We start from the raw sequence: 225,174 nt of genomic DNA, 5'->3' as shown, positions 1-225,174 counted from the left end.
TCTCCTTGGCCGCGATACTGGATTGATACTGGTGTTGGCGCTCTGCCTGATTGGTGCTAATGACCAACTGGTGGGTATAGGGGCTGACAGTAAACTGGGCCCCGTCAAAGTAGCCGAGCATCATGGGCGTCGCCATTGCGTTGCTGATTGAGCGAGCAGCGCGATGTAATGCGCCCGCTGGCTCTGCTGTTGGAGCCACGATGGCCCATGCCTGCCTGGCCGCAGCTTGTTGGGCTTCGGGCAGGGTGAAGGTAAAGCGCCCTTGGCTATCGGTGGTTGTTCGTGGGGCGTTGCTGTCACATTGCTGGTCGGCATTGAAATCCAGGCAAATTGTTTGCCCTGCTAGATAGTCCCCAGAGAGGGCGCGACCGGTTAGGGTGATATCGGCGGGAGCACCATTGCCGCCATTATCACTGTTGCTGCCGTCGCTGCCACCGCCGCAGGCACTGAGGACCAAAGCGGCAATTAATGAAAGATGATGATGTTTTTTCATTATTTTTCTTCCTTGGTGTTGAATACGAATCCGATACGCCGGGAGATACCCCGGCATTATTTTTCTGTTGTCCTGAGGATGCGCTGTACGCTGGAGATGCTGATCCCCGTTTGCCTCGCGATCTCGGCCCTGGGTAACCCGCGCTTGGCCAGCGTCAGCACCTCGAGCCCCTTTGCCATCGCGGTGGGCTTGCGGCCCTTGTAGGCTCCGCGCCGCTTGGCAAGCTCAATCCCCTCAGCCTGGCGCTCCAGCATCAGTTCACGCTCGAAGGTGGCGATAGCACCGATCATGGTCAGCATCAACTTGCCGGTCGGGGTCGAGGTGTCGATCCCCAGGTTCACAACGCGCAGGGCCACTTGCCGCTGTTGCAGGTACTCCGAAATTTCCAACAGGTGGCGAGTGTTGCGTGCCAAGCGATCCAGCTTGGCCACCATCACTACGTCCCCCTCATTCACACATTCCAACAGCTGGGCGAGTTGGGGCCGGTCATCGCGGGCTCCGCTCACCTTCTCCTGGAAAATCTTGCTGCACTCGGCCAACGCCTGAAGCTGGGTATCCAGGCTCTGGCCCACAGTGCTCACGCGTGCATAACCTAGCAGTGCCATGGTCTCCTCCCGGTCAATAGGGCAAGGTACACTGACACCCTGGGTCAAAAGCCTCAAAGAGACCTTATTGACCTGAAAAGGGTGGGAAATGGCTGAAAAAGGTGCCTATTTCGTGAGGGTCAATAGGGCTTGATCTATTGACCCCAAACCAGTGATGGGAATAAGCGACGGGCCGTTTTGTGACAGACGTCCCGTCGTGAGGTCGCAGTCGAACGCATCGCTACGAATTGATCTGAAAGGATTTATCACCATACCTACGCAGCGCATCGGCCATACCGGGATCAGGCATGGGATGACGAAGGGTCAGCGCTTTTGCCAAGCTTACTGGTTAGGGGGGAGGAACGAGGACGGGGGCGTGCTGACACCGTGGCCACTGCCATTGACGGTGATGCGGAGGATGCCTCTGGCGTCTCGGCCTTGGGAAAGAACTCCTCCAGTAACATCGGCACCTCTTCATCGATATCCTCAAACTGGCCGTTACGCAGCAACTCGCGCGCGGCCTGCTCCATCTGGTCGATGGCCAAGCCTGCGTCTTGGTCACGCTTGGCAGCCTCCTGTGCCTGTCTGACTGCCTCAGTCAGGTTGGTCTCTTCCCGCAAGGTCAAATCCACGTAGTAGACCGGTGTGCGGTAGGACTGTGTTGTGCTCTTGGCTCGCAACCGCAGAGTGAGCGGCAGGTAGCGGGTATGGCCACCGCTCACAGCCTCCAGGTACTTCAGCCGGGCCGCCAGGGTGCGTACCGAGTTGTAGCCGGTGGTGCGGAAGATAAAGCTGCCCAGCTCATCCCCTTGCCCCTCCACAAACAGGTTCAGTCGTCCGTACAGCTTGCAGCCCTGTTGTCCAGCAAAGGCGCAGCGCTCTGGTCCAGGGCAGCTGACCTCCTCCATGCCTTGTGCCCCCACGCGTCTTGCCACCTCCCCATTACCGACACACAGAGGCCTGCCGGTTTGCCGGTCAAAAGCGCTGTATTCCGCCCGTAGGTTCAGGTCGCTGTCGTTGAACAGCACTCGCACCGGAATGGCGCGGATCTTGGTCTGCTCCTGCCCTTGACCTTTCTTTTGCGATGAGTAGTGTTGATGCAGGGGATGGAGCAACCATCCCCCCTTTTGTTGTATCTGGGTGGTGAGGGTGAAGCTGTCGTCCTTCTCCGGCACCCACTTATCCTGTTTTTGCACCAGCTTGCCGATGCAGATCCGCCCGATCACGGGCGGGGTAATCGCCAGTCCTTTGATCATGGTGTTTGCCTCAGGGGTTGAATGGTGAAACGGCGCACGCCGGGCACCGGTCTGACATAACGGGTGAGCAGGTCGGGATGATCCTGACCGAGCTTATCCAGATCCGGTGCCAGCCGGTCTTTGCTGCGCTTCCAGGTGATCTTGCCGTTGGCAAACAGCCCGGCTGTCGCTTCGCCCAAGGTGGCTTGCAGCCGCTGCTTGAGTTGTGACTCCTGTAGCTCGACCGCTTCTTTCTGCTCACGCAAGCGCAGTAGCTCGCCAAACAGCTGGTTGAACTCGGGGGAATCGGAGAGATCCACCGTCTGGCCATCATCGCGGGGGAAGAGCCAGCTCAGGGCATTGGCGGCATCGCTGGAACCGTCAGGCTCGGGCTGCTGGTCTTGTTGCACCATCAGCCAGAACTGCGCTTCCCGCTCGGTGAGATCCTGGATCTTCTCTTCGTCACGCTCGATACGGTAAATCCGAAAATCCTGGCCGCCGATCAACACTGCCACTTCGGCCCAGGCATGGCCGGTAACGGCCAGTTGATGCAGTACCTGACACTGGTAAGCCACCGGCACACCTTCCTCCCACTGGGGGGCGCTGTGATAGCTGGCGGTCTTGATCTCCAGAATGCCCGGCCCATCGGGATGGCCGACTACCTCCCGGTCGAGGTTGGCGAGCATGAAGGGTTGCTCGGGGTGTTGCAGTACCGCATTGACCCGGCGTACACGAAAGCCGGTGCGTTTGGCATAAACCTGCGCCAAGACCGGTTCCAGCTCGATGCCCCACAGCACCGCTTCCTTGTGGGAGATATCTTCCGGTTCCTTGCGACCGGTCTTTTCCAGCCACAGGCTGAGCGGACATTTGTAGGGGGAGAGCCCCACGGCCACGGCGGCATCGGAGGAACCAATGCCGAGTTTGCGGATAGCGAGCCACTGCTCGCGGGTTAACTGGGTAGTGGAGGCCAGCCGCAGGGCCTGGCCATACTTGGCTTTTGCTTTCATGACTATTCCTTGTTGACGGCATAAATGGCTACGCCCGGATTGGCTTGTGCCAGTCCGGGTGAGTTCGTTATGCGGTTTGAATGGGGAAGAGGAATTACTGCAGCAGGGTGAGGGCTTGATTCAGGGCTTGGGATTTGAGTTGAGCGCCCTGACCAAACCAGGCGGAATCGAGCCGGTGATCTTGGCTGCGAGCACGGCGATGATGGTCCACGTATTCTGTGACCGCATTGACCAGCCCCCAGGCGGTATTGCGGGAACTGGCAAGCTCTGAGCCCATACCAGCGCCCTGATAGAGCTCATGCAGCCGTTGTACCGGCTTGGTGAGGATGATGTTCTCCTCATCGAGCGGTTGTGCCAATAGGTCGCTGAAAAAGCGCAGCGCCTCTTCAGGGGCGACTGGCCGTTGTGCCAGTGCCTTGGTCTGCACCTTGAACTCATCCCAATGAGAGAGCCCTAGCCCAAGCGATTCTTTGACTGCTGCGGCATCGAACTGAGTGGAGTGGGGCACCTTGATTGCGCCGGTAGCGCCGCGCAGTGCCATCTGAAGAGTGTTGTTGCAGACCACCCGCAGAGACGTGAATTGCGCCGTGGTGCAGAGCGTGCCATCGCAGCTGGTTGCCAGCAGCAGATAGGATTTCACCAAGTCACCGCCAGTTAGCTTGAGATCCTGACCGGTCTTGGCCAGTGCCCACAGCTTGCGGCCCCCTTTGAGCGAGCCTGCGGTCTCCAGCTCAAAGCCACCGGCTTCTACCAGATCTTGATAGAAGTGCAGCACCTCGTGGGGCTGTACCACGTTGTAGCGGCTTGAGACCACCGACAGGGGAGCAAGGGTATCGGAGCGATAAAGTACCTTGCTGTCGCTGTAGGGGCGGATATGCAGTGCATCGGAGGCGACGTTAAACATCACGTCGCTCTGCTCGACAGTCCAATCCATCCCGGCAGCCTGTAGCCATATATCGAGGGATTGTTGTGGGGGCAAGACATTGCCAAGGCCATGCCACGGGGTTTGGCCGGTGTAAGCCATGGTGTCGATGAGGTGAGCCATGTGTATCTCCTTAATTTACGGGATCGGTATCCCATATTTGTCAGGGGGTAATATGCTCAGAGATCCCCTCATTTTTAGAGACTCAAATAATTCCAAGTGTGCGGGTATATAAGCGGTGTTGCTTCAGGTAGTAGATAAATTTATCCATCAACAAGACCGCATTGGCTTCTTTCATTTTAGGTAGCAACTGGTAATAGATGACCCCTTGCCGAAAGAACGAATAGGTTCGGCTCTTGCTGGTATTGACCTTGATCGTTCTCTCTAGACCGACACTGTCTCCAGCCTTACCCAGCAGCGTCAGCAAGACGATGGCCAGGGCACTGAATAAAAACAGTCGGTCGCGCCGGACCGGATTACTGATGTGCACATCTCCCATACCCATGCCGAATTTGTAATCTTTGATATCACGAAAACTGGTCTCGATACCCCAGCGCTGGCCGTATAGTTGCAACGCCTTGGCGGCGCTCAGGTCGGTCCGGTTACTGGCCAGAAACCACGCGTCTTTCATGCCACTCTTATGACAACAATAGACCCGTTCGACAGGCTGTCGCTGCCCAGTTAGCTCCACCGCTTTGAGGGTTCGGGTGCGCCCGGTCGGCGTTAGCCAGTCCCGAGCTGGAACCTGCTCTACACCAGGGTAACCAACCAAAACATTTCCTTTAAATCTAATGAGATAAGCAAAGCCTAGCTCTTGCTCCAGGCGTTCGAACAGCTCCATGTAACCAAAGCCGCGGTCAGCTACTACCGTCACGAAGATACCCTCTGGCAACGTCTGCTTGAGCTTGGTGAGCAGCTCTTTCTCATGGGCATTGCGTTGCCCTTTGAGCAACGATTTCCGATGGGTTTTCCACAGCAGCGGAGTACTGCGACCGTGGTTGGTTTGCAGGCTGATAACCAAGGTACTGTGATCATCGGCATCGAATTCGGTCCAGTCCATGGAGACTACGATCTCGGTACGTTCACCGACCACATAGGGCACCCAATCGTCAAAGAGGCTCCAGACATTGAGCTTGGTGTTAGTGAGCAGGCGATCCACCTGTTTAACCGCATGTTTACGTTCGAGACCGTTGGCCAAGGAGAGGCCACTACCGATGGCGTGGATGGCCAGTGAACCTGACTCGATAACCCCGAGGGTAGCATTGGCGAGGGAAAGAACACGCTTAGCATGCATGTCCTGTCCAAATATATCGTCGATGTGGTTGAGGATTAGTTCGTGGTTAAACATGGGGATAGTCTGTTGGGTATTAGCTGGTCAAGGATGGCGATCATACCTCAGAAGCCGCGCCACGCCTCGCTCATATGAGGGGATGGTTAAGGGTAATATGGGTTTGAGAAATGCTCGAGGTGAGATTCATGGGAAGTATTGCTGACACGCTTGCTCGTAGATAAAGACGCGTTGAAGCTCAGGTAAGGCAAGAACATGCTGTAATGCCTTATCCGTAAAATTTTACAGAAGCACAAATGTATTAGCTGCAAAACCAATAGAAAACGAGCCACTTGGTATCTGACAGTCAATAGGCTGTGATTACCTACCCCGTTAGCTAGGTAGATATAGAATGTAAAGGCTTTGCGTTATCGGACTTCACATCGACTATTTCCCACGCCTTTATCCTTTATGCCGAGAGGCCCGTCGTAACATGATCTCGATTGCTGCTTATAAGGGGCTTTAGTTACAGCTAAACAGCGGGGGGCGTTCCACATCCCATACCTTTGTCTGCGCTTACGGTGACGACCCCATGCACCGGGTTCCTCCCCCGTGAAATGCTCTACAGCACAGGTAATCACTGGAGTTTACTAACTTGTATGTAGGTGTTTGGAACCCTAACTTGTGCATTTTTCACTTTAATTTCGTCCTGAACCGGTTGGGGAAAAAGCCTGCTGGCGTGATCGAAAAAGTCTCGTTACCCTCCTTTTCATCATCAAACGGGAAGGAAGCTCACATGTCAAATCACAGCCAAAACAAGCTACTCAGAGTTCGAGAAGTCGCAGAGAAATTGGGTATCTCTCGCTCGACCCTATATGACTGGACCAATCCAAAATCGCCTCGATTCGATAGTACATTCCCTCCCAAGAAAAGGCTGGGAAGAATGGTTGTCGGGTGGATGAGTAATGAGATCGACGCATGGTTGGAGGGGCGCAACAATAGCTGCTGGTCAACACTTAACTTTGAATAGTAACAGCGTAGGTAAAAAGCAAGGCTAGGCTTGCCATATTGAATATGGCCGCCTGTAATTTACAGACGTCAAGAGCAAGAGCTATATGGGTTTATTTGATATCTACCTAATCTCTATACCTGTGTCTATCTAATAGCTGCCCTGCCACACGGCATATATCGGCACCCACAGTGCCGTAATACAACCACACGTTACATACAGGCTGTACTTATTACAGCCCTGGGTAAGCTATGCGCATTAAAAGCATGAGGATCATCTATGAGCGCAGATAAAGCAGCGCGTAAATCGCTGCATGCTATTCCACATAGTTCAGAATGGGAGGATTATCAGGCCGGTCCAGACCTATTGGTTAGCACCGCGTTGAAGAGCGCTCAGAAGCTATCCAAAGCGTTGTTTCATCTCCTGCCTAAAGAGCCAAAGGCTTGGGACCATCGAGAGTTTAAACGCGTTTGTAAGTGGCTAAAGCCTATGCTGGAGGCTTCTACGCTGCTGAGGACAATGAGAAAGTTCCGACTGCATCCTGACCTGGAAACATTCCTCGGCTACCCGGTGCCTGCGGAGCTGGTCGATTTGCTTCAACTACCAGCTCCGCAGCTCCCTATTGTGAGACAGCGGTTGGAGGCTGGGCTCCAAGAGTACATTAGGCTATTACGTGAGAAGCTCAGCACACCGGAGCATCGTAAAGCTGTACACCGCTTTATGCTGGGACCCAAGAAGAATCGAGCTAGCCTGGTTCGTTATATTGATGCGCTCTTTGAGCGGCATCAGAAGCTGCTCGTGCTACGTATTGACTTGCACTATCAGGAGGGGAGACCACTTAGACTCCGTCACTCCCCAGACCCGCTGCTCGGCCAATTTCGCCGACTCCTAAACAACCGAAAGAGCAACAGTATCTTTGATGACTTTGTAGGCTATGCGGCTAAGCTGGAGTTTGCTTCTCGTACGGGTTTTCACTTGCATTGCATGTTCATCTACAACGGCTCCGAGAGACGTGAGGATGTTGTTATTGCCCAGCAGATTGGGGAGTACTGGGTACAGCTAACTGGTGAGCCGGGACGTTACTACAACTGCAATTACTACAAGCACAGCTACAAGAAGCCTGGGGTCGGATTAATCCGCTACACGGACGTTAAGCTGCGCAAAAACCTCGAGCTGGCCATCGACTATATGACCAAGCCGGAACTGTACATGAAGCCCCCCACCGGGGTGGGGCCGAAAGGGGGCGCAGGTAGAGTATTTTTTCGTGGAGAGCTCCCGAGCAAAACCCAGGCCAAGCCTGGTCGGAAGCGCAGCCGGGTGTATGTCAGCCCCAAGAATCGCCAACTCGGGGAGTATCTTCGCTTGAGTGACAGTGAGCAGGAGAATTTGCTAGGTGAATAATGGGTTGAAAGGAAGCCTTGCCAGGCTTCCTAAGCTAGCAGCCCTTGCCTCCCAGCTCACATGGCGTCTTTCGTGCATCTAGGAAGATGCCATTCACCATAAGCAAGGGGGGCGGTACCTGCGCAGATAGCTAATCCAAATCCCAGTATTCGCTGGACTGTTTCGTCGCCGGAATATGCTCTTTGATAGCCTGTGAGGCTTTAATGTTCATCGGGCTGACCGATAAACTATCCAACCATGCACAGAACTCAGCTTCAGAACGCACTGTTGGCGGCGGGCGGGCGGTATCTTTGTGCTTAAAGTCGTAATGTAAACTGCCGCCCGGCTTGAGCCAGCGTTCGAGGTTCTTAAGTGCTTTATCTGAGAGGTCTGTGAAGTAGGCTTTTCGTTCGCCTTGGTCTTCAGGCGGGATGTTTTTTCCCCAGCGAAGCTGACCTAGCTTAACTTCTTCTATCAGTTTGCTAGCGATGGCATTTACAGCCGCGTCGACATCTTTGTTCCACCCTCTCAAGCCTCCTTCTGCGGTCTTACCACTGGGCTGCAGTTCTGTAAGCAATTCTCGGGCTCGTGCTTTAACCTCGAACAGTCTGTTTCCTCCCCGTTTAGCCTGTGCTTGTTTGCTAAGTGAGAGGAAGTAAAAAGCTGTATCGACAACACCGATGTAATAGCTGGCTTGAGTGAGGTTGCTCCATGCTTGCTCATACCGCTGTTGCCGGAAGTCTCGGTAGGCAAGTCGTAGATATAGGCGAGCGGGCATCAGGATTTTAGGGGAAGTTACATAGCGCCCCTTTTCTGATTCAAACGGAGGTAAGTCGGTTGGCTTAGGCGCTTCCCCGTGAATTTGCCAAGCACTTAGCCGCCGTTCGTTACGAAGAAGAACGCTACAGAGCTGCACCGTTTGCAGTAATTCGGTTCGGGAAACAAACCCAAACTTGAGCAGTTTGTTTTTTAGATCATGTGCCGCACCATGGAGGTGTTTGAGCTTATCGCGAAGTTTGGTGTCATCACGGTTGGTCGTTTCCATGTGTGTTCCCAGTTGGTACTACATGCTCTACTGAGTACCACACCGAAAACGGACAGTTAAGGCCGAGTTGTGTAATTGTGAGCTTGGTCCCACTCGAAACGCCACCTACGGATGGAGGCGTGCTCGATAGAGGTATCGCATCTGTGATGCGCAACGTATTGCTCACCTAGCAGATTAAATCACTGCGTGCGCAACTTTTACCAAGGCATCTGCGTAGTTTGAGCGAGAGTTTGCTCAAGGCTGAGTAGGCGGGGTGTTGGATGAGAGGTAAATTGCTGATAAATAACAGAACAAAAAAGTGGCATGGTCGCTGCTAAAGGTTGGTTGAGTGCTATCTCGTTTAACCAACCTATTTAGGAGCATACCCATGCCAACTCCATGTTATATCAGCATCGAAGGTAAAACCCAGGGCAACATCACCGCTGGTGCTTTCACCTCCGATTCCGTCGGCAACATCTTCGTACAAGGTCACGAAGACGAGATGCTGGTACAAGAGTTCAATCACCAAGTAACCGTCCCGACCGACCCGCAATCCGGTCAGCCTGCCGGTCAGCGTGTCCACAAGCCGTTCAAGTTCACCGTTGCCCTGAACAAAGCTGTGCCGCTGATGTACAACGCACTGGCTTCCGGTGAAATGCTGCCGAAAGTGACCCTGAAGTGGTACCGCACCTCCGTTGAGGGCAAGCAGGAGCACTTCTTCTCTACCGTACTGACCGATGCCACCATCGTTGACATCGACTGCCAGATGCCCCACTGCCAGGACCCGGCGAAGTCTGACTTCACCCAGCTTATCCAGGTCTCCATGGCTTACCGCAAGATTGATTGGGAACACACTGTTGCCGGAACCTCTGGTGCTGACGACTGGCGTGCGCCTATCGAGGCGTAACAGCTCGTTTTCCTTTCTTTGTTTTAGTTCTCTAGAAGTGCATTCCACGTGGTCCGTATCCGTAGCACGTAGATGTTTCCCCAGCCTGATTAATCCCGCAGGCTGGGGCTTTTATGTTTTGCCATCCCCCTGTTATGTCGCCGGTGTCTTGTGTAGCAAGTGCGGAGTGATGGCAAAGCACACAAGAGGTTTGAGTTATGTGTCCCTCCATTGCACTGCTCGGTGACATCGGCACCGACCACGATGGCTTTCCACCGACCCCGGTGACAGCGGCCAGTCCTGATGTCTTTCTCGATGGTAAGCCTGTTGCCCGTCAAGGCGACCCGCTAGCGCTCCACGACAAGCCCAATAACCCGCCGCACCCTCGCAGTATTGCTGGAGGTGTGGGTTCGGTATTGGTCAACGGCAAACCCATCGCTGTCACCGGCACGGCAGTGGATTGTGGTGGCGTGGTGATTGGTTCGGGCAGTGGGCAAGCAGGATAAGGAACAAGGTCATGGCACAGAGCACAGGATTACAATTCACCGTCAAGGTTGGCGCACTGGCTGACAACACCTTTGCGGTTGCCAGCTTCAAGCTCGATGAAGGCTTGAACCGTCCCTTTAACCTTCACCTGGAGGTTGCCAGCCAGCAACCGGACATCGATTTCGGCGCCGTGCTGGACCAGCCCTGTGAATTGATGGTGTGGTACAACGGCGAGCTGCAACGCCGGGTCTGCGGCGTAGTGAGCGAGTTTGCTCAAGGGGACAGCGGCTTTCGCCGCACCCTTTACAGCATTGAGGTGAAACCCGCCTTGTGGCGACTGGGGCTGCGCCAGAACTCCCGCATCTTCCAGGCGCAGAAGCCTGACGAAATCCTCAGCATTCTGCTGCAAGAACACGGTATTACCGACTACGCCTTTGCGCTCAAGAATGAACATGCCCAGCGCGAATACTGCGTCCAGTATCGCGAGACCGACCTCGATTTTGTTAACCGCCTGGCCGCCGAAGAGGGCTTGTTCTACTTCCACGAGTTTGAAGCAGGCAAACACCGCATCGTGTTTGCTGACGATGCCGCAGCCCTGACTGCCGGCCCCGAGCTCTTCTTCAACCTCGGCAACCGCTCGCTTGAACAAGGCCCTTACGTACGCCAGTTCCACTACCGCGAATCGGTGCGCCCCTCGGATGTGGAGCTGAAAGACTACAGCTTCAAGACCCCGGCTTATGGTCTCTCCCACAAAAAGCAGGGTGCAGAGCTCGAGCATCAGCGCGATACCTACCAGCACTTCGACTATCCGGGTCGCTACAAGCAGGACCCGAGCGGCAAGGCCTTTGCCCAGCACCGACTTGATGCGCTGCGCAATGACGCGGTGGCGGGCAGTGGCAAGTCCAACAGTGCAGCTCTGCTGCCGGGACAGTTCTTCTCGCTCACCGAACACCCCAACACCAGCCTCAACACCGACTGGCAAATCGTCCATATCCGCCACACCGGTGAGCAGCCACAAGCCCTGGAAGAAGAGGGCGGCAGCGGCCCTACCGTCTACCACAACGAATTTGGCGTGGTGAAGGCGAGTACCACCTGGCGCGCACGTATCGGCAGCCCAGAGGCGCCACACAAGCCCATGGTGGATGGCCCGCAAATCGCTATCGTGGTTGGCCCCGAGGGCGAAGAGATTTACTGCGACGAGCATGGCCGGGTGAAGCTGCAGTTCCCGTGGGACCGCTACGGCTCAAGCAACGACCAGAGTTCCTGCTGGGTACGGGTGAGTCAGGGCTGGGCAGGTGGCCAGTATGGCATGATGGCTATCCCACGCATCGGCCACGAGGTCATCGTGAGTTTCCTGGAAGGAGACCCCGACCAGCCTATCGTCACCGGTCGTACCTACCACGCCACCAACCGGCCACCGTATGAGCTACCAGCCAACAAGACCCGCACCGTGCTGCGTACCGAAACCCATCAAGGTGAGGGCTTCAACGAGCTGCGCTTTGAGGACCAGGCAGGGCAGGAAGAGATTTATATCCATGGTCAGAAAGACCTGAACGTACTTATCGAAAATGATGCGGCGTGGCATATCAAGCACGATGAGCATCGGGATATCGACAACGAGCGGGTAACCCGTATTAAGGCCAACGACCACCTGACGGTGGAGGGTGAGAAGCGCGACCACATCAAGGCGGACTATTCGCTGACGGTCGATGCTTCCCTGCACCAAAAGCTGGCCCAGTCGCTGCTGGTTGAGGCTGGTCAAGAGGTTCACATCAAGGCCGGTAACAAGATTGTGCTGGAAGCAGGCTCCGAGCTGACCCTCAAAGTCGGCGGCAGCTTTGTGAAGGTTGACCCCAGTGGCGTCACCCTGGTCGGTCCCACTATCAAGATGAATTCTGGCGGCAGTCCCGGTTCGGGCTCCGGTTGGGCGGGGCAAATGCCTGGCTTGCCGGGGGCGGTCAAGGTACCACCCGCGCCTCCAGCGACTATCCCTGCGAGCGCGATTCAAAAAAGTATGGAGTCTATGGCCCCACTGGTGAAGCCCTGCCCCTTTGCCCAGGGAGGTAAGGCATGACCTTTCAAGAGTGGCGTAGCCAACACCCCGGCCAACTATTTGCCATCGTCGATGCCGCGCTCGATACCACCGCCGTGGCGGACTACTGCAACCAGGGCGGTGCCAATGCCATCCCCTTGTTTGCCGGTACGCCGTTTGCGGACCAAGCCGAACAAGGTCCCTGGCTACTGCCCAACCCCACCCCCGAGTTTATCGCGGCTCACCCACAACTGGGCGGCGTCTACGTCACAAGCGATGCTGCTATCGATGTCGTCCAGCAGCACTGGCAAACCCTGATTGAGGTGGCCTTTGAAGGGGAAGTGATGTGGCTGCGTTATGCCGATAATCGGGTCTTTCCCAAGATGCTGGCCACCATGAGCCAGCAGGAGCTCGATGATGTACTGGGCCCCAGCTCAAGCCTGTGGGCCAACGACAGTGCCTGGCAACGCACACCTGATACCGAATTTACTCCCCGCCAAGCCCCCTGGTTTCGCATTCAGCCTCACCACCTGACGCCGCTCTATGACGAAAGCCGTCACGCCTACATCCTCTCTCGCCACTTCTGGCAATGGATGGAAGATATGATGGCGCGTCATCCCAATCCGGAAGCAGCCATTACCACCGTCCTCAAGCAAGCCAATCAAGCTGGGCTGGCAGGCGACGTCCTTGATGGCGTGGTGGCAGGCGCTCTCACACTACAGGCAAACATGGCACTGAATGCCATCAGAGCGCCATTGATGCTGACCGACGACGAAATGGCTCAGGTGAATAACTGGCTGAACAAACACCCTGAATTGATAGGAGTCAGCTAATGGCGATTTCCCCTCACTGCATACCCTGTGAAAAGTACAACTGCTGGATTGAGATAGACGTTCGCGACGAACAGAACCGCTCGTTCAAGGGGCAAAAGGCCACCTTGACCGATGCCACGGGCACCAGCAAAACCGTGACCCTGAAAGACGGCCCCACCCTGGTACAAGGCTTTGCGGTGGGGCCGGTGACGGTCAAGCTGGAGACCCAACCTTGGCTCAAAGCAGCCCAATCCCGTGAAGCCCTGAAAGAGGGCGAAACCAGCCAGGTTCCCGCCTATACCGACAAACTCTTTGGGCACGAAGATGTGAAGCGCGAGCTCGTCAAGGTGACCACCGGCGACCTTTGTCTCACCGACCCCGAGCAGCCGCTACCGGAAGGGCACAAAGCCGGGCAGGCCCAACCTCCACGGTTTATCACCAAGCATTCCTACGTGATTGAGGTGAAGGGCTATCAGCTGAATATCCTGCGTATCGGGGTGTTCTTTGATGGCACCGCCAACAACTCCTTTAAACATGAGGAAGGGAAAGCAGAGATAGAAGCCTTTCTGGCTCAATGCAGCGATCCACTAGAAAAGGAGAGGGTTCGACAGCAGTGCAATGCTGGTGCAGTGTCACTGAGTGACAACAGTCAGACGAATGATCTGACGAATATTGGTAAGGCTCGTGATATCTACCAATCTCCATCCGATGGAGGGTTAATTCTCCCGGTATATATAGATGGGATTGGCACTGAGTCAGGTAAAGGGGATTCCAAACTGGGGCAGGCTTTGGATAAAGGTGATACGTCAAGCTATGACAAGGTAAAACTTGCTTGTAGCAAACGGATTGTTGAAGAAATTAAGGACCAGCTAGCAAGTGTATTACCAACGCTTGAATGTATTCACAAGATCGAATTTGATGTGTTCGGGTTTAGCCGGGGGGCGTCGGCGGCGCGTCAATTCGTAAACACCATCGACCAGCAGGCTGCTCACCCGTTGGTCGAGGCGATAGCTAATGAATCCAGCATCCGTCTGAAAGCCGGTTTTGACTGGGCCAGCCGAGAAGATTGTCGGATCAAGTTTGTCGGGCTGTTCGATACTGTTTGTTCATCGTCGCTGGAGGCGCGTAGTGTCACGCTTGCCCCGGATTGTGCGGAACGGGTCGTTCACATAACAGCTAAGGATGAGTGGCGCTATTTCTTTGCCCTGACCCGGATCACCAATGACGTGGAGGGCAAACAGATTGCTCCCAACTTCACTGAGCTGGCACTGCCTGGTTGTCACTCGGACATTGGCGGCGGTTATTACAGTCGCTGGAGTTTGCGCAACCCCAACAGTGATCCGGTGCTGACAGAGCAAAAGGCTATCAAGCTGTTTCAGAGTATGGAACCAGCAGGTTCTCGCCCAGAACAAAGTTCCGCTTATCAGCAAGCGATGGACTATGCCCAAGCTAAATTGTGTCAGGGCTGGGGAAGTGGGGTGACTGTGTTACCTTCTCCAGCTAGCGACCCAGTGAAAGGGAAACTCAATTTGCGAATTCGCACGTTAAACCGTCCAGAGTTTGGCTGGAAAAAACCGTTGGAAGTTAGTGTAACCGTGCTGCTTAAACGAGTTGTGGAGGGCGAGTATTCCCGTATTCCCCTACACGTTATGGTCGAAGCCGCGAGGGCAGCGGGAGTGCCGTTCCGTGAGTGGGATAAGACAGACAAGGCCTTGATGCTGGAGAGTGGTGCACCTATAAAACCACGAATCGATTTGAGCAAGCTGGATGGGCACTGGGTCAGTGCGGGTACTGAGACCGGGGTTGCCAAGGATTTGAGTCAGCAGCTCCCGGATGATGTCTATCGTTACTTGCGATTTGAGTACCTGCACCACAGTGCGGATGATGGGATAGTTAACGGGGCAAATCGTATCAAAGGGCGAGAAGCTCGGCGAATCATCAGTAACTTGGAGGGGGGTAAATGATACGCTGGTTAATACTGCCGTTACTGTTACTAGGGCTAGCCGGATGCGATGACAATGGCCCGACCAAGATGGATTGGAAGTACAGCGTTGGGACTAATGCAGATGAGATTTGGCATACCCGAGCTCTGTTCTCTCGAGAGGGGATGGGGTCTAACGAGTCAAGTAATGGCGTTATCTCTCCGCTAAGTGAAAGGCTCTTGAAAGACAAAGATTATCAGTGGAGGTTAGCAAAAGGGCGTTATTTTGAGGGCCAGCCAGTGCCTGACAAGGTAGAGATCGAATGGGTGTCCTATCACGATAAGAAACGGTACGGTATTACGCTAGAGCTCCCCAAGGATTTGGGCAAGCAGATGGCTCAGCGTTACCGTATTAATGGTGACCAAGTTAAACAGCGCAACAGTATAGGCATTGGATTAGCTCCGGGCGGGTATGTTGAGGTGTTTTTAAGAAGAGCTGGGGAATTACCTGACGTTCTGGTTGCGAGTGGAATAGCGCATGAAGTGACAGACGATTGGTATGACAAGAAAGTGCCGCTAGATAGCCAATATCAGGATCGATGGGCCAGTTTCGATAAGAATTTCCGCCCCTATTACGACAAATATCCGATCCCAACCGGCGAGGCGTGGACTCCTATCATGGATGCTTATCGCGCAGCACAACCTAAGACGGATACCGATCCGGTCAATTGATTTGGATAGCGGTTTAAGAGGTATCAATGAAGCAGTACCAAAACTGGCTAGCCCAGTGTCTGATTTGTCGTCGTGATAACGACCATGCCATGGCCGCAGAATTGGCACAGAGCATCTGTGCTTTCTGGCAGGCCAGAGGCGATAAGGCTGAGCATACCAAGTGGCAGAAGGTCTATCAGGATCACCTGCGACAGACCACCTGACAGGCAAGGCTAATGGCCAGGGAAGGCGCCGCATCAGCTATGTACCTATCAGGTGGCTGCGTAGCATATCAGGCTAAACAGGCTCATAGAAGGAAGCGGCCGATGGCCGCTTCCTTCTTAGGTCTGATTGAGCTGAAAACTCAGCGTTTACCGAATGTCCCTTGGATTACGTTCCCCATAACATCAGGTGATTTTTCTACTTCATGTTGGGCTATTTGATGTTTCACAATATCCCCCCACCGAAGAAATAAACTCCTCAGTTTTTCAGGGTTACGTAAAGCACCCGCCTGATAAGTTCGCAGGAGTTTGTCACTGATCTGGTGGTTCAGCATATGCTCTATCTCTAGAGGTCCTGCACCAAGTTCAATTCCACAGCAGTTTGCAACACTGCGCCGCAGGTCGTGTACGCTAAAAGGCTCAAGTTCAGCCAGCTTACGCTTCTGCAGCCGGTCAAGGGCGCGCATAAGTGCGTCACCTGTGATGGCATGACCCTGCTTCGTCGTCGATTCGAACACATATGGACTGGTAGAGGAGGTTATCATTCGCTGCTCTGAAATTATTTCCTGAGCCAAAGGCGACAAGGTCACCACATGCGGGCGCCCATTTTTGGTTTCCGGAATCGTCCAGCGATCACCATCCAAGTGTGCCCACTGCATCGATATCACTTCACCTCGACGAACCGCGCTCAATATGACGATTTTAATTGCATTGGCGACACTTCCAGAAAGAACAGAAGTCGTAGCAATGCCACGGCCACCAGCTGTTAACGCTCCGCCACCTTCAACGCCCTCTTCTAATGCATGCCACAAGGCTCGTAATTCAGAGATTGGTAGCCAACGCTCTCGAGGTGGATTGGGGGTCGCATTGTAAACTTTGGGTTTGAGTGCCAACGTGGGGCTCATCTCGATAAGCTGTCGTCGCATAGCCTCCTCCATCACCTGGTTCATTATCCCCATTGCTTTACGAAGTCCTTCAAGAGAGACCTTCTGTAGCTTCTGATAGTGTTGGTGGAGGACGGCCATGGTGATATCGCAAATTCGATATTTACCAAGGACCTTTTGCAAGTGTGTTTGGTAAATTCGACGATAATCAGTGACGGTTCGAAAGCTAATCTCTGATCGAACGCCATCACGGCGTTTTACGCTGGCTTTGTGGCTAAGCCATTGCTCAAACAGTTCATCAAGCACGAGCATCTGTTCGTTCTTTTGTTTAGCCTCTGCAACAACCTGACGGGGATCGATGCCCTGTTTGACTTGCCCCACCGCAACACAATGTCGCTCACGAGCTTGAGCAAGTCCCATCGCAGGGTATAGTCCAAGGACCATGGTTTGTTGCTTGCCAAGTAGCCTAAATCTATACACGAAGCGTTTTTGCTTACCGGCGCGAACCTCGAGTGATAAACCGTTACCATGTTTAGAGCTGATAGCAAATCGGGTTGCGGTTGCACCTTCTTTCAGCTCTGCTGCCGCGACTTGTCGATCTTGAGAAATCATCCTAAAACCTCGTATTGGGGTACCACATGGGGTACCACATTTGGCATCGTATAGGGTTGTATGTCGTTGGACAAGAGTGAATAAGGGTTGCTCGCATCTCATTGAATGCAAACCATATATTCATTTTATTTAGAATTGTTAAGACAGAATTAAACGTCAGTTTATTGACTTCGTAATGCGAAGGTCAGGAGTTCGATTCCCCTTATCGGCACCAGATATAACAAAGGGTTAGCTTCGCAGTGAAGCTAACCCTTTGTGATTTTTTGCTCCATACCCCTCCTCGTACCCCTCTTTTGCGATTTGCTACCTGTAGTGGTCAACTAAATCCGGACACTTGGTTAGGCCGTTCTTCGGCTTTTGCTGGTGGCATCCCGTCATTGTGGCAATGTGGACGCCGCCAGTTGTAGTAATCCATCAGGTAGTAACTGATATCCCGCTTCGCCTCTCGCAAGCTCATATATCCCATAGCCGGGAGCCACTCTGACTTCAGGCTTCTGAACAACCGTTCCATCGGGGCGTTATCCCAGCAGTTGCCACGCCGACTCATACTCTGGGTCATGCGATAGCGCCACAGTCGTTGCCGAAATGCCCGGCTACCATATTGGCAGCCCTGGTCAGAGTGAAATAGCACACCGGATGGGCAACCCCGCTGCTGATAGGCCATCTCCAGTGCTTTGATTGCCAATTCTGCATCAGGCTTATCAGACATCGCCCAGCCCACGACCCGCCGGGTGTGCAGGTCAAGAACCGCTGCCAGGTAATGCCAACGGCCACCTGCCCAGACGTAGGTGATATCGCCACACCACACCTGATTGGGTTGCTGGACATCAAATTCGCGGGCCAGCAGATTGGGAATGTCCGGTCGTTCAGACCGAGCGACCTGATAGCGATGAGCGCCCGGTTGCTTGGATACCAGCCCGGCTTCCTTCATCAGGTTACGTACTTTGAATCGACCAATCTGATATCCCAACTCCCGCATCATCGACATCAAGGCGCGGCTGCCCGCTGAGTTCCGGCTCGCTTTGAACAAACGGCGCAACTCAGAGCGCGGCTGCATGCGCTCACGGTTAATCGCCCGCCTGCGGGCCAGATAGTCGTAAAAACAGGATGTTGGAACATCGAAAGCGCAGCAGACCAGGGTGATGGGGGCTTGCTCCCTTAATCGGTCTATCAGCACGTACGTGTGAAGTCGTCCGCCATCAAGAGAGCAGTAGCCTTTTTTAGAATGTCCTTTTCACGTTCGAGTCGATTGATACGGGCTTCCAGCTCCTGGATTTTTTGCTGCTCCGGAGTCAGTGCTTTGCCGATTGGGGTTGTGCCAGTTCGTTCGGATTGCCGTTGCTGAACCCAGCGACGGAGTACGGTTTCACCGACATCCAGTGAACGGCTGGCTTCAGGGACAGAATATCCCTGGTCGAGCACCAGGGATGCGGCTTCGAGTTTGAATTCGGCAGTAAATGAGCGACGTAATCTTGTCATTGAACACCTCAGGTCATGGTGGCGACTGTACCACCTAAAATGGTGTCCGGGATGATTAGACCACTACATCTTTACTCACGGCGCACCTCTCAGTAGTAACAACAAAACCGGTGTTACAAAACCAATGTGACCGTAGATGTTACTATTTGTACAGGATTTAGGCGACTTGATCGGACTGCTGCGGACAACAAAAAACCCGCAAGACCTTGAATCTTGCGGGTTTTTTTACTTCTTCGTTCCCAGCCGGAACATTATTTGGTGGGCTGGGGGGTGTTGAACCCAATGGGTATATCCTTGATATAAAAACAAAATAACCAATTCAGAAAATTAATGTATGCCTAACCGTATGCCTAACATCAGAACTTCTGCAGAAGAGTGATCATCTGGGCTGGAATGGCCCGTAGTGAGGAGCTGTCGTAGAGGGCAACTCCTACCCTTCTAGCAGATAGCAGATCCTTGATAGAGATGATGCTCTCTGTTGTATCAGTTCCTCGTTTGGAAAAAAATTCCCCGTCCAAAACTTGTCTGTCGGGGAGCCTTGAATAGGCTACTCAACTACAGGTGGCTGGGCCACCCAATCAGCTGGAAAAATAGTAGGATCAGATCAACCACAGTTCGTCTTTTAGTCATTCTGATCAAACGAAATACACTTGAGCCAGTTCGAGCTGAGAGGTCAAGCCTCAGATTTGAGCGCATGCAAAAGTGGAGCAGGAAGCTGTAAGCCTATAAAGCCCTGCATGATGCGATGCTTTATGCTCAAAGCGTGAACACTTGTCTGTTTTTGAGTCCACAGGTGCTTGCTATCGAGGTGTTGTCGTCAGATGATACAACAATTACAAATTGTATCGTTGTAAGAGCCTTATGGACGAGCATATCGATAAGCAGTTATTTGAAGACGCAGCCCCCATCTTTCGTGAGCTTGGGATGAGTGTTGGGCAGGCCATCAATGTGTTTCTGGCCAAGGCGATCAAGGTTCGTGGCCTACCTTTCTCAGTGACACTGGATGATGACAGCCTCAAGTCGTCCGAGTTTATCCCCAAGATCAGCAATAGCGAAATCACCGACACCTTGTTAAAACTGGTGGAAGGTGAGCTGCCTGAGTCTGAAGTTCAGCGTTTATCTGAACTGGATTACTGCCGTGAGACCTTTGGCATTAACTTCGCAGTGTTGAAAGCCATCTCGGTCAAGGGACCAGAGGGCATCCGTTTAGCCGTTAAAGATGATAACGGATACAATCGCTACTCTACCACTCGGATCGCCTATCGAGGGGATCGTTCATTTTTGCTTTGTACCCAATGGACTGACCGCCACCGCTCGGCCTTTGTTCGATGGTTACGCAGGTTAAACCACTGACGGAGACGGGGTCTATGAAACTCATCGACAATATCAACCAACTGTTGGGTGATGATCTCAAGGAGCACCTGCAGCCGGGGACAAAACTCAAGATCGCCGCTTCCTGTTTCTCCATTTATGCCTATGACGCGTTAAAGAGTCAGCTTGAGCAGATTGAAGAGCTGGAGTTCATCTTCACCGCCCCAACTTTTGTCGAGGATCTTGCGGTCGATAAGCTGAAAAAAGAAAAGCGTGAGTTTCATATTCCTAACGAGCCAAAGGAGAGGAGCTTCTTTGGCAGTGAGTTTGAGATCCAGTTAAAAAACAAACTGACTCAGAAAGCGATAGCTCGGGAGTGTGCGGACTGGATCCGCCGCAAGGCCAGGTTCCGCACCAATACTACGGATGCGCCAATGCAATCGTTCGTCGTTGCCAAATCGGCTGAACAGGCAACCCTGTATCAAACCCTGCAAGGCTTTACGGCCGTCGATCTGGGCTACGAGAAGGGCAATGCCATCTCTAACGTCATGTTTGCCATCGATGAGCCCAGTTTCACTCAGCAATTTTTGTCGCTGTTCGACCAAATCTGGCAAAACCAAGGGATGGTTGCCGATGTGACCGATCGCTTGGTGCACTACATGAGCACCGTCTATCAAGAGAACCCACCAGAGCAGATCTACTTTCAACTGCTCTACAACCTCTTTAGCGAATTCCTGGAAGACATCAATGATGATGTGCTACCCAATGACAAAACTGGCTACCAAGACAGCCTGATTTGGCAGAAACTCTTTAATTTCCAGCGTGATGCCGCCACTGGCATTATCAACAAGCTGGAGACTTACAATGGCTGCATCCTGGCTGACAGCGTGGGCCTGGGTAAAACCTTTACCGCATTGGCGGTAGTGAAGTACTACGAGCTGCGCAATAAATCCGTGCTGGTGCTCTGTCCGAAAAAGCTGGCGGATAACTGGACCAACTACAACCGCAATCTCACCACCAATCCGTTCGTTAAAGACAGATTCAACTTTGATGTGCTCTGCCATACCGATCTGCAGCGTACCCGTGGTGAATCACTTGGTATTGCCCTCAATCGGATTAACTGGGGCAACTACGACCTGGTGGTGATCGACGAATCTCACAATTTTCGTAATAACCAGGCCTACAAAGAGAAAGAGACCCGTTATCAGAGCCTGATGAACAAGGTCATTCGCTCTGGCGTCAAGACCAAGGTACTGATGCTCTCTGCAACGCCGGTGAATAACAAGTTCAGCGACCTGAAGAATCAGCTGGCGCTGGCCTATGAGGGAGATTCCAGCACCCTCCGCGACCAGCTTGATAGCCAGTTCGGGATAGAGGAGATTTTTAAGCGAGCACAAAAGGCCTTCAACAACTGGGCAGAACTCGCACCAGAGCAGCGCACCGCCGGGGCTCTGCTCAACACTCTCGATTTTGATTTCTTCCGGTTGCTCGATAGCGTCACCATTGCTCGTTCACGCAAGCATATCCAGACCTTTTACGACACCAAGGATATCGGGCGTTTTCCCACTCGTAACAAGCCGCTCTCTTTTCAGCCACCATTGACCGACAATGGGCAGGTAATTGGTTTTAATACCATTTTTGAGCAGCTATCCAGCTTGCGCTTGGCAATATATGCGCCGCTGAGTTACATCTTGCCGAGCCGTATGGCCAAGTATGCCGCCATGTACGACACCGATGTTCAGGGGGGCAAGAGCACGCTGCGTCAGGTTGACCGCGAGAAAGCCCTTCAGCGATTGATGACCATCAACCTGCTTAAGCGGTTGGAAAGCTCAATCCATGCCTTCCGGTTAACCCTTGGGAGTTTGCAGTCGTTCTTGCGTGACACCTTGGGCAAGATCGCCGCATTTAAAGCGAATGGTACCGATGGTGCACTGGCCGAGGCAGACCCACACCAAGGGATGACCGATGTGGATATTGATCTTGAAGGTGAACTTGGCGATCTGGATGAAGCCTTTTCAACCGGTGGCAAGGTCAAGATCAACCTGGCAGATATGGATCTGCCCTCATGGGAATACCAACTTGGCAATGACTTGGCCATTATCGATGAACTGTTGCAGGAGATGGCCAAGGTTACGCCGGAGCACGATGCCAAGTTGCAGCACCTGCAAGGGGTGTTGGCGCACAAATGGGCCAACCCGATCAATCCTGGTAACAAGAAGGTGCTGATTTTCACCGCCTTTGCCGATACCGCTGATTATCTCTACCAGCAGTTGCTCCCCCTCGGCCAACAGCATGGCTTGCATCTGGGCAAGGTGACCGGCAGCAGCGCGGCGAAATCGACTCTTGGCAAAGGTTATGACTTTCAGAGTCTGCTAACTCTGTTCTCTCCACGCTCCAAATCAAAAGATCAGGTACTGCCGAACGAACCTGCCGAGCTGGATATCCTGATCGGTACCGACTGTATCTCCGAGGGACAAAACCTGCAGGATTGCGACTATCTGATCAACTACGACATCCATTGGAACCCTGTGCGGATAGTGCAGCGCTTCGGTCGAGTGGATCGTATCGGTTCTACTAATGAGCACATCCAGCTGGTCAACTACTGGCCGGATATCAGCCTGGACGAGTACATCAACCTAAAGGAGCGGGTTGAAAACCGCATGGTGATCTCTGATCTCACCTCGACCGGCGACGATAACGTGCTGACCGCACAGGCCAATGACGTAGCCTATCGCAAGGAGCAGCTCAAGCGCCTGCAAGAAGAGGTGATCGACTTGGAGGATGTGAAGGGAGGCGTTTCCATCACCGACCTGGGTCTGAACGAATTTCGCATGGACTTGCTGGGCTATCTGAAAAGCCATCCAGATATTCACCACTTGCCGAATGGCCTACACACAGTCGTACCAGAAGACCGAGCCAAAGGGCTGGTGCCTGGGGTGATCTTTGCCTTGCGCAATCGCCATCACAGCATCAATCTCAATCAGCAAAACAGGTTGCACCCCTATTACCTGATCTACATGGCTGACAGTGGTACCGTGGCCATCAACCACTTGCAAGCCAAACCCTTGCTTGATGCCATTCGCGCCGCCTGTAAAGGGCGTGAACAAGCCGATGAAGCCACTAGCCAGCACTTTAATCGCTTAACGCAAGATGGCCGGAATATGGACCATTATTCCGGTCTGCTGGATGAAGCCATTCACGCCATGGTGGAGGTGAAGGCACAAAGCGATATCGACAGCCTGTTCAGTGGCGGGCCCACAACGGCGCTGAGTAACGACATCGCAGGGCTGGATCAGTTTGAACTGATCAACTTTATCGTGGTGCAAGCCATGACAGGTGCAGGAACTGCTGAGAAAATGACGTCATGATCCCTCATTACCGCTTTCCCGCGACCACTGCACTCAACCGCCGCCTACCCAAGGAGGCGCTCTATCAGCGCCTCAATCCTACGGCAGCCCTTAAGCAGGCCTTTATTGGTGAGGTACAAGAGATCCATTGGAGCAACAAGCTCGCGCCCGACACCCTCAATCTGGCCGGTTGTGCTGACTACCCGGAACTGCAGGTGTTCGATATCGAGCTGAAAGCCGGAGTGAGCGAAGTGAGTGAACCGGTGTTGCATGCCATCGATGGGCTGATCGTGTTCCCCATTTTTTACCGTCTCACCCGTATGCTCGGCGGTAACACTCAGGTGCAATACCTGCTCGCTTATAAGTCGCCAGCGGTTGAAGGATCAGACAAGGTCAAGCTGGGACGCTACTTCGCCTCGCCCTGGTTATCCTCGCCCAGCGAAGCCATGCTCTCCCCCTTGCCCATGGCGCTGGATATTGGCCAGCTCTATCGTCAACTGCTGCAACCCCTGGTTAAAGTAGTGGTATCTACGGGCTCTACGGTAACGATGGCCGATTCGCCCGTTGCACCGTGGCAGTTGCGGGCCGATGAGGCTCTCGGTAGCTGGATGAATCGACTGGACGAGACCGCTAAATTGGAAAAGCGTATTGCCGGATTGCAAGGGCAACTGGCGCGGGAAAAACAGTTTAATCGCAAAATCGAACTCAATCGTGAGCTAAGCAAGTTAAAACAGGCGCTGCTGGCGCTTTAGGTCAAAACAACCACCAGCCCATGCAACTAACCCATTAATGACTAGAAAGATAACCGCAGAATCGGCAGGAAAAACTATGGAAAAGCTTAAAATGCACAGCCCCAATTTGGTGGAGCAGAATATTGAGAAATTGGCCGAGCTCTTTCCCAACTGTGTGACTGAGACCAAGGGGGCTGATGGCAAGCTCCAGCAAGCTATCGACTTCGATCTGCTCAAACAAGAGCTCTCTCGCCATATTGTCGAGGGTCCGCAGGAGCGCTATCACCTTAACTGGCCTGGCAAACGCGAGGCGCTGCTCACCGCCAATGCCCCTATCGCCAAGACCCTGCGTCCCTGTCGTGAGGAGAGCGTCAATTTCGATATTACTCAGAACCTTTTTATCGAAGGGGATAACCTCGAAGCTCTGAAACTGCTGCAAGAGACTTATCTGGGCAAGGTCAAGATGATCTATATCGATCCGCCGTATAACACAGGTAGTGACTTTGTATATTGCGATGATTTTGCTGAAGATGTAGATAGCTATATTGAGCGCTCGAATCAAAAAGATGAGCAGGGGAATCGTTTAATTTCCAATTCAGACTCTAATGGTCGGTTTCATTCTGATTGGTTAAGTATGATGTATTCAAGGTTGAAGTTATCTCGCAATCTGTTGACTGATAATGGTATTGTGATGTTATCAATAGGAGATGGCGAAGTTCATAATTTAAAAAAATTATGTGATGAGATTTTTGGTGAAGATAACTTTATTCTTTGCTTCTCCAGATTGATGAAGTCAGGGGGCGCAAAAGGACGTTTTTACACACCATCCATTGACTATATACTGGTGTATGCAAAAAAAATCGATTCAGCTCGTTATTTCAGAAAACCATTAACACAGGAGCAAATAACAAGATTTTACAACAAATTAGAATCTAGTGGTGAAAAAGCAGGGCAGCTGTATGGTGAAGAACGCTTATATAAAGCTAGTCTTGATCATCGACCCAACCAGAGATATTACATTGAATGTCCAGATGGAACATTTGTAATTCCACCAGGAGTTAACTTTCCAAGTGCCATCGCACATGGTGAGAAAATTATTCCTAGTGCAGAAGACGGTGTATGGAAATGGATATTTGAACGATATGAGACAGAAAGAAAACTAGGGAATATTGTTTTTAAAGAAACAACAACGTCACCATTATTGGATGAAAGTGGAAAGCAAAGTAAATGGAGTATATATAATAAGCTATGGCTGATTGAGCAGCAAGAAAAAGGAGCCGTACCTTCAAACTTCATTGGCGACTTTGAAAATAGGCAGAGCTCTGCTGAATTGAAAGCTATTGATATACCATTTGATTTTGCAAAACCATCAGGGTTGATTACATATCTAATCGGGCTTGTCGGTGTTGAAACTAATGATATCGTGCTAGACTTTTTTGCTGGTTCTGCTTCTACAGCACATGCTGTAGTTAAGATGAATGCAAATGATGGATTTAATCGGCGATTCATTCTTGTTCAATTAAAAGAGGCATGCCATCCTGATTCTGAAGAGTTTAGGAAGGGTTATAAGTTTATTTCTGACATTTCTAAAGAACGTATTAAACGAGTTGGTTGCAATGTTATAGCTTCAGAGCACAGTGAATTATGGAATCGAGATGTTGGGTTTAGGGTCCTGAAGATTGATACTTCGAATATGTCTGAGGTCTATTACAATCCAGATGTGCTCGTGCAAGAGGACCTTTTTTCTCAAGTAGAAAACGTCAAGGAGGAACGCACCGAAGAAGATCTTTTGTTCCAAGTGATGTTGGACTGGGGGGTGGATCTGACCCTGCCGATCCGCCGTGAAACCATTGTCGACAAGACGGTGTTCTTTGTCGATGCCCAGCCGGACAACAGCCAAGGGGCGCTGGTGGCCTGTTTTGATAAGACCGGTGGGGTCAATGAGGCCTTTATTAAGCAACTAGCTGCCTTTAGCCCGCTGCGGCTGGTGTTCCGGGATGCAGGATTTAGCTCGGATGCTGCCAAGATCAATGTGGAGCAACTGCTAAAACAGCTCAGCCCTACCACTGATGTCAAAACCATCTAAGGGGGCCATGATGCGCACAGCATTGGATAAATTGACGATCCGTGGATTTAAGTCCATCCGCGAGCTGGATAACTTTGCCCTCAAGAATTTGAATGTAATTGTCGGTGCCAATGGTGCTGGCAAGAGCAACTTTATTTCGTTTTTTAAAATGTTGCGGGCATTGATCGACGGCAACCTGAACCGCTATGTGCGTGATAGCGGGGGCGCCAGCGATCTGCTGTTTGGCGGTCGTAAAATGACCCAGAAGATGATGTTTGAGGCCCACTTCGGCGATCGCGGTTATCGCTTTACCCTGGTGCCGACCCCCAGTGACGACTGCGCCCTCGAAGACGAGGCACGCTACTACGCAAAGGGGGCTTCAGGTTGGTGGGAGCTCGGCGACAGTAACGATGGCAAGGCCAAGATGGTCGCCGAAGTGCTGGAAAACAAGATTGATGCCAAATACTCCCTTCCTGTATATGAGGCCATTGCCTCCTGGCAGATCTATCACTTTCATGACACCAGCCAGACGGCCGGTATGCGTAACTACGAAATAGTGCAAGACAACGCGGTGCTACGGGTCGATGCAGCCAATATTGGAGCCTTCTTACTTAAACTGCGCGACGGGTTCCCAACCGATTACCAGGCAATTCTTGCGGCAGTACGACAGGTTACTCCGTTTTTTGATGACTTTATTCTTACACCCCGCCAAAGCGGGGCGAGGGAAGAGGTCAATCTGAGCTGGAGGCAAAAAGGCTCGGATTATCCGATGCAGCCCTATCACCTTTCTGATGGTTCTATCCGCTTTATCTGCCTAGCGACGGCTTTGCTGCAACCCAATCCACCCTCCACCATCATCATCGATGAGCCTGAGCTGGGTTTGCATCCGGCTGCTATCGTGATCCTGGCGGAGCTTATCCAGCAGGCGGCTCAGCGGACCCAGGTGATTGTGGCCACCCAGTCACCAGCATTGCTCGATCAGTTTGCCATTGAGGATATCGTGGTAGTAAATCGCGAGTCGGGGGCCTCTACCTTCGTCCGGCTCAGCGAAGCCGACTATGGCCAGTGGCTGGAAGACTATTCCGTCGGTGAGCTCTGGACCAAGAATGTGATTGCCGGAGGCCCGCGTTATGAATGATCCCGTGCGCGCTTATGTCGAGGTGATCGCCATCGTGGAAGGCAAGACCGAGCAGGTGTTTATCGAGCAGGTACTCGCGCCTTATCTGGCTGATAAGATGATTTTTATCAGCGCCACCCAGGTGAGCAAACCCGGCCAAAAGGGCGGAGATGTGCGTTTTAGCCGGGTGAGTCGGGATATCGGCCTTCATCTTAAACAACGTAGTGATACCTATGTCACTACCCTGGTGGACTATTACGGGGTCAAAGAGTGGCCAGGCGTTGAGACGTTGCCCAACCAAAATACCCCCGAGCAAATTGCTATGCATTTAAATGCCGCAACTGAGCAGCAGGTGGTGGCGCTATTTACCGAGCAACAGGCCGAGCGACGTTTTATCCCCTATGTCGCCCTACATGAATTTGAAGCTTTACTGTTCAGCGACAGTGCCATCTTGGCAAGCGAACTGGGGATATCTGAGCCACAGGTAAGCGCCGTGCTAACCGAATGCGGCGCACCCGAAGCCATCAATAATGGCCCGGATACCGCCCCGTCAAAGCGACTGGACCGGTGGTCTGTCAACGGCAAATTTGCCAAAACGACCAAGGGAATTGCCATTGCCGAGCGCATTGGTATTCCCAGGATGAGAGCACAATGTCCGCTCTTTGATGCGTGGATTGCGCGATTTGAAGCGCTGATGTTGGAGCCAGCATGAAACTGAAATTCAAACACCAGGCCTATCAGGCTAACTCGGTACAGGCGATCGTCGATTGTTTTAAAGGGCAGCGCCCGGATGAAGCGGCTCGCCGTTACAAAATTGACCCAGGCACCGATGCAAAAGGGCAGATTGGCTCGACCGTCTATGTTGACGAAGGATTTAAAAATGCCGATCTGCAGCTGGGCAGTGATCGACTGCTCGCCAATATTCAGGCGGTGCAGACACGGCAGAATCTTTCTCTCTCCAGCAAGCTGGTCTCTACCAAGGCGAGCCCGGTGAACCTCGATATAGAGATGGAAACCGGGACGGGTAAGACTTACTGCTACGTGAAGACGATCTTTGAGCTGAACAAGCAGTATGGCTGGAGCAAATTTATCATTGTGGTGCCCAGCATCGCGATCCGGGAAGGGGTTTATAAGTCGCTGCAAATTACGGCAGAGCACTTCCAGGAGGATTACCACAAGCAGGCGCGCTTCTTTATTTACAACTCCAAGCAGTTGCACCAGCTAGAGAGCTTCTCGTCCGATGGCGGGATCAACGTGATGGTTATCAACGTGCAGGCCTTTAATGCCCGTGGCGCCGATGCCCGCCGGATCTATGGTCAGGAGCGCACTCTGGCGAATGGCACCACAGTCATAGAAGGACTCGATAGTTTTCAGTCCAGAAAGCCTATCGATATCATCAAGGCCAATCGCCCGATCATGATCCTGGATGAACCGCAGAAAATGGAAGGGGCCAAGACCCTAGATTCGTTTGCCGAGTTCAATCCACTGTTTATGCTGCGTTACTCTGCCACCCACAAAACTGAGCACAATAAGGTGTTTCGCCTCGATGCACTGGATGCCTACAGCCAGAAGCTGGTGAAGAAAATCGCGGTGCGCGGCATTACCACCAAAGGGCTGGCAGGCACCAATGCTTACCTCTATCTGGAAGGCATTGAGGTCTCTGCCAGCAAGCCGCCGGTAGCTCGTCTTGAGTTTGAACTTCGGTTGGCCAGTGGCAGCATCAAGCGTGAGGTGCGCAAGGTCAATAAGGGCTACAACCTGTTTGAACAGTCTAATGGTCTGGATCAGTATCAGGGCTTTGTAGTGGCTGATATCAATGCCAATACCGACACCATCAGCTTCACCAATGGTGTTGAGCTGACGGCTGGAGATGCCTGTGGCGATGTAAGCGAGTCGGCACTGCGCCGGATGCAGATCCGCGAGGCGGTCAAGGCTCACTTTGAAAAAGAGCGGCAACTCTTTTCCCTTGGTATCAAGGTATTGAGCCTGTTCTTTATCGACGAGGTCGCTAAGTACCGTGATTACAGTGTTGCCGATGAGAAGGGGGAATATGCCCGGATCTTCGAGGAGGAGTATCAACAGGAGCGAGACAACCATTTAGGGCTGTTCGATGGTGAATATCAGACCTATTTGCGCGGTATTCCAGCTGAGCGGACCCACAATGGGTATTTCTCCATCGATAAAAAATCCAAGCGTCTGATCGATCCGGCTGTAGGTAAAAAAGCCACCGAGACCGATGATGTGGACGCCTATGACCTGATCCTCAAAGACAAAGAGAAGCTGCTCAGTTTTGCCGAGCCAACCCGTTTTATCTTCTCGCACTCAGCCCTGCGTGAAGGTTGGGATAACCCGAACGTCTTTGTAATTTGCACGCTCAAACACAGTGACAACACCATCTCTCGCCGCCAAGAGGTCGGGCGTGGTCTGCGCTTGGCTGTCAACCAGCATGGTGACCGCATGGATGATCCCCTCAAGGTCCATGACATCAACAGGCTGACGGTAGTGGCGAGCGAAAGCTATAAGGACTTTGTCACCGCACTGCAAAAAGATATCAGTGAGTCGCTTTCTGCCAGACCGCAAAAGGCCGATGCCAGGTACTTTGTTGGCAAGGTACTGCATACCAAACAGGGTGATATCAAGATCACTGAAGAGATGGCCAAACGCATTGCGCGTTACTTGATCAAAAATGATTACACCGACGAGCAGGATAGGATCACGGATACCTATCTGAAGGCAACGAAAGAGGGAACGCTCGCTCCCTTGCCAGAAGATCTGCTGCCCTATGCAGAGCAGATCTTGGTTATTATTGACGCGGTTTACAGCGACAAGCATCTGCCAGATGTTGCTGATGATCGTAAAGGCAAGATAAACCCGCTCAACAGTAACTTTGATAAAAAAGAGTTCCAGGAGCTGTGGGCCAGGATCAATCACAAAGCCATCTACCAGGTGGAGTTTGATTCGAGCGAGCTGGTTAGCAAAGCCCGTCAAGCTCTGGACAAGAGTTTGCGCGTTGAAAAACTGCACTTCAATATCGTGCGGGGAGAGCAAGTCGATGCGGCGACCTATGAACAGCTGAAATCGGGGCAAGGGTTTGCGGTATCGGAGACCGAGCGTGAGGAATATCGGCACTCGATCCACTCATCGGTAAAATATGACCTGCTGGGTAAGATCAGCGAATTGACCTTACTCAAGCGCAGCACTGTTGCCTCGATCCTTCAGAAAATTCAGCCAGCTGTCTTTGAGCAGTTCAAACATAACCCGGAAGACTTTATCAGCAAGGCGGCCATGCTCATCAATGAGCAGAAAGCCACCATGGTGGTCGAGCATCTGACCTATAACCTGCTGGAAGAGAAATTTGATACCAGCATCTTTACCGCAGGCCTGGTCAAACAAGACTTCACCCATGCCGGTAATCCCCTCCAAAAGCACATCTATGACTATTTGGTGACCGATTCAGAGATAGAGCGAAAGTTTGTGCTGGGCGATCCAAAATCGGATGAACAAGGGGGGCTGGAGCTGGCCAAAGAGGTCAGTGTCTATGCCAAGTTGCCAAAAGGGTTCTTTATTCCAACCCCCGTTGGTAACTACAACCCGGATTGGGCGATTGCGTTTGAAGAGGGGGCGGTAAAGCATGTCTATTTTGTCGCCGAAACCAAGGGTTCTATGGCCTCTCTGCAACTCAAGGGCATGGAAGAGGCAAAAATTGAATGTGCCCAGCGCTTCTTCAATAAGCTCAATGCAGAACTTGCTTCGAAGAATGTCACCTATAACGTGGTGGACAATTTTAAAAATTTAATGAATATCGTACGTTAATGTGGTTCTGTACCTTCTGCTCCTCACAAATGAGGAGCAGAAGGCTGCCCTCACAGCGGTACACATCTAGGTAGAGATAGCCATAGCTGGCCTTTGGATTGGCTAGGTAGCCCCATTCTCCTTGCTTCAACGTAATCAATTTGTTTTGGTCACTTAGAAGTTCTCCTTGTTGAAAGAGCCTGCTAAGGCGATCAATAAACCCCGGTATAACGGTATAACGGTATAACGGTATAACGGTATAACGGTATAACGGTGTCGATGTCGGTGAGCAATTTCTCGTCAGCATCGCCATATTCCATAGTGGGGAGACCCAGAGTCATTCGACAATGGCACGTGCGCCAAAACGTGGTTGCACTTGGGTATGTAATCCACAACTGCCAACGGTTCTCATTTTTTGTGTATTCCTAATGATGGTAAGTCGTAGTAGAGATAACTGCTGACCATGCCTTCTGACTCCCTGAACGGGCCGCCTGACCGGCGTGACAGTTACAGGTACCCCCATTCTGCCAGCGACACCATTCCCTCCGTCCTACCACCAAGTGATCCAGAGTGCGGATATCGACCAGCGCCAAGGCAGTTTGCAGCCGCTGGGTTATTATGCAGTCACGCCTTGGCACAGTGCGTGATGTCCGCGTTTATCGCGGGGTAAATCGCGATATAGACATAGCCGCGACTGCCAAGGGTATCGGCTTCACAGGTGAAACCGCTGTGGTGGACTGTAATGCGTTGCTGGCGGCGGGGATCCAGTTCGCCTGTCAGCAATTTGGCCTCCAGTTCCTTGATGATGAAAGGGAATATTGCCTCCAGCCGGTCTATTGCCTCCTCTGCCCACTCTCCTAACAGTGAGGCCCGATCTGACAGAAAGTGCAGGCGATGATGCTCCTGGATAAGACGAGCGCCAAAGCGCGGCGTCACGGTATGGGGCAAGCCCCACTGCGCAAAAATCCGGGTGGGCTGATCTGGTGTTGTCGGTAGTTGATCATTGGTGTGGGTGGTTGTCGTGGTCATGATTAGCGATACCTCAATTGGGTGTGGATGATGGTGCCGGGCACGTTGTGGCGCTGGCGTAGCCTGGTCAGGTGTTCTGGGAGGTCGGTCAGGTTTGCCAGTCGCCCTCGGTTGAGCCGGGAAAGATTGACGTAGTCAGGGTGACTCACGGTGATGGTTACCTGATGCCCAGGATGCCATCGGCCAAACAGGTGCGCTTTGGCCTGTTTGATGGTGGTGATGCCGGGCGCTGGTAACGTCTGCCGGTTGCGCAGATGCAGTTTGTTGAGCTCGGGAGCATAGCGATGCACCTCGAGCCCTGTGATAAGACGGGTCATGTAAGGTGATTCCAATGATGCCAAGGGCCAGCCTATGAAGGCTGGTCCTTTATGCTGTGTGTAGATGAGCAAGACGGTAGGGCGTCAACGAGCGCAGTCAGCCGTCTCATTGATAACCGGTTTGCAATTGAGCCGGTCCAGCAGGTGCAGCGAGCCGTACTGAGCCACCAGCCGGTCTATGGCCATCTGGGCACAGGTCGTTCTGCTTGGCTTATTCTCAGGTATTGCGTAACGAGCGGTGAGCCAGCCACCGAGCAGCGCGATGCGGTAGCCACTCGGGATGTGGGTGAGCGAGGTGCCGATGCCCCTCCCGTGAATGAGGAAAGGCACGCTCTGCCCACCGATGTTGATATCCATGCGCTGCCCCTTGAGTTCGAAGGTGGTGAACTCGCCAGTTTGCGGATGTTTGCCGGGCACCTTGATGGTGAAGTGTTTGGCCATTTCACACCTCCGGCTTGGCTTCAAAATGGTGAGTCACAACGCCCGCTTCCGGGTCGATGCTGATAAACGCCGGGGCCTGCGGGTGGTACTGATAGAGCCGCGCCAGTTCGGCACGAAAGGCTTCGAGGTTCGGTGCAATCACATGGTTGGTATCCCCCTCGGCGTAGGTGAAGGTCTCGAGCGTCCGTGTGTTAATCCAGATGCCGAAGTACCAGGCATCCTCTTCGGTGTCGTATTGCTGCCAGCCCTGGGCCAGCAGCGTTCGGTCGTAGTAGTAACGATCTGCCTGATGGCTACTTCTGTCGATGCGGCAACCTGTCACGATGAGCTCAAGCGGGATACGGCCTGCCTTGTGAGCCTTCTTGACCCGACGCAGCAGCTTGAGGGCCTTGGCTCTGCTACGGCGATTACCGAACGGATGGGGCTGCCTAGCCCGCAATGTGAGGTGGGTCATTATCTTCGGTACAGTGTTGTGGTTGAGCTGGCCGATGGCGGCTGTTATCTGCCGAGCGGATAAAGTTTTGTAATCACGCAGGTCATGCATGGTTGAGTTCCTTCAAATGCAAACAGCCCCTCGGGTGAGGGGCTGCATGGGGTTGTGGGGAGGATTGTCTACAGCGATTGCTTGAGGTGGTTGATGTCTCGCTGATAGCGACGGCGGTGGCTGTGCTAAATCACCCGTTCGGCGGCAGCCTCCAGCAGCGCCGTGGTCACGGTGCGGGGGAGGACCAGGTTTGCCCCATCTCAGTTATCCTGGTCCAGCACGCCGGAGCGCACCAGTCCGGCCAACTGCGTATTGACCTTGTGGGTCAACTCCAGCGAAATAAATTCCTCGATATGGGCTCGGAGACTGGCGATAGCACTCTCTGGCACCATTGGTAATGCTGCGGGAGTTGTCATGTGTGGCTGCTCCAATCCGGCGTGTCGTTGCTGCCATGGTTAACGTAGGCCCCGACAATCACCCGTTGCCACTCGCCGACCGGCAGACCCACTGCATTACAGGCGCAGCGAAAGCGGGCGAAGTTAATCTCTCGCGGCAGGTGTTCACGCATATCCCGTGGGCTGACAAAGAGCGTGGTCTTGTGCAGCACCGGGTTGGGGGCAACCAGTGGCCCGCCAATTCGTCGCCCCTCCACATCGTGGGCATAGGCAAAGCCCGGCAGCATCAACTGCTGACTGATAAGTTTGGCAAGTGCTGGATGGGCACACATGGCCTCCGCTACTGCGGCTTGGCTAAAGCTGTCGTTGAACTCAATCATTGTTGTGTCTCCCTTTCTGCAGGTGAACGGTAAGCCGCTGCCAGCAGCGCAAACTGTTCGACCAGATAACTGATGCTGATACCCAGTTCATCACTGACCCCATCCCCTAGACGGTGATGCAGGTGTGCCATGTCATCAGAGATACGTTGGGCTATCTGGGCGGTTGAGCTCGGTGGCGAGCTTGTCACTGTCAGGGTTATGGAGAGAGCCATCACATCTCTCCCCAAGGGGCTTGTTCCCACAGCGACAGCCGGGTTAGCACGTCTTGTGCGAGAGCCTGTTGCAACTGCTGTATCACCTTCACCAACCGAGGCGCTTGCTCAGAGCCCCCGCTCCATTCGCTCGACTGGTACAGGGCGCAGCATGTGAATTTGTAGAGCGCCACCAGTTCGGCATCGGTGAGTGGTGTCTGGTGGTAGCGGTGGGCAGGTTTAAGCGGCCCCAGCTTGGTCGAGCAGTGCTGACGTGGTTCCTTGCGGTCCTGCTGGCGCCCCAGCTGATAGCGATGCCAGACTGCCCGCCGATTGGCGAGCATCATCAGCCGTACCAGCCGGTCTACCCGCCACGTCCAGGTACTGGTGACATCCATTGGTGAGTTCCACCAGAGGGAACGCAGCAACTCAAGGGTGTAGTGCGGTGGCATGGGGGCATTGCAAAAACGGTGTAACTGCACGGCAAAGGCTAGGTAATCCTTGCGATCGATCATGAAGGCAGACATGGGGTGACTCCTTGAAATGCAAAAGGCCACCTTCGGTGAGGTGGCCTTGTGGGTGATGTCGGGATATCCGGATCATGGTGTTGGTGCTGATGATCCGGGTTTGGGGATGCTGGCGTTATTCGTGCGCCTGCTCGGCTTCTGGGTGAGCGGCATCGAACAGAATGGCGTAGAGCGCATCATCAATGCCATTGACGGCATCGTGGTGCGGGTAATAGGACGGATTGTCTCTGGATCGCTCGAAGTAGTCGCCAAAGCAGCTGAGACATTCACGGATCTCGACGGTAGAACCGTACAGCAAGGTCTCTTCAAACTGCTTGGCATAACCCTCGTTATCACAGGCCTTGGTGACGGCCTTTTCCAGCAACGTCAGTGCATCTTCGTTGCTGGCGACTGCCAGGCCATGGCGCAGCTTCTCGAGGGTTTCCTCAAGGGAATAGGGATTGGGTAATCGCATGGTGCTTGTCCCTTCTTTGAGTAGCTAATGGCGTAGCTGATGCAGCAGCGCATTGATAGCCTCGATACAGTCAGCTTGGGTGAGCAGGTAGCCGTTAGGTAGGTAAGCCACGATGGCGGGCTCTGCCTGCATCTCGACGTTGTCTGCCAGCCAGCAGCGCAGCTCGAGGAGGATAGCGAGGGTGGTGAGGTGGTTTTTACCTGGGGTCTGGTTCATAGCTGACCTCTTTCGGCCATCGAGACTACGCCCTCAGCGCCGACCACCAGATGGTCGAGCAACCGGACATCGACCAGCGCCAAGGCCTCTTTGAGGGCTTGGGTGAAGACCCGGTCAGATTGACTGGGTTCAGGGTCACCGCTGGGGTGATTATGCACTGCGATGATGGCCCCACAATTAAGTATCAGGGCCCGCTTGACCACTTCCCGAGGGTAGATGCTGGCGCTGTCGAGAGTACCGCGAAACAGCTCCTCAAAGGCCAGCACACGATGTTGGGAGTCGAGGAACAGTGCGCCAAACACTTCATGCTCCCGGTCTTGTAGCAGGGTTTGCAGCCGCTCAGCTGCCTCTGTGGTACTGGTGATGGCAGTGCCTTTGGCCAGGCGCTTGCGGGCAATCTGGTTGGCGATGCGCAGCAGGTCTTGCTCGGTCACGGGCTCAGTGACGACATAGGTGCCGGGGCATTCCCCGGCTTTGAGTTTGTGGTAACGCATATTAGGTCTCCAAATAAGCAAAACCCCGGCACACAGGAAGCATGTCGGGGTCAAATATAGATAGGTTGTTGGTTCACTTTGAGGGGTGTTCAGTTGGCCGTAGCCGTGGGGTCACTCTGTATCGGTATCAGTGGTCCGGGGACCAGCGCGGTGAGGGGGATAGCAAGCGCAATACTCAGCCGTTCTGCCAGTTCATAGGCTGGTCCTATGGTGTCGTAGTCAGCTACCCAGGTAGCCAGGGCCAGCCCGCTGGCCTCCACGGCCCGCAGATAAACGCTGTAGCCGTGCACGGTCAGGCCGCTGTCACGCACCATCTGCGTTTCCCCCTCTCGATTGATGGCTTCCAGCTCAACGGCTATCGGTTGTTTGGGCATCGTGTGCCTCCTCTTGAGGTAAGGGGTCACTCTCCACACGGTAGCCGTGGTGGATGCAGGTACGCTGCAGGTCACTCAGAAAGCTCCCCAGCACACGGGGCTGCTCAGTGAGTGGCACCGGTCCAGCCTGACAGCGCCAAAAACAGCGACGTTTTGGGTCCACGCAGATTTCATCCACGGGCTGGCTCATGGCGTGCCAGTCCTCGGCATTGGTGAGGGAGAGCAGTTGCCACTGCACGCCAGACCAACGCAAATGCAGCGTGACAGTGCGGGCATGTGGGCTGCTAGGAGTGAGGTGAAGCAACCAGCGCTCACCTTGGCGAGTCGGCTGCAGTTTGGCCTTGGCGGCGACCAACCCCAACCATTGGCGTGAGTAGTGGGAGAGCGGCAGTTCGTTAGTCATCACACACCTCCTAATCCCCGCTGACCGTGACGGTGAAGTACGCCATCCGGCAGTAGGCAACAAAGTTGGTCTGCCACAGGGTGAATAACTCATGGGCCTCTGAGCGCTGGATTGGCCCCCATCCTTGCAAATAGTGCTCGTCATCCAGGAAGTTGAAATCGAGCTCCTTGCAAAGCTCGGCATCCTGGCCCAGTCCCTGATAGCTGAAGTCGGTGACGTAATCGAACAGCCAGCCATCAAGGCCGCGTATCAGACGTATCTCAACGGGGTGAGCCCCTCCTTGCTCGGGGCTGTAGGTGGGGCTGCGAAAGTTGAAGGTGAGTTGGGTCAGGCGCTCGAGGTTGAGGTCGATATTGGCGACCTCCTGGTTGAGTAACGCCAGCAATGCTTGGTCAACGGGCAGGGTAAAGCCGTCCCGGAAAAAGGGAATGGTCATGGTGTGCTCCTTGTGGGGTTAATCTTGGCCGAACAGCTTGCGCATTTTTCTGGCTGTACGGGCACGGACCTGTTCATCAATAAAGGCAGCAATGCTGGCGAGCGCCGCACTGAGTACCGCGATGTCATCGGTGAGCCCCATCGGCAACACATCCGGGATGGCATCGAGGGGGGAGATAAAGTAGGCCAGCGCACTGTAGATCAGCAGCTTGGCCCACAGCGGCAGGTCATCCTTCTGGCTGGTGTAGTAGAGCAACAAGCAGGTCTCGATAAAAGGCCGACCGGCACGTTTGGCAAAGGCCCAGAGTTTGTGCCAAAAGCCTGGGTGATCGAACGGCTCGCATTCGGGGGGAATGCAGGGTGGCATAGTGCGTCTCCTTCACGGGTGGGTGAATTGCAGAAATAAAAAGAGGAGGCATTTGCCTCCTCTGGGATGGGAATGGGTGTGACCTATTGGTCCCACATCAAGCAGTCAAACTCTGGGGTATTAGTGGCGGGCAGAACTGAAGCCACCTCTTGGGTCGGCAGTGCTAGCTGCTTACCGTCAGCCGTCAAAATGCTGATAGACTTGGCCTTGCGTAGCTTGCCCCACATGTCGAAGAAATTGTTCTCACCGACACGGGACGCGGTCTCATAGGGCGCATCGTATTGGCTGCCATCGACGACGATGGAGAAAGCCTGCCCGGCATAAGAGCCGTACTCCTTGCCCTGCACGGTGGCCGTCATGCTGACCTTGCGGGTGTCATTACAGGCGATATAGAGGTTGTTTTTCTCGTTGACCACCGCCGTGTATTCGCTGGTGCCCTGACCCCAGCCACTGCTCCAGCGCCCGGCCTCACCATAGGCCAGGGCGTTGCCGCACAGCAGCAGTGCTGTTGAGGTAATGAAGAGTTTGTTCATCCCTGTGACTCCTGAAGGCTCAAGGATTTAGATGAGCCATTAGAATGGTTATTTTTGGTAAAGCACGCTGAGGGAGTTATCCACCAAGTGCTTGACGATTTCATAGTCTGGATTGTAAGTGGCGAGATTATGTGCCGCGATGGTGACGGCTGATGCGATCCCGGCCAGACCGGTAATACCGCCAAAGATGCTGGCTCCTGCAGCGGCGATCCGGCCCTTGGTATAGACCCGACATTTCAACCCGGCAGGTTCGATGGTGTTTTCAAGTTTTGTGACAGCGGCGCTCATTCGCCCCGACAGCCCCACGACTTCGAAAGATTTTCGTGCACGGATCAGTGAGGCCAGCTTGTCAGTATCCAGGTCTTCATAAGTCAGTCTTTCCATGTTTTGTTTCCTTGGTTGTGTAGTGAAAGCGTCTTATGGAGCCCACCTGTTGCGAGTTGGTCACGATGATTTATTGGCCGAGGGCCTCACATCTCTGTCAAATCTGCAAAATTGCTGTTGAGTGGACTCATTGAATCGTTAGTTTATCTTTTGAGTCCTTATCGTCAATGGGTCCATGGTCAACCATACAGGTTGGCTGGAGGAACCATGACAGACATCAACCTTGAGCTGTTAGCCAAGAGCGTCGGCAAGGCGATTAGCCACAAGCGCATCCAAGCCGGATTCACGCAAGAGCAGGTGGCGGAGCACCTTGAGATAGGAATGGAAGCCGTCTCCCGGATGGAGCGGGGAATTGTGGTGCCGACCGTGGTGCGGTTGGCGGAGTTGGCTCAGCTGTTTGGCTGTGAGCTGGCGGACTTTCTGCGCGAGACCAGCAACCGCCCGACCGAGCAGGGCATTGTGCTGAGCCAGCAACTGGCCCGGCTCGATGATGCAGACCGGACCCTTTTGCTGGAAACGGTAGAACGGTTGGTGGAGCGGTTGGCGCGTCCAAGCTGATCATCCGCCATTCACTGGGGAGGGGATAGGCTCCCTTTCCCCAATTTGTTGGTGAGTGGACTCCTTCTTGGTTGTGGTCTTTGTGGCGTTCTGGTTGCTTGGCTTTGCGGGGAGTTAAGCACCGCCCCTGCGTTACCATTCGCCGTTTCGTCGCTGTTGGCTTCGGGATAGAACTCCTCCAGTAACATCGGCACCTCTTCATCGATATCCTCAAACTGGCCGTTACGCAGCAACTCACGCGCAGCCTGCTCCATCTGGTCGATGACCAAGCCTGCTTCTTGGTCACGCTGGGCCGCCTCCTGTGCCAGCCTGACGGCCTCGGTCAGATTGGTCTCTTCCCGCAAGGTCAAATCCACGTAGTAGACCGGTGTGCGGTAGGACTGGGTGGTGCTCTTGGCTCGCAACCGCAGGGTGAGTGGCAGATAGCGGGTATGGCCGCCGCTCACTGCCTCCAGGTACTTGAGCCGGGCCGCCAGAGTGCGCACCGAGTTGTAGCCGGTGGTGCGGAAGATAAAGCTGCCCAGCTCATCCCCTTGCCCCTCCACAAACAGGTTCAGTCGCCCGTACAGCTTGCAGCCCTGTTGCCCGGCAAAGGCGCAGCGCTCTGGTCCAGAGCAGCTGACCTCCTCCATGCCTTGTGCCCCCACACGTCTTGCCACCTCCCCATTCCCGACACAGAGCGGCCTGCCGGTTTGCCGGTCAAAGGCGCTGTATTCCGCCCGTAGATTCAAGTCGCTGTCGTTGAACAGCACCCGTACCGGAATGGCGCGGATCTTGGTCTGCTCCTGCCCTTGGCCACTCTTTTGCGATGAGTAGTGTTGATGCAGGGGATGGAGCAACCATCCCCCTTTTTGTTGTACCTGGGTGGTGAGGGTGAAGCTGTCGTCCTTCTCCGGCACCCACTTATCCTGTTTTTGCACCAGCTTGCCGATGCAGATCCGCCCGATCACGGGCGGGGTGATCGCCAGTCCTTTGATCATGGTGTTTGTCTCAAGGGTTGAATGGTGAAACGGCGCACGCCGGGTACCGGTTTGACATAACGGGTGATCAGGTCGGGATGATCCTGACCAAGCTTATCCAGATCCGGTGCCAGCCGGTCTTTACTGCGCTTCCAGGTGATCTTGCCATCGGCAAACAACCCGGCTGTCGCTTCACCCAAAGTGGCTTGCAGCCGCTGTTTGAGCTGCGACTCCTGCAGCTCGACGGCTTCTTTTTGCTGACGCAATCGCAGTAGCTCGCCAAACAGCTGGTTGAACTCGGGAGAATCGGAGAGATCCATCGTCTGGCCATCGTCACGCGGAAACAGCCAGCTAAGGGCATTGGCGGCATCATTGGAGCCGTCAGGCTCAGGCTGCTGGTCTTGTTGCACCATCTGCCAGAACAGCGCTTCCCGCTCGGTGAGATCCTGGATCTTCTCTTCGTCACGCTCGATGCGGTAAATCCGAAAATCCTGGCCGCCGATCAGCACTGCCACTTCGGCCCAGGCATGGCCGGTGACGGCCAGCTGATGGAGTACTTGACACTGGTAAGCTACCGGCACCCCTTCCTCCCACTGGGGCGCACTGTGATAGCTGGCGGTTTTGATCTCCAAAATGCCTGGCCCATCGGGGTGGCCGACTACCTCCCGATCGAGGTTGGCGAGCATGAAGGGTTGCTCGGGGTGTTGCAGCACAGCATTGACCCGTCGCACACGAAAGCCGGTGCGTTTGGCGTAGACCTGTGCCAAGACCGGCTCCAGCTCAATGCCCCACAGCACCGCCTCCTTGTGGGAGATATCCTCCGGCTCCTTGCGGCCGGTCTTCTCCAGCCACAGGCTGAGCGGACATTTGTAGGGGGAGAGCCCCACAGCCACGGCGGCATCGGAGGAACCAATGCCGAGCTTGCGGATAGCAAGCCACTGCTCGCGGGTTAATTGGGTAGTGGAGGCCAGCCGCAGGGCTTGGCCGTATTTGGTTTTTGCTTTCATGACTATTCCTTGTTGACGGCATAAACACCTACGCCCGGACTGGCTTGCACCAGTTCGGGTAAGGTATTTTTGCTATCTGATGAAATGAGAAGAGGCTACAAACGCAGTCCCATAAGGGGGCAGTCAAATCGCTAGATGTTTGTTATCGGGTTATCGCAACGCCGTCAGATGTCGAATCTGATGTGGGGCAGTTACACAGAATTATTTACAGGTTTTGTTGTTCAACTGGTACTTCAACATCCACACAAAGTTTGCTGCCCATCACTTCGATGTGGAGAGCTTGATCTCACTGCCATGTTGCTCTATGGCAACGGCAGGCTGACACTGAGAGCATTGCTCACCGGAAGAGGAAGGCTTCTCAGCGCAACTGCTGTATGCAGCAGTTGGCGACTGGTGACTATATCCGCGGTGGACCAGTACCTATGATTGACCCTCATCGACTTTTCTCACTAGGCTGACGCTAAGGCATCCTCTACGATCTTCTGGTAACGCTCAACTTCAGTCTTGTAACCATAGAAACGATAATTGTCGTCTTGGAACGATGTGACATAAAAGTAATAGCGTGCAGGTTTTGATGGTTCTGGAGGCTTTTTACTCTCTAGATATTTATCTAGAAGAGCTATACCAAGTACAAGCCAACTTCCTCCATTTAGTTTTTGCTCGTATTGCTTTTTCTTTTCATCCTCAATTTTCTTGGCTGTTTCAGCTGCTGTTAATGGGTCAAGCGCTGGGTCGGCTTCGCTAATGCCAAATGACTTAACGTTTGATAAACGAATGGAGTGCCCTTGGATCGAAACAAATTTTGGTGCCATTAATTTTCCCTTTACGGTTTTCCTTTGTGTGGAGCGAGGTGATCGAATTAACTGATAGCTATTATGTCTAATCGTGAGACGCCGAAACGCCGTCGTTGTCTCAAATAGTGACACTCAGTATGCCATGACAGTAAACGGATACAGGCCGCTCTTTCAATCGATGCGGCTATTACTGCAACAAATTGAGTGCCTGATCCAGGGCTTGGGATTTGAGTTGGGCGCCCTGACCAAACCAAGCGGAATCGAGCCGATGATCCTGACTGCGTGCACGGCGGTGGTGATCCACGTACTCACTCACCGCATTGACCAGCCCCCAGGCTGTATTGCGGGAGCTGGCAAGCTCTGAGCCCATACCTGCGCCCATATACAGCTCGTGCAGTTTTTGGGCGGGACGGCTGAGAATAATATTCTCATCATCGCCAGCCGGATCATTGAGTAGTTCACCGAAGAAACTAAGGGCTTCCACGGGTGATACCGGGCGATTGCTCAACGATGTCATCTCTTGTTGGAAACGATCCCAATTTGCCATACCAAGGCCCAATGCCTCTTTGACGGCAGCTGCATTAAATTGAGTTGAGTGGGGAACCTTGATCGCACCATTATTATCCCGTAATGCTATTTGCAAGGTGTTATTACAGACAACTCGTAACGAGGTAAATTGTGCTGTGGTACACAACGTACCATCACAACTGGTGGCGAGCAGCAGATATGATTTTACCCTGTCGCCACCTTTCAGTTTCATATCTTGACCAGTTTTAGCCAGCGCCCATAATTTGCGGCCGCCCTTGAGCGAGCCCGCTGTTTCCAACTCAAAGCCGCCCACCTCTACCAGATCTTGATAAAAATGTAGCACCTCGTGAGGCTGAACCACGTTATATCGGCGAGAAACGACGGATAGAGGCTCCAGGTTATCAGAGCGGTACAAAACTTTGCTGTCTGAATAAGGGCGAATATGAAGTGCATCTGAGGCGACGTTAAACATTACGTCACTCTGCTCGATAGTCCAATTCATCCCGGCTGCCTGTAGCCAGATATCGAGGGACTGTTGCGGTGGCAAGACATTGCCGAGGCCATGCCAAGGGGTTTGGCCAGTGTAGGCCATGGTGTCGATCAGGTGAGCCATATCTCCTCCAGGAATTGTGAAATGCAGACATCTGCCTGCTAACTCATGGGGGTGATGTCTCAGAGATCCCCTCATTTTTAGAGACTCAAATAATTCCAAGTGTGCGGGTATATAAGCGGTGTTGCTTCAGGTAGTAGATAAATTTATCCATCAACAAGACCGCATTGGCTTCTTTCATTTTAGGTAGCAACTGGTAATAGATGACCCCTTGCCGAAAGAACGAATAGGTTCGGCTCTTGCTGGTATTGACCTTGATCGTTCTCTCTAGACCGACACTGTCTCCAGCCTTACCCAGCAGCGTCAGCAAGACGATGGCCAGGGCACTGAATAAAAACAGTCGGTCGCGCCGGACCGGATTACTGATGTGCACATCTCCCATACCCATGCCGAATTTGTAATCTTTGATATCACGAAAACTGGTCTCGATACCCCAGCGCTGGCCGTATAGTTGCAACGCCTTGGCGGCGCTCAGGTCGGTCCGGTTACTGGCCAGAAACCACGCGTCTTTCATGCCACTCTTATGACAACAATAGACCCGTTCGACAGGCTGTCGCTGCCCAGTTAGCTCCACCGCTTTGAGGGTTCGGGTGCGCCCGGTCGGCGTTAGCCAGTCCCGAGCTGGAACCTGCTCTACACCAGGGTAACCAACCAAAACATTTCCTTTAAATCTAATGAGATAAGCAAAGCCTAGCTCTTGCTCCAGGCGTTCGAACAGCTCCATGTAACCAAAGCCGCGGTCAGCTACTACCGTCACGAAGATACCCTCTGGCAACGTCTGCTTGAGCTTGGTGAGCAGCTCTTTCTCATGGGCATTGCGTTGCCCTTTGAGCAACGATTTCCGATGGGTTTTCCACAGCAGCGGAGTACTGCGACCGTGGTTGGTTTGCAGGCTGATAACCAAGGTACTGTGATCATCGGCATCGAATTCGGTCCAGTCCATGGAGACTACGATCTCGGTACGTTCACCGACCACATAGGGCACCCAATCGTCAAAGAGGCTCCAGACATTGAGCTTGGTGTTAGTGAGCAGGCGATCCACCTGTTTAACCGCATGTTTACGTTCGAGACCGTTGGCCAAGGAGAGGCCACTACCGATGGCGTGGATGGCCAGTGAACCTGACTCGATAACCCCGAGGGTAGCATTGGCGAGGGAAAGAACACGCTTAGCATGCATGTCCTGTCCAAATATATCGTCGATGTGGTTGAGGATTAGTTCGTGGTTAAACATGGGGATAGTCTGTTGGGTATTAGCTGGTCAAGGATGGCGATCATACCTCAGAAGCCGCGCCACGCCTCGCTCATATGAGGGGATGGTTAAGGGTGATGTAGGTTTGAAATTTTCTGGAAATGGCTCGTATCCCCGATGCACTCAGCTATGGCTGGCATGTAAATTTGGACAGGATGGACAGACATGTGAGACGACCTGGATCTGGTCACATTAAGCCGCATCACCAAGTTAAATTCTTATCGACGTCTCCCCGCTCGGCTCACATTTCTCTCCTTGGGTTGAGAGAACTGGATCTTCCACCCCCCCCCCGTGCTGGTGATGATGCAACCTACTGTTTAGTATGGAAATTAAACTAACATTCCAAATTCTTAAACTAACTTTTTGCTAGGTATGGCCATGGAGGCTGCATTTGGCAGCACGGGGAGCGGGACAACATTCGCAGGAAGTTCCTGCTGTCGGAAGTCTACCCAAGGCTGATGTTGAGATGGAGCAGGGGCTGGATAAATAGAACCAATACGGCAGGAAATGGCGTCGTTTCAGGAAGGTATTTTGGAGAAAATGTAGTTGTTGAACAGGGAATTTTGAAGGAGGTAAATCGATGGTAATGAAGGTACTACGTAACAACGATGTGATCCAGACGCTAGGGATCAGCAAGTCGAAATTTTTCGACATGTTGAACCCGAAGTCCCCGCGTTTCGATGCGACGTTCCCTAAGCGGATCCGCATCGGGGCCAACTCGGTTGGGTTCTTGGAACACGAAATCATGCAATGGGTCATATCGCGCCAAGAGGTGTGATCAGGCCCTCTTGCTGAGGCGACATGGGGCACAACAGAGTGCTCCATGAGCCGTAAGATCGACGTCTTAGCAAGGTGGATTACGTGTTAGAGAAGGAGAAAAATAGACACTAACTATACAAAGATCAGCCATGTTCACGGCATCGGTGTTCTCGGGGAAATAAGGTTGGAGATGTATTTATTTCCCCTGAGAACACCTCAAACCACTGATGTGTGAATATTGGTTTTTATTGTTATTAGTATTCCCTATAACTAATACATAGACCCTCCAACTAATCATGAAAAGAAACTATAACCCATTCATGATGAAACAGAGTACAGGCGTAATCAACAAGATGAAGCCTGTAACCAGGGATAAGAATAGGACATGACCACATGTCCTTACTCACGACTAATACCAAGAATTAAATTAAGGGGTAAGTATGTCTAAGTATGGTCGTGGTTGTATCGACATTGATGCAATCAAAATACTTCAAGAGTCTAATCTTGAAGTTGGCACTGAAACAGACGGGAGTCCCACTGTTGGCTTGTTCCAGATACACAACGAAGTCGGTTATTATCGTGAATTGTTGAGTTACACTGCCAAACTTGAGCAAATGAACTACCCGCCCACCATCTTTGATGTGGTCATAAAAAATGGTTTCCCCTGTGCTCTGACCAAGGAGGGGAAAAAATTCCTTTCCATTGTCAATAATGCTACGTTGGTCTTTAAGCATCAGGATTATTATCGCCTGCACCCTAAACTAGCGTGCTTGTGTAATTTTATCGTGAAGCATGGGCTGCACGAAATGCTTGAGCTTGGCCGTATTAGTTGCGAAGTAAGAATAAAACTTACTGAAAAGCTCAAGGTATTGCTGCATGAGTTGAAATCACTTGAACTGATGCGCCAAGTATATACCTTCATGAAAGGTGCGCGCAAAAACACCGTATCATTACAGCGCTATGTTAACGGCTTATTTCAACGTTACTCCCGGTTGTTGGTATTGCGTGTAGACTTGTCCTACAAGCGTGAACACCGGGATTCACTTTCGCTGGATGAAATAATCAAGCACAAGGATGCATTGCTTAAAAATCGCCGTAAAGGGGCATTGGCTGCCAACTGGGTAGGCTATGCTTGTCGCTTGGAGTTTGCTCCGGAAACCGGATACCATTTCCATTTAGTTGTTTTTTTGAATGGCGCAAATTTCCGGAGTGATGTGTGTCATGCGGGGTTCATAATCGAAGAGTGGAAGTATATTACTGGCGGGCGTGGCCGGGGCTTTAACTGCAATATGAAGGCTAAGGCTAACGAATACCGATTTTGTGGGATTGGCGTCGTCAATCATCACGACAAGGAGAAACGGCAGTATTTGCACAAGGCGCTTGCCTATCTGACCAAGTCAGACCGTGTAGCCAAGCTGAAGCTCGATGGACGTCGTACCTTCTTCAAAGGGACGTTACCCAAAAAAGTTACAGCCAGAGGCAGGCCGCGTACCAAGACCATCAGGCAACCACTGCAGCCATTCAGGCAGCAGTGCTTGGTCGGTGTTTGACTCGGGCTGGCTATCTTGTCAGACTCTTTTGAGGGGCCTTCTGGCCCTTTTCATTGAGCATTGATAAGCATAGGAGGTTGGGGTGGCGACAGCAAAGGGAGATTGGTTGCGACTGAAGTTGTTGGAGCTTGCACGGCAAGTTTCATTTGATATAGCAATATCGTTTGATGAGCTCGGTCCACTTCGAATGGATTGTGAAAAGAGCAAAAAGCCGTGGCGATTGCGGCATGGTTATGGCGATGAGCATCACCGGAATTTGTACTATGCCTTAGCGTTGATTGAGAAGTTAAAGGAACTGCTTGGCGGCACTCCTGAGGATGAGTGGCAGATATTTGAACTGGTGAGTATTGATAAGTCTATCGAGCGATTTAACTCACGAACTGAATTTCAACAAATTAGTATATTTCCACTGACGAAGATAGGTTCATATTTTTTAACTATTTTGTCTCTGCTCAGAGTCGCACATCGGCATTTTAGGCATTACACATTACATCCCTATGCCAATTACTTCTCAACCCAAGAGTGTATCGACATCATCAGCTGTTATTATGAGCACCTAGTTTTTGACGATGATATCACAGCGTCTATACGTATGGAGCTTGAGATTTCTGAGCAGCCGCTCATTGGCATGGTTGAGCAAGCAACAAGCTTGGCAAATAAAATCAACGAAAGAGCCAGAGTCTTGCTTAAAGACCTACTCAGAAAGGACTTGAATGTAAAGGTCAGTAATTTTGAAAAAAATGCAGCTAAACATATTGCTGGTCTTTGGGACTTTTTAGAGGATGTAACTTGTGACGATAAAAATTTAAAAGTAGTGATTAAAGCTAGGTTTGAGTTTGAACGTTACAGCGATAATAAAAAAGATCACAATGGTATTCGAGAACATGCAGACCGTTTCAGTAGGGCGATAACTGACTTTAATACAGACCTGAGAAAAACTACAGCATTAAAAGGCTTTGTCAATATGGTGAGCTCGATTCATGCACCTGAGACGATGCCATGGTATCAAGAGACGTTTATCACATTGTGTTTCCCTAAAAATGAGTATCCCTTCGATTATCATAAGGAGTCATTCAGCCTGCTTTGTAAGTATGATAAAAGAATATCAAAAAGCATTCGTATATTTACAAATAATCCACGTAGCACAAAGTACTCTGAATTAGCTAAAAGACTTAATATTGACACCCAACAGGGTAGTAATTTGGTCGATTTTATTAAAGTTTTAAAATCTCAAAAGAAAGATGATAAACGCCACATGACTACTGTAAGCATTGTCGATTATTTACATCAAAAAATGGCAATGTTCGATAGCTTAATTTTTTTGAAAGAGGCGCAGGCCCGTTGGCATAAGTGTGCAAAAAAATATTGTAGTGATGACGTTTCTGCGACGCAGTCGGGAGGCTATGCAATGACACTTTTTTCAGCTCTTCTTATCGAGAATAAAACCATTATTCCTCTAATAGCGCCCCCGGACATACTAATTACACAATCAGGCTCATTGAATTCAATTGCGCATACTGACAAAAAACATCTGATGATGATAAAAAACACTCTTCAGATGTTGCCCTTACCTAAATTAGAAACGATGCCTGATGGCCTACAAAGAGAGATGGCCGTAGGTATTCCTAGTAATAGTCATATGCTGCTTGATATTATCAAAAGCAGCATGGCGAAGCTGTTTTTTATGAAACTAACCTTGAAAGGGTTGAACTGCACGATTAATGAGGTCCGCGATACGTCTAGCCATTCTGTAAATAAAAATAGACGAATGCCAAAGCGAAAGAGCCACTCATCATCTCGCACAAAATTAAAAAAAATCATAATGCGATTCTCAATGTGGAATTAACCTGATGGAGTTAATTCCAAACTCGATATCCATTACCCACGGCTCAATTCACTGGCGGGTCCATCAGATGCTCTCAGACGGTTCTACAGGATCAGCGAGGTTGCAGGCAGTGTCGCGATTTGGACAACTAGGCCTTATATAGATAATAATTATCCTGCTTTTGTGGATGGCAACCACGTTAGCGCCGAGCCGATTTTGGATGCTGTATCAATATGTTCTGACCACCAGACCATCATTTCTCGGCGACGTTCCAGATAATCCGTGCGGTTATAAGCGCTACGCACTTCGTCTTTGTCAGAGTGCGCCAAGGCGGATTCGATAACGTCTCGATCAAATCCTCTCTCGTTAAGGGTCGTGCTGCCCAAAGCTCGCAGGCCGTGAGCAACCAAGGTCCCTTCATACCCCATCCGTTTCAAAGCTGCATTGGCGGTTTGTTCGTTAGTGTGTGTCTTGGGATTTCGGATCCCAGGGAAGATAAATTCACGATGGCCGCTGATCGGTCGCATTAGGTCCAGGTAGGCAAGTGTCTGTGGCGTCAAGGGCACGTCATGACCTCTGCGCTTCTTCATTCTCTCTGGTGGGATCCGCCAGAGTTTCTTTTCCATATCGATCTCTGCCCACCGGGCTCCTGCAGCCTCGCTGGGGCGAGCTAAGGTATGCAGGCTCCATTCGATAAGGCAGCGGGTCTGCAAATTGATGCTGGCCTTCGATAGCCTGTTCATCAGTTCCGGCAGTTGGTTGGGGTTAATACTGGGCATGTGCTGTTTGGCTGGACGCTGAAACACCTTGCTGATCCCAGAGCAAGGGTTGGCATCGATCAGACCAGAGTTGACGGCAAAGGTCATGATCTCGTTCACCCGTTGTGTGAGACGACGCACTGTTTCGAGTTTCCCTGCAGCTGCGATGGGCTCGATGATCTTGATGGCCCTCTGAGCCTTGATCTCCATAACAGGCACAGTGCCAATCTCGGGGAACAGATACATTTCGAGCGAGCGCCAAAGATCTTCGGCATAGGCTGGGGTGACGGAGGGGCGCTTGACATCAAACCAGCGCTTGGCAACGGCTTCAAATGTGTGCTCACTCTGAGATAACGCGGCGGATGTCTGCTCATCTCGATGGTGTTGGGGATCGATGTTTTGTTGCAGCAACGTTTTGGCTTCTGAACGTTTCTCTCGCGCGTCAGCCAACGACATCTCCGGCCAGGAGCCAAAGCTGATCATGTTTCTCTGTTTAGTAAGGGGGCGGTAGTAACGCAGGCGCCACAACTTTGAGCCATTGGGTTTGATGACGAGCTCTAGACCAGCCCCGTCGCAGAGTGTGTATTCCTTCTCTTTGGGCTTGGCTGCTTTGATCTCGGTTGGGGACAAGGGGCGGGTGATACGAGGCATAGGCATACGCTCCGGAAGGCATACAAAACGATATGCCTAACGATATGCCTAAAAGGGCTGGATGGCAACGTATCCGATTGGACAGCATAAGACAACAAAAAACCCGCAAAGCCTTACGCTGTGCGGGTTTCTTGGACTTCGTTGGTCACTGTTGGACCTGTATTTGGTGGAGCTGGGGGGATTTGAACCCCCGTCCAAAATTACTACATCCTTGGCACTACATGCTTAGTCACTCTTTACATTCGCCAACCCGCTGCGGAGAGACACGCCACGCATTGACTAGCTCGATTGGTTTTAATGCTTCCGCCCCGAGCAGGACTTCCACACGATCCTGTGAAGGATGACCTTCCGATTCCCTAGGACACAGGCAAGCTAGGGTAGAAGGGCTCTATGCAGGTTATTAAGCTGCTAGTGCGTAGTTTTCGTCGTTTGCGACTATTTTTTTGCGGTTTATTAACGAGGCCTACCGCACCTCGGCATGCACCTTGGGTTTCGTGAATCTTGTCGAATCCAGAATCAGCCCCAAGTTGTTAATTGCGATTGTACGCAAAAATGCTGTCATAGCAAGGCGTTGATACCCATTCCCTCTGGCAACCAGTCTGTTTGCCGATTTATTGTACGCAGCTGAGCCTGAAGAGTCAGCTGCGCCGGGGGAAGGTGTACTGGCGTTCTGATCCTGCCAGTCGCAGGTTAGCCGCGATGCTTGTTCTTCATGATGCGAGCTTTCTCCCGATCCCACTCGCGGGCCTTGGTATCTTCGCGCTTGTCGTGCTCTTTCTTGCCCTTCACCAGGCCGATCTCGACCTTGACCCAGCACTGTTTCCAGTAGAGGGCGAGGGGAACTATGGTGTAGCCCTGACGGGCGATCAGGCTTTCGAGCTTGTCGAGTTCACGACGGCTCAGCAGCAGTTTGCGGGTGCGGGTCGGGTCACATACCACGTGGCTGGAGGCCGCTTGCAGTGGCAGGAAGCTGGAGCCGAACAGATAGGCCTCGCCATCGCGGAAGATGACATAGGCTTCGCTGATGTTGGCCTTGCCCGCCCGCAGGGATTTGACTTCCCACCCTTGCAGGGACAGACCCGCTTCGATCTTCTCTTCGATGAAGTATTCGTGGCGCGCGGTTCTGTTGAGTGCAATGGTGCTGGACCCGGCTTTGTTTTTACTGTTTTTTTTGCTCATGACGGGCGATTTCCGGCAATGACTAGGAGGCTCGTATTATACGTAGGCAGGGGCGGCTGTAAAACGCGCAGCAGGTCAAGTGGTGGCTTTCTGAGCGGTTTGGCTGAGGTTTTACCTCCACAACCCCAAACATGGTGATAAAATCGCGCCGATTGGATGAGGAAAAGCCATGCCCCGAATTACGCGCAGTGCCCTGGTGATGTTCAGTGCAGAACAGATGTTCAAGTTGGTTAACGATGTGGATGCCTATCCGCAGTTTTTGCCCGGCTGTGTCGGCAGCCGTGTCCACGAGGCTGGCGATGACTACATGATGGCGTCGGTCGATGTAGCCAAGGCGGGGATTGCCAAGACCTTTACTACCCGCAATCAGCTGGATGTGAACCGCCAGATCAGGATGGAGCTGGTGGATGGCCCGTTCCGCAAGCTGGCGGGCTGGTGGACCTTTACCCCGCTTGATGTGGATGCCTGCAAGGTGGAGTTTGATCTCGATTTCGAGTTTACCTCCAAGCTTATCGAGGTGGCCTTTGGTCAGGTATTCCGCGATCTGGTGAGCTCCATGGTCTCCGCCTTCTCCAACCGGGCGAAGGAGGTCTACGGTGTCTGACCAGCTCAATATCGAGGTTGTCTATGCCTTGCCGCAGCAGCAGACGGTGATTGCCCTGCGGGTGGCGCCCGAGACCTGCGTGCAGGCGGCCATCGAGCAGTCCGGCATCGTGCAAAAGCACCCCGAGATCGATCTGGCGGTCAACAAGTTCGGCATCTACAGCCGCCCGGTGAAAGGGAGCGAACCGCTGCACGACGGCGATCGCATCGAGATCTACCGTCCACTCATCGCCGATCCCCGCGAGATGCGCAAAAAGCGGGCCGAGAAGGCCAAAGAGGAGGGGAGAGCCGATAGCGTGACCGGTGGTCGCCCCGATGTGCATCGCAAACTCCGCGAGTAGCGCTCAGGTTTTTCTTGCAGAAAAAAGGCGCCGAGGCGCCTTTTTTTGATCCCGTTAGCCGGTGAGCTGGCCGAGGGGATATCAAGAGAGGGCTGCTTCTGCCACACCCAGCCGTGCGCGTGCCCAGGCGGCCAGCAGCTCGACCCCGCTTTGCATCACCCGCTCATCGAAATCGAATTCGTTGTGATGGTGCGGCGCCGCCAGATCGGCCCCCAGGATGAGGTAAGCCGCTTCGCCCCCCTGCTTTTGCACCCGCTCCATCAGAAAACCGGCATCTTCGCTGGCGCCAAAGCGGCGAGTCTGGATGGTGGCGAGCCCCTGCTTGCGGGCCAGCGCAGCCAGCTCGGCTTGCAGCGCCGGGCTGTTGTCGAGCGCAATCGCCTCACCCTGCTTGATGATGCGGTAGGTGACGCCGTGGGCGAGGGCGGTCCCTTCGACGATGCGCTGTACCTGAATGAACATGTAGTCGTTGAGCGCGCTGTCGGCGCCGCGTGTCTCACCTTGCAGCTCGGCATGATCGGGAATGACGTTGCGCCCGCTGCCGCCGTGAAGCTGGCCGATATTGATGCGGGTCATGCCGTCGCGGTGGCGGGGAATGCCGAGCATGGCGGTGGTGGCCATGCAGGCGGCGGCCAGCGCATTGCTGCCAGCGTTGGGTTCGAGCCCGGCGTGGGCGGCGGTGCCCATAAAGTGGACGTCGAACTTGGTGGAGCAGAGAAACTCGGTGGGGTTGATCACCAGCTCGCCGCTACCGGCGTGAATGCCGATATGGAGCGAGAGCAGGGCATCCACGTCATCGAGCGCACCACCGGCGGCCAGCGCCTTGCCACCGCGACACCCCTCTTCGGCGGGTTGAAAGAAGAGCTTGATGCGACCGCACAGCTGCTCCTTCATTGCCATCAGCTGGCTGGCCAGCCCCATGCCGATGGCGGTGTGGCCATCGTGGGCACAGGCGTGCATCCACCCCTTGTTGTGGGAGGCAAAGCCCTCCTGCTGCGGTTGGTGCTGTTCGGCATCAGACTCTTCTACCTCCACCGCATCGATGTCGAAGCGAAAGGCCAGGATCGGACCGGGACGACCGGTATCCAGCTCTCCCATCAGCCCGGTGACATCGCCGATCCGCTCCAGCCAGTCAGGATGGGCTCCCTGACGGCGGGCGCGAGCCTTCTCGGCCGCCACATCCACATCACGGCCCATCATCAGATTGCTGGCCAGCAGCTTGTCGCCGAGCACGATGCGATAACCGAGCTCGCTCAGGTGGTGGGCAATCAGGCTGGTGGTACGAAACTCTTTCCAGGCGGCTTCCGGCAGGCGGTGCAGGTCGCGGCGCCACAGGATCAGGTGCTCAAGGGTCATCTTGGCTTCCTTGGTGATTCGATTTGTCGGCTATTGTGCCTTTTTTCCCAGCAGACCACACGGGGCCAGCAGCTGGTCGGGGGAGCTGTGCGTGCGAGTGGTGGCAGTGGGGGTCGTGAATGGGGGTGAGCGCGCATAAAAAACGCCTCCACAAGGGAGGCGTTGTCGATAGGGGGTTATCAGGCCGCGTGATGGTAAGCGGAGGCTTCAAACAGCTTCTTGTTGGCCACCAGATCGATGGGGTCAAAATCATCGACGTTGATGGTGCGCAGGCGACTCACTTCGGCGCGGCGCAGCAGCTCCGCTTCGCTCTGGATCAGTACGCCAGCGGCCAGGCCAATGTCGGCCACCTTGTCCAGTGCCATGAAGGGGCGCTTGATGCCATCGCTCTTGCAGACTTTCTCGAACAGCGGTTCGGCCGCCAGCACGTCATCGAGCGCCTGCTCCAGCAGCCCGAAGGGGTTGCCCTCTTCGCGGGTCAGATACTGGCCTTTGGCCAGACGGCTGCGGGTCTCGCTCGGAGTTTGCAGCAGACGGGCAACCTGTTGGTCCAGCTTGTCGCAAGGGCGATTGAGGTCACGACCGAGCGGCAGCACCACGGCGCGCAGGGCAAGGCCAATCCAGCGGTTCGGGAAGTTGCGCAGCAGCTCGTCGATCGCCTCTTGGGCCTTGAACATGGCATCTTGCAGTGCCCAGTGCAGCAGCGGCAGGTCGGCCTGCTGGCGTCCCTCGTCCTGATAGCGCTTGAGGGCGCTGGAGGCCAGATAGAGCTGGCTCAGCACGTCGCCGAGGCGCGCGGAGACCCGCTCCTTGCGCTTGAGCTCGCCACCCAGAGTACCCATCGCCATGTCTGACAGGAACGCCAGGTTAGCCGAGAGGCGGGAGAGCTGCTGGTAGTAGCCCCTGGTTTGGTCCTTGTACGGTGAAGCGGCAAAGCGGGCGCCGGTGATACCGAGCCAGAAACTGCGCACCAGGTTGCTGATGGCAAAGCCGACGTGGCTGAACACCGCTTTGTCGAAATCCTTCAGCGCCTGCTCTTTGTCGGGGTGGCTGGCGGCCAGCATCTCCGGCAGCACATACGGGTGGCAGCGGATAGCGCCCTGACCATAGATGATCATGCTGCGGGTCAGGATGTTGGCCCCTTCTACCGTGACGGCGATGGGCGCACCTTGATAGCCACGAGCCAGATAGTTGTTGGGGCCCATGCAGATAGCCTTGCCGCCGTGGATGTCCATGGCATCGATGATGCACTTCTGGGCACGGTCGGTGAGGTGGTATTTGACTATGGCGGAGATGACCGACGGCTTCTCGCCAAGATCGATACCGGTCACGGTCAGGTTCGCTGCGGCGCCCATGATATAGGCGTTGCCACCGATGCGGGCCAGCGGCTCTTCAATCCCTTCCATCTTGCCGATGGGCAGTTTGAACTGGCGACGGATGCGACTGTAGGCACCGCTCGCCAGGGCCAGCATCTTGACGCCACCGGTACTGTTGGAGGGCAATGTGATACCGCGACCGACTGACAGACACTCGACCAGCATGCGCCAGCCCTGACCGGCCATGGCCGGGCCGCCGATGATGAAATCGAGCGGGACGAACACATCCTTGCCCTGGGTCGGGCCGTTCTGGAACGGCACGTTGAGCGGGAAGTGGCGACGGCCGATGCCGACCCCCTTGATGTGAGTGGGAATGAGGGCGCAGGTGATGCCGAGCTCCTCTTCATCACCCAGCAGATGTTCCGGGTCACGCAGCTTGAAGGCCAGACCAAGCACGGTGGCGATAGGGGCCAGGGTGATGTAGCGCTTGTTCCAGGTCAGGCGCATGCCGAGCACTTCTTTTCCTTCCCATTCGCCCTTGCAGACGATACCAAAGTCGGGGATGGAGCCGGCGTCAGAACCCGCTTCCGGGCTAGTCAGGGCGAAGCAGGGGATCTCTTTACCTACTGCCAGACGGGGCAGGTAGTAATCCTTCTGCTCGTCAGTGCCATAGTGCTGCAACAGCTCGCCCGGGCCCAGCGAGTTGGGCACGCCGACGGTGGAGGCGAGCACGGCGCTGGCGCCGCACAGCTTTTGCAGTACGCAGGACTGGGCGTAGGCCGAGAACTCCAGACCGCCATATTTCTTCTTGATGATCATCGCGAAGAACTTGTTGTCCTTCAGGTATTGCCACACCTCGGGGGAGAGATCCGCGCGCTCGTGGGTCACTTCCCAGTCGCTCACCATGCGGCACACTTCCTCGACCGGACCATCCATAAAGGCCTGCTCTTCGGCAGAGAGAGTACTGACCGGGATGGCGTGCAGCTTTTTCCAGTTCGGGTTGCCCGCGAACAGATCGGCTTCCCACCAGGTGGTACCCGCTTCAATCGCCTCTTTTTCGGTGCGGGACATCTCCGGCATGATCGATTTGTAGATCTTGAACAGCGGCTTGGTTATTTGATTGCGGCGAAAATCCACCAGATTGAGCGGTATGGCGATCACCGCGAACAGCACCCACACCAGCAAGGGCACATGACCATAGATGGCGCCAAGCACCAGGGCGGCGCCGGTGACTAGGGTGGAGATGAACAGGGATGCCCGGCGATAGGCCAGGGCTCCGATAACCAGGATCACCCCGAGCAGAGTGAGGGTCGTCGTCATTGCTTGCTCCTTGCGTGGTTAGGTTGCCAACGTGGCGTAACTGATCCAGAGGTCTGACCTGTTGGATATGGCCCCTGTTGTAATTCATACGCACAAAGTTATCAAGCTGTTTACATCTTCATTACCTTCTCTCTGTGATCCCCATAACGCTCACGTGTCGCCAGCGCTGTGGCTCGCAGGGGGGCGACTGTGCGATTCGCTTGTGCGAGAATAGCCGCGATCTACACGCACACTAAAAACAGTGGAAGAGACATCATGTACCAAGAATTGATCCGCAATGAACTGACCGAAGCTGCCAGCGTGCTGCAGGCCTTCCTGGCTGATGAGCAGAACCTGAAAAACATCGAAGCGGCCGCCAAACTGCTGGCCGACTCTTTCAAAGAAGAGGGCAAGGTGCTCTCCTGTGGCAACGGTGGCTCCCACTGTGACGCCATGCACTTCGCCGAAGAGCTGACCGGTCGTTACCGCGAGAACCGCCCAGGTTATGCCGGTATCGCCATCTCCGATCCGAGCCACCTCTCCTGCGTCTCCAACGACTTTGGCTATGACTATGTCTTCTCCCGCTACGTAGAAGCGGTCGGCCGCCGTGGCGACGTGTTGCTCGGCATCTCCACCAGCGGCAACTCCGGCAATATCCTGAAAGCCATCGAGGCTGCCCGCGCCAAAGGGATGAAAGTGATCGCACTGACCGGCAAGGATGGCGGCAAGATGGCGGGTCTGGCGGATGTCGAGATCCGGGTGCCGCACTTTGGCTATGCCGACCGTATTCAGGAAGTGCACATCAAGGTGATCCACATCCTGATCCAGCTGGTCGAAAAAGAGATGGCCAAGTAATCAGGCCATCGTCACCAGACAAGGGCTGCGTCGGTAGCATGGTTCGCCATCTGCCGGTTGTTGTCAGTCACAGGGGAAGGGATTGCGCCTTCCCCTGCTGTCTGTCGAACCAGCGTGCTGGTCGAACATGACACAAGCCAAATCATGAAAGGAGTCTGCCGGATATGTGCGAACTGCTCGGCATGAGTGCCAATGTGCCGACCGATATCTGCTTCAGCTTTACCGGGTTGATGCTGCGCGGCGGCAAGACCGGGCCCCACAAGGATGGCTGGGGGATCACCTTCTACGAGGGGAAGGGCTTTCGCACCTTCAAGGATCCCGAGCCCAGCGCCCAATCTCCCATCGCCAGACTGGTACAGGCGCTGCCCATCAAGAGCTGCGCCGTGGTCAGCCACATTCGGCAAGCCAACCGTGGCTGCGTGTCGCTGGAAAATACCCACCCCTTTACCCGTGAGCTGTGGGGCCGTTACTGGACCTTCGCTCACAACGGTCAGTTGACCGGCTACAAGAAGCTGCCAACCGGCCGCCACCGGCCGGTGGGGGATACCGACAGCGAGCACGCCTTCTGCTGGCTGCTCGATCGGCTGGAGCAAAAATATCCCAAGCGTCCGGCCAACTTTCCCGCCATGTTTCGCTATCTCGCCACCCTGTGTGACGAGCTCAGAGCGTTCGGGGTGTTCAACATGCTGCTCTCGGACGGGGAGTATGTGATGAGCTACTGCAGCAACAATCTGCACTGGCTGACCCGCTGCGCGCCCTTTGGCGAGGCGAGCCTGCTGGATGAGGAGGTGGTGATCGACTTTCAAAGGGAGACCACCCCCAACGATGTGGTCACCCTGATCACCACCCGTCCGCTGACCGGCAATGAGAATTGGGTCAAAATGGCGCCCGGCGAATTCAATCTGTTTCGCATGGGGGAGCGAGTGGCGACCAACCAGGTCGCGCTTGAGCAAGATAAAAAAATACCAGGGTAGATACCTACCCTGGTTCTTCGCAGCAGCCATAAAAGGCAAAAGGGATGAGAGGTGTTGCTGAGCATCATCACTCTGACGGCATTGAGTGTTGATCAATTGTTAATTTGTGGCAATCAAGTTGTTGTCTTGACGGGCGTTTCAGCATCGCTATTTCGATACTGATCACATTTTTTGCCACTTTATTCCCTGAGCCATCCAATCGGGTGCTTCATCACTGCCTGGTCGTGAGCCACGACATCGAAAACTATCTATAGTATGGTCTGTTTGAATACCGTTCTGGAGGAGCCTCGCATGGAGTGGGTGGATCGCAAGGTGTTGCAGCAGCTGGCAGAGGATATCGGTCCGGATATGCTGCCCGTGGTCATCGCAGTCTTTATTGAAGAGGTGGGCGAGCAGCTGAGTCAGCTCAGACCCCTCTATGAACAGGGAGAGTGGGAGGCGCTGGCTCGGGTGGCGCACAGCATGAAATCATCCTGTGGCAGCTACGGCGCCATACCGAGTTATCAGCAGGTGATGGCGCTGGAGATGGCTAGCAAGCAGGCCGATGTGGCCGAGGCAGAGCGCCAGTTGCAACTGCTGGAGGCCTCCTTGCCCCAGGTGCTCGCGTTTCTTGCCGATTATCAGTAACGGCGCCATGCAGGGATGCCGGGGCGCCGTGACCGTTGCCTAACGCTGGTTGAGCAGTTGCTGGATGATCCGGTCCAGCGCCAGTTTAAGCTTCAATCGATCGTGCCGATGGGGCAGCTCAAGCTCGCCCAGCTCGGCTTCGATCACACGCCCTTGCCAGCCCCCCGCATCACTCGAGCCCTGTGGGGCCAGGATGGCATCCAGCCGACCCTGACCGACCCGTGATTCCAGCCAGCGACATTGACTCATCAGATCCAGCTGACTGGCAGGGCCGTTTTCCGCCACCAGATTGCAGACGAAAACCAGCATGGCGCTGCTCTCATTGATGGCCTGGGCGATCTCGGCCAGCAGCAATGGCGGCATGATGGAGGTGAGGAAACTGCCCGGCCCAAGAATGATCATGTCCGCCTGCTGCAGTGCCAGCACCGCTTCGCGGGTCGCTTGCACTTCCGGCATCAGGCCGAGGGAGAGGGGCGGTGTTGCCAGTTGATCGATGGATACCTCTCCCAGGATCTGGGTGCCACACTCCATATGGGCGCAGAGATCGGTGGGAAATTCAGACATGGGTAGCAATTGTGACTCGATTTTGAGCATGTCACTGATCAGCTTGATAGCATCAAGAGGACGGACACAGAGATTATCGAGCGCCAGCAGCATCAGGTTGCCAAGGTTGTGGCCCGCCAGCTCGCCTTTGCCGGCAAAGCGGTACTCGAACAACAGGCTGCCGATGCTGGGATCGGTCACCAGCTGGTTCAGGCAGTTGCGCAGATCGCCCCAGGCGATGCACTCCTGACTCTTGCGCAGGCGTCCGGTCGAGCCACCATCATCTGTGGTGGCGACGATGCCGGTGAGCCGTTGACCGAGAAACGAGAGGGACGAAAGCACTCGTCCCATGCCATGGCCACCACCGATGGCAACGACCCGATCGAAGTCATTGATGTTTTTTTGCCACATATGGGCGTCCTGTCATTGGTCTCAGTTGACCGCTATGTTAGCAAGCGAAGCGAGATAATTGTTTGATAAAGGTATGATTTTTGCTTGAGGCTGCCATTCGATAAAACAAGGAGATGGTGTTGAAATTTCTGACCGTTCACTCCCTCGCCCAGAATTCATCGCTGGCGGCCCAAGATATCTGCGCGCAGCTGCGCCACCATGCCGATCAGGCCCCCTCCCTGCTGTTACTCTATTTTACCCAAGCCCATGACGGGGCGATACTGCGCGACGCGCTCAAACGCCAGTTCCCGACGACCCGCCTGCTTGGGTGCAGCTCTTGCGGTGGTGTCATGACCGAGATGGGACACCACGCCCGAGACGGATATGGGCTGGCCGTTGCTGCCCTGTACGATGAGAAAGGGGCATTCGGGGTAGCCGGTGCCAGCGGTGACGGGGTGGATGTGCGGCAGTTGCTGCGCCGAGCCATGAGCGACTGTGGTCGACCGGGCGAGCTGCCCCAGTTGATCCTGTTTCACGCCAGTCCCGGCAAGGAAGAGGGGCTGCTGGCCGGTATCGAGGCCGAACTCGGTGCCTCGGTGCCGGTGGTCGGTGGATCCGCGGCTGATAGCAGTGTCAGCGGTGACTGGCAGCTCTGCTGGGATGAGGCGGTGGCTCAGGATGGCATCGGTCTGGCGGTGCTCTATCCCGATTGCCAGCTGGCCTTTCAGTTTCACTCCGGTTATGTGCCTGCCGAATTCAGTGGCGAGATCACCGCCTGCAACGGGCGGGAGGTACTCACTATCGATCACCAGCCTGCTGCCGAGGTCTATGCCCGCTGGTGCGGGCGCGAGCAGCCCTGGCCGGTGGGGGCGATTTTGCGGGAGACCACGCTCACCCCGCTGGCTCGTCAGGTGGGAGCGCTGGATGGCATTCCTTACTACAAACTCTCCCATCCTGAAGCTGTGACCGAACAGGGCGGGCTGCGGCTTTTTACCGATGTGGTGCAAGGGGAGCGTCTGTTGTTGATGTACAGCAGTCAGGAAGGGCTGTTGCAGCGCAGCCTCAATGCCATGCGCATCGAGCTAGGATATGGGGTCGATGTGGAATTGCAGCCTATCGGCGCTCTCATCATCTTTTGTGCTGGTTGCCGTTTGGCGCTAGGTGATATGTTGTGCCAATTTGTCGAGCAGAGCCAGGCTCGCCTCGGCAAGATCCCCTTTATCACCCCCTTTACCTTCGGCGAGCAGGGGCGGCTGCCCAATGGCGAGCTGGCTCACGGCAACCTGATGGTATCGAGCGTGATTTTCCTGACCCGTTGAGTCGGCAGAACATAACAGAGCAGGCAACAAGATGATTGGCAACAGTGAACTGGAAGCCCTCGGCGACAAATTGCAGACCACGCTGGTCGATCTTATGCGTTGCCGCGAGCGCGAGGCCAAGTATCGTCACGAGTCCCAGACTCTGCTGGGGGGGGTTGCCACCCTCGCCGATGCCAAGACGCTGGAGCAGGTGCTGGAGAGCCTTATCCAGGTGCTCAAACCCTTTATCGGCTTTGAGCACGCGGATGTGGTGGCCTGGGAAGGGGAGCAGGGGTGTACCCACCTCAGTACCGAGCCTATGCTCGCTGCCCGCAGCTGGCGCATGACCCCGGCATTTGCCCGCGCCATCTCGGGTGAAACTCTGGTGATTTACGATCCCGCCCAGCTGCCTGAGCTGGCGCCGCTGGCGAGCGAGTCGGGCTGGGCCAGCGTGATGCTGACCGGGCTGCAGGCCCCCGGCTTTACCGCCACCCTCATCTGCCGCCACGCTCGGGCGGGCACCTTCGATCTCACCAGCAAGGCCGCCATGGAGCGTTGCCGTCCGCTCATCGCCCAGGCGCTGGTCAACATCACCTATCGGGCCCGCTTGCAGGAACAGGTCGCGGTAAAAACCGAGGCGCTGCAGGCCAGCGAACGCCGTTTTCGCAGCTTCGCCGCCATGGCTTCAGACTGGTTCTGGGAGACAGATGCCGAGCATCGCCTTAGTTACGCCTCAGAGCCGGGTTATCTGGATGAGATGACCCCGCAGGCGACCCGGCCGACCCTCTATGACTACGTCTGCAACAAGCAGAGCTGCGATGCCCAGAAATACCTGCAGCTTTTGGAGCTGCGCCAGCCGGTGCGAGGGGTGCGGATGCAGGTTGCGCTGCAACACGGCCCCTGCTGGATGGAGGTGAGCGCCGAGCCCTGCTTTGACCATGATGGCCAGTTTATCGGTTATCGTGGCACTGCTCGGGATATCAGCAACCAGATCCGCCGGGAAGAGGAGCTGGCGCGGGCACGGGATGAGGCCGAAGCGGCCAACCGTGCCAAGTCCCAGTTTCTGGCCATGATGACCCACGAGATCCGCTCGCCTATGAATGCGGTGTTGGGGATGCTCGATCTGGTGCAGCATGCCGAGCTGGCGCCGGAGCAACAGAGCCTGCTGCGCCATGCCACCCACTCGGCCAGATTGCTGCAAACCATCATCGACGACGTGCTCGATTTTTCGAAAATCGAGTCGCAAACCTTGGTGTTTCACTGCGAGACCCTGCAACCCGTCCAGCTTTGCCAATCTCTGGTCGAGCCGCTGCAAGCTCGCGCGACCGCCAAGGGGATCGCGCTGGTTTATCGGGTCGATGAGTCGGTCCCCCGGGAGTTGCAGGGGGATCCGATGCGTTTGTCACAGGTGATGGGCAATCTGCTGGACAACGCCCTCAAATTTACCGAGCAGGGGCAGGTAACACTGCACCTGGGTTGGCAGGATGAGAAGCTGCTGATCTCGGTCTCCGACACCGGGATCGGTATCGCTGATGCGGATCAGGCGCTGCTGTTTGAACCCTTCTCCCAGGTCGACAACTCGGCCACCCGGCGTTTTTCCGGTACCGGCCTCGGTCTTGCCATCAGCAAGCGTCTGGTGACGCTTATGGGGGGAGAGATCCACCTGAAGAGCGAGCCGGGCAAGGGAAGCTGTTTCTGGTTCGAACTGCCTGGCATGGCGTTGCCTTGCCATAGCCAGCCGCAGCGGGAGGAGGGGGCTTCGGCACTGTTGCCACTGGATGTGCTGGTGGTGGAGGACAGCCCGGTGAACCAGTTGGTGGTGTCGCTGATGCTGCAAAAACTGGTGGGCAAGGTACGGTTGGCTGCCAATGGTCTGGAGGCGCTGGCGCAGGTGGATGAGCAGCTCCCGGATCTGATCCTGATGGATATGCGGATGCCCCTGATGGACGGACTGGAAGCCACCCGGCGCTTGCGTGAGTTGGGATGCACCATGCCTATCGTCGCCCTGACAGCCAATGCGATGGCGGAGGACAAGGCCTGCTGTCTGGCGCAGGGGATGGATGACTTTCTCGCCAAGCCTATCACCTTGTCACGGTTGAGAGAGTGTTTGCAGCGTCACTTTGGTCAGCGGTTGCCGACGCGCGGATAAAAAAAATGGTCAACTTTGTGGGTTGACCAGTTCTTCAGCAAATACTGAAGAGAGCACGGGATAAATCGGGTTGTATCAATCTATATGAAAAATCTGTGCCAACTTTTTTAGACTCTTTTGTGTTCAATTTTGGCCGTTTAGCGCAGCGGCTCTCTCTTGTTATGGTGTTTTGCGTTCCTACTTACTCGCAAAATGCGAATTTCACATTTTCATTGTTGGAATAATTGCATTTTGCAACGCTGTTTTTGTCATTGTGAAATCAGGCGATGCAGAAATTTACGGGCCGCTTCGCTGTTTTGTTTGGCAATCAGCATCTGCTTTTCATAAATCGGCATCGGCAATATCTCGAGCCAGCGTTGGCAGAGCCAGGCGGCATCTTCAAAGCGCTTGTCCGGATAGAGCTCATCAAGCTCCGGATACTGCTCGAACACTTCCCGCAGGCGATTGACCAGCAGCTTGTCGTTGAAATCTGAGTGGGTGCTCGGCCAGTTGGGCAGCATCTCCACCTTGGCCCGGCGCAGGCCCATCTCGTCTGTTTCCATCTCGTGGATACAGAAGCGCTCCAGTCCCAGCACCGTCACCCCCAGCAGGCCATCATTGAGGGTGTAGAAGTCTGTCACCTTGACCCGGGTGCCCACCGGCAGAATGCGGCCGGATTGTCCCGAGGTGGTCGACTCTTCCATCACGATGCCAAAGCCCTGATCGTTGATGAATGACTCCTTGAGCATCTGCAGGTGGCGTGGCTCGAACAGACGCAGAGGAAGCTTGCCGCCCGGCAGTATGTGGGAAGGCAAGGGGAACAGTGCCAAAGGTTGTAGTTTCATGTTCCATCCTCCATTGAGTAGTTGCTGAATATGACAATGCAGCGACTGTGCCAGAGAATGAAAAAAGCCACCGGAGGGTGGCTTTTCGGGCGGTTGAGGGCGCTTAGTTGCGCTGCTCCAGATACATGACAGCCGCTTCCACGCGGCTTTGCGCCTCGAGTTTCTTCAGCAGGCTCTTCACGTGAACCTTGACCGTTCCCTCGGAGATATGGAGTACCGAGGCGACCTGTTTGTTGGAGAGGCCTTTTGCAATTTCGCGCAGGATTTGCATTTCGCGACGCGTTAAGCTTTCCAGCTTCTGCTGCAGGTGATCCAGCTCGTAGATGTTTTCGAGATAGGGGCGCAGCGGTTCGCTCAGGATCTGCTTGCCGGTCATCACGTCGGCCAGCTGGGCCAGCAGCAGATCAGGCTCGGTATCCTTGAGCAGGTAGCCGTCGGCACCGGCCTTGAGCAAAGCCACCACATCCTGACGGGCATCGGAGACGGTGAGGATCACCACCCGGGAGGTGATCTCTTCGGCCCGCAGCGCCTTGAGGGTATCGAGGCCGGAGAGCCCCTTCATGTTGAGGTCGAGCAGGATCAGGTCCGGCTCTGATTCTTTGGCCAGCGCCACGGCATCTGTGCCGTTGGAGGCTTCACCGGTCACCTCCATGTTCTCTTCCAGAGCCAGCAACTGCACAATCCCTTTGCGCATGAGGGGATGGTCATCTACGACCAGAACTGTGTATTTCATCTCGTCCATCAGGCGTCTCTCGCTAGACTGGTGGGAAAGGTCAGATGCACGCAGGTGCCTTGTGGTTGCTGCTCGTTGATGGTCAGCAGACCGTGCAGTTTGCTGGCGCGCTCGTTCATGATGCTCAACCCGTAATGGTTGATCGCCGAGCTGGCGAGTCCGATCCCGACACCGTCATCTGAAATCTGAACCTCGATGTTACCACTGGCGAGGGTCTCACAGCTAACATCAATCACTTGCGCGTTGGCATGTTTGATGGCATTGAGCACTGCCTCACGGATCAGCTGCAAAATGTGGATATGCTGGCCCGCCTCCAGGTCGTTGTCGGCCAGTCCGTAATGGAACCGGATTTCGGCCTGGGTCTGAGGCTGCAGTTGATCAAGCATGACGCGGATCGCTTCCCCCAGATTGGCATCGCCAATGGTGAGACGGAAGGTACCGAGCAGTTCGCGCAACTGGGTATAGGCATTGCTAAGCCCCTCGTCGATCTGCTGCATCGCCTCCTGCGCCTTGTCATGCTGCCCCTTGGCGTAAGAGCGCTTGAGCAGGGTGGACTGGATCTTGAGATAGGAGAGGGCCTGCGCCAGCGAGTCGTGCAGCTCCCGGGCGATCACCGCCCGCTCCTCCATCAGCAGCAGTCGCTGCTGTTGCAGCAGGGTCTGGTCTTTGTGCAGCACCTGAGCCAGCAGCATGGTGAAGTTCTTGATCAACCGCTCATCGATGGGGTGCTGGCTGATGATGTCGAGGCGGCCGAACTCCTGCTCATCCATCTGCAGATAAAAGCTGGCCACCGCATCGAGATCGCCGGGCCAGCCGGTTCGCCCCGAGATATAGACCGGCATGGCGTTGTGCTCGAAGCGGGTCAGCCGGATGTGGTCGATATGCTGGTGGGCGGCGGCGCGGTCCAGCAGTTTGATAAGGGTACGGGTACTGAGCGGGGCGGCGTGCAGCTTCTGGGCGGTCGAGTAGAGAAACGAGAGGGTGTCGTTGGCCTGTTGCAGCTTGGCGGTTTTTTCTTCCACCTTGTTTTCCAGCTCCCGATAGAGCTTGCCCAGCTCGTCTGCCATGGTGACGAAGGCGCGCGACAGCTCCCCCAGCTCGTTTTCGCCGTGGGCGGGCAGCTTAAGATCGAAATCCTGCCGCTGGATCTGGCGGGCACAGTAGACCAGCTGGTTGAGGGGGGCGACCACCTGCTGGCGGGTGAAGCGCACAGTGAACCAGGCGATGGTGATGATGGCCAGCAGGCCGAGCCCCTCCGCAAGCGCCAGCATCCTCACCTTGAATTCCACGTGGTACTGCATCTGATTGACGAAATTATCGATGGCCGCCACAAACTGCTCGGTGTTATCAGTGTACCGTCTGGGGGTGCGATCCTCGATGTGCTGGCGCATCACCTGCCACTGGCCGAGCACCTCGCCATAGGTGCGACGCAGGGAGGCAGGAGTGATCCAGCGCTGGGTCTCCTGCAGCTCTTCGGCGTGCAGGGTCTCTTCAAACTGGGAGAGGCGCCCCAGCACGCTGTCGCCCCGCTCGATTTCGTAGGCCATCCGGTAGGCCTGCATCCGTAGCGAACCGGAGAGGTTGATCGCCTTGGCATCGGGTACCGAGTAGAAGAGGGTGACCATGGCGACCAGCGCGATCAGGCTGGCCATGAAGAGGATCAACACCATGGCGCGGCCAATGGCACTGCTGACCGAATGGACCCTGAACCGTTTTCCCATACTGATGCGCACCTCTGAATAGTGATTAGGACCCCGCAAGATGCGTGGGAGTGTACTCCAACTTGTGTTAGCATCGAAAAACTAGATGAACTCCGAGCGGTTTTGCCTAAGTCCTAGCGATAGGGGGAAACCAGCCGTCAGCCGACGTTCGAGCTGTAAGGGTCAGGAAAGAAATGCCCTGGCCTCCCGTATTTGGAAAGGTGTTTATGTTGCCACTTGAAGATGGTTTTTCCCGTCGTTTTTACTATTTGCGTCTGTCAGTGACCGATGTGTGCAATTTCCGTTGCACCTATTGCCTGCCTGACGGCTATCGCCCCCCGGAAGGTCACAAAGCGGGGCGTCAACCCTTTCTCTCGATTGACGAGATCCGCCGCGTGGTCAGCGGTTTTGCCGCCATGGGTACCCGCAAGGTGCGCATCACGGGGGGCGAGCCCTCCCTGCGCCGCGATTTCACCGAGATCGTCAAGGTGATTGCCACTACCCCGGGTATCGAGAAGGTCGCCATGACCACCAACGGCTATCGCCTCAAGGAGCGGGCTCAGGAGTGGTTTGATGCCGGACTCAACGCGCTGAATGTCAGTGTCGACAGTCTCGACCCGCGCCAGTTTCACCAGATCACCGGTGAGAACAAGCTGGCCGAGGTGATGGAGGGGATCGAAGCAGCACTGGCCGCCGGTTTCAAATCGGTGAAGATCAATGCTGTGCTGCTCAAGGGGCTCAACGACTACCAGCTTGATGCCTTTCTGGGCTGGATCAGACACAAGCCCATCGAGCTGCGCTTTATCGAGCTGATGCAGACCGGCGAGATGGATACCCTGTTTCGTGACCACCATGTCAGCGGCGAACAGATCAAACAGCGCTTGCTGGAGAGCGGCTGGGTGCAGCAGTTGCGGGGCACGGATGACGGTCCGGCGCAGGTCTTTATGCACCCCGATTCGCAAGGTGGGGTGGGGCTTATCATGCCCTACAGCAAGGATTTCTGTGCCGGTTGCAACCGGCTGCGGGTCTCCTCGCTGGGGAAGCTGCATCTGTGCCTGTTTGGCGACAACGGCATCGACTTGCGGGATCTGCTCGGCGCAGATGGGCAATCTGATGAGCTGCAACAGCGCATTCGCGCGGCCCTGGCGGGCAAGAGTGCCACTCATCGTCTCCATGAGGGCAATGCCGGTATCACCCCTCATCTCGCCTCGATCGGCGGATAACCGCAAAAATCGCCAACGATTAAATAGCAATCCTCATATGGAGGTATTTTAACCGATACCTCCTTTTTTATTGCGCTGCAAGGCTTTGATCTGGCGCAAGAATCCCCCCTGTTTATCTCCCTGGTGGTATATCCCTTACCTTGTCAGGGCCGCAATATACACCCACTCTTATAATTGGTATCAAGAATGCCAATCATGGACTCGCACTGTCCCCTTTTTCACCAGAACAGGAGTCAACATGCCGGATGAGATCGATCTTGCCCGCCGCGGCCTGTTCCGGGGGCGGCTGAGAACCGCCGAACCGCCGCTGCAGTTGCCATGGTCAGTCAACTGGTCGGCATTTGTCGCCGACTGCACCCGCTGCGGGGATTGCCTGGCCGCCTGTCCGGAGCAGATCCTGGTGAATGGCGAGGGCGGTTTTCCGGTGGTCGATTTCCAGCGTGGCGAGTGCACCTTCTGCACCGAGTGCGTCACGGTCTGCAAGGTGCCCCTGTTTCGCCCGACCAGCGAGTCCCCCTGGCACTATAAGGCCCATATCGAGGCCAACTGTCTGGCCAATGGTCAGGTGTTCTGCCAGCGCTGTCAGGACAGCTGCGAGCCCAATGCCATTCGTTTTATTCCGGTGCTGGGGCGTGTGCCTACCCCAACGGTCGAGCCGGATCGCTGTAATGGCTGCGGTGCCTGTGTGCAGGATTGTCCGGTTGGCAGCATCAAGGTCGACGGGCGAGCCGTCCCATCCGGTGGTGCGAGCCAGCCACCCTCAAGCAGGAGTCAGAATGAGTCAGAAGCCGTGTGACACAGAAGCCACAATGGATCAGGAGTTCCATGTATCGAGTCTGGTGGTGCTGACCCAGCCCCCTTTGCGCCATCAGCTCGCTGAGCAGATTGGCGCCCTTGAAGGGGCCGAGATCCACGCCGTCAGTGACGAGGGCAAGCTGGTCGTGACCCTGGAAGGTCCGAGCCAGCGGCCGATCATGGCGGCCATTGATGCGATACAGGCGATGCCGGGCGTGCTCTCTGCCGCCCTGATTTACCACCAGTTCGATGAACTGGGCGGTCACTGAAAAGAGTGATGGGATGCCGGGCGTGCCCTCTGCCGCTGATGGCTGGCTCCCGTTCGACAGATTCGACAACTATTACGCGATAAGCAATGTGAGGATATGCCATGAAGCTGAGTCGACGCGACTTTATGAAGGCCAACGCGGTGGCGGCTGCCGCTGCCGTGGCCGGTGTCAGTGCCCCCACCCTGGCGGCCAATCTCATCACCAGTACCGACAAGACTGCCATCCACTGGGATAAAGCGCCTTGCCGCTTCTGCGGTACCGGCTGCTCCGTGCTGGTCGGTTCCCAGGATGGTCGGGTCGTGGCGACTCAGGGCGACCCCGATGCGCCGGTCAACCGTGGCCTCAACTGCATCAAGGGCTACTTCCTCTCCAAAATCATGTACGGTCAGGATCGCCTCACTCAGCCCATGCTGCGGATGAAGAACGGCAAGTTCGACAAGGATGGTGACTTCGCTCCCATCAGCTGGGATCAGGCCTTCGACATCATGGCCGAGAAGTTCAAGGCCACCCTCAAAGAGAAGGGCCCGACAGCTGTCGGCATGTTCGGTTCCGGCCAGTGGACCGTCTGGGAAGGTTACGCCGCCGCCAAGCTGATGAAGGCCGGTTTCCGTACCAACAACATCGACCCCAACGCCCGCCACTGCATGGCCTCCGCGGTCGTCGGCTTCATGCGTACCTTCGGTATGGATGAGCCGATGGGCTGCTATGACGATATCGAGCAGGCCGACGCCTTCGTGCTGTGGGGCTCCAACATGGCCGAGATGCACCCCATCCTCTGGTCGCGGATGTCCGATCGTCGTCTCTCCAATCCGGATGTACAGGTGCACGTGCTCTCCACTTTCGAGCACCGCAGCTTCGAGCTGGCGGACAACGGCATGGTGTTTACCCCGCAGACCGATCTGGCGATCCTCAACTATGTCGCCAACTACATCATCCAGAACGACAAGGTGAACTGGGACTTCGTCAACAAACACACCGTGTTCAAGAAGGGGGCCACCGACATCGGTTACGGCCTGCGCCCGACCGATCCGCTGCAGCAGAAAGCGAAGAACCCGGACAGCGGCGATGCCACTCCGATGACCTTCGAGGAGTTTGCCAAGTTCGTGGCGGATTACGATGTGGAGTCGGTCTCCAAGCTCTCCGGCGTCTCCAAAGAGAAGCTGGAAAAGCTGGCCAAGCTCTATGCCGATCCGAGCAAGAAGGTGGTCTCCTACTGGACCATGGGTTTCAACCAGCATACCCGTGGCGTCTGGGCCAACAACCTCTGCTACAACATCCACCTGCTGACCGGCAAGATCTCCGAGCCGGGTAATGGTCCTTTCTCACTGACCGGCCAGCCCTCTGCCTGTGGCACCGCGCGTGAAGTGGGTACCTTTGCCCACCGTCTGCCTGCCGACATGGTGGTGACCGAGCCCAAGCACCGCGCCATTGCCGAGCAGATCTGGAAACTGCCGGAGGGGACCATTCCCGACAAGGTGGGTTTCCACGCCGTGCTGCAGGATCGCATGCTCAAAGATGGCAAGCTCAACGCTTACTGGGTGATGTGTAACAACAACATGCAGGCCGGCCCCAACATGAATACCGATCGCCTGCCTGGCTATCGCGATCCGCGTAACTTCATCGTGGTCTCCGACCCGTACCCGACCGTCACTGCCCAGGCCGCTGACCTCATCCTCCCCACCGCCATGTGGGTGGAGAAAGAGGGGGCCTATGGCAACGCCGAGCGCCGCACCCAGTTCTGGCACCAGCAGGTGAAAGCGCCGGAAGGGGCCAAGTCCGACTTGTGGCAGCTGATGGAGTTCTCCAAGCGCTTCAAAGTCGAGGAAGTGTGGCCGGCTGAGCTGATTGCCAAGATGCCGGAAGTGAAGGGCAAAACCCTGTTCGACGTGCTCTATGCCAACGGTCAGGTCAACCAGTTCCCGAAAGAGCAGAGCAAGGGGATGCTGAACGACGAAGCCGAGCACTTCGGGTTCTACGTCCAGAAAGGGTTGTTCGAAGAGTACGCCACCTTCGGTCGCGGTCACGGTCACGATCTGGCACCGTTCGATCAGTACCACGAAGCCCGTGGTCTGCGCTGGCCTGTGGTAGATGGCAAAGAGACTCTGTGGCGCTACCGTGAAGGGTTCGACCCCTATGTGAAAGCGGGTGAGGGGGTGCGTTTTTATGGCAAGCCAGATGGCAAGGCGGTCATATTCGCCCTGCCGTTTGAGCCCGCCGCTGAGTCGCCCGATAAAGAGTACGACCTGTGGCTCTCTACCGGTCGCGTGCTGGAACACTGGCACACCGGCACCATGACCCGTCGGGTGCCCGAGCTTTATCGCGCCTTCCCGGATGCGGTGCTCTTCATGCACCCGGACGATGCCAAGGCTCGCGGCGTGCGCCGTGGTGAAGAGGTGATCGTCTCCTCCCGCCGTGGCGAGGTGAAGACCCGTGTCGAGACCCGTGGTCGCAACCGTCCGCCGAAAGGACTGGTCTTCATGCCCTTCTTTGATGCGAGCCAGCTGGTCAACAAGCTGACCCTGGACGCCACCGATCCGCTCTCGAAAGAGACCGATTACAAGAAGTGCGCCGTCAAGGTGATGAAGGCTTAAGGCGGGGGAGTGTGAGATGAGTCGTAGTCGTCGCCAGTTTCTGGCCGACATGGCCAAGGGGGCCTGCGGTGTGGGCCTGCTTGGCGTGGGGCTCGGTGGCGTGGCCCGCCAGCAGGCGCAAGCTGTGCCTGCCCAGGCGCTGCGTCCGCCCGCCGCTCTCGATGAAACAGAGTTCCTCAGCGCCTGCGTGCGTTGCGGGCTCTGCGTCGAGGCGTGCCCCTACGACACCCTCAAGCTCGCCCGGCTGTTTGACCCTGTGACCACCGGTACCCCTTATTTTAAGGCGCGTGCCGTGCCCTGCGAGATGTGTGATGACATCCCTTGCGTGGTGGCCTGCCCGAGCGGGGCGCTGGATCAGCAGATGACCGACATCGATCAGGCCCGGATGGGGGTAGCAGTGCTCATCGATCACGAGACCTGTCTCAACTATCTGGGGCTGCGCTGCGATGTCTGTTATCGGGTCTGCCCGTTGATTGACAAGGCGATCACTCTTGAGCTGCAGCATAACCAGCGTACCGGCAAACACGCCATGTTCCTGCCCACGGTACACAGCGATGTCTGTACCGGCTGTGGCAAGTGCGAGCATGCCTGCGTGCTGGAGGAAGCGGCCATCAAGGTGGTGCCACGCCAGCTCGCCAAAGGTGAGCTGGGTCATCACTACCGGCTCGGCTGGGAAGAGAAGGCCAAGGCGGGGAACAAGTCGCTCATCGGCGACAGGCTCACCCTGCCCACCCGCAAACCGGAGGGGTTATGAGTCGTTATCCGGGGGAAGAGGCTCGCATCAAGCTGGATTGGTGGCGTTCCCACCGCTTCCTGCTGCTGCGCAGGCTGAGTCAGTTCAGCGTGCTCGGGCTGTTTTTGCTGGGGCCGTTGGCGGGTATCTGGATCCTCAAGGGCAACCTCTCCAGCTCGCTGTTGCTGGAGACGGTGCCGCTGACCGATCCCCTTACGCTGTTGCAGTCGCTGGCGGCGGGTCACTGGCCCATCACCACTCTCTGGCTGGGGGCTGCCATTGTGCTGGCCGGCTACTGGCTGGTTGGGGGACGAGTGTTCTGCTCCTGGGTCTGTCCGGTCAACCTCATCACGGATGCGGCGGCCTGGCTCCGGGGGCGCCTTGGCCTCAAGGGCACTGGCCAGTTCAGCCGTGCGACACGCTACTGGCTGCTGGCCATGGTGCTGGTGGTGCCAGCGGTGGTCGGGGTGATGGCGTGGGAGTTGGTCAATCCGGTGTCGCTCGCCATGCGCGGTCTGCTGTTTGGCATGGGGGCGGGCTGGGCCCTGCTGGTGGCGCTGTTCCTGTTCGATCTTTTCGTGGTTGAGCGGGGCTGGTGCGGTCATCTTTGTCCGGTGGGGGCCTTCTATGCCCTGGTCAACCGGGTCGGATTTATCAAGATTTCTGCCAAGGGGCGCGAGCGGTGCAACAACTGCATGGATTGTTATGCGGTCTGCCCGGAGCGTCCCATCCTGCGCGGGCCTGTTCACGGTGCCAAGCGCGGTCACGGGCCCTTGATTGTGGCTCAGGAGTGTACCAACTGTGGCCGCTGCATCGATGTCTGCGCGGAACAAGTTTTTGAAATCACTGTAGGTTTTGCCGTCAAGGCAGAAAAAACGTCGGAGAACAAATAATGAAAAAGCTGATTGGAGCAATGCTGGCCTGCCTGATGGCGGGATCCTTGATGGCTGCAGCCCCCGAGATCACCAACAGTACCGGTGGCCTCAAGTCCGAGCGTGGCGCCACCGATCTGGTGACCGATGCCACCGCCGCGCCCCTGAAAAACTTCCGCAAGGATGGCGCGCCCTACGATCGCCAGTACATGCATCAGCCGCCGCTGATCCCCCACGACATTCGCAACTACGAGGTGGATACCAAGGTCAACAAGTGCCTGGCTTGCCACAGCTTCAAGAACGCCAGCGCCATGAAGGCCCCCAAGATCAGCCCGACTCACTTCGAGACCCGCGACGGCCTGACCCTGGGTGAAGTGTCGCCGCGTCGCTACTTCTGCCTGCAGTGCCATGTGCCGCAAGCGGATGCCAAGCCGCTGGTGGAAAATACCTTTAAACCGGTTGAAGCGCTGAACTGAGGAATCCATAGATGAAATTACCCGGCTTTATCCAGCGTCTGTGGACCACCTTCAAGTCACCGTCGAAGGCGGCTCTCTGGGTCATCTTGCTGATGGGCTTCTTCGGTGGTGTTATCTTCTGGGGGGGCTTCAACACCGCCATGGAAGCATCCAACACCGAGGCCTTCTGTACCAGCTGTCACGAGATGAAGGACAACGTGTTCGAGGAGTACCGCGACACCATCCACTACGCCAACCGCTCTGGCGTGCGGGCCAGCTGCCCGGATTGCCACGTGCCCCATGAGTGGACCTACAAGATCATCCGCAAGGTGCAGGCTTCCAAGGAGCTGTGGGGCATGATCACCGGCAAGGTGGATACCCGCGAGAAGTTCGAGTCGCACCGGCGTGAGATGGCTGAGCGGGAGTGGCAGCGGATGAAAGAGACCGATTCGCGCGAGTGCCGCAACTGCCACAACTTCGAGTACATGGACTTCTCCCTGCAGGGGCAGCGTGCCGCCAAGATGCACTCTACCAATCTGGCCAGTGGTGAAAGTACCTGCATCGACTGTCACAAGGGGATAGCTCACCAGCTGCCCGACATGACCGGGGTGAAAGGGTTCTCTGATCCTGCGACGACAGGCCGGGTTTATCCGGCCTGCGTTTTGTTCATATATGGGACAAGCATCAGATTTGTGTGTCTTTTAAATCCCATATCTCGTGAAACCTTTGATAGAATCAGCCCGCCGTCACACGCTTGAGCAAGTTGGTCACCCCTGTCTGCGTCAGTTTTTGCGCCCTGACAGCTGGCCTCTCATACCCCTTCTCTTCCTGCCTCGTTGACGGCCCATAGCCACAAGGAGCTGCCCGATGGGACAGAAACACAACGCATTTATTCCCCTCAAGATCGCCGTGCTGACGGTCTCCGACAGCCGCACCGCCGCCGATGACAGCTCGGGTGACTATCTGGTCTCGGCCCTTACCGACGCGGGCCATCAGCTGGCCGATCGGGCGCTCTGCCCGGACAACCTGTTTCGCATCCGCGCGCGGGTGAGCGAGTGGATCGCCGATGAGGGGGTGCAGGTGGTACTGATTAACGGCGGTACCGGCTTCAACGAACAGAACCGGGTGCCGGAAGCGGTCGGTGTGCTGTTCGAGCGCACCGTACAGGGTTTTGGCGAGATGTTCCGTCAGCTCTCTTTTGCCGAGATTAAAGGCTCCGCCATGCAGAGCCGTGCGCTGGCGGGACTCGCCAATCGCACCCTGATCTGCTGCCTGCCCGGCTCCACCGGCGCCTGTCGGCTGGGTTGGGAGCAACTGATCCGCGATCAGCTCGATGCCCGCACCAAGCCGTGCAACTTTGTCTCCCACCTCTGAGAGCAAACGATGAACCAGACCGATCCCAAGCAGACCCAGCCCAACCTGACGCATCTGAACCAGAGCGGCGAAGCCCATATGGTGGATGTGACCGACAAGCAGGTAACCGAGCGTGAAGCCCGTGCCGAGGCGTTTGTTGCCATGGCTCCCGAGACGCTGGCGCTGATCCTGAGCGGCCAGCACCACAAGGGTGACGTGTTCGCCACCGCCCGCATCGCCGGCATCATGGCCGCCAAGAAGACCTCCGATCTTATTCCCCTCTGTCATCCGCTGGCCTTGACCAAAGTCGAGGTGGAGATAGTGCCGCTGCCCGAGCAGAATCGGGTGCATATCCGCACTATCTGCAAGCTCTCCGGCAAGACCGGGGTGGAGATGGAGGCGCTGACGGCGGCATCTGTTGCGGCGTTGACCATCTACGACATGTGCAAGGCAGTGCAAAAAGACATGGTGATCGAGCAGGTGCGGCTGGTAGAGAAAAAGGGCGGCAAGTCCGGCCATTTTCAGCTGGGGTCAAATAGCGGGGAGCAAGCATGATCAAGGTACTGTTTTTTGCGCAAGTAAGAGAGCTGGTGGCCTGCGACGAGTTGAGCCTGCCGTGCGACTACGCCACCGCCGAACAACTGCGCGCGGCGCTATGTGAGCGTGGCGACAAGTGGGCGCTGGCGCTGGAAGCAGGCAAGCTCTTGGTCGCGGTCAATCTGACCTTGGTGCCCCTCGATACCCCCATCAATGATGGCGATGAGGTGGCCTTCTTCCCGCCGGTGACCGGAGGTTAAGGATGAGCGAGGCAATCATGACCGATCGCGTTGTGGTGCAGCGGGAGGATTTCTCGCTGGCGGACGAATATGCCCGCCTCGCCACCCGCCCCGACAGTGGCGCTATCGTCACCTTCGTTGGCAAGGTTCGCGACTTCAATCAGGGGGAGGAAGTGAAGGGGCTGGCCCTCGAGCACTACCCCGGTATGACCGAGAAGGCGCTGGCCGATATCGTGCAGGAGGCCCGTCGCCGCTGGCCGCTGCAGGAGTGTACCCTCATTCATCGTATCGGCGAGTTGTGGCTTGGCGATCAGATCGTGCTGGTGGCGGTGAGCAGTGCCCACCGCGACGCCGCCTTTGATGCCTGTCACTTCATCATGGATTTCTTGAAAACCCGGGCGCCGTTCTGGAAAAAAGAGCTGACCGCCGAGGGTGTGCAACGCTGGGTCGAGGCCAAGGAGAGCGACAACGCCGCCGCTGCCCGCTGGCAAGCCTGACCTGTTCATCATGAGGGGCGCAGGTTCAACGGGAACCACGGCCCCGCCAAGGGGCGCGGATGTGCGGGCCCCATCAGGAGAAAGGGAATGAAACCGCTGTTATCTGTTGTCATCGCCGGTGTCTGCGCCGCCACCTTGCATACCGGTGTCGTGCAGGCCGATGAAGTGAAAGTGGCCGTGGCGGCCAACTTCAAGGGCACCATAGATCGTATCGGCAAGGAGTTCACCGCCAAGACAGGCCACACCCTGGCCATCTCGTCTGCCGCCACCGGAGTGCTCTACACCCAGATCAGTCACGGCGCACCGTTCGATCTCTTCCTCTCCGCCGATGCGGCGACCCCCGAGAAGCTGGAAAAAGAGGGCAAGGGGAGCGATCGCTTCACCTACGCCATCGGCCAGCTGGGGCTGTGGAAGAAGGGGGGGCCGGCCCCTGACGAGGCGACCCTGCGTAGCTGGAAAGGCAATCTCGCCATCGCCAATGCCCGCACCGCACCCTATGGTGCTGCCGCCATGGCGACCCTCACCCATCTCAAGATCGATCCCAAGCAGTACCGGTTGCTGACCGGTGCCAACATCGGCCAGACCTGGCAATTTGTCGACACCGGCAATGCCGAGCTGGGCTTTGTCGCCTGGGCCAATCTGGTGGAAGCGGGCAAGACTGGTGAAGCCTGGGCAGTGCCTGCGAGCTTCTATCCCCCCATCGAGCAGCAGGGGCTGGTATTGAAAAAAGGCGCCGCGGTCGAGGCTCTGGTGGCCTGGCTCAAGGGGCCGGGTCAGGCACAGATCAAGGCAGCTGGTTATGCCTTGCCCCAATAAGGGGATGGGCCTGATGCGATACCCTGAGTGGTCGGCCTTCGGGTCGGCCACTCTTTGCAATAAGGATGGATACCATGCCGTTGGAGGCATTTATCAACCGGGAGGTCGGCAATGAGTGAAGGGGATCTGCTGGCGGTCTGGCTCACCCTGAAGCTTGCGGCCTGCACCACAGCGATTTTGCTGTTGCTGGCACCGCCGCTGGCCTGGTGGCTGTCGCGCAGTCAGAACCGGCTGCGGCCACTGGTTGAGGCGCTGGTGGCGCTACCGCTGGTGCTCCCCCCCACTGTGCTGGGTTTTTATCTGCTGCTCGCCTTCTCCCCCGAATATGGTTTCGGCGCCTGGTGGCGCGACACCTTCGGGGCGCCGCTCGCCTTCAGTTTTACCGGTCTGCTGCTCGCCTCCATCCTCTACTCGCTTCCCTTCGTGGTGCAGCCGCTCACCTCCGCCTTCGTCAACATGGGCAACAAGGAGCTGGAGGCCGCCGCCACTCTGGGGTTCGGCCCGGTTGAGCGCTTCTTGCACATCATCTTGCCGATGACGCTGCCCAGCTTTGTGATGGCGGCGGCGCTCGGCTTTGCCCACACCCTGGGGGAGTTCGGGGTGGTGCTGATGATTGGCGGCAATATCCCCGGCGAAACCCAGGTACTCTCCATCGCCCTGTTTGATCATGTGGAGGCAATGGATTACCAGAATGCCCATATTCTGGCGGGCGGCCTGATGGGCTTCTCGCTGGTGATGCTGGTGCTGGTGTACGGCGTGCTGCAGCGCCGGCAACGGAGGCTGTTCGGATGAGTGAAATCCTCACGACACATCCGCTGCTGCTAAAAGTGCAACGTGGGTTCGGCGCCTTTACTCTCGATTGCGAGCTGGCGCTGGAGCTTGGGGGCATCCTCGGTCTGTTCGGCCCCTCCGGCTGCGGCAAGAGCAGCTTGCTGCGCATCATCGCCGGGCTGGACCGTGCACCGGGCGACACCTTGAACTGGCAGGGCCGGGGGCTGAGCGATCTGCTGCCCGAGGCGCGCCGGATCGGGCTGGTGTTTCAGGATTCGCGCCTCTTCCCCCATCTGAGCGTGCTCGGCAACCTGCAACTGGCGGCCCGCAAGGGACGAGGACGCTGGCAGCCCGAGGCGCTGGCGACTCGGCTCGGCTTTGCCGAGCTGCTGGCCCAGCCTGCCCACGGCCTCTCCGGTGGCCAGCGCCAGCGGGTGGCGCTGGCCCGGGCTCTGCTGGCCGAACCGGATCTGCTGTTGCTGGATGAACCTTTTTCCGCGCTGGACAGACGCAGCCGCATCCATCAGGCCCACGTGCTCAAGGGCTTGCAGCAGGAGAGCGGCATCCCGATGATCTTCGTTAGCCACGCTATGGAGGAGGTGAGCCTGCTCTGCGATCAGCTGGTGTTGCTGGCGGATGGCCGGGTGGAGGCGCAAGGCAGACCGAGCGAGATCTTCGCCCGTACCGACCTTTCGCTTGCCAGTCGCGACGATGCCGGGGTGATGCTGACGGCGACCCTCTCTCACTACGATAACGACGAGCAGATGGCGACCCTGCAGCTTGGTGAACAACAGTTGCGCGTCACCATGACTCATGTGCCGGACGAGGGGGGGGCCCTGCAGATCAAGGTGGCCGGGCGGGACGTGGTGATCGCCACGTCCCCCATCGAGCACTCCAGTCTCTCCAACTGCCTCACCACCCGCTTGCTGGCTGAACGCGAGGTACGCCCTGGCCAGACCCTGTTGCAGTTGGCGCTGGGTCAGCAGATACTGCTGGCCCGGATCACCAGCCGCTCCGCCAGACGGCTGGCGCTCGCCCCGAACCAGCAGATCTACGCCTACATCAAGGCGGTGAGTCTGGTCAGCGAGGGCTGAGCGGGATATATCTGGTTGAAGCATAAAAAACGAAGAACAGGATGGTTCAGCGGATGAGTCGAGAGGCAATGAACTGATGCGCCGCAATCAGGTGATGAAATCCAATGGTCTTGCCCTGCGCAGTGCGGGGGAGGGCCCTTTGTTGTTGCTGCTGCATGGGCTGGGTTCCTCCAGCCTCGACTGGCAGGCACAGATAGAGCATTTTTCCGAGCACTACCGGGTGGTAGCGCTTGACCTGCGTGGCCACGGCCAGAGCATGCAGGAGGGGCCGTTCGACGTGGCCACTCTGGCGGCAGATGTAGTGCGCTGGCTTGATGAGCAATCCGGCCCCGCCTGGGTGGTGGGGTTGTCGCTCGGGGCCATGGTGGCGCTGGAGCTGGCGCTGCAACTGCCGCACAAGGTGCAGGGACTGGTGCTGGTCAACGGCTTTAGCGAATTTCTGCTGGAGACCCCCAAAGAGCAGGAGCGGCTTGCCCAGCGCCTCAAGTGGCTGCGCTGGTTTGGCATGCGTCCGCTCGCCTGGTGGCTGGGGCGCGAGCTCTTTCCCGGCCCTGAGCTGGCTCAGGTGCGCCACACCTTCCGGCTGCGTTTTGTGCGCAATAAAAAGAAAACCTACAAGGCACTGCTGGAAGCGCTGCCCGGCTGGTCGGTACGTGCCCGGCTCGGCAATATCTGGCAGCCGGTGGCTATCATCTCCACCAGTCACGACTATCTGCCGCTTGCCAAGCGGGTGGAACAGTTCGCCTCCCTGCCCAACGCTACCATCCACACCCCCGAGGGTCACCACGCCTGGCCGGCGGAAGACCCCTCCGGTTTCAATCATTTGCTTCACCGGATTTTAGAAACTCATTAAACTTGTCGCCTTTCTACTCCGTGTATGTAGTGGTCCGATCGCCTTGCCAGTGGCAGTTGGCAAGGCAATCGGACCAATTTTGCTCTATCAACAGGTGCTTCCCCCATGTCTGAAGTAATGAAAATGGCCATCGATGATGGCTCGACCAATGTCAAGGTGAGCTGGATTGAGAACAAGGTGCTCAAGACCATCATCTCTCCCAACTCTTTTCGCAAGGACTGGAAGAGCGCCGCATTGCGCAAAGACAAGAAGATCTACAACTACGAGATAGGCAATACCAAGTACACCTATGATGCGACGTCGGACAAATCGCTGGCGACCACTCATGTTGAGTACCAGTATGACGATCTCAACCTGCTCTCCGTGCATCATGCCCTGCTGCAAACCGGTGTAACTCCATGTGACGTAGCCATTACCGTGACCCTGCCCATCACCGAGTTCTATCACCCGGATGACTGCCAGCGTAACGAAGAGAAGATCGAGAAGAAGCGTCGCAACCTGATGCGTGCCATCACCCTCAACAAGGGCGAACTGTTCAACATCGTCAGCGTGGAAGTGATGCCGGAGAGCCTGCCAGCAGCGCTCTCCCGTCTGGTTGGTTCGGGCTGCAACGAATTTACCAAGACTCTGGTGATCGACTGCGGTGGCACCACCCTGGACATGGGGATCATCGTTGGCGAGTTTGACGATGTCTCCGATGTCTACGGCAACAACGAGATCGGCGTCTCAATGGTGACCGATGCGACCCGCAAGGCGCTGGCGGCAGCGGACAGCGATTCGAGCTATCTGGTGGCCAACGAGTTCATCAAGCGTCGTCACGACATGAGTTTCGTACGCGAGGTGGTCAACGACGAGAGCCAGATCCCGCGCATCCTCGAGAAGATGCAGAACAAGATCGACGAACTGGGCTCCCAGGTTGCCCACGAAGCGAAGAAGTTTGCCAAGAACCCGAACCGCGTCTATCTGGTCGGCGGTGGTGCTTCCCTCATCCACGATGCCATCAAAGCGGCCTACCCGACCCTGGGTGACAGAGTCGAGCTGCTGGATGATGCCCAGTCCGCACTGGCCCGCGAGATCTGCCTCTATACCACCGAAGAGGATGAGGTCTATCGCGAAGCGCCCGTGATGGCCGAGGTTGGCGATGAGTAGTCAACTCAAGCGCATGTCCTTCTCCATCTATATGGATCCGGGGGCGCTGGAGTCTGATCGCTATGCGGTCGGGGTGTTGCAGAACTGGTATCAGCGGGCACGCAAGATCCAGGATGGCAGCGAGGAGTTCGACTTCTCCAAGAGCCGTTTCCACAAGGATATCTATCTCTCGGGCATGTTCATGTATGTGCTGGCGCCCAACCTCTGCAAGGCAATTGCCAATGCACTGGGGCCGGAGCAGGTGAGCATGACCACCCTGCGCCATGCCTTTGCCAGCTGTGGTTTCCATCTGGGCGGGGAGGGCAACGAACGCCCCGCTACGGATGCCATGGTTGAGGAGATAGTGGCGCGACTGGCTCCGCGGTTGGAGCAGGCAGATAACGGTTCGCTGGCTGACGAGATCGTGAGTCGTCTTGGCCAGCAGGGAGGAGCCCCCTCTTCCGACCAATTGGTGGAGGAGATAGTGAGCCGCCTTGGCGAGCAGCAGCCCACCGAGCTGTGGGATGAGCTGAGGCAAGGTCTGCCAACTCCCCTCGATCATGAGCTGCTGGCTGAAGCGATTGCGGGCAAGTTGCCATCAACTGCAGGCGAGCAGGATCTGGCGCCGCTGCAGAGCAGCATCCAGTTGCTGTCCCGTCAGCTGGAAGAGCAATCGCGTCTGATCCGCGAGCAGCACAGATTGATCCAGCGGCTGGCCAGTGCGCCAGTGCGACAGGGGAGTGATGGCGCTGAGGCTGAGCCCATAGTGGAAGATCTGTCAGCTCAAGTAGCCAACATCAAACGAGTCAAGGCCAAGGGTATTTTTTGACGGCACTTGACGTAAACACAATGCAAAAAGCCGACCCATGGGGTCGGCTTTTTATTGGTTGCAACTGAGCACATCGCTATGCGGGAACTGCCGTGCTTACGGATGTGAGCAGACCGGGCAGTCGGGGCGCTTGGGCAGCTTCATTTCGCGGAAGGTGCCGCTCAGGCCGTCGATCATCAGCAGGCGGCCGCTGTAGTTCTTGCCCATGCCGGCCAGGATCTTGATGGTTTCGAGCGCTTGCAGGTTGCCCACCAGGCCCACCACGGGGGCGAGTACCCCGGCTTCGACGCAGGTGAGGGCCTGCTCGCCAAACAGGGCGCTGAGGCAGGCGTAGCAGGGCTCATCTTCCTGCCAGGTGAAGCTGCAGAGCTGACCTTCGAGCCGGATGGCGGCGCCGCTGACCAACGGTACCCTGTGCTGGCGCGCCTTTTGGTTGAGCAGATTGCGAATGGTCAGGTTGTCGGTGCAATCCAAGACCAGCTGGTGGCGGGGCAGCAGGGTATCGAGCAGCGCCTCGTCGGCCACGGTAGCGTGGGTCTCCACCTCAAGCCAGGGGTTGAGGGCGCGCAGGGACTGCGCTGCTGAGTCCACCTTGTAGTGGCCGATGCGCTCATCGGTGTGCAGCACCTGCCGCTGCAGGTTGGAGAGCTCCACCTTGTCGAAATCGACCAGAGTGAGCTGGCCAACCCCGGCCACCGCCAGATACTGACTGGCGGCGCAACCAAGGCCACCGGCACCGATCACCAGCACACGGGCCTGCTTGAGCGCCTCCTGTCCCTCGAAGTCGAAGGATTTGAGGATGATCTGGCGGTTGTAGCGAAGCAGTTCGGCGTCGCTCAGGATCTCGCTCACAGCAGCAATCCCCCGAATGGCTCCACGGTCACCGTCTCGCCCGCGGCGACGCGGCCCCGTTCCCGTTCAAGAACGATGTAGCAGTTGGCTCGCGACAGGGAGCTGAACACGGCGGAGTCCTGCGAGCCGGTGCTGCGCACCTCGAGGCCGTTCGGTCCCTGACTCATGATGCCGCGCTGGAAGTCGAGTCGGCCCGGGCTCTTTTTGAGTGGCTCGGCCGCAATGGCTTGCAGCTGGAGCGGGCGCTCGAAGTGCTGACCTGCCAGCTTGGCCAGCGCCGGTTGCACCAGCTGATCGAAGGTGACCATGGCGGAGACGGGGTTGCCCGGCAGGCCGAAGAACCAAGCGTGGGGCAGACGACCGAAGGCAAACGGCTTGCCCGGCTTGATGGCCAGCTTCCAGAAGCCAATCTCGCCGAGCTCGTCCAGCAGCTGTTTGGTGAAATCCGCTTCCCCCACCGAGACGCCGCCGGTGGTGATGAGTACATCGGCCTCTTCGTCGGCGCGGATAAAGGCGGCGCGTAGCTGGGCCGGATCGTCGGGGATGATGCCAAGGTCGAGGCAGTCGCAGCCTATGCGCGCCAGCATGGCCCGCACGCCGTAGCGGTTGGAGTCATAGATATCGCCGTGGGCCAGCGGGGTGCCGACCGGTTTGAGCTCATCGCCGGTGCTGAAGATGGCCACTTTCAGCGGGCGACGCACCGTGACGGTAGCCACGCCGAGGGAGGCCAGCAGTGGCATTTCGCGCGGGGTGAGGCGAGTACCGGCTGGCAGCACGCAGGCGCCCTTGCCTATATCGCTGCCGGCGCGGCGGATATTCTGGCCCGGTTCGGGTTGTGCCAGAAAAGTGATCCGATCGCCGTCGGCCTGCGTTTCTTCCTGCATCACCACTGCATCCGTACCGGCCGGTACCGGAGCTCCTGTCATGATCCGTACGCAGTGGCCGGCGGGCCATTCCCCCTGATAGGGCTGACCGGCAAACGCCTTGCCCGCCATGATGAGCGGGGTGCCGCAGGTGAGATCCGCAAGACGCACGGCGTAACCGTCCATGGCGGAGTTGTCGAAGGGGGGCACGGCGAGGGGAGAGCGGATATCACTGGCAAGCACGCGGCCAAGGGCATCTGGCAGCGGCAGGGGTTCGCTGTCGCAGCAGCAGGCGAGCTGCGTGAGCATCGCGGCTAGGGCGTCGCGTAAGGGGAGCAGTCCACTGGTATCAAATCCCATCGTCATGACCTCTTTCTATGATTGAAGGCGGGATTATCACAAAAATCCCCGGGGATGGGCAGGTTATCTCAAGGATTCTCGGGGTAATCGGCGCTGAAACGGGGTGAGATGGCCATAAAGTATGAGGTGACGCACAAGTTGACTTGAATCTTGGCGGCAATGGCCGTTTACTATGCCGCCATAACAGATGGCCGTCACATCCCGAGTGGCGACCATTACAGCGATACCGTCGGCCCTGTACGCCACCATAACATAAGGGGTTGCTCGATGAGCTGCCCTCACAGTCCCTGAGCGTGGGAGAGAAGATAATGACAACCTTAAGTCCGGAAGCCTTGCTGGTCAGGGCTGCCCTCGAAGCCCAGGGACTGGAAACCCCCCTGGTCATCAACGAGCTGAACAGCCAGCAGAAGCGGGAGAAGATCGAAGGCCATATGCGCTCCATCATGGAGACGCTGGGGCTGGATCTGGCCGATGACAGTCTGGCCGAGACGCCGCATCGCATCGCCAAGATGTACGTCAACGAGATCTTCTCCGGCCTCGACTATTCCACCTTCCCCAAGGTGACGGTGATCGAGAACAAGATGCAGGTGGACGAGATGATCATGGTGCGGGACATCAGCCTCACCAGCACCTGCGAACACCACTTCGTCACCATCGACGGCATGGCCCATGTGGCCTATATCCCTCGTGGCAAGGTAATTGGCCTGTCGAAGATCAACCGCATCGTGCAGTTCTTTGCCCGCCGTCCCCAGGTGCAGGAGCGGCTCACCCAGCAGATCTTGCTGGCGCTGCAAACCCTGCTCGGCACCAAGGATGTGGCCATCAGCATCAAGGCGACTCACTACTGCGTCAAGGCGCGCGGCGTGATGGACTCCACCTCCTATACCACCACCACCTCCCTCGGCGGGGTGTTCAAGACCCAGCCCGATACCCGGGCCGAATTTCTCGGTGGCCTGCGCGGATAAGATGGCGGTTGTTTTGTAACCGCCTTGCTGAATAAACGAGACGCCAGCAGCCATTGCTGGCGTTTTTATGGACGATAGCCAGAGATGGCGAGCCTGTATCGACCACTTTCTCTATTTTCGTAAGCGAATATTTCATGTTCGTGATCGAACGCTCAAAGTGTGAAAATCCTGACTGGTAGCTCTTCGGAACCAACCTGTCCCCTCTTAAGATGCTTGCCATTACCAGCAGGGCATCATTTACAGGTTGGAGTAGCCGTGTTTCGTTCAATCAAACATCAGGTCATGTTTTTTGGTGGCTGTATTTTACTGGCTACCGTGTTGAGTGTGGTCGGGTATAGCTATCTGTCTCTTGCGACTATGCAAGGTGGTATTCAGGGCGAAATGCGCGAGACAACTCGTCAGGATGCCGGACGATGGCTGGTGGCTCTGGCTGGTCAACAAGCCGGCGAGATCGCAGGCACCTTTGAACAAGCCCTTAATACAGCAGAGACACTTGCCGCCATGCTGGCTGGCAATGTTCATCAACCCAAGCCATTGGATCGGGCTACCGTGACAGCCTTGCTCAAGGATGTTGCTGAACGGAACAGCGACTTTCTCAGTATCTACAGTGGTTGGGAGCCAAATACCTTTGATGGTCAGGACAGTACGTATTTGACTGACGGGGTACATAGCCAGGCCACTGGCAACTTTGCCCCCTACTGGAGTCGTGGTCCAGCTGGGTTCACCATCAAACCGCTGGGCGACTACTACAGCAAGAGTTTGAGCAAGACCGGTATCCGGGCATCGGAATGGTATCTCTGTCCGATGGAAAGCAAGGCAGCCTGTGCTGTCGACCCTTCCGTTTATACCGTGAATGGCCAACCGACGCTGTTGACCTCTTTTGTTGTGCCCGTTTTGGATCAGGGCCGCTATCTGGGGATGGTCGGGGTCGACTATTCCCTCAATTACCTGCAACAGTTGGCCAAACAGGTAAGTGGCCAGGTGTTCTCTGGCCAGAGTCGGGTCAGGATCATCAGTCCACACGGCATCATCGCCGCGGATTCGGTGCAACCTGATGTGATCGGGGGGCGGCTTGAAGAGTCTGGCTTGATGGATCTGCTCAACAAGGGGGAGGCCAGTAGTCAGCAAGTGTCGGGTCAGTTGCGCGTGCTGGTGCCAATCCATCTTAAAGGGGTCACTAAAGCCTGGGGGATCATCATTGAGGTGGATGATACGGCGCTATTTGCAGATGCTGATCAGGCTGAACAGGCGAGAGCCGCTGATTTCAGCGAGAGTTTATGGATACAACTGTTGGTTGGGATCGTGGTGGCATGCCTTGGTCTTGTCGGTTTGGCTTGGGCTGCCGGATCCATCTCGCGTCCGGTACAACAGACCGCCAGCATGGTGGGACGTCTTTCTGCCGCCGGAGGGGACTTGACCCAACGCCTCAATGTGATGCGTAAAGATGAGACTGGCGAGTTGGCTGAGGGGATCAACCGGTTTGTCAGCACTATTCATCATATTGTGAGTGATACGGCACAAAGTGGCCGTGACCTGCAGCTAGCTGCCCACCAATCTGCCGAGCTGGCTCAGCAAGGATTGTCCAATAGCCATCGGCAATTGGAAGAGATTGAACTGGTTGCAGCTGCCATCCACGAAATGGCCTCGACGGCGGATTCCGTCTCCAGCAGTGCACAGATTACCGCTGATGCTGTAGATGAGACCCGCAAAGCGGTACATAGAGGTCAGCATGTTGTGAGCAATTCAGCTGGCGGGATCCGTGAGCTGAGTGTGCAAGTAGATGTGGTTGCACAGCGGATTGCCGAGTTGCAGCAACAGGGTCAACAGATCGGTTCGATTCTCGATGTGATCCGTACCATTTCGGAACAGACCAATTTGTTGGCTCTGAATGCAGCTATTGAGGCTGCTCGTGCCGGGGAGCATGGTCGGGGGTTTGCGGTGGTTGCGGATGAGGTCAGGCGATTGGCGTCCAAAACCCAGGCTTCAACCAAAGAGATCCAGGGCATGATCGAGCGCCTTCGTCAGACCACGGCAGAAGCTGTGAGTACCATGGGAGAGGGAAAAAACTTGAGTGAGCTGGCATTGCAGGATGCAGAGCTTGCCGTGACCGAGCTTGCGACGATAGTTATGTCGGCAGACCGGATCCAGGATATGGCGACCCAGATCGCCAGTGCGGCAGAGGAGCAGTCCAAGGTCACCGATGATATCAGTCGAAATGTTAGCAACATTCATGAAGCGGCAACCGCATCGACCCGTTTGGCTAACCAGCAGGATGAACAAAGTCAGCAAATGCATAAGTTAGCCAGCGATGTGATGGACAAGATTGGGCGCTTCCGCTATTAAGTTTTCACCCCTTTATAGTTGATCTTTCATCCAGATGACCCCTGTTTTGAACGGGGTCATTTGAGTTGCTTTAATTTTAATCACAAGACTCTTTCCGAACCGCAATAATCCGGCTATTCTACCGCCCCTCACGGCTCTCGCTGCCGCTCATGGAATTCAGAGATATTCATCAAGGTTGGATGGTGCGCCACTGAACAGGTGGCCAGATAGTTCATGCCAGGAGGGCGTGAACCGGACGAGTGCTACGAATTTAACGACCACCAGGATATCCCATGAATACCAGTACCATGACCATAGGTAAAAAACTCACCGCCGGCTTTGCCGTGCTAGGTTTGATGGTCGCCTTTATCGGCGGTTTTGCCCTTGTCCAGTTTGGCAACATGAATGATGTTGCCATCCGGTTTACCGACAGCATCTTGCCAGCGGTCAATCGCACCAGCGCGATCGGGGATTCTCTCGGTGAGTTGCGTCGTTATGAGCTGGGTTATTTCGTGGTGGCTGCCGAGCCGCTGAAAAGGGCTGAATATCGGAATATTGCCAGTCAACAGCTTAACTCGATCGCGCAGCAGCTGATTGCCCATGACAAGACGATCTGGCCTGAGGATGTGGCGGAGCGCCGTACCTTCGATACGGTGAAATCTGACTGGGATCGTTACGTCGCCCTGCACCAGCGAGTCAAACAGCTGCAGGACAGCGATCAGCTTGCCGAAGCCCAACGCATCTTCCTTGAGGAGGGGGTTCCCCTTTACACCGCGCTGAGCAAGTCAGTGGCCTCCCTTATCCAGATTAACCATGGTTATGCGTCTGAATCCCGCAGCGACATTGTCGACTCTTATCAATCCGCCAATCTGAGTGTCACCATCGCGCTGGTGATCGGCCTGATCCTTGTGGTGGTGCTCTCCGTGGTACTGACCCGCCAAATTCGCGATCCGCTGATCATGCTGGCCCGTCAGGCCCAGCGTATTGCCAATGGCGATTTGGGTCAGGGCGAACTGCAGCAGTGGATCCGTGACAGCCGCTTTAACCGCGATGAACTGGGTCAGCTGGGCTCCGCCATCAACCGGATGCAGGGCTCCCTCTCCGATCTGGTGAGCGAGATCGCCGGCTCCGTGAGCCAACTCAGCAGCGCAGTGGAGGAGGTGAGCGCCATCTCCAGCCAGTCCGCCAGCGGCATGGCTATCCAGCAGAACGAAGTCTCCCAGGTGGCGACCGCCATGAACGAGATGCAGTCCACCGTCAACGAAGTGGCCCGCAACACCACGGATGCCATGAGCGCCGCCAAGGATGCCTCCCGCACCTCTGCTGCCGGCAGCGAAGTGGTACGCAGCTCCATCGCCAGCATCGAAGAGGTGTCGGTCAAGATTGAACAGGCGGGCACAGTGGTGCAGCAGCTGGAGGCCGACAGCGCCAACATCAGCGTGGTGCTGGATGTGATCCGCGATATCGCCGGTCAGACCAACCTGCTGGCCCTTAACGCCGCCATCGAAGCGGCCCGTGCCGGTGAGCAGGGTCGTGGTTTTGCGGTCGTTGCGGATGAAGTGCGTTCATTGGCCCAGCGTACCCAGGACTCCACCGCCGAGATCAGCAAGATGATCGAGCTGCTGCAGAGCCGCGCCGCCGAGGCGGGCAACGCCATGCAGCTGAGTCGTCACCAGATGCAGGAGAGTGTCGGTCTGGCGCGGGATGCCGGTACCAGTATCGAGACCATCAACGGTGCCGTAGTGCGCATCACCGACATGAACACCTTAATCGCCACCGCCACCGAAGAGCAGAACGCGGTGACCGAAGAGCTCAACCGCAGCATCGTCAACATTCACAATGCCGCTGACGAGAATGCCCAGGGCGCTCATCAGATCGCCCAGGCTTGTGTCGAGCTGAGCAAGCTGGCCAACACCCTGCACCATATGACCCAGCGCTTCACCCTCTAAGGGTTGATGCATGGGTAACAGAAGGCCCCGCCAATTGGCGGGGCCTTGTTGTTTCTGGCGTTGTGGAAGTGCTCAACTCAGGCCGACTATCTCGCCGTTCTCATCGATATCGATATGGCGATAGGCAGGCAGACTGCCCAGCCCCGGCATGGTCATGATGGGGCCTGCCAGCGCATAGACGAATCCGGCACCGGCGCAGAGCTTCACCTCGTCGATGGGCACCTCGAAATCGGTCGGCACCCCTTTGAGGGCTGGGTCGTGGCTGATGGAGAGCGGCGTCTTGGCCACGCAGATGGGCAAGTGATCCCACCCTTCGGCGGAGAGCTGGGCCAGCTGCTGGCGGGCTTTGTCTGAGAGCTGCACTCCGCGGCCGCCGTAGCCGCACTCCACCAGGGTCGCCAGTTTGGCGTCGAGGCTCGCCTCGTCGGGGTAGAGCAGTTTCACCTTGCCGGGTTGCTCGCAGGCGGCCACCACGGCGCTGGCCAGCTCGCTGGCACCGGCACCACCCTGGGTGAAGGCGTTGGAGATGGCCGCACCACAGGCACCGGCTTGCTGCGCTTCATGGGCCAGCAGCGCCAGTTCGGCCTCGCTGTCGGTGGGGAAGCGGTTGATGGCGACCACCACCGGCACCCCGTAGCGGCGGGCGTTCCGGATATGCCAGGCGAGGTTGGCGCAGCCCTGCTTGAGGGTCGGCAGATCTTCCCCTTGCAGGCTGGCTGGCAGCGGCTGGCCCGGGCGGATATCGAGCAGACCGCTGTTGGCCTTGAGGCCGCGCACCGTGGCCACCAGCACCACGCAGGCGGGGGGAATGCCGGATTGGCGGCTCTTGATGTTGAAGAACTTCTCCAGCCCCATGTCGGAGCCAAAACCCGCCTCGGTCACCACATAGTCGGTCAGGCCAAGGGCGATGCGATCGGCGATCACCGAGGAGTTGCCGTGGGCGATGTTGGCAAAGGGGCCGGCGTGTACCAGCACCGGTGTCTGTTCGGTGGTCTGCATCAGGGTCGGTTGCAGCGCATCTTTGAGCAGCACCGTCATGGCGCCCGCTACTTCCAGCTGTTCGGCGGTGACGGGCTTGCCGTGAATGTCGCGGGCCAGCTGGATGCGGCCGATGCGATCGCGCAGATCCTTGAGATCGCTTGCCAGCGCCAGAATGGCCATCAGTTCGGAGGCGGCGGTGATGACGAAGCGATCGCTGCGCTCCACACCATCGGCAGCGCCCCCCTGTCCAATCGTGAGGTGGCGCAGGGCGCGGTCATTCATGTCGAGGGTGCGCGGCCAGAGGATGTTATCGGCATCGATATCGAGCCGCGGCAGGCCGGTTTTGGCGGTGAACTTGGCACCCAGTTTCTGTTCGTGGAACAGGCGGGCATCGAGGGCAGCTGCCGCCAGATTGTGGGCCGCCGTTAGGGCGTGAAAATCGCCGGTGAGGTGGAGGTTCATCTCCTCCATCGGCACCACCTGGGCGTGGCCGCCACCGGCTGCCCCCCCCTTGACCCCGAATACCGGCCCGAGGCTCGGTTGGCGGATGGTTGCGATGCTGGGCTGGCCGATATGGTTGAGCCCCATGGAAAGGCCAAGGGTGGTCACCGTTTTCCCTTCACCGAGCGGGGTAGGGGTGATGGCGCTCACCAGTACCAGCTTGCCGCTCTGTGTGGGCTGAGACTTGAGCAGGTCGAGGCTGAGTTTGCCTTTGTAGTGGCCATGAGGGCTGAGCAGGTGCTGGGGGATGGCGAGGCGTTCGGCCAGCGCGTGAATGGAGAGACGGGGGGACTGGCGGGAGATCTCGATATCGCTTAGCATCAGCACCTCGTTGGCATATCGGGGTAAAATATGCGGCGCAGTCTAGTGGAATATAACGGGTAATCCAATGACGAAAACGATTTTATTTGGTGAGGGTGAGGTTCGTCAGAATCCTGTTCGGCTGGATCTCAACGCACTCTATCATCCCCCCAAGCAGCCGATGACGGCGCTGGGGATTGTCAGCGCGCTGGTGCCGTTGTTCGGTTTCGGCTGGCAGGCGATGACCCAGGACCCCGAAACCCAGCTGCGCCACGAGATCCGTAAACGGGTCAACAAGCACAAGACCGACGAGGCAAACCTCATTTTGATCCTGCAGCTGGCCGCCATGTTTGACTGCCCCGAGATTGAAGTGGCGCTCCCCTATGCCCTCAGTGAGCAGCAGTTGTCAGTTGTCCGCACCCGACTGCCACGCTGGCAGTTGCACCCCGAGCAGGAGCGTCTGCTGGCGAAGCTCATCCCTGTTGCCGCATCCGGCCAGCGTTAGGTTTCAAGCCGGACCAGCAGGCCGTACCCTCTGCTCTGGCAATCAGGTCGGCGCATCCCACTGCTGCGGGGCGAGATAGCGCTCCTGCACGAACTCGATAAAGCAGCGCACCTTTGCCGAGACGAAGCGGCGGTGCGGATAGACCGCATAAAGTCCCACCTCTCCCTTGTCCCACTCTGGCAGCAGGCTGACCAGTTGCCCTGACCGCAGGGCCTCCCCCACGATAAAGGTGGGCTGCAATATGATGCCCTGATCATCACAAGCGGCGCGGGTCAGCGCCACTCCGTTGTTGGCCCGCAGCGGCCCCTGTGGCCGGATGCTCTGCTGCTCGTTTCCCCGTTTGAAGTGCCACTCCGGCTGGGTCAGGGTGTAGATCAGACAGTCGTGCTGTTTGAGATCCTCTGGTTTTTCCGGTCTGCCCTTGCGCGCCAGATAGGCGGGGCTGGCGCAAAGCTCGACCCGAATGGTGGCAAGCTGGCGAGCCACCAGCGAGGAGTCGCTTAGGTGGCCGATCCGCAGCGCCAGATCGAACCCCTCTTCCACCAGCGCCACTCGTCGGTCGCTGTACTCGATATCGAGCTTGAGATCGGGAAAGCGCTGGCGAAACAGCGGCAGGGCGGGGGAGAGGTGCAGATAGCCAAAATCCATCGGCACCGAGAGCTTGAGGGTGCCGTTCGGCTGCTGGTTGTGGTGGGTCAGCTGGCTGTGAGTCTCTTCCAACTCCGCCAGCAGGGCGAGGGAGCGCTGGTAGTAAAATTGGCCCGCCTCGGTGGGATTGACCTGGCGGGTAGTGCGCGACAGCAGCCGGGTGGCGAGGGACTCCTCCAGCTGCTGCATCAATTTGGAGGCCATGGCCACCGAGATGCCGAGCTGGTTGGCGGCCTTGGTAAAGCTCTGGCACTCCACCACCTTGATAAAGGTACGCATGGCGGCGATCTGGTCCATTTTCCATCCTCAGTAAATAATGAATTTAATAAATCACTGATTATTCATCTTCAGAACGAGGTTAGCATTTTAACCACTGATGTGAACCCCAAGATGAAGGAACGAACGGATGAAAATGACCAAGGCTCTGCTGGCCTCCTGCCTGTTTATGGCTACCCCTCTGATGGCGGCGGATTATGATGTCGATGCGGCGCACACCACAGTGCAGTTCAAGGTGGGTCACCTGGGCTTCTCCGAGCTGGTGGGTCGCTTCAACACCTTCAGCGGCACCTTCAGCATGGATGACGCCAACCCGGCGGCCGCCAAGGCGAGCTTTGAAGTGGATGCCGCCAGCGTCGACTCCAACCACGAAGCCCGCGACAAGCACCTGCGCAGCCCTGACTTCCTCGACGTGAAACAATATCCCAAGATGACCTTCGTCAGCTCCGCTTACGAGGGCACCAAGGATAAAGGTGTGCTGAAAGGGACCCTGACCCTGCACGGCGTCTCCAAGGAAGTGGCCTTCGATCTGGTCAAGATCGGTGAGGGCAAGGATCCTTGGGGCGGCTACCGCAGCGGCTTCAACGCCTCCACCACCATCAAGCGCAGTGACTTTGGCGTGAGTTACATGCTGCCCGGCATCCCGGACGAGATGAATATCAACCTGTTTGTCGAAGGCGTGCGCAAGTAATGGGCGCGGAACTTCTGCTGCAAACCCTGGCGGCTCCTCTGGGAGCCGCTTTGCTATCGTGGCGCTGGCCGCGACTGGGTTATCTGTGGGGCGCTCTGGCGCTCTGGCTGGTGGGATCCTGGCTCGGTGGCCTCTATGGCATACCGGAAAAGGCGTGGCAGTGGCTGCCGCTGACCCTGCTGGTGCCCGCCATTGGGGCTCAGGTGAACGATCTGCGCGGTTCACTGCTGCTCTTTGCCGTGATCAGTGCGCTGGTGTGGTGGCAGGGATTGGCCTCGGTACTGGTGAGCGAACCCGGGATCTGGCTGGCGCTACTGCCCGCCATCCTCTGGTTTGGCTGGAGCACCTTGCGCTGTGATAGCCGCGAGGGGCTCGGGTTTGCCCTCGGCTTTATCTGGCTGGCGCTGGTGATCGGCATCGATGGCAGCCTGCTGATTGCCCAGCTGGCCGGTGCGCTGGCCGCTTTCGCCGGTTTTCGCGCCCTGCTTGCCACCTTTGTTGGCATCAAGGTAGCACCCGCCGGTCTGGCGCTGGCTCTCGCCTTCGTCCAGATGCTGGCCTGGCAATATGTGGAGGTGCCGCTGGTGGTGTTGCTGCCGGTCTGGTTGCTGCCGCTGCTGGAGTGGGCGTTGCGTGACAAACCCTGGCCAGTGCGTTGGGGGGGGCTGATCTTGCTCGCTGCTGCAGGAACCGGGCTCAGCCTGTGGTGGGTGTGGCCTGCTGCTTCTTTGTACTGATTTTTGCATGAAAAACAGGCAATTACAGTCATTTTTGCATACCCGCTCATACTCTTGGCAGATAATGATTGAGCCACCTATGTGTTTCAGATAAAAAGGTTTTTCATTTTATTTGGACACACACAGAACCCGGCTGCGCCGGGTTCTGTTTGCCTGCTTTGCGGCACATAAGGAGGCCACAGTTGCGCAGTCAAGGATCTGAGCATCTGTTTTTTCGCCATTTCACCGGACAGGGACGTATCGATGGTCTCTGCATTTTGCTGGTCACTCACCTGCTTCCCGATCGCCCCCATTTTATCGAAGCGCTTTCCCGGATTGGGCGGATTGGTGCCATTTTACCCAAACCGAAATCGGTACACGGCCCGACCCTGGAGTGGGTATCCCAGCACTATCCGGTGCTGCCCCTCAACCGGCGCTGGACCAATGATCCCGACAGTATCATCCAGCAGATTGCGCCGCTGGTGGCCCCCCACGAGCGGTTGCTGATCCTCGATATTGGCGGTTACTTTGCCAAAACCCAGGTGGTCTTGAGTGAATACTTCGGCCCCCGTTTCCTCGGGGTGGTGGAGATGACCGAGAACGGCCATCAACGCTATGAGCAGGAGGTGCTGGCGACTCCGGTGGTGTCGGTGGCGCGCAGCCCCCTCAAGCAGGCCGAGGATATCCAGATTGGTTTGAGCGTGGTCTACTCCGCGGAGTCGCTGGCTCGTAATCTCAACCGTACTTTCAACGTCTGCGAGGCGGCGCTGTTTGGCTATGGCAAGGTGGGGCGTAGCATCGCCCGCGACCTGCGCTGTCGCAACCTCCATCTCGGGCTGGTGGAGACCGATGTGCTGCGACAGGTCGAAGCGCTCTCTCACGGTTTTCGCTTGATCACCAAGGCCGAGGCGTTGAGCCGCGCCGAGCTGGTGATCTGCTCTACCGGCAACGGCTCGCTGGATTTGGCGGATCTGCAGGCGCTGCGCCCCGGCACCATGGTCGCCTCGGTCACCTCGGCCGACGACGAGTTTGCCTTCTCGCTGGCCCAGTTGCCGTGGCCGAGCGAAGAGGTGTGCCCCCATGTGCTGGCCCTCAACCGGCCGGATGGTACCCAGATCTACCTGCTCAACCGGGGCGAGGCGGTCAACTTCGTCCATGGTGCCGTGATTGGTGAATATGTCTATCTGGTGCTGGCGGAGATCATGGAAGGGATCCGGATGCTGGCGGCAGGCCCTCTTGCACCCGGCCTGTTCGAGCTGCCAGAATCGGCGATGCGTACCATTGCCCGCCATTGGCTGGCCGATTTTCATGGGGTTGATCAGCACTGATTTGACCAAACCGGGATCGGCCATTGGGCGGCAGTACGCCACTTCCCGCCATTGTCGCTTTTTTATGGAGTCACTCATGACCGAGTCTGAAACCCTGATCAGCAAACCCCGCATCGAAATACGCTACTGCACCCTCTGTCGCTGGATGCTGCGCGCCGCCTGGCTGGCGCAGGAGCTGCTATCCACCTTCGACAGCGATCTGGGGGAGGTTGCGCTGGTGCCGGCCAGCAAGGGGGAGTTCCGCATTCTGGTGAGCGGGGTGCAGGTGTGGGATCGGGTGGTCGATGACGGCTTCCCCGAGGCCAAGGAGATCAAGCAGCGGGTGCGTGATGTCATTGCCCCTGAGCGGGATCTTGGCCACTCAGATCGCAAGGCGGCCGAGTAACGCCAGATGGGCCGAGCGCCTCGAAAAGGTGCTGAGCATGAGAGCGAAAGGAGAGGGAGGCGATGGCCTCTCTCTCCTTTTTTGCCTTTGGCTGTTTGCCTGGCTCCAGCAGGGTTATAAGCGCGGCTCGGCCAGATGGCTGCCAATATAGCGGGCACGCTTGTGGGACTTGATGCGGCTCACATCGACCCACACCAGCCCGTCGATGCAGTGGTTGAAGTCGGGGTCGATACCAAAATCCATAAACTGGACGCCGCCCGGCTCGCACAGCTCGGAATACTGCTTGTAGAGGGTAGGGATGGCGCAGCCCAGATTGTCGAGGCGGGCCTTGAGTGCTTTGAGATCGGCGCCGTAATCCACCCCCTCGAACAGAGGTTGCGTCTCGGGGTAGGGGCGGCGGGAGGGGGCCAGCGCCAGCTCGGGGGCAAAGTGCTGGCGGTAGAAGCTCACCAGCAGATCCTTGACCGCCGGCGGCAGGCTGCCGGAGAGCGACACCGGGCCAAACAGGTAGCGGTAGCGGGGATAGCGAGCCAGATAGGCACCGATGCCGAACCAGAGATAATCGAGCCCCCGCTTGCCCCAGTAGGCGGGCTGGATAAAGCTGCGGCCAAGCTCGATGGCCTGCTCCAGCCGGGGCAGCAGTTTATCCTCAAAGCCGAACAGGGTGTGGCTGTAGAGGCCATCCTTCCCCTTGCTGGCCAGCAGCTCCGCCACCGGGGCGAACCGGTAGGCACCGATAATATCGAGCCGGGCCGGATCCCAGAGGATCAGGTGGTGATAGTCGTTGTCAAAGCCATCGAGATCCCGCCGCTTGCCGGAGCCTTCCCCCACCGCGCGAAAGGCGATCTCCCGCAGTCGCCCCAGCTCTCGCAGGATCACCGAGTGGCTCAGTTCGTGGCGGCGGTAGAGGTAGATCCCCTGACCATCCGGGGTGGTGCCGAGCTGTTCGCAGCTTTCGATGGCCTGTTTGAGTTGGCGGCGATCCTCCGGCAGGGCGATGGGGGCCTCGGTCTGCAGCCGTCCCGCCTTGCCACGGCCAATCCGGTAGAGGTGGTTGCGCACCAGCCGCGCCGCCGTTTTGGCGGGTAGATCCTGAAAACTGCCGAGTGGAATGCGCGCCCCTATGGTCACCGGCAGGGTCTGCCCCTGCTGGCGAAACAGCTGGCGTACCAGCAACAGGGCGGAGGCGGGCTTGTTGAGCCAGGAGGCGAGATAGAACCAGAGGCTGTTGCACCCTCCCAGATGGATGGGCACCAGCGGGGTGCGGGTGCGCTGGGCCAGCTTGATAAAGCCTGCCTGCCAAGGGCCATCTTTCACCCCCTTGAGGCCAAGCCGCGAGACTTCACCTGCGGGGAAGATCACCAGCGCCCCTTCATGGGCGAGGTGTTCGTTCATGGCGAGGATGGCCTGTCGATCGGTCTTGCCCTCCATATTGTCCACTGGCAATAGCAGAGGGCGCAGCGGCGCGAGCTGGGCCAGCAGCTGGTTGGCGACGATCTTCACATCGGGGCGGATGCGGCCGAGCAGTTGCAGCAGCGCCAGTCCATCCAGCGAGCCGATGGGATGGTTGGCAACAAGAATGACCCGGCCACTGGCGGGAATATGCTCCAGTTGCGCCTCGCTGACCCGATAGTCGAAATCGAGCTGGGTCAGCGCCTGCTCGACAAAGTCGAGGCCGCGCAGGTGCGGGTAGCGGGTGGCAAAGTCGGCAAAGGCACGTTCGTTGAGCAGCCAGCCCAGCAGCCGCTTTAACAGCGGGGTGAGCAGGGGGTAGCCAAGCAGGCGGGGGAAGTGCTGGGTCAGCAGGGTATCGATAGTGAACATCTGGAGGGCTCCGGCGATCCGTTGTTCCCAGCATGATGTGACACTGTTCCCGCGACATGTCAGCGGGATGACAGTTTGATGGCAGTGGCAGCCAGTTGCCCCTGCGCGACCCTCCCCGGTTTCCCTTTCCTGATGGGGGATGGCCAGATAGCAAGGGAGGAACCGGTAAACCGGCACCCCCTTGGTTGTCGCGGTAAAGATAGCGACCCGATTAACCGCGCCAGGCTGCGGTGAGGCGCACCAGCTCCACCAGGGTGGCGACCGATTTCTCCATGGATTGCAGCGGGATGAACTCGTGCTTGCCGTGGAAGTTGTGGCCACCGGTGAAGAGGTTGGGGCAGGGCAGGCCCATAAAGGAGAGGCGGGCGCCATCGGTACCGCCGCGAATGGGCTTGATTTTCGGCACCACGTCGGCGGCCTCCATGGCGGCCTTGGCCAGCTCGACGATATGCATGTGCGGCTCGATCTGGCTGCGCATGTTGCGATAGCTGTCGGTCAGGGTCAGCTCGATGCGGGCCTTCGGATACTCGGCCTGCAGGGCGGCCACCCGGTTCTGCATCTCGGCTTTGCGCGCGGCGAAGTGCTCGTCGTCGAAGTCACGGATGATGTAGTGCAGGGTGCTCTCCTCCACGGTGCCGCTCATCTGGGCCAGATGGAAGAAGCCCTCATACCCTTCGGTGCACTCCGGGGTCTGCTCGGCAGGCATGGCGGCGTGGAAGCGGGTGGCCAGGGTCTGGCTGTTGATCATGCTCCTCTTGGCGGTGCCGGGGTGGACGTTATTGCCGATAAAACGCACCGTAGCGCTGGCGGCGTTGAAGTTTTCATACTCCAGCTCGCCCAGTTCGCCGCCATCCACGGTATAGGCCCACCTGGCCGGGAATCTCTCCAGCGGGAACAGGTTGGCGCCGCGGCCAATCTCTTCATCCGGGGTAAAGCCGACCCAGATATCGCCGCGCGGGATCTCGGGGTGGGCCTGCAGGTGGTCGATGGCGGTGAGGATCTCGGCGATGCCCGCCTTGTCGTCGGCACCAAGCAGGGTGGTGCCGTCGGTGGTGATGAGATCCTGACCCAGGTAGTTTTTCAGGAAGCGGTAGTCACGAATGGCGAGCACCTCGTCACCCTTGCCAAGGCAGATGTCGCCGCCCTGATAGTTTTCGATGATTTGCGGTACTACTTGCTCCGCCTCGTAGTCGGCGGTGTCCATGTGGGCAATCAGGCCGATAGCGGGGGCGCCCGGCTGGTTGCCCGGCAGGCAGCCGGTGAGGTAGCCGTGCTCATCCAGGGTGACCCGGGTTAGCCCCAGCGCCTTCATCTCTTCTTGCAGGGCACGGGCAAAGATCAGTTGGCCTTCGCTGCTGGGGCAGGCTGGATTGGTCTCATCGGAGCGGGTATGAAAAGTTACGTAACGCAGAAAACGCTCAAGCAGGGTATCCATTAGTCAGCCTCTAACCGATTGTGAACGGTCATTGTGGCCAATCCGTGCGGGGCACTCATTGCGTCAGCGCAGGTTTTTCCCATTTTTTGACGCAAGGGAAGAGCGGCGAATGTGCGGCGCGCGGGGCAACGTCCGGGAGGGAGATCGCATAAATGTGATATTTATGGCGATATTTAGGCGCTGGCGGTGGTGGCCAAATTCCCCTCAGCGACCGTACAGCAAGGCGTCAGCCCAATCATGGCGTTTTCACACACTTTTCAAGGGGAAACCGGGCTGTCGCATAACCTGCGCCATCCCAGAGCCCGCCTGCCCGCCAGCAAGATTTGATCGACTTATTAAAAGGGGATTTTGAACACTATTTTTTATTGTCACTGCCCGCGGTAAGTGTGTACACTCCGCGCCGATCCAAGGGCAACCCTGAAGCAGGCAGAGCCGCCAGAAACCCGACCGATCATACGCCTATAGGGCGAGGCACGCAGAAACGACAGACACTGCTGGGGAATGGTTTCTTTAATACCGGTTAGGCTCCGGTATCAGGGAGAACAACAGACTCTCATCCTTCATTTGACCGAGTGGGCCACCGGCTCATCATCTTCCCTTGTCATGGGCGGTCACTGACGGTGAGGTGGGCTGTGGTTGTTGTCGTCTATCAACACGCATGCGTGCTGGCGCCTTCGCTTCTCTTCCTTGGAACCCTCTCCTTCTGTCGGGATCGCTGCCGAATGATGAACTGACGGCGTGGCTGATGTCGTCTGTCATCAAAGTACCGCGGCGCTACGGCATAGTGGCACCGCATACCGTTGAGCTTGATGTAAAGCCACCAGCCCCACATCAAGACTCGTTACTTCCCCAAGATCCACCAGGCAGCCTCTGGCTTGCCGCGATGTGCAAAGGGTTGGGTTGGGTGGCTGCGTCTCGTGATGGCAGCGCTCGCCGTACTCTGCACTAGATGGTCTGGATGTGATTGAGGGTAACGAAGGCGACTTTGGGTCGCTCATTTGCGAGGCATAGCCCATGACTAACTGGTCCAGCAAGGACTCCTTGAAGGTCTACAACGTTCCCTACTGGGGTGCGGGTTTTTTCAATATCAATGACGCCGGTCATGTGACCGTCGCCCCCGACAAATCACGCCCTGACGCGCATATCGTGCTCTCTGACGCCATCGAACAGTTGCGTCAGTCCGGGCTGACCACCCCCGTGTTGCTGCGCTTCCCTGACATCCTCAAGAGTCGGGTCGATGCGCTGTTCAACGCCTTTGGTCAGGCCATCGAAAAGTCTGGCTATGAAGGGGACTACCTCTGCGTTTACCCGATCAAGGTAAACCAGCAGCGTCGTGTCATCGAGACCATCAGCCAGTCCTACAGCGACAAGCCCCGGCTTGGCCTGGAAGCTGGTTCCAAACCGGAACTGCTGGCCGTGCTGTCCCATCACCATGAGCAAGGCTCGGTGATCGTCTGCAACGGTTACAAAGACCGCGAATATATCCGCCACGCCCTCTTGGGCAACCTGATGGGCCACAAGGTCTACATCGTGGTGGAGAAGCCCTCCGAGCTGGAGATGGTGCTGGACGAGTCAGCTCGTCTCAACATCAAGCCCAACATCGGGGTGCGTGCCAAGCTCGCTTCCACCGGCTCCGGCATGTGGGAATCGAGCGGCGGCTCCATGTCCAAATTTGGTCTCTCCGCCTCCCAGATCCTGGCGCTGATCGAACGTCTGCGCGGGCTGGGCAAGCTGGATTGCCTGCAGTTGCTGCACTTCCATCTGGGCTCCCAGATCGCCAATATCCGCGACATTCAGGGCGGCATCCGCGAGTGTGGCCGTTTCTACGCTGAACTGCGTCGCCTCGGTGCCAACATCGAAGTCGTGGACGTCGGTGGTGGCCTGGGGGTTGACTACGAGGGAACCCGTTCCCAGAGCCACTGCTCCGCCAACTACAGCCTCTCCGAGTACGCCAACAACGTGGTATGGGGCATCGGCGATGTCTGCCGCGAGTTCGACCTGCCGCACCCGACCATCATCAGCGAGTCTGGCCGTGCCCTGACCGCTCACCACGCCGTGCTGGTTACCAATATCATTGGTGCCGAAGGAGTGGAGATGAACGACATCAGCGCGCCGGACGAAGATGCACCGACCATTCTGCAGAACATGTGGAAAGGCTGGCTGGATCTGCGCAGTGAAGATCCCTCCCTGCTGGAGATCTTCCATGACTCGGTAGCCGATCTGGGTGACGTGAATACCCAGTACACCATGGGCCTCTTGAACCTTGAACAGCGTGCCTGGGCCGAGATGCTGCACCAGAACACCTGTCTGGCACTCAAAGAGATGCTCAACCCGGTCAACCGCAACCACCGTGCGCTGGCTGACGAGCTGAGTGAAAAGCTGGCGGACAAGTGCTTTGCCAACTTCTCCCTGTTCCAGTCTCTGCCGGATGCCTGGGGTATCGGTCAGGTATTCCCGGTGATGCCGCTGGCGGGTCTCGATCGTCCGCTTAGCCGTCGCGGTATCCTGATGGATATCACCTGTGACTCCGACGGTCAGGTCGAGCACTATGTCGACGGTCTGGGGGTCGAGAGCACCCTGCCGATGCCGGTCTACGGCGAGAACGAAGAGTGCCACGTCGGCTTCTTCCTGGTCGGTGCCTATCAGGAGATCCTGGGGGATCTGCACAACCTGTTTGGTGACACCCACTGCGCGGAAGTGTGGCTGGACGAAGAGGGCAAGATGGACATTCGCAACGTGGTGCGCGGCGACACCGTCGACCAGCTGCTGCGTTACGTCAACATCGACCCGTCCGTGATCCGCGAAAACTACCAGCGGATCGCCGCTCACCCGGCGCTGGACGATGCCACTCGCAAAGCCCTGCTCGACGAGCTGGAGCTGGGCCTGCAAGGCTACGCCTATCTGGAAGACGAATAAGCCTTCTGTTTGCCCCTCGCTTTTGAGGGAAAATGAAAAAACGGCGCCTGCGGGCGCCGTTTTTGTTACCGGGGGCCATCCGGCGATATGACGGGGCACTCGGCCCATCTTCATTCGGATAACCGATGCGGGCTCAAGGCATCCGCAGGCCTTAGATCTGGCAGATATCTGTCCCTTTCAGCTGTTTCCCTTGATCTGCATCAAGCGTGAACCTCGGTGGTTATTTTACGGTCAGGAGTGATGTTGATGGGATGTAACAAAAGGATGTGCATATGGAACTGAAAAGGGACCCGAGATGCTATACCGACGTCTGTATCGACGGTAAGTGGTATCACTACGACCACTGCAGCACCAACGTCTACATGCTGATGGGGGGCGCCGCGCCGAGCCTTCAGCTGGCCTATGAGCCGAGCAGCGAAGAGGAGCTGATCGAGATGCTCCAGCAGCTGGGGCGCTTCTGACTTACCGAATTGATGTCTTGCCATATGGCCATCGGGCGCATTACCACGATGGCCACCACTCTTCACCGCTGTACCTTATCTCAGCGGGTTTTATTGCCCAATAACCCCTTGCCAATCTCCAGCATGGCGATGGCCGCGGCGTAGCTGCTATCGGACTTGCCAATCTCGTCCGCTACATAGAGAAAATTGGATTGGTACTTCTCGACGGCCTCCCGTGGACTGGTCCCGTCAATAAAGTCCTCCTCCACCTCGAATCCTTGGGTCAGCAGTGCCGCCTTTTCACTCAAAAAAGTCGGAGATGCCATGTCGATAAAGGTGTATTGCTGCCGATTGGATGCCGGAATGGTAAAAAACTGGTATCTGGCCATGGGTAAATCCTCGCTTGAAGCGGGTGATAGATGACGTGACGCTGGGTTTAATCTGTGGTTCGCAGGCGGCTTGGTTTCCCTCGACATCATCGAGAGTGCGTGTCGGGAATGCCGCATTTTGTTTTCGTTCGAGACTACTTTGTTGGCATCTGCCCGGCAAGTGGGTCGCAGAGATTTTCTGGATGATCCGAGCAACCGAGATGTTGTGGCAGGGGCGAGACCGGGATAATGCCGGGCTCACGTTGAGCCCGGCTTGTCAGCGCTCTGTTACAGCACGAAGCTCTGTACCATGGCGCGCAGCTGTTCGGTGAGCTGGTGGATCTGGCGGGCGGCATCGCGGGCGGCGTTGGCCACTTGCAGCGCCTCGTCACTGCCATCGGAGATGCGCACCACGTTGCGTTCGATCTCGTTGACCACGGCGCCCTGCTGCTCGATGGCGCTGGCGATGATGGCGTTGGTATCGACCATTCGATCCACCTTCTCGGTGATGGCGCCAAAAGCCTGCTTTGCCTCCTGCGCCAGCCCGACCCCCTCCTGCGCTTCATGGCTGGCCGCCGACATGGCGGTGACCGAGGCGCGGGCGCCGGATTGCAGCTGTTCAATCATCTGCTGGATCTCGACGGTGGCCCCCTGGGTGCGGTTGGCAAGAGACCGCACCTCGTCGGCCACCACCGCAAAGCCGCGACCCTGCTCACCGGCCCGGGCCGCTTCGATGGCGGCGTTGAGGGCCAGCAGGTTGGTCTGTTCGGCGATGCCACGGATCACGCTGATGACGCCGCCAATCTGACTGCACTGCTGCTCCAGTTGGCCTATGGTGTCGGCGGTGCGCAGCACCTCGCGGTTGATATGATCGATGGCCTTGATGGTGCGCTCCACCACATCCTCGCCCTGACCGACCACGTTCTGCGCCTCCTGGGTCATGCGGGCGGCTTGCAGAGCGTTGCCTGCCATGTCTTGTGAGGTGGCGGCCAGCTCCTTGATGGCGGTGGCGACCTGATGGGTCTCCCCTTGCTGATCGGCAATGACCTCCTGTGAGCGGCAGGTGCGTGCTTCGATCTCGGTGGCGCTCTCCACCACGGTGACGCCGTTTTCCCGTACCCGCCGCATCAGGGTGCGCAGGGTCTCCAGGGTGACGTTGTAATCCCGGCTGATGGCGGCCAGCTCATCCTGACCGACAATCTCGATGTGCTGGCTGAGATCCTGGGCGTTGACCCGGGCGGCAATATCACGCACCCGCCCTACGGTGTCGCGCAGGGAGAGATAGGCACCGATCATCAGGTAGAGGTAGAGCAGCAAGCTGACGGTCAGCGGCGCGGTGACCCACCAGAAGTGGCGCTGGTTGGCGGCCAGCCGCTGATGCAGGTCGGCCTCCAGCCGCTGGCGTACCTGGCCTGCCAGCGCGGTGATGGCCTCGTCCATCTTATCCCCCAGCGCCTGCACCTCCTTGGTGGAGAGTTGCACCAGCTGATCTTTCATCATCTTGTTTTCCATGGTCTCGACCCCCTGACGCACCAGCTGTATCAGAGCATCGGTCTGCTGACCCAGCTCGGCGCGGTAGGCCGGTTCAATCTGGTAGAGCAGGGTCAGATCGGCCTCCAGCTCTTGCAGAGTGGCGCTGATCAGGTCGAGACGAAAACGCAGGCCGCTGTAGCCCTCGGCCTGAAACAGGCCGAAATCGGCGATGGTGGCGGCGCGGTCCCGCACCTGAGCCAGCAGGTCGCGCAGTTGCGGCAACCGCTCACTGGCGAGGATCACCATGTAGTAGGTACCGAGCGCCGGATCCTGGATAAGGCTGCTACTGGCGGTAATGTGCTTGTAGAGGTGGCGCACCTCGGTCAGCAGCTTGTCGTGGCGCAGGTTGCTCTGCTCCACTTCCAGCTTGCCCGCTTCACTCTGCAGGGCGGCCCAGCCCTGCTGGATCACCTCAAAGGAGGGGTTGTTCTGGCGGGTGTTGGCAAAGGCTTGCAGGCTCTGATCAACGGCTTGCGCGGCTGCCTTGACCTGATCATCACCGACCGGATCCACTTCATAGGCGTGACGGGTCACCAGATTGCGATGGGTGAGCAGGGCTTGCTCGATAGCGGGCACGGGGGAGAGATTGACCACTCCCGCCAGCTCGCGGTTGGCCTGCGCGTTGTCATCCTGCAGCCGCCCCAGCAGATTGGTCATGCTGTACGCCAGTGGCAGCAGCATCAGGCAGGACCAGAGCAGGAATTTGTATTTGAAGGAGAGCTGGTTGCCCAGCCGGATGGCGGGGTTGAAAATCCATTTCATGTTAAGCCTCGATACCTGAGTGCGGGCGTGATTCGTGTTGCCTGAATAGTACTCCGAGCGGCCTCCCTTGGGTGATGGCCGGTTGCAAGTTGTGATCCCCTTGGCTTTTTACTTCCGGGCGGGGGCGCGGTCAGCCGCACCAATAGAAAACGGGCCACCCGAAGGTGACCCGTGGTCGATAAGGGGATATCCGTCAGCAACCGTCAGTTGAACGCCAAGAAGGGCGAGACGCAGAGCAGCAGGCCGGTGACGATGATGATGTAAAGAGAAGTGCCCTTGTACTTGTGCAGCGCCGGTACCTGATAGACCAGATAAGCCGGGATGAGGCAACCCACCATGCCGAAGATGGGGCTGCAGATGGAGGTGAAGCTCAGTACCGGTGCGTTGAGCACGATGGCACCCCAGGAGAGCATGACGGTGAACACCATGATGCCCTTACCCACCAATCCTTTGTTGATGCGGTTTTCCGGCATGACGCGGCGCAGCAGGTTCATTGCCAGACCCTGACAGGCCTCACGGAAACCGAGGTAAACGCCGAAGTAGGCGGTCATTACCGCAAAGATATTGAGGGTCAGGCTCAGGAGCTTGAGGGTCTGGCCGGGCATCCCCTGGGCTACCATGGCCAGCGCGGAGATGTTCTCCTCGGAGGCTTTGACCGCCTGATCGTGGCCCATGGCCAGAGTGAAGGAGACCGCGTAGAAGAACACCACCACGAACAGGATGCCGAAGGCGATATTCATGGCGCGCATCGCCTTGAAGCGGGCCACTTCCAGCGACTTCTCCCGCGAGCGGTAGGAGATCACCATGGGGCTCAGGCTTTGAATAAAGAGGATGGAGGTGAGGGTAAAGGGCAGCATGATGATGGCATCCTTCATCCAGTCACCGGCAGCGGGCATGGCGGTGATGTTGGCCGCGTCCCACTTGTCCACCATCATCAGGCCGAGCACTGCCACCACGCTGATCTTGGTCAGCACCATAAAGGTGGAGATCTTGAACAGCAGGTTCTCGCCGCGCGAGGCCAGAGCCACCAGACCGCATATCAGCACCAGACCGTAGAGCGGGTTTTCGGAGAGCAGGCCGTCGGTGACGCCGAAGCTCTGCAGGAAGGAGGCGCTGTCATTGGTGATGGCGGTGGAGTAGACGAAGACCCAGATCACCAGCATCACGAAGTAGAGCGCGCCGAGCAGCACACCCCAGTTCTTGCCAAGGTAGCCGGTGATGACGCTGGGGTAATCCTTGCACTCCGGCGAGGTGGCCAGGGTGTTGATAAAGAGGCGCTGGAACATGTACATGGCGGGGTAGCCGATCACCGCCGAGAGCAGAAAGACCCACAAGCCCATCAGACCCACCTGTACCGGCAGGAAGACGATCCCTGCGCCGATGGCCATGCCGATGCTCATGATGATCCAGCCCCAGTCGGTGCTGTCGAAGCGAACCGCTTCTTTCCATTCCAGCGTGCCCATCACGGGGCTGGCGAGTGTAGTGCTATGCGCGTCCATTAAAACCTTCTTTTTTGTAGGGATGTGGGAAAGCGGCGCAAATATAGTTGAATGAAACTGTCATAAACAATGCCCATAAGAGTACTTTTGTTCAAATCAGGATGGTGATCACGGTTTATATTGAGGCTGAAAGGTGCCTTTAAACGCCATTTTTGTATCTTTTTGTTGAATGGATAAAATAAAAAGCAAATAATGTTGAACGGAATGAGATTCGTGATTGCAAAAAAAATTGCACAAACAGGAGTGGCTATATGAAACGCATCATCACAGCAGCAGCGGCACCTGACGCTATCGGTCCCTACAGCCACGGCACTGCCTATGGCGACCTCATCTTTACTTCCGGTCAGTTGCCGGTTTGCAAGCAGCAGGGGGGTGTGGTGGAAGGGGGGATTGCCGCCCAGACCCGCCAGTCACTGGAAAACCTGAAATCCGTGCTGGAAGCCGCTGGCGGCTCGCTGGATACCGTGCTCAAAACCACCTGTTACCTCGCCGAGATCAGCGATTTTACCGCGTTCAACGAGGTCTATAAAGCCTATTTCCAGAAAGATTGTCCGGCGCGCAGCTGCTTCGCAGTGAAGGATCTGCCGATGGGCGTCAAGGTTGAAGTGGAAGCGATCGCCCATATCGCTCGTTAATGCTGATAAAAAGGTTCAAGTGATGAAACAAGCGTGGCAGCAGTATCTGCAGATTATTCAACAGGTTGTCAAACCAGCGCTGGGTTGTACCGAGCCAATTGCCGCCGCCTATGCCGCGGCTGTCGCCGTCCGGCAACTGGGCTGTGAGCCCGGTCGCCTCGAGGTTGCGGTGTCGGACAATCTCTATAAAAACTCGATGGGTGTCTATGTGCCGGGCACCGGCAAGATCGGTCTGGCCATTGCGGCCGCGGCCGGTGCCATCGGCGGCAATGCCGATGCCGGGCTGGAGGTGCTGGCCGCGATCCAGCCAGCACAGGTGGATCGTGCCCAGCTGCTTATCGATGCCGGCAAGGTGCAGGTGAGCCGCACCACCGCCCCCGAGTTTATCTTCTGCCGCGTGACCGTTTATGGCACGGATGAACATGGTGAAGAGCACAGCGCTGAAGTGACCCTGTGTGGCGGTCATACCCGCATCGTCGAGCAGCGCCGCGATGGCGAGGTGACCTTCACCGCCGATCAGAGCCAGGGCGGTGCCACCGGTTCCATCTGCGACGGGGTAGATATCAGCATCGCTGCCATCTACGAGTTCGCCACCCGGGTGGAGTTCGAGCAGATCAAGTTCATCCTCAAAGCTTCCGAGCTTAACGGCAAGCTCTCCGCCGAGGGGATGAACAACCCCTATGGCCTGGAGATTGGCCGCACCATGCAGCAGAACATCAATGCCGGTCTTATCGGCGAGGATGTGATGAACCGTATCGTGATGATGACGGCGGCCGCCTCCGATGCCCGCATGGGGGGCGCGACCCTGCCAGCCATGAGCAACTTCGGCAGCGGCAACCAGGGCATTGCCGCCACCATTCCGGTGATGGTGATTGCCGAGCGCTTTGCGGCCAGCGAAGAGCTGCTGGCTCGCGCCCTCATCATGAGCCATCTGGGCGCCATCTATATCAAGTCCCACTATCCGCCGCTGTCGGCCTTCTGTGGCAATACCGTGACCAGCGCGGCCGCCTCCATGGCCATGGTCTATCTGGCGGGCGGCAGCTTCGAGCAATCCTGCTTCGCCATCCAGAACGTGCTGAGCGACAGTGCCGGCATGGTGTGCGACGGGGCGAAGGCCTCCTGCGCCATGAAGGTGAGTACCTCCTCCGGTGCGGCGGTGCGCGGTTTCCTGATGGCCCTCAACAGCCACTCGGTGTCGGGGCAGGGGATCGTCGCAGGCGATGTGGATCAGACCATCCGCAACGTTGGCCAGATGGTGAAGGAGGGCATGTCTGCCACAGACAGCACCATTATTGATATCATGTCCGCCTGATGTCCCTGTCGGTTGCTGCCCGGCGCCCATTGTCCGGCAGCAACCCTTGCAAGAAGGTCCCATTGTGAAGCTGCAAGAGTTGAGTCCGAGCGATTTTGAGATCCTCAAGTCGATGGAGAACATAGTGGATGGCATCGCCGCCATGTATGGTCAGCACACCGAAGTGCTGCTCCACAGTCTGGATGCGCGCAATCCCTCGATCGTCAAGATTGCCAACGGCCATATCACCGGCCGCAGTGTCGGCGCCCCCATCACCAACCTGGCGATGATGAAGCTCAAGAGCGGGCAGGATATCTCCAGCCCCTACATGACCAAGTGTGCCACCGGCAAGACGCTGCGCTCCATCACGACCGTGATCCGCAACGGGGAGCACAGGGCCATCGGGTTGCTCTGTATCAACAGCGACATGGATGCCCCGCTGCAATCCGTGCTGCGCACCATGATGCCGGAGTGCATGCATCCCCACGAGAGCCATGCCACCCCGGAGGTGTTCGCCCGCAACATCGACGAAGCGCTCAACAGCACTATCGACACCGTCAGTGCCGAGGTGCGTGGCAACGAGGCGGTGCCTCCGTCCCAGAAGACTCGGGTTATCGTCAACCAGCTGCACGACATGGGGATCTTCGAGTTAAAAGACAGCGCCCAGATTGCGGCGCGCCAGCTCGGCATCTCGGTCCACTCCATCTACCGCTATCTGCGGGAGATCAAGAAGGGCTGAGCCGATACACTCTGGCCAAATTGGTAGCAAACGGGTCAGCCTTGACCCGTTTTTTACGCCCGCTTTAGCCTCTCTGTTTGGGCCATCCTTCGGGCTCATCTGCTATCATCTTCCCCCTTTATTTTTCTATCTATCTGAACGTGCTGGAGAAATCATGTCCCGACTCATCTATCTGCTGCGCCATGGCCAGACCCGCTTCAATGCCGAGCAGCGTCTGCAGGGGCGTTGTAACTCCGAGCTGACCGACAAGGGCGAGGCGCAAGCCATCGCCATGGGGCGGCGCCTTGCCGCCGAACTGGCGGATCCCGCCCGCTGGACCGTCTATGCCAGCCCGCTTGGCCGTGCCCGTCAGACTGCGCTGCTGGTGTGCGAGCAGCTGGGGCTGACGGCAGATCGCATCGTCTGGGACGATCGCTTGATGGAGCTGGGGATGGGGGAGTGGGAGAGCTGCCAGATCCCGGCGCTGCGTCTTGCCCACCCCGAACTCGATACCGGCAAAGGGGACTGGTATCTGCAGGCACCGGGGGCCGAGAGCTTCGAGAGCATTCAGCGCCGGGCACACCAGTGGTTGCAGGATCCTGCCATCGCCGAGCGGCCCATCGTTATCTCCCACGGTCTGCTCGGTGCCATGTTGCGAGGCGTCTATGCCGATCTCGACTATAAGGCGACCTGGTCACAGGAGTTGCCCCAAGATGCCTTCTATAAGCTGCAGGATGGCCACATCACCCGCATTGCCTGCTAATTGCCGTGAGGTGGCACCATGGCATGGACCATGATTGCCACCTTCGGATGCCCATTTTTGCCGCAGTTCAACACATCAGAGCACCTTATCGCGGCAAGATGAGGTATCTTATGCCCCGATTTCATCCATTAAACGGATCCGAGACCCCATATGATCATCAAACCCAAGGTTCGCGGCTTTATCTGCACCACCACTCATCCGGTCGGTTGTGAAGCCAATGTTCGTCGCCAGATCGCTTATACCAAGGCCAAGGGCACCATCGAGAATGGTCCCAAAAAGGTGCTGGTGATCGGCGCTTCCACCGGTTATGGCCTGGCCTCCCGGATTGCGGCTGCCTTCGGTAGCGGCGCCGCCACCCTCGGCGTCTTCTTTGAAAAAGCAGGCACCGAGTCCAAGACCGGTACCGCTGGCTGGTACAACTCTGCCGCCTTCGACAAGGCAGCCAAAGAGGCGGGCCTCTACGCCAAGAGCGTCAACGGCGATGCCTTCTCCAACGAGTGCCGCGCCAAGGTGATCGAGCTTATCAAGCAGGATCTGGGTCAGATCGATCTGGTTGTCTACTCCCTGGCCTCTCCGGTGCGCAAGATGCCGGAAACCGGCGAAGTGGTGCGCTCTGCCCTCAAACCGATCGGTGAGGTCTACACCACCACCGCCATCGATACCAACAAGGATCAGATCATCACCGCCACCGTCGAGCCGGCGAACGAAGAAGAGATCCAGAACACTATCACCGTCATGGGCGGTCAGGATTGGGAGCTGTGGATGGCTGCCCTGCGTGATGCCGGCGTGCTGGCTGACGGCGCCAAGTCCGTGGCCTACTCCTACATCGGTACCGATCTGACCTGGCCAATCTACTGGCATGGCACTCTGGGCCGCGCCAAGGAAGATCTGGACCGCGCCGCTGCAGCCATCCGTGGCGATCTGGCCGCCAAGGGCGGCACCGCTCACGTGGCCGTGCTGAAATCCGTGGTGACCCAGGCTTCTTCCGCCATTCCGGTGATGCCGCTCTATATCTCCATGGCTTTCAAGATCATGAAGGAGAAGGGCATTCACGAGGGGTGCATGGAGCAGGTGGATCGCATGATGCGCACCCGCCTGTACGGCGCCGACATGGCGCTGGACGAGCAGGCTCGCATCCGCATGGATGACTGGGAACTGCGCGAAGATGTGCAGCAGACCTGCCGTGATCTCTGGCCCTCCATCACCACCGAGAACCTCTCCGAGCTGACTGACTACACCGGCTACAAGCAGGAGTTCCTGCGCCTGTTCGGTTTCGGCCTGGACGAGGTGGACTACGATGCGGACGTGAATCCGGACGTGCAATTCGACGTGGTCGAGCTGTAAGTCGGTCGCCAGCACAGACAGGGCCCTGCGGGGCCCTGTTTTTTTGGCAAAAATCCCGCTAATTTGCGGAATTTTATTATCAGCGATCACCTTTTTCCCATATCAAACCCGCTAGTCTTGCGCTGATCGGATCACAGACGGCATTGCCGAGGTACGGAAGCTATGACCACTCCAAACGAGGCGCCCAAGAAGCGCCAACTTCCCACTGTCTATACCCTGCTTTTTATCATCATCGCCCTGATGGCCGCCCTCACCTGGGTGCTGCCAGCGGGCAAATATGACTATGTCACCGCCAAGACCCAGCAGCCGGTGGCGGCAGCGGCCGTGGCCGATTACAGCGGCGACGAGCGGCTGTTGCCGGTGCCTGGCAGCTACACCGAGTTACCCGCCCACCCGCAAGGGGTATTCGAGGTGCTCAAGGCCCCCATTCAGGGCTTTCACAAGGCGGCCGACGTGGCGCTGTTCGTGCTCATCATCGGTGGTTTTCTCGCGGTGACCATGCAAAGCGGTGCGCTCGATGCCGGGGTGGGGGCCATTGTGCGCGGCTTTGCCGGGCGTGAGCGGCTGCTAATTCCTGTGCTGATCGCCCTGTTTGCTCTCGGCGGCTCCACCTTCGGCATGGCAGAGGAGACGGTTGCCTTCTGGGCGCTGATCGTGCCGGTGATGATGGCGGCTGGCTTCGATCGCATGGTGGCGGCGGGCATTATCCTGCTTGGCTCCGGGGTCGGGGTGCTCGCCTCCACCGTCAACCCATTTGCCACCGGCATTGCCTCCGGTTTTGCCGGTATCCCCATCGGTGAGGGGATTGGCCTGCGGGTCATCCAGTGGCTGCTGCTGGTGATCTTCGCCTCCTGGTTCGTGATGCGTTATGCCAAGCAGGTGCAGCAGGACAAGTCCCGCTCCGTGCTGGCCGACATCACCTATGACGACGAGTTCTCCCAGATGAAGAGCGGCAACCTCGCCTTCACCGGCAAGCAGAAGCTCACCATGCTGGTCTTCTTCGGCACCTTCCTGCTGATGATCTATGCGGTGGTGCCCTGGTCGGACTTGGGGATCGACGTGCTGCCCACCTTTGGCTGGTGGTTTGACGAGCTCTCTACCCTGTTCTTTAGCGCCTCCATCCTGATTGCGCTGATCAACCGGATGCCGGAGTCCAACTATGTGGCTACTTTCCTGAGCGGCGCTCGGGATCTCATCGGGGTAGCGCTGGTGGTGGCGGTGGCGCGCGGCATCTATGTGGTGATGGAGCAGGGCGTCATCATCGACACCATTTTGCACTGGGCTGAAGGGCTGGTGACCGGACTCTCCTCATCGGTCTTCATCCTGATGGCCTATCTGGTGCACATCATCCTGAGCTTCTTCATCCCCTCCACCTCGGGGCTGGCGACCGTCTCCATGCCACTGATGGGGCCGCTGGCGGACTTCTCCGGCATCTCCCGGGATCTGGTGATCACCGCCTATCAGTCCGCCTCCGGCTGGATCAACCTGTTTGCCCCCACCGCCGCTCATCTGGTGGCCGGTTTGGCGCTCGCCAAGATCCCCTACGATCGCTTCGTGCGCTGGGTGCTGCCCTTTATCATCGGCGTAGCCCTCATCACCATGGCGGTGCTGGTGGCCGGTGCCCTGCTGCACGGCTGATGGCACGGATAAAACCACAGATAACAAAAAGGCTCCCGCGGGAGCCTTTTTCATGAGCTTTGCTTACTGCTTGTAGCCCTTGAGGAAGCGGGCGAGGCGGCCGATGGCATCTTCCAGCTCCTCTTCGCGGGGCAGGAACACCAGCCGGAAGTGATCCGGTGCCGGCCAGTTGAAGCCGGTGCCCTGTACCAGCAGCAGCTTCTCTTGCTGCAGCAGGTCGAACACCATCTTCTGATCGTCGCGAATGTCATACACCTTGGGGTCGAGGCGCGGGAACATGTAGAGCGCCCCCTTGGGCTTGACGCAGGAGACCCCTGGGATCTCGTTCAAGAGCTCCCATGCCTTGTCCCGCTGCTTGCGCAGGCGACCGCCCGGCAGGATCAGCTCGTTGATGCTCTGGTAGCCGCCAAGCGCAGTCTGGATGGCGTGCTGCATCGGCACGTTGGCACACAGCCGCATGGAGGCCAGCATCTCCAGTCCTTCGATATAACCGCGAGCACGGCCTTTTGGACCGGTGATGACCATCCAGCCCTGACGGAAGCCGCAGGCGCGGTAAGCCTTGGAGAGGCCGTTGAAAGTCACCACCATCACATCGTCACACAGGGTGCAGACGCTGGTGTGGGAGATATCGTCGTAGAGGATCTTGTCGTAGATCTCGTCGGCGAAGATGATGAGGTTGTGCTGGCGGGCGATCTCGATCACCTCCAGCAGGAACTCGCTGCCGTAGACGGCCCCGGTCGGATTGTTGGGGTTGATCAGCACCAGGCCGCGAGTGCGCGGGGTGATGCGAGCGCGGATGTCGTCGAGATCCGGATACCAGTCAGCTCCTTCATCGCAGCGATAGTGCACCGCATGGCCACCGGAGAGAGTGACGGCCGCGGTCCAGAGCGGGTAGTCGGGGGAGGGCACCAGCATCTCGTCGCCATTGTTGAGCAGCGCCTGCATGGCCATCACGATCAGCTCGCTGGCGCCATTGCCGATGTAGATGTCGTCGATATCGACCTTGCGCATCCCTTTTTGCTGGTAGTACTGCATCACCGCTTTACGGGCAGAGAAGAGCCCCTTGGAGTCGCAGTAGCCCTGGCTCAGCGGCATGTTGAGGATCACATCCTTGATGATCTCTTCCGGCGCATCAAAGCCGAACGGGGCCGGGTTGCCGATGTTGAGCTTGAGAATGCGGTGGCCTTCGTCTTCGAGACGGCGAGCCTCTTTATGCACCGGGCCGCGGATGTCATAGCAGACATCGTCGAGCTTGTGCGACTTGTCGATTGTGAACATGGTGAGTGTGATTCCTTCCCCACAGGGACGCGTTGGCGAAAAAGGCGATTTTTAGTATCAAATTTCTTTTCCCCTATTCTTCACAGAATTGAATGCTAGAACAATCCTCTTTTTAGAAGAATTCCCTGATTTTTAGCCCTAAAACAGGGTTGCTAGAACGTTAAATTCAGCACGATCTTTGGTGCTAACCAAGGTTAACTAGTGAAACATGGGGAACGAATTAACAAAGCTGCCTGACTGTGTTGCAATATCCGGATCCTGTGGCACGATTGGCTTGTGTAAAAAATCGTCTTCGTCCCCCTTTTCGATGAGTTGACTGGCACTCATGGTGTCATCTTTATGTGGTTCGCTCATCGGTGTTCACTTCTGCGAGGTTTTCCCATGCAAGCACCCGTTCCAGGCCGCTATCGCCACTTCAAGGGGGGTTACTATCAAGTGCTTGCCCTGGCTCTGCATACCGAAACCCAGGAGCAGCTGGTCATTTATCAATCCGAGCAGGATGGTCAGGTCTATGCCCGTCCCGTCGCCATGTTTATGGAGTGGATTGAGCATCAGGGGCAGGTTGTCAGCCGTTTTGCCCCTGTAGGAGACTGACCACGCCTCCGTTTATATCGTTCAAGGGATGAGCACTCGAGCTAACCGGTGTCACAAGTTGTCGCATGACGCCCTTGGGTATGAGATGTGCGGCTGGCTGTCTTAATGATAAATCCCTTATCTAATCAACTAATTGTGACGAAAATCACATTCAATGAGCTCTGCCTGCCGGGTTCGCAATCTGGACTCACACTCCCATAATGCTGCGCTTGTTCAAGCATGGGCCCTTCTCGGGTCTTGTTCGGTGTTATCTCAAATGGGAGAAATAATGTGAAACCTGTTGCTGCTGAGTTTATGGGCACTTTCTGGCTGGTATTGGGCGGGTGTGGCAGTGCCGTGCTGGCTGCAGCCTTCCCTCACGTCGGGATTGGTCTGCTGGGGGTCTCGCTGGCTTTCGGTCTGACCGTGCTGACCATGGCGTTTGCCATCGGCCATATCTCCGGTTGCCACCTCAATCCGGCCGTGACCGTCGGTTTGTGGGCGGGTGGTCGTTTTCCGGCATCCGGTGTACTGCCTTATATCGTGGCGCAAGTGTTGGGTGGCATTGCCGCCGCTGCCGTGCTTTACGTGATTGCCAGCGGTCAGGCCGGGTTTGATCTCTCTGCCGGTTTTGCTTCCAACGGCTACGGTGAGCACTCTCCGGGTGGTTACAGTCTGACTGCCGCACTGGTGTGTGAAGTGGTGATGACCGGTTTCTTCCTGTTCGTCATCATGGGCGCAACCGATAGCCGTGCGCCTACCGGTTTCGCGCCGATCGCCATCGGTCTGTGCCTGACCCTGATCCACCTCGTCAGCATTCCGGTGACCAATACCTCGGTCAACCCGGCCCGCAGTACCGGTGTTGCGCTGTTTGTCGGTGACTGGGCTATCAGCCAGCTGTGGCTGTTCTGGGTTGCCCCGATTGTCGGTGCCATTCTGGGTGCGCTGGCTTATCGCCTGGTGGCGACTGAGCAGAAGTAATCATTTGCGAAACAAAGTGTGGTATCGACACGCCTGCGGGCGTGTTTTTTGTTTCTGGAGAGGCGAGAAAAGAGCATTAACCGAGGCTAACCTCAGAGTCCTTTGGCCTGTAGCATCTCTTTGTAGCGCAGGTGGAGGAGCTGGACGCGCTCCACATAGGCACGGGTTTCCGCATAGGGCGGGATACCGCCATGTTTTTGTACGGCGCCCGCGCCTGCGTTGTAGGCCGCGGTCGCCAGCGCCACGTTGCCGTCATACTGCTTGAGCAGTCCCGCCAGGTATTTCACCCCGCCGAAGATATTCTGCTCCGCCAGCAAGGCATTGCCGACCCCCAACTCCCGCGCCGTGGCGGGCATCAGCTGGGTCAGCCCCATCGCCCCCTTGCGGGAGACCGCCAGCGGATTGAAAGCGGATTCCGCATGGATCAGCGCCCGGATCAGCGCCGGCTCAACCTGATAGGTTTTGGCGGCCGCCTTGATGGTGCTGGCATAGTCATAGAGAAACAGCCCTGTAGTTTGCCAGTTGACGCTGGATTTGGGATCGCAGGCGAAGCAGTCGTTGAACAGCAGCAGCTCGTAATGGCCCTCTTCGGGTGCCATATCGGAGTAGCGAACCACCCCGTTTTGTTGCACCGATTTATAGACCTGGATCTGCTTCTTGCCGTTGGTGGCGACTGCTGCTGTTTGAGCGGTGTCGGGTTGTGAGGCGGGAGTGGCATCTTTGCTCGGACGCAAGGGGGAGGGAGCGGCGGTCAGGAAGATCACCTCCGCGGGAGGGGGAGTCTGGCTCCATCCGATCAGGGGGATCAACAACATATGGCCTGCCAGCATCCATGCTTTCAACCCTAATACTCCTTCTTGTGATGACCATGTTGAGTAAAGCATCATGACGAGGGCAGAACAAGCGGCCAACAGGGGGCAAATGATCCTATTCGGTGACCGGGATCAAAGTATCCGCCGCAATAAAGGATTGTCATCATAAAGCACGGTTTTGACAGTCGGGCGGTGGGTCATGGCCTCTTCCACCGGGTAAGCAAGCTGCCCACGACGTCCGCTTTTTTGTTGACGAAAGGCATGCTATCGTGCTGGCGTCATGTGGTCGGATTAGCGCACCGTATCTGGCACTAATAACTGATTATCAAAGGATTTGTCTGTGACAAGCAAGCTGGCGATGGAACTCACTTTCGAAGAGTACTGCGACGCCGACCTCTCCCTTATCAGGGACTATTACGAGACGACGTTTTCCCACTATGTGCCGGATCTGGCCGAGCGGATCTTTGTCGTGCGTGATGCTCACTGGCTGGTGGGGGCGGTTCGGTTGCGGGACGAGGAGGAGTTTTACCATCTGTGCGGCTTTCGCCTGTTGCCCCACTACCAGTCGCTGGGATTGGGATCACGGCTGCTGCAGCACGCCTGTCACGGTCTGTTGGACAAACCTGTGGTTTGTCAGGCGCTGCCCTTCGAGAAGCCTTTCTATCTCAAGGCCGGGTTTGCCGATATGCCCCTCAATCAATTGAGCGGGTCGCTCTTCTCCCTCTACGAGCGGCAGCAGCAGCAGGGGTATCAGGTGGAGCTGCTGGTACGGGATACCACCCAGCCCCTCCTGAATTGAGCGGTTTAGCGGGGTTTGGTCAGCAGGTGGATCTTGCCCGGTGACAGCTCCAGCCCCAGCAGATTCTCCTTCAGCCACGCCTGATCCGGATCCTTGTCATTGAGTTTGTAGACCGGCTTGGTCTCGAGTCGCTTCTCCATGCTCTGCAGCAGCATGTTGAGCATCAGCCCGAACTTCTTCTCGGCCGCCTCCGGCTCCAGCTTGTACTCCACCAGCTTCATGTTATCGAGAAACAGGGCACTCTGGCTCTTGTCATAGCGGGGTCTCGCCTCATAGGTCATCTGCAGGCGGGCGTCATATTCGGTATTGTCTGGCAGGGCGATTTTGAGCTTGCCCTTGCCATAGACCCGGGCGGTATCGGGGCGTTGGCGACCGATCTGGACGTCGCTCTGCTCAAGCGTCACATGGGCCTTGATGATGCCCGGCAGCTCCAGCTGTTTGTCGACTTGCACCTGAGATTGCAGGTACTGGTTTATCTGTTGCTCATTGATGTCATATGAGCCTTGGCCTAGCATGGCCAGGCTGAGCAGCATAGATTGCAGGATCATGCGTGCGACCTGATAGAATGGATTTGCCTTACAGCATACCATCCCGGCCGGTTGGGGTCTGCCCACCGCGCTGTTTGTCGATTAGAAGGAGTCCCCGTTGTTTAACGGTCTGGAACACGATCTTCAACTGCTGTTTTCCCGTTTTCTGGGTTGGCTGCTACTGCTTTTTCATACCGTGATTGTTACCGGTGTGTCGTTTCGGGTGGTGATGAAACGCCGTCCCATCGGGGTGTCGCTGGCCTGGCTGGCGCTGATCTATGCCATTCCGTTTGCCGGGGTGGGTTTCTATGTGCTGTTTGGTGAAATAAAGCTGGGGCGCCGCCGTGCCGAGCGCGCCCAGGCCATGTATCGCCCTTACGCCATCTGGATCCGTCAACTGGCCCGTCTGTTCCCGCAGCACTGCTGCGAAGTGGGCGCCAAAGCACAGCCGCTGCACGATCTCATCCAGGGACGGCTCGCCATGCCGATGCTCTCTGGCAACCGCATGACCTTGCTCAACAAGCCGGACTGGATCTTGCGCGAGATTGCCCAGGATATCCGTCGCTCGACGCTCTCCTGCTATCTGGAGTTCTACATCTGGCATCCGGGCGGCGATGCCGACGAGGTGTGCGAGGCGCTGATTGAAGTGGCGCAACGCGGCGTGGATTGTCGCTTGCTGCTCGATTCGGTGGGCAGCAAACAGTTCTTCCGCTCCCACTGGCCCAAAAAGCTGCGCAAGGCGGGGGTCAAGCTGGTGGAGGTGCTGCCGGTCGGCGCCTGGCGCATTCTGTTCCAGCGTCAGGATCTGCGGATGCACCGCAAGCTGGTGGTGATCGATGACAGGGTGGGTTACACCGGCTCCATGAACATGGTGGATCCCCGTTTCTTCAAGCAGGATGCAGGGGTTGGCCAGTGGGTCGACATCATGATCCGGGTGCAGGGGCCCATGGTGCCGCTGATGTGGTCGATCTTCGTCTGGGACTGGGAGATGGAGACCGGCGAGCGGCTGCTCGACAGTCTGCAGCATGAGCCGGAGGCCTGGCCCCAGACCAACTACCGTGCCCAGCTGATCCCGTCCGGCCCCTTCGTCGGCGGCGACTGCATCCAGCAGAGCCTGCTACTGGCCATCTATCAGGCGCGCAGCCATCTGGTGCTGACGACCCCTTACTTTGTACCCGACGATCCGCTGGCGGCCGCACTCAGTTCGGCAGCGGCGCGCGGGGTGCAGGTGCAACTGGTGTTGCCGGCACGCAATGACTCCATCATGGCCAATTACGCCTGCAACGCCTTTATGGAGGAGCTGCTGGCGGCCGGGGTGGAGATCTACCGCTACGATGCCGGTCTGCTCCATACCAAGAGCGTGCTGGTGGATGATGACTTCGCGCTGGTGGGGACGGTCAATCTGGATCGGCGCAGCCTCTGGCTCAACTTCGAGGTGACCCTGTTGGTGGATAACCCCTCGTTCGTGGCCCAGATGACCCGGCTGGTACAGGGCTATATGGCGGAAGCCACCCCGATGACCCTGGCCCAATGGCAGGCCCGCCCCTGGTACAAGAAGGCGATGGAGAACATCTTCTACCTCTTCAGCCCCTTGCTGTGATGTTGTTGCGAGCCGCAAGAAAGTGGACTCGCCATCTGATTGGACTTGCCTAGCCCCGAGTCCGCCCCGTAGAGTGCAGTGACAACTCCCTGGAGACACATGGATATATGAAAAAGATAGTGGCCCTCGCCGTGGGTGCGGCACTGATAGGTGGTGGTCTGGCTGCGTGCTGGTACACGGGCAACAGCTTCGACAACATCATGGCGGAACAGATCGCCAAGGTGGAGAAAGAGAGCGGGCTCGACATGCAGTGGCTGCCGGGCAGCAGCAACCTCTTCACCCGTGACGGGATCCTGAAGGTCGTGGTGACGCCGGAGGAGCTGGCTGCCATCGACAGCGAGCTGGAGGGCAGTCAGCCTATCGAGTTGCAACTGGTGGTCAAGAGCCAGATCCTGCCGCTCTATATCAAGAGCCACTTCCTGCTCGATACCCATAATGGCACGCTAGCGCCGGTTTTCACCGCACTGGGCATGGAGCAGTGGGAACTCGGTCTGGAGTCGGTCATCAGTCTCTGGACCCAGGGTAACAGCAGCCGTTTCTGGGCTAATGAATTCAAGATCAAACAGGGGCTGGACGAGTTCAGCTTCCTGCCTCTGAGCGGCGAGTTCCACGGCAATCTGGAGGGGAATGGTCACCTCACCATGACCTGGCAGGGGATGACGGTCCATGAAGAGCAGAGCAAGATGGACTTGGTGCTGGCCGACCTGAAAGGGTGTGCCGACATTGCCGAGATCAGCGGTGTGCTCCTCTCGCCCCAGAGCGAGATGACCCTCTCGGCCCTCACGGTACAACTGCCTGACAGCGTCAAGGTCGCCCTGCAGGGGATGACTACCGAGACTCAGCTGACTGGTGATGATGCCCAGACCCTCTCCAGCAGCTATCAGATGAAAATTGCCAAGCTGGATCTGGAGAACGAGACCGACACCCTGGCGGTGACCGACAGCAAGTTGGCGCTCAACCTCAACGGTCTGGATCTGGAAGGGTATCAGGGGCTGCAGGCCGCCGGTGGCAAGGGGGTTGAAGATGCCGCCATCCAGCAGGCGCTGGACAAGATGCTCAAACGTGGCGCGACCCTTGAACTGGCCGATCTCAGCGCCAAGCTCAACGGTGAGGCGGTGACCATGAAGGGGGACGTGAAGCTGGCCTCTACCTCGCTGGAGCAGCTGTTCAACAGCGATGCGGGGATGCAGGCCCTCTCCGGCGTGCTGCATGCCAGCCTCAGCGACAAGTTGGGCAAGGCGGTGCCGCAACTGGCCCCCATGCTCGATCAGCTGACCCTGATGGGTTATCTGAAGGCCGACAAGCAAGCGCTGACCTCCGAGTTGAAGCTGGAGAAGGGCGCGGTGACGGTAAACGATCTGCCGCTCTGACACTCGGCGCAGAAACAACAACGGCTCCCGCGGGAGCCGTTGTTGTTTCTGGCGTTTGCATACGTGCCGTGTGGGCGAATTACTTGAAGACTACCGTCTTGTTGCCGTAGACGAACACCCGCTCGTTCAGTACCAGCTCCAGCGCGCGGCTCAGCACCGATTTCTCCACATCCCGACCCGCCTTGGCCATGTCGTCCGCACTGAAGGCGTGACCGACGTGGATCACGTCCTGTTCGACAATGGGGCCTTCATCCAGATCGTCGGTCACGAAGTGGGCGGTGGCACCGATCAGCTTGACGCCGCGATCAAACGCCTGCCGGTAGGGGCGGGCACCGATGAAGGCGGGCAGGAAGGAGTGGTGGATGTTGAGGATCTTGCGCGGATAGGCCTCGACGAAGCTCGGGGTCAGCACCCGCATGTACTTGGCCAGGATCACATAGTCAGGCTCATAGCCGTCGATGATGGCGCGAACCTGCTCCTCATGCTCTGTCCGGCTCAGACCCTCGTGGCTGACGGTGTGGAACGGGATATCGAACTTGCCGGTGAGCTCGGCCAGGGTGTCGTAGTTGCCGATCACCGCGACGATATCCATATCCAGCGCGCCCGCGTAGTTCTTCATCAGAATATCGCCGAGGCAGTGGGTCTCTTTGGTCACCAGGATGACGATGCGCTTCTTGCCCGCCTTGACCAGACGGCGCTGGGCGCCGGTGGGCAGGGCATCATCGAGGTCGGCCAGCAGGGTTTCGTCGTTGAAGCGCCCCTCCAGCTCGGTACGCATGAAGAAGCGGCCATTCTCGTGATCCACAAACTCATCGTTCTTGATGATGTTGAGCTGGTGCTTGTAGCAGATGTTGGTGATCTTGGCGATGAGCCCTTTGGCATCCGGGCAATCCGTGAGCAGTATTTTCTTTTCCATCTCTGTCATTTTCCGTTTGTGGTGTTGGCGCTGCTGTCTGCGCCGGCTGCGTTGTTCAGGCTCTTTTTCGGGCTCTGTTTTTTTGTTTCGGGAACTATGCCATAAACCGATCCGAGCCATAAAGAAATTCGCCAGTCATGGTCTTTCGCGCTGGCGAGCGGGCCGCAGAGCGGGATCCCGGGCGCAATGTTGAAACGCTTTTCAGCCTGCGGGGTATTTTGGCTGGTATCTGCAACCGTTTTTCTTTAGGCTGTCTGCGCTTATTCTCAGGGCGGGGTGCAATTCCCCACCGGCGGTATCCCGATTGACTCGGGGAGCCCGCGAGCGCCCGACTTGGCTGATTGCCGGGTCGGGGTCAGCAGATCCGGTGAGATGCCGGAGCCGACGGTCATAGTCCGGATGAAAGAGGATAAGACAGACCTTGCCGTGTTGGCCCTTGTGGGCTGGCCGCTGCATGCCCGTCTCTGTCTGCCTTTCCATGCCCTGATTCTGGTCCTTGTCTTGTTTAGGAGTTTTACCATGAATCAGTCTCTACTCAGTGAATTCGGTGATCCCGTTGCCCGTGTCGAAGCGGCGCTGTCTGCCTTGCGTGCCGGATGCGGCGTGCTGGTGGCCGACGATGAAGATCGGGAGAACGAGGGCGACCTCATTTTCGCTGCTGAATCCATGACCAATGAACAGATGGCGCTGATGATCCGCGAGTGCTCCGGCATCGTCTGCCTCTGCCTGCCCGACGAGCGGGTTCGCCAGCTGGAACTGCCAATGATGGTGGAGGCCAACTCCAGTCACTACCAGACCGCCTTTACCGTGACCATCGAAGCGGCGCAGGGGGTCACGACCGGTGTCTCGGCGGCTGATCGCATCACCACCATCCGTGCAGCTATCGCTGATGGCGCCAAACCGGGCGATCTGCACCGCCCGGGTCATGTTTTCCCGTTGCGGGCGCGAACCGGTGGGGTGCTTACCCGCCGTGGTCATACCGAAGCGACGGTCGATCTGATGCAGCTGGCCGGCCTCAAACCGTTTGGTGTGTTGTGTGAATTGACCAAAGAAGATGGCTCGATGGCGCGTCTGCCAGACCTTGTTGCGTTCGGTCGCAAGCACCAGATGCCGGTGCTGACCATCGAGGATCTGGTGCAATATCGTCAATTGTTGTCAGAACGTACAGCCTGAGCCTCATACGAAATTGTAATAAGGCAAAAATTTGGTTAACCTTTGTCCGTGCCCCCACCACACGGCACTCATTTTTTAGACGAATCTGGACAAAAACTGTTCATTCAAAAAAAAATGAGGGTTTTAATGCATTTATCTGTGGTGGGGACTATGCAAAGTAGGATTTTTTTGTGCCATAATCACGCCGCTTGCTAAACGTCTGGCGAGTTCAAGGGAGCTTTAAAAATGAAAAAATTGTTGTTGGTAGGTGTTGTTGGTCTGTCCGCTCTGCTGGGTGGTTGCGCAAACACTAGCGAACTGGAAACTTCCGTTCAGAATCTGTCTAACAAAGTTGACCAACTGGCTCAAGATGTTAGCGCAGTTCGTGCTGATCAGTCCAAAATCGCTGCTGATGTTGCCGAAGCCAAGCAAGAAGCTATGCGTGCTAACCAGCGCATCGACAACATGGCTACTTCCTACAAGAAGTAATCCATGCGAAAAAAATGGCGCAGTTTTGCGCCATTTTTTTTTGCCTGAAATTCACCGTATCTCCACTATTCCCACAGTACCTTCTTCGTACTTGACCCATGAGGTCATGCCGGTCTCCCGGCACTCCCCCATCATTACCAGCCAGTTCGATTCCGATCAGTAGAGCAGACTATAGAGTTTGCGACGGTAGCTCTGCGCCGCCGGTGTGCTGCCCATGGTCGCCAGAATATCGAGATAGGTCTTTCTGGCAACGCCGAATGCTAAATCCCGCTTGAGGATCTCCAGCAGCAGTCCCAACGCCTCTTCCTGACGACCAGCCTGGTTGTATTGCACCGCCAGCTCCTGAGTCAGGGCAAAATCATCAGGCTGTTCTGCATGACGGGTTTCCAGCGCGCGCAGCTCCGGGCTGTCTGCCGCTTGCAGGGCCAGCGCCAGCCGTGAGCTCAGGGTATGGAAGTGGCCATCCTGCGCCGCCATCGGGATGGTGCCGAGGCGCTCCTGCGCTTCCTCCAGCAGATTGAGGTCGAGCGCAGCTTGAATGAGCCACAGGCTGATGTCGTGACGTTCAGGAGCCAGCTGGTGTGCCTTGGTCAGATGGGCATAGGCGGTGCTGGGCTGCTCGTCAGCCAGTGCCTGTTGCCCCTTGGCCAGCAACTCTTCCTCTTCTTTGGGGGCGAAGGCGGCGAAATACTGGCGCAGGGTGGCTTCATCTTGCGGCCCTTCGATGATCCCCTGTTCGTCAGGGCGACCCTGATGGAATAGCACCAGCGCCGGCAGGGCGCGCAGACCGAGCTGACTGGCCAGCGGCTGCAGCTGGGGATCGTTCATATCCACCTTGGCCAGGGTGACCTGCTCATTGGCGGGCCCAACCAGTGATTCGATCAGCGGTGTCATCCCCTGGCACTCCGGCATCTGCGGAGCATGGAAATAGATGACGACCGGCTTCTTCATGGACGCATCGATAAGTTCTGCGTGAAAATTCTGGGGAGTAATGTCGACGATCATGAGTTGGACTCTTCAGAAAGGGTGTTGAGTAACATGGGGTTAAGCGAGTGGCAATTCAAGCGCTCATCCAGCCGGTAAAAGGCCACGGGGGCTGCCGTCGCCGCGAGACTGATCCAGCCGCTGGCAAAGGGCCAATCCTGTACCTGATAAGGGGTGTCATCGAGTCGGTTGTCGAGTCGCCATCCTTCCTCCGGGATAAATCGTACCTTCTCCAGCCCCGCCGCTATGCCGCCACCGTGGGCTTTCAGTACCGCCTCCTTGCGCGACCAGAGCCGGTAGAAAGCACTCTCCTGCTCTTGGGCAGGCAGTGCGCAGAGCCACTCATATTCACTCTGTGCATAAAACCGGCGGGCCAGGGGGAGGGGATGATGCCGCCGTTTGCCCAGTTCGATATCCACCCCAAGCGGCCCCTGTGGGCAGAGCGCCAGCACCAGCCAGCTGCCACTGTGGCTCAGATTGAACTGCCAAGCATCATCATGCAGTCGGGGCTTGCCGTGGGGGCCGTTGCAAAATTGCAGACTGGCGGCGGGTTGTTGCAGCCGCTCGGCCAATAGCTGGCGCAGCAGGGAGCGGCTCACCAGATATTCCTGACGCCGTTCAGGATGGGTCATGGCTTGCCAGATATGCTGCTCATCGGTTGACAGCCATTCAGGCAATTGAGCAAGCAGTTCCTGGCATACCCTGGCCGGTTTTAACAAAAAAAGATCGGTTTCGATCATGATTTTTCACTTTAAAAAGGTGCTGAAGCAGGGATAAAAGCCAGTTATCTATGAGGCCCAAGGCTCTTTTTGCGATTGTATATTGTTTGGGCATGATCACATTAATTATGAAAAATCGTGCATTTCCTTGCAAAAATGTGAGCTTGATAGGGATTTTCACTTGCCTCGATAGAATTCTTGGATATAGTCGGGTGCTGTTGCCTTATAAATTGCCCTTTGGGGCCGTATTTTAACAAGATTTACTATTTAGCGGGGATAAAGGATTGCGCCACCTGATGCTACTGCTGGTCGCGCTCGGAATGGTGGGTTGTGCCTCGGCACCCCAACCCGAGGTCGCGAGCAAGATCGAAGTTTCCATGGTTGAACCTGTCATCGAACCGGAAGCTTCCCAGACACCCGATGTGAATGAAATCCTGACTGTATATAAAGAGTGGCGTGGTGTTCCGTACCGGATGGGTGGCAGCAGCCAGCGCGGTATCGACTGTTCCGCCTTTGCCCGTGAAGTGTTCCGCAATGCCGTCGGTATCGAATTACCCCGCGATACCCGCTCCCAAGTCCACGAAGGGACGCGCGTTTCCAAGCAGGATCTGGTCGAGGGTGATCTGGTCTTCTTCAAAATCAATCGTCGTCTCAACCACGTTGGTATCTATGTCGGCAATGGTGAATTCATCCACGCCTCGACTCGAGCCGGTGTGACGCGTTCCAAGTTGGATAGCCAATATTGGCGCAACAAGTTCTGGCAAGCTCGCCGGATCGATATCTGAGTCAGGCTGGACAAACGGCTCGCAGTACGGACTGTTTTTCCAACCTCACTTGAACCGGGCTCGATAGCCCGGTTTTTTATTGCCCTCGTTTAGACTTTCCCGAGTCAAATCACTATAGTGTGGGCCCGTTTTCTTCGGCAGGCTCAGCATGAAACCCCGCATCCCATCAGCCGGTGGCCCCAAGTCGGGCGACCGTAAATCCGGACTTCACTCCCGTAATCGCCATCAGGCGGGTTACGACTTTGAGGCGCTTTGCCTGCGAACTCCCGAATTGGCTGCCCATGTCTTTATCAATGACTACGGCACCCGCACCATCGATTTTGCCGATCCCGATGCAGTGAAGACTCTCAATCGCGCCCTGCTGGCTCATCACTACGGGATTGCCCACTGGGATTTGCCTGCCGGTTACCTCTGCCCTCCTATCCCGGGACGGGTGGACTACCTGCACTGGGCGGCCGACCTGTTGGCCGAGAGCGCAGGCCAGCTCCCTACCGGCAAGGGGGTGAGGGTGCTGGATATCGGGGTGGGGGCAAACTGCATCTATCCGTTGCTGGGGGCCCGCGAATATGGCTGGCGTTTTGTGGGATCGGATATCGATCCGGTCTCGGTCAAGGCGGCCACCCTGCTGGCCAAAAGCAACGGGCTGGGCAACCAGATTGAGTGCCGCCTGCAGGGTAACCCCAACCATGTGTTTCGCGGCATCATAGGGCCGAAGGATCGCTTCGCCCTGACGCTTTGCAATCCGCCGTTCCATGCGTCGCTGGAAGAGGCGAGCAAGGGGACGGAGCGCAAGCTGCGCAATCTGGGCAAGGAGGTGACAGGCGCCCCTGTGCTTAATTTTGGCGGCCAGAAGGCCGAGCTCTGGTGCGAAGGGGGCGAGGCGGCGTTTCTGGCCAACATGATTGCCCAGAGCAAGGAGTTTGCCACTCAGTGCCTCTGGTTCAGCTCGCTGGTGTCGAAAAAAGAGAACCTGCCGGGGGCGAAAAAGGCGTTGAGCCGGGTGGGGGCGCGTCAGGTACGGGTGATCGATATGGCGCAGGGCAACAAGGTGAGCCGGATCCTCGCCTGGTCCTTTCTGGATGAGGAGGGATTGTGTCGCGGTTGGTCGAGCGCGCGCTGAGTCCCCACCACAAGGCCCGATGAGGGCCTTTTTTCATGATGAGCCCCGCGAATTTCCCCTGCTGGCGGCATCTTTGGCAATCGATTTCCTCATTGGCAGATCGTGCTGGTTTACATGGTGTAAGTAGTTACTTCCGCCTTGGTACAGGTGTACGCCGAGATTTTTTTGCACTTACAGCTGAAACTTTAATAAAATAGGACTGGTTAGACCTCTTTACAGGCATTGAATCAAATAGGGATCGGTAGATGAAAGTTGTCGATTTTCTGAAGCGCAAGCGCGAAATTCTGGCGCAGCACCCCTTTGAGCTCAAGGATTGGCTCTCTCCGGCGATCCGCGACTACTGGCGTGAGTTTCAGCAAAAGGCACATCTTCACCCTTTGCTGGGACGTGTGCTGGACTTGCAAGCCGAGTCCCAGAGCGAGCAGCAACAGGATGCAGCAACCGTGGCACAAGTAGCCAACGGTCAGTCTGCCGTGGCTCAGGAACCCGCTGTTGAGCTGGGGGCCGAGGCGGCCGAGCTCTATGCCGCCCTGCAGGCTCGCATTGGTGAAGAGACCCATGTCGGCGAGTGGCTGCACGTCAGCCAGCAGATGATCGATCAGTTTGCTGCCGTGACCGGGGATCACCAGTGGATCCACACCGATCCAGAGCGTGCGGCCGCCGAGTCGCCCTTCAAGACCACCATCGCCCACGGCTTCCTGACCCTGGCGCTGCTGCCACAGTTGACCGGCTCGGTCGATGAGGCCACCCCCGAGTTCCCGACCGCCCGCATGGTGGTGAACTTCGGGCTGGATCAGGTGCGCTTCCCGTACCCCATCAAGGTGGACAGCAACATCCGCGCCCGCACCAAGCTGGCCCGGGTCACCCCCATCAAGGGTGGGCTGGAGCTGCTCAAAGAGATCAAGGTGGAGATCGAAGGGATCCGCCGCCCGGGTTGCGTCATCGAGTCGGTGACCCGCATCTACTTCTGAGCCCCCTCATCGGCATGAATGGTGAAACGGGCCCGCTGTCGTGTGCAACGAACAGCGGGCCCGTTTTTTTGCCTGTTTGTTGCAAGGGTTGAGGCGTCAGCCATAGTGCGCCGACCCCAGCTTGATATGACTCACAAAACGGTGCGCCGTGCAGTTAGCCAGCTCTCATTTTGGCGAGTTGGCCGCGTGAGGCGATAGCATGTTATGCCACTATTGGCTTCTTACTCCCGATCCTGGAGACAATAGTGCCCATCAATAACAAGATTATTCTGCCACTGCTGCTGAGCCTCGCCATCCTGCTGATCCCGACCCACTGGATCCCGCTGGAGGGGATCACCGTCATCGAACAGCGGGTCGTGGCTATTTTCGTGCTGGCTGCCCTCTGCTGGATCCTGGAGCCCATCCCTATCTTTGCTACCTCGGTGCTGATCATCGTGCTGGAGCTGCTGCTGCTCTCCGACAAGGGGCTCTGGTTCATGACTGCTGACAAGGCTGAACCGGGGTTTGGTGAGCTGCTCAAGTCCACCGAGGTGATGGCGACGTTTGCCTCGCCGGTCATCATGCTGTTTCTCGGCGGTTTTTTCCTCGCTATTGCGGCGACCAAATACCATCTGGACGTCAATCTGGCGCGGGTGTTGCTGCGCCCGTTCGGTCAGGATCCCCGGATCGTCATGCTGGGGCTGATGCTGATCACAGCCACCTTCTCGATGTTTATGAGCAATACCGCCACCACCGCCATGATGCTGGCCATCCTTACCCCGGTGCTGGCAGCGTTCCCCGACAAGGACCCGGCCAAAATCGGCTTTGTGCTGGCCATTCCGCTGGCGGCCAATCTCGGCGGGATCGGAACTCCCATCGGCACTCCGCCCAACGCAGTGGCCCTCAAATACCTGACCGGCGATCATGCCATCTCGTTCGGTCAGTGGATGGGATTTGCGGTGCCCTTTGTGGTATTGCTGTTGCTGCTTGGCTGGTTCCTGCTGGGGCGCTTCTTCCCGAGTACTCTAAAGCGGATGGATCTCAAGATTGAGGGGCGCTTTATGCAGACCCCTCGCGCCTGGGTGGTCTACCTCACCTTTATCACCACCATAGTGCTCTGGTTGCTGGGGGATCTGCACGGCATGAGTTCCTACGTGGTCGCCATGATCCCGGTAGCTGTGTTCCTGACCACTGGCATCATCACCAAGGACGATCTGCACAAGATCTCCCTCGACGTGCTCTGGCTGGTCTCGGGCGGTATCGCGCTGGGGCTGGCGCTGGAGGACTCCGGGTTGGCCGAGCGGCTCATCACTCATATTCCGTTCCACGAGTACTCCACGCTGGCGGTGCTGGTCGGCGCCTGTTTGCTGGCAGTGGTGATGGCCAACTTCATGTCCAATACAGCAACCGCCAACCTGTTGTTGCCACTGGTAGCGGCGCTGGCAGTCAGCATGCCGGAGCTGGCCGAGTGGGGCGGCAGTCACACCCTGATCCTGGCGGTCACCATCTCGGTCTCGCTCGGGATGTCGCTGCCCATCAGTACCCCGCCCAATGCGCTGGCCCACGCTACCGGTCTGGTGGAGAGTCACCAGATGGTGCGTATCGGTGTCATCATGGGGTTGGTTGGTACCCTGTTGGCGATGGTATGGATCTACCAGATTGCCGCCTGGGGGTTGATCTAGTTGCTAGTCCGTTTGTCCGATAAGAAAGGTTATGTCCCAATTACGTGTTGCATAGGGCGCCCTAGCGCCTCATGCAAACATGCTTTGATATTTACGCCTTTTCCGTAACGCTCCAGCATCCTGCGCCAACCCAGGTAGTTCTTCAGGTAGCGCGTTGTGTAGTGGTCTAATCATCCCGGACACCATTTTAGGTGGTACAGTCGCCACCATGACCTGAGGTGTTCAATGACAAGATTACGTCGCTCATTTACTGCCGAATTCAAACTCGAAGCCGCATCCCTGGTGCTCGACCAGGGATATTCTGTCCCTGAAGCCAGCCGTTCACTGGATGTCGGTGAAACCGTGCTCCGTCGCTGGGTTCAGCAACTGCAATCCGAACGAACTGGCACAACCCCAATAGGCAAAGCACTGACTCCGGAGCAGCAAAAAATTCAGGAGCTGGAAGCCCGTATCAACCGACTCGAACGTGAAAAGGACATTCTAAAAAAGGCTACTGCTCTCTTGATGGCGGACGACTTCACACGTACGCGCTGATAGACCGATTAAGGGAGCAAGCCCCCATCACCTTGGTCTGCTGTGCTTTCGATGTTCCAACATCCTGTTTTTACGACTATCTGGCTCGCAGGCGGGCGATTAACCGTGAGCGTATGCAGCAGCGCAGCGAGTTGCGCCGGTTATTCAAAGAAAGCCGGAGCTCAGCGGGCAGCCGTGCCTTGATGTCGATGATGCGGGAGTTGGGGTATCAGATTGGTCGATTCAAAGTACGTAACCTGATGAAGGAGGCCGGACTGGCATCCAAACAGCCGGGCGCACACCGCTATAAGGTGGCACAGTCTGAACGACCGGACATTCCCAATCTGCTGGCCCGCGAATATGATGTCCAGCAACCCAATCAGGTGTGGTGTGGCGATATTACCTACGTCTGGGCAGGTGGTCGCTGGCATTACCTGGCAGCGGTTCTTGACCTGCATACCCGGCGGGTCGTGGGGTGGGCGATGTCTGATAAACCTGATGCAGAATTGGCAATCAAAGCACTGGAGATGGCCTATCAGCAGAGGGGTTGCCCATCCGGTGTGCTATTTCACTCCGACCAGGGCAGCCAATATGGCAGTCGGGCATTTCGGCAACGACTGTGGCGCTATCGCATGACCCAGAGTATAAGTCGGCGTGGCAACTGCTGGGATAACGCCCCGATGGAACGGTTGTTCAGAAGCCTGAAGTCAGAGTGGCTCCCGGCTATGGGATATATGAGCTTGCGAGAGGCGAAGCGGGATATCAGTTACTACCTGATGGATTACTACAACTGGCGGCGCCCACATTGCCACAATGACGGGATGCCACCAGCAAAAGCCGAAGAACGGCCTAACCAAGAGTCCGGATTTAGTTGACCACTACAGCCCAGCAAAGAGAGCAGCAAGTATGACACTCCCGGTGGCAAGAATCGCGAGTTGCAAAATGATGCGTATAGCCTTCATTAGTGCCACCTGATGTGGGCCGGAAGGGGCTTGTTTGTCGATGCATAGCCGCTCTCATGAAGGATCAGGGGTAGCTCAGCGTCTCCTTGATAAGAGGCAGCTGGGCCTTGATCCACGCCGGATTGATGGGCCCCCAGTCGCTGATGCGGTAGTGCCCCTGCAGGTGGCGAGCCCCCTCGGTCTGCTCGAAGGCGCAGCTGATATCGAGTTCGGCCAGCGCGCTCAGGGTATCTTGCGCGGTGCGGCGCGGCATGCCGGTCGCCTCCATGATGGCAGGCACCGTATCTGTGCCCTGGCTGATCAGCCAGGCCACGTAGAGCCGCCGGTAAAAGCTGGTGCGGGTCTTGCTCGGCTCACTCATATCTCGTCCTCAAGACGATCGAAGTAGCGCCAGGTCGCAATGGCTGCTTTGCCCATCACCAGTGCCCAGAGGCCGAACCAGAACCAGCGGAAGAAGCTCCAGGTGGAGGCGTCAGGTTCCGTGCTCTCGATCTTGGTGACGTTGGGGAACATGGAGAACATGTTCACGCGCCAGCCGTAGGAGGTGATGATGGCCAGGCGTTTCTCGAACTCCATCGACTTGGCCTTGGCCTGGACGTCGGCGGCGTTGAACTTGAAGTAGAGGGGCCAGCCCCACTCGGTATCTTCATTGCGAAACACCCGGATCTTCTCGCCGGGGCGCTCGGTGTAGATGTAATAGACGTCGGTGGTGGGGCCGTCAGCCGGGTTTTTCTGGCTGATGGGGCCATCCTTGTCGGTGCGCTTCACCTCGACCCCGGTGATGGTAGCGATGGTGTGCTCCGGCAGGTAGTAGTCGAGCCAGGCGGCGGAAATGAGGGCGATGAGCCCCAGTGCGATAAAAGCGGGTTTCTTGAATCTCAGGCTCATGGTGTGCTCACGTGAGGGGGAGTAACGTGCCTCTACCATACCGATATTTGACAGGGCAGCCCAGCCCCTTATGGCACCAACGGCCAAAAAATGGCGTTTAAAACAGAGACAAAGCCATTGCTCCATCAACAAGAAAGGCCCTTGCGGGCCTTTTTGTCTGGTTCACTTTGTGCGCTTACAGCTGGAATTGGGCCAGTTGCTTGCGTTGCTGCTCGGCGAGCTGGGAGAGTTCGTTGCTGGCACTGGCGCTCTGGCTGATGCCGGCGGAACTCTGGCTCACGATCTCGTGAATATTGGTGATGTTGCGGTTGATGTCGGCGGTAACGCAGGACTGCTCCTCGGCGGCGGTAGCGACCTGGGCGTTGGCGTCGTTGATCTGGCGCACGGCACCGGTAATGCCGCTTAGCAGATCCTGCACCTGAGCGGACAAGCGCTGGTTATGGCTGAGGATCTCCAGAGTCTCCTGTACGCCGTTGTTGGCGGATTGGGACTGGCTCTGCAGCCGCTCGATGATGGCCTGGATCTCCTTGGTGGAGTCCTGGGTACGAGCCGCCAGCATTCTCACTTCGTCGGCCACCACCGCAAAACCACGACCCGTTTCACCGGCACGGGCCGCTTCGATGGCGGCATTGAGCGCCAGCAGGTTGGTCTGCTCGGAGATCCCCTGAATCACTTCAATTACCTTGCCGATCTGCTCGGACTGGGATTTGAGCTGAGCCACGATGGCGGCGGCATCTTCCAGACTGCCTGCCATCCGGCTGTTGGCGGCGATGCTTTCGGTAAAGAGGGCGAGCCCCTGTTCGACCCGGCCATTGGCATCCCGCGCCAGCTCGTCGGCGATGGCGGCGTTGTGGTTGACGTTGTCAGCGGTGCTGGAGAGTTCGGTCACGGCGGAGGCGACCTGTTCGATCTCGCTGTGCTGCTGCTTTGCATTGGCCTCGGACTGGGTCATCACGGCGGCCAGCTCGGTGGCGGCGGAGGCGACGCTGTTGCTGATTCCGGTCAGGCTCTCGATGGTGCTACCAAGTTGCCCCAGAGTGAGATTGATATCTTTGGCCAGACGGGTCAGCTCGTTGTTGCCCTCCGCTTTGGCGCGCACGTTGAAGCGCCCTTGCGCCACGGCGTGCATCACCTCTTGCAACTGACCGATGGGGCTGACGATGCGCCCGGAGAGGACCCAGCCACAGATCAGCGCCGCCAGCAGGGTACCGGCGGTGAGCAGCAGGGTACGCAGCAGGGTGGCGTCGTAGTGGGCCTGCTCTTCGGCCAGCTCTTGCTGGATCAGCTGGTTGATGTGGGCGGACATGCTGTCGATCTGCTTGATCAGCTGTTCACCCAGCTCGCGGAAATGGAGGCGAGCCGCCTCGTAGGCGACCGGATCGCCGCCACCCTGATGTTTTTGCGCCAGCAGCGGCAGCATGTTGCTGCGGGTATGGTTGAGGTAGGCCTGCAGGGCGGCAGCGACCTGACGGTTATCCTGCTCGGCACCGGGGAGCACCAGACGGCCGAGGATGGCGTTGATCTCCTGCTCGGCGCTGTTGAGGTTTGCGGGCAGTGCGGCAAACAGCTTGGCATCGTAGAGGCCATAGATGGCGCTGGTGCGCAGCCGGTAGGTGGCGTGGATCAGTTTGGCAATATCGTCCTTGTGCTGGACCACGCTCTGGGTCGTCTTATCTATGTCATTGATGGCTTCATCCAGACCCTGTTTGCTGATGGCGATCATCACCATCATCAGCAGGCTGGCCAGCAGCAAAGGTATCAAGACCTGGACACGTATTGATAGATTATTCAATGACATAAATGACTCTAATCCGGAATTGGAGGAGCCGACATCTTACACATGCACGTCAGGATCTGTCACAGGCTTTTATTGCTGAAATGTGCTGAAGAAAAGGTTTTTTCTTGTGAAAAAGGAGCCATTTAGGCATGATTTAGCGCTTTATCCCCTTAATATGTGGTACAACTGGCTGGGTTGTGTCAATCCTGTCCCGTTTTCGTGATTTCCCGCTCTCGTCATATGGAGGTGTGTTGTGTCCAGCTGGATCGATCCGGCCATTCTGGCTCTGTTTATCCCGACCTTTTTCTTTGTCTCGGTGACCCCCGGCATGTGCATGACCCTGTCGATGACCCTGGGGATGAGCCTGGGGGTGCGCCGTACCCTGCACATGATGTGGGGGGAGCTGATCGGGGTCGGGCTGGTCTCGGTGCTGTCGGTGATCGGGGTGGCAGCCATCATGCTCAACTACCCGGGGATCTTCGCCGCCTTCAAATATGTGGGGGGCGCCTATCTGGTGTGGCTTGGCATCCAGATGTGGCAGGCTAAAGGGAAGATGGCCATTCCGGCGGATCTCTCGGCCGGTCAACAGACCAGCGCCATGGGTCTGGCGCTGCAGGGCTTTGTCACCGCCATCGCCAACCCCAAGGGGTGGGCTTTCATGATCTCCCTGCTGCCTCCCTTTATCTCTGCCGACAAGCCGATGGCGCCGCAGATCAGCGCGCTGGTGGCGCTGATCCTGGTCATCGAGTTCTCCTGCCTGTTGCTCTACGCCAGCGGTGGCCGTACTCTGCGCCACTTCCTCGCCAAGAGCGGCAATGTCACCCTGATGAACCGCATCGCCGGTACCCTGATGTTGGGAGTGGGAGTCTGGCTGGCGCTCGGTTAAGAGTTGTCAGTGACCCATGCCACTGTCTAGTCCTGAAATAGGTTTATACATTTTCGACTAGCATTTCTCTACTCAAAACCCCCTATGTACCGCATCGGGGGTTCTGTATTTCAATGCATGATGCGGCCGCTCCTCGTTGTAAATATCTACTGCTTCACGCACCATTTCCCGCGCTTGCATCAAATCCTGCGGGCTTTGCAACAATAACTCTCCTTTCAAAATCCCGTTCACCCGCTCCGCCAACGCATTCTGGTAACAGTCATACCCATCCGTCATCGAGCATTTCACCCCGTACCGTTCATGTAATGACTGATACAGCCCCGAGCAATACTGCACGCCGCGGTCCGAGTGATGGATGAGTTCACCGCTGCCACGTCGTTGCTTCAGTGCTTTCTTGAACGCCATCGCCACCGATTCGGCATGCATTCCTTCGTGCACGTGATGGCCCACTATCTTGCGTGAGTAAGCATCCGTCACCAGGCTCAGGTACAGCGGCCCGCTCCTGGCTGGCAGATAGGTGATGTCGGCGACCCAGACTTGCTCCGGTGCCACCGGCGTGACCTGCTCTGGCCCCGCCTTGAGCAAGTTGGGATGACGGTAGAAACGGTGAAAACTGTGGGTGGTCTTGTGATACGCCCGCTTTGGCTGCACCAGCAGGCGGTGCTCGGCCAATATCTGAAACAGCCTGTCACACCCGACTTTGAGCCCGCCATCATCCTGACCCTGCAGCAGATAATGCAGCTTGCGGGTACCCACCCGTGGTTGTCGCAGCCGTACCTGACGCACGAAGCGCACTACCTGCGATCCTTGTGCGTGGCGCACGTCTGCAACCCGATTGCGCTTGTAGTAAGCCTGACGGCTTATCCCTAGAAACCGGCAAGCCCTGACGATGGTCAGCCTCTCGACTTGCCGCTGCGAGAGGACTTGCCGGGTCGCTTTTTTACGATGGAGACGCCGTAGTCATTCTTCAGTACATCGACGACGGCCTCAAAGAACTGGGCCTTCTGGCTCATCAGTGCCAGCTGCTGCTCGAGTTCCTTGATGCGCTGTTCGGGTGTCTGGTTGTCGGGGTCAGGCATGGTGATGCTCCTGCCGGCACGCACAGAAGCCCCCTGGCTCCAATCTTGCCGACCATGTTTACGCAACCATACCAGAACGGTGGAGCGGCCCTGAATGCCATAACGCACCTGAGCCTGTTTATAGGTGAGCTCGCCTTTTTCAATCTGCTCGACCAGTGCCAATTTAAAAGTCAGCGAGTAATCGCGCTGTATCCGTTTCACACCTTGTCCCATCGGGCTCTCCATTTATTGGGGGGAAAGGTGTAAACCATATTCAGGACGGGACAGGCAGATAAAAAAAGCCCGCGCAGTGCGCGGGCTTGTTATCTCAGGACTGGTTATCAGGCCTTGGATTTCTTCTTGCCTTCAACCTTGGCTTCAACCGGGGCAGCAGTTACCGGAGCGGCTTCGGTGAACGGACGACCGTAGTAGGAGTCCAGCAGAACCTGCTTCAGCTCGCTGATCAGCGGGTAGCGCGGGTTGGCGCCGGTGCACTGGTCATCGAAAGCTTCGATAGCCAGCTGGTCAACCTTGGCCAGGAAGTCAGCTTCAGTCACGCCAGCTTCGCGGATAGAGGCCGGGATACCCAGGGTAGCCTTCAGCTCGTCCAGCCAGGTCAGCAGTTTCTCGATCTTGGCAGCGGTACGGTCACCGGCAGCAGTCAGACCCAGATGGTCAGCGACTTCGGCGTAACGACGACGAGCCTGCGGACGGTCGTACTGGGAGAACGCAGTCTGCTTGGTCGGGTTGTCGTTCGCGTTGTAGCGGATGACGTTGCTGATCAGCAGGGCGTTAGCCAGACCGTGCGGAATGTGGAACTCGGCACCCAGTTTGTGAGCCATGGAGTGGCACACACCCAGGAAGGCGTTGGCGAACGCGATACCGGCGATGGTGGCAGCATTGTGCACCTTCTCACGAGCGATCGGGTCGTTGGCACCGTTCTGGTAGCTGGACGGCAGGTACTCTTTCAGCATTTTCAGGGCTTGCAGCGCCTGGCCGTCGGAGTACTCGTTAGCCAGTACGGAAACATAGGCTTCCATGGCGTGAGTCACGGCATCGATACCACCGAAGGCACACAGGGACTTCGGCATGCCCATGACCAGGTTGGCATCAACGATGGCCATGTTCGGGGTCAGCTCGTAGTCAGCCAGCGGATACTTCTGACCAGACACTTCATCGGTTACTACTGCAAACGGAGTGACTTCAGAACCGGTACCGGAAGTGGTGGTGATACAGACCAGTTCGGCCTTCACGCCCATTTTCGGGAACTTGTAGATACGCTTGCGGATGTCCATGAAGCGCATGGCCAGATCTTCGAACGCAGTGTTCGGGTGCTCGTACATCACCCACATGATCTTGGCCGCATCCATCGGTGAACCACCGCCCAGCGCCAGGATAACGTCCGGTTTGAAGGAGTTGGCCATCTCGGCACCCTTGCGCACCACAGCCAGGGTCGGGTCAGCTTCTACTTCGTAGAACACTTCCACTTCCATATTCTGTGCTTTCAGCAGGCTGACCAGTTCATCGGCGTAGCCGTTGTTGAACAGGAAGCGGTCAGTTACGACCATGGCACGCTTTTTACCTTCCAGGTCGCTCAGAGCGATCGGCAGGGAACCACGACGGAAGTAGATGGATTTCGGAAGTTTGTGCCACAGCATGTTTTCTGCCCGTTTTGCGACTGTCTTCTTGTTGATCAGGTGCTTCGGACCCACGTTTTCGGAGATGGAGTTACCGCTCCAGGAGCCGCAACCCAGGGTCAGGGACGGAGCCATTGCGAAGTTGTACAGGTCACCGATACCGCCTTGGGTAGACGGAGTGTTGATCAGGATACGCGCGGTCTTCATCTTGTCGCCGAAGTACTTGATGCGGTCAGCGTTGCGGTCCTGGTCGGTGTACAGACCGGAGGTGTGGCCGATACCACCGATGTTGACCATGTCACAGGCCATATCAACGGCGTTTTCGAAGCTGCTAGCACGGAACATACCGAGCAGCGGGGACAATTTCTCGTGAGCAAACTCATCTTCTGCACACAGCTTGACGCCTTCACCAATCAGGATCTTGGTATCAGCCGGTACAGTCACGCCTGCCATCTCGGCAATCTTGGTGGCTGGCTGGCCAACGATGTTGGCGTTCAGGGCACCGTTGATCAGGATGACTTTACGTACCTTGTCAGCATCTTCTTTGGAGAGCACGTGGCCCTTGTGGGATGCAAAGCGCTCTTTAACCTGGTCGTAGATGGCATCAACAACGATGACTGCCTGCTCGGAAGCGCAGACCACGCCATTATCGAAAGTCTTGGACATCAGGATGGAGGCAACGGCACGCTTCACGTCGGCGGTTTCGTCGATAACGATAGGTACGTTACCGGCACCCACACCGATTGCAGGCTTACCGGAGGAGTAGGCTGCTTTCACCATGCCCGGGCCACCGGTGGCCAGGATCAGGTTGATGTCTTCGTGCTTCATCAGGGCGTTGGAGAGCTCAACAGACGGTTGGTCGATCCAGCCGATGATGTCTTTCGGTGCACCAGCGGCAACAGCTGCATCCAGTACCAGCTTGGCAGCAGTATTGGTGGAGTTCTTGGCACGGGGGTGCGGGGAGAAGATGATGGCGTTGCGGGTCTTGAGCGCGATCATGGATTTGAAGATCGCAGTGGAGGTCGGGTTGGTGGTCGGAACGATACCACAGATGATACCTACCGGCTCGGCGATGGTAATGGTACCCATCTGATCATCTTCGCTCAGAATGCCGCAGGTTTTCTCGTCTTTGTACTTGTTGTAGATGTATTCGGAGGCGAAGTGGTTCTTGATAACCTTGTCTTCGATGATACCCATACCGGATTCTTCCACGGCCATCTGGGCCAGGGGGATACGGGCGTTGTTGGCGGCCAGGGCGGCGGCACGGAAGATCTTGTCTACCTGCTCTTGAGAGAAGCTGGCGAATTCACGCTGGGCTTCCTTAACGCGGGCGACCAGTGCATCCAGTTCAGCCAAATTGGTTACTGCCATGTTTATCTCCTGATTATTTGAAAACTGTTTAGTAAGACGTTGGCAATGCCCGGCAATTATAGTCGCCCTGTCAAGACGGTATCGTTGCAACAGCTTTTTCACATGCCTTACTAAATCGCTTTCTGAGTCGATTATAGAGCGGGGCTGACTCAGAAAAACTTGATCTGGATCATGTGTAACAAAAGAACAAAAGAAATTTTATTTCACAATCCTTGTTTGACTGATGTTATCGGAATGTGCATCAAAGGGAAAGGTGAGAGACTTGTTAATGCAGGGCAATAAACCACATTTATCAAGTGGTTAATTGCACTCAGCCATAGTATTACAGATCTATTTTGGCGGTATAGGTTAGCAAATATGAGTGAATCGGTTTCAAAATCACCGACAAACGCACTTTATTCCAGCGTTTGTTGCAAAAATGATTGTTGTTTTAATCCATGACTAATCTGCTTTATTCCCCGAGGACGCCATTTCTGCCCGCTTTCCCGGTTTTTGCATTGTGGCTCTCTTGCCGAGTCAATGAAGTGATGTCTGGCCTGAAATAGTGGGAAGGCAAAGCTTGGATTCTCTCGAGTCGCTTGGTCATTCGGTCAGTCATCGTCGGACTCTCTGGTCATGATTAGGCAGGCTTGCGCTCACTTTTCTGGCGCGTGTCGGGCGGTAGAAAGGGCTTTTGGCATCGGTTTATGCCAGTTAGCGCGGATGCATTAGATGAACTAACTAAAAAACCCTCAAAATGGTGAGATTATTTGATTGGTACCCACTCTGGCTATGATGTAAATTTACGCACGAAATTAATGGACTGGCCCGCTGGGCCCGAAACTCTATTGGAAGGCGCCTATGGCAGCAATTGACGTCTCGTTGTATCTGAAGTTTTTTGTCGGTTTGTTCGCAATTATCAACCCGCTTGGTTTGTTGCCGGTGTTTGTCAGCCTGACCAGCCACTATACCCAGGCCGAGCGGATGAAAACCAATACCACCGCCAATATCGCGGTGATGGTGATCCTGCTGGTCTCCATGTATATGGGGCAGCTGATCCTCGATGGGTTTGGCATCTCGCTGGCGTCGTTCCGGATCGCCGGTGGGTCGCTGATTACCCTGATTGCCTGGTCGATGCTGCAGGGCAAGCTGGGCGAGGTGAAGCACAACAAACAGGAGAAGGGTGAACTGGCGGTGCGCGAGTCTATCGCCGTGGTACCGCTGGCGTTGCCGCTGATGGCGGGCCCAGGTGCCATCTCCTCGGTGATTGTCTATGCCAGCCAGAGCCACTGGCAGCAGCTGCTCGGCATGTCAGTGGTTGTCGTGGTCTTCTCCTTCTGCTCCTGGCTCATCTTCCGCGCCGCGCCGCTGCTGTTCAAGATCATGGGCAACACCGGCATCAACGTGGTGACCCGTATCATGGGTCTTATCATGATGTCGCTGGGTATCGAGATCATGGTGGCCGGTATCAAGGGGGTTTTCCCCAGCCTGATGTGAGCCAGCTCCGCTTTATGAAAGCCGGTCCTCGTGACCGGCTTTTTATTGGTTGCTTTTTGCTCGGTCTTTTCTAGAATCGGTCGTTTGTGTGAAAAATGAGCGCTTTGCTGGTGTTTTAATACTGAAAAAGCGCATGCTAGCTGATTTTTTGACCAGAAAATGACGATTACCCTGACAATATCTGTTGCATTATCGGAATTGGCAGGGAATTATGCTGGGAGCGGGTTTTAACCCCGTCACTTTAAAAAATGCATGGAATGTTCTTGTTGGAGTAGGGAAATGACTCATAAAAAAACAATGATTAACACATTGCTGGTGGCTGCACTGTTTGGTGGCGTCAATGTGGCTCAGGCTGCCGATGTCCCGGCGGGAACCAAGCTGGCTGAAGTCCAGCAACTGGTAAAAGGCAACGGCTCCGAGCCTGCGACCCTTGACCCGCACAAGACCGAAGGAACGGTCGAATCCAATATCCTGCGCGACCTGTTCGAGGGTCTCGTTGCTTCCGGCCCGAAAGGGGAAATTCTCCCGGCTGTGGCTGAATCCTGGGAAACCAAGGATAACAAGCACTACGTCTTCCACCTGCGCAAAGATGCCAAGTGGTCCAACGGTGACCCGGTCACTGCCCACGATTTCGTTTTTGCTTTCCAGCGTGCCGTTGACCCGAAAACCGCCTCTCCTTACTCCTGGTATCTGGAGATCCCGACCATTGCCAATGCCTCCGAGATCATCGCAGGTAAAAAGCCGGCTGATACGCTGGGCGTGAAGGCGACCGACGACTACACCTTCGAAGTGCAGCTCGAGAAAGCGATCCCTTACTTCGTCAGCATGCTCTCCCACACTACCACCTATCCGGTACCGAAGAAGGTGATCGAGAAGTTCGGTGACAAGTGGACCCAGCCGGAGAATATGGTATCCAACGGTGCCTATACCCTGAAGAACTGGGTGGTGAACGAGCGCGTCGAAGTGGAGCGCAACAAGCACTACTGGAACGATGGCAAGACCGTTATCAACAAGGTGGTCTATCTGCCCATCCAGTCTACCAACGCCGACCTGAGCCGCTATCTGGCGGGCGAGGTGGACATCACCTATCAGATGCCCATCGAGCGCTTCAAGCAGATGAAGAAAGAGAAGCCGGACGAGCTGAAAGTGACCGGCTATGTTGGTACTTACTACTACCAGTACAACGTCAAGAAGAAGCCGTTTGACGATGTGCGTGTCCGTACTGCGCTCTCCTATGCCATCGATCGCAACGTGATCGCCGACAAGGTGATGGGTCAGGGTCAGACGCCGGGTTACACCCTGGTGCCGGACTTCGTCGATGGCTTCAAGCCGGTAGCGCCCGAGTGGTCGAAGATGACCCAGGCCGAGCGTGATGCCAAGGCCAAGGCGCTGCTGCAAGAGGCCGGTTTCGATGCCAGCAAGCCGCTGAAGTTCGAGCTGCTCTACAACACCGACGACAACCACAAGAAAGTGGCTGTGGCCGTGGCTTCCATGTGGAAGAAGCTGGGCGTGCAGGTGAGCCTGGTCAACCAGGAGTGGAAAACTTACTTGGAAACCAAGAAACAGGGTCAGTTTGACGTAGGTCGTGCCGGCTGGATCGCCGACTACAACGAAGCCTCCTCCATGCTGGATCTGATGCAGACCACCCACGGTAACAACGACGGCAAGTACTCCAATCCGGAGTTCGACAAGCTGATGGATTCATCCCGTGATCAGGTCGATGTGGCTGCCCGCAACAAGCTCTACGTCCAGGCGGAAGAGATCCTGGCCAAGGACATGCCGATTGCCCCCATCTACCAGTACGTGACTGCCCGTATGGTCAAACCCTATGTAGGCGGCTACCCGGCCAACCCGCTGGATAACCTCTACAGCAAAGATATGTACATCATTGCTCACTGATTTAAAGCAACAAGTCGCATAACAAGCAGGGCCCGCCGGACGGCGGGCCTTTATTACAACCGCGACCATTTGGAAGCAGTACAGGACAGGAAATGTCTATGTTGAAATTCATTTTTAAACGGCTATTGGAAGCGATCCCGACTCTGCTGGTCTTGATCACCGTCTCTTTCTTCATGATGCGTTTCGCCCCGGGTAACCCCTTTACCAGCGAGCGTTCACTGCCCCCCGAAGTCATCGCCAACATCGAGGCCAAATATGGGCTCGACAAACCCATTGGCATGCAATATCTCACCTACCTGGGCAACCTGGTGCAGGGTGATTTGGGCCCCTCTTTCAAATACAAGGATTTCACCGTCAATGATCTGGTGAGTCAGGCGCTGCCTGTTTCCGCCAAGATCGGGACCACGGCCTTCTTCTTCGCCGTGCTGCTGGGGGTCACCTTCGGCACCATAGCGGCACTGAAACAGAACACCATCATCGACTATCTACTGATGTCGTCGGCCATGGCCGGGGTGGTGATCCCGGGCTTTGTGCTGGCGCCCTTGCTGGTGCTGTTTTTCAGTATTCATCTGGGTTGGTTCCCTGCCGGTGGATGGCAGGGTGGTGGCATCCAGTTTATGGTGCTGCCGGTGTTCGGCATGATGATGTACTACATCTCTGCCATCTCGCGGATCATGCGGGGCAGCATGATCGAGACCATGAACTCCAACTTCATCCGTACCGCCCGTGCCAAGGGCTTGCCGCTGCGCCATATCATCCTGAAACACGCGCTGCGTCCGGCTATGCTGCCAGTGGTCTCCTATCTGGGCCCGGCCTTTGTCGGCATCATCACAGGTTCCGTGGTGATCGAGACCATCTTCGGCCTGCCGGGGATCGGTCAGCTGTTCGTCAACGGTGCCCTTAACCGTGATTACTCCATGGTGCTCGGTCTGACCATTCTGGTCGGCGCCCTCACCATCACCTTTAACGCTGTGGTCGATATTCTCTACGCCTTTATCGATCCCAAGATCCGTTACTAATTCGGGAGTTCATCATGGTTGTTTCAACTGAAAAACGCGATGCCGTTGAGGCGTTCGCGCAAAAAGTGGAAGTGGTGGAGGGGCGCTCCCTGTGGAAGGATGCCCGTCGCCGTTTCCTGCGCAACAAGGCGGCCCTGACCAGCCTGATCATTCTGACCATCATCGGTCTGGCGGTCATCTTTGGCCCCCATCTGTCCCAATACACCTTTGACGATCCGGACTGGGGCGCCATGCAGTCGCCGCCAGATATGGAAGCGGGTCACTACTTCGGAACCGACAGTCTGGGGCGGGATCTGTTCGTGCGCACCCTGCTGGGCGGTCGCATCTCCCTGATGGTCGGCATCATGGGCGCCATGGTGGCGGTCATCATCGGTACTTTGTATGGCGCAGCCTCCGGTTTTATCGGCGGGCGGGTCGACAGCCTGATGATGCGGGTACTGGAGATCCTCAACGCTTTCCCCTTCATGTTCTTTGTCATCATGCTGGTCACCTTCTTTGGCCGCAATCTGGCACTCATCTTTATCGCCATCGGGGCGGTGAGCTGGCTCGACATGGCGCGGATCGTGCGCGGCCAGACTCTCAGCCTCAAGAGCAAGGAGTTTATCGAGGCAGCCCACGTCTGTGGCGTCTCCAAGTGGAAGATCATCACCCGTCACATCGTACCGAATGTACTCGGTATCGTGGCCGTTTACGCCACCTTGCTGGTGCCGGGCATGATCATGTTTGAATCCTTCCTGAGTTTCCTGGGCCTTGGGGTTCAGGAACCGATGACCAGCTGGGGTGCCCTGCTGGATGAAGGCTCCAAGTCGATGGAAGTGGCCATCTGGCAACTGCTGTTCCCCGCCTGCTTTATGGTGGTGACCCTGTTTTGCTTCAACTTCCTCGGGGATGGTCTGCGTGACGCCCTCGATCCGAAAGATCGTTAATCGAGCATCGGATCGACAGGAAAGCATCACGAAAGATCGATAAGGAGTTTTTATATGAAGTTACTGGATGTGAAAGATCTGCGGGTCGAGTTCAAGACCCCGGACGGCAATGTGGTGGCGGTCAACGACCTCAACTTTTCTCTCTCTGCGGGTGAAACTCTGGGGATCGTCGGCGAGTCCGGCTCCGGCAAATCCCAGACGGCCTTTGCCATCATGGGGCTGCTGGCCAAGAACGGCATTATTACCGGTTCCGCCAAGTTTCAGGGGGAGGAGATCCTCAACCTGCCGGAGTCCAAGCTCAACAAGATCCGCTCCGAGAAGATCGCCATGATCTTCCAGGACCCCATGACCTCGCTCAACCCCTACATGAAGGTGCAGGATCAGCTGATGGAAGTGCTGATGTTGCATAAGGGCGTTAGCAAGGCGGAAGCGTTCGAAGAGTCGGTGCGGATGCTCGATGCGGTGAAAATTCCCGAAGCGCGCAAGCGGATGGGGATGTATCCCCACGAGTTTTCCGGCGGCATGCGCCAGCGGGTGATGATCGCCATGGCGCTGCTCTGCCGGCCGCAACTGCTGATCGCCGACGAACCGACTACCGCACTCGACGTGACCGTACAGGCCCAGATCATGACTCTGATGAACGAGCTCAAGCGCGAGTTCAACACCGCCATCATCATGATCACCCATGACCTTGGCGTGGTCGCCGGTATCTGCAACAAGGTGCTGGTGATGTATGCCGGTCGTACCATGGAGTACGGCAAGGTAGACGATATCTTCTATCGCCCGAGCCACCCCTACACTGAAGGTTTGCTGCGTGCCATTCCCCGCCTCGATACCGAAGGGGAAGTGCTGCCCACCATCCCGGGCAATCCGCCCAACTTGCTGCGTCTGCCCACCGGTTGCCCCTTCCAGGAGCGTTGCCACCGGGTCAGCGAGATTTGCGGCCAGCAGTCACCGATCCTGACCCCGTTCAACGATGGTCGGGAGCGTGCTTGCCACTGGGTTTCGGATGCCATGAACAAGGGGGCCAACTAAATGGGTGCCGACAAAAAATTGCTGTTGGAAGTGTCTGACCTCAAGGTCCACTTCAGTATCAAGAGTGGCAAGGCCTGGCCTTGGGCCAAACCGTCCGACCTCAAGGCGGTCGATGGGGTGACCTTGCGTCTCTATGAGGGTGAAACCCTCGGTGTGGTGGGGGAGTCCGGTTGCGGCAAATCGACCTTTGCCCGCGCCATCATCGGTCTGGTACCGGCCACCGATGGCAAGGTGGTGTGGCTGGGTGACGACCTTACCAAGCTCGATCAGAATGCCCTGCGCGAGAAGCGCAAAGAGATCCAGATGATCTTCCAGGACCCGCTGGCTTCTCTGAACCCGCGTATGACCATTGGCGACATCATCGCCGAGCCGCTCATCACCTTCTACCCCAACCTGCCGCGGGAAGAGGTGAAAGAGAAGGTGCGCGCCATGATGAGCAAGGTGGGGTTGTTGCCCAACCTGGTCAACCGCTATCCGCACGAGTTCTCCGGCGGCCAGTGCCAGCGGATCGGGATTGCCCGGGCGCTGATCCTCGAGCCCAAGATGATCATCTGCGACGAGCCGGTGTCGGCGCTTGACGTATCCATTCAGGCGCAGGTGGTCAACCTGCTCAAATCCCTGCAAAAGGAGATGGGGCTGTCGCTCATCTTCATCGCCCACGATCTGTCGGTGGTCAAACATATCTCCGATCGGGTGCTGGTGATGTATCTGGGCAACGCCGTTGAGCTGGGGACTCGCAAGGAGATCTTCGCCAACCCGTTGCACCCCTACACCAAGGCGCTGATGTCAGCGGTGCCGATCCCGGACCCTGAGCTGGAGCGCAACAAGGTGATCCAGATCCTGGAGGGGGATTTGCCCTCACCGATGAACCCGCCGTCCGGTTGCGTGTTCCGCACCCGCTGCCCAGTGGCTGGCCCCGAGTGTGCCAAGACCCGCCCCGTGCTGGAGGGGAACTTCGATCACGCAGTCTCCTGCCTCAAGGTCGATCCGCTCTGATGGGGATGTGTTGAACCTGTTTGCGGGGCGCCTTGATGGGGCCCCGATTTATTTCTGGCGGTAGTGAAGATGCCTCTTGGCGTTATCTTTTAGCGCTGCTACTATCCGCGCAACAAGGGGAGTAACTTCTCGCCGGTTTGTCGTCATTACGGTGCACCCATATCCTGCAGTGCACCCGGCAGCCGGGCAGTTGATGCAAATCAGCTGTAAGTGAGACCTTGCCGAGAGGCAAGGTGTATCTGCTCCAAACGCAAACCCACGCCTCTCGGTCGTGGGTTTTGTCGTTTTTGGGAGAAGTGAACATGGGTGAATGGTGGATGTGGACCGGTTTCTTCAGCATAGTGCTGGTCCTGTTATGGATAGACATACGCTTTGTCGGTGGTGGCAAATCCCACAAGGTGTCCCTCAAAGAGGCGGGTGTCTGGTCCCTCATCTGGGTCAGCGTGGCGCTGCTCTTCAACCTGGCCATCTGGCTTTGGCTCGATCACAGCGCGGGCCGTGAGATTGCCAACCAGAAAGGGCTGGAGTTCCTCACCGGCTACCTCATCGAGAAAGCGCTGGCAGTGGACAACGTCTTCGTCTGGCTGATGCTGTTCGGTTACTTTGCCATTCCGGCCGAGCTGCAGCGCCGGGTGCTGCTGTACGGGGTACTGGGTGCCATCGTGATGCGTGCCGGTATGGTGTTCGCGGGCAGCTGGCTCATCGAGCAGTTCCACTGGATCCTCTATCTGTTTGGCGCTTTCCTGCTGCTGACCGGTGCCAAGATGCTGTGGGCGGCCGACAAGGAGCCTGATCTCGCCAACAACCCGCTGCTGGGCTGGATGCGCCGTCGCTTCAAGGTGACCGAGACCCTGGAAGGGGAGAAGTTCTTCGTCTGGCGTGACGGTGTGCGCTATGCCACTCCGCTGCTGCTCATTCTGGTGCTGGTGGAGGTGAGCGACCTCATCTTCGCGGTGGACAGTATCCCGGCCATCTTCGCGGTGACCACGGATCCCTTCATCGTGTTGACCTCCAACATCTTCGCCATCATGGGTCTGCGTGCCATGTACTTCCTGCTGGCCGGTGTGGCTGATCGCTTCGCCCTGCTCAAATACGGTCTGGCGCTGATCCTGATGTTTATCGGGGTCAAGATGCTGCTGCTGGATATCTTCAAGATCCCGACCGGCATTGCACTGGGCGTAGTCGCGTTGATCCTGCTGGCATCCATGGGGCTGAGTCTGTTTGTGACCCGTAAAAAGGCCGCTTGAGCGCGGCAGACAATTAAGCAATAACAACAAGGGCTCCCGCGGGAGCCCTTTTTCATATCGTGTTATCAGCGTTTGATCTTCTTGGGGTTGGTGTAGCCCCAGATGGTGTACATGTCCGCCAGCAGGGCGCCGTTGTACTCCTCTAGATCCGCCTGTTTCACTTCGGCGTCACCCTGACGGCCAAACAGCACCACCTCGTCACCGGGTTTCACCCCTTTCAGATCCGTCACGTCCACCATGATGGTGTTCATGGAAGTCTTGCCGACCACCGGCACCTTCTGACCCTGGATCAGCACATAGGCTTTGTTGCTGAGGGCGCGGCGATAGCCATCGGAGTAGCCCAGCGGCAGGTTGGCGAGCCAGGAGTCACGCTTGAGAGTAAAGGTGCGGTCATAACCGACGGTGTTACCCGCTGCATAGTGGTTGACCGAGGCGACCTGGGTCTTGAATGCCATCACCCGCTTGTATTCGGTGTGGGAGGGGATGGAGTCACCGTAGAGCAGGCCGCCCGGGCGCACCATGTCGAAGTAGGCGTCCGGCACAGCCAGGGTGGCGAAGGAGTTGGCGGCGTGGATGGTGATCTTGCTGCGATCCAGCTTGCCCGCTTCCAGCAGCCACTGGGAGTCCAGTTTGAACTGGGCCAGTCCCATCTTGACGTCCTCTTTCTCCTCAACCGGGAAGTGGGTCATGATGCCGACCGGGGTGATCCCCTTTAGCTTGAGCATGGCCAGCGCATCCTGCTTGGCATCGGCCAGACGCAGGTCGATGCCGTTGCGGCTCATGCCGGCGGAGTTGAGGGCAATATGCACCGGAATGGTGGTGTGGTGGCGCTGGGCGATATCGGCGATACCCTGGGCACTCACCAGACTGCCGATCAGCTCCTCCATCTTGTAGGGCAGGGCCTGCTCTACTTCATCCGGGGTGGCAGCACGCACCCGCATCAGACGGCCGGTAAAGCCCTTTTCGCGGGCGACGCGCGCCTCTTCGTTGCTGGCGATGCCGATGCAGGGGATATTGGCCTTGACCACGGAGGGGACCAGCAGGTCGATGCCATGACCATAAGCGTCGGCCTTCATGATGGCGCAGATCTGCGGGCCCTTGTCGCCGAGGCGATCCTTGAGGGTCTGGATATTGTGTTCAAAGGCGCCCAGATCCACTTCCAACCAGGCGTTGCTGGCGGTTTGCTCCTGGCCGCTGCGATGATCCGTCGCAAGGGGCAGATAGGGAGCCGCAACGGCTTGGCCCGCGAGCAGGCCGAAGATCAGGGTAGCCAGCAGAGTTTTCTTGTGCATGGTGATTCCTTTTTGTTGTTCGCGTTGGATAGTTTGGACGGGGTCGGCCACATTGGTGGTGGTTTAACCACAACTTGTTGTTATTATTATGATCTTTGTCACTCTCAACAGGCGCTGACTGGTTGGGAGTCTACCGCAACACGGGTTCGGCCGACACTCGTCAGGGGAAGAAAATGGTCAATCTTGAGTTACGTTTGCCACCACCGCTGATCTTCCTGCTTTGTGCCGGGGCCATGTGGTGGCTAAGAGGGGAGAGCCAGCCCGGCATCTGGGCAATGGCGCTGATGGCTGTGCTGGTCGTGGCGGGGGCCATCATGGGCTTTGGGGCCCTGCAACGGTTTCGTCACCACCAGACCACGGTCAGCCCCACCAAACCTCAGCACACCAGTCGTCTGGTGACCTGCGGCGTCTATCGTGTCAGTCGCAATCCCATGTATCTGGGGCTGCTCTGCTGGCTGGCCGCCTGGGGCTGTTATCTCGGTGGAAGTTGGGTCTGGGTTGGGCCAATCGTGCTGGTGGCCTGGCTGACCCGCTTTCAGATCATGCCGGAGGAGCGGCTGCTGCGCGCCCGTTTCGGCGACGAGTATGTGGCGTATTGCCAGCGCGTTCGCCGTTGGTGCTGACTGGCTGTGATCTGCGTGAGTTGAGGGATAAGTCGGGTCAGCCGTGCGGGATAAAGAAAACCCCGGCTGGCCCGGGGTTCTCGAGGGGCAGGTTAGAATAAATCGCCCTTCTCGTCCTTGGTGGGTTCGAGGCTCCAGCCGGTGGCATCGCTGCTGCTGGCAATCTGTCCCTTCTCCTTCCACAGCTTGATCTTGAGGCGCAGGTTGTTGGCCGAGTCGGCGTTTTTCACCGCCTCTTCTTCTTCAATCACCCCTTCCACCACCAGATCGAACAGTGCACTGTCGAAGGTAACCATGCCGAGGGCCTTGGATTTTTCCATCACCTCTTTGAGACCACCAAATTCGCCGCGCTTGATCATGTCGCGGATGGTGTGGGTGCCGAGCATGATCTCCACTGCGGCCCGGCGGCCGCCATCAGTGGTTTTCACCAGCCGCTGGGAGACAAAGGCCTTGAGGTTGTTGCCCAGATCGTTGAGCAGTTGCGGACGGCGCTCCTCGGGGAAGAAGTTGATGATGCGATCCAGCGCCTGGTTGGCGTTGTTGGCGTGCAGGGTGGAGATGGCAAGGTGACCGGTTTCGGAGAAGGCCAGCGCATGCTCCATGGTCTCGCGATCGCGGATCTCGCCGATAAGAATGACGTCCGGCGCCTGACGCAGGGTGTTTTTCAGGGCTGCGTGGAAGCTGCGGGTATCCACGCCAACCTCCCGCTGGTTGATGATGCTCTTGCGGTGGCGATGAACGAACTCCACCGGATCTTCGATGGTGATGATGTGGCCGCCGCTGTTGCGGTTGCGATGGTCGATAAGCGCCGCCAGCGAAGTGGATTTGCCCGAGCCGGTACCGCCGACAAACAGTACCAGACCGCGTTTCTCCATGATGGTGTCGAGCAGCACTGGCGGGAGTTTGAGATCTTCAAAGCGGGGGATTTCGGTCTTGATGTTGCGGGCCACCAGAGAGACTTCGTTGCGCTGCTTGAAGATGTTGACCCGAAAGCGGCCGATCTGGGGCAGGGAGATGGCGAGGTTCATCTCCAGATCCTTCTCGAACTGCTGCTTCTGCTCGCCATCCATGATCTCGGCGGCGATCCGCGCCACTTCACCCGGCTCCAGCGGCGTTTCGTTGAGGGGGCGCAGGCCGCCGTTAAACTTGGCGCAGGGGGGCGCGCCGGTCGACAGATAGAGGTCTGAGCCATCCTGCTTGGCCAGGATCTGTAACATGTCTCGCAATTCCATTTTTTTGCCTCGTCGATCAATGAGATGCCATGAGCGGGATGATATTGAGTGTACAGCCTCAGGCGCCGGTCAGTTTCTCGCGAAAGACAAAAAAGACCGCACCGAGAATGCAGAGCCCTGCCCAGAGATAGTCCCATTTCAGGTCTTCCTTGAGATAGAAGATAGAGAAGGGGACGAATACGGTGAGTGTGATCACTTCTTGCAGGATTTTAAGTTGGCCCACGCTCATCACCGTATGGCCGATGCGGTTGGCGGGCACTTGCAGCAGGTATTCGAACAGGGCGATCCCCCAGCTCACCAGGGCGGCAATGATCCAGGGTTTATGGTTCATGCTCTTGAGGTGAGCGTACCAGGCGAAGGTCATAAAGACGTTGCTGCAGAGCAGCAGACCGATACTGGCGAAAATCGGGTTCATAGGGTTCTCCTTGAAAATCCGGCGCATTTTATCCCTGAACCACGGGTTTTCATACGTGGTGCGGGAGGGTATTTTTAACCAACAGGATAAGCCGTGCGAGGTATGCGACGGGATGGGCAAGTTATGCGGGATAGTGTTGTTACTGTTATTTGCCATGCCGGTGCGTGCGACCCCGACGCTGACGGTGGCCACCGATCTCTGGCCGCCGTTTCGTATCCTGCAACCGGATGGCCGGTTGCAGGGGCTCGACATGGACATCCTGCGCCGGTTGCAACAGGCGAGCGGCATTGAGTTGCAGGTACGGCGGATGCCGTGGGGCAGGGCGCTCAAGCAGATGCAGACCGGTCAGGTCGATCTGATGATTGGCCTCGCCTATACCGCCGAGCGGGCGCAGTTCATCGACTATCTGCAGCCTGCCTACTATCAGTGCTGGCCCGCGTTTTATGGTCAGCCGGTCAATGTGGCCCGGATCCACCAATACCGCGATCTGCAGGGGGTGAAGGTGGGCTATGTGCTCAACTCGGCCTACTTTGAGCCCTTCAACAGTGACAGCCGCCTCGACAAGCACGGAGTACCCACCGAAGATCAGCTGCTGCGCATGGTGCAGCGCGGTCACCTGCCGCTGATGATTGGCACCGACTGTCAGGTGGACTATGCCCTGAGTCAGGGAAATGCCAGCCGGATAGGCAAGGCGGACTACCGCCCCGCCACGCCGGTGACCCTCTATCTGGGGATGAGCAAGCACTCACCTCACCAGTCGCTGCGCCAGCCCTTGCTGGTGGCGCTGCAAAATCTGGTGGCCAGCGGCGAGATAAGCGTGATGGCCAAGCGTTACCAGCCTTGACCTTGGGTGGCAAGCCACTGTTATCATGCCCTTTTCCTGCTTCTCCCCCGGCGCTGCGACAGGGCCGGGGGAAAGCCTTGTTATTCGGGGATCCTCCTTGTACCTCTCCCTTATCGCCCGCCAGCAGCGCTGGCAGCGGCGCTGGCTCTGTGGCCTGACGCTGCTGACCCTGCTGCTGTTTCTCTTCTCCCTCGTCTGGGGCGAGTTTGTGCTGCTGCCCTGGCAGCCTCTTGGCGATCTCGAACAGCGCATCCTGCTGGAGCTGCGCCTGCCGCGCGCCTTGCTGGCCCTCTTGGCTGGCGCAGCCCTTGCTTGTGGCGGCGCCGTGTTGCAGGTGATGCTGCACAACCCGGTGGCCGAACCCGGGCTGCTTGGCGTTTCAAGCGGCGCTGGCCTTGCCGCCATGGTGGCGATGGCGGTGGCCAAGTCCCTCGGCTTCTATCTGCCCGGCTGGGGGCTGTCGCTGGCGGCCTTTGGTGGCGCCCTGCTGGTGACCATGCTGCTCATTCGGCTGGCTCGCCGGGCGCGTCTCGGTCATGCTCGCTTGCTGTTGTTTGGGGTGGCCATCGGCATCCTCACCAATGCGGCCATGACCTGGCTGATGTACTTTGCCGACGACGGCTCCTTGCGTGAATTCATGTTCTGGATGATGGGCAGCCTCTCTTACGGCAGCCAGCAGTTCGGCTGGTGGTGGCTGGTGCTGCCGCTCACCCTGGGTTGGCTCTGCTGGCAGGGCAAGGCGCTGCAACAGTTGCTGCTGGGGGAGACCCAGGCCCGCCTGATGGGGATGGATGTCGACAAGATGCGGGTGCGGCTGGTGCTGGCGGTCTGTCTGCTGACCGGTGTGGCGGTGTCGTTGTGCGGCGTCATCGGTTTTGTCGGGTTGGTGGTGCCCCATCTGCTGCGGCTCTGCGGTGGCAGCGATCAGCGCTTTCTGCTGCCTGCTTCGGCGCTTGGCGGCGGGGCCCTGCTGCTGGCGGCCGATCTGGTTGCTCGATCCACCCTGAGCGCGGGGGAGTTGCCTATCGGCGTCATCACCGCCTCGGTGGGGGCGCCGCTCTTTATCTACCTGCTATTGAGGCAAACTGCCGATGGTGCTGCATAAATATCTGCATGATTTGGTCGGGGTGCGCAGTCTCCTTATTTACCCGTTGTTGAGGCAAGATACCGATGTCACCCGCTGATCCCATGCCGGTTTCTTCTCGTGCTGCTGCGCCGCTGCTGGAGGCGCGCGCACTCGCCATTGCCGGACGGCTCTCTCCCCTGGATATCCGCTGGCATGGCGGCCAGTTGGTGGCGCTGCTTGGCCCCAATGGCAGTGGCAAGTCGACCCTGCTCGGGGCGCTGGCGGGGATTTTACCCGCCGATGGCACAGTGCTGCTGGGGGGGGAAGTGCTTACTGACATGAGTTGGCCCGAGCTTGCCAAACGGCGCGCCATGTTGCCCCAGCGTCAGCCCCAGCTGTTTCATATTCCGGTGTTTCAGGTGTTGAGCCTGGGGTTCGATGAGATGGTTGCACCCGCCAGACAGATCGAGGCGATAAATGCACTGTGCGAGGCATTGGAGCTGGAAGCTTTGCTGGCTCGTGACTTCAGCCGGTTGTCGGGGGGCGAGCAGCAGCGGGTGCTGATTGCCCGCACCCTGCTGCAGGTGTGGCCGAGCCTCAATCCGACCGGCAAGGTGCTGCTGCTGGACGAGCCGCTGGCGGGGCTCGACCTGCATCACCAGCTGGCGCTATTGCGGTTGCTGAAAACCTTGGCTGGGCAGGGCTTGCTGGTGGTGCTCGCCATCCACGATATCAATCTGGCCATCGACTGGGCCGACCGCATTCTCTGCCTGCAAGGGGGCGCGGTGGTGCGCGAAGGGGGTGTCGAGCTGGTGGATGAGGCGCTGCTGGCGCAGGTATTCCAGATCCGCACCGACCGCATCGAAGCGGCGGGTCGGGTCTGGTTTATGCCGAGCCTCTAGCACGTGTTGGCAGTCACTCGCAGGTAAAGAAAAGGGCCGGATATCACGGATATCCGGCCCTTTTGGCATCTCGGGTAACGTGGGATTAGCGAGCTTGCTTGCTCAGGCGCACCTGTGCCGCCTCGGCCAGCATCGCCAGCAGAGTTTCAGTATCGTTCCACGACAGGCAGGCATCGGTGATGCTCTGGCCAAAGGTGGCGGCGCAGCCGTTCTCCACATCCTGACGCCCTTCCACCAGGAAGCTTTCTGCCATGATGCCGGCGATGCCGGTACGGCCGCGGCGCAGCTGATCGCAGATATCTTGCGCCACCAGCAGCTGACGGCGGTGATCCTTCATGCTGTTGCCGTGGCTGAAATCGACCACCAGACGCTCCGGCAGGTCCACATCGGCCAACGCTTCACAGGCTTCATCGACACTGGCGGTGTCGTAGTTGGGTCGGTGGCCGCCACGCAGGATCACATGACCAAAGGGGTTACCGGCGGTGCGGTAGATGGTCATCTTGCCGTCTTTGTCCGGCGAATAGAAGATGTGGCTGTGACGGGCGGCGCGCACCGCATCGATGGCGATGCGGGTATTGCCGTCGGTGCCGTTCTTGAAGCCAACCGGGCAGGAGAGGGCCGAAGCCATCTCGCGGTGTACCTGGGATTCGGTGGTGCGTGCGCCGATGGCGCCCCAGGTGATGAGGTCGGCAATATACTGGCCGGTCACCATATCGAGGAATTCGGTGGCGGTGGGCATGCCGATCTCGTTGATGTCGACCAGCAGTTTGCGCGCCAGTTTCAGCCCTTCGTTGACGTCGAAACTGCCATCGAGGCGCGGATCGTTGATCAGCCCTTTCCAGCCGACGATGGTGCGCGGTTTCTCGAAGTAGGTGCGCATCACGATGCAGAGACTCTCTTTATACTGCTCGCGCAGGGCGTTGAGGCGCTGGGCATACTCGCGAGCAGCAGCGGGATCATGGATAGAGCAGGGGCCGACAATGACCAGCAGGCGCTGATCGTCTCCGGCCAGAATGGCTTCCACTTCGCGACGGGCATCCAGCAGATTCTGGGCAATGGTATCGGTGATCGGAAACGCGTGTGCAAGCTCGCTCGGAGTGATCAGTGACTCCAGGCGACGGGTGCGCAATTCATCTGTGTGAATGGACATACAACTCAAGTCTCGAGTGGGTGGTGTCAGCCGCAGGGGGCGAAAAAGCAAAGAGATAAAATAAAGCAAAAGTCCCCTGATTGAAACCTTGGGGGGCTCTGATAGGATGTGAGGCCAAAATCGATTCCAAATGAGGTAGATAGCGTGGCAAAGCCAGGGGCAACCGGGGTCACCCGCATCATCAACGCAACCGGTTACAGCATGAAGGGGCTCAAGTCAGCCTGGATTAACGAGGCGGCGTTTCGGCAGGAGCTGATGCTGATCCTGTTGCTGATGCCACTTGCCTTCTGGCTGGGGGATTCTCTCAACCAGATCCTGCTGCTTATCGTCATCAGCTGGCTGGTGGTGATCGTCGAGATCCTCAACTCTGCCATTGAAGCTGTGGTAGACAGGGTTGGCTCCGAGCATCATGAGCTCTCCGGTCGCGCCAAGGATTTGGGCTCTGCCGCCGTCTTTATCGCGTTGGCCCTCAATGCCCTGGTGTGGGGCGCGCTGGTAGGCCGCAACCTGTTGGGGTGGTGGTAAGCCATCACGCTGCTTTGAGGTTCTGCTTCATACAAAAGCCCGTCATCACGACGGGCTTTTTGCTGCGCAGATAAGGGTCTATCAGTGGAGGATGCGGGCGCGGATGGTGCCGTTGATCTCCTTGAGCTTGGCGAGCGCCTTCTCGCTGTGCTCGGTCTCCACGTCGATCACCACGTAACCGATATGGCTGCTGGTCTGCAGGTATTGACCGGCGATGTTGATCCCCTCTTCGGCGAAGATCTGGTTGATCTGGTTCATCACGCCCGGCTGGTTGCGGTGAATGTGCAGCAGGCGGCTGGAGCCCTTGTGGCCCGGCAGCGACACTTCCGGGAAGTTGACGGCGGAGAGGGTGGAGCCGTTGTCGGAGTATTTGACCAGCTTGTTGGCCACTTCCAGCCCGATGTTCTCCTGCGCTTCATGGGTGGTGCCACCGATGTGCGGGGTCAGGATCACGTTCTCCAGCCCACGCAGCGGGCTTTGGAACTCCTCGTCGTTGGACTTGGGCTCGACCGGGAAGACGTCGATGGCGGCGCCGGCGATATGGCCGCTCTTGATGACGTCAGCCAGCGCATCGATATCCACCACGGTACCGCGGGCGGCGTTGATGAAGATGGCGCCAGGTTTCATCATCCGCAGCTGCTCGGCACCGATCATGTTCTTGGTGGAGGCGGTCTCCGGCACGTGCAGGCTGATGACGTCAGACATATTGAGCAGCTCGACCATGCTCGGCACCTGAATGGCGTTGCCCAGTGAGAGCTTGTTCTCGATATCGTAGTAATAAACCTTCATGCCGATGCTCTCGGCGATGATGCCAAGCTGGGTACCAATGTGGCCGTAGCCGATGATGCCGAGCTTCTTGCCGCGCGCTTCCACCGAGCGGTTGGCCAGTTTCTCCCACACGCCGCGATGGCACTTGGCGTTTTTCTCGGGGATGCCGCGCAGCAGCAGCAGGATCTCGCCCAGTACCAGCTCGGCGACCGAACGGGTGTTGGAGAAGGGGGCGTTGAAGACCGGAATACCGCGGATCTGGGCCGCTTCCAGCTCGACCTGGTTGGTACCGATGCAGAAGCAGCCGATGGCGACCAGCTTGTTGGCGGCGTCGAGGACTTTCTCGGTGATCTGGGTGCGGGAGCGCAGCCCGATGAAATGGACGTCGCGGATCTGCTCGATCAGCTCCTCTTCGGAGAGCGAGGTCTTGAGATACTCCACACTGGTGTAACCTGCGGCACGAAAGGTCTCTACGGTGTTGGGGTGAACCCCCTCCAGCAGCAGAACCTTGATTTTATCCTTGTCCAACGAAAACTTGGCAGTCATGACGATCCCTCTGTATGTGCAAACGTAAGTGCAGATTTGGTGTGCGAAGAAAACCGTAAAGTAGCAAAAACGTTTGGGAGAGGGAATATTTGTGACGAAAGTCAAATTCTTTGAAGTTATCAACGAATGTTGTAAACATCCGTATGCAACTTGTTGAGGGATAAATAAAAACGGCGCCATCAGGCGCCGTCATTTATTCACAGTGCAATGTTTGGGTCATATCCCATCCCGGGGCTCAATCAACGCCGCTGCTGTGTCAGGGCTGGCACAATGGCGTTGGCGGGCGAGGGAGGATGCCGCTGCACTGTGCTACCGGTGTCGGGATTACTGGGTAATCACACCGTCCGGCGTACCGATCAGGACAACATCGGCGCCGCGGGCGGCGAACAGGCCGTTGGTGACCACGCCAACGATGGCGTTCAGTCGTACTTCCAACGCCTTGGCGTCGGTAATGGCCATGCCTTTCACATCCAGAATGTGGTTGCCGTTGTCGGTGACCACCCCTTCACGCCACTCCGGGTTGCCACCCAGTTTGCGAATTTCGCGGGCCACGTATTCGCGGGCCATGGGGATCACTTCGACCGGCAGCGGGAACTGGCCTAGCACGTCGACGGTTTTGGTGTTGTCGATGATGCAGATGAACTTGTCAGCGACGGCGGCAACGATCTTCTCGCGGGTCAGGGCTGCGCCACCGCCCTTGATCATGTCGCGGGTTGCGTTGATCTCGTCGGCGCCATCCACATAGACGGAGAGGGCGTCGATCTCGTTGAGATCATATACGGTGATGCCGAAGCCCTTGAGGCGCTCGGTAGAGGCCACGGAGCTGGATACCGCCCCCTTGATCTCGTCCTTCATGGTCGCCAGCGCGTCGATAAAGTGGTTGACGGTAGAGCCGGTGCCCACCCCGACGATGGTGCCGGGAACCACATACTTGAGCGCAGCCCAACCGGCCGCCTTCTTCATTTCATCTTGAGTCATGATCGTTCCTTAAGAAAAAAGCGGGCGCATTATATCCAACCCTGTACCCCGTCGCGACCTTGTTGCTCACGTTCCGGGGCAAAAAGAGGGACTTTGTAAATCGTTTGCCTGTTTATTCTGCGTTTGCGCGCACAAAGCAGGGGCTGCCGGCCAAACACAGCCTATTCAAAGCACCAGCAGTGGCTCGGGGTGATGATCTGGGGCAGTGGCACATCCCACTCCTCTTGCGGGACCGCATCCACCTGCTGGCAGTCGTGGGCAATGCCGAGCGGCTTGGGCCCCAGCTTGTGCTCATGCCAGATGGCGAGAGTGCGATCATAGTAGCCGCCCCCCATGCCAAGACGATTGCCCTGGGCATCGAAGGCGACCAGCGGGGTGCAGATAAGATCGAGCGTGCTGTGGGGCACCACCTGCAGGATATCCAGCTCCGGCTCTTCGATGCCGTAGCGGTTGCGTACCATGGGGCTGGTGGCGGTATAGCGCAAAAAGAGCAGGTGACCCGGGGTAAAGGGGTGGAGCACCGGCAGGTAGACCTCTTTGTGCTGGGCCCACAGCCAATGGATGGTGGGCAAGGGGTTGATCTCCCCGTCATTGGCCAGATAGAGGGCAATGCGTTTGGCGGCGAGGATCTCGGGGTGTTGCTTGAACTGGGCCAGCAGCTGTTGGGCCGCCGCTTGCTGCTCGGCCGGACTCAGATTTTTGCGGCGTTGACGAACTAGTTGGCGCAGGGATTGACGTTCGGGTTGGGACTCATGCATGGGGAACCTCTGGTATAGCTGCGCATCGATGGCTTGAACGCGCTCTACCTTAGCACATTCACTCTTGACGTTAAGGGGGACAGGGAAACCCCGTCCCGGACGGCTGATGCCCGGAACGGTGGGATAAATGCTGGCGGATCCGAGAGTGAGTCAACAAGGGCCAGGGTGTGGCCCCTGTTGACGGCATGTCGGCGCACCAGCCTCTGGTCTGTTACTTGTCAGCTTTGCCGCGCATCTGGTGCTTCACAAACACTGCAATGAGTGCCGCTACCGCGAGTGCCATCGGGTAGAAACTCATGCTCACCACCGCCAACGGCGACAGGGCGAAGATGGATCCCAGCAGCAGCGCCTGTGCGCCCCAGGGGATCAGACCCTGTACCACGCAGGAGAAAATATCGAGCATGGAGGCGGCGCGGCGCGGGGTGACACCGTGGTGTTCGGCCAGATCCCGGGCCACCTTGCTCGCAACGATAATGGCGACGGTATTGTTGGCAGTGCAGAGGTTGGTGAGGCTCACCACCCCGGCGATGCCGAGCTCGGCCGCTTTCTCGTTCTGTTCACCATTGTGCTCGCGAGTGAAACGGGCAATCAGGGCGCTGATGCGCTCGCTGATCCAGGCCAGACCACCCTGACGCTCCATCAGGGCGCCGAGACCGCCTATCAGCATGGAGAGCAGGAAGATCTCCTGCATGCCGGTAAAGCCCTGATAGATATCCTTGCTGAACTGACCGATGGCGTAGCCGTTGATCATGCCCACCGCACCGGCGGCCAGAATACCGATCCCCAGCACCACAAACACATTCACTCCGGCGAGCGCCAGCCCCAGGATCAGCAGATAAGGCATCACCTTGAACAGCTCGATGGCACTGCCGTTGGCAGGGGATTCACCCACTGAGCCCAGGGTCAGATAGAGCAGGATCACCGCGATGGCAGCAGGGGCCGCAATCTTGAAGTTCTCGCGGAACTTGTCCTTCATCTCGCACCCCTGACTGCGGGTGGCCGCGATGGTGGTGTCGGAGATGATGGAGAGGTTATCGCCAAACATTGCGCCGGAGAGAATGGTACCTGCCATCAGTACCGGATCGATACCGGCCGCCTGCGCCACGCCCAGCGCGACCGGCGCCACGGCACCTATGGTGCCCATGGAGGTGCCCATAGCGGTAGCAATAAAGGCAGAGATGAGGAACAGTCCGGGCAACAGCGCCCAGCCAGGGATGAGCGACAGGCCCAGCGCCACAGTAGCATCAACCCCGCCGGTGGCCTTGGCCACGCTGGCAAAGGCGCCCGCCAGCAGATAGATAAGGCACATCGCCATGATATTGCTGTGGCCGACCCCCTTGAAGAAGGTCTCCAGATTGCTGTTGAAGCTCTCTTTGCCAAGCAACAGGGCCAGCATCACCGCAGGCAGGGCAGCAACCGGAGCGGGCAGCTGATAGAAGGCGAATTCGACCCCCTGCAGGGTCAGCCAGGTACCGGTACCGATAAAGAGTGCGAGAAAAACCAGAAGTGGCAACAAGGCCCTGGCACTGGGTTGAGTCTGGATCATGTGTTCCTCTGAAATTGAACAATGACCTCCTGTCATAAACTGCTTTGTACCTGTATCGGATAGGGATAGGGGGAAAACAGGGCGGGCATCCTGCCGCATTGGGGTGCCCACAGTAGTGAGTCAACCTCGCTTGGTCAAGATAGACGTCCAGATGGATAGGTGTTTTTGTTTGATGATTCTGGTGTTATTGAGATATCCAAAGAATATTCGGAAAAAGAAGTTAGTGCTGTTTATTGTTCATTGCTGTTCTGGCTCAGTCAGCGGGTATCTGGGGGTATCGCGTGCCTTTAATAAGGAAAGAGGGAAACGATAAGATCTCTGCATGCCATCTTGGGGATTTCTCCCGCTGCCAAACGTCAGCCGCACCTCTCTCTATCTCTACGTGAGCATGGTGCGGATATTTCCAGAACGTGTGGACACAAGACCTGGGCTGTGTGGTTACTGTGTCAGTTTCTCCACCGCCTGAACGGCTGTCGCGAGAGCATCCTGTTCCAGCGTCAGGGGAATGTGGCCAATTCCGGGCAGCAGGGTGACAGGCCAGGAGATGCCGAGACGTCTTAACTCAGGTTCAAGTTGATCTGTTTGGAAGACTTCGTCATTTGCACCCGCGATCACGGCGCAGGGGCGTTGCACATTGCGTAAATTCTGCTGATAGTTGCGCTCTGGCTGAAAGTTAGAGGCAAGGTTGAAGGAGTAGGAGGGGGTCAGCAGGGATTTCGCCTCATCATTAAGGGCAAAGTTCAGCACGGTCAGATGGTTGAGTGCGGAAATATGGAAACCGTTGAGGATGCTCAGGGCGATGAGGCGAGGCAAGCCGACACGCACCCAGCCACCGCTGTTGGGCCGGTAGTTGGCGGCGGTGGGGCCGAGATAGGGGGAGAGCAGCAGATAGCTCTCGAACAGGGGTTGTCGCGCACTGCCAGCAACACGCAGCACAAAGCCACCCCCTGACGAGAAACCGACGAGTGTTGCAGGCTTGGCGGGGGCCACCGACTTGATGAAATCTTCCAGATCGTCTTCAAGCTGACCGATGTAGGCAATGGTGCCTTTGTTGCCTGATGCACCATGGCCGCGAATATCGAGGGCGTAGGCGTCGTATCCCGCTTGCGAAAAGGCGCTTGCCATCTTGTGCATGCTCTGGCTGCTGGCAGAAGAGCCGTGAACCAGTACCACGCTGCCCTTGACCTTGTTGTTCTTCGTATTGCCCTCTGCGCCATAGTGCCGATAGGCCAGCTGCGTGCCGTCACGCGCCGGGTATCTTGAGAGAGGTGGCATGTTGCTCCAGCCATTCCCCTTGAAAGGGTCGTTGATGCTGGCCATCGCCGGTGCAGGACTCGGCCCGCCAAACAGCAGAGCCGCGGCCAGCATGACCAGGGTCAGTGATACCAACACCACTGCAAACAGTAATACAGCGCTCATCCTTGCACCTCGGTTGATATCGACACGGGCGTTGCCCTGATTTTGCTTATGCTGGTATTTCACTCGTTCGAACCTATCAGATGGCACACGGTCTGCCAAATGATGGTGTGAAACGATGAAAAGCGGCCTGTAACCAAAAGGAAGTTCTTGGCCAGCCAGTGGGCCCTGCTGTTGGCGAGCGCAGCAAGGAGTGGTGGTATCATGGCTTTTCAAACCCGGCGCGGGCTGGTAAAACGGTCTCTTTCCATAATTAAAAGAGATGAGAGGGTGGAGATGGACAATCCGATCCGTGTGGCCGTGATGGGCTGTAATGGTCGTATGGGCAAGGTGCTGCTGGAGGCCATCACCAACACCGATGGCGTGGTGGTTGGTGCTGCGCTGGAGCGGCCGGGCTCGGCGGTGATCGGTCTCGATGCCGGTGAGCTCAATGGGCTGGGCCATCTGGGTGTGGCCATCAGCGACAGTCTGGACAAGGTGCGTGACGAGTTTGATCTCATCATCGACTTCACCCGCCCCGAGGTGACCCTGGCCAATCTGGCCTTTGCGCTGGCCCACCACAAGCAGATGGTGATCGGCACCACCGGTTTTGACGATGCAGGCAAGGCTGCTCTGAAAGAGGCTGGCAAGCAGATCGGTATCGTGTTCGCCTCCAACTACTCGGTCGGGGTCAACCTGGTGTTCAAACTGCTGGAGCAGGCCGCCAAGGTGATGGGGGATTACACCGACATCGAGATCATCGAAGGCCACCATCGCCACAAGGTGGATGCGCCATCCGGTACCGCGCTCTCCATGGGGGAAGTGGTCGCCAAAACGCTGGGCCGGGATCTGAAAGAGTGCGCCGTCTATGGCCGCGAGGGGATCACTGGCGAGCGGGATCGCAACACTATCGGCTTTGCCACCATTCGTGCTGGTGATCTGGTGGGGGAGCATACCGTCATGTTTGCCGATATCGGCGAGCGGGTGGAGATCAGCCACAAGGCCTCCAGCCGCCTGACCTTCGCCAACGGTGCTGTGCGGGCGGGCAAGTGGCTTGGTCAGCAGGGTGCCGGTCTTTATGACATGCAGGATGTGCTCAATCTCAAGTGATGCCTCTGAGCGGCACTTTCGTACTACTGCTACCCCAGTGAAAAACCCCGGCTTGCCGGGGTTTTTGCTGTCAGTTAGCCAGAGTTTGTGTAAAAAGACACGCTGCCTGTAATTTTTAACTGAATGCCTTATAAATCACACTATTGCGTGAACTGCCAGATTTTCCCTTCCTGAATGTCATCACCAGGTAACAGATTTGAGCATCTTTATGGCGGATAAAGCCATTTTTTTACACCGGCAAGAAAAGACTAAAAATTCAAACACGAAAAAACGTTTTCCATTTTTCATGTTCACTCTTGTCATCATAAAAGCGTTAAATCTGTCATTAATGTTTTTTGTGTGAAAATAAATTCCATTGTTTTAATTGGTTTTTTTGTTGGTTTTTGTCGCTATTGCTGGCTTGGTGTCATCTTTTGGTGGTGGTTTTTCCTTTTCTTTCATGGGAGGGGGTTGCAAAGCGATTGAGTGCATAGATAATGGGTAATGTTGCTTTTTTATTGAATTTAGATGCATTTCATTCGAGAAAAGACGTTGAAATGCCACTTTTTTTAAGTAGAATGCGCCCAATTTGCCAGAAATCTGCCGGGTTCGAGTCCTGTCCAAGACCGGAACCGAGCCCGCAACACCCAGGTAAATTGCTGAATTTAAAGCTAAATAACTGGAGGTTGTCTTGAATCACACTGCATTGCTAGTGCTGGAAGATGGAACTGTGTTCAAAGGCGTGTCGATAGGCGCCGAGGGATGTTCCGTTGGTGAAGTGGTTTTCAATACGTCGATGACGGGCTATCAGGAAATCCTCACCGATCCCTCTTATTCCCGTCAGATAGTCACCCTCACTTACCCCCATATAGGCAACACCGGCACCAACAGCGAAGATGAAGAGTCCAGTCAGATCCATGCTCAGGGATTGATCATCCGGGACCTTCCGATACTTGCCTCCAATTTCCGCAATCAGCAATCCCTCTCCGAATACCTCAAGTCTCACAACATCGTTGGCATCGCCGACATCGACACCCGTAAACTGACCCGCATCCTGCGCGAGAAAGGCGCTCAGGCTGGCTGCATTCTGGCCGGGAAACAGGTCGATGAAGCCTATGCCCTCGAACAGGCCCGCGCCTTCCCCGGTCTGAAGGGGATGGATCTGGCCAAAGAGGTGACGGTTGGTGAAGCGTACAACTGGACCGAAGGGAGCTGGCAGCTTGGCAAGGGGCATGTCACCCCGGATGCCGACCAGCTGAAATACCACGTGGTAGCCTATGACTTTGGCGTCAAGCGCAACATCCTGCGGATGCTGGTTGACCGTGGCTGCCGCCTGACCGTGGTGCCTGCCAAGACCCCGGCCGCCGAGGTACTGGCGATGAATCCGGATGGCATCTTCCTCTCCAACGGCCCCGGCGACCCCGAGCCGTGCGACTACGCCATCGAGGCCATCAAGGCTTTCCTTAATACCAACACGCCGGTGTTCGGCATCTGTCTGGGTCACCAGCTGCTGGGTCTGGCCTCCGGTGCCAAGACCGTCAAGATGAAGTTTGGCCACCACGGCGCCAACCATCCGGTGAAGAGCCTTGATGACAACACCGTGATGATCACCGCTCAGAACCACGGCTTTGCGGTAGACGAAGAACAGCCTGCCGGATTGCCTGCGCGCCACCCACGTCTCCCTGTTCGATGGTTCTCTGCAAGGCATCCATCGCACCGACCGTCCGGCCTTCAGCTTCCAGGGGCACCCCGAAGCGAGCCCGGGCCCGCACGACTGTGCCGGTCTTTTTGACCACTTTATTGAATTGATTAAGCAGTATCGCGCCTAAGAAATAGAGGAAAGAGTTTCATGCCAAAACGTAATGACCTTCAGAGCATCCTGATCCTCGGCGCCGGCCCCATCGTCATCGGTCAAGCCTGCGAATTTGACTACTCCGGCGCCCAGGCGTGCAAAGCCCTGCGCGAGGAGGGTTACCGCGTCATTCTGGTCAACTCCAACCCGGCCACCATCATGACCGACCCGGAGATGGCAGACGCCACCTACATCGAGCCCATCACCTGGGAAGTGGTGCGCGAAATCATCAAGAAAGAGCGACCGGACGCCATTCTGCCCACCATGGGTGGCCAGACTGCGCTCAACTGCGCACTGGCACTGGAGAAGCATGGCGTGCTGGCCGAGTTCGGTGTCGAGATGATCGGTGCCACCGCCGACGCCATCGACAAGGCCGAAGACCGCTCCCGTTTTGACAAGGCGATGCGCAGCATTGGCCTCGAGTGCCCGCGTGCCGGCATCGCCCACAACATGGAAGAGGCGTGGGGCGTGCAGCAGATGGTCGGCTTCCCCTGCATCATCCGTCCCTCCTTTACCATGGGCGGCTCGGGTGGCGGCATCGCCTACAACACCGAAGAGTTCGTCGAGATCTGCGAGCGTGGTCTGGACTTGTCGCCGACCAAAGAGCTGCTCATCGACGAGTCGCTGATCGGCTGGAAAGAGTACGAGATGGAAGTGGTGCGGGATCGCAACGACAACTGCATCATCGTCTGCGCCATCGAAAACTTCGACCCCATGGGTATCCACACCGGTGACTCCATCACGGTCGCGCCAGCCCAGACGCTGACCGACAAGGAGTACCAGCTGATGCGCAACGCCTCCATGGCGGTGCTGCGCGAAATCGGCGTCGAGACCGGCGGCTCCAACGTCCAGTTCGGTATCAACCCGAAAGATGGTCGCATGGTCATCATCGAGATGAACCCGCGGGTGTCGCGCTCCTCCGCGCTGGCCTCCAAGGCGACCGGTTTCCCCATCGCCAAGATCGCTGCCAAGCTCGCCATCGGTTACACCCTCGACGAGCTGATGAACGACATCACCGGCGGTCGCACTCCGGCCTCCTTCGAGCCGGCCATCGACTACGTGGTCACCAAGGTGCCGCGCTTCAACTTCGAAAAATTCGCCGGTGCCAACGACCGTCTGACGACCCAGATGAAGTCGGTCGGCGAAGTGATGGCCATCGGCCGCAACTTCCAGGAGTCCCTGCACAAGGCGCTGCGCAGCCTCGAAACCGGCAAAACCGGCTTCGACCCCATGGTTGACCTCAATGCCCCGGACTCCCTGACCCGCATCCGTCACGAGCTGCAGGATGCAGGTAGCGACCGTATCTTCTATATCGCCGATGCATTCCGCGCCGGTCTCTCCATGGATGGTATCTTCAAGCTGACCAAGATTGACCCCTGGTTCCTGGTACAGATTGAAGATCTGGTGAAGCTGGAAGAAGAGGTGAAAGAGCGCGGCATGGCCGGTCTGGATGCCGACTTCCTGCGCGCCCTCAAGCGCAAAGGCTTTGCCGATGCCCGTCTGGCCAAGATCCTCGGTGTGGCCGAAGGGGAAGTGCGCAAACTGCGCGCCCGCCACAACATCTTCCCGGTCTACAAGCGGGTAGATACCTGCGCCGCCGAGTTCGCCACCAACACCGCCTACATGTACTCCAGCTATGACGAGGAGTGCGAAGCGGCTCCGAGCAACCGCGACAAGATCATGATCATCGGCGGCGGCCCGAACCGTATCGGTCAGGGTATCGAGTTCGACTACTGCTGCGTGCACGCAGCGCTGGCCCTGCGCGAAGATGGTTACGAGACCATCATGGTCAACTGTAACCCGGAGACCGTCTCTACCGATTACGACACCTCGGATCGTCTCTACTTCGAGCCGGTGACCCTGGAAGATGTGCTGGAAATCGTGCGCATCGAAAAACCCAAGGGCGTGATTGTCCAGTACGGTGGCCAGACCCCGCTGAAACTGGCCCGAGCGCTGGAGGCCAACGGCGTGCCGATCATCGGTACCAGCCCGGATGCCATCGACCGCGCCGAAGACCGCGAGCGCTTCCAGTCTGCCGTCGAGCGCCTCGGCCTCAAGCAGCCGGAAAACGGCACCGTCACCGCGCTGGAGCAGGCCGTGCTGCTGGCCGAGCGCATTACCTACCCGCTGGTGGTTCGCCCCTCCTACGTGCTGGGTGGCCGCGCCATGGAAATCGTCTATGACGAGCAGGATCTGCGTCGCTACTTCGCCGAGGCGGTGAGCGTCTCCAACGAATCGCCGGTACTGCTGGACCGCTTCCTGGACGATGCCACCGAGCTGGACGTGGATGCCATCTGCGACGGCACCGATGTAGTCATCGGCGGCATCATGGAGCACATCGAGCAGGCCGGTATTCACTCTGGTGACTCCGGTTGCTCCCTGCCTCCTTACACCCTGTCCAAAAAGATTCAGGACGAGATCCGCGAGCAGGTGCGCAAACTGGCGCTGGAGCTCGGCGTTATCGGCTTGATGAACGTGCAGTTCGCGGTCAAGGGCGATGACATCTACCTCATCGAGGTGAACCCGCGTGCCGCCCGTACCGTGCCGTTTGTCTCCAAGGCGACCGGTGCTCCGCTGGCCAAGATTGCCGCCCGTGTGATGGCCGGTCAGTCGCTGCAAGAACAGGGCTTCACCAAAGAGATCATCCCACCCTACTACTCGGTGAAAGAGGTGGTACTGCCGTTTGCCAAGTTCCCGGGGGTTGACCCGCTGCTGGGGCCAGAGATGCGCTCTACCGGTGAGGTTATGGGGGTGGGCAGCAGCTTTGCCGAGGCCTATGCCAAGGCGCAGCTGGGTGCCAACCACGCCGTACCGAAAGAGGGTCGTGCCCTCTTGTCAGTGCGTCACAGCGACAAGGCGCAGGTGGTTGACTTGGCTGCCAAGCTGCTGGAGCTGGGCTACGAGCTGGATGCCACTCACGGCACCGCGGTCGCGCTGGGTGAGGCGAGCATCAACCCGCGTCTGGTCAACAAGGTGCACGAAGGTCGCCCGCACATTCTCGACCGCATCAAGAATGGCGAGTACACCTACATCGTCAACACCGCCGAAGGGCGGGTAGCGATCCAGGACTCCAAGCAGCTGCGTCGCGCCGCCTTGCAAAACAAAGTGGCGTATACCACCACCATGAATGAGGCGTTTGCCACCTGCATGGCCATCAGCGTGGATGCCACCGCCAACGTCAACTCGGTGCAGGAGCTGCACCAGAAGGTGAAAAACCGCTAAGAGTTTGCTGCGGGCATCAGCCCGCCTTGCCAGACGACCAACCCCCGCCAGCGATGGCGGGGGTTTCTTTTTATCAGGCGCTCACCGTTCGGTTCGGGCCGGGTGAATCCTTGAAGAAGGTCATGAGTTCCGCATCGCAGACAACGGATGGCGCGTGGGGTGGCAAAAGCTGGCAAGGGGAGGGGATGCTGCGAGCGCGGGTTTCAACTGCAGCAAGCAATCCTCTACAATGGCCCTACTTTGCTTGTCAGTGCAGTGCCAGCGGCGCTGCCTGTAGGGCCTACAAAAAATGGACATGCTTATGACCGCTTTGCCTTCCTGTCTTCTTCTTGCCTTCTGCTCTGCCTTGCTGCTGGCCGGTTGTGCCAGTGATCCCGCCTCCGCGCCCGCCAAAGAGGCGAGCGTAAGCAACCTCAAAACGCCGCCTGCCATGCAGCCGCGCAAACCGGCGGATATGAAGAGCCGCATCGTGCGCTTCTTGCCCCGTCAGGTGCCTGACAAACAGGGGTGGGCCAACGACGTGGTGACGGCGCTCACCACCCAGGGGGTGGCGGTCAATGATCACAATGTCTGTAGCGTGCTGGCGGTGGCGGAGCAGGAAGCCACTTATCAGGCCGACCCCGTGGTGCCGGGCCTTGGCAAGATTGCCTGGAAAGAGATCAACTCACGGGCAGCCAAGCTGCTGATCCCCGAATTTATGGTGCGGGCCGCGCTCTCCATCAACTCGCCCACCGGCAAGAGCTATGCCGAGCGGATCGACAAGTTGCGTACCGAGCGGGAGATGAGTGAAATCTTCGAAGACATGATCAGCATGCTGCCGATGGGCAAGACGTTGTTTGGCAACCTCAACCCGGTGCATACCGGTGGCCCGATGCAGGTGAGCATCGCCTTTGCCGAGGCCAACGCCCGTGGCTACCCCTATCCAATCAAGGATTCCATCCGCCACGAAGTCTTTACCCGTCGCGGCGGCATCTGGTTTGGCACCAAACATATCTTCGGTTATCCCGCCGACTACCCGGATACCCTCTACCGCTTTGCCGATTTCAACGCCGGCTGGTACGCCAGTCGTAATGCCGCCTTTCAGGCCGCCGTCAGCCGTTTGAGTGGCAAAACTCTGGCGCTGGACGGGGATCTGATCCGCTATGACTCGGATCTGCCGGGCAATACCGAGCTTGCCGTCTACACCCTCGCCAACCGGGTCAATATGAGCAAGCAGGCGATCCACCAGAGCCTTCGCAAAGGGGATACCGCCGAATTTGCCGAGACCGATCTCTACCATCGCATCTTTACCCTGGCCGACAAGCAAGCGGGCAAGCGACTGCCCCGCGCCATCCTGCCCGGCATTCAGCTAAAGAGCCCGAAAATTACTCGCAACCTCACCACCGCCTGGTTTGCCAAGCGGGTGGATGACAGAGAGCAGCGATGTGTGCGGCAGATGGCGACGATTCGCTAAGAAACATCAAGGGCGGCCAATTGGCCTGTTTCTTATACAAAAATCCCCAAGCATCGCTTGGGGATTTTTTTGAACTTCTCTCCCATTCTGTGATCTGAACCTTTCATCACTCTCTTCCCTGGTTCTAACATGCCCTTCATTCAACCGGCGCACTGGGCGCAGACACAGTTTGGTCACGCCAACCTTAACGACCCAAGACGCACCAGAAGACTCGTGGCCCTTGCCACTGCCCTTGCTCACCAACCAGGAGATTGCGTGTCACACCTTCCCCTCTCACCTGCTGATATGGAAGGCGCATACCGCTTCATTCGCAGCCCACATGTCAGTGCCGAGGCCATTGCCAACGCCGGCTTTGCCGTCCATGCCAGAGACAATTCCCTCTTGTTGGCGCTGGAAGACACCACGGCCCTTACCTTCAATGATGCCAGCGTCAGAGACGAGTTGGGCCACACCAACCAGGGCAGCTGTCGTGCCCTGCTGGCTCATTCCGTGCTGCTGTTCGCGCCGCACGAGCGCAAGGCGGTGGGCTTGGCCGCCCAGCAAATCTTGACCCGCGATGTCAGCAAACGAGGGCAGCATGCCCAATATGCGACCCGCCCCTATCAGGAGAAAGAGAGTTACAAATGGGAGCAAACCGTCAAGACACTCGCCACCCGGCTTGGCAGCACCATGGCCAACGTCATTACGAGCGGCGCTGGCTCATCGAGGATTACCACAAGGTCTGGAAGAGTGCAGGCACGCGGGTCGAGGCGTTGAGGATGCAGAGCCGGGAGAACCTGACGCGTATGAGCGTCACCCTGGCCTTTATCGCGGTACGGTTGCTGCAGTTGCGATTTATCAAAGAGGAGCCTGCCGCGCAGGGAGAGCTGCCAAGGGCTGCTGGGCACAAAGTGTAGTGGTCTAATCATCCCGGACACCATTTTAGGTGGTACAGTCGCCACCATGACCTGAGGTGTTCAATGACAAGATTACGTCGCTCATTTACTGCCGAAATTCAAACTCGAAGCCGCATCCCTGGTGCTCGACCAGGGATATTCTGTCCCTGAAGCCAGCCGTTCACTGGATGTCGGTGAAACCGTACTTCGTCGCTGGGTTCAGCAGCTCCAATCCGAACGCTGCGGCACAACCCCAATCAGCAAAGCACTGACTCCGGAGCAGCAGAAAATTCAGGAGCTGGAAGCCCGTATCAACCGGCTCGAACGTGAAAAGGACATTCTAAAAAAGGCTACTGCTCTCTTGATGGCGGACGAGTTCACACGTATGCGCTGATAGACCGATTAAGGGAGCAAGCCCCCATCACCTTGGTCTGCTGTGCTTTCGATGTTCCAACATCCTGTTTTTACGACTATCTGGCTCGCAGGCGGGCGATTAACCGTGAGCGTATGCAGCAGCGCAGCGAGTTGCGCCGGTTATTCAAAGAAAGCCGGAGCTCAGCGGGCAGCCGTGCCTTGATGTCGATGATGCGGGAGTTGGGGTATCAGATTGGTCGATTCAAAGTACGTAACCTGATGAAGGAGGCCGGACTGGCATCCAAACAGCCGGGCGCACACCGTTATAAGGTGGCACGGTCAGAACGACCGGATATTCACAATCTGCTGGCCCGAGAATTTGATGTCCAGCAACCCAATCAGGTGTGGTGTGGCGATATCACCTACGTCTGGGCCGGTGGTCGTTGGCATTACCTGGCAGCGGTGCTTGACCTGCACACCCGGCGGGTCGTGGGCTGGGCGATGTCTGATAAGCCTGATGCAGAATTGGCAATCAAAGCACTGGAGATGGCCTATCAGCAGCGGGGTTGCCCATCCGGTGTGCTATTTCACTCCGACCAGGGCAGCCAATATGGCAGTCGGGCATTTCGGTAACGACTGTGGCGCTATCGCATGACCCAGAGTATGAGTCGGCGTGGAAACTGCTGGGATAACGCCCCGATGGAACGGTTGTTCAGAAGCCTGAAGTCAGAGTGGCTCCCGGCTATGGGATATATGAGCTTGCGAGAGGCGAAGCGGGATATCAGTTACTACCTGATGGATTACTACAACTGGCGGCGTCCACATCAACACAATGACGGGATACCGCCAGCACAAGCCGAAGAACGGCCTAACCAAGTGTCCGGATTTAGTTGACCACTACACCTTGCAGGCTATGAACTGGCGCTGTCTCTTGAGCATCAACAGTTGTGAGCAAGAGACAGCCGCAAGGTGGCATTTTTTATGGGGCGCCGGGTGGCTCAGCGAGGCTTGAAACGCTCGACCCAGGGGTTGGCGGTGAGGCCGTGCAGGATGACGCTCAATATGATGGTGCAGAGCACGGTGGCGATGATGGGGCGCTGGCCAATCAGGGCTGGCTCGTTTTGCAGCACCATCACCGCAAAGACGATGCTGGCAAGGCCCCGCGGGCCGAACCAGCCGATAAAGAGCTTGAGCTCCGGCTTGAGGCCGGTGCCGATGAGGCTCAGCCAGACCGGCACCATCCGCAGCAGGGTGAGGCTGGCAATGGCATAGAGCCAGTATTGCCAGTGCAGCAGCTCCGGCAGAATGGGCATCAGGGTCGCGCCAAACACCATCCAGATCACCACGGAGAGCAGGTCGCCGTAGCCTTCGCAGCTGTCCATATAGGCGTGCTTGTGTTCGCCGAGCCGGTGGCCGATAAAGAGGCCGCCGACAAAGGCGGCGATAAAGCCGCTCCCCCCGAGAGTCTGGGCCAGCGCAAAGCAGAGCAGGGCCAGCCCCGGCATGGTGAGCTGGCGCCAGAGCGGCAGTTGCCAGCCGTTGAGATAGGAGATTTTCAGTAGCCGGATGGTGAGGCTGGTCAACACAAAAGCGACCAGCAGGCCAATACCGATCTCCTCCAGCATCAGGGTGATGGCCAAGGTGGCGGTGCCTGCGTGCTGCTCGGTGGGGGCGATAAGAGCCAGCAGCAGAAGCAGCACAGGTACGCAGATGCCGTCGTTGAGGCCGCTCTCCTGATTGAGCCCTTCGCGCACAGGTGCAGGCACCGCGGGGTTGCTTACCACCGCTTTGCCGAGCGCCGCATCGGTGGGCGCGAGAATGGTGGAGAGGATGGCCATCTCCAGCAGTGGCAGGTCGGGGAAGATCCAGTGGCCAAACAGGGCACCACAGAGCAGGGTGAGGGGCAGGCCAATCAGCAAAAGCCGGATGGGGAGTTGGCGGTTGGCCAGCAATACCTGCCAGTTGGTGTTGGCGGCATCGTTGAACAGCACGATGACCAGAGTCAGCTCGGCCAGCAGCTTGATGCCGGCGCTGTCGATAGAGAGGGAGAGCAGCTCCAGCCCACCGGGTCCCAGTAGCCAGCCGGTCAGCAGAAAGAGCAGGGGGCCGTTGACCAGTTTTGATTCAAAGCGCCCCGCGATCAGGCTGTAGACCAGCAAGAAGGCGGCGATCACCGCCAGATTCTGGTAAAGCAGGTGTGCATCCATACAACCTCCTTTCTGCCCCCGCAGGGGCGGTTTAATCGGTCAGGCAGTCGGGATCGAACACATACTCCCCGTCCAGCCAGCGCACGATTTCGTCGACGCAGGATTGGTCACGAAACGGCAGATAGCGCGCCTTGAGGGCGGCAATCTGCTCGGGGGTGAGCTGTGCCAGCCCCAGATCCTGAAACAGCGGTAGGTCGGCCTCGATCATCGCCGAAATCTGCGGGCCGCAGGTGGCGTTGAGGGCGGCATGCAGCGCCTTGTCGGGATCGTACTGTTTGCCGAGTCGGTAGCTCATCGGCAGGGTGGCGAGGGGCAGGGCGGAGAGCGCCGCCTGTTTCATCGGGTTGACCGCGTGGCCAGAGACCAGCTCCGCCAGCTCGGCGGGGCGGTTCTCGAAGGCGCGCAGGTGCAGGTAGCTGCTCGCCTTGCTGCCATCGTTGACCGGGTAGTTGTCCCACAGGAAGGGCTTGCGGCCGAGCAGTTCGGTCACCTGCTTGAGGTGGCTGGCCGGATATTCGCTGGAGCAGACCTTGGGGCCGGTCCAGAAAATCTCGAAACGGCGGTCGAGCTGCTCGCCAAGCTCCTCCAGATAGCGCGGTGGCATGGCGCCAAACACCTTCTCCAGCACTGGATCGGTCGAGTAGTAGCTGGGGCAGAAGATGAGGCGGGTCGCCTTGCTGTGGGCCGCGATGTCGTGGGCGATGGTGAGCTGGTGACGGGCCAGATCCGGGGTATCCCCCTTCATGTCGTCAAACAGCACCGCCAGAATGTCAGGCTGCAGCATCTCGTCGATGAGGCGCACTTTTTCGAGCAGTGCCGGGCGCTTGCGATCGTAGTCATGATGCGCCCCCATGGGGCTCAAGCCCACCCCGAAGGCGAGTCCGTTGGCGCGGCACTGGCGCGCCAGCTCGGCGAGATCCGCCAGCTGCTGCTCGGGCCAGGGGAGGGCCCAGTGCTTGCGCAGATAGCCATCCTCTTTCGGTGCATAGATATAGAAGCCGTAGCCGTGGCGTGGCAGCCACTGGGCGTAGCGGGCGCGGGCCTGCCAGCTCCATCCCTTGCCAAAAAAGCCTTCAATGACCCCCAGATTGGCAGCGGGGGGCAGGGGGCCGGACAGCAAACTTTGATATGGCATAACTCTCTCCCTTCTTGCTGGGGACTTGATACGGGACGGTCGGTCAGACCGGGTCCTCTTCCTGAAAGCGCACCCCGATCTTGCCCGGCACGCTCTCGTCCATTTCGGCCACGGTCCAGATCAGGCCCTGCCATTCGATGTTGTCACCGACCACCAGATTATCGCCCAACTGGCTGGCAATAAAATCGCCCAGTGTCTGATCCGCCACCTCGCTCACATCCAGACCGTAGAGAGGGGCGAGATCCACCAGCCGTGCCGCCGCTTCCAGCAGGAAGTCACCGAAGAAGCGGGGGCCGAGATCCTGTTCCGGCGCCTGACTGAACAGCTGACCGAGGGCAGGGAGGTCTCGTTCGTGACCTATGACGCAAAGGATGTCATCGGCCTGCAGACAGGTACTGCCCGAGGGGTGGAGCAGCTCGCGGCCACGAAACAGGGCGCAGATCCGGGTGCCGGCGGGCATCTGCAGATCCCGCAGTGGCGAGCCGATGCACCACTTCTCCTCCCCCAGCTGGTAGACGAAGGTCTCCCACTGGCTGTCGAGATCGATCTCGAGTCCGGAGCGGTTGATGGGCGACGGTGGTGCTGGTACCTCCACCCGCGCCAGTTTTGATGCCAGCGGTAGCGAGCTGCCCTGCAAAATCAGCGAGACCAGCACCACGAAGAAGGCGACGTTGAAGTAGAGCTGGGCGTTGGGCAGCCCCGCCATCATGGGGAACACCGCCAGAATGATGGGCACGGCGCCGCGCAAGCCGACCCAGGAGATAAACCAGCGCTCGCGGGGGGCGAAGTTCTTGAATGGCAGCAGCCCGATCCAGACCGACACCGGGCGGGCAAACAGGATCATCCACATCGCCAGCGCCAGCGCGGGCAGGGCGATGGGCAGCAGCTTGTGGGGGGAGGCGAGCAGCCCCAGCACCAGAAACATGCCGATCTGGCTGAGCCAGGTCAGACCGTCCAGCACCGACAATGTGGTGCTGCGGCTGCGCAGGGCGAGGTTACCGAGCAACAGACCGGTCAGATAGATGGCGAGAATGCCGCTGCCACCGACCGCCGTGGTGAGGGCGAAGATCAGCAGACCGCCGCTGACGGTGAGCAGCGGATAGAGCCCCGGCGCCAAGCGGGCGGTGTTGATAAGGCGCCACAGCAGCCAGCCGCCGCCAAGGCCAATCCCGGCACCAAGTCCAAACTGCTTGACCAGTTGCAGCAGCAGGAAGCCCCCATCCAGCCCTTGCTGGGCGGTGGCGAGCACCTCGATCAGGGTGACGGTGAGAAACACCGCCATGGGGTCGTTGCTGCCTGACTCTATCTCCAGCGTCGCGCTCACCCGCTCGTTGAGGCTGCGCCCACCGAGCAGGGAGAAGACTGCCGCCGCATCGGTGGAGCCGACAATGGCGCCGATCAGCATCCCCTGCATCAGGTTGAGGTCAAACAACCAGGCAGCGGCGAGCCCCGTCAGGCCGGTGGTGATGGCCACCCCGACCGTCGCCAGCGACAAGGCAGGCCAGAGTGCCACCCGGAACGAGGAGACCCGGGTGCGCATGCCGCCGTCGAGCAGGATGATGGCGAGCGCCAGGTTGCCCACCAGATAGGCGATGGAGTAGTCAGCGAAGTGGATGCCACCGGGGCCATCTTCACCGGCCAGCATGCCGACGGCGAGGAAGATAACCAGAATGGGAATACCGAGGCGGGAAGAGAGGGCGCTCAACAGTACGCTGGCTCCCACCAACAGGGCAGCGACAAAAAAGAAACTGTTGATGGTAGCGGCATCCAAGGGCGAACTCCTTCCTGGTAATGTGCAAAGTAGGCACATTATATGCAGTTAGGCCCCCCTTGTGTGGCTTATTTGTGCATCAATTTGCACTTTCTTACATTTTTCATCCCTTTTTTCAGCATGGTGTAACCGACCACAGAGAATGAAAAAACCGGGAGCAGCCGAAAGTAAGTGGGAATTCGTGGGACAAACTCAAGGCTGACAAGGCTTAGAAGGCGATCCGAAGGTGGCAGGCGCGCGCGGCGCCAAAATGAAAGACGGCGCATGAATATGGTGTTTAATGCGCCGGAAATGATAAACGAGATTTACCCTTGAACTGGTGGTTTAACCGGGTGTTTAAATGCAGCGGCCAAATAGCTTGGCGAGGCCACATCACAATTTCAGATAGTCGCAGTTAAAAAAAATCATGCCCGAGCCAAACCACCTTGCCAATGATGCTCAACGAGTCCAGCTCGTTCGGCATAACCGCCAGGGTGTCGTATCCGGTTTTATTGTCGCTGATGATGTTCACCCCGCCATCAACGCGCTTCTGAAGCCGCTTGGCATAGAGTTCATCCCCCAGGCGAAGCACGAACAGGCCACCATCCTGGATCTGGTTGCGGCTGATATCCACCAGGATAGAGTCGCCAGAATGGATCGTTGGCTCCATGCTGTCCCCCTTGGCAAACACCACTACCAGGTTATCTGGGTTCAACTGGCGGTATTTGAGCCACTTACGGCGAAACGCCAGCCTGCGTTTAACACAATGGTCATCATTAAACGCGCCATGTCCGGCGCTGACGGCAATGTGGTAACCATCGATCAATGCGTATTCTTCTTCAAATAAATCAGTACCTTCAGTGTTAGTTACCTTGTGGTACTCACATTCTTCTCTTGGGCCACGCCCAGTGGCGAGCCAATCAATGCTTACCCCTGCGGTTTTGGCGATCTTGATGAGCTGGGACATGTTGGGTTCTGAACGACCATAGAGGTATTGCCGCAAAGTTGTATCTGCCATTCCGGCCTTTGCTGCAAAAGAGCGCGCACTTTGTCCCGCAAGAACTTGTTCTAACCGCTCCTTGAATTCACTTTCCATTCTTCCCCCTGGAAAAGAAAGAGCACTTTCTTTTCGTTGTCTTACTTTCTTTTCTTATAACCAATTGAAACTTAATGAAAAAATCAAAATCATCTCAAAAGAGATTATTTTGCGCGAGAAAGTAATAAAACTCTTGTTGTCATCTCTATTGAGATGATCAACAATCAAATTGTTCGCGCAATGCGCGAAAGATTTTTCAAATTGTATCACGGTGACCCCATGAGCATAAGTACAGCCAATCACATCTACGGAGAGCTTAAGAAGAGAGGTTACTCCGTTAGGAACTGGGCCATTGAGCATGGTTTTCGGCCCCGTACTGTGCAGGAGTGTATTCACACTTATGCCCCGTGCAAACAGAGAAAACCAGCGAATGGCACGGTTTCATCGAGAGTTATGCAGGCTCTTGGCACGACCCTTGGTGTTGACCTGTACGGAGGTAACAAATGAAAGAGTGGTTCACACCAATGGAGCTGGTGAGTCTGCCCGGAATGCCTGCCACAGTTCAGGGAGTCAGATACCGAGCCAAAACAGCACAATTCAGTGCGCGCAAATGTTCTGACAAGAAAGGTAGCGAATATCATATCAGCTCTTTGCCAGCAGAAACCCGCCGTTATCTGGCGGAGCAGGCTGTGGCTGAGCAAGGTCAGGCTGTGACCGATCACAGTGCTGGCGGCAAGGCGATGGCCAAGCTATTGGAGCGGGATCGCCCGGTCAAGCCTGATGCTGGCCGCAAACTGCTGACCCTGAGCGAAGCCCCACGCAAAAAAGTAGATGCCAGACTGCTGATTTTGCAGGCCGCCGATATCTTTCTGGCGCCTTATCACGCCTGCCAGCAAGGGGAGGTTGGTCGCCGGATCTTTATCGAGGCATACCGTACCCGCAGCCTGCAGTTGCCAGCCAGCGTCTATGAGCGGCAAAAACCATTCAGCCTGATCACGCTGCGCCGTTGGCAAAGCTCGCTGGCTAATGAAGGCCCAGCTGCACTGGCTGGCAATTATCAGCGTGAACGGCCATCAACCGTTGAGCAAAGCCCTGAGTTGGCCCAGTTCCTCACCGCATTGGTGACGGCCAAGCCACACCTTGCCAACAAGTGGGGCGCTCTGCATGAGCTTGCCACCGAGTACAACGAGATGAACAAGCTGGGATGGCACATCCCTAGCCAGTCATCCCTGCGCCGCTGGATGGTCAAGTGGTTGGCTGAAAACAAAGTGGCCTTTACCTATGCCACCAACCCGGACGCCTACAACAACAAATACCGCACAGCTATTGAGGAAATGTACCCCTGGATGGGTCAGCCGAACGATGTGTGGGAGTTCGACAGCACTCCCGTCGATGCCATGTTAGTGGATGGCCGTCACAGCATTATCGCGGTGATCGACGTGTTTACTCGCCGCGTTCGTCTGCTGGTGGCCAAGAGCTCCTCCAGTGAGGGGATCTGCCTGCTGCTGCGCAAGACCCTGTTGGCCTGGGGCACCCTCAACGACAACGGTGTGATGCGTACCGATAACGGCTCTGACTACGTGAGTCAGCGGGTGATGTCGATCTGCAATCTGCTGGATATCAATGTCAGCCGATCCAATGCCTATTCGGGTTGGGAAAAGCCTTTTATCGAGCGATTTTTCCGCACCCTGAGCCACGGCCTGATCGAGTTGCTGCCCTCCTATATAGGCCACTGCGTGGCTGACCGGCAGGTGATTGAAGCCCGCAAGAGCTTTGCCCAGCGGTTGGAAGAGAAGCGCAAACCGGATGCGGAAAAAGAAATTTTTGAGTTGGCGATGACAGCCCAAGAGCTGCAGACCCTGCTCGATAACTGGCTGGATGCCCGCTACCACAACAAAAAGCACAGCTCACTGGGGATGACCCCAAACGAGAAGTACCAGAGCGCCCGTTATCAGCGCCGGGCCATTACCGATGAGTCTGCGTTGGATCTGCTGCTCAACCATATCGGTGAGGCGACCGTTTCCAAGGGCTTTATCAAGGCCGGTAGCCTGAAATACAGCGCCCCGGAGCTGTTGGAGCACACCTGGAAGGGGCAGCGGGTCAGCGTGTTTCTCGATCCCAACGATGTGGGCCGCGCCACCTTGTACCGCACCGGAGACTGGGGAGAGCGAGTGGAGGCCATCAATACCGAACTGCTCGGCAATGGCATCAGCCCAGACGCATTCCGCGCCGCCAAGCGTGAGGATGCCAAGGCGCTGGCCCGCTTCCGCCGCGAGATGCGCAATGTGGCCAAGACGTTTGGCATCGACCAGTTGCACCAGGATGTGGTCAATCACTTTGTCGATCAGGCCAAGGATGTGGCCCAGTTCAAGCGCTCGGATCTGAATCTCGACAATCCGGCGTTGGCCGCCCTGACAGGGGTTGCGGCACCCAGTGAACCGGTCGGATTCAGCGTGGCAGAACTGGCCGCCATCGAAGCAAGACGCGAGGAGAAAGCCAAGCGAGTAGAAGCCACGGCAGGGCAGGAGTCTCGGGCGCTTAAAACCGAATACGAACAGGCCATCCATTTGGCCGAAAAAGAATTGGATTCACCGCTGAGCGAGCGGGAGAAGGAGTGGCTGACCAAGTACCTCTACAGCCACAAGCTGATGGCAAAACGAATCAATCGCCATCTGGATGAAGTTAGGGCCACCCGTCACACCCAAGCCAATGGATAACGTGCAGCCCTGTTTAAACCATAGATAAAGGACATAAACACTATGAAACACAAGATCGTTGAAGTCAAAAACATGCTCAAGACCGAGCAGTTGCTCGATAACTTGCTCAACCGTTCCAGCATGGTGCCTGGAATCGGTTTGGTGCACGGGTCTACCGGTTTTGGCAAGACCACTGCCGTTGAGTGGCTGTTCAATCAGGATGAGGTGAATGGGGTGTTTGTGCGTTGCTACAAGGCCGATACCCTCACCAGTTTGATGGATGGCATCACCCGCGAGATCGGCTTGGCTCCGCGTCACAGCTTACGCGCCCAGATCGACGGTATCGTCGAGGCCGTGCGGGCGCAGGAGCTGGTGCTGTTTGTTGACGAGGTGGATCACGTGATTGGCAATGCCCGCATCATGGAGACCCTGCGCGATATCTACGATGCCACCGAACAACCGCTGATCCTGGTCGGGATGGAAGAGATTGCCCGTCGCATCAGCCAGCGCAAGCAGCTATTTAATCGCATCTCCCAGTGGATTGAATTCAAGGCCGCCGACTTGGAAGACGTTGCCCTCTTCGCCCGCGAAATGCTGGAGGTGGATGTGGAGATTGACGAAGCCTTGCTGGATCTCATCCGCAAACGTTCCAACGGTATGGTACGCACCATCGTCAGCGCCCTCGACAAGATCGAGAAGATGGCCATGGCCTCTGACGCTCGCATTATCCGCCTGGAGGATGTTGACCCCAGCGATCTGTTCCAAGACGTGCGTCAGCGCCGTTAGCGCCCAGATATACCTCAATAACAATAAAGCACGGGAGGGATACCAGTGGTTGGAAATAGCGCTAATAAAAGCAAAACAGAAATAGCCTGGTTATGGATTACCCAAGGGTTCGAATTTGATTCTGTTTTATTAAGTAAGCAGATCAGTGTGACCAGAAATTACGCAAGTAGGCTGGTGAAAAAGTGGCATGAAAGCGGTCACTTAATACTGATGGGCTGTAAGGGGGTGACCCGGTATTACCGGGTCAATCAGACCGCAATATCAAGCATTCCTCCGGGATGGGGTGCCGAACCTGTGAGTACCAGGGAAAAGCGGCGAGCCCCGATTAAAAGCCGACAACAGAAAATGTGGAATTCAATGAAGATCAATAAAACGGTAAGTAAGCCGGGGTTGGTCATGGCGAGCGGAGCTTCGGGTCACACTGTCGCTGGGTACCTATATGCATTGGTAAATACGGGGTATCTCAAACAGTTGAATTCAAGCTGCTCAGATAAACATATGCCAAGTCGGTACATGTTGGTGCGCAATACCGGCCGCCACGCCCCAATTGTTCGCAGGAATGGCTGTTGGGATCAGAACCAGCAACGGCTTTATCCGTTCCTGGTTGAGGAGGGCGAACATGGAAACGTGGCTTGAGGTGTTAAAGGCAGAGGTCGCCGCCACTTCACTGGCGGTGGTGGCTGAAAAGCTCGGCTTGTCGCGCACCCTTATCAGCCAGGTGTGTAACGAGAAATACCCAGGCGATTTGGCGCGGGTGCAGATGCTGGTTGAGGGCAACCTGATGGGTCAAAAGGTGATTTGCCCAATTCTTGGCGCGATCCCTGTTCATCAGTGCCTTGCCCATCAGCGCCGTGGCCCCAGTGACGTGGGCAGCAGCCCGATGGATATCAAGCTCTGGAAGGCTTGCCGCTCAGGTTGCCCCCATAGCCAGCTGACGGAGGAGCAGCAACTGCGCCGCCCGATGCGGTTATCGGTGGAGCAGGGCAAAGGGTCACAGAAAACGGCTCGCTATGACGCAGAGGCGACCCTCTCCAGGTTACGCCGTCAGGCCAAGAGCGATGGCGACAATGCCAGTTCGTCGCTGCGCATCCTGAGTGAGCTGCTGGCGGAAGAGCTGAAAATCATGGGTATCAAATACAACCGACTGCTCGACAAGCAAGAAGGCAAATAACGGTTGGCGGGGGTTGGGCTCGGAATAAGCAGTGGGCCCGGTGATGAATCACAAGGAGAACGGGATGAAAAAGAATCTGCGCAGTAATTTGCACAAGACTGCCGAACAGCTCAGCCACTGGTTGACGGCCAGAGGATATGAAGTCCGCACCAGTCAGGTGCGCCACACCCCGCTGCTGGCCGTCACTGGCCCTTTGCCACAAGCGATGAAGGCCCGCGCCGTGTTAAGCCGCGAATGCCTGGCTGGCGTCGTTCGGGAGGTCGCCCTGGTGCGCTTTGGCGGCTGCCTGCTGCACTGGCGCCAATAAGGAGAATGGAGATGGCCAAGATAGAGCTCGATATCGAAGACGAAGCACTGGCCAAGGTCGTGCTGCGTCAATTACCCAAGTTCCTCGAATTTTGCCGTGCGACTCACCTGGAAGAGCAGGTCCTCGGCCCAGTGAAACAGCAGGTTGCCGCCGTGTGCTATCAGATGCCCGGCAGCAACAAGATCCATTAAGGAGAACCCTATGCAAGAAGCACAAACAGGCAGTACCACCCCGATGCGCCAGAACGCCCAAGGGCACTGGGTACCGGAAAACCTGATCACTCCGGCTGACAAGCTGCGCGATGAAGTGGTGATGGGCATCATTGCGGCTGCCCGCGAGCAGCGTTCGCAGCTGGCCGCCTTCAAAATTGGCGCCATGCAGCAGATCAACGACTTTGTTGACCTGTCATCCGAGCAGTACGGCGTGGCGTGGGGCGGTACCAAGGGCAACGTGACCCTGCTCAGTTTTGATGGCCGTTACAAGCTGATCCGGGCGGTGGGGGAGCACCGCAAATTTGATGAACGGATCCAGGCTGCCAAGGTGCTGATTGACCAGTGCATCGCCCGCTGGAGCGATGGGGCCAGTCCTAAACTGCGGGCCCTGGTTGACCACGCTTTTCGGGTTTCCAAAGCCGGTCATATCGACGTTAACCAGGTGCTCTCCCTGCGTCAGCTCAACATCGAAGACGCCGACTGGGAGCAGGCCATGCAGGCGATCGCCGATGCCATTCAGGTGACTGGTACCAGCCAATATCTGCGGCTCTATGAGCGTGACACCCAGGGGCGTTACAACCAGATGAGCCTGGATCTGGCCAAGTTGTAAGGGGGGAGCCGCGATGGAAATCAACGTGGATATGGCCGAGGAGCAACTGCAGCTCTGTGAGCAGATCACTGAAACCGAGGGTACCTGCTACCCCGACGACACCTATGAGGATGGCATCAAGGCCGCCTTGCTCTGGGCGCTGGGGCTGGGGCCTGCCCCCCTCAATGCCGAGGAGTATGAAGGGGCGAAGCCACTGCAGTTCGAGTAACGGCCCGATGCGAAACAGGGTGGCAATGCTGCCCTGTCTGCCCGATGTGGTGATCGGGTACTGATGAGCAGCTAGGGATAAGCAGATGAAAAGTCGAATTTTAGAGAAGATCAAGAAGTTGCTGGCCATGGTCGAGCGGGGCAACCCCCATGAGTCAGCCAATGCGATGAAGAAGATCCAGGCGTTGATGGCGGAGCATCAGCTCTCCAGCGAAGACGTGGCCTTGAGCGGCATCGATACCGCCAGCGCCAAGGCGGCCAACAGCAGTCAGAAGCAACCGGGTTGGAGCCATGGCCTGCTCACCATTATCGCCGAGGCGTTTGGGGTTGAAGCGATCTTTCAATGGACTGGCTTTCCACGCCGCCAGATGCAGGTTGTTTTTATTGGCCCAGCCGAACGGGCGGAAATCGCGGGCTACGTCTATAGCGTGCTGGCTCGCCAGTTGCTGGCATCCCGCCGTGAGTTTCTGGCCACGCTGAACAAGCGCATGAAGAGCACTACCAAGACGGCCAGAGCTGACCTGTTTTGCGAGGGATGGTGCCAAGGGGTGTACGGCAAGGTGGTGGCATTGGTACCGAGTGAGCATGAAAACGAGCTGGTTGCCCAGTACAAGGCCAAGCACTTTCCCCATCTGGTCAAGGGCAAGGTCAGAGAGAGCAAGGCGACCAGACGCGATGAGGGGGCTCGCTACGATGGCTATGTGAGCGGCAAACAGGTGGAGCTCAATGCTGGAGTGAAGGGGCAAGAGCTGGCCAAGCTGGAGGCCCTATGAAATCAGGCCGCAATCAGATGTTGAGCCATGAGCTGGATGCTCTGCTTAAGCGATGGGAGCGGCGGCGAATAGCCTCTTTTTGGATAGGTCTTAATCTGCTGGCTGGCGTGTTCGCGCTGGCCATCCTTGTGGCTCAGTAACCGAGGTGACATATGGAAAATGTGAAAGCGCTGCTCAATACCAGCGTGGCCGATGCCAAAAGCACATTGGAGTGCGCACTGCAGGGCAACCCGCTGGGGGCGCTGGCCGATGCGCAGCTTGCCATCGACTTTATCTACCAGTACGGCTATGCCGATGGCCAGAAATCAAGGCTGGCCATGCTGAACACCATCGTCAACAAGGCGCGTAAAGCGCTCAGAAATTGATTGAAGGAATAAAGACCATGAGTAAGAAGGTATATCCGCTCGATATTCAGAATGTTGGTGGTGATGAATACATAGTCATGTCCCGCGGCCATCACGACATCCATGACTTTATGAAAGCGGTGCGGGCCGCTGGTTATGATTGGCCACTAAGCGTTCCCGAGTATCGTTGGGCCAAAGTCACGCCAGACTCGACTGGTGAGCACAACTACTGGTATCGCTTCGTCAGCGAAGGCACTCGCGGAGCGCTCCCTGTCACGTACTCATGGGAGGCGTATGGGGATGATTCCTACGAGGCGAAATACCCCACTATGGCAACAGCAAGTTAAAGGAAGACGCGAAACGGGGGCTTGCCCCCGTCTGCCCGGCGTGGTGGCCGGGCACTGATGAGCAGCCGACCTGGGCCCAGGTCTTCACCGCCTCGATAAAGGAGCACGGCGATGACTAAAACAGAGATGGATATTCGGCTTACCAAGATATTCAGCACCGCAGCCATTGCACTGGCGGCCGCTGAAAAACGGGCTGTGTGCAAACAGCTCAAACAGTTTATTCGAGAGGCCCGCGCCCAGGAGTTATTTGCCCTGGCGGGGGAAGCAAGCCAGATGCGCTGGCAACTGGTGGCTGAACTGCAGCAAGCCAGAACGGTGGCGCTGGAGGCCAGTCATGGCCATGTCTAACTGGCAACGACTGCTGGCCTACGTGATGAAGTTTGGCAACTTGAGCCAGCAACAGGCAGAGCAGTGGCTCGATAGCCATTGCCCTCAGTGGCGTAGTGGGCCTGACGTGATGGCGGCCGGGCAAATCTGGATGAAAAAGACGGGGAGGGGGAATTGAACACCTTAGCTAACAATCAGCCAAATGCTGCGCAGAGTGGTGATCGTACCCGCCTGATCCGTCTGGTTCAGGTTGGCAGGCGCACCCTGGGGCTCGATGAGGAGACCTATCGGGCGTTGCTGGAGCAGCAGAGCGGCAAGCGTTCGGCTGCCGAGTTGACGATCCCGGAGCTGGACAAGGTGCTGCTGGCCATGAAGGGGGCAGGGTTTAAACCGACGGTTAAACGCCCTGTTAAAGGGGCTGTTAAAGCGGGAGGGCACAAGCGTTTAAGCCCGGCCCGTGGGGCCCATGCCAAAACCGCCGAGATAAACGTGATCCGGGCAGTATGGATCACCATGCACCGCCATGGCCTGCTGCGCGATGGCAGTGAGACGGCCTTGAATCACTATGTTGAGCGGCAAACGGTGCGGCTTAACAACGGCATCGGCGTGGCAGAGGTGGCCTGGCTCACCGATGGGTTGGCTTACCAGGTGCTTGAGTCGCTGAAAAACTGGCACAAGCGGGAGCTGGTCGCCCGCCTTGTCGCGGCCAAAAAAACCGTACCCACCAATGGGAAGTCCGGGCGAGTGGCCGGTTATCAGGCCGTTGTGGCGGCGTTTGAGGAGATGAATGATGGACGCTAACGCTGAGAATCTGGACTTGTTCGCAGATGATCATGAGTCGCTGGGCCAGCTTGTCGATCGCCTGGATCAGATCCCGACCACCGAACTGACGGCCAAATGGCCCAAAGCTCTGGCCGAGTTGGTCGATGTGCTGGCCTGCGAGTTGGTCAGAGGGGGAATGGAGCCGGATCTGGCCAAGGCTCAGGCCCGCAAGTTGGCGCTGGTACAGGCCCATTACATGGGGGGCCGTGCCTACTACATCCCCACCGGGGATCATCTCAAGGCCGCGTTGCGTGACCGGGCTATTTGGGACGAGTTCAATGGGCGGAATATCGATGTGCTGGCTCGCAAGCATGGCCTCTCGGTGCCACAGACTTATGCGGTGGTGGCCGAACAGCGCGAACTGACCCGCCGCCGCCATCAGCCTGACATGTTTGGCTATCAATAGAGATGCGACTCACATTAAAGAGAAACCCCGCTGCGGCGGGGTTTTCATTTGGTGACGACTCAATTAGCGTTGATGATGGATTATTCAAGGAGGAATCTATCGGTGTTACGTTCATGCAGCCAGTGCGGTAACTTGGAGGATGATGGAGCCAATGCTTGCTCTGTCTGTCATGGTGCGTTGATTGACCCCGTCGAAGCGGCTAGGCCAGTAAAACCGCATGTGGTGCCAAGAAAGCGCCATCGGAGTATTGGCCCGGTACCCGTGTTGGGATCTCTGCTGCTATTGGGTATTGTGCTGTTTCTGGCTCACGTTCATATTGTCAGAGGGTCTACATACCAAGGCCCGTTGTTTGTTGGCCGGTTGTCCGCTGGATTCAGCGAGATGTTTATCAATACCGATGAATTGCTGAATATGCCCATCATTGGGGCTCGTTCACGTTACCCCTTGGGGGTTGCTGCTCTGCAGCGTGTTGGCTTTCTGGAGTCAGACCAGCAGCGTGAAACCCGGATTAAGCAAGAAACAGAGGCGCTGTTTGAGCGCATAAGTAACCCATCAGAGCGATCTGCAGAAGACCAGCTGTATAAGCTCAAGCATGGCCACTATCCAGAACAGTAATTCACACTAACCCACCATAAACCCATGCCATAGAGGCCCCTCGGTACGCTGCTGATAACGCAGTTCACCGAGGGGCCTTTATGTTATCACTCGCACTTAAATGGCTGCTTCGTCCCGATGTGGAAGGGGGCGAAGTCAACCATCCCGCCGACCGTGGTGGTCATACCAAGTATGGCGTTGCCGATGCCGCCGATGGCAAGAAGGACGGCATGGCCGACCTCGATCGGGATGGGGTGCCCGATATCGCTATCGGTGATCTGACTCCTGCCCATACCGAGCCCTTTTTCCGCCAGAACTATTGGATGCCCGCCCGCTGTGACCTGATTGCGAGCTTAAGCCCTGCACTCTCTATCGCCGTGTTTGATGCAGCGGTGCATCACGGGCCGAAACGCGCCATCCAACAGCTGCAGCAGGTCTTGGGGGTGATGGCAGATGGTCGCCTTGGCCCGGTATCGATTGGCAGGCTCAAGCAGCAACTGGGCGCCAAGGGAGAGGGCCAGTTCCTGCTGGCGCTGATGATGCAGCGGGCCAGCTTCATGCACGGCATTGTGCGCAAAGACCCGAGCCAGTGGGCTAATGCTGATGGCTGGATCAACCGGCTGCTGCGTCTGCAGAGCTACCTCCTTTCCGACGTGGTTGGCGAGGTGGTGGCATGAGCGTGCTGACCATCAAGCAACAGAAGGCGGCGGCCGCGATCCAGGCTGCGGGCTACTTTGGCATTCCTGAGCTTAAGAACCCCCGTTACCTCGCTTGCTTCAAGGATGGGCGCAAAGCCCATCTCAAGGCCGCTCTGGCCAATCAGATCGCTGACCCGAAGGCGATCCCGCTCTATAGCCACCACAAGACCCGTCAATCCCTGTTCGAGAAAGGGTGGCGTTCGGTGAACGAACTGGATCGCCTGCGGGCCCGTGCCCGTCATTCCCAACCTCAACAAAAGGAAGTCCATCATGCCTGATTCCCTGTTACCTCAAGCGAAGTCTGCCTTCAAAAGCCGCACCGTGATCGGTGGTGTGATTGCCGTGGGGGCCGGTATTGCGGGCCTGTTCGGTGTGCCGGTCGATGCGGGTACCCAAGCCAGCTTGGCATCCACCCTGGTGGATCTGGCCAGTGCGGTGGGTGGCCTGCTCGCCATCTGGGGCCGCATCAAGGCGACCCATACCGTCCGTTAGTAGCCATACGAGAGAGGTCATGTGACAAACCTCATAGACCGTGCCCAGCTGGCCGATGCCGATCGGACTGGGCGCATTATCGAAGCCCACCAGAACAGGGCAAGGCCACACGGCGATGGTATCTGTTGCGATTGTGACGAAGCCATCCCGCCCTCCCGCCTTGCAGCCGAGCCTGGTGCCGAGCGCTGTATCGAGTGCCAGACCCTGTATGAGCGCAAGGAGGCGACCCGTGTGGGAATTCATCGTTAAGAACTGGGGCCCGCTCTATGCGTTGGCCAGCCTGGTGGGTCTGGTGGTCATCATCTTGCTCTCCAAGACCTACGCCAAGCGTGAAGACCTCACTGCCCTAGTGCAGAGAGTGCAGCGGGTGGAGCAGGTGCTGGCTGACCTGCCGAGCGAGCGTGAGCTGCACAAGCTGCAGTTGGAGATCAGCGAGTTGCGGGGGGAGTTGCGGGAGGTGAAGCCGGAGCTGCGCCAAGCCCGTCGCCTTGCCGATCTGCTGTTGGAAAATGAACTCGCCGCCGTACAGAAGGAGAAGCCATGAGCATTCAACAAATATTGGACGCCCAGCAGCGGCTGGTGATCCTGCGCTCCCTGCTGGATATCGGTGGTGCCGCCAACGAGTCAATCCTCAATGACTGCCTCGACCAGCTGGGAACCGGCCGGGTGACGCGGGATCGGGTGAAGACCCTGCTGGCCTGGCTAGAAGAGCAGGGGCTGGTGCGCATCGAGCGACTGGCCACGGTGCAGGTGGCTCACTTGACCGGTCGTGGCCAGGACGCGGCAGAGGGCCGGGCAACGGTGCCCGGCGTCAAGAAGCCCCGAGCGGAGGATTAAGCATGGCCGAGAAACCGACCCGAGGCCGTGCCAGCAAGGTGTGGCTGCTGCCTGAGTCCATCCGCAACGCGCTCAACGAGATGTTGCGGGATAAGGGCAACAGTCAGGCCGCCATCCTGGATGAGATCAACGGCCTGATCGAGGAGGCGGGGCTGCCCGATGAGCTCAAGCTCTCCCGCTCCGGGTTAAGCCGTCATGCCAGCCAGGTTGAACAGGTCGGCCAGCACCTGCGGGATTTGCGCGAAACCACGGCCGCCTTGACCTCCCAGCTTGGCGACAAGCCGATGGGGGAGACCACCAAGCTCATTCTGGAGCTGGGCCGCTCCCAGTTGTTCAAGGCGATGCTGGCTCAGGTGCAGAACCCGGAGGAGGCGGTGGATATCGACATGCTGAAAAACGCCATGCTGGCGGCCCAGCGGCTCGAATCCACCGCCATGCAGAGTCATAAGCGGGAGAAAGAGATCCGCCAGGCATTTGCCGAAGAGATCGCCGCCAAGACTGAAGCCATCGTGACTCAGGCGGGCTTGAGCGGTGAAGCCGCCGCCGAGATACGCCGCGAAATCCTGGGGATTGCCTGATGAGCACGATCGCCCAGCAGTTGGCCCAGACCCTGGGTACCGAATACAACCCCGACGAGGTGTTGCTGCCGTACCAGCGGATCTGGATTGCCGACGAGAGCCCGCTCAAGATCGCCGAGAAGAGCCGCCGTACCGGTATCACCTGGGCAGAGGCTGCTGATGCGGCCCTGACGGCCTCCAAGACCAAGACGGCCGGGGGTTGCCACCACTTTTATGTGGGCAGCAACAAGGAGATGGCCCGCGAGTTTATCGATGCGGTGGCGATGTGGGCCAAGGCGTACAACAAGGCGGCCGGTGAGATCCAGGAGGAAGTGTTCACCGACGATGAGGATAAAGCGATCCTCACCTTCGTGGTCTATTTCGCCTCTGGCTTCAAGGTGCAGGCGCTCTCCAGCAACCCCTCCAACCTGCGGGGGATGCAGGGCAATGTGACCATCGACGAGGCCGCATTCCACGACAGACTGGCCGAGGTGTTGAAGGCCGCCATGGCGCTGACCATGTGGGGCGCCAAGGTGCGGTTGATCAGTACCCATAACGGTGTCGATAACCTGTTTAACCAGCTGATAAACGACAGCCGAGCGGGCCGCAAAGAGTATTCCATTCATACCATCAGCCTGGACGATGCCTGCCGCCAGGGACTCTATCGCCGGATCTGCCAGGTCAAGGGTGGCCTTTGGACACAGGAAGCAGAGGACGCCTGGAAAGCGGGGCTGCTCAAGGCCACCGCCACCGAAGAGGATGCCCTGGAGGAGTATTTCTGCGTACCCAAGCAGAGCAGCGGCGTCTATATCAAGCGCACCCTGATCGAGCGTGCGATGCAACCGGATATCCCCATCCTGCGCTTTATCGCCCCCAAAGACTTCGAACTGCAGAGCGAGGAGAGTCGCAAGGCAGTGGTGGATATCTGGTGCGAGGAGAACCTCAAGCCCTGTCTGGAAGCACTCGACCGCAGTTGCCGCCATGCGTTTGGAGAGGACTTCGCCCGCAAGGGGGACTTGTCGGTGTTCGTGCCGCTCTCCATCGCCACCAACTTGCGCAAACAGGTGCCCTTTGTGGTGGAGCTGGTCAATGCCCCTATGAGAGCCAGCGCCAGATCCTGTTCTACCTGCTGCAGGGGTTGCACCGTTTCACGGCGGCGGCCTTCGATGCCACCGGTAACGGCGGCTATCTGGCAGAGGCTGCCAGACTGCGCTGGGGGGCCAGCATGATCGAGTGCGTGATGCTCAATGACCCCTGGTATCGGGAGTGGATGCCCAAGCTCAAGGCGGAGTTTGAGGATGGCAACCTGACCATCCCGCGCCATGCGGACGTGCAGGATGACTTGGGAAAAATCCAGGTCATCAACGGCATCCCCAAGATCGACAAGGGCAAGAACACCGGCCAAGGGGGCCAACAGCGCCACGGTGACTTTGCGGTGGCCTTGGCCATGGCGGTGCGGGCCAGCTGGATGGAGGGGGGCGCCATCGAGTTCACCCCACTACCAGGTAAACGTGATGACCATGGCAGCGACAACAACGATGACTATCACCGATATGAGCGAGGAGCCTGGTAATGGGCAGGATCATTGATATCCATGGCAAAGCCATGAGCCTGGAAAAAGAGCCGCAGACCGAGAACGATGCCAAGTTGGCCCAGCTGCGCCGTCACTACAGCGATCATCCGACCATCGGGCTGACCCCAGGCAAAGCGGCTGCGGCGCTGAAAGAGGCCGAGGAGGGTGGCCTGATCGCCCAGTGCGAGCTGGCCGAAGACATGGAGGAGAAGGATGCCCACCTGCAGAGCGAGCTCGGCAAACGCCGCCGTGCCCTGCTTGGGGTGAGCTGGACAATCGAGCCACCCCGCAACGCCACCCCGGCCGAGAAGCGTGATGCCGACCTTATCCGGGAGCTGCTGGAGGACTTCACCTGGTTGGATGATGCCATCTTTGACGCCACCGACGGGATCCTCAAGGGGTTCAGTGCCCAGGAGTTCAGCGGCTGGGAGATGGTCGAGGGGCTGCAAATCCCCAAGGGTATCATCTGGCGCGACCCTGCCTGGTTCCAGACCCACCCGGACGATCGCAATCAGCTGCGCTTGCGAGACGGCAGCCAGGAAGGGGTTGCCCTCAACCCGTTTGGCTGGCTGCTGCACAAGGCCAAGTCCAAATCGGGGTATCTGGCCCGCACCGGCCTTGTCCGCACCTTGGTCTGGCCGTTCCTGTTCAAGAACTACAGTGTGCGGGATCTTGCCGAGTTTCTGGAGATCTACGGCCTGCCGGTGCGGCTTGGCAAATACCCGGAAGGGGCGACCGAGAAAGAGAAGGCCACCCTGCTGCAGGCAGTGCTCTCCATCGGTCATAACGCCGGGGGCATTATCCCGCGTGGGATGGAGATTGAGTTCGAGAACGCCGCCAGCGGTCAGGCTGATCCCTTCGTGGTGATGATGGATTGGTGCGAGCGTTCCATGAGCAAGGCCATTCTGGGGGGCACCTTGACCTCACAGGCCGATGGTAAGAGCTCGACCAATGCCCTGGGCAATGTCCATAACGAGGTGCGCCAGGAGGTACGGGATGCCGACCTGCGCCAGTTGGCCGCTACCCTGACCCGCGATCTGGTTTATCCGCTCTATGCCCTGAACGGCAAGAGCTACCAGGGCCCGCGCCGCTGTCCCCGGTTGGAGTTTGATGTGACCGAGCCGGAGGATATGCGCGATTTGGCCTATCCACTGCGGGCCCTGGTGGGGATGGGAATGCAGATCCCGGCGCAGTGGGTGCGGGATAAGTTGCAGATCCCGGCCCCCAAGGAGGGGGAAGAGGTACTGATCATCGTGGACAAGCAGGCTGGGCAGGGAGAGGCCGCGCTTAAAGCAAAGGGACTGGCCGCGCTGGCTGCAAGCAAAGGTGAGGCCGACAAGGGGGATAACAACGATGCCCAGTTGGCCCGGCTGCAGGCCGAGGCGGCCCCTCTGCTGGCTGGGATGACCGATGCTGTCCAGGCGCTGGTGATGCAGGCCACTACCCTGGAAGAGATCCGGGATGGCTTGTTGGCGCTGGAACCAGAGCTCAGCCATGACGAGCTGGGGGCGCTGATGGCGCAAGCCATCGCCGCCAGCGAGCTGCTCGGTATGCTTGAGATGGAGGAGGGCCGCTGATGCCCGTTCGCTATGGTTCCTTGCCCTTTGCCGAGGCGATCGCCTTCTTTCGCCAGAAGCTGGATATGCCAAGCGAACGCTGGGCCGATGTGTGGCGCGATGCCCATAACCGCGCCTTTATGGTGGCGGGGGCCACCAAGACCGATCTGTTGGCTGACCTGCGCGGGGCGGTAGACAAGGCGATCAGTGAAGGGCAATCCATCGGGGCTTTTCAGAAGGCGTTCAAGGAGATTGTGGCCCGCCACGGTTGGGAGCATACCGGCCCGGCGTCGTGGCGCTCCCGCGTCATCTTCGAGACCAACCTGCGCCAGAGCTATAACGCCGGGCGTGAGGAACAGATCCAGCGTATCAAGCACAAACGCCCCTATGCGCTCTATCGTCATGGGGACTCCGAGCACCCCAGGGAGTTGCACCTCAAGTGGAACAACCTGGTGCTGCCGGTTGATCACCCCTGGTGGGAGACGCACAGCCCCAGCAATGGCTATGGCTGCAAGTGCAAGAAGTTCCTGCTCTCCGAGGCAGACCTCAAGCGGCGCGGCTTGGTGGTTGGCAAGGCCCCGGACGATGGCGAATATGAGTGGGTGGACAAGGCCACCGGGGAGTTGCACAAGATCCCCAGAGGTATCGACCCCGGCTTTGATTATCGGCCCCAGACTCCGGCCGACCTGACCAAGGTGGTGACCAAGCGCGAAGCGGCCAAGCCTGCGTTGGCCGAGCGCCTGCCAGAGCGGATAGTGGAGAGCGCCTTCTCCAGCGTCAAAGGTGTCACCGCTCAGGGGTTGAGTGATCTGCTGGCCGAGTTGCCAGCCCCCCAGCGCGAACCCTTGGCGGCGTTCCTCAAGGCGCATCCGGTCAAAACGCTGTTTATCAAGCAGGCCGAGATGGGGAAGGGGGCGGCAGGGCTCAAGGTTGCCCCGGCTATCGCCGAATATCTGGGTCACGATGCCTACTCGATACGCTCGCTCTATTACCACCGAACCGCTGCGCGAACCAATGGCTTTACCAGCAAGAGTTGGGATCACCTGGTTATCAAGGTCAAGGCGGCTGATACTATAAAAGCGGTCGATATGCAGGCGGTGCAAGCGGCGGCTGGAGAAGTAATCGCGTCGGCCAAGGAGAACCGAGGCCCCCGTGAGTGGTGGTCAAAGGGGAGCCGAGGTGAAGCACTACGCCGTCACTTTAGCGTGTCAGCCTGCGTGGGTGGTCGCTTGGGGGAGTCCGCCCAGCGGATCTCCACCTGGTTGCACGAGCTGGGCCACCAGGTTCATTTTTGGGCCGGTGAACCGGATGTGACCGGACTGGGATTGTTAACCCAATATGCCGGTACGAATGGCAGAGAAGCGGCCGCAGAGGCTTTTGCAGCCTGGATGCTGGCCAGAGAAACGATGGTGGCCCACTACCCCGAGTTGGCCAACGCGGTGCAGGCCATGATCGAACAGGCTGCCAAGGCTGCCACCAAAGGAGAAAAACGATGACTGAGTCACTATTGCAGCAAGCTATTGATCTCTTCGATAAGGAGGGGCCGTTCACCCTCGCCGATGTTCATCAACTGGAGCAGTTGGAGGCTAAAGCCAATGGGGAAGAGCTTTCTCTGATTGGCGAGATGTGGGAGGCCGCAATGGCCAACGCGGATGAGGAAGCGTTGCACTATATGACCACCATTGAGGACGATGCCTGATGGCCGGTAGCTTTATTGCCATCAGCCACCATGGGGTGGCCGATGCCCACGAACTGCTGGCCAAGCTCTACCAGCAAACCGGTGATCTGAGTGAGCCGCTGGCCGATATTGGCGAAGGGCTGCAGCTGTCGCACCGGGATCGCTGGGATGCCCAAGAGAGCCCGGAAGGGGAGCCCTGGGCCCCGCTCTCGGAGAAGTACCGTGCCCGCAAGCCGCGTCATGCCGATGAGATACTGCGTCTGAACGACGATTTGCGCGATACCCTCGACTATCAGGTTGATCCCCAGGCCCTCTACTTTGGTACGCCCATGGTATACGGTGCCGCCCACCAGTTCGGGCGCCCAGAGATCAACCTACCAGAGCGCCGTGTTCTGGGGCTGTCAGAAGGGGATAAACAGAGCGTGCTGGAGACGCTGGAGGGATATTTGGTCATCGAGGCTCCGTGAGCTTCTGGGCGCCTCTGGTGCCCCCTTGCGGCTACGATGGCATGTCTACCCTCTCAATAGGTCAGGAAAATGGCGTTTAAACACCATTAAACAGTATCGCCGCCCCCCAGCTTACCCTCCGATCTATCCCGTGATGCAGTAACCCACCATAAACCCCACCCAATTCTCAGTTCGATGACACTGGCCGCAATGAGGTTTGCTGTGACCAGCCGGAGTGAGAGTGATGCCCCTATCTGCCGCCAGTTCCGCCATTGCCGTGGCCATCTTGAATGCGAGACCAACCGCCCTGGGGTTGGCCGTGCTCGATGCAGCCCTTGGCCCGAGCGACGACGGTTGGTACCAGTTGCTGCCGGTCGGCCCGTTCAAGGCCCGCGATGGCCGCCCCTTTGATGTTCCTGGTGGTCACTGGCAGCTCGACAAGAGCATCGCCACCACCCTGATCAATCGAGCCAAAGCGCTCGGGCAAGACATTCTGATCGACTACGACCACCAGACCCTCCATATCGAAAAGACTGGCAAGGAGGCTCCGGCTGCCGGTTGGTTCAACGGTGACGAGATTGAATGGCGTGAGGGGCTGGGCCTCTTTATCAAACCGCGCTGGACGGATCGTGCCGCTGCCCTGGTGGCTGCCAAAGAGTACCGATTCCTTTCTGCCGTCTTTCCCTATGACGCCCAGGGCCGCCCGCTGGAACTGCGGATGGCCGCCATCACCAATGATCCCGGTGTGGTGGGTATGCAGGCTCTGGCGGCGCTCAGTGCGCTACCCGCTTCCCAACCTGGCCAGCTGGCCAACCCCTCCAAGGAGACATCCATGAATGAACTGCTGAAAAAGCTGTTGGCCAAGCTCGGCATCGAGCTGACCGGCGATCCCACTGATGAGCAACTGCAGAAGGCGCTCACCGAGCTCGATAGCCTGCAGGCCAGCGCCAAGAAAGCGCCGGAGCTGGAGGCGGCACTCACTGCCGAGAAGGCATCGCTGGCCGCGCTCAAAGCGCAGCCGGGTGGCCAAGTTGACCTGGCGCAATTCGTGCCGGTGGCGACCTATAACGCCCTGGTGACTCAGGTGGCGAGCTTAAGCGCCAAGGTGGAAACCACGGATGCCGCAACCCTGATCAAGGAAGCCCGTACCCAGGGCAAGGTGGTGGCCGCCGAAGAAGAGTATTTGACCGCCTATGCCGCCCAGAAGGGGGTAGCTGCCCTCAAGGCGTTGCTGGATCCCCGTCCGGCGATTGCCGCACTGTCCGCCAGCCAGACCACTCAGGTGACCCTGCCCGATCGAGCGGGGAATGCGGTGCTCTCGGCGGATGACAAGTATGCCGCCGACCAGCTCGGTATCAGCCACGAGGAGTTTGCCAAGGCCAAGCAGGCTTAAGCGCAGACCCTACCACGCCATTTATCCAGAGAAGGAACACCCGTATGGCCATGATTACACCCGCGCTGTTGCAGTCCCTCTTCACTGGCTTCAAGAAGAACTTTGAAGACGCCAAGAGTGAAGCGCCTGCCCAGTACACCAAGATCGCCACCGTGATCAAATCGACCACCAAGTCCAACACCTATGGCTGGTTGGGCAAGTTCCCCAGTCTGCGCAAGTGGGTCGGTGATCGGGTGATCGAGTCGATGAAGGCGCACGGTTACCAGATCGTCAACGAAGACTTCGAGGCCACTGTGGCTGTCGATCGCAACGATATCGCAGATGACGAGCTGGGTATCTACGCGCCGATGTTTGCCGAGATGGGCCGTTCGGCGGGCATTCACCCCGACGAGCTCTGCTTTGGTCTGCTCGGTGCTGGCTTCACCACGCCTTGCTATGACAGCCAGTATTTCTTCGACACCGATCACCCGGTCTATCCCAAGGCCGATGGTACCGGTACCCCTGTGATGACTGCCAACGTGGTGGTGGATGCCGGTTACCAGGGGGAGCCCTGGTTCCTGCTCGATACCAGCCGCGCCCTCAAGCCGGTCATCTTCCAGGATCGTAAGTCACCGGAGTTGGTCGCTATGACCAAGATCGATGACGAGGCGGTATTCACCCGCAAGGAGTTCCGCTACGGGGTCGATTGCCGTGATGCCGCAGGCTTTGGCTTCTGGCAGTTGGCCTTTGCCAACAAGCGGGCGCTGACCCCCGACAACCTGTGGGATGCCTTCTCCAAGATGCGGGAGTTTCAAGCCGATGGCGGCCGCAAGCTTGGGGTGAAGGCCACCATGTTGGTGGTCCCCCCCTCCCTTGAGAAGCTGGCGACCCAGATGCTGGAGCGAGAGCTGTCGAGCAGCAGCAGCAACGAGCTGAAAGGCAAGTTGGAGCTGGTGGTGGCTGACTACCTCTAACCCTGCGTTATGCCTGTTTAAAGCGGGGTTAAACAGCTGCCAGGCACTGTTTAACCCCCGGTTTAAACAGCCTCTCTATCAGATATGACGAGGAACACATGAGATGGAACAAGAGATGGGACTGGCTATTCGAGTGGGGATTACGTCAACAGTTCGTCAGGTCTATTTTCGCGCGGGCCTGCCGATTGTACCGGGCAAGTCTGAGATGGTTGTGTCGCCTGAGCAGTGCGCGACCCTGGAGAACGACCCGCGTCTGGTGGTCGTCCGGTTGGCTGAAGACACCAGCTTTCAGGCAGGTGATGCACCATCGGCGCCTGGGGATCTGGACGCAACACTGGGCCTCCTGACCGGTTCGGGCTATCTGGCAGGGGTTGCCACCTTGGCTGGCAAGGTTACGCCGCTGGCCGAGATGAAGGTCGATGAGCTGCGCGAGCTGGCGCTGCAGATGGGTATCCCGGACGCGGCCAAGCTCAAGAAGGCCGAACTGGTGACAGCGATCGCCGCGACCGAAGTGCAATACCCGGTCAAGGATGAGCAGTCATCTGGCCAGAACGGAGAGCAGTGATATGTATGCCAGCGTCAATGACATGGTGATCCGCTTTGGTGAGGCCGAGTTGCTGCGCCTGGCCATGACGCCGACCGGCGAGCTGGATCAGGCGGCCATCACCATCGCCCTGCAGGATGCCGGAGCCTTGATCGATGGCTATCTGGCGGGTCGCTATCCCTTGCCGCTGGCCCATATCCCGAGTGCCCTGGTACCTATCTGCGCCGATATCGCCCGTCACCGTCTCTATGGTGAACAAGCACCGGAGCAGATAGCCAAGCGCAACGAGGCTGCCCTGGCCTTTCTGAAATCGGTTGGCAAGGGGGAGCTGGCGCTGGGGTTGGCATCCGATGGCGCCACCCTGGAGAGCCAGAACCTGGCTCAACTGCAGTCGGATGGTCGGGTGTTCGGGCGGGATAAGGGGGGCTTTCTATGAGCCAACTCGCCAACCAGTCTGGTACCGAACTCGACTACCTGCAGGCGGGCGAGCGGCTGCGTGAGCTGCTGACCCCCCTGAAAACCAAGGGGCTCAAGGAGGTGTTTGTGGCCACCGATGTGGCGGCTATCGCCAATCTGGGCCAGCACAGTCCGGCGGTGCATGTGGTCTATCAGGGCGAACGTGAGAGCGAAGGCACCCAGTCAGGCCGGGCCAGCAGCTTTGATCAGCTCTGGTTGCTGGTGCTGGTACATCGCGCCAGCCCCAAGGAGGTCAGTGCCGGAGTGTGGCTTACCCGCATCCTGCAGGCCGTCAGTGGGCGAGCATGTGGTGACAGTACCTTTCGCCGCGAAACCCCACCGGTCAAACCCAGTTACAGCGGCGGTGCGGCTTATTTGCCGCTTGCCTTTACTACCCGAGTGAAATTCAAAGGAGAGCGATGATGAGCGAAACACTGCACCTGGAAGGGGATCTCTTTATCGAGACCTTTACCAACGGGGTCTCGGCCGGGGTGATTGGCCCCATCGATGTGGATAGCCTGGAAGTGAAACCCGACAGCCAGAAGATCTCCATTCCCAGTAAGCGCAAGGGGCAATACGGTCAGGCGCGGGAGAACTACCACATTCCCAAGCCTGCCATGGTCACCATCAAGACCACCGAGATCCCGCCCGTGCTGCTGGCCGCTGCCTTTATGGGTCTGGAGAGCCCCATCAATCAGGGGGCCGGGACGCTGACAGATCTGCCGGTCGTGCTCCCCGCCTGGCCGAAGTGGGCCCAGCTGGGCAAGAGCAATATTGCCTCGACTGGCCTGGCCATCAAGGAAGGGGTCACCGCGCTGGTGGTGGGTACCGATATCGAGGTCAACTATGCGCTCGGGCTGGTACGGGCGATTAAGGGGGGCTCGGTAGCGGATGGCGGTAGCCTGACGGTCAGCGGTACCTATAACGCGGTGACCGGTACCCGCATCGCGGGCAACATCCAGCCGGAGATCAAGGCGCGGCTGCTGCTCGATGGCCGCAGTATCGTCAGCGGCGAGGCCATCAAACTGACGGTGCCCCGTGCCAGCTTGTCCCCCAAGAAGGCGGTGGACTTTATGAGCGACAAGCCCATCGAGATCGAGCTGGAGGGGGAGTTGCTGGCCGTGGATGGCGAGACCGCCCCCTTCTATGTGGATCGACCGGTCACCGTTTAACCCCTGCTTGTTGTTCAACCGACGCAAAGGCCCCGATCTCTCGGGGCCTTTGCTTATGACTAATCCGCCATAAACCCGCCCCTCCCTGCCCATCCTGCACCATATGGCAATCGGCCCAGTAGCCTTATGAGCGCAGGAAATCTGATGAGCACCAACACCACCCTCAAACTTGCCCTGGAGCTGGCGGCCAAAGTCACCGGCCGGGAAGACTTGGCCGCGTTGGCGAGTGAGGTGCAGGAGCTGGGCCCTATCTCGGACGAGACGGCCGCTGAGACGACACGGCTGGCTGAAACCCTCGAATCGCTAAGCAGCCAGCAGGCGCTGATCCAGCAGTTCAATGACTCCAAAGCCGCCCTGACCCAGCTCGAACTGGCGACAGTGCTCAGCCGTGACAAGCTGGAGCAGTTGCGCCGCTCCAGCCAAGCAGGCGCCGGTGATGCCAAGGCGCTGGCCGAACAAGAGCGGTTGCTGGCTTCCGAGGTCAAGCAACTGGAGCGCCAGCTGGTCGCTCAGTCAGCCAGTCATACCCGCCTCCACGCAGGGCTCAAGCAGTCCGGGCTCGATACCAAGAACCTTGCCCAGGAACAGCAGCGTCTGCAGCGTGAGCTGACCAAGAGTGTCGCCCAGACCGAGCAACTGGGGCGCGAGCTTAGCCAGAGCAGTCAGCAGGCCGGTAGTTTTCAAGGGGCCATCGGCAGTCTGACCGGGCGTCTGGTGGCGCTGGCAGGTACCTGGTTCGGTATCCAGACCCTTACCAGCCAACTGATGGCCATGTTCAAGAGCGGCGATCAGGCCGAGCGCCTCGATGTGCAGCTTAAGGCGGTGATGGGGTCGATTGCCGGTGGCAAAGAGGCGTCAGCCTGGATCAAGGACTTTGCCAAGAACACCCCCCTGCAGCTCGATCAGGTCACTCAGGTCTTCGTGCGGCTCAAGGCGTTCGGTATCGACCCAATGAATGGTTCGATGCAGGGCATTGTCGATCAAGCGTTCAAGCTGGGCGGCGGTTTTGAAGAGGTGCAGGGCATCTCCCTGGCCCTTGGCCAAGCCTGGGCCAAGCAGAAGCTGCAGGGTGAGGAGATCCTGCAACTGATGGAACGAGGTGTTCCTGTTTGGGACATGTTGGAGAAGGTCACCGGCCGCAATACTGCCGAGCTGCAGAAGCTCTCTGAGGCGGGCAAGCTGGGCCGTGAGACCATCTCTGCCCTGATGAACGAGATTGCCACCCAATCGCGCGGTGCGGCTGCCGACAACATGAGCCTGCTCTCCGGGCTTATCTCCAATGCCCAGGACAACCTGGAAACGTTCTACCGAATGGTGGCCGAGAGCGGGGCGCTGGCCTGGCTCAAAAATCAGCTTGCCAACTTAAACGCCGAATTCGCTCGGATGGCCAATGATGGCCGCCTGCAGGAGTGGGCGCAGCGCCTCTCCGATGGCTTTATTGCCATAGGGGAAACCCTCAAGTCACTGATCCAGACCCTCTATGAGTGGCGCACAGCGCTGACCGTACTGGCCCAGGCTTGGGTCGGCCTGAAAATAGCGGGCTGGATTGGTGATCTGCGCGGCCTCTACGCCCAGTTTATTGCCATGCCTGTGGCGACAGCGACAGCAGCAGGCGGTATGACGACAGCGGGCACAGCAGCAGCCGGTGCTGCGATAGGGGTCAGGGCACTGGGCGCAGCCGTCAAGGGGCTGCTGGCCGCCGTCACGGTTGAATCGATATTCCAGATCATCCGTCTGGCCACCGCCCTCAAGGAGTGGATGCAGGCCGAACTGGCACTTAGAGAGTCTCAGGCCCTGCGGGCGCAGACCCAAGCCCAGCTCAATGGCCAATTGGCCGCCCTCTCTGCACAACTGGGGATTGCCATTACCAGTGTGGAAGACATGGATAAGGCGATCGCAGATGGCAAGGTGCATTACGACGAAGCAACCGGGAGCTACCAGCTCGGCGCAGCGGCTATCAAGGATATGGGTGAGCAGGCCAAGCAGACCCGTGACTATATGGATGAGCTTAATGTTGCCGCTCAGAAGACAGCTCAAGATGGTCCAGCCAAGTTGGCAGAGGCGATGAAGACGCTGGGCCTCGATTTGGAGCAGGCCAATGGCCGTATCGGAGCGGGTTTTCAAAAGACCGTTGATGCGCTGGATGTGCTTGTGCAGTACACCGGTGCTAGCTCACAAGCCTGTGCGGATGCTTTGGAGGTAGGTTTCAATCAGGCCAAAAACCGTGCCGAGATTGATGCAGTAACCCGCAAAATGGAAGAGATGCAGGCGCAAGGCAAACTCACTGGGGACAGCCTCACCCGCTCCCTTGGTGCCATGGCTGGCGCGTTAAACAAACTAAGTGGCAGCAGCGGTGAAACCAAGAAATCAGTTGCCGCCATTGGTGATGGCTTTACCAAAGCGGCCAAAGACGCATCGAGTGCAACGGCCACCATGAAGGCAGGGTTGGCTGATGTGAAAGCTCAGGCTGATGCCACTGGCGCCGCTGTCGCCAGTGCCGGTGGTAGCTCTTCGGCGCTTTCAGGGACTGGCCGTGGCGAGGTGACTCGCACTGTAGGGGCCGGTTCCTTCTACTACAAGAGCGTGGATATCAACAGCCTGCGCGGCAATGCCGAGGGGCTGGCCAATACCCTGGCCGGGGTAGAGGAGGAGTTGTCTGCCTATCGCCATAAGTTTACCAGCATCCCTGCTTACAACGAGTGGAGCAAATTTTATGGCGAGAAGTTCTTGAAGGAGATGGAGGCCATGCGTGCTCGCCTTAAGAAGGAGCTCGACAAGGCCCAAGCCAAGGAGCTGGAGAAGTCAGTAACACCGGCCGCACCAGTTCCCGTGTCCACTCTCCCCCAGGTTCAGACCCCCAGCGCCCCGGTGACCAGGCAACTGCAGCCGATCGTGATCCAGTTGGGTGAGCGTTCTGCCCGGATTGATGTGGCCCAGGAACAGGTAACGGGCCTGCTGGATGTGTTGAGGCGTTACCAGGAGGGGCAGACATGAACACGATCAACGGGGTCATCCTGGATGACGAGCTGGAGTGGACTGATGAATGGGATTGGACGCCCATGCGCCAATCCGTGGAATACGCAGTGACGGGCGATTTCATTGCTCAGCAAGGGGTAAAGAAGGGGGGCCGTCCGATGACGCTGACAGGGCGAGCTAAACGGTCTGAGCTCGATGCTCTCTATCTCTTGCTGCGCACTCCCGAGGTGATGACGCTCATCCTGTTCGGGCAACAACACCGGGTGCTCTGGCGGCATGAAGAGGTACCCATCCAGGCGCTGCCTGATATGAACGTCTCGAACTCGGCCGATTTTCCCGAGCTGGGATACACCATCACTTTGCGTTTAACAGAGGTTTAAACAATGCCCATCACAGCAAAAGACATTGTCATCTATGAGTCTGCTCGGCTGACTGATGAAGACAACGGCGGCGGCCTGCCGACTGGCAAGATGGTGGTCGATGGGCAGGTGAACAACCTTTTCCCGGATACCTCCCGCCTTGACCGTACCCAAGGCCGGGTCAATATCCGCAAGGTGTTTTGCGGGGTGGCGGTGGATACCCAGGAGGTATACCAGGGCTCTCACTTCATGGTGAGCAAGGATGCCGCCGACAGCCACGTCAACATGATCGCTTTCCCTGGAACGGCTACCGACCAACGCCGTGAAGTGAAGAACGCCATCGAGAGCTACCTGGTGCCGGGTTATAGCGCCCGGATGTACCTGCTCGGCGACCAGTACAAGGGGCAGCGGATGATCCTGACTTTTCAGGAGCTGTCATCCCCAGAGCCGGAGCCGGGTACCACTATTCTGTTGCGCTCTGACACCTTCGAGCAGTACGTGAAGATCGCCGAGTATGAGTCTCATGAGCAGACCTTTACCTATGAGCGCAACGGATCGTTCCAAACCCTCCAGCGTCGGGTCTGCACCCTGAAACTCTCCTCTCACCTGCAGGCGACCTTTGTTGGTGGTACACCCAGCCCGGCAGGGGTGGATGTGGCGGCCAACAAGACCGCCGCCGATGTGCTTACCACCACCGTGGCCGATGCGGCCCGCTACTATGGGGTGGCAGCGCTGGCTCGCCGAGCCATGCCGGGGGATCTGCAGGTGCGGGTCAACTCGGTCTACAAGCCGATTGTGCCGAGCGCCTACAGCGAGAACCTGCTCACTGACCGGGCAGCGGCGGCCGATCTGGCGATCATGCAGCCTGCTGGCCCTGCCATCAGTCGCCCGCTGCAGTTCGCTCTGGTCGCTGGCAGCCAGTCCCGCAGCTATCTGGAGCGGGTACCGCAGCGCGGCTCGCTGCTGCTCAGTCTGGATGGAGGCACCTTCAAGTGCGATGGCACCGGAGCCCTGCGCCATCAATCAGGAAACAACAATTTCAGCCGAGTCGAGGTCAACTTCGAGACCGGCCAGATCGATGCTTGGCGCAATGCGGGCAATTTCACCGGGTCTGCCAATGCCACCTACACCCCGGCAGTGCGGATCCTGGGGAACCTCATCAGCGTCAGCAAAGCGGTGACGGCGGCCACTCGCACATTTAACTGGACGTTCGACTTCTCTGCCGCCGTGCCTATGCCGGGGTCGCTGCGGGTGGCCTATCGTGCGCTTGGCAAGTGGCAGCAGCTCGATGACAGCGGCAGTGGTCAACTGGTGGGACAGGGGTCTGGCACCATAAACTTCGTGACCGGTTCGCTGGCGATCACTACCGCCGCGCTGCCCGATGCAGACAGTGAGATCATCGTCCAGTTCCAACCCTCTCAGGCGCTGGAGGTCGAGCTGCTGCTCGGCACCAAGGCGGTCGGCAAGAATCAGCGGCTGGAGTTGCCTGATGGCATTCTGCCCGGTTCGCTGCGGATCACCTGGGTCAATGGTGGCACTAACTATGCCCTCAACAGCGACAGCCAGGGGATGTTGACCGGTAGCGGCAGCGGCGTGGTGAGCGATGTCGATGGCCTGATTGAGTTTACCCCCAGCGTGATGCCAGGGGATGGCCTCTATCAGATGAGCTACACCAAAGACATTCGCCTGATGGGGGAGGCGGTGATCCCCGGTGCGGGTAACCAGAGCGCCAACGGGTCGGTGGGCAAGGCGTTCAAGCCGCGCTCGTTCCTGCTGCGCTATGCGGTGCGCCGGTTCAACTACGCTGGTCGCTTCCATGCCCAAGGGGATGGTAACTACACCACCCACAACATCGCTATCCGTGATGATGGGGCGGGTAACCTCAAGCGGGGTGGCGAGAATGTGGGGGTGATCGACTATCAGACCGGGGTATTTTCGTTTACCTGGTCACAAGGGTACAGCTACCGATATTACGTAACCAATCTTGGCTATCAGACTGTTAATTTGTTTGAAGAGATGGTGGGCCCCGGTAGCTGGCAGGCGCTGGAGACCGGCCCAGGTAGCACCCCCATCAGCAAACAGGTTAACGCCCCTGAGCTCGACTTCTCACTCGGCAAGCCCAACATCCTGACCGGTTCGCTCTGGTTTATCGATGGCGGCAACCACTACATCGAGCGGGACGGCATCCTCTGGAAAAACCCCGACTCTCGCACTGGTGCGGGTAGCCGGGTTGGTCGGGTGGATCTTGGCGCTGGTCGGGTGATCATCTCTGATATGAACGATTTCACCGGCAATATCAACCTGCTGGCTTGTGCCCGCGTTATCACGGCGGGCTTTGCCGCCGAGCTGACCTTCCGTACCCCAGGCAGCCCGCTCAAGCAGGCCAACTTCCAGCTTGCGGCAGTGGCCTATGACGGCACCCTGATCAATGCCAGTGCCAACGCCCAGGGGGAGCTGGTCGGCAATGGGGTGACCGGTTCGGTCAATACCAACACCGGGGTGGTGAAGGCCACCTTCAATCAGCCTGTCATGGCGAGCTCAGCCCGCTACAACACTGTGCTGTTGACCGCGCTGCCGCTCGATGCCACCCGCATCGGGCTGGATCCAGTACGTCTACCGGCCGATGGCAAAGTGCCCATCTATCAGGATGGTGACGTGCTGGTGCTGTCGCACACCGCCTCACAAGCGGTGGGATCACCTTCCGGTGGTGCTGTGCTGGATGCAGGCCGTGATTATGTGGCCGATCTCTATCTGGTCGGGGCCAATGGCAAACGCCTTGCCCCGTCCCAGTACACCGAAGATCGGGATGGCGGCACCCTGACCCTTAAATCCGGTTACAGCCTGGTGGATGAGGCGGGGACGCCTGTCTCCACGCCGCTCACCTTCGTCAATCGCATCGAGCATATGAGCCTGGTGCAGGACGTGCAGATAAGTGGCGATCTGACCCTGGCTATCCCGTTGGTGCATGAGTACCCGGCAGGGGAAACCATGGTCAGCTCCTGCTTGCAATTTGGTGACCGGTTTGCCAGCTGGGGCAGCAACTTTGTCCAACAGAGCTGGAACAGTGCAAGCCCGAACTGGCAGGACGAGCCATCCGGTGGCGCCATCAGCGCCAACTACAACTGGGCGGATCATCCGGTGCAGGTCACCAACCGCGGGGCGGTAGACGAGAAGTGGGCGCTGGTCTTCACCAGCACCACCACCTACAACCTGCTGTCGCAGACGCGGGGGCTGATTGCCTCCGGCAACCTGACCACCGACTTGGCGCCGCTCAACCCCAACACCGGCACCCCCTATTTCGTGCTGGAGGCGGCGGGCTTCTCCAGCGGTTGGGCCACCGGCAACGTGGTGCGCTTCAATACCAGCTCGGCCCTGGCCCCGGTCTGGTTGCTGCGCTGCGTCAGTGTGGGCCGTGCGACCCACCCGGATGATCGCTTTGAGGTCACCCAGCGCGGTGACGCCGATTAAGCGGCGATCTTGGGGTAATGAGAGATAACGAGGAGCCGCACCGTGCAGCGACTATCAGGCAGTGTCAATGATCAGGGGATTGCAGTGGTCGATGCCGTGGTGCTGGCCATACCGCGCTTTGCCGGGGTGATCCCCGGCTCCTCGCCACCCAAGGTGGGGCGCTGGGTGATTGGCCACACCCGCACCGATGTGGCAGGGGCGTGGCAGCTCGATTGCGACTATTCAGGCCCGGTCATCGTGATGTGCTGGGATACCACAGGACGACAATTGGCCCCCATGGTGCTGGGGCCGGTGGAGGTTTAGATGGCGGTTAGTGACTATTTAAAGGGTACAGGGTCACAGGTTGACCCTTATTTAATTCACACCAAAGCAGCGTTTATCCAGTGGTTTACTGTTGAGGGTCGCAAGCCATTATATGCAGAAATCGTTGCCAACATCGACTTGGGAAATCAGGTTCTAACTGCGGGTAGCCAGTATGGGCATTTAAACGGCAACGGGCACACCCTGAAAGGTTTTTATGTTAATACGTTTTTTTATATCTACGGCTCAATTAAGAACTTGGCCTTTGAAGGGGTGTCATCCAACCACCCCGTATTTATTTATGCGCCCGCCCCGAGTATTTTAGAGGATGTCGAGTTTAAAGGCCCCACTAATAGCGAGGTAAGGATTTATGCGGGGAGCTCAGCGGTAACAAGAGTGGTGGCCTCGGCACGCACGTTGCATTATGGCTTATCTGCCGCGGTTGTCACTAGATACTATGTACTCCCCGGTTCGGGCGATATTCATTCCTCCTTGACTGGTGCGACTGACCTGCGTACTCACCCCACCCCCTATGCCAAGGAGAACTACCCTGCGCTCTTGGCGCTGCCTGACCTTTGGGAGGTCGATGGCATTAGCCCGCCGCGACTGAAGGTGCAGGATGTGAGTCATCTGACCGGCACCTACATTGTGCGAGGTAAGGTGACGGTAGGCGGCACGGCAAAGTCTCGCAAAGTGCTGGCGCTGCACCCGACCGATTTTTACCGCATCAATGAGACAATGGCGAGCGAGGATGGATCTTTTACCCTGCCATGCGGCTTTTATCGTGACGGGGTGATGGTCGCCACCTTCGACCAATACGGCGAGCCCTATCAAGCCGCCAAGGCGTATAAGGTAGGCGACATTATCCATCCTGACAACATCAACGGCTATCGCTATGTTTGCAGTGTAGCGGGCACCAGTGCGGGTGGAGCACCAGCTAACTGGCCGAGCAGTGGTCCGCTTGTATTGGGCGCTGCCACTTTTCTGCCCGAGCCCATGTTTGAGCCGAGGCTGCACGGGCCGATAAAACCCGTGATGGTGCAGCTGTGACGGGGGCGGCCAGATGAACACACCCTATCTGCTGACCCTTGACCCGCTCGCCATCGTTCTGCCCGCGCCCAAGGACTACACCCCGCCAACCCATCCCAATGTGATACTTGAGGTTGATGACTGGTTTGGCCTGGCCAAGGTGCATATATATCAGGTGGCAGGTGTGGTCACGGTGCGCGATATTGGCCGCGCCCGTGAAGTGTTGGTGCTGAGCGCCGAACCCATCGATGGCCAGTATCGGGTGCTGGCCGAGGTCACCAGCGGTGGGGATGGTGCCTTTACCGCCCAATGGCAGACCTATAGCGGCAAGGTGCTGGTGGTGGGGATATCTCTGTTCGGTGAGCCCTTCCAGCCGCAGCGCATTTATCAGGTGGGGGAGGTGCTCAGCCCCTCCGAGTGGACGGGCTTTGTCTATGTCTGCGAGCAGCCCGGCACGGTAGGAGCCCAGGAGCCGGTCTGGCCGCAAGCGGAAGATGCGGCGGTGCAGGTTGGTACCGCAGTATTCCGCACCCGGCAATATCTGCCCATCGTGGCCCATGGCCCGCTGCAACCCGCCATTGAGGTGAGCTGATGTATCTGCCGCCCCCCGCGACATCCATCCCGCTGGCATTCAAGGCGCCGCGCCGCCCAGTGGTCCTGCCCGCCGTTGACGCCATTCACTTCTATCTGGGCGGTACCCTGCGCCCGCCATTGGCCCCGGCGATCCAGTCCAGGGTCGCCAGCTATTGGCAGGGTCTGGCACGGGTGATGGATAACGAGTTGGTGCTGGATACTGGCATCCTGCGCGAGAGCGATCTATGTGAGGCACTGCAGTTCGGTGGTGCCGTGGCGCGGGATCATCAGTTGCAGGCGCCGCTGACGCAGGCCACTCCACTCGATCTGGCCCAAGCTGGCGGCTGGATGCAGGCAGCCAATCTTGACTTACGTCAGTGGCAGGGGTTGGCGATGAGCACGGCCCGCGATCAGCGCCCGGTTGTCGGCAGTTGGCAGCAGGCGGCCACGCCGCTGGATCTGGCCAGCAGCACCCCATGGCAGCAGCCGCCAGCGCGAGATCAGACCCACCAGACCCGCTGGCATATCACCGATCTCAGTCATCGCCCCTGGGAGCTGCGCTGGGATGGTCAGCCCCCGCTGTTGACCAGGCTACCCACCCGCGCTCACCTGGATTTTGCCCTGACCGCCGCCACTGGCGAGTGGCAGGCGATGAGCCTGGTGCTGTCGCTGGCATCGCCCCAACCGAGCCGCCCCGTTGCCCCCCGTGATACCGGCCATGGCCTGCCTGCGGGTTATGCCCGCGTGGCAGACCAGCGCGATACCCTGCCCTGGGGTGTGGGCGCCAAGCCGCTCGACCCTGATTGGGGTCTTGATCACGGCGATAACTCGGGCGGTGAGATTGGCGATCGCGATCCCCCCATCAACCCCAAACCGGCGCCCTACATCATCATGAACGAGATCAGTTGCGTTGCCGTTAATGGCAGCGAGCGCGTACCGCTCGCCCTGTTCAACCCGAGCCTGAAACTGGATATCGACAGCTTTGTGTGGGAGCTGACCGGCGAACTGCGGGGCAAGACCAATCTGCCCTATGTGAAGCCAACCGCCACTGGCCCGCGTCATATCGAACTGACCATCAACGGCTGGACGTGGCTGTTTGCGGTGCAAGGCTACCGGGTCAACCGCGCCCTGGGCAGTGAGGTCTATCCCTTCACGGCCCGTTCGCGCACCCAGTTCCTCGATAGCCCGTGGGCCTCACTGGTCGATGTGGCCGTGCCCAATGAGCTGACCGCCTGGCAGCTGGCCGCCGAGCTGCTGACCCCGCTGGGCTTTGCCATCGAGCGGCCCGCCCATGGCGAGTGGGTGCAGACCCCGGATTGGCCGCTGGCGCCGGGCTCCATCAGCGAACGGATGGCCCCCAAGGAGCTGCTGGCTCGCTTGGCCAAGGCGGCTGGGGCGGTGTTGGTGCCCCATATGAGTGAGGACAAGGTGACGGTGCAGCCAAGGTATCTGGTAAGCCCGTGGCACTGGGCCACAGCGCCGGATTCGGCCTTTAGCCATCTGATCCCCGAGGAGATGATCCCGGAAGAATCGAGCGAATCGGCATCCAGCCCCCGCCTTGAGCGGGTATTGATTGCCGGTACCACTCACGGGGTGGTCACCGAAGTGGTGCGCACCGGCACGGCAGGCAGCGAGAGCGGCGAGGATATCAGCGATGTGCTGGCCCAGACTCACCCGGTCAATGCCGAGCGGGGCCGTAACCTGATTGCCGACTCGGGCGAGCAGGAGCTGAAAACCCTGCGCTTGCCGCTGATGCGTCCGGGCCAGGCGCCCGGCTTGGTGGTGCCTGGTCAGCTGGTGAAGGTGCTGCGGGCCGATGGCAGCCATACCAGGGCGCTGTGCATCAGCAATGCGCTGGCGCCCTCTGGCATCAGCTCGGTGTGGCAGAACGTCACCCTGGAAGTACACTTGGACATGGAGGCGTAGATGGCGAGCAACAACCCATGGAAGAAGTTTGAGGCCATGCTGCCGAGCACGGTGCGGGTAAGGGGAAAGGTGATCCTGGTGGATACCTTGCGTGGTACCAGCCTCATCGAGCAAGTCGGCGGCTCTCGCCTGCGGGTGTTCGGTACCGGCGCCGCTGTTGGCCGTTGGGTGCTGGCTGAGAATGGTGCAATTGTGACCCAGCTCCCCGATCTGCCCTTTGCCAGAGTGGAGGTGTAGAGGTGCAATTGGTACCATTTGTCTGTTGATTCAATCCATCGGAGGACAAATGAAACACTGGATGTTACTCGGCCTGGTCGCCTTGCTGCCCCTGACTGCCAACGCAGGCGCCATGCGCTGCAAGAACGCTTTAATCAGTGATGGCGACTCATCGTTCAATGTGCTCAAGAGCTGCGGCCAGCCGCTGATGAAAGAGGACATTATCGACGAGCGCCTGCTAGATGCCCCCAAGATCGGGGAGCGCTGGACATATCAGCAAGGTGCCAACGCTATCCCCCAGGCCGTGACCATCATCAACGGCAAGGTGGTCAAGATAGAAGACCTCACCCGCTGAGAAAGACAATGGCCACGCGATGTGGCCATTTAAATCTCTTCGTTTAACGCCTAGATACCTCTTATCAAAGTCTGCGAAACCTGTTCACCAAGTTTGATAAAACTACCGTTGCGGCGGGTTTTCGTTTTTAGCGAAAACATTTTTCATTTTTCGCGGCGGGCTACACATGGCCGCGCCATATTCTGACAGTGACGGGGTTAACGAAAGCGGAGTCAAAGGAGCGTCGATTTCAGGATGCGCAGGGAGGAGAGGGCGGGGAAAAGCGAAACGGCACAGCAGAGGGAGAGGGGAGCACAAGGGCGCTCCCCACGGGATGGGGGCGGGATTCAGTCGTCCTCGTCATCCTTCACTTCGCGGATCTTGTCCTTGTAGTTGGGCAACTGCTTCTCCAGCCGTTTCATGTCTTTGATGGCATTGAGAAACAGCCCGAGCAGGAACAGCAGCGGCAACCCTATCCACAGCCAGAGATTCATGGGATTTTCCTTTCGTCAGGACAGGTGGTGACATAACGGGCCAAAATTTCATCAAGGTTGGCCAATATGGTCGACTTGCCTTCAATATCCGCCTGTTGCAGACAAAGCGCCAGTGCCGCGGGATCGAGCCGCTGCTCATCGGACTCCAGCGAGAAGCTGATATGCCAGGGCTCGTAGGCGACCCCGCTCCCCGCCCCGACCGGTTTGGCATAAGGGAGGAAGAAGCCGAAGTCGCTCATATGGTCGCTGAGCCACTCGCTGAGATCTGCAAACCAGCCCCCGGCTTCATACTCCCACGGCTCCAGCGCCAGTTTGGTGTCGGCAGGCAAACAGTCCGGGTCGTAGATATCGAGATCGGTCCCCCAGTGGTGACGGCTGGTGCCGGGCAGAGCACTCCAGCGCAGGATGGCGTGCAGCCGCTCTATCTCGCCCAGTTGCAGGGCATCGATGGGCTGGCTGTTGGCATCGAGCAGTGGCCGTTCGCCGCGCCACTTGCCATTCCAGATGGCGAGCTGGCGCTCGAAGCTGCGCCAGCTGGAGGCTGCCTGCAGGTTGAACCCCTCATAGGCGGCAGCCACCTGCATGTCGTTGAAGGCCGCCGCGGTGGCGGCAGTCAGACGATGGGGGCCGCGCCCCACCAGAATAAGGTGGCTCTCGTCGAGCCCCAGCAGTTGTTCCTGCGTCATGCCAGCAATCTCTCGAGCACCCCTTGGTACATGCCGGCCAGCAGATCCAGATCGTCCGCCTTCACGCACTCGTTCACCTTGTGAATGGTGGCGTTGACGGGCCCAAGCTCAATCACCTCGGCGCCGGTGGGGGCGATAAAGCGCCCGTCGGAGGTGCCACCAGTGGTGAGCAGGGCCGGTCGCTGACCGTTCACCGCCTCGATGGCCGCCACAGCTGCATCGAGCAGCGCGCCGGTGTCGGTGAGGAACGGCTGGCCGGAGAGGGTCCAGTTCAGCTGATAATCGAGGCCATGTTTATCCAGCAGCGCTTCGACCCGCTCACGGATATCCAGGTCGGTCAGCTGGGTGCTGAAGCGGAAGTTGAACTGGACGTGCAGTTCGCCGGGAATGACGTTGGAAGCGCCGGTGCCCGCCTGAATGTTGGCGATCTGGAAGCTGGTGGGGGGAAGTAGGCGTTGCCCTCATCCCACACGGTGGCGGCCAGTTCAGCCAGCGCTGGCGCGGCTTTGTGGATCGGGTTGTCCGCCAGATGGGGATAGGCGACATGGCCCTGCACCCCGCGCACCAGCAGATCGCCGGTGATGGAGCCGCGGCGGCCATTTTTCACCACATCCCCGACCACGGCGGTGGAGGAGGGCTCGCCGACGATGCACCAGGTGATCTTCTCGTGGCGCGCTTCCAGGGTGTCGATCACCCGGGTGGTGCCATTGATAAAGGGCCCCTCCTCATCGGAGGTGATGAGAAAAGCGATGGACCCGGTGTGATCCGGATGCTCGGCCACGAAGCGCTCGACCGCCACCACCATGGAAGCCAGCGAGCCCTTCATGTCGGCGGCGCCGCGCCCATAGAGCACGCCATCCTTGATGGTCGGCTCGAACGGCGGGGTGTGCCATTTGTCCAGCGGCCCGGCGGGCACCACGTCGGTGTGACCGGCGAAGCAGAACAGTGGCCCCTCGCTGCCACGGCGGGCCCAGAGGTTGGTGGTGTCCTCAAACACCATGGGTTCGATAACGAACCCGATCCTGGCGAGGCGCTCCGCCATCAGGGTCTGGCACCCTTCATCGAGAGGGGTAACGGAGGGGCGGCGGATCAGATCCTTGGCCAGTGCGATGACATCCGACATCAGTTGTCCTTAGTTGTCCTTAACGGGAAAAGAGGGATTGGTAGTGATCAGCCTTGAAACCCAGAGTCAGTTCGCCGTCACGGTCGAGCAGCGGACGCTTGATCATGGCCGGATGTTCCAGCAGCAGGGCGCGTGCCTTGGCGGTGTCGAGTCCTTGTTTGGCCTCATCCGGCAGGGCGCGGAAGGTGGTACCGCGACTGTTGAGCAGGGCTTCCCAGCCGAGTTTTGCCAGCCAGCTGTCCAGATCGTCCGGATTCAGGCCGTCGGTGCGGTGGTCGTGAAAGCGGTAGTCGATACCGGCCTCATCCAGCCACTTGCGGGCTTTCTTGATGGTGTCGCAGTTCTTGATGCCATAGAGGGTGATGGCCATGGGGAGTCCTTCTCTTGTGGGCGCTGGCCGTGGCTGCGCCCGAAAATCCGAATCAACACAGTGCAAGGGCCCGATTCTGGCATTGTGGCAATCCCATGGCAACGCCGATGGTCCGGCTCGCGGGTTTTACCGGAACTGGTCACACCTGAACGGCGATTTTGAGATCAAGATCAGAAGCGGTGCGGCGGGTATGCCCGATGGGGCGGTTATTGCGGGAGAAGAGCCGCTATTGCAGGAGAAAAAGAGAAAGGGTAAACGCCAGATAGCCAAAACGCGCCAGCGGGCGCGTTTTGGTCGGCATTATCAAGCACCTCAATCAGTGCAGGGTGGTCCACTCATGGTCAAAGACCCGGGCCCGTTCCCAGGGTGCATCAGGCAGGCTGGAAGAGAGGCCAGTGTATTTGCCCACGTCGTCCACCACGATGGCGGAGAGGAGCGGCAGGTTGTTTTCGGTGCAGTACATGCGGATGCGTTGCAGCAGGGTGCGCAGTTCATCCTGGCACTGCTCCAGCCCGGCCTGCTTGGCCAGTTTGGAGTAACGAATGGTAGTGCGTTCCTTTGCAGACTCGACGAGGATGTCCCACAGCTTGTAGTCGCAGGTCGAAGCACCTGCGGTGGCTTGGCTTGTCATAACTCTCTCCGGCGCGAAATGGTCGCTATGTGTCGAAGCGCATCTTCGCCAGTTCGGCGCCGTCATATGTTGATCCAACGCAAAAAAGAGGGGAGTCGCGTCACACAATTCCCGGATATGGGGTGATAAAGGTTTTCCGGTAGTTGAAATAACGAAAAATTGTTACATGGCCGACATATTATGCTAATGAATCACGGTGACGGCACCTTTATTGATAGGGATCAAAGGCAAACAGTGGTCAGATCACTAGATTTCGCTCTTCGATAAATTTATCAGGAGTGAATATTGGAACTTTTATTCGTCTTGCTCGTTCTGGTCGCCGTGGTCTACGGCATTATCAAGGATTACAACCCGCAGGCGGTGCTGGCATTGGCCGGTATGGCCATTTTCACCCTGGCCTACTGGCTGGGATTGCACCCCATTCTGCCCGCTGACAAGAGCACCGGTTTCGCCCTGTTCGACCTGTTCGAAGTGTTCAAGGGGATCTTCTCCTACCGCGCGGCGGGCCTCGGCCTCACCATCATGGCGGTGGCCGGTTTTGCCACCTACATGTCCCATATCGGTGCCTCCCAGGCGCTGGTGCGGGTGGCGGTCAAACCGGTGGCAGGCATTCAGTCCAGCTACCTGATGCTCTCCATCTGCTATCTGGTGGCGGTCTTTGTCTCCCTGTTCGTCACCTCCGCTACCGGCCTTGGCCTGCTGTTGATGGTCACCATGTATCCGGTGATGCGCAACCTCGGTATCAGCCCGGCCTCCGCTTGTGGCGTCATCGCCACCTCACAGGCGTTCGAGATTGGCCCGACCCAGACCAACGCCATCTTCTCCGCCGGTCAATCCGGCATGGATCCGACCAGCTATTTCGTTGACTACCAGATCTGGCTGGTGGCCCCCATGCTGCTGGTGACCATGGTGCTGCACTTCTTCTGGCAGCGTCACTGCGATCGCAAGGATGGTTGGGATCCTGCGCTGCATCGTGGCGATCACGCCGAGCTGGACGAACAGGGCACCGAGAGCGTGCAGGCGCCTACCTGGTATGCCCTGCTGCCGATCATCCCCTTCGTGCTGATGATGACCTTCTCCAAGCTGCTGGTGAGCGACATCAAGATGAGCGTGGAGGTGGCCATGCTGCTGTCGGTCTTTATCGGCATGCTGTGCGAGCTGCTGCGTAGCCGCTCGGTGCGTACCGCTTTTGCCGGGCTGTCGAGCTTCCTCGATGGCATGGGCAAGGTGTTTGGCCCCGTAGTGGCGCTCATCGTCTGTGCCGAGCTGTTTGCCGAATCCCTCAAGGCCATCGGCGCCATCGATACCCTGCTGCACTCTGCCAGCAATGCCGGTATCGGCAGTGGTCTGATGACCCTGGTGATGGTGGCGCTGATCATGGTTGCGGCGGTCATCATGGGCTCCGGCAACGCGGCGTTCCTCAGCTTCTCGACCCTGGCACCGGCGGTGGCGGCCAAGTTTGGCGTACCTGCGGTGACCATGCTGCTGCCGATGCAGCTCGCTTCCAGTATCGGCCGCACCGTCTCTCCCATCGCGGCTGTGCTGATCGCCTGTGCGGGGATTGCCAAGGTATCGCCCTTTACCGTGGTCAAACGCACCAGCGTGCCGATGGCGGGGGCGCTGCTGACGGCGCTGACCCTCAACTATCTGCTGTTTATGTAGTGATGTGGGTTATGTAGTGGTGTTTGGAATTTACCGGTCGGGTGGGTGGCATGGCTGCCCGCCTTTTTCTCACTGTGTCGCTTTGTTGCAATAGACGATCGGCCATCAACGCTGATTGTTGCATGGAGAAGATAATGACAGTTGTAAAGAGCCCGTTTTCCCTTGATAGCTATCTGGCCGATCTGGCCCCGCTCATCAACCTCGATTGCGGTACTCGCACCCCGGCCGGGGTAGCGACAGTGGCCGACATCATGACCGAGAAATATGAGGCCATTGGCTGGCAGGTGACTCGCCACCAGTTCGCTGCCGAGTGCGGCCCCTGCCTCGAGATCACCAATGCGCCGGGTGCCGATCACTACGACGTGATGCTGTGCGGCCACATGGATACCGTCTTCCCCGAGGGGACGGCGGCCAAGCGCCCGCTGAAAATCGAAGGCAATCAAGCCTTTGGCCCCGGCGTCTCGGACATGAAGAGCGGCCTGCTCTCTATCTGGTATGCACTCAAAGAGATGGATCCGGCATTGCTTGCCAAGCTCAAGGTGCTGGTCTGCTACAACTGCGACGAAGAGATTGGCTCCCCCTGGTCGAAAGATTGGCTGGTGGAGAAGGCCAAACAGAGCGGTTGCGTGCTGGTGGCCGAGGCAGCCCGTCCCAACGGGGATCTCATCAGCGCCCGCAAGGGCAATGCCAAGTACCGCATCACCTTCCACGGCAAGGCCTCCCACGCCGGTTCGGCCCTGACCGAAGGTGTCTCTGCTATCACCGAGCTGGCTCATTGGGTGCTGGCCATCAACGAGCAGGTCAACATGACCACGGGCACCACCATGAACGTTGGCGTGGTACAGGGCGGCACCGGTGTCAACGTGGTGCCGGACTTTGCCGAGGCGATCGTCGATCTGCGCTTCTGGAGCAACGAAGAGGCCGCTGCGGTACACGATCGGCTCACCTTTATGGCCAACAACCCCTTCCTCGCGGGCTGTCGGGTCGAGGTGGATCGCCAGAGCTTCAAGCCGGCGATGCGCCCGAGCGGTGACACCGAGGCGCTGATGGCGCTGGTGGAGGCGGCAGCCAAAGAGGAGGGGATCCCCTTCAACTGGCTGGAGGCCGGTGGCGGCTCGGATGCCAACTTCACCGCCGCCGCGGGGGTGCCGTCGCTGGATGGCTTCGGCCCCATGGGGGGCGGTTTCCACTCGGAGGCAGAGTTCCTGCTGCTGGAGAGCATCGAGCCGCGTATCCGTCTGCTGCAGCGGGTACTGGGCAAGCTGGCGAAATAAGCCGGTTTATCCCTTGTTCGGGTCGTCATGGCCTGCTCAAAACTGGTCCGCTCAAATCCAAACGGGAGGCTGTTGCCTCCCGTTTTTTTATCTCGATTTTTCGCGCGCTGAGTGAGTTGGCCAGATGGCTTGCGGCCGTTACCCCTGCGGTTCGGCCAGATAGGCCAGATGATCCTGCCGCGCCACCTGCCAGCCATCGAGGCGCAGCGGGGCGGCAAAGCCCGGGCCGTCGGTCACCATGGTGTGGTACTCCCCCTGCTCGCCGCAGGCATCGAAGCCCTCGCGCTCGGCCAGTTGTTGTAGCTCGCAGAGGGTGGCGGCATCGAGGGTGCGCCCAGTCCACTCGGGGGCCAGCACCCGGGTATCGACGCAGGAGAGGTGGGCGACGATGCCGCGGGCCAGCATATCCGCCAGCAAGGCTTGACGAGATTGCTGCCAGAGCGGGGTATGGACGGTGAGACCCAGCGGCTGGCAGCGTTCGCGGATCCAGTTTGGTGCGCCCCCCACGCTGTCGATATCTCCGGTGACTACGCCATCGAGTTGCCACTGCTCCTTGAGCCGTGCCAGTGCCCGCTCATAACCGAGATCGAACGGCGCTTCTATGGTGACCAGCAGATGGGGCAGCTCGAGGGCTTCCGCCTGACGGCGCACCAGCGGCAAGGGGTGAGCGAGAAATCGGGGTTCTGGCGGCGCAAAGGTGGCCAGTGCCATCACCTGATGGCCCGCTTGGCGAGCATGACAGAGGGCCAGCATGGCATCTTTGCCACCGCTCCAGAGCAGGATGACGCGAGACATGGATGAGATTCCGGTGGTGAACGAGGGGGCATGCTACCCAGCGGCGGGGGCAGAGGTAAAGGTATAGTGTCCGGAAATGGTGGCGGGAAAATGGTTGGGGTCACAGAGCGGGAAAAAGCAGGCCCCCGAAGCGGGGGCCTGTCTGGCAATGTGTTAAACGCGACTGCGATTAGAGCAGGATGCTGGTGAGGATAAAGCCCAGCGAGCAGGAGGTCACCACCCCGATCAGCCCCGGAATGATGAAGCTGTGGTTGATGATGAACTTGCCGATGCGGGTGGTGCCGGAGCGGTCGAAACCGATACAGGCCAGATCGCTCGGGTAGGTCGGCAGCACGAAGTAGCCGTAGCTCGCCGGCAGGAAGGCGATCAGCAGCTTGGGTTCGACACCCAGCGCCAGACCCATGGGGGCGATGGCGGTGAGGGCGGCGGCCTGGCTGTTTACCAGCTTGGAGATGAGGAACAGCACCAGGGCGTAGGTCCAGGGCTGGGCCTGTACCACATGGGCCAGAGTCTCTTTGAGCAGCGGCATGTGAGCCTGGAAGAAGGTCTCACTCATCCAGGCAACCCCGAATACGGAGAAGATGGCGACCATGCCTGCCTTGAAGACGGCGCCGTTGGCAATCTCGCCCGGCTTGACCTTGCAGCGCATCAGGATGATGGCACCGGCGATCAGCATCATCATCTGGATCACCAGGTTCATGGAGAGCGGGCCGGTCTTGTCCTTGATGGTGAACACCGGACGCAGACCTTCGTTGGCACCGAGCAATACCACGGCAGCGATGGCGGCGAAGAAGATCCAGGTAGACCAGTATGCCTCTTTCGGGAACTTGGTATTGAGCAGGGTTTCACCACCGCCGTAGATGAAGGCACGCTGCTCCGGGTCTTTGATTTTGGCCTGGAACTCTTCGTCCTTGTCCAGATCCTTGCCGCGACGCAGGCTCCACAGGGCCGCCACGATGACACCGGTCAGGGAGGAGGGGATGGCGATCATCAGGATGTCGAGCAGGCCGTAAGCCTGACCGATACCGTGACCGGCCGCCAGAATGGAGACCATGGAAACCACGGCAACGGAGACCGGGGAGGCGCAGATGGCCATCTGGGAGGCAACGGAGGCCACGGCCATCGGGCGCTCGGGGCGGATGTTCTTCTGCAGCGCGATGTCAGCGATGATGGGGAACATGGTGTAGACCACGTGGCCGGTACCGCACAGGAAGGTGAGGGTCCAGGTGGTGAGCGGCGCCAGGATAGTGATGTATTGCGGGTGACGGCGCAGCAGACGCTCGGCCACTTGCATCATCAGGTTGAGGCCACCGGCAGTCTGCAGGGTAGCGGCACAGCCGATCACCGCCAGAATGGTCAGCATTACCTGAACAGGCGGTTCGCCCGGCACCAGGCCGAAGACGAAGGTCAGCAGGAAGAGACCGATACCACTGATGAGACCGAGTCCCATGCCCCCAAAGCGGGTACCCAGCAGCAAGCAGCCGAGTACCACTAAAAATTCCATCAAGATCATTCCGTTACCTCGTGTGATTCAACCCATATTGCCGCGGGTAGCCTGAACCATGAATTGTCATTGTCTGTTTTATTTAGCCCAAAAGGGTTAGTTGCTATTCTGCTCCCCTGAAAAAGTGAAAAAATTGAGTTACTTCAATAACTCGATGAATTTTTGATTAAACCACTTAAAAACCACGTACTAACAAAAACATTATTTTTGTCACCAAGTGGTATCACTCGGGGCCAAGCCATCGGGTGGTCATGGTGGCAGCACAGTGCGGCAACAGAACTGCAGGGGAGGGGCATAAAAGGGCTCGATTGCGGCAGAAGAGGGTGAAAAAGCCAGCGCTCAGGCTATTTTTGCCAGCAAGGGCTGACTTCGGCGGGTTGGCTCACTTGGCCGCAGGGCCTTGCTGCAGATAGCGGCGCTGATAATCTTCGCTCAGCTTGGCAATATCCAATCTGGCAATGGCCTGCGCCACCCGTTGCTGCAACGCCTGCTGATCGGGGCGAAACATGATGTGCAGGCTCTTGTGTTCGAGGATCTTCGGGTGAAATTGCAATCCGGCGCTGCTCAGCTTGCGATCATGGTTGATGAGCCAGTGAAAGACATCCCGATCGATCACCGCCAGATCGAGCCGGTCGCGCTGCAATTTGCGCAGGTTGAGCAGGTCGGAATCGACGGCGGCAGTGTTGAGGCGCTTGCTGGCCATCAGAGCATCGAATTCACGGGTGTTGACGTACCCCTCCACCACGCCGATCCGGTAGGGGGCGAGATCCGTGAGCTGCTGCCAGGGGATGGGGGGGCCCGAACGCTGCGCCATGCCCAGCACGCTGTCGCCCACGCTGGGGGAGCTGCGCCACAGGGTCGGCAGGGTGTCGGAGAGGTACTCGGGAAAATAGCCGCTGTAAGGCTGGGTCGGGTCGGCCGCCAGGCGCACCGCCCGCTGCCACGGATAGAAGTCGAACGTCACCTCCAGTCCCGCTTCGGCAAAGGCGCGTTTGACGATATGACCGGTGAGGCCGCCATCGGGCAGGCTCTGGCTGGTGTAGGGGGGCCACTCCAGGGTGGTCAGACGAACGGGCTCGGCCCACAGTTGAACAGGCATGCAGGACAACAATAGCGAGAGCAGCAGGCGATATCCCATAGGCGACGAGTTCCTTGTGCCGGTTGATCCTGAGTATCACCCATAACGGTGACAATAAAAAAGCCGACCCACAGGTCGGCTTTTGCAATGCAGTGGCAAGATGCCGCTGATCAGAACTCGGCGGTACGCGGAGTACGCGGGAACGGGATCACGTCGCGGACGTTGCCCATGCCGGTCACGTAGACCACCAGACGCTCGAAGCCCAGACCGAAGCCGGAGTGTGGCACGGTACCGAATCGACGCAGGTCGCGGTACCACCAGTAATCTTCCTTGTTTAGGCCCATCTCGGCCAGGCGGGCATCCAGCACGTCCAGACGTTCTTCACGCTGGGAACCACCGATGATCTCGCCGATGCCCGGTGCCAGTACGTCCATCGCGGCAACGGTCTTGCCGTCGTCGTTGAGGCGCATGTAGAAGGCTTTGATATCTTTCGGGTAGTTCTTCACCACCACCGGAGACTTGAAGTGTTCCTCGGCCAGATAGCGCTCGTGCTCGGAGGAGAGATCGATACCCCAGGAGACCGGGAACTCGAACTTCTTGCCGCAGTTTTTCAGCACTTCGATGGCGTCGGTGTAGTCGATCTGGGCGAAGTCGGAGGAGACGAAACGCTCCAGACGGCCGATGGCATCCTTGTCCACGTGCTGGGCGAAGAACTCCAGATCGTCACGACGCTCGGTCAGTACGGCGTTGAAGACATACTTCAGCATGGCTTCGGCCAGTGCGGCGTTATCTTCCAGATCGTTGAAGGCCACTTCCGGCTCAACCATCCAGAACTCGGCCAGGTGGCGGCTGGTGTTGGAGTTTTCAGCGCGGAAGGTCGGGCCGAAGGTGTAGACCTTGGAGAGTGCGCAGGCATAGGTTTCGGCGTTCAGCTGGCCGGATACGGTCAGGAAAGCCTCTTTGCCAAAGAAATCTTCGTTGTAGTCCACCTTGCCGGCGTCGGTGCGCGGCAGGTTTTCCATGTCCAGAGTGGAGACGCGGAACATCTCGCCGGCACCTTCGGTGTCAGAGGCGGTGATGAGCGGGGTCGCAACCCAGAGGAAACCCTCTTCGTGGAAGAAGCGGTGGATGGCTTGCGCCAGGCAGTGACGAACGCGGGTCACGGCGCCAACGATGTTGGTGCGCGGGCGCAGGTGGGCCTGTTCACGCAGGTATTCGATGCTGTGGCGCTTGGCGGCCATCGGGTAGGTGTCCGGATCTTCGACCCAGCCGACTACCTTCACCTCGGTCGCCTGCAGTTCGAAAGCCTGGCCGCTGCCCTGAGAGGCGGCAACCACGCCGGTCACTTCCACGGAGCAGGCAGTGGTCAGACGCAGCACTTCATTCTCGTAATTGGCCAGGGTATTGGGGACAACTGCCTGTACCGGATGGAAACAGGAGCCATCAGAAATGGCCAAAAATGAGATCCCCGCCTTGGAATCACGGCGAGTCCGGATCCACCCTTTGACAGTTTGGGTGGTGCCGACCGGATACTTACCGGCCAGCACATCTACTACGGATGCGTGCGTCATCGAAATATTGTCTCCAGCTTGTTCTTGCAGCGCTATTTGCAACACTAGGGAGTCTGGCCCGGGCACAGATGGCCCACCATGGCAGACTAAGCCGTCAATCTTACCCGCGCGGGTTTGATAAACAAGCAAAAATGTCGGACTCTGGTGGGGTTTTCGGCATGCTTCACTCAACAAGAGTGTCACGGGCGCAGGAGAGGTGGGTGAAAGATCGGCGGCATGGGCCAGATTGGCTGACACGGGTGTTGCAGGGGCTGGTGATGCTCTGCTGGGGCGGCTTTATCGTGCTGCTCTCCCTTTACCACTATGCCCGGCCCGAAATTGCCTACGGTTTTCTGGTCTATGGCGGGATCGAGGTGCGCGATTATTGGGACCCGGCCCTTACCCCTTGGTTGGTCTACGGGCTCTGGAGCTGTTGCGCCCTGACGCTGGCGGTGTTGCTGCTGGAGCGCAAGCGCAGCCGCCGTCAGGATGACTCCCGGCATGTCAATCTGGCCATCCTGCTATTGGTGCTGATCGCCAGTCTGCTTTTCTACTACGTCGGTTAAGCGCCCGCCTCAGCGGGGCTGATCCGGCTCCTGCCTGCTGGCCTTGGTGCGCTTGCCGAGTTGGCGCTCCACGCTGTCGAGCATCTGGTTGTAGGCCACCGCCACGCGGCCAATCTCGTCGCCGTCATCCCCCTCCAGCCGGTGACCGAAGTCGTGCAGGTCGGTGGCCTCTTCCATGGAGCGGGTCAACTGGTTGAGAGGGCGCACGATCCAGGTGCGGATGACCCAGAGGGTCAGCAGCAGTCCCATCCCGAAGATGCCGGTGAGAATGAGCGCCGAGGTGAGAATATTCTGCTCGACCCGGGTAAACAGCGAATCGAGGGAGTAGTCAAAGCGCACGGCCCCTAACACAGTGTTCTCCGGCACCAGATGACAGCTGGTGCAGTCGGTGCCGCGAAAATCCTTCTTGGCCAGCAGCGGTCGGGTGACCACCAGACGGCTGTGCATGCCGTTGTGCACCACCTCCAGACTCCCTTTGCCCGCCAGAGCCAGCTCATCAAACTCATCTTTTACCTGTTCTGTCTCCCGTCCTGGCCCGAACTGTTTGCTCACCGCGTCGCCACGTACGATGCGGGCATCCTCCACATGGGCGTGGTCGAGAAACTTGCCGCGCAGGGTATCGCGGGCATCCATCTTGCCGGTCAGCATCAGCATGTTGAGGCCGTCGAAATAGGCTTCGGTCTGCTCGCGGCTCTGCTCCTTGATGAGGGTCAGGATGAGATCGCGCTCGCGCACCGCCTGATAGGCTGCGGAGAAGACCAGTACCATGGAGAAGATGAAGAGCAGGAAAAAGTTGATTTTGGCAGCAATGGAGAGGCGCATGAGCAGTCTTTCTTGATGGTAAAACCGCAGCAGTTTACCCCTCTTGGAGCCTCAGGTCTGGTGTTTTGCTCACATTACGGCAAGTGAAACAGCACTGAAGTGGATAAAGTTGCGCTCTTTATATATCAAATGCCGGTAGTCAAACGGGCGGCAGCGATGGCCGCCCGCTGCATGCATTAAAACTCGCCTTCGGTGATGGCCTGACTGATGGCGCCGGTCAATACCCGCAACTCTTCAGGGGTGATGACGAAGGGGGGCATCAGGTAGACCAGCTTGCCAAAGGGGCGGATCCAGGCGCCCAGTTCGACAAACTTGCGCTGGATGCGCGCTACATCCACCCGCTCTTTCATCTCCACCACCCCGATGGCGCCGAGCACCCGCACATCCGCGACCGCCGGGTGCAGGGTCAGCTCTACCAGCTCGGTACGCAGCTGATGCTCGATGGTGCGCACCCGCTCCTGCCACGGTGAGGCCAGCAGCAGATCGATGGAGGCGTTGGCCACCGCGCAGGCGAGGGGATTGCCCATAAAAGTGGGGCCGTGCATAAAGACGCCGACCTTGCCGTTACAGATGGTATGGGCGACATGCTCGGTTGTCAGGGTCGCCGAGAGGGTGAGGTAGCCGCCGGTAAGCGCCTTGCCCAGACACATGATGTCGGGGCTGATCCCCGCCCAGTCGCATGCAAACAGCTGACCGGTACGGCCAAAGCCGGTGGCGATCTCGTCGGCAATCAGCAGCACGCCGAATTCGTCGCACAGGGCGCGCACCCACTGCAGGTAGCGGGGGTGATAGAAGCGCATGCCGCCAGCCCCTTGCACTATGGGCTCAAGTACGATGGCGGCGATCTCTTCGTGATGATCCGCCATGAGTGTCGCCAGCTCCACCACGCACTGTTCATCCCACTCGGCGTGGAAGCGGCAGCTGGGTGCTTCGACAAAATAGTGCTCCGGCAGGAATCCCTTGTAGAGCTCATGCATGCCGCCATCGGGATCGCAGACGCTCATGGCGCCAAAGGTGTCGCCGTGATAGCCGCTGCGCAGGGCGACAAATTTGGCTCTGGGCGTCCCCTTGGCGTGCCAGTACTGCTGCGCCATCTTGAGTGCCACTTCCACTGCTACCGAGCCGGAATCAGCCAGAAATACCCGATCAAGCCCCTTCGGAGTGGTCTCCACCAGCTTGCGGCAGAGCTCAACCGCCGGAGCGTGGGTGAGGCCGCCAAACATCACGTGGGACATCTTGCCGAGCTGGGCGGTGGCGGCGGCGTCCAACTCCGGCACCTGATAGCCGTGCACGCAAGCCCACCAGGAGCTCATGCCATCCACCAGTTTGCGGCCATCGCTGAGGGTGATGGTCACCCCTTTGGCGCTGGCCACTTCATAGCAGGGTAGGGGGTGAGTGAGGGAGGTATAGGGGTGCCAGATGTGGTGCAGGTCGAATTCTTGATTGGTCATTTGCTGTTCTGTTGTCAATTGGTTTGATCTGGTCGGTGTTGACAGTCTACGCGTGCTCTCTACACTAGCCAACAATTTCAGCCACTTGGCACTGCGCATCACCCTGAGCGCGCAGGCCCGGCGGCGGGTTTTGTGGCCGTCCATCCCAAGATGGCGGGCGCAGGATCCCACTAATAACAACCGGAAGCCATGTATGAATGCTCTCACCGCGGGCGGTCACGCCCTTCGTCATGACTGGACCCTCGCCGAGGTTCAGGCCCTGTTTGCCCTGCCGTTCAACGATCTGCTGTTTCAGGCCCAGACCGTCCACCGCGCCCACTTTGACCCGAATGAAGTGCAGGTGAGTACTTTGCTCTCCATCAAGACCGGCGCCTGCCCGGAAGATTGCAAATACTGCCCCCAGAGCGCCCGTTACCACACCGGTCTTGAGGCCGAGCGGCTGATGGAGGTGGAGAAGGTGCTGGAGCGGGCCCGCGAAGCCAAGGCCAACGGCTCGTCACGCTTTTGCATGGGGGCCGCCTGGCGCAACCCCAAAGAGAAGGACATGCCCTACATCATCCGGATGATCGAGGAGGTGCGCGGGCTCGGTATGGAGACCTGCATGACGCTAGGGATGCTCACCGCCGATCAGGCGGCCCGTCTTGGCGCTGCGGGGCTCGATTACTACAACCACAACCTCGATACCTCGCCCGAGTTTTACGGCGAGATCATCTCTACCCGCACCTATCAGGATCGACTCGATACCCTGGAGCATGTGCGCGGTGCCGGGATGAAGGTGTGCTCCGGCGGTATCGTCGGCATGGGCGAGCAGGCCAAAGACCGTGCGGGCCTCTTGATGGCGCTCGCCAACCTGCCGCGCCACCCGGAGAGTGTGCCCATCAACATGCTGGTCAAGGTGAAGGGAACGCCGCTGGAGGATCAGGAGAACCTCGATCCGTTCGAATTTATCCGCACCATCGCCGTGGCACGGATCATGATGCCCGCCTCCCATGTGCGCCTCTCAGCCGGGCGGGAGAAGATGAATGAGCAGATGCAGGCCATGTGTTTTATGGCCGGGGCCAACTCCATTTTCTATGGCTGCAAGTTGCTGACCACCCCCAACCCGGACGAAAACAGCGATATGCAGCTGTTCAAGCGGCTCGGCATTCGCCCTGCCCAGCGGGCCCAGAAGCCGGATCAGGTTCAAGAAGAGGAACTGCTGGCCGAGGTGAGTCGCCAGAGCGAGCCTGCCGAGATGTTTTATGACGCCACCCGCCCCCGTGCAAGGGCTGCGCGGTCATGAACGGCCCTGCAGTAACGGGCCCCTTTGTGTTGGGCACGGCTCTGGCCGAGCGCGAGCAGGTGGGTCTGCTGCGCAACCGCATCGCGACCGACGTGGCGAGTGGCGGGCGGCTCAGGGTTGCGGGGCGCGACTACCTCAACTTTTCCGCCAACGACTATCTGGGACTGGCGGATCACGGCGCCATCAAGGCCGCCTTCAACACGGGGATTGAACGTTATGGCACGGGCTCCGGCGCCTCGCCGCTGGTGACCGGGTACAGCCGTGCCCACCAACAGCTTGAGGAGACCCTGGCCGAGTGGCTCGGGGTGGAGGCGGTGCTGCTGTTCAACTGCGGTTTTTCGGCCAATCAGGCGGTGCTCAAAGCGCTGCTCGGCAAGGAACATCTGCTGTGGCAGGACAAACTCAACCACGCCTCTTTGCAGGAGATGGGCAGCCAGCTCCCTTGCAAGATGAAGCGTTTTGCCCACAACGATATGGCGGCCCTTGAACGGCAGCTTGAACCAAATCGCGGGCTCATCGTCTCGGAGGGGGTGTTCAGCATGGACGGGGATCAGGGCCCTTGGCGCGATCTCGCAACCCTCGCCGCCCAAAGCGGCAACTGGCTGATGATCGACGATGCCCACGGTCTCGGCGTGCTGGGACCCGAGGGGCGTGGCACGCTGGCGGCGCAGGGGGTTCCTCCTGCCAGCGTACACATCCAGATGGGCACTTTTGGCAAGGCGCTCGGGGTTGCCGGTGCCTTTGTCGGCGGCAGCCGCGAGCTGGTGGAGTATCTGGTCAACTTCGCTCGCCACTATGTCTACAGCACCCATATGCCCGCCGCCCAGGCCTGCGCGGTCAGCAAGAGCATCGAACTGGTGCGCGCGGCTGATAAGTCCCGCGCCCATCTTGGCCAGCTGATCGCTCGCTTCCGGCAAGGGGCACAGGCGTTGGGTTGGCAGCTTGGCGCGAGCAACACCCCCATCCAGCCGCTGCTGGTAGGGGAGAGCAGTGTTGCCCTGCAACTGGCTGAACGGCTGCGGGAGCGCGGCGTCTGGGTGAGCGCCATCCGCCCGCCCACGGTGCCGGTCGGTACGGCCCGGCTGCGTATTACCCTGAGTGCTGCTCACCGCGAGCAGGATCTGGATCGCCTGCTCGATGCCTTGGGGGTCTGCCCTGCAGCTACAACGCTTGGGGAGGCTCACCATGACTGAGCGTTTTCAAACGGTCGACAAGGCGCAGCTTGCTCGCCGTTTCGGCGCCGCCGCTCGTCATTACG

Annotated in this window: 217 protein-coding genes, 3 other RNA genes, 8 pseudogenes and 2 riboswitches (2 of these 230 running past the window's edge); of the genes and pseudogenes, 142 read left to right on the top strand and 86 right to left on the bottom strand. The window is 57.8% G+C overall.

The window, feature by feature from the left end:
• The 6 genes from ACTG1K_RS17975 to ACTG1K_RS17950 all read right to left on the bottom strand — a co-directional run.
• On the bottom strand, positions 1-493 hold the 5' end (the start) of the coding sequence (locus tag ACTG1K_RS17975; RefSeq protein ID WP_244053577.1) for a hypothetical protein. It extends 1,877 nt beyond the left edge of the window; the window shows 493 of its 2,370 coding nt (coding positions 1-493); its start codon is at positions 491-493; the stop codon falls past the left edge of the window.
• 56 nt (positions 494-549) lie between these two features.
• Positions 550-1,098, bottom strand: coding sequence for a recombinase family protein (locus tag ACTG1K_RS17970; RefSeq protein WP_200164146.1), 549 nt, complete (start codon positions 1,096-1,098; stop codon positions 550-552).
• A gap of 281 nt (positions 1,099-1,379) precedes the next feature.
• Complete coding sequence (locus tag ACTG1K_RS17965) at positions 1,380-2,333, bottom strand: recombination directionality factor (RefSeq protein WP_200164147.1); 954 nt, start codon at positions 2,331-2,333, stop codon at positions 1,380-1,382.
• Positions 2,330-3,319 (bottom strand): YqaJ viral recombinase family nuclease, encoded by a 990-nt coding sequence (locus ACTG1K_RS17960; protein ID WP_259268861.1) that lies wholly within the window; start codon positions 3,317-3,319, stop codon positions 2,330-2,332. The genes ACTG1K_RS17965 and ACTG1K_RS17960 overlap by 4 nt, the downstream gene beginning before the upstream one ends.
• Before the next feature lie 94 nt (positions 3,320-3,413).
• The gene (locus ACTG1K_RS17955) at positions 3,414-4,364 is read right to left on the bottom strand and encodes a DUF932 domain-containing protein (RefSeq protein ID WP_200164148.1); all 951 of its coding nucleotides are present in this window, start codon (positions 4,362-4,364) and stop codon (positions 3,414-3,416) included.
• Positions 4,365-4,446: 82 nt separating this feature from the next.
• Positions 4,447-5,589 carry an IS4-like element ISAs18 family transposase gene (locus tag ACTG1K_RS17950; RefSeq protein WP_041204923.1) on the bottom strand — a complete coding sequence of 381 codons (1,143 nt, stop codon included), beginning with the start codon at positions 5,587-5,589 and terminating at the stop codon, positions 4,447-4,449.
• Between the two features lie 715 nt (positions 5,590-6,304).
• Between ACTG1K_RS17950 and ACTG1K_RS17945 the strand changes: the two genes are divergently transcribed.
• Together ACTG1K_RS17945 and ACTG1K_RS17940 are read left to right on the top strand one after the other, a co-directional pair.
• Positions 6,305-6,538 (top strand): helix-turn-helix transcriptional regulator, encoded by a 234-nt coding sequence (locus tag ACTG1K_RS17945; protein ID WP_080602820.1) that lies wholly within the window; start codon positions 6,305-6,307, stop codon positions 6,536-6,538.
• Between the two features lie 258 nt (positions 6,539-6,796).
• Positions 6,797-7,918 (top strand): inovirus-type Gp2 protein, encoded by a 1,122-nt coding sequence (locus tag ACTG1K_RS17940; protein ID WP_201870375.1) that lies wholly within the window; start codon positions 6,797-6,799, stop codon positions 7,916-7,918.
• A gap of 130 nt (positions 7,919-8,048) precedes the next feature.
• Here the strand turns inward: ACTG1K_RS17940 and ACTG1K_RS17935 are convergent, their stop codons facing one another.
• Positions 8,049-8,942, bottom strand: a complete 894-nt coding sequence (locus tag ACTG1K_RS17935; protein ID WP_128318431.1) for a hypothetical protein — start codon at positions 8,940-8,942, stop codon at positions 8,049-8,051.
• A 367-nt stretch (positions 8,943-9,309) separates the two neighbouring features.
• On the opposite strand from ACTG1K_RS17935, the gene hcp1 reads away from it, so the two are divergent.
• The 7 genes from hcp1 to ACTG1K_RS17900 all read left to right on the top strand — a co-directional run bounded on the left by hcp1 (position 9,310) and on the right by ACTG1K_RS17900 (position 15,993).
• Positions 9,310-9,828 carry a type VI secretion system effector Hcp1 gene (gene hcp1, locus ACTG1K_RS17930; RefSeq protein ID WP_005359949.1) on the top strand — a complete coding sequence of 173 codons (519 nt, stop codon included), beginning with the start codon at positions 9,310-9,312 and terminating at the stop codon, positions 9,826-9,828.
• A 197-nt stretch (positions 9,829-10,025) separates the two neighbouring features.
• Entirely contained in the window at positions 10,026-10,313 is a 288-nt protein-coding gene (locus ACTG1K_RS17925; protein ID WP_128318430.1) for a type VI secretion system PAAR protein, read from the top strand.
• 11 nt (positions 10,314-10,324) lie between these two features.
• Positions 10,325-12,367, top strand: coding sequence for a type VI secretion system Vgr family protein (locus tag ACTG1K_RS17920; protein WP_440006241.1), 2,043 nt, complete (start codon positions 10,325-10,327; stop codon positions 12,365-12,367).
• Positions 12,364-13,158, top strand: a complete 795-nt coding sequence (locus ACTG1K_RS17915) for a DUF4123 domain-containing protein (protein WP_200163696.1) — start codon at positions 12,364-12,366, stop codon at positions 13,156-13,158. The genes ACTG1K_RS17920 and ACTG1K_RS17915 overlap by 4 nt, the downstream gene beginning before the upstream one ends.
• The gene (locus ACTG1K_RS17910; protein WP_440006239.1) at positions 13,158-15,101 is read left to right on the top strand and encodes a T6SS phospholipase effector Tle1-like catalytic domain-containing protein; all 1,944 of its coding nucleotides are present in this window, start codon (positions 13,158-13,160) and stop codon (positions 15,099-15,101) included. Before ACTG1K_RS17915 ends, ACTG1K_RS17910 begins: the two co-directional genes overlap by 1 nt.
• Positions 15,098-15,790 (top strand): DUF2931 family protein, encoded by a 693-nt coding sequence (locus ACTG1K_RS17905; RefSeq protein ID WP_128318491.1) that lies wholly within the window; start codon positions 15,098-15,100, stop codon positions 15,788-15,790. The genes ACTG1K_RS17910 and ACTG1K_RS17905 overlap by 4 nt, the downstream gene beginning before the upstream one ends.
• A gap of 26 nt (positions 15,791-15,816) precedes the next feature.
• On the top strand, positions 15,817-15,993 hold the full coding sequence (locus ACTG1K_RS17900; RefSeq protein WP_200163694.1) for a hypothetical protein: 177 nt from the start codon (positions 15,817-15,819) through the stop codon (positions 15,991-15,993).
• A 140-nt stretch (positions 15,994-16,133) separates the two neighbouring features.
• Here ACTG1K_RS17900 and ACTG1K_RS17895 read toward each other — a convergent pair whose 3' ends face one another.
• Together ACTG1K_RS17895 and ACTG1K_RS17890 are read right to left on the bottom strand one after the other, a co-directional pair.
• Positions 16,134-17,486: a tyrosine-type recombinase/integrase gene (locus tag ACTG1K_RS17895; RefSeq protein WP_128318400.1), complete on the bottom strand. Its 1,353-nt coding sequence runs from the start codon at positions 17,484-17,486 to the stop codon at positions 16,134-16,136.
• Between the two features lie 316 nt (positions 17,487-17,802).
• A protein-coding gene (locus tag ACTG1K_RS17890; RefSeq protein ID WP_440006236.1) for an IS3 family transposase occupies positions 17,803-18,965 on the bottom strand; the annotation gives its coding sequence in 2 pieces (ribosomal slippage) (positions 17,803-18,710 and positions 18,710-18,965; 1,164 coding nt in all).
• Positions 18,966-19,826: 861 nt separating this feature from the next.
• On the opposite strand from ACTG1K_RS17890, the gene ACTG1K_RS17885 reads away from it, so the two are divergent.
• The 7 genes from ACTG1K_RS17885 to ACTG1K_RS17855 all read left to right on the top strand — a co-directional run bounded on the left by ACTG1K_RS17885 (position 19,827) and on the right by ACTG1K_RS17855 (position 31,349).
• Positions 19,827-20,318 (top strand): type II toxin-antitoxin system RelB/DinJ family antitoxin, encoded by a 492-nt coding sequence (locus ACTG1K_RS17885; protein ID WP_408758651.1) that lies wholly within the window; start codon positions 19,827-19,829, stop codon positions 20,316-20,318.
• A 14-nt stretch (positions 20,319-20,332) separates the two neighbouring features.
• Positions 20,333-23,644, top strand: a complete 3,312-nt coding sequence (locus ACTG1K_RS17880) for an SNF2-related protein (RefSeq protein WP_440006234.1) — start codon at positions 20,333-20,335, stop codon at positions 23,642-23,644.
• Entirely contained in the window at positions 23,641-24,375 is a 735-nt protein-coding gene (locus ACTG1K_RS17875; protein WP_440006232.1) for a DUF4391 domain-containing protein, read from the top strand. Before ACTG1K_RS17880 ends, ACTG1K_RS17875 begins: the two co-directional genes overlap by 4 nt.
• A 76-nt stretch (positions 24,376-24,451) precedes the next feature.
• Positions 24,452-26,440 carry a site-specific DNA-methyltransferase gene (locus ACTG1K_RS17870; protein WP_440006230.1) on the top strand — a complete coding sequence of 663 codons (1,989 nt, stop codon included), beginning with the start codon at positions 24,452-24,454 and terminating at the stop codon, positions 26,438-26,440.
• Between the two features lie 7 nt (positions 26,441-26,447).
• Entirely contained in the window at positions 26,448-27,557 is a 1,110-nt protein-coding gene (locus ACTG1K_RS17865) for an AAA family ATPase (RefSeq protein ID WP_440006228.1), read from the top strand.
• The gene (locus tag ACTG1K_RS17860; RefSeq protein ID WP_440006227.1) at positions 27,550-28,248 is read left to right on the top strand and encodes a DUF4276 family protein; all 699 of its coding nucleotides are present in this window, start codon (positions 27,550-27,552) and stop codon (positions 28,246-28,248) included. Before ACTG1K_RS17865 ends, ACTG1K_RS17860 begins: the two co-directional genes overlap by 8 nt.
• Positions 28,245-31,349, top strand: a complete 3,105-nt coding sequence (locus ACTG1K_RS17855; protein WP_440006225.1) for a type III restriction-modification system endonuclease — start codon at positions 28,245-28,247, stop codon at positions 31,347-31,349. The genes ACTG1K_RS17860 and ACTG1K_RS17855 overlap by 4 nt, the downstream gene beginning before the upstream one ends.
• A 486-nt stretch (positions 31,350-31,835) precedes the next feature.
• Here ACTG1K_RS17855 and ACTG1K_RS17850 read toward each other — a convergent pair.
• The 18 genes and pseudogenes from ACTG1K_RS17850 to ACTG1K_RS17765 form a co-directional block, all read right to left on the bottom strand.
• Positions 31,836-31,960, bottom strand: a pseudogene (locus ACTG1K_RS17850) (JAB domain-containing protein); the annotation flags it as partial.
• A complete protein-coding gene (locus ACTG1K_RS17845; protein ID WP_408758641.1) occupies positions 31,953-32,357 on the bottom strand; it encodes a type IV toxin-antitoxin system YeeU family antitoxin in 405 nt (134 codons plus the stop codon). The pseudogene ACTG1K_RS17850 and the gene ACTG1K_RS17845, both read right to left, overlap by 8 nt.
• Before the next feature lie 2 nt (positions 32,358-32,359).
• Entirely contained in the window at positions 32,360-32,674 is a 315-nt protein-coding gene (locus ACTG1K_RS17840; protein WP_440006223.1) for a hypothetical protein, read from the bottom strand.
• Between the two features lie 84 nt (positions 32,675-32,758).
• Complete coding sequence (locus ACTG1K_RS17835) at positions 32,759-33,115, bottom strand: hypothetical protein (RefSeq protein ID WP_440006221.1); 357 nt, start codon at positions 33,113-33,115, stop codon at positions 32,759-32,761.
• A 1-nt stretch (position 33,116) separates the two neighbouring features.
• Positions 33,117-33,659, bottom strand: a complete 543-nt coding sequence (locus tag ACTG1K_RS17830) for a hypothetical protein (protein WP_440006220.1) — start codon at positions 33,657-33,659, stop codon at positions 33,117-33,119.
• Positions 33,660-33,859: 200 nt separating this feature from the next.
• Positions 33,860-34,015, bottom strand: coding sequence for a hypothetical protein (locus tag ACTG1K_RS17825; protein WP_440006218.1), 156 nt, complete (start codon positions 34,013-34,015; stop codon positions 33,860-33,862).
• Positions 34,012-34,374, bottom strand: coding sequence for a hypothetical protein (locus ACTG1K_RS17820; protein WP_440006217.1), 363 nt, complete (start codon positions 34,372-34,374; stop codon positions 34,012-34,014). Before ACTG1K_RS17820 ends, ACTG1K_RS17825 begins: the two co-directional genes overlap by 4 nt.
• Positions 34,371-34,586, bottom strand: a complete 216-nt coding sequence (locus ACTG1K_RS17815; protein WP_440006215.1) for a hypothetical protein — start codon at positions 34,584-34,586, stop codon at positions 34,371-34,373. Before ACTG1K_RS17815 ends, ACTG1K_RS17820 begins: the two co-directional genes overlap by 4 nt.
• On the bottom strand, positions 34,586-35,092 hold the full coding sequence (locus ACTG1K_RS17810) for a hypothetical protein (RefSeq protein WP_440006213.1): 507 nt from the start codon (positions 35,090-35,092) through the stop codon (positions 34,586-34,588). The genes ACTG1K_RS17815 and ACTG1K_RS17810 overlap by 1 nt, the downstream gene beginning before the upstream one ends.
• Before the next feature lie 115 nt (positions 35,093-35,207).
• Positions 35,208-35,546 carry a hypothetical protein gene (locus ACTG1K_RS17805; protein ID WP_440006212.1) on the bottom strand — a complete coding sequence of 113 codons (339 nt, stop codon included), beginning with the start codon at positions 35,544-35,546 and terminating at the stop codon, positions 35,208-35,210.
• Between the two features lie 24 nt (positions 35,547-35,570).
• The gene (locus tag ACTG1K_RS17800; RefSeq protein WP_198505432.1) at positions 35,571-35,762 is read right to left on the bottom strand and encodes a hypothetical protein; all 192 of its coding nucleotides are present in this window, start codon (positions 35,760-35,762) and stop codon (positions 35,571-35,573) included.
• Positions 35,759-36,256 carry a RadC family protein gene (gene radC, locus ACTG1K_RS17795; protein ID WP_198505433.1) on the bottom strand — a complete coding sequence of 166 codons (498 nt, stop codon included), beginning with the start codon at positions 36,254-36,256 and terminating at the stop codon, positions 35,759-35,761. The genes ACTG1K_RS17800 and radC overlap by 4 nt, the downstream gene beginning before the upstream one ends.
• Positions 36,257-36,345: 89 nt before the next feature.
• Positions 36,346-36,630 carry a hypothetical protein gene (locus tag ACTG1K_RS17790; protein ID WP_198505434.1) on the bottom strand — a complete coding sequence of 95 codons (285 nt, stop codon included), beginning with the start codon at positions 36,628-36,630 and terminating at the stop codon, positions 36,346-36,348.
• A complete protein-coding gene (locus tag ACTG1K_RS17785; protein ID WP_198505435.1) occupies positions 36,605-37,033 on the bottom strand; it encodes a hypothetical protein in 429 nt (142 codons plus the stop codon). The genes ACTG1K_RS17790 and ACTG1K_RS17785 overlap by 26 nt, the downstream gene beginning before the upstream one ends.
• A gap of 10 nt (positions 37,034-37,043) precedes the next feature.
• The gene (locus ACTG1K_RS17780; protein ID WP_440006209.1) at positions 37,044-37,469 is read right to left on the bottom strand and encodes a DUF2787 domain-containing protein; all 426 of its coding nucleotides are present in this window, start codon (positions 37,467-37,469) and stop codon (positions 37,044-37,046) included.
• Between the two features lie 18 nt (positions 37,470-37,487).
• Entirely contained in the window at positions 37,488-37,835 is a 348-nt protein-coding gene (locus ACTG1K_RS17775; RefSeq protein WP_198505436.1) for a YkvA family protein, read from the bottom strand.
• Positions 37,836-37,918: 83 nt separating this feature from the next.
• A complete protein-coding gene (locus ACTG1K_RS17770; RefSeq protein ID WP_198505437.1) occupies positions 37,919-38,368 on the bottom strand; it encodes a hypothetical protein in 450 nt (149 codons plus the stop codon).
• Positions 38,369-38,416: 48 nt separating this feature from the next.
• A complete protein-coding gene (locus tag ACTG1K_RS17765; RefSeq protein ID WP_010634549.1) occupies positions 38,417-38,752 on the bottom strand; it encodes a hypothetical protein in 336 nt (111 codons plus the stop codon).
• A gap of 207 nt (positions 38,753-38,959) precedes the next feature.
• Here ACTG1K_RS17765 and ACTG1K_RS17760 point away from each other — a divergent pair, with 207 nt between their 5' ends.
• Positions 38,960-39,310: a helix-turn-helix domain-containing protein gene (locus ACTG1K_RS17760; RefSeq protein ID WP_198505438.1), complete on the top strand. Its 351-nt coding sequence runs from the start codon at positions 38,960-38,962 to the stop codon at positions 39,308-39,310.
• 11 nt (positions 39,311-39,321) lie between these two features.
• On the opposite strand, the gene ACTG1K_RS17755 is transcribed toward ACTG1K_RS17760, so the two are convergent.
• From ACTG1K_RS17755 to ACTG1K_RS17735, 5 genes are all read right to left on the bottom strand, one after another.
• Positions 39,322-40,290 carry a recombination directionality factor gene (locus tag ACTG1K_RS17755; RefSeq protein WP_440006206.1) on the bottom strand — a complete coding sequence of 323 codons (969 nt, stop codon included), beginning with the start codon at positions 40,288-40,290 and terminating at the stop codon, positions 39,322-39,324.
• Positions 40,287-41,276, bottom strand: a complete 990-nt coding sequence (locus tag ACTG1K_RS17750; protein WP_198505439.1) for a YqaJ viral recombinase family nuclease — start codon at positions 41,274-41,276, stop codon at positions 40,287-40,289. The genes ACTG1K_RS17755 and ACTG1K_RS17750 overlap by 4 nt, the downstream gene beginning before the upstream one ends.
• 449 nt (positions 41,277-41,725) lie before the next feature.
• Positions 41,726-42,088 (bottom strand): hypothetical protein, encoded by a 363-nt coding sequence (locus ACTG1K_RS17745; RefSeq protein ID WP_198505440.1) that lies wholly within the window; start codon positions 42,086-42,088, stop codon positions 41,726-41,728.
• 169 nt (positions 42,089-42,257) lie between these two features.
• Positions 42,258-43,211 (bottom strand): DUF932 domain-containing protein, encoded by a 954-nt coding sequence (locus tag ACTG1K_RS17740; protein WP_198505441.1) that lies wholly within the window; start codon positions 43,209-43,211, stop codon positions 42,258-42,260.
• An 85-nt stretch (positions 43,212-43,296) separates the two neighbouring features.
• On the bottom strand, positions 43,297-44,439 hold the full coding sequence (locus ACTG1K_RS17735; RefSeq protein ID WP_041204923.1) for an IS4-like element ISAs18 family transposase: 1,143 nt from the start codon (positions 44,437-44,439) through the stop codon (positions 43,297-43,299).
• Positions 44,440-45,037: 598 nt separating this feature from the next.
• On the opposite strand from ACTG1K_RS17735, the gene ACTG1K_RS17730 reads away from it, so the two are divergent.
• From ACTG1K_RS17730 to ACTG1K_RS17720, 3 genes are all read left to right on the top strand, one after another.
• Positions 45,038-45,235: an AlpA family phage regulatory protein gene (locus ACTG1K_RS17730; protein WP_198505442.1), complete on the top strand. Its 198-nt coding sequence runs from the start codon at positions 45,038-45,040 to the stop codon at positions 45,233-45,235.
• Between the two features lie 421 nt (positions 45,236-45,656).
• Complete coding sequence (locus ACTG1K_RS17725; RefSeq protein WP_440006204.1) at positions 45,657-46,766, top strand: hypothetical protein; 1,110 nt, start codon at positions 45,657-45,659, stop codon at positions 46,764-46,766.
• An 82-nt stretch (positions 46,767-46,848) separates the two neighbouring features.
• Positions 46,849-48,612, top strand: coding sequence for a hypothetical protein (locus tag ACTG1K_RS17720; RefSeq protein WP_440006202.1), 1,764 nt, complete (start codon positions 46,849-46,851; stop codon positions 48,610-48,612).
• Between the two features lie 149 nt (positions 48,613-48,761).
• Here ACTG1K_RS17720 and ACTG1K_RS17715 read toward each other — a convergent pair whose 3' ends face one another.
• From ACTG1K_RS17715 to smpB, 3 genes are all read right to left on the bottom strand, one after another.
• Positions 48,762-50,000 (bottom strand): integrase domain-containing protein, encoded by a 1,239-nt coding sequence (locus ACTG1K_RS17715; RefSeq protein WP_111901416.1) that lies wholly within the window; start codon positions 49,998-50,000, stop codon positions 48,762-48,764.
• Positions 50,001-50,164: 164 nt separating this feature from the next.
• Positions 50,165-50,524: a transfer-messenger RNA gene (gene ssrA, locus ACTG1K_RS17710) on the bottom strand.
• A 166-nt stretch (positions 50,525-50,690) separates the two neighbouring features.
• Positions 50,691-51,179: an SsrA-binding protein SmpB gene (smpB, locus tag ACTG1K_RS17705; protein WP_005334498.1), complete on the bottom strand. Its 489-nt coding sequence runs from the start codon at positions 51,177-51,179 to the stop codon at positions 50,691-50,693.
• A gap of 169 nt (positions 51,180-51,348) precedes the next feature.
• On the opposite strand from smpB, the gene ACTG1K_RS17700 reads away from it, so the two are divergent.
• The gene (locus ACTG1K_RS17700; RefSeq protein WP_005334496.1) at positions 51,349-51,783 is read left to right on the top strand and encodes an SRPBCC family protein; all 435 of its coding nucleotides are present in this window, start codon (positions 51,349-51,351) and stop codon (positions 51,781-51,783) included.
• A complete protein-coding gene (locus ACTG1K_RS17695; protein ID WP_040065214.1) occupies positions 51,776-52,123 on the top strand; it encodes an RnfH family protein in 348 nt (115 codons plus the stop codon). The genes ACTG1K_RS17700 and ACTG1K_RS17695 overlap by 8 nt, the downstream gene beginning before the upstream one ends.
• Before the next feature lie 81 nt (positions 52,124-52,204).
• On the opposite strand, the gene ACTG1K_RS17690 is transcribed toward ACTG1K_RS17695, so the two are convergent.
• Positions 52,205-53,479 (bottom strand): amidohydrolase, encoded by a 1,275-nt coding sequence (locus ACTG1K_RS17690; protein ID WP_440006200.1) that lies wholly within the window; start codon positions 53,477-53,479, stop codon positions 52,205-52,207.
• Positions 53,480-53,658: 179 nt separating this feature from the next.
• A complete protein-coding gene (gene fadE / locus ACTG1K_RS17685; RefSeq protein ID WP_408780180.1) occupies positions 53,659-56,115 on the bottom strand; it encodes an acyl-CoA dehydrogenase FadE in 2,457 nt (818 codons plus the stop codon).
• Positions 56,116-56,370: 255 nt separating this feature from the next.
• Here fadE and lpcA point away from each other — a divergent pair, with 255 nt between their 5' ends.
• From lpcA to ACTG1K_RS17670, 3 genes are all read left to right on the top strand, one after another.
• Positions 56,371-56,949, top strand: coding sequence for a D-sedoheptulose 7-phosphate isomerase (gene lpcA / locus ACTG1K_RS17680; protein ID WP_005334485.1), 579 nt, complete (start codon positions 56,371-56,373; stop codon positions 56,947-56,949).
• A gap of 164 nt (positions 56,950-57,113) precedes the next feature.
• Complete coding sequence (locus tag ACTG1K_RS17675; protein ID WP_005353514.1) at positions 57,114-57,923, top strand: class II glutamine amidotransferase; 810 nt, start codon at positions 57,114-57,116, stop codon at positions 57,921-57,923.
• 291 nt (positions 57,924-58,214) lie between these two features.
• Positions 58,215-58,550 carry an Hpt domain-containing protein gene (locus ACTG1K_RS17670; protein ID WP_019446543.1) on the top strand — a complete coding sequence of 112 codons (336 nt, stop codon included), beginning with the start codon at positions 58,215-58,217 and terminating at the stop codon, positions 58,548-58,550.
• A 39-nt stretch (positions 58,551-58,589) separates the two neighbouring features.
• On the opposite strand, the gene ACTG1K_RS17665 is transcribed toward ACTG1K_RS17670, so the two are convergent.
• Positions 58,590-59,504: a gluconeogenesis factor YvcK family protein gene (locus ACTG1K_RS17665; protein ID WP_440006198.1), complete on the bottom strand. Its 915-nt coding sequence runs from the start codon at positions 59,502-59,504 to the stop codon at positions 58,590-58,592.
• 113 nt (positions 59,505-59,617) lie between these two features.
• Here ACTG1K_RS17665 and ACTG1K_RS17660 point away from each other — a divergent pair, with 113 nt between their 5' ends.
• Both ACTG1K_RS17660 and ACTG1K_RS17655 read left to right on the top strand, forming a co-directional pair.
• On the top strand, positions 59,618-60,802 hold the full coding sequence (locus ACTG1K_RS17660) for an FIST signal transduction protein (protein WP_440006196.1): 1,185 nt from the start codon (positions 59,618-59,620) through the stop codon (positions 60,800-60,802).
• A gap of 31 nt (positions 60,803-60,833) precedes the next feature.
• A complete protein-coding gene (locus ACTG1K_RS17655; RefSeq protein WP_440006194.1) occupies positions 60,834-62,930 on the top strand; it encodes an ATP-binding protein in 2,097 nt (698 codons plus the stop codon).
• 248 nt (positions 62,931-63,178) lie between these two features.
• On the opposite strand, the gene ACTG1K_RS17650 is transcribed toward ACTG1K_RS17655, so the two are convergent.
• The 3 genes from ACTG1K_RS17650 to narQ form a co-directional block, all read right to left on the bottom strand.
• Positions 63,179-63,754: an LON peptidase substrate-binding domain-containing protein gene (locus ACTG1K_RS17650; protein WP_005334473.1), complete on the bottom strand. Its 576-nt coding sequence runs from the start codon at positions 63,752-63,754 to the stop codon at positions 63,179-63,181.
• Positions 63,755-63,857: 103 nt separating this feature from the next.
• On the bottom strand, positions 63,858-64,496 hold the full coding sequence (gene narL, locus ACTG1K_RS17645) for a two-component system response regulator NarL (protein WP_005334471.1): 639 nt from the start codon (positions 64,494-64,496) through the stop codon (positions 63,858-63,860).
• Entirely contained in the window at positions 64,496-66,208 is a 1,713-nt protein-coding gene (gene narQ / locus ACTG1K_RS17640; protein ID WP_005334468.1) for a nitrate/nitrite two-component system sensor histidine kinase NarQ, read from the bottom strand. Before narQ ends, narL begins: the two co-directional genes overlap by 1 nt.
• 78 nt (positions 66,209-66,286) lie before the next feature.
• A riboswitch (molybdenum cofactor riboswitch) is annotated at positions 66,287-66,427 on the top strand.
• On the opposite strand from narQ, the gene moaA reads away from it, so the two are divergent.
• The 18 genes and pseudogenes from moaA (at position 66,415) to ACTG1K_RS17550 (ending at position 81,242) form a co-directional block, all read left to right on the top strand.
• The gene (moaA, locus tag ACTG1K_RS17635) at positions 66,415-67,410 is read left to right on the top strand and encodes a GTP 3',8-cyclase MoaA (protein ID WP_041202199.1); all 996 of its coding nucleotides are present in this window, start codon (positions 66,415-66,417) and stop codon (positions 67,408-67,410) included. It overlaps the preceding riboswitch by 13 nt.
• Before the next feature lie 238 nt (positions 67,411-67,648).
• Entirely contained in the window at positions 67,649-68,206 is a 558-nt protein-coding gene (gene napF / locus ACTG1K_RS17630; protein WP_440006192.1) for a ferredoxin-type protein NapF, read from the top strand.
• A 13-nt stretch (positions 68,207-68,219) separates the two neighbouring features.
• Positions 68,220-68,474: a chaperone NapD gene (locus ACTG1K_RS17625; RefSeq protein WP_031227438.1), complete on the top strand. Its 255-nt coding sequence runs from the start codon at positions 68,220-68,222 to the stop codon at positions 68,472-68,474.
• 101 nt (positions 68,475-68,575) lie between these two features.
• Complete coding sequence (gene napA / locus ACTG1K_RS17620) at positions 68,576-71,065, top strand: nitrate reductase catalytic subunit NapA (RefSeq protein ID WP_440006190.1); 2,490 nt, start codon at positions 68,576-68,578, stop codon at positions 71,063-71,065.
• A gap of 16 nt (positions 71,066-71,081) precedes the next feature.
• Positions 71,082-71,819, top strand: a complete 738-nt coding sequence (gene napG / locus ACTG1K_RS17615; RefSeq protein WP_058059905.1) for a ferredoxin-type protein NapG — start codon at positions 71,082-71,084, stop codon at positions 71,817-71,819.
• Complete coding sequence (napH, locus tag ACTG1K_RS17610) at positions 71,816-72,691, top strand: quinol dehydrogenase ferredoxin subunit NapH (protein WP_440006188.1); 876 nt, start codon at positions 71,816-71,818, stop codon at positions 72,689-72,691. Before napG ends, napH begins: the two co-directional genes overlap by 4 nt.
• On the top strand, positions 72,691-73,146 hold the full coding sequence (locus ACTG1K_RS17605; protein WP_005334452.1) for a nitrate reductase cytochrome c-type subunit: 456 nt from the start codon (positions 72,691-72,693) through the stop codon (positions 73,144-73,146). Before napH ends, ACTG1K_RS17605 begins: the two co-directional genes overlap by 1 nt.
• Positions 73,147-73,157: 11 nt before the next feature.
• Positions 73,158-73,745: pseudogene (locus tag ACTG1K_RS17600) on the top strand (cytochrome c3 family protein); the annotation flags it as partial.
• Positions 73,746-73,992: 247 nt separating this feature from the next.
• Positions 73,993-74,499 (top strand): molybdenum cofactor biosynthesis protein B, encoded by a 507-nt coding sequence (gene moaB / locus ACTG1K_RS17595; RefSeq protein ID WP_120415734.1) that lies wholly within the window; start codon positions 73,993-73,995, stop codon positions 74,497-74,499.
• 9 nt (positions 74,500-74,508) lie between these two features.
• Positions 74,509-75,033: a cyclic pyranopterin monophosphate synthase MoaC gene (gene moaC / locus ACTG1K_RS17590; protein ID WP_076495513.1), complete on the top strand. Its 525-nt coding sequence runs from the start codon at positions 74,509-74,511 to the stop codon at positions 75,031-75,033.
• Entirely contained in the window at positions 75,030-75,275 is a 246-nt protein-coding gene (gene moaD, locus ACTG1K_RS17585; RefSeq protein WP_440006186.1) for a molybdopterin synthase sulfur carrier subunit, read from the top strand. Before moaC ends, moaD begins: the two co-directional genes overlap by 4 nt.
• Positions 75,276-75,277: 2 nt before the next feature.
• A complete protein-coding gene (gene moaE, locus ACTG1K_RS17580; RefSeq protein WP_440006184.1) occupies positions 75,278-75,751 on the top strand; it encodes a molybdopterin synthase catalytic subunit MoaE in 474 nt (157 codons plus the stop codon).
• A gap of 87 nt (positions 75,752-75,838) precedes the next feature.
• The gene (modA, locus tag ACTG1K_RS17575) at positions 75,839-76,567 is read left to right on the top strand and encodes a molybdate ABC transporter substrate-binding protein (protein ID WP_421299749.1); all 729 of its coding nucleotides are present in this window, start codon (positions 75,839-75,841) and stop codon (positions 76,565-76,567) included.
• A gap of 111 nt (positions 76,568-76,678) precedes the next feature.
• Positions 76,679-77,359 (top strand): molybdate ABC transporter permease subunit, encoded by a 681-nt coding sequence (modB, locus tag ACTG1K_RS17570; RefSeq protein WP_440006182.1) that lies wholly within the window; start codon positions 76,679-76,681, stop codon positions 77,357-77,359.
• Entirely contained in the window at positions 77,356-78,432 is a 1,077-nt protein-coding gene (modC, locus tag ACTG1K_RS17565; protein ID WP_139395918.1) for a molybdenum ABC transporter ATP-binding protein, read from the top strand. Before modB ends, modC begins: the two co-directional genes overlap by 4 nt.
• 76 nt (positions 78,433-78,508) lie before the next feature.
• On the top strand, positions 78,509-79,285 hold the full coding sequence (locus ACTG1K_RS17560) for an alpha/beta fold hydrolase (protein WP_043851238.1): 777 nt from the start codon (positions 78,509-78,511) through the stop codon (positions 79,283-79,285).
• Between the two features lie 105 nt (positions 79,286-79,390).
• Positions 79,391-80,434, top strand: a complete 1,044-nt coding sequence (gene parM / locus ACTG1K_RS17555; protein WP_185226818.1) for a plasmid segregation protein ParM domain-containing protein — start codon at positions 79,391-79,393, stop codon at positions 80,432-80,434.
• Positions 80,427-81,242 (top strand): hypothetical protein, encoded by an 816-nt coding sequence (locus ACTG1K_RS17550; protein WP_440006179.1) that lies wholly within the window; start codon positions 80,427-80,429, stop codon positions 81,240-81,242. Before parM ends, ACTG1K_RS17550 begins: the two co-directional genes overlap by 8 nt.
• A 96-nt stretch (positions 81,243-81,338) precedes the next feature.
• Here the strand turns inward: ACTG1K_RS17550 and moeB are convergent, their stop codons facing one another.
• Positions 81,339-82,094, bottom strand: a complete 756-nt coding sequence (moeB, locus tag ACTG1K_RS17545) for a molybdopterin-synthase adenylyltransferase MoeB (RefSeq protein ID WP_139395919.1) — start codon at positions 82,092-82,094, stop codon at positions 81,339-81,341.
• Positions 82,091-83,317 (bottom strand): molybdopterin molybdotransferase MoeA, encoded by a 1,227-nt coding sequence (gene moeA, locus ACTG1K_RS17540; protein ID WP_425855179.1) that lies wholly within the window; start codon positions 83,315-83,317, stop codon positions 82,091-82,093. The genes moeB and moeA overlap by 4 nt, the downstream gene beginning before the upstream one ends.
• A 308-nt stretch (positions 83,318-83,625) precedes the next feature.
• Here moeA and folE point away from each other — a divergent pair, with 308 nt between their 5' ends.
• The 3 genes from folE to ACTG1K_RS17525 all read left to right on the top strand — a co-directional run bounded on the left by folE (position 83,626) and on the right by ACTG1K_RS17525 (position 88,553).
• Positions 83,626-84,282, top strand: a complete 657-nt coding sequence (gene folE, locus ACTG1K_RS17535) for a GTP cyclohydrolase I FolE (RefSeq protein ID WP_139473435.1) — start codon at positions 83,626-83,628, stop codon at positions 84,280-84,282.
• A 255-nt stretch (positions 84,283-84,537) separates the two neighbouring features.
• A complete protein-coding gene (locus ACTG1K_RS17530; protein WP_425855143.1) occupies positions 84,538-86,625 on the top strand; it encodes a methyl-accepting chemotaxis protein in 2,088 nt (695 codons plus the stop codon).
• Positions 86,626-86,897: 272 nt separating this feature from the next.
• A complete protein-coding gene (locus ACTG1K_RS17525; protein WP_064339754.1) occupies positions 86,898-88,553 on the top strand; it encodes a methyl-accepting chemotaxis protein in 1,656 nt (551 codons plus the stop codon).
• Positions 88,554-88,625: 72 nt separating this feature from the next.
• On the opposite strand, the gene ACTG1K_RS17520 is transcribed toward ACTG1K_RS17525, so the two are convergent.
• Positions 88,626-90,356: a formate--tetrahydrofolate ligase gene (locus ACTG1K_RS17520; protein ID WP_425855145.1), complete on the bottom strand. Its 1,731-nt coding sequence runs from the start codon at positions 90,354-90,356 to the stop codon at positions 88,626-88,628.
• A 67-nt stretch (positions 90,357-90,423) separates the two neighbouring features.
• On the opposite strand from ACTG1K_RS17520, the gene ACTG1K_RS17515 reads away from it, so the two are divergent.
• Positions 90,424-90,840, top strand: a complete 417-nt coding sequence (locus ACTG1K_RS17515) for a hypothetical protein (RefSeq protein WP_425855147.1) — start codon at positions 90,424-90,426, stop codon at positions 90,838-90,840.
• Between the two features lie 42 nt (positions 90,841-90,882).
• Here the strand turns inward: ACTG1K_RS17515 and ACTG1K_RS17510 are convergent, their stop codons facing one another.
• On the bottom strand, positions 90,883-91,785 hold the full coding sequence (locus tag ACTG1K_RS17510) for a LysR family transcriptional regulator (RefSeq protein WP_158112395.1): 903 nt from the start codon (positions 91,783-91,785) through the stop codon (positions 90,883-90,885).
• Between the two features lie 109 nt (positions 91,786-91,894).
• Here ACTG1K_RS17510 and ACTG1K_RS17505 point away from each other — a divergent pair, with 109 nt between their 5' ends.
• The 4 genes from ACTG1K_RS17505 (at position 91,895) to ACTG1K_RS17490 (ending at position 94,884) form a co-directional block, all read left to right on the top strand.
• Positions 91,895-92,455 (top strand): YceI family protein, encoded by a 561-nt coding sequence (locus ACTG1K_RS17505; protein ID WP_005334411.1) that lies wholly within the window; start codon positions 91,895-91,897, stop codon positions 92,453-92,455.
• Positions 92,455-93,192, top strand: coding sequence for a hypothetical protein (locus ACTG1K_RS17500; protein WP_440006174.1), 738 nt, complete (start codon positions 92,455-92,457; stop codon positions 93,190-93,192). The genes ACTG1K_RS17505 and ACTG1K_RS17500 overlap by 1 nt, the downstream gene beginning before the upstream one ends.
• A 182-nt stretch (positions 93,193-93,374) precedes the next feature.
• Positions 93,375-94,499 carry an adenosylhomocysteinase gene (locus tag ACTG1K_RS17495; protein WP_440006172.1) on the top strand — a complete coding sequence of 375 codons (1,125 nt, stop codon included), beginning with the start codon at positions 93,375-93,377 and terminating at the stop codon, positions 94,497-94,499.
• A 76-nt stretch (positions 94,500-94,575) separates the two neighbouring features.
• Positions 94,576-94,884: a SelT/SelW/SelH family protein gene (locus ACTG1K_RS17490; RefSeq protein ID WP_043821170.1), complete on the top strand. Its 309-nt coding sequence runs from the start codon at positions 94,576-94,578 to the stop codon at positions 94,882-94,884.
• A 114-nt stretch (positions 94,885-94,998) separates the two neighbouring features.
• On the opposite strand, the gene ACTG1K_RS17485 is transcribed toward ACTG1K_RS17490, so the two are convergent.
• Together ACTG1K_RS17485 and pepT are read right to left on the bottom strand one after the other, a co-directional pair.
• A complete protein-coding gene (locus ACTG1K_RS17485; RefSeq protein WP_440006170.1) occupies positions 94,999-96,708 on the bottom strand; it encodes a lysophospholipid acyltransferase family protein in 1,710 nt (569 codons plus the stop codon).
• A gap of 211 nt (positions 96,709-96,919) precedes the next feature.
• Complete coding sequence (gene pepT / locus ACTG1K_RS17480) at positions 96,920-98,143, bottom strand: peptidase T (RefSeq protein ID WP_440006168.1); 1,224 nt, start codon at positions 98,141-98,143, stop codon at positions 96,920-96,922.
• A gap of 1,014 nt (positions 98,144-99,157) precedes the next feature.
• Between pepT and speA the strand changes: the two genes are divergently transcribed.
• Together speA and ACTG1K_RS17470 are read left to right on the top strand one after the other, a co-directional pair.
• On the top strand, positions 99,158-101,059 hold the full coding sequence (speA, locus tag ACTG1K_RS17475) for a biosynthetic arginine decarboxylase (RefSeq protein ID WP_005344160.1): 1,902 nt from the start codon (positions 99,158-99,160) through the stop codon (positions 101,057-101,059).
• A 272-nt stretch (positions 101,060-101,331) separates the two neighbouring features.
• A complete protein-coding gene (locus ACTG1K_RS17470; RefSeq protein ID WP_005334402.1) occupies positions 101,332-101,520 on the top strand; it encodes a hypothetical protein in 189 nt (62 codons plus the stop codon).
• Between the two features lie 80 nt (positions 101,521-101,600).
• Here the strand turns inward: ACTG1K_RS17470 and ACTG1K_RS17465 are convergent, their stop codons facing one another.
• The 3 genes from ACTG1K_RS17465 to ACTG1K_RS17455 form a co-directional block, all read right to left on the bottom strand.
• On the bottom strand, positions 101,601-101,888 hold the full coding sequence (locus ACTG1K_RS17465; protein WP_440006167.1) for a hypothetical protein: 288 nt from the start codon (positions 101,886-101,888) through the stop codon (positions 101,601-101,603).
• 267 nt (positions 101,889-102,155) lie between these two features.
• The gene (locus ACTG1K_RS17460; RefSeq protein WP_440006165.1) at positions 102,156-104,162 is read right to left on the bottom strand and encodes a methyl-accepting chemotaxis protein; all 2,007 of its coding nucleotides are present in this window, start codon (positions 104,160-104,162) and stop codon (positions 102,156-102,158) included.
• A gap of 203 nt (positions 104,163-104,365) precedes the next feature.
• Positions 104,366-105,661, bottom strand: a complete 1,296-nt coding sequence (locus ACTG1K_RS17455; protein WP_005334398.1) for an amino acid permease — start codon at positions 105,659-105,661, stop codon at positions 104,366-104,368.
• Between the two features lie 251 nt (positions 105,662-105,912).
• Here ACTG1K_RS17455 and ACTG1K_RS17450 point away from each other — a divergent pair, with 251 nt between their 5' ends.
• The 6 genes from ACTG1K_RS17450 to ACTG1K_RS17425 all read left to right on the top strand — a co-directional run bounded on the left by ACTG1K_RS17450 (position 105,913) and on the right by ACTG1K_RS17425 (position 112,050).
• Complete coding sequence (locus ACTG1K_RS17450) at positions 105,913-106,296, top strand: Rid family detoxifying hydrolase (RefSeq protein WP_440006163.1); 384 nt, start codon at positions 105,913-105,915, stop codon at positions 106,294-106,296.
• Positions 106,297-106,318: 22 nt separating this feature from the next.
• Positions 106,319-107,608 (top strand): L-cysteine desulfidase family protein, encoded by a 1,290-nt coding sequence (locus tag ACTG1K_RS17445; protein WP_440006161.1) that lies wholly within the window; start codon positions 106,319-106,321, stop codon positions 107,606-107,608.
• A 64-nt stretch (positions 107,609-107,672) separates the two neighbouring features.
• Positions 107,673-108,326, top strand: coding sequence for a helix-turn-helix transcriptional regulator (locus tag ACTG1K_RS17440; RefSeq protein ID WP_005334376.1), 654 nt, complete (start codon positions 107,673-107,675; stop codon positions 108,324-108,326).
• Between the two features lie 154 nt (positions 108,327-108,480).
• Positions 108,481-109,068 (top strand): histidine phosphatase family protein, encoded by a 588-nt coding sequence (locus ACTG1K_RS17435; protein ID WP_101530444.1) that lies wholly within the window; start codon positions 108,481-108,483, stop codon positions 109,066-109,068.
• A 150-nt stretch (positions 109,069-109,218) separates the two neighbouring features.
• A complete protein-coding gene (gene fabV / locus ACTG1K_RS17430; RefSeq protein ID WP_440006159.1) occupies positions 109,219-110,412 on the top strand; it encodes an enoyl-ACP reductase FabV in 1,194 nt (397 codons plus the stop codon).
• 162 nt (positions 110,413-110,574) lie between these two features.
• Positions 110,575-112,050, top strand: coding sequence for a YfcC family protein (locus ACTG1K_RS17425; RefSeq protein ID WP_058055838.1), 1,476 nt, complete (start codon positions 110,575-110,577; stop codon positions 112,048-112,050).
• Between the two features lie 63 nt (positions 112,051-112,113).
• Here ACTG1K_RS17425 and ACTG1K_RS17420 read toward each other — a convergent pair whose 3' ends face one another.
• Positions 112,114-113,328, bottom strand: a complete 1,215-nt coding sequence (locus ACTG1K_RS17420) for a pyridoxal phosphate-dependent aminotransferase (protein WP_005334367.1) — start codon at positions 113,326-113,328, stop codon at positions 112,114-112,116.
• Between the two features lie 381 nt (positions 113,329-113,709).
• Here ACTG1K_RS17420 and ACTG1K_RS17415 point away from each other — a divergent pair, with 381 nt between their 5' ends.
• Both ACTG1K_RS17415 and aqpZ read left to right on the top strand, forming a co-directional pair.
• On the top strand, positions 113,710-113,922 hold the full coding sequence (locus ACTG1K_RS17415; RefSeq protein ID WP_107685111.1) for a DUF1653 domain-containing protein: 213 nt from the start codon (positions 113,710-113,712) through the stop codon (positions 113,920-113,922).
• A 270-nt stretch (positions 113,923-114,192) separates the two neighbouring features.
• Complete coding sequence (aqpZ, locus tag ACTG1K_RS17410) at positions 114,193-114,882, top strand: aquaporin Z (RefSeq protein ID WP_259586212.1); 690 nt, start codon at positions 114,193-114,195, stop codon at positions 114,880-114,882.
• Positions 114,883-114,974: 92 nt separating this feature from the next.
• Here the strand turns inward: aqpZ and ACTG1K_RS17405 are convergent, their stop codons facing one another.
• Entirely contained in the window at positions 114,975-115,724 is a 750-nt protein-coding gene (locus tag ACTG1K_RS17405) for a lytic transglycosylase domain-containing protein (protein WP_376888265.1), read from the bottom strand.
• A 328-nt stretch (positions 115,725-116,052) separates the two neighbouring features.
• Between ACTG1K_RS17405 and ACTG1K_RS17400 the strand changes: the two genes are divergently transcribed.
• Positions 116,053-116,493 carry a GNAT family N-acetyltransferase gene (locus ACTG1K_RS17400; protein ID WP_041980377.1) on the top strand — a complete coding sequence of 147 codons (441 nt, stop codon included), beginning with the start codon at positions 116,053-116,055 and terminating at the stop codon, positions 116,491-116,493.
• Between the two features lie 5 nt (positions 116,494-116,498).
• On the opposite strand, the gene ACTG1K_RS17395 is transcribed toward ACTG1K_RS17400, so the two are convergent.
• Entirely contained in the window at positions 116,499-117,041 is a 543-nt protein-coding gene (locus ACTG1K_RS17395) for a DUF1439 domain-containing protein (RefSeq protein WP_005353308.1), read from the bottom strand.
• Positions 117,042-117,138: 97 nt separating this feature from the next.
• Between ACTG1K_RS17395 and cls the strand changes: the two genes are divergently transcribed.
• Complete coding sequence (cls, locus tag ACTG1K_RS17390; RefSeq protein WP_005361740.1) at positions 117,139-118,620, top strand: cardiolipin synthase; 1,482 nt, start codon at positions 117,139-117,141, stop codon at positions 118,618-118,620.
• Positions 118,621-118,727: 107 nt separating this feature from the next.
• A complete protein-coding gene (locus ACTG1K_RS17385) occupies positions 118,728-119,990 on the top strand; it encodes a DUF945 family protein (protein WP_440006156.1) in 1,263 nt (420 codons plus the stop codon).
• Positions 119,991-120,069: 79 nt separating this feature from the next.
• Here ACTG1K_RS17385 and purU read toward each other — a convergent pair whose 3' ends face one another.
• Entirely contained in the window at positions 120,070-120,906 is an 837-nt protein-coding gene (purU, locus tag ACTG1K_RS17380; RefSeq protein WP_115544112.1) for a formyltetrahydrofolate deformylase, read from the bottom strand.
• A 258-nt stretch (positions 120,907-121,164) separates the two neighbouring features.
• A riboswitch (FMN riboswitch) is annotated at positions 121,165-121,321 on the top strand.
• A 104-nt stretch (positions 121,322-121,425) separates the two neighbouring features.
• Between purU and ribB the strand changes: the two genes are divergently transcribed.
• Entirely contained in the window at positions 121,426-122,079 is a 654-nt protein-coding gene (gene ribB, locus ACTG1K_RS17375) for a 3,4-dihydroxy-2-butanone-4-phosphate synthase (RefSeq protein ID WP_064339774.1), read from the top strand.
• A gap of 225 nt (positions 122,080-122,304) precedes the next feature.
• Positions 122,305-122,547 carry an Lpp/OprI family alanine-zipper lipoprotein gene (locus ACTG1K_RS17370; RefSeq protein WP_005334342.1) on the top strand — a complete coding sequence of 81 codons (243 nt, stop codon included), beginning with the start codon at positions 122,305-122,307 and terminating at the stop codon, positions 122,545-122,547.
• 156 nt (positions 122,548-122,703) lie between these two features.
• Here the strand turns inward: ACTG1K_RS17370 and ACTG1K_RS17365 are convergent, their stop codons facing one another.
• Together ACTG1K_RS17365 and ACTG1K_RS17360 are read right to left on the bottom strand one after the other, a co-directional pair.
• Positions 122,704-123,552, bottom strand: coding sequence for a tetratricopeptide repeat protein (locus ACTG1K_RS17365; RefSeq protein ID WP_440006153.1), 849 nt, complete (start codon positions 123,550-123,552; stop codon positions 122,704-122,706).
• Positions 123,549-124,271, bottom strand: a complete 723-nt coding sequence (locus tag ACTG1K_RS17360; RefSeq protein WP_440006151.1) for a 4'-phosphopantetheinyl transferase family protein — start codon at positions 124,269-124,271, stop codon at positions 123,549-123,551. The genes ACTG1K_RS17365 and ACTG1K_RS17360 overlap by 4 nt, the downstream gene beginning before the upstream one ends.
• Positions 124,272-124,546: 275 nt before the next feature.
• On the opposite strand from ACTG1K_RS17360, the gene ACTG1K_RS17355 reads away from it, so the two are divergent.
• The 4 genes from ACTG1K_RS17355 to ACTG1K_RS17340 all read left to right on the top strand — a co-directional run bounded on the left by ACTG1K_RS17355 (position 124,547) and on the right by ACTG1K_RS17340 (position 128,787).
• Positions 124,547-125,035, top strand: coding sequence for a C40 family peptidase (locus ACTG1K_RS17355; protein ID WP_005334331.1), 489 nt, complete (start codon positions 124,547-124,549; stop codon positions 125,033-125,035).
• Positions 125,036-125,183: 148 nt separating this feature from the next.
• Positions 125,184-126,155, top strand: coding sequence for a 23S rRNA (adenine(1618)-N(6))-methyltransferase RlmF (gene rlmF / locus ACTG1K_RS17350; protein ID WP_440006149.1), 972 nt, complete (start codon positions 125,184-125,186; stop codon positions 126,153-126,155).
• 245 nt (positions 126,156-126,400) lie between these two features.
• A complete protein-coding gene (locus tag ACTG1K_RS17345) occupies positions 126,401-127,126 on the top strand; it encodes a MaoC family dehydratase (protein ID WP_101530437.1) in 726 nt (241 codons plus the stop codon).
• Positions 127,127-127,371: 245 nt separating this feature from the next.
• A complete protein-coding gene (locus ACTG1K_RS17340) occupies positions 127,372-128,787 on the top strand; it encodes an SLC13 family permease (RefSeq protein WP_219264158.1) in 1,416 nt (471 codons plus the stop codon).
• Between the two features lie 29 nt (positions 128,788-128,816).
• Here ACTG1K_RS17340 and ACTG1K_RS17335 read toward each other — a convergent pair.
• Positions 128,817-128,942 (bottom strand): annotated as a pseudogene (locus tag ACTG1K_RS17335) (IS1595 family transposase); the annotation flags it as partial.
• A 70-nt stretch (positions 128,943-129,012) separates the two neighbouring features.
• On the opposite strand from ACTG1K_RS17335, the gene ACTG1K_RS17330 reads away from it, so the two are divergent.
• Positions 129,013-130,175, top strand: a protein-coding gene (locus ACTG1K_RS17330; RefSeq protein WP_440006146.1) for an IS3 family transposase whose coding sequence is annotated in 2 segments (ribosomal slippage) — positions 129,013-129,268 and positions 129,268-130,175 — 1,164 coding nt in all. Because the reading frame shifts where the segments join, the coding sequence is not laid out codon by codon here.
• 151 nt (positions 130,176-130,326) lie between these two features.
• Here the strand turns inward: ACTG1K_RS17330 and ACTG1K_RS17325 are convergent.
• The 3 genes from ACTG1K_RS17325 to ACTG1K_RS17315 all read right to left on the bottom strand — a co-directional run bounded on the left by ACTG1K_RS17325 (position 130,327) and on the right by ACTG1K_RS17315 (position 132,948).
• Complete coding sequence (locus ACTG1K_RS17325; protein WP_005344341.1) at positions 130,327-130,623, bottom strand: winged helix-turn-helix domain-containing protein; 297 nt, start codon at positions 130,621-130,623, stop codon at positions 130,327-130,329.
• Positions 130,620-131,150, bottom strand: a complete 531-nt coding sequence (locus ACTG1K_RS17320; protein ID WP_368150077.1) for a DUF1523 family protein — start codon at positions 131,148-131,150, stop codon at positions 130,620-130,622. The genes ACTG1K_RS17325 and ACTG1K_RS17320 overlap by 4 nt, the downstream gene beginning before the upstream one ends.
• A gap of 175 nt (positions 131,151-131,325) precedes the next feature.
• Positions 131,326-132,948 (bottom strand): methyl-accepting chemotaxis protein, encoded by a 1,623-nt coding sequence (locus ACTG1K_RS17315; protein WP_425857629.1) that lies wholly within the window; start codon positions 132,946-132,948, stop codon positions 131,326-131,328.
• Between the two features lie 232 nt (positions 132,949-133,180).
• Between ACTG1K_RS17315 and ACTG1K_RS17310 the strand changes: the two genes are divergently transcribed.
• Positions 133,181-133,813 carry a LysE family translocator gene (locus ACTG1K_RS17310; protein ID WP_005344345.1) on the top strand — a complete coding sequence of 211 codons (633 nt, stop codon included), beginning with the start codon at positions 133,181-133,183 and terminating at the stop codon, positions 133,811-133,813.
• A gap of 72 nt (positions 133,814-133,885) precedes the next feature.
• Here the strand turns inward: ACTG1K_RS17310 and ACTG1K_RS17305 are convergent.
• Positions 133,886-135,105 (bottom strand): IS3 family transposase gene (locus ACTG1K_RS17305; RefSeq protein ID WP_440006143.1). Its coding sequence is split into 2 segments (ribosomal slippage): positions 133,886-134,757 and positions 134,757-135,105, totalling 1,221 coding nucleotides; the frame shifts between segments, so codons are not numbered across the junction.
• A 107-nt stretch (positions 135,106-135,212) separates the two neighbouring features.
• Positions 135,213-137,879, bottom strand: coding sequence for a bifunctional acetaldehyde-CoA/alcohol dehydrogenase (gene adhE / locus ACTG1K_RS17300; RefSeq protein WP_019446648.1), 2,667 nt, complete (start codon positions 137,877-137,879; stop codon positions 135,213-135,215).
• Between the two features lie 840 nt (positions 137,880-138,719).
• Here adhE and ACTG1K_RS17295 point away from each other — a divergent pair.
• The 7 genes from ACTG1K_RS17295 (at position 138,720) to ACTG1K_RS17265 (ending at position 146,477) form a co-directional block, all read left to right on the top strand.
• Positions 138,720-139,355 carry a YchE family NAAT transporter gene (locus ACTG1K_RS17295; protein WP_058054061.1) on the top strand — a complete coding sequence of 212 codons (636 nt, stop codon included), beginning with the start codon at positions 138,720-138,722 and terminating at the stop codon, positions 139,353-139,355.
• Positions 139,356-139,634: 279 nt separating this feature from the next.
• Positions 139,635-141,254, top strand: a complete 1,620-nt coding sequence (locus tag ACTG1K_RS17290; protein ID WP_042083894.1) for an ABC transporter substrate-binding protein — start codon at positions 139,635-139,637, stop codon at positions 141,252-141,254.
• 98 nt (positions 141,255-141,352) lie between these two features.
• Positions 141,353-142,273 (top strand): oligopeptide ABC transporter permease OppB, encoded by a 921-nt coding sequence (gene oppB / locus ACTG1K_RS17285; protein WP_005337672.1) that lies wholly within the window; start codon positions 141,353-141,355, stop codon positions 142,271-142,273.
• A gap of 14 nt (positions 142,274-142,287) precedes the next feature.
• Entirely contained in the window at positions 142,288-143,199 is a 912-nt protein-coding gene (oppC, locus tag ACTG1K_RS17280; RefSeq protein ID WP_005337670.1) for an oligopeptide ABC transporter permease OppC, read from the top strand.
• 54 nt (positions 143,200-143,253) lie between these two features.
• The gene (locus ACTG1K_RS17275) at positions 143,254-144,234 is read left to right on the top strand and encodes an ABC transporter ATP-binding protein (protein ID WP_005337668.1); all 981 of its coding nucleotides are present in this window, start codon (positions 143,254-143,256) and stop codon (positions 144,232-144,234) included.
• Complete coding sequence (gene oppF / locus ACTG1K_RS17270) at positions 144,235-145,230, top strand: murein tripeptide/oligopeptide ABC transporter ATP binding protein OppF (protein WP_005337666.1); 996 nt, start codon at positions 144,235-144,237, stop codon at positions 145,228-145,230. It abuts the gene before it with no gap.
• A gap of 302 nt (positions 145,231-145,532) precedes the next feature.
• Positions 145,533-146,477, top strand: a complete 945-nt coding sequence (locus tag ACTG1K_RS17265) for a TerC family protein (protein ID WP_005337664.1) — start codon at positions 145,533-145,535, stop codon at positions 146,475-146,477.
• Positions 146,478-146,542: 65 nt separating this feature from the next.
• Here ACTG1K_RS17265 and alr read toward each other — a convergent pair whose 3' ends face one another.
• Positions 146,543-147,769: an alanine racemase gene (gene alr / locus ACTG1K_RS17260; RefSeq protein WP_040067860.1), complete on the bottom strand. Its 1,227-nt coding sequence runs from the start codon at positions 147,767-147,769 to the stop codon at positions 146,543-146,545.
• Between the two features lie 173 nt (positions 147,770-147,942).
• On the opposite strand from alr, the gene ACTG1K_RS17255 reads away from it, so the two are divergent.
• Positions 147,943-148,392: a methyltransferase family protein gene (locus ACTG1K_RS17255; protein WP_005361602.1), complete on the top strand. Its 450-nt coding sequence runs from the start codon at positions 147,943-147,945 to the stop codon at positions 148,390-148,392.
• 92 nt (positions 148,393-148,484) lie between these two features.
• Here the strand turns inward: ACTG1K_RS17255 and tapW are convergent, their stop codons facing one another.
• Both tapW and ACTG1K_RS17245 read right to left on the bottom strand, forming a co-directional pair.
• Positions 148,485-149,624: a type IVa pilus ATPase TapW gene (tapW, locus tag ACTG1K_RS17250; RefSeq protein WP_429215439.1), complete on the bottom strand. Its 1,140-nt coding sequence runs from the start codon at positions 149,622-149,624 to the stop codon at positions 148,485-148,487.
• Between the two features lie 58 nt (positions 149,625-149,682).
• Positions 149,683-150,039 carry a DMT family protein gene (locus tag ACTG1K_RS17245; RefSeq protein WP_005353120.1) on the bottom strand — a complete coding sequence of 119 codons (357 nt, stop codon included), beginning with the start codon at positions 150,037-150,039 and terminating at the stop codon, positions 149,683-149,685.
• Positions 150,040-150,151: 112 nt separating this feature from the next.
• Here ACTG1K_RS17245 and ACTG1K_RS17240 point away from each other — a divergent pair, with 112 nt between their 5' ends.
• The 3 genes from ACTG1K_RS17240 to ACTG1K_RS17230 all read left to right on the top strand — a co-directional run bounded on the left by ACTG1K_RS17240 (position 150,152) and on the right by ACTG1K_RS17230 (position 152,851).
• Complete coding sequence (locus tag ACTG1K_RS17240; protein WP_058055905.1) at positions 150,152-150,883, top strand: substrate-binding periplasmic protein; 732 nt, start codon at positions 150,152-150,154, stop codon at positions 150,881-150,883.
• Between the two features lie 97 nt (positions 150,884-150,980).
• Positions 150,981-151,988, top strand: coding sequence for a vitamin B12 ABC transporter permease BtuC (gene btuC, locus ACTG1K_RS17235; protein WP_103252339.1), 1,008 nt, complete (start codon positions 150,981-150,983; stop codon positions 151,986-151,988).
• Positions 151,989-152,053: 65 nt separating this feature from the next.
• Positions 152,054-152,851 (top strand): ATP-binding cassette domain-containing protein, encoded by a 798-nt coding sequence (locus ACTG1K_RS17230; RefSeq protein WP_440006139.1) that lies wholly within the window; start codon positions 152,054-152,056, stop codon positions 152,849-152,851.
• Positions 152,852-152,936: 85 nt separating this feature from the next.
• On the opposite strand, the gene ACTG1K_RS17225 is transcribed toward ACTG1K_RS17230, so the two are convergent.
• Positions 152,937-154,001 carry a 3-deoxy-7-phosphoheptulonate synthase gene (locus tag ACTG1K_RS17225; RefSeq protein ID WP_270817015.1) on the bottom strand — a complete coding sequence of 355 codons (1,065 nt, stop codon included), beginning with the start codon at positions 153,999-154,001 and terminating at the stop codon, positions 152,937-152,939.
• 144 nt (positions 154,002-154,145) lie between these two features.
• On the opposite strand from ACTG1K_RS17225, the gene ACTG1K_RS17220 reads away from it, so the two are divergent.
• Complete coding sequence (locus tag ACTG1K_RS17220) at positions 154,146-154,526, top strand: diacylglycerol kinase (protein WP_005337641.1); 381 nt, start codon at positions 154,146-154,148, stop codon at positions 154,524-154,526.
• Between the two features lie 81 nt (positions 154,527-154,607).
• Here the strand turns inward: ACTG1K_RS17220 and serA are convergent, their stop codons facing one another.
• From serA to ACTG1K_RS17195, 5 genes are all read right to left on the bottom strand, one after another.
• Entirely contained in the window at positions 154,608-155,840 is a 1,233-nt protein-coding gene (gene serA, locus ACTG1K_RS17215) for a phosphoglycerate dehydrogenase (RefSeq protein ID WP_005337639.1), read from the bottom strand.
• 324 nt (positions 155,841-156,164) lie between these two features.
• Positions 156,165-156,818 (bottom strand): ribose-5-phosphate isomerase RpiA, encoded by a 654-nt coding sequence (rpiA, locus tag ACTG1K_RS17210; protein ID WP_219264112.1) that lies wholly within the window; start codon positions 156,816-156,818, stop codon positions 156,165-156,167.
• 161 nt (positions 156,819-156,979) lie between these two features.
• On the bottom strand, positions 156,980-157,576 hold the full coding sequence (locus tag ACTG1K_RS17205) for a 5-formyltetrahydrofolate cyclo-ligase (RefSeq protein WP_159143962.1): 597 nt from the start codon (positions 157,574-157,576) through the stop codon (positions 156,980-156,982).
• A gap of 211 nt (positions 157,577-157,787) precedes the next feature.
• Positions 157,788-159,122, bottom strand: a complete 1,335-nt coding sequence (locus ACTG1K_RS17200) for a Na+/H+ antiporter NhaC family protein (RefSeq protein WP_129503682.1) — start codon at positions 159,120-159,122, stop codon at positions 157,788-157,790.
• 438 nt (positions 159,123-159,560) lie between these two features.
• The gene (locus ACTG1K_RS17195; protein ID WP_440006136.1) at positions 159,561-160,541 is read right to left on the bottom strand and encodes an alpha/beta hydrolase; all 981 of its coding nucleotides are present in this window, start codon (positions 160,539-160,541) and stop codon (positions 159,561-159,563) included.
• 273 nt (positions 160,542-160,814) lie between these two features.
• On the opposite strand from ACTG1K_RS17195, the gene dapB reads away from it, so the two are divergent.
• The 6 genes and pseudogenes from dapB (at position 160,815) to ACTG1K_RS17165 (ending at position 170,256) form a co-directional block, all read left to right on the top strand.
• Positions 160,815-161,627 carry a 4-hydroxy-tetrahydrodipicolinate reductase gene (dapB, locus tag ACTG1K_RS17190; protein ID WP_005347132.1) on the top strand — a complete coding sequence of 271 codons (813 nt, stop codon included), beginning with the start codon at positions 160,815-160,817 and terminating at the stop codon, positions 161,625-161,627.
• Between the two features lie 670 nt (positions 161,628-162,297).
• Positions 162,298-163,435: pseudogene (carA, locus tag ACTG1K_RS17185) on the top strand (glutamine-hydrolyzing carbamoyl-phosphate synthase small subunit).
• A gap of 20 nt (positions 163,436-163,455) precedes the next feature.
• Positions 163,456-166,680 (top strand): carbamoyl-phosphate synthase large subunit, encoded by a 3,225-nt coding sequence (carB, locus tag ACTG1K_RS17180; RefSeq protein WP_005337626.1) that lies wholly within the window; start codon positions 163,456-163,458, stop codon positions 166,678-166,680.
• Positions 166,681-166,981: 301 nt separating this feature from the next.
• Complete coding sequence (locus ACTG1K_RS17175) at positions 166,982-168,133, top strand: DUF1615 family protein (RefSeq protein ID WP_440006134.1); 1,152 nt, start codon at positions 166,982-166,984, stop codon at positions 168,131-168,133.
• Positions 168,134-168,271: 138 nt separating this feature from the next.
• Positions 168,272-168,987 (top strand): annotated as a pseudogene (locus ACTG1K_RS17170) (IS4/Tn5 family transposase DNA-binding protein); the annotation flags it as partial.
• Positions 168,988-169,092: 105 nt separating this feature from the next.
• Positions 169,093-170,256: pseudogene (locus ACTG1K_RS17165) on the top strand (IS3 family transposase).
• A 104-nt stretch (positions 170,257-170,360) separates the two neighbouring features.
• Here ACTG1K_RS17165 and ACTG1K_RS17160 read toward each other — a convergent pair.
• The 4 genes from ACTG1K_RS17160 to ACTG1K_RS17145 all read right to left on the bottom strand — a co-directional run bounded on the left by ACTG1K_RS17160 (position 170,361) and on the right by ACTG1K_RS17145 (position 175,550).
• Entirely contained in the window at positions 170,361-171,569 is a 1,209-nt protein-coding gene (locus tag ACTG1K_RS17160) for a cation:proton antiporter (protein ID WP_005350441.1), read from the bottom strand.
• Positions 171,570-171,600: 31 nt separating this feature from the next.
• A complete protein-coding gene (locus ACTG1K_RS17155) occupies positions 171,601-172,704 on the bottom strand; it encodes a beta-N-acetylglucosaminidase domain-containing protein (RefSeq protein WP_236282686.1) in 1,104 nt (367 codons plus the stop codon).
• 43 nt (positions 172,705-172,747) lie between these two features.
• The gene (locus ACTG1K_RS17150) at positions 172,748-174,475 is read right to left on the bottom strand and encodes a potassium/proton antiporter (protein WP_107684155.1); all 1,728 of its coding nucleotides are present in this window, start codon (positions 174,473-174,475) and stop codon (positions 172,748-172,750) included.
• A 394-nt stretch (positions 174,476-174,869) separates the two neighbouring features.
• The gene (locus tag ACTG1K_RS17145; protein WP_440006131.1) at positions 174,870-175,550 is read right to left on the bottom strand and encodes a LexA family transcriptional regulator; all 681 of its coding nucleotides are present in this window, start codon (positions 175,548-175,550) and stop codon (positions 174,870-174,872) included.
• A gap of 443 nt (positions 175,551-175,993) precedes the next feature.
• On the opposite strand from ACTG1K_RS17145, the gene ACTG1K_RS17140 reads away from it, so the two are divergent.
• The 44 genes and pseudogenes from ACTG1K_RS17140 to ACTG1K_RS16925 all read left to right on the top strand — a co-directional run bounded on the left by ACTG1K_RS17140 (position 175,994) and on the right by ACTG1K_RS16925 (position 208,649).
• Positions 175,994-178,207 (top strand): DNA-binding protein, encoded by a 2,214-nt coding sequence (locus ACTG1K_RS17140; RefSeq protein WP_440006129.1) that lies wholly within the window; start codon positions 175,994-175,996, stop codon positions 178,205-178,207.
• A 42-nt stretch (positions 178,208-178,249) separates the two neighbouring features.
• Positions 178,250-178,972 (top strand): AAA family ATPase, encoded by a 723-nt coding sequence (locus ACTG1K_RS17135; RefSeq protein ID WP_440006127.1) that lies wholly within the window; start codon positions 178,250-178,252, stop codon positions 178,970-178,972.
• A gap of 619 nt (positions 178,973-179,591) precedes the next feature.
• A complete protein-coding gene (locus tag ACTG1K_RS17130; RefSeq protein ID WP_127007493.1) occupies positions 179,592-180,143 on the top strand; it encodes a transcriptional regulator in 552 nt (183 codons plus the stop codon).
• A gap of 64 nt (positions 180,144-180,207) precedes the next feature.
• Complete coding sequence (locus ACTG1K_RS17125) at positions 180,208-180,450, top strand: hypothetical protein (RefSeq protein ID WP_016350110.1); 243 nt, start codon at positions 180,208-180,210, stop codon at positions 180,448-180,450.
• A gap of 11 nt (positions 180,451-180,461) precedes the next feature.
• Positions 180,462-180,641 carry a hypothetical protein gene (locus ACTG1K_RS17120; protein ID WP_127007491.1) on the top strand — a complete coding sequence of 60 codons (180 nt, stop codon included), beginning with the start codon at positions 180,462-180,464 and terminating at the stop codon, positions 180,639-180,641.
• A 10-nt stretch (positions 180,642-180,651) separates the two neighbouring features.
• A complete protein-coding gene (locus tag ACTG1K_RS17115) occupies positions 180,652-181,272 on the top strand; it encodes a DUF3164 family protein (RefSeq protein WP_440006124.1) in 621 nt (206 codons plus the stop codon).
• A gap of 13 nt (positions 181,273-181,285) precedes the next feature.
• Positions 181,286-181,480, top strand: coding sequence for a hypothetical protein (locus ACTG1K_RS17110; RefSeq protein ID WP_058059558.1), 195 nt, complete (start codon positions 181,286-181,288; stop codon positions 181,478-181,480).
• A 7-nt stretch (positions 181,481-181,487) separates the two neighbouring features.
• An RNA gene (locus ACTG1K_RS17105) (hammerhead ribozyme type II) lies at positions 181,488-181,557 on the top strand.
• 8 nt (positions 181,558-181,565) lie between these two features.
• Positions 181,566-182,252: a DUF2786 domain-containing protein gene (locus tag ACTG1K_RS17100; RefSeq protein WP_440006122.1), complete on the top strand. Its 687-nt coding sequence runs from the start codon at positions 181,566-181,568 to the stop codon at positions 182,250-182,252.
• 152 nt (positions 182,253-182,404) lie between these two features.
• Positions 182,405-182,617 (top strand): hypothetical protein, encoded by a 213-nt coding sequence (locus ACTG1K_RS17095; protein WP_279456676.1) that lies wholly within the window; start codon positions 182,405-182,407, stop codon positions 182,615-182,617.
• Between the two features lie 17 nt (positions 182,618-182,634).
• Positions 182,635-182,943 (top strand): hypothetical protein, encoded by a 309-nt coding sequence (locus ACTG1K_RS17090; protein WP_440006120.1) that lies wholly within the window; start codon positions 182,635-182,637, stop codon positions 182,941-182,943.
• A 6-nt stretch (positions 182,944-182,949) separates the two neighbouring features.
• Positions 182,950-183,014: hammerhead ribozyme type II (locus ACTG1K_RS17085), an RNA gene on the top strand.
• A 40-nt stretch (positions 183,015-183,054) separates the two neighbouring features.
• Positions 183,055-183,291, top strand: a complete 237-nt coding sequence (locus tag ACTG1K_RS17080; protein WP_058059555.1) for a hypothetical protein — start codon at positions 183,055-183,057, stop codon at positions 183,289-183,291.
• Positions 183,278-183,448: a hypothetical protein gene (locus tag ACTG1K_RS17075; protein ID WP_162838756.1), complete on the top strand. Its 171-nt coding sequence runs from the start codon at positions 183,278-183,280 to the stop codon at positions 183,446-183,448. The genes ACTG1K_RS17080 and ACTG1K_RS17075 overlap by 14 nt, the downstream gene beginning before the upstream one ends.
• Entirely contained in the window at positions 183,445-184,071 is a 627-nt protein-coding gene (locus ACTG1K_RS17070; RefSeq protein ID WP_224967832.1) for a gp16 family protein, read from the top strand. The genes ACTG1K_RS17075 and ACTG1K_RS17070 overlap by 4 nt, the downstream gene beginning before the upstream one ends.
• Positions 184,061-184,498, top strand: a complete 438-nt coding sequence (locus ACTG1K_RS17065) for a Mor transcription activator family protein (protein ID WP_136501590.1) — start codon at positions 184,061-184,063, stop codon at positions 184,496-184,498. The genes ACTG1K_RS17070 and ACTG1K_RS17065 overlap by 11 nt, the downstream gene beginning before the upstream one ends.
• 381 nt (positions 184,499-184,879) lie before the next feature.
• Positions 184,880-185,113, top strand: a complete 234-nt coding sequence (locus tag ACTG1K_RS17060) for a hypothetical protein (protein WP_127007477.1) — start codon at positions 184,880-184,882, stop codon at positions 185,111-185,113.
• A gap of 80 nt (positions 185,114-185,193) precedes the next feature.
• Positions 185,194-185,769, top strand: a complete 576-nt coding sequence (locus ACTG1K_RS17055; RefSeq protein WP_440006117.1) for a glycoside hydrolase family 108 protein — start codon at positions 185,194-185,196, stop codon at positions 185,767-185,769.
• Positions 185,766-186,068 carry a hypothetical protein gene (locus ACTG1K_RS17050; RefSeq protein WP_440006116.1) on the top strand — a complete coding sequence of 101 codons (303 nt, stop codon included), beginning with the start codon at positions 185,766-185,768 and terminating at the stop codon, positions 186,066-186,068. Before ACTG1K_RS17055 ends, ACTG1K_RS17050 begins: the two co-directional genes overlap by 4 nt.
• Entirely contained in the window at positions 186,061-186,282 is a 222-nt protein-coding gene (locus ACTG1K_RS17045) for a hypothetical protein (protein ID WP_005353373.1), read from the top strand. Before ACTG1K_RS17050 ends, ACTG1K_RS17045 begins: the two co-directional genes overlap by 8 nt.
• A gap of 21 nt (positions 186,283-186,303) precedes the next feature.
• Complete coding sequence (locus tag ACTG1K_RS17040; protein WP_136501540.1) at positions 186,304-186,531, top strand: TraR/DksA C4-type zinc finger protein; 228 nt, start codon at positions 186,304-186,306, stop codon at positions 186,529-186,531.
• On the top strand, positions 186,512-186,826 hold the full coding sequence (locus tag ACTG1K_RS17035) for a DUF2730 family protein (protein ID WP_016350122.1): 315 nt from the start codon (positions 186,512-186,514) through the stop codon (positions 186,824-186,826). The genes ACTG1K_RS17040 and ACTG1K_RS17035 overlap by 20 nt, the downstream gene beginning before the upstream one ends.
• On the top strand, positions 186,823-187,119 hold the full coding sequence (locus ACTG1K_RS17030) for a VpaChn25_0724 family phage protein (protein ID WP_005345917.1): 297 nt from the start codon (positions 186,823-186,825) through the stop codon (positions 187,117-187,119). Before ACTG1K_RS17035 ends, ACTG1K_RS17030 begins: the two co-directional genes overlap by 4 nt.
• Positions 187,120-187,121: 2 nt before the next feature.
• Positions 187,122-187,697: a DUF3486 family protein gene (locus tag ACTG1K_RS17025; protein WP_139493922.1), complete on the top strand. Its 576-nt coding sequence runs from the start codon at positions 187,122-187,124 to the stop codon at positions 187,695-187,697.
• A pseudogene (locus ACTG1K_RS17020) lies at positions 187,697-189,249 on the top strand (terminase large subunit domain-containing protein). Before ACTG1K_RS17025 ends, ACTG1K_RS17020 begins: the two are co-directional and overlap by 1 nt.
• A complete protein-coding gene (locus tag ACTG1K_RS17015; protein WP_302245167.1) occupies positions 189,249-190,826 on the top strand; it encodes a DUF935 domain-containing protein in 1,578 nt (525 codons plus the stop codon). The pseudogene ACTG1K_RS17020 and the gene ACTG1K_RS17015 overlap by 1 nt, the downstream one beginning before the upstream one ends.
• Positions 190,826-192,301, top strand: coding sequence for a phage head morphogenesis protein (locus ACTG1K_RS17010; protein WP_279499460.1), 1,476 nt, complete (start codon positions 190,826-190,828; stop codon positions 192,299-192,301). Before ACTG1K_RS17015 ends, ACTG1K_RS17010 begins: the two co-directional genes overlap by 1 nt.
• Positions 192,298-192,504 carry a hypothetical protein gene (locus ACTG1K_RS17005; protein ID WP_136501544.1) on the top strand — a complete coding sequence of 69 codons (207 nt, stop codon included), beginning with the start codon at positions 192,298-192,300 and terminating at the stop codon, positions 192,502-192,504. Before ACTG1K_RS17010 ends, ACTG1K_RS17005 begins: the two co-directional genes overlap by 4 nt.
• Positions 192,504-192,950: a phage virion morphogenesis protein gene (locus tag ACTG1K_RS17000; RefSeq protein WP_440006114.1), complete on the top strand. Its 447-nt coding sequence runs from the start codon at positions 192,504-192,506 to the stop codon at positions 192,948-192,950. Before ACTG1K_RS17005 ends, ACTG1K_RS17000 begins: the two co-directional genes overlap by 1 nt.
• Before the next feature lie 223 nt (positions 192,951-193,173).
• Entirely contained in the window at positions 193,174-194,322 is a 1,149-nt protein-coding gene (locus ACTG1K_RS16995) for a phage protease (protein WP_440006112.1), read from the top strand.
• Between the two features lie 44 nt (positions 194,323-194,366).
• The gene (locus ACTG1K_RS16990) at positions 194,367-195,275 is read left to right on the top strand and encodes a Mu-like prophage major head subunit gpT family protein (RefSeq protein ID WP_440006110.1); all 909 of its coding nucleotides are present in this window, start codon (positions 194,367-194,369) and stop codon (positions 195,273-195,275) included.
• Between the two features lie 103 nt (positions 195,276-195,378).
• Entirely contained in the window at positions 195,379-195,840 is a 462-nt protein-coding gene (locus ACTG1K_RS16985) for a Rho termination factor N-terminal domain-containing protein (protein WP_440006108.1), read from the top strand.
• The gene (locus ACTG1K_RS16980) at positions 195,806-196,255 is read left to right on the top strand and encodes a gp436 family protein (RefSeq protein ID WP_232100198.1); all 450 of its coding nucleotides are present in this window, start codon (positions 195,806-195,808) and stop codon (positions 196,253-196,255) included. Before ACTG1K_RS16985 ends, ACTG1K_RS16980 begins: the two co-directional genes overlap by 35 nt.
• Positions 196,252-196,698: a phage tail terminator protein gene (locus ACTG1K_RS16975; RefSeq protein WP_440006106.1), complete on the top strand. Its 447-nt coding sequence runs from the start codon at positions 196,252-196,254 to the stop codon at positions 196,696-196,698. The genes ACTG1K_RS16980 and ACTG1K_RS16975 overlap by 4 nt, the downstream gene beginning before the upstream one ends.
• Positions 196,698-197,447 carry a hypothetical protein gene (locus tag ACTG1K_RS16970; protein ID WP_127007631.1) on the top strand — a complete coding sequence of 250 codons (750 nt, stop codon included), beginning with the start codon at positions 196,698-196,700 and terminating at the stop codon, positions 197,445-197,447. The genes ACTG1K_RS16975 and ACTG1K_RS16970 overlap by 1 nt, the downstream gene beginning before the upstream one ends.
• 144 nt (positions 197,448-197,591) lie before the next feature.
• Positions 197,592-200,441 carry a tape measure protein gene (locus ACTG1K_RS16965; protein WP_440006105.1) on the top strand — a complete coding sequence of 950 codons (2,850 nt, stop codon included), beginning with the start codon at positions 197,592-197,594 and terminating at the stop codon, positions 200,439-200,441.
• Positions 200,438-200,803, top strand: a complete 366-nt coding sequence (locus tag ACTG1K_RS16960; RefSeq protein WP_257691488.1) for a hypothetical protein — start codon at positions 200,438-200,440, stop codon at positions 200,801-200,803. The genes ACTG1K_RS16965 and ACTG1K_RS16960 overlap by 4 nt, the downstream gene beginning before the upstream one ends.
• Positions 200,804-200,806: 3 nt before the next feature.
• Positions 200,807-204,250, top strand: coding sequence for a hypothetical protein (locus ACTG1K_RS16955; RefSeq protein ID WP_440006103.1), 3,444 nt, complete (start codon positions 200,807-200,809; stop codon positions 204,248-204,250).
• A gap of 42 nt (positions 204,251-204,292) precedes the next feature.
• The gene (locus ACTG1K_RS16950) at positions 204,293-204,553 is read left to right on the top strand and encodes a hypothetical protein (RefSeq protein WP_440006101.1); all 261 of its coding nucleotides are present in this window, start codon (positions 204,293-204,295) and stop codon (positions 204,551-204,553) included.
• Positions 204,554-205,600 (top strand): hypothetical protein, encoded by a 1,047-nt coding sequence (locus ACTG1K_RS16945; RefSeq protein ID WP_440006099.1) that lies wholly within the window; start codon positions 204,554-204,556, stop codon positions 205,598-205,600. It abuts the gene before it with no gap.
• A gap of 13 nt (positions 205,601-205,613) precedes the next feature.
• A complete protein-coding gene (locus ACTG1K_RS16940) occupies positions 205,614-206,171 on the top strand; it encodes a hypothetical protein (RefSeq protein WP_440006097.1) in 558 nt (185 codons plus the stop codon).
• The gene (locus tag ACTG1K_RS16935) at positions 206,171-208,078 is read left to right on the top strand and encodes a hypothetical protein (RefSeq protein WP_440006095.1); all 1,908 of its coding nucleotides are present in this window, start codon (positions 206,171-206,173) and stop codon (positions 208,076-208,078) included. Before ACTG1K_RS16940 ends, ACTG1K_RS16935 begins: the two co-directional genes overlap by 1 nt.
• The gene (locus tag ACTG1K_RS16930) at positions 208,079-208,315 is read left to right on the top strand and encodes a hypothetical protein (protein WP_005346850.1); all 237 of its coding nucleotides are present in this window, start codon (positions 208,079-208,081) and stop codon (positions 208,313-208,315) included. It begins immediately after the preceding gene.
• 49 nt (positions 208,316-208,364) lie between these two features.
• On the top strand, positions 208,365-208,649 hold the full coding sequence (locus tag ACTG1K_RS16925; RefSeq protein ID WP_244775124.1) for a DUF2845 domain-containing protein: 285 nt from the start codon (positions 208,365-208,367) through the stop codon (positions 208,647-208,649).
• A gap of 326 nt (positions 208,650-208,975) precedes the next feature.
• Here the strand turns inward: ACTG1K_RS16925 and ACTG1K_RS16920 are convergent, their stop codons facing one another.
• The 5 genes and pseudogenes from ACTG1K_RS16920 to ACTG1K_RS16900 all read right to left on the bottom strand — a co-directional run bounded on the left by ACTG1K_RS16920 (position 208,976) and on the right by ACTG1K_RS16900 (position 211,932).
• Complete coding sequence (locus tag ACTG1K_RS16920; RefSeq protein ID WP_005337933.1) at positions 208,976-209,122, bottom strand: hypothetical protein; 147 nt, start codon at positions 209,120-209,122, stop codon at positions 208,976-208,978.
• Entirely contained in the window at positions 209,119-209,808 is a 690-nt protein-coding gene (locus ACTG1K_RS16915; RefSeq protein WP_113738788.1) for a M15 family metallopeptidase, read from the bottom strand. Before ACTG1K_RS16915 ends, ACTG1K_RS16920 begins: the two co-directional genes overlap by 4 nt.
• Positions 209,805-210,931 (bottom strand): annotated as a pseudogene (dapE, locus tag ACTG1K_RS16910) (succinyl-diaminopimelate desuccinylase). The gene ACTG1K_RS16915 and the pseudogene dapE overlap by 4 nt, the downstream one beginning before the upstream one ends.
• Positions 210,932-210,950: 19 nt before the next feature.
• Complete coding sequence (locus ACTG1K_RS16905) at positions 210,951-211,301, bottom strand: ArsC family reductase (protein WP_100654122.1); 351 nt, start codon at positions 211,299-211,301, stop codon at positions 210,951-210,953.
• Between the two features lie 316 nt (positions 211,302-211,617).
• The gene (locus ACTG1K_RS16900; RefSeq protein WP_440006093.1) at positions 211,618-211,932 is read right to left on the bottom strand and encodes a hypothetical protein; all 315 of its coding nucleotides are present in this window, start codon (positions 211,930-211,932) and stop codon (positions 211,618-211,620) included.
• A 285-nt stretch (positions 211,933-212,217) separates the two neighbouring features.
• Here ACTG1K_RS16900 and dcuC point away from each other — a divergent pair, with 285 nt between their 5' ends.
• Entirely contained in the window at positions 212,218-213,594 is a 1,377-nt protein-coding gene (gene dcuC, locus ACTG1K_RS16895; protein WP_440006091.1) for a C4-dicarboxylate transporter DcuC, read from the top strand.
• Positions 213,595-213,728: 134 nt separating this feature from the next.
• Entirely contained in the window at positions 213,729-214,868 is a 1,140-nt protein-coding gene (locus tag ACTG1K_RS16890) for a M20 family metallopeptidase (protein WP_043818554.1), read from the top strand.
• A 138-nt stretch (positions 214,869-215,006) separates the two neighbouring features.
• Here ACTG1K_RS16890 and ACTG1K_RS16885 read toward each other — a convergent pair whose 3' ends face one another.
• The 4 genes from ACTG1K_RS16885 to asnS all read right to left on the bottom strand — a co-directional run bounded on the left by ACTG1K_RS16885 (position 215,007) and on the right by asnS (position 219,816).
• Positions 215,007-215,663 (bottom strand): hypothetical protein, encoded by a 657-nt coding sequence (locus tag ACTG1K_RS16885; RefSeq protein ID WP_440006089.1) that lies wholly within the window; start codon positions 215,661-215,663, stop codon positions 215,007-215,009.
• Positions 215,664-215,832: 169 nt separating this feature from the next.
• Entirely contained in the window at positions 215,833-217,176 is a 1,344-nt protein-coding gene (locus ACTG1K_RS16880; protein WP_005337916.1) for an anaerobic C4-dicarboxylate transporter, read from the bottom strand.
• Between the two features lie 373 nt (positions 217,177-217,549).
• A complete protein-coding gene (locus ACTG1K_RS16875) occupies positions 217,550-218,305 on the bottom strand; it encodes a substrate-binding periplasmic protein (protein WP_429150443.1) in 756 nt (251 codons plus the stop codon).
• Between the two features lie 110 nt (positions 218,306-218,415).
• Positions 218,416-219,816: an asparagine--tRNA ligase gene (gene asnS / locus ACTG1K_RS16870; RefSeq protein WP_043818544.1), complete on the bottom strand. Its 1,401-nt coding sequence runs from the start codon at positions 219,814-219,816 to the stop codon at positions 218,416-218,418.
• A gap of 200 nt (positions 219,817-220,016) precedes the next feature.
• On the opposite strand from asnS, the gene ACTG1K_RS16865 reads away from it, so the two are divergent.
• The gene (locus tag ACTG1K_RS16865) at positions 220,017-220,361 is read left to right on the top strand and encodes a hypothetical protein (RefSeq protein WP_005359354.1); all 345 of its coding nucleotides are present in this window, start codon (positions 220,017-220,019) and stop codon (positions 220,359-220,361) included.
• Between the two features lie 9 nt (positions 220,362-220,370).
• Here the strand turns inward: ACTG1K_RS16865 and ACTG1K_RS16860 are convergent, their stop codons facing one another.
• Both ACTG1K_RS16860 and bioA read right to left on the bottom strand, forming a co-directional pair.
• Positions 220,371-221,183, bottom strand: coding sequence for a HAMP domain-containing protein (locus ACTG1K_RS16860; protein WP_005350472.1), 813 nt, complete (start codon positions 221,181-221,183; stop codon positions 220,371-220,373).
• Positions 221,184-221,359: 176 nt separating this feature from the next.
• Positions 221,360-222,634: an adenosylmethionine--8-amino-7-oxononanoate transaminase gene (gene bioA, locus ACTG1K_RS16855; RefSeq protein WP_204379548.1), complete on the bottom strand. Its 1,275-nt coding sequence runs from the start codon at positions 222,632-222,634 to the stop codon at positions 221,360-221,362.
• 193 nt (positions 222,635-222,827) lie between these two features.
• On the opposite strand from bioA, the gene bioB reads away from it, so the two are divergent.
• The 3 genes in view from bioB to bioC are tightly spaced (each overlapping or abutting the next) and all read left to right on the top strand, a layout consistent with a single transcriptional unit that may run on beyond the window.
• Positions 222,828-223,916: a biotin synthase BioB gene (gene bioB / locus ACTG1K_RS16850; protein WP_204379549.1), complete on the top strand. Its 1,089-nt coding sequence runs from the start codon at positions 222,828-222,830 to the stop codon at positions 223,914-223,916.
• Positions 223,913-225,109: an 8-amino-7-oxononanoate synthase gene (gene bioF, locus ACTG1K_RS16845; RefSeq protein WP_429150446.1), complete on the top strand. Its 1,197-nt coding sequence runs from the start codon at positions 223,913-223,915 to the stop codon at positions 225,107-225,109. Before bioB ends, bioF begins: the two co-directional genes overlap by 4 nt.
• A protein-coding gene (bioC, locus tag ACTG1K_RS16840) for a malonyl-ACP O-methyltransferase BioC (RefSeq protein ID WP_429150448.1) crosses the window boundary here: on the top strand, positions 225,102-225,174 show its start. Its footprint extends 743 nt past the window's final position; only the first 73 of its 816 coding nucleotides appear in the window; the start codon lies at positions 225,102-225,104; its stop codon lies off the right edge, out of view. Before bioF ends, bioC begins: the two co-directional genes overlap by 8 nt.

Origin of the sequence: Aeromonas sp. 102P (assembly GCF_051920345.1) — a bacterium.
Lineage (GTDB): Bacteria > Pseudomonadota > Gammaproteobacteria > Enterobacterales > Aeromonadaceae > Aeromonas > Aeromonas veronii.
The sequence above is the reverse complement of the archived record's forward strand: the minus strand, read 5'-3'. Positions and strand labels throughout refer to the sequence as shown.

Excerpts from the sequence above, each read along its gene's own strand:
- ACTG1K_RS17970 (WP_200164146.1), bottom strand. The coding sequence starts at position 1,098 with ATGGCACTGCTAGGTTATGCACGCGTGAGCACTGTGGGCCAGAGCCTG.
- ACTG1K_RS17965 (WP_200164147.1), bottom strand. The coding sequence starts at position 2,333 with ATGATCAAAGGACTGGCGATTACCCCGCCCGTGATCGGGCGGATCTGC.
- ACTG1K_RS17960 (WP_259268861.1), bottom strand. The coding sequence starts at position 3,319 with ATGAAAGCAAAAGCCAAGTATGGCCAGGCCCTGCGGCTGGCCTCCACT.
- ACTG1K_RS17955 (WP_200164148.1), bottom strand. The coding sequence starts at position 4,364 with ATGGCTCACCTCATCGACACCATGGCTTACACCGGCCAAACCCCGTGG.
- ACTG1K_RS17950 (WP_041204923.1), bottom strand. The coding sequence starts at position 5,589 with ATGTTTAACCACGAACTAATCCTCAACCACATCGACGATATATTTGGA.
- ACTG1K_RS17945 (WP_080602820.1), top strand. The coding sequence starts at position 6,305 with ATGTCAAATCACAGCCAAAACAAGCTACTCAGAGTTCGAGAAGTCGCA.
- ACTG1K_RS17940 (WP_201870375.1), top strand. The coding sequence starts at position 6,797 with ATGAGCGCAGATAAAGCAGCGCGTAAATCGCTGCATGCTATTCCACAT.
- ACTG1K_RS17935 (WP_128318431.1), bottom strand. The coding sequence starts at position 8,942 with ATGGAAACGACCAACCGTGATGACACCAAACTTCGCGATAAGCTCAAA.
- hcp1 (WP_005359949.1), top strand. The coding sequence starts at position 9,310 with ATGCCAACTCCATGTTATATCAGCATCGAAGGTAAAACCCAGGGCAAC.
- ACTG1K_RS17925 (WP_128318430.1), top strand. The coding sequence starts at position 10,026 with ATGTGTCCCTCCATTGCACTGCTCGGTGACATCGGCACCGACCACGAT.
- ACTG1K_RS17920 (WP_440006241.1), top strand. The coding sequence starts at position 10,325 with ATGGCACAGAGCACAGGATTACAATTCACCGTCAAGGTTGGCGCACTG.
- ACTG1K_RS17915 (WP_200163696.1), top strand. The coding sequence starts at position 12,364 with ATGACCTTTCAAGAGTGGCGTAGCCAACACCCCGGCCAACTATTTGCC.
- ACTG1K_RS17910 (WP_440006239.1), top strand. The coding sequence starts at position 13,158 with ATGGCGATTTCCCCTCACTGCATACCCTGTGAAAAGTACAACTGCTGG.
- ACTG1K_RS17905 (WP_128318491.1), top strand. The coding sequence starts at position 15,098 with ATGATACGCTGGTTAATACTGCCGTTACTGTTACTAGGGCTAGCCGGA.
- ACTG1K_RS17900 (WP_200163694.1), top strand. The coding sequence starts at position 15,817 with ATGAAGCAGTACCAAAACTGGCTAGCCCAGTGTCTGATTTGTCGTCGT.
- ACTG1K_RS17895 (WP_128318400.1), bottom strand. The coding sequence starts at position 17,486 with ATGATTTCTCAAGATCGACAAGTCGCGGCAGCAGAGCTGAAAGAAGGT.
- ACTG1K_RS17885 (WP_408758651.1), top strand. The coding sequence starts at position 19,827 with ATGGACGAGCATATCGATAAGCAGTTATTTGAAGACGCAGCCCCCATC.
- ACTG1K_RS17880 (WP_440006234.1), top strand. The coding sequence starts at position 20,333 with ATGAAACTCATCGACAATATCAACCAACTGTTGGGTGATGATCTCAAG.
- ACTG1K_RS17875 (WP_440006232.1), top strand. The coding sequence starts at position 23,641 with ATGATCCCTCATTACCGCTTTCCCGCGACCACTGCACTCAACCGCCGC.
- ACTG1K_RS17870 (WP_440006230.1), top strand. The coding sequence starts at position 24,452 with ATGGAAAAGCTTAAAATGCACAGCCCCAATTTGGTGGAGCAGAATATT.
- ACTG1K_RS17865 (WP_440006228.1), top strand. The coding sequence starts at position 26,448 with ATGATGCGCACAGCATTGGATAAATTGACGATCCGTGGATTTAAGTCC.
- ACTG1K_RS17860 (WP_440006227.1), top strand. The coding sequence starts at position 27,550 with ATGAATGATCCCGTGCGCGCTTATGTCGAGGTGATCGCCATCGTGGAA.
- ACTG1K_RS17855 (WP_440006225.1), top strand. The coding sequence starts at position 28,245 with ATGAAACTGAAATTCAAACACCAGGCCTATCAGGCTAACTCGGTACAG.
- ACTG1K_RS17845 (WP_408758641.1), bottom strand. The coding sequence starts at position 32,357 with ATGACCACGACAACCACCCACACCAATGATCAACTACCGACAACACCA.
- ACTG1K_RS17840 (WP_440006223.1), bottom strand. The coding sequence starts at position 32,674 with ATGACCCGTCTTATCACAGGGCTCGAGGTGCATCGCTATGCTCCCGAG.
- ACTG1K_RS17835 (WP_440006221.1), bottom strand. The coding sequence starts at position 33,115 with ATGGCCAAACACTTCACCATCAAGGTGCCCGGCAAACATCCGCAAACT.
- ACTG1K_RS17830 (WP_440006220.1), bottom strand. The coding sequence starts at position 33,659 with ATGCATGACCTGCGTGATTACAAAACTTTATCCGCTCGGCAGATAACA.
- ACTG1K_RS17825 (WP_440006218.1), bottom strand. The coding sequence starts at position 34,015 with ATGACAACTCCCGCAGCATTACCAATGGTGCCAGAGAGTGCTATCGCC.
- ACTG1K_RS17820 (WP_440006217.1), bottom strand. The coding sequence starts at position 34,374 with ATGATTGAGTTCAACGACAGCTTTAGCCAAGCCGCAGTAGCGGAGGCC.
- ACTG1K_RS17815 (WP_440006215.1), bottom strand. The coding sequence starts at position 34,586 with ATGGCTCTCTCCATAACCCTGACAGTGACAAGCTCGCCACCGAGCTCA.
- ACTG1K_RS17810 (WP_440006213.1), bottom strand. The coding sequence starts at position 35,092 with ATGTCTGCCTTCATGATCGATCGCAAGGATTACCTAGCCTTTGCCGTG.
- ACTG1K_RS17805 (WP_440006212.1), bottom strand. The coding sequence starts at position 35,546 with ATGCGATTACCCAATCCCTATTCCCTTGAGGAAACCCTCGAGAAGCTG.
- ACTG1K_RS17800 (WP_198505432.1), bottom strand. The coding sequence starts at position 35,762 with ATGAACCAGACCCCAGGTAAAAACCACCTCACCACCCTCGCTATCCTC.
- radC (WP_198505433.1), bottom strand. The coding sequence starts at position 36,256 with ATGCGTTACCACAAACTCAAAGCCGGGGAATGCCCCGGCACCTATGTC.
- ACTG1K_RS17790 (WP_198505434.1), bottom strand. The coding sequence starts at position 36,630 with ATGCCCAAACAACCGATAGCCGTTGAGCTGGAAGCCATCAATCGAGAG.
- ACTG1K_RS17785 (WP_198505435.1), bottom strand. The coding sequence starts at position 37,033 with ATGACTAACGAACTGCCGCTCTCCCACTACTCACGCCAATGGTTGGGG.
- ACTG1K_RS17780 (WP_440006209.1), bottom strand. The coding sequence starts at position 37,469 with ATGACCATTCCCTTTTTCCGGGACGGCTTTACCCTGCCCGTTGACCAA.
- ACTG1K_RS17775 (WP_198505436.1), bottom strand. The coding sequence starts at position 37,835 with ATGCCACCCTGCATTCCCCCCGAATGCGAGCCGTTCGATCACCCAGGC.
- ACTG1K_RS17770 (WP_198505437.1), bottom strand. The coding sequence starts at position 38,368 with ATGAACAAACTCTTCATTACCTCAACAGCACTGCTGCTGTGCGGCAAC.
- ACTG1K_RS17765 (WP_010634549.1), bottom strand. The coding sequence starts at position 38,752 with ATGGAAAGACTGACTTATGAAGACCTGGATACTGACAAGCTGGCCTCA.
- ACTG1K_RS17760 (WP_198505438.1), top strand. The coding sequence starts at position 38,960 with ATGACAGACATCAACCTTGAGCTGTTAGCCAAGAGCGTCGGCAAGGCG.
- ACTG1K_RS17755 (WP_440006206.1), bottom strand. The coding sequence starts at position 40,290 with ATGATCAAAGGACTGGCGATCACCCCGCCCGTGATCGGGCGGATCTGC.
- ACTG1K_RS17750 (WP_198505439.1), bottom strand. The coding sequence starts at position 41,276 with ATGAAAGCAAAAACCAAATACGGCCAAGCCCTGCGGCTGGCCTCCACT.
- ACTG1K_RS17745 (WP_198505440.1), bottom strand. The coding sequence starts at position 42,088 with ATGGCACCAAAATTTGTTTCGATCCAAGGGCACTCCATTCGTTTATCA.
- ACTG1K_RS17740 (WP_198505441.1), bottom strand. The coding sequence starts at position 43,211 with ATGGCTCACCTGATCGACACCATGGCCTACACTGGCCAAACCCCTTGG.
- ACTG1K_RS17735 (WP_041204923.1), bottom strand. The coding sequence starts at position 44,439 with ATGTTTAACCACGAACTAATCCTCAACCACATCGACGATATATTTGGA.
- ACTG1K_RS17730 (WP_198505442.1), top strand. The coding sequence starts at position 45,038 with ATGGTAATGAAGGTACTACGTAACAACGATGTGATCCAGACGCTAGGG.
- ACTG1K_RS17725 (WP_440006204.1), top strand. The coding sequence starts at position 45,657 with ATGTCTAAGTATGGTCGTGGTTGTATCGACATTGATGCAATCAAAATA.
- ACTG1K_RS17715 (WP_111901416.1), bottom strand. The coding sequence starts at position 50,000 with ATGCCTCGTATCACCCGCCCCTTGTCCCCAACCGAGATCAAAGCAGCC.
- smpB (WP_005334498.1), bottom strand. The coding sequence starts at position 51,179 with ATGAGCAAAAAAAACAGTAAAAACAAAGCCGGGTCCAGCACCATTGCA.
- ACTG1K_RS17700 (WP_005334496.1), top strand. The coding sequence starts at position 51,349 with ATGCCCCGAATTACGCGCAGTGCCCTGGTGATGTTCAGTGCAGAACAG.
- ACTG1K_RS17690 (WP_440006200.1), bottom strand. The coding sequence starts at position 53,479 with ATGACCCTTGAGCACCTGATCCTGTGGCGCCGCGACCTGCACCGCCTG.
- fadE (WP_408780180.1), bottom strand. The coding sequence starts at position 56,115 with ATGACGACGACCCTCACTCTGCTCGGGGTGATCCTGGTTATCGGAGCC.
- lpcA (WP_005334485.1), top strand. The coding sequence starts at position 56,371 with ATGTACCAAGAATTGATCCGCAATGAACTGACCGAAGCTGCCAGCGTG.
- ACTG1K_RS17675 (WP_005353514.1), top strand. The coding sequence starts at position 57,114 with ATGTGCGAACTGCTCGGCATGAGTGCCAATGTGCCGACCGATATCTGC.
- ACTG1K_RS17670 (WP_019446543.1), top strand. The coding sequence starts at position 58,215 with ATGGAGTGGGTGGATCGCAAGGTGTTGCAGCAGCTGGCAGAGGATATC.
- ACTG1K_RS17665 (WP_440006198.1), bottom strand. The coding sequence starts at position 59,504 with ATGTGGCAAAAAAACATCAATGACTTCGATCGGGTCGTTGCCATCGGT.
- ACTG1K_RS17660 (WP_440006196.1), top strand. The coding sequence starts at position 59,618 with ATGGTGTTGAAATTTCTGACCGTTCACTCCCTCGCCCAGAATTCATCG.
- ACTG1K_RS17655 (WP_440006194.1), top strand. The coding sequence starts at position 60,834 with ATGATTGGCAACAGTGAACTGGAAGCCCTCGGCGACAAATTGCAGACC.
- ACTG1K_RS17650 (WP_005334473.1), bottom strand. The coding sequence starts at position 63,754 with ATGAAACTACAACCTTTGGCACTGTTCCCCTTGCCTTCCCACATACTG.
- narL (WP_005334471.1), bottom strand. The coding sequence starts at position 64,496 with ATGGACGAGATGAAATACACAGTTCTGGTCGTAGATGACCATCCCCTC.
- narQ (WP_005334468.1), bottom strand. The coding sequence starts at position 66,208 with ATGGGAAAACGGTTCAGGGTCCATTCGGTCAGCAGTGCCATTGGCCGC.
- moaA (WP_041202199.1), top strand. The coding sequence starts at position 66,415 with ATGTTGCCACTTGAAGATGGTTTTTCCCGTCGTTTTTACTATTTGCGT.
- napF (WP_440006192.1), top strand. The coding sequence starts at position 67,649 with ATGCCGGATGAGATCGATCTTGCCCGCCGCGGCCTGTTCCGGGGGCGG.
- ACTG1K_RS17625 (WP_031227438.1), top strand. The coding sequence starts at position 68,220 with ATGGATCAGGAGTTCCATGTATCGAGTCTGGTGGTGCTGACCCAGCCC.
- napA (WP_440006190.1), top strand. The coding sequence starts at position 68,576 with ATGAAGCTGAGTCGACGCGACTTTATGAAGGCCAACGCGGTGGCGGCT.
- napG (WP_058059905.1), top strand. The coding sequence starts at position 71,082 with ATGAGTCGTAGTCGTCGCCAGTTTCTGGCCGACATGGCCAAGGGGGCC.
- napH (WP_440006188.1), top strand. The coding sequence starts at position 71,816 with ATGAGTCGTTATCCGGGGGAAGAGGCTCGCATCAAGCTGGATTGGTGG.
- ACTG1K_RS17605 (WP_005334452.1), top strand. The coding sequence starts at position 72,691 with ATGAAAAAGCTGATTGGAGCAATGCTGGCCTGCCTGATGGCGGGATCC.
- moaB (WP_120415734.1), top strand. The coding sequence starts at position 73,993 with ATGGGACAGAAACACAACGCATTTATTCCCCTCAAGATCGCCGTGCTG.
- moaC (WP_076495513.1), top strand. The coding sequence starts at position 74,509 with ATGAACCAGACCGATCCCAAGCAGACCCAGCCCAACCTGACGCATCTG.
- moaD (WP_440006186.1), top strand. The coding sequence starts at position 75,030 with ATGATCAAGGTACTGTTTTTTGCGCAAGTAAGAGAGCTGGTGGCCTGC.
- moaE (WP_440006184.1), top strand. The coding sequence starts at position 75,278 with ATGAGCGAGGCAATCATGACCGATCGCGTTGTGGTGCAGCGGGAGGAT.
- modA (WP_421299749.1), top strand. The coding sequence starts at position 75,839 with ATGAAACCGCTGTTATCTGTTGTCATCGCCGGTGTCTGCGCCGCCACC.
- modB (WP_440006182.1), top strand. The coding sequence starts at position 76,679 with ATGAGTGAAGGGGATCTGCTGGCGGTCTGGCTCACCCTGAAGCTTGCG.
- modC (WP_139395918.1), top strand. The coding sequence starts at position 77,356 with ATGAGTGAAATCCTCACGACACATCCGCTGCTGCTAAAAGTGCAACGT.
- ACTG1K_RS17560 (WP_043851238.1), top strand. The coding sequence starts at position 78,509 with ATGCGCCGCAATCAGGTGATGAAATCCAATGGTCTTGCCCTGCGCAGT.
- parM (WP_185226818.1), top strand. The coding sequence starts at position 79,391 with ATGTCTGAAGTAATGAAAATGGCCATCGATGATGGCTCGACCAATGTC.
- ACTG1K_RS17550 (WP_440006179.1), top strand. The coding sequence starts at position 80,427 with ATGAGTAGTCAACTCAAGCGCATGTCCTTCTCCATCTATATGGATCCG.
- moeA (WP_425855179.1), bottom strand. The coding sequence starts at position 83,317 with ATGGGATTTGATACCAGTGGACTGCTCCCCTTACGCGACGCCCTAGCC.
- folE (WP_139473435.1), top strand. The coding sequence starts at position 83,626 with ATGACAACCTTAAGTCCGGAAGCCTTGCTGGTCAGGGCTGCCCTCGAA.
- ACTG1K_RS17525 (WP_064339754.1), top strand. The coding sequence starts at position 86,898 with ATGAATACCAGTACCATGACCATAGGTAAAAAACTCACCGCCGGCTTT.
- ACTG1K_RS17520 (WP_425855145.1), bottom strand. The coding sequence starts at position 90,356 with ATGCTAAGCGATATCGAGATCTCCCGCCAGTCCCCCCGTCTCTCCATT.
- ACTG1K_RS17515 (WP_425855147.1), top strand. The coding sequence starts at position 90,424 with ATGACGAAAACGATTTTATTTGGTGAGGGTGAGGTTCGTCAGAATCCT.
- ACTG1K_RS17510 (WP_158112395.1), bottom strand. The coding sequence starts at position 91,785 with ATGGACCAGATCGCCGCCATGCGTACCTTTATCAAGGTGGTGGAGTGC.
- ACTG1K_RS17505 (WP_005334411.1), top strand. The coding sequence starts at position 91,895 with ATGAAAATGACCAAGGCTCTGCTGGCCTCCTGCCTGTTTATGGCTACC.
- ACTG1K_RS17500 (WP_440006174.1), top strand. The coding sequence starts at position 92,455 with ATGGGCGCGGAACTTCTGCTGCAAACCCTGGCGGCTCCTCTGGGAGCC.
- ACTG1K_RS17490 (WP_043821170.1), top strand. The coding sequence starts at position 94,576 with ATGACCGAGTCTGAAACCCTGATCAGCAAACCCCGCATCGAAATACGC.
- ACTG1K_RS17485 (WP_440006170.1), bottom strand. The coding sequence starts at position 96,708 with ATGTTCACTATCGATACCCTGCTGACCCAGCACTTCCCCCGCCTGCTT.
- pepT (WP_440006168.1), bottom strand. The coding sequence starts at position 98,143 with ATGGATACCCTGCTTGAGCGTTTTCTGCGTTACGTAACTTTTCATACC.
- speA (WP_005344160.1), top strand. The coding sequence starts at position 99,158 with ATGACTAACTGGTCCAGCAAGGACTCCTTGAAGGTCTACAACGTTCCC.
- ACTG1K_RS17470 (WP_005334402.1), top strand. The coding sequence starts at position 101,332 with ATGGAACTGAAAAGGGACCCGAGATGCTATACCGACGTCTGTATCGAC.
- ACTG1K_RS17465 (WP_440006167.1), bottom strand. The coding sequence starts at position 101,888 with ATGGCCAGATACCAGTTTTTTACCATTCCGGCATCCAATCGGCAGCAA.
- ACTG1K_RS17460 (WP_440006165.1), bottom strand. The coding sequence starts at position 104,162 with ATGAAATGGATTTTCAACCCCGCCATCCGGCTGGGCAACCAGCTCTCC.
- ACTG1K_RS17455 (WP_005334398.1), bottom strand. The coding sequence starts at position 105,661 with ATGGACGCGCATAGCACTACACTCGCCAGCCCCGTGATGGGCACGCTG.
- ACTG1K_RS17450 (WP_440006163.1), top strand. The coding sequence starts at position 105,913 with ATGAAACGCATCATCACAGCAGCAGCGGCACCTGACGCTATCGGTCCC.
- ACTG1K_RS17445 (WP_440006161.1), top strand. The coding sequence starts at position 106,319 with ATGAAACAAGCGTGGCAGCAGTATCTGCAGATTATTCAACAGGTTGTC.
- ACTG1K_RS17435 (WP_101530444.1), top strand. The coding sequence starts at position 108,481 with ATGTCCCGACTCATCTATCTGCTGCGCCATGGCCAGACCCGCTTCAAT.
- fabV (WP_440006159.1), top strand. The coding sequence starts at position 109,219 with ATGATCATCAAACCCAAGGTTCGCGGCTTTATCTGCACCACCACTCAT.
- ACTG1K_RS17425 (WP_058055838.1), top strand. The coding sequence starts at position 110,575 with ATGACCACTCCAAACGAGGCGCCCAAGAAGCGCCAACTTCCCACTGTC.
- ACTG1K_RS17420 (WP_005334367.1), bottom strand. The coding sequence starts at position 113,328 with ATGTTCACAATCGACAAGTCGCACAAGCTCGACGATGTCTGCTATGAC.
- ACTG1K_RS17415 (WP_107685111.1), top strand. The coding sequence starts at position 113,710 with ATGCAAGCACCCGTTCCAGGCCGCTATCGCCACTTCAAGGGGGGTTAC.
- ACTG1K_RS17400 (WP_041980377.1), top strand. The coding sequence starts at position 116,053 with ATGGAACTCACTTTCGAAGAGTACTGCGACGCCGACCTCTCCCTTATC.
- ACTG1K_RS17395 (WP_005353308.1), bottom strand. The coding sequence starts at position 117,041 with ATGATCCTGCAATCTATGCTGCTCAGCCTGGCCATGCTAGGCCAAGGC.
- ACTG1K_RS17385 (WP_440006156.1), top strand. The coding sequence starts at position 118,728 with ATGAAAAAGATAGTGGCCCTCGCCGTGGGTGCGGCACTGATAGGTGGT.
- purU (WP_115544112.1), bottom strand. The coding sequence starts at position 120,906 with ATGGAAAAGAAAATACTGCTCACGGATTGCCCGGATGCCAAAGGGCTC.
- ribB (WP_064339774.1), top strand. The coding sequence starts at position 121,426 with ATGAATCAGTCTCTACTCAGTGAATTCGGTGATCCCGTTGCCCGTGTC.
- ACTG1K_RS17370 (WP_005334342.1), top strand. The coding sequence starts at position 122,305 with ATGAAAAAATTGTTGTTGGTAGGTGTTGTTGGTCTGTCCGCTCTGCTG.
- ACTG1K_RS17365 (WP_440006153.1), bottom strand. The coding sequence starts at position 123,552 with ATGATCGTCGACATTACTCCCCAGAATTTTCACGCAGAACTTATCGAT.
- ACTG1K_RS17360 (WP_440006151.1), bottom strand. The coding sequence starts at position 124,271 with ATGATCGAAACCGATCTTTTTTTGTTAAAACCGGCCAGGGTATGCCAG.
- ACTG1K_RS17355 (WP_005334331.1), top strand. The coding sequence starts at position 124,547 with ATGCTACTGCTGGTCGCGCTCGGAATGGTGGGTTGTGCCTCGGCACCC.
- rlmF (WP_440006149.1), top strand. The coding sequence starts at position 125,184 with ATGAAACCCCGCATCCCATCAGCCGGTGGCCCCAAGTCGGGCGACCGT.
- ACTG1K_RS17345 (WP_101530437.1), top strand. The coding sequence starts at position 126,401 with ATGAAAGTTGTCGATTTTCTGAAGCGCAAGCGCGAAATTCTGGCGCAG.
- ACTG1K_RS17325 (WP_005344341.1), bottom strand. The coding sequence starts at position 130,623 with ATGAGTGAGCCGAGCAAGACCCGCACCAGCTTTTACCGGCGGCTCTAC.
- ACTG1K_RS17320 (WP_368150077.1), bottom strand. The coding sequence starts at position 131,150 with ATGAGCCTGAGATTCAAGAAACCCGCTTTTATCGCACTGGGGCTCATC.
- ACTG1K_RS17315 (WP_425857629.1), bottom strand. The coding sequence starts at position 132,948 with ATGTCATTGAATAATCTATCAATACGTGTCCAGGTCTTGATACCTTTG.
- adhE (WP_019446648.1), bottom strand. The coding sequence starts at position 137,879 with ATGGCAGTAACCAATTTGGCTGAACTGGATGCACTGGTCGCCCGCGTT.
- ACTG1K_RS17295 (WP_058054061.1), top strand. The coding sequence starts at position 138,720 with ATGGCAGCAATTGACGTCTCGTTGTATCTGAAGTTTTTTGTCGGTTTG.
- ACTG1K_RS17290 (WP_042083894.1), top strand. The coding sequence starts at position 139,635 with ATGACTCATAAAAAAACAATGATTAACACATTGCTGGTGGCTGCACTG.
- oppB (WP_005337672.1), top strand. The coding sequence starts at position 141,353 with ATGTTGAAATTCATTTTTAAACGGCTATTGGAAGCGATCCCGACTCTG.
- oppC (WP_005337670.1), top strand. The coding sequence starts at position 142,288 with ATGGTTGTTTCAACTGAAAAACGCGATGCCGTTGAGGCGTTCGCGCAA.
- ACTG1K_RS17275 (WP_005337668.1), top strand. The coding sequence starts at position 143,254 with ATGAAGTTACTGGATGTGAAAGATCTGCGGGTCGAGTTCAAGACCCCG.
- oppF (WP_005337666.1), top strand. The coding sequence starts at position 144,235 with ATGGGTGCCGACAAAAAATTGCTGTTGGAAGTGTCTGACCTCAAGGTC.
- ACTG1K_RS17265 (WP_005337664.1), top strand. The coding sequence starts at position 145,533 with ATGGGTGAATGGTGGATGTGGACCGGTTTCTTCAGCATAGTGCTGGTC.
- alr (WP_040067860.1), bottom strand. The coding sequence starts at position 147,769 with ATGCACAAGAAAACTCTGCTGGCTACCCTGATCTTCGGCCTGCTCGCG.
- ACTG1K_RS17255 (WP_005361602.1), top strand. The coding sequence starts at position 147,943 with ATGGTCAATCTTGAGTTACGTTTGCCACCACCGCTGATCTTCCTGCTT.
- tapW (WP_429215439.1), bottom strand. The coding sequence starts at position 149,624 with ATGGAATTGCGAGACATGTTACAGATCCTGGCCAAGCAGGATGGCTCA.
- ACTG1K_RS17245 (WP_005353120.1), bottom strand. The coding sequence starts at position 150,039 with ATGAACCCGATTTTCGCCAGTATCGGTCTGCTGCTCTGCAGCAACGTC.
- ACTG1K_RS17240 (WP_058055905.1), top strand. The coding sequence starts at position 150,152 with ATGGGCAAGTTATGCGGGATAGTGTTGTTACTGTTATTTGCCATGCCG.
- ACTG1K_RS17230 (WP_440006139.1), top strand. The coding sequence starts at position 152,054 with ATGTCACCCGCTGATCCCATGCCGGTTTCTTCTCGTGCTGCTGCGCCG.
- ACTG1K_RS17225 (WP_270817015.1), bottom strand. The coding sequence starts at position 154,001 with ATGTCCATTCACACAGATGAATTGCGCACCCGTCGCCTGGAGTCACTG.
- serA (WP_005337639.1), bottom strand. The coding sequence starts at position 155,840 with ATGACTGCCAAGTTTTCGTTGGACAAGGATAAAATCAAGGTTCTGCTG.
- rpiA (WP_219264112.1), bottom strand. The coding sequence starts at position 156,818 with ATGACTCAAGATGAAATGAAGAAGGCGGCCGGTTGGGCTGCGCTCAAG.
- ACTG1K_RS17205 (WP_159143962.1), bottom strand. The coding sequence starts at position 157,576 with ATGCATGAGTCCCAACCCGAACGTCAATCCCTGCGCCAACTAGTTCGT.
- ACTG1K_RS17200 (WP_129503682.1), bottom strand. The coding sequence starts at position 159,122 with ATGATCCAGACTCAACCCAGTGCCAGGGCCTTGTTGCCACTTCTGGTT.
- ACTG1K_RS17195 (WP_440006136.1), bottom strand. The coding sequence starts at position 160,541 with ATGAGCGCTGTATTACTGTTTGCAGTGGTGTTGGTATCACTGACCCTG.
- dapB (WP_005347132.1), top strand. The coding sequence starts at position 160,815 with ATGGACAATCCGATCCGTGTGGCCGTGATGGGCTGTAATGGTCGTATG.
- carB (WP_005337626.1), top strand. The coding sequence starts at position 163,456 with ATGCCAAAACGTAATGACCTTCAGAGCATCCTGATCCTCGGCGCCGGC.
- ACTG1K_RS17175 (WP_440006134.1), top strand. The coding sequence starts at position 166,982 with ATGACCGCTTTGCCTTCCTGTCTTCTTCTTGCCTTCTGCTCTGCCTTG.
- ACTG1K_RS17160 (WP_005350441.1), bottom strand. The coding sequence starts at position 171,569 with ATGGATGCACACCTGCTTTACCAGAATCTGGCGGTGATCGCCGCCTTC.
- ACTG1K_RS17155 (WP_236282686.1), bottom strand. The coding sequence starts at position 172,704 with ATGCCATATCAAAGTTTGCTGTCCGGCCCCCTGCCCCCCGCTGCCAAT.
- ACTG1K_RS17145 (WP_440006131.1), bottom strand. The coding sequence starts at position 175,550 with ATGGAAAGTGAATTCAAGGAGCGGTTAGAACAAGTTCTTGCGGGACAA.
- ACTG1K_RS17140 (WP_440006129.1), top strand. The coding sequence starts at position 175,994 with ATGAAAGAGTGGTTCACACCAATGGAGCTGGTGAGTCTGCCCGGAATG.
- ACTG1K_RS17135 (WP_440006127.1), top strand. The coding sequence starts at position 178,250 with ATGAAACACAAGATCGTTGAAGTCAAAAACATGCTCAAGACCGAGCAG.
- ACTG1K_RS17130 (WP_127007493.1), top strand. The coding sequence starts at position 179,592 with ATGGAAACGTGGCTTGAGGTGTTAAAGGCAGAGGTCGCCGCCACTTCA.
- ACTG1K_RS17125 (WP_016350110.1), top strand. The coding sequence starts at position 180,208 with ATGAAAAAGAATCTGCGCAGTAATTTGCACAAGACTGCCGAACAGCTC.
- ACTG1K_RS17120 (WP_127007491.1), top strand. The coding sequence starts at position 180,462 with ATGGCCAAGATAGAGCTCGATATCGAAGACGAAGCACTGGCCAAGGTC.
- ACTG1K_RS17115 (WP_440006124.1), top strand. The coding sequence starts at position 180,652 with ATGCAAGAAGCACAAACAGGCAGTACCACCCCGATGCGCCAGAACGCC.
- ACTG1K_RS17110 (WP_058059558.1), top strand. The coding sequence starts at position 181,286 with ATGGAAATCAACGTGGATATGGCCGAGGAGCAACTGCAGCTCTGTGAG.
- ACTG1K_RS17100 (WP_440006122.1), top strand. The coding sequence starts at position 181,566 with ATGAAAAGTCGAATTTTAGAGAAGATCAAGAAGTTGCTGGCCATGGTC.
- ACTG1K_RS17095 (WP_279456676.1), top strand. The coding sequence starts at position 182,405 with ATGGAAAATGTGAAAGCGCTGCTCAATACCAGCGTGGCCGATGCCAAA.
- ACTG1K_RS17090 (WP_440006120.1), top strand. The coding sequence starts at position 182,635 with ATGAGTAAGAAGGTATATCCGCTCGATATTCAGAATGTTGGTGGTGAT.
- ACTG1K_RS17080 (WP_058059555.1), top strand. The coding sequence starts at position 183,055 with ATGACTAAAACAGAGATGGATATTCGGCTTACCAAGATATTCAGCACC.
- ACTG1K_RS17075 (WP_162838756.1), top strand. The coding sequence starts at position 183,278 with ATGGCCATGTCTAACTGGCAACGACTGCTGGCCTACGTGATGAAGTTT.
- ACTG1K_RS17065 (WP_136501590.1), top strand. The coding sequence starts at position 184,061 with ATGGACGCTAACGCTGAGAATCTGGACTTGTTCGCAGATGATCATGAG.
- ACTG1K_RS17060 (WP_127007477.1), top strand. The coding sequence starts at position 184,880 with ATGTTTATCAATACCGATGAATTGCTGAATATGCCCATCATTGGGGCT.
- ACTG1K_RS17055 (WP_440006117.1), top strand. The coding sequence starts at position 185,194 with ATGTTATCACTCGCACTTAAATGGCTGCTTCGTCCCGATGTGGAAGGG.
- ACTG1K_RS17050 (WP_440006116.1), top strand. The coding sequence starts at position 185,766 with ATGAGCGTGCTGACCATCAAGCAACAGAAGGCGGCGGCCGCGATCCAG.
- ACTG1K_RS17045 (WP_005353373.1), top strand. The coding sequence starts at position 186,061 with ATGCCTGATTCCCTGTTACCTCAAGCGAAGTCTGCCTTCAAAAGCCGC.
- ACTG1K_RS17030 (WP_005345917.1), top strand. The coding sequence starts at position 186,823 with ATGAGCATTCAACAAATATTGGACGCCCAGCAGCGGCTGGTGATCCTG.
- ACTG1K_RS17025 (WP_139493922.1), top strand. The coding sequence starts at position 187,122 with ATGGCCGAGAAACCGACCCGAGGCCGTGCCAGCAAGGTGTGGCTGCTG.
- ACTG1K_RS17015 (WP_302245167.1), top strand. The coding sequence starts at position 189,249 with ATGGGCAGGATCATTGATATCCATGGCAAAGCCATGAGCCTGGAAAAA.
- ACTG1K_RS17010 (WP_279499460.1), top strand. The coding sequence starts at position 190,826 with ATGCCCGTTCGCTATGGTTCCTTGCCCTTTGCCGAGGCGATCGCCTTC.
- ACTG1K_RS17005 (WP_136501544.1), top strand. The coding sequence starts at position 192,298 with ATGACTGAGTCACTATTGCAGCAAGCTATTGATCTCTTCGATAAGGAG.
- ACTG1K_RS17000 (WP_440006114.1), top strand. The coding sequence starts at position 192,504 with ATGGCCGGTAGCTTTATTGCCATCAGCCACCATGGGGTGGCCGATGCC.
- ACTG1K_RS16995 (WP_440006112.1), top strand. The coding sequence starts at position 193,174 with ATGCCCCTATCTGCCGCCAGTTCCGCCATTGCCGTGGCCATCTTGAAT.
- ACTG1K_RS16990 (WP_440006110.1), top strand. The coding sequence starts at position 194,367 with ATGGCCATGATTACACCCGCGCTGTTGCAGTCCCTCTTCACTGGCTTC.
- ACTG1K_RS16985 (WP_440006108.1), top strand. The coding sequence starts at position 195,379 with ATGGAACAAGAGATGGGACTGGCTATTCGAGTGGGGATTACGTCAACA.
- ACTG1K_RS16980 (WP_232100198.1), top strand. The coding sequence starts at position 195,806 with ATGAGCAGTCATCTGGCCAGAACGGAGAGCAGTGATATGTATGCCAGC.
- ACTG1K_RS16975 (WP_440006106.1), top strand. The coding sequence starts at position 196,252 with ATGAGCCAACTCGCCAACCAGTCTGGTACCGAACTCGACTACCTGCAG.
- ACTG1K_RS16970 (WP_127007631.1), top strand. The coding sequence starts at position 196,698 with ATGAGCGAAACACTGCACCTGGAAGGGGATCTCTTTATCGAGACCTTT.
- ACTG1K_RS16965 (WP_440006105.1), top strand. The coding sequence starts at position 197,592 with ATGAGCACCAACACCACCCTCAAACTTGCCCTGGAGCTGGCGGCCAAA.
- ACTG1K_RS16960 (WP_257691488.1), top strand. The coding sequence starts at position 200,438 with ATGAACACGATCAACGGGGTCATCCTGGATGACGAGCTGGAGTGGACT.
- ACTG1K_RS16955 (WP_440006103.1), top strand. The coding sequence starts at position 200,807 with ATGCCCATCACAGCAAAAGACATTGTCATCTATGAGTCTGCTCGGCTG.
- ACTG1K_RS16945 (WP_440006099.1), top strand. The coding sequence starts at position 204,554 with ATGGCGGTTAGTGACTATTTAAAGGGTACAGGGTCACAGGTTGACCCT.
- ACTG1K_RS16940 (WP_440006097.1), top strand. The coding sequence starts at position 205,614 with ATGAACACACCCTATCTGCTGACCCTTGACCCGCTCGCCATCGTTCTG.
- ACTG1K_RS16935 (WP_440006095.1), top strand. The coding sequence starts at position 206,171 with ATGTATCTGCCGCCCCCCGCGACATCCATCCCGCTGGCATTCAAGGCG.
- ACTG1K_RS16930 (WP_005346850.1), top strand. The coding sequence starts at position 208,079 with ATGGCGAGCAACAACCCATGGAAGAAGTTTGAGGCCATGCTGCCGAGC.
- ACTG1K_RS16925 (WP_244775124.1), top strand. The coding sequence starts at position 208,365 with ATGAAACACTGGATGTTACTCGGCCTGGTCGCCTTGCTGCCCCTGACT.
- ACTG1K_RS16920 (WP_005337933.1), bottom strand. The coding sequence starts at position 209,122 with ATGAATCTCTGGCTGTGGATAGGGTTGCCGCTGCTGTTCCTGCTCGGG.
- ACTG1K_RS16915 (WP_113738788.1), bottom strand. The coding sequence starts at position 209,808 with ATGACGCAGGAACAACTGCTGGGGCTCGACGAGAGCCACCTTATTCTG.
- ACTG1K_RS16905 (WP_100654122.1), bottom strand. The coding sequence starts at position 211,301 with ATGGCCATCACCCTCTATGGCATCAAGAACTGCGACACCATCAAGAAA.
- ACTG1K_RS16900 (WP_440006093.1), bottom strand. The coding sequence starts at position 211,932 with ATGACAAGCCAAGCCACCGCAGGTGCTTCGACCTGCGACTACAAGCTG.
- ACTG1K_RS16890 (WP_043818554.1), top strand. The coding sequence starts at position 213,729 with ATGACAGTTGTAAAGAGCCCGTTTTCCCTTGATAGCTATCTGGCCGAT.
- ACTG1K_RS16885 (WP_440006089.1), bottom strand. The coding sequence starts at position 215,663 with ATGTCTCGCGTCATCCTGCTCTGGAGCGGTGGCAAAGATGCCATGCTG.
- ACTG1K_RS16880 (WP_005337916.1), bottom strand. The coding sequence starts at position 217,176 with ATGATCTTGATGGAATTTTTAGTGGTACTCGGCTGCTTGCTGCTGGGT.
- ACTG1K_RS16875 (WP_429150443.1), bottom strand. The coding sequence starts at position 218,305 with ATGGGATATCGCCTGCTGCTCTCGCTATTGTTGTCCTGCATGCCTGTT.
- asnS (WP_043818544.1), bottom strand. The coding sequence starts at position 219,816 with ATGACGCACGCATCCGTAGTAGATGTGCTGGCCGGTAAGTATCCGGTC.
- ACTG1K_RS16860 (WP_005350472.1), bottom strand. The coding sequence starts at position 221,183 with ATGCGCCTCTCCATTGCTGCCAAAATCAACTTTTTCCTGCTCTTCATC.
- bioA (WP_204379548.1), bottom strand. The coding sequence starts at position 222,634 with ATGACCAATCAAGAATTCGACCTGCACCACATCTGGCACCCCTATACC.
- bioB (WP_204379549.1), top strand. The coding sequence starts at position 222,828 with ATGAATGCTCTCACCGCGGGCGGTCACGCCCTTCGTCATGACTGGACC.
- bioF (WP_429150446.1), top strand. The coding sequence starts at position 223,913 with ATGAACGGCCCTGCAGTAACGGGCCCCTTTGTGTTGGGCACGGCTCTG.